Origin of the sequence: Streptomyces sp. RB17, assembly GCF_009604455.1 — a bacterium.
Classification (GTDB): Bacteria; Actinomycetota; Actinomycetes; order Streptomycetales; family Streptomycetaceae; genus Streptomyces.
The window spans coordinates 516,055-746,740 of record NZ_WEGL01000004.1 but is presented as its reverse complement, the minus strand read 5'-3'; the positions used below and the strand labels follow the sequence as shown (position 1 = coordinate 746,740).

The following is a 230,686-nucleotide window of genomic DNA, read 5'->3' as shown; positions in this document are numbered from 1 at the left end:
CCCCAGTACTCCAGGTCGCCCCGCACCTGGTAGCCATGGGCCCGCCCGTGCTGGCGGACCGCGCCCAGCACGAGGAGACGGATCGCTGACATGCGGTCCAGGTTATTGCCGCGATGCCGCCCGCCCCGCGGTCACCCCCAGGAGCCGCCCTGCTCCTGGGCCACCAGCTCGAAGGCCGTCCGGCCGTCCAGGGACTCGCGGATGATGTCGGCGTGGCCGGCGTGCCGGGCCGTTTCGCGGATCAGGTGCAGACACAGCCAGCGCAGGCTGACCCGGCCCTCCGGCGGGAACCAGGGGTCCGGCGGCAGCGGGAAGGTGTCGTCCAGGCTCGGCACGGAACGGATGAACTTCTCCGTCTCGGCGGCGACCTGCTCCCAGTACGCCAGCTGCGAGGCGACCGTCTCCTCGCCGACCAGCTGGAAGCTCTCGTGCCAGTTCGACTCGTCGCGCTTGACGGCCGGGGGTTCCTGCCTGGCTCGTGCGATCCAGCTCTGCTCGACCTCGGCGACATGCTTGAGCAAGCCGCCGAGCGACAGCTCGCTGGCGCTGGGGCGGGAGCGCGCCTGCTCCTCCGTCACTCCGAGCAGGGCCCGGCGGATCCCGCCGCGCTGCTCCTCGATGAAGGCGAGCAGCGCCCCGCGCTCGTCGCCCTGCGCCTCCGCCGGTACGTGCCTGACCATGGTCGGCCGCCTTTCGTCACCGTCGCCGGGGCCGTCCGCCCCCTGACACCGACGACGCTACGGGCCATTGAGGTCAGGTGCTGTCCGCAACGGCCCGCTCGCTCAAAAAGGCCGGCTAGAACGGGAAGCCGCTGCGGCCGTGCTGGACCGAGATCCACTTGACGGTCGTGAAGGCCTCCAGCGTCGTCTCGCCGTTCAGGCGGCCGATGCCGGAGTGCTTCTCGCCGCCGAACGGCACGATCGGCTCGTCGTGGACCGTGCCGTCGTTCACATGGAACATGCCCGTGTCGATCTGCTTGGCGAAGGCGACACCCCGCTCGATGTCACCCGTGTGGACGGCGCCGCTGAGGCCGTACGGGGTGTCGTTGACGATCCGGAGGGCCTCCTCCTCGCCGTCGAACGGGACGAGGAAGACGACCGGGCCGAACACCTCCTGCTGGAGCAGCGCGGAGTCGGCGGGGACGTCGGTGAGCACGCTGGGCTCGACCAGGTTGCCGGACGTGCCGCCCCGCACCAGGGCGGTGGCGCCCTCGGCGAGCGCCTGCTCGACGACGCCGGAGATCGCGTTCGCCTGCTGGGAGTTGATCACCGGGCCGATCACGGTCTGCGGGTCGCGCGGGTCCCCGACCTTCAGCGACGTCACCTTGGCGACGAACTTCTCGGTGAACTCCCTGGCGACGGAGGCGTCCACGAGGACCCGGTTGGCGGCCATGCAGACCTGGCCCTGGTGGACGAACCGGCTGAAGACCGCCGCGTCCACCGCGTAGTCGACGTCGGCGTCGTCCAGGACCACCAGGGCGCTGTTGCCGCCCAGTTCGAGCACCGAGCGCTTGAAGTGCGCGGCGCAGACGGTGGCCACGTGCCGGCCGACCTTGTCGGACCCGGTGAAGGAGATGACCTTCGGCACCGGGTGCTCGAGGAACGCGTCGCCGATCTCGGCGATGTCGGTGACGACGACGTTGAGCAGGCCGCCGGGCAGCCCGGCCTCCTCGAAGAGCTTCGCGATCAGGGTGCCGCCGGCGATCGGGGTGTTCTGGTGCGGCTTGAGGACGACGGCGTTGCCGAGCGCGAGGGCCGGGGCGACCGACTTGATCGACAGCAGGAAGGGGAAGTTGAAGGGGCTGATCACGCCCACGACACCGACGGGCACCCGGTAGACGCGGTTCTCCTTGCCCTCGACCGGGGAGGGCAGGATCCTGCCCTCGGGACGCAGGGCCAGGTGGATCGACTCGCGCAGGAACTCCTTGGCGAGGTGCAGCTCGAAACCGGCCTTCACGCGCGTGCCGCCCAGTTCCGCGATGATCAGGTCGGCTATCTCCTGCTCACGGTCCTCTATGAGCCGAAGCACCCGCTCGAAGACCGCGCGGCGGGCATAGGGGTTGGTCTCGGCCCACTTCTTCTGGGCGCGCGCGGCGGCCCGGTAGGCCTGGTCGACCTCGTCGACCGTGGCCACCGTGATCGAGGCCAGCTTCTCGTCGTCGTAGGGGTTGAAGTCGATGACGTCCCAGGAGCCGGTGCCCGGGCGCCATTCTCCGTCGATGTACTGCTGGGCCAGGTCGCTGAAGTAGGACGACATGTGATCCCTCAATCACTAGCGGAGGCAGATCCTGGTCGCGGTCTGATCGCACGTCATCGTACTTGTGTTTCAAGCGAGTTGAAGGAGCGTCCTCAGGACAGCTGGAGGAGCCCGCGGAGCAGGTCCCGGCTCTCGTCGGGGCCGGGGCTGTCCTGCTGGAGCTCCTTCAGGGCCTGCTCGTACTGGGCGACGTCCTCGCGCTTGTCCAGGTAGAGGGCGCTGGTCAGCTGCTCCACGTAGACGACGTCGGACAGATCGGCGTCGGGGAAGCTGAGGACGGTGAAGGCGCCGCTCTCGCCGGAGTGCCCGCCGAAGCCGAACGGCATGACCTGCAGCCGTACGTTGGGCCGCTCGGAGATGTCGATCAGGTGCTGGAGCTGGCCCCGCATCACGGCACGGTCGCCATAGGGGCGGCGCAGGGCGGCCTCGTCGAGGACGATGTGGAACTCGGGGGCGTGGCCCGAGAGCAGGTGCTTCTGCCGCTCCAGGCGCAGGGCGACCCGGCGTTCGACGTCGGCGGGGCTCGCGCCCTTCATGCCGCGCCGGACCACCGCGCGGGCGTAGCCCTCGGTCTGGAGCAGGCCGTGGACGAACTGCACCTCGTAGACGCGAATGAGGGACGCGGCGCCCTCCAGGCCGACATAGGTCGGGAACCAGCTGGGCAGGACGTCGGTGTAACTGTGCCACCAGCCGGCCACGTTGGCCTCCCGGGCGAGGGAGAGCAGCGACTCACGCTCCGTCTCGTCCGTGATGCCGTACAGCGTCAGCAGGTCTTCCACGTCCCTGGTCTTGAAGCTCACCCGGCCCAGCTCCATACGGCTGATCTTCGACTCGGAGGCACGGATGGAGTACCCCGCCGCCTCGCGCGTGATGCCCCGCGCTTCCCGCAGCCGCCTGAGTTGCGAGCCGAGCAGCATCCGCCGCACCACCGATCCGGGCTCTCCCGCGCTCACGTTCGCCAGCCTCCCCAACCGTCTTCAGGGCCCGCAGTCTGCCACTAAAACACTTCGAGCAGTACTCGTCCGGTTACGGAAACGGAAAGACGCGGGCCGTTTCTGCCTGCCTGTGGCGGGAAGAGGTCAGGACCTGTGGCGACAACTGCCGAGAAGACGGCGGAAAAAATGGCCAAGAAGCGGTACGGGCAGTGCCATTTCGGTCGCGTGCACGTGCATCTGCCCTTGCATCTGCTCTACGCATCCGAAACCATGGTCCCGCGCCACCGCTGCATCGCAACGACCGCGAATTCCCGGGAGTGCCTCGCATGGGGACGAATGGATCGACCATGCTCAAGCCGTTACGGCAGGGCCTTCCGCCGCTGGATCCCGCAGCCGTGTCCGATGCCGCCTCCTGCGCCCTGCCCGCCCGCTACGAAGCGGTGCGCGAGGCCCGGCGCTTCACCCGCGGCACCCTCGACCAGTGGGACATCGGCGACCGTTTCGACGACATATGCCTCGTCGTCTCCGAACTCGTCACCAACGCCCTGCGCCACGGCCTGCCGTCCGAAGCGGCATGCGCCGAACACGCCCCGTCCGTACGGCTGCACCTGATGCGCTGGACCGAGCGGCTGGTGTGCGCCGTGCGCGACCCCAGCCACGAGACGCCGGCGCCGCGCGACTCGGACGACTTCTCCGCCGAGTCCGGACGCGGGCTGTTCCTGGTCGACTCCTTCGCCGACAGCTGGGGCTGGCACCCGCTCGCGGGCACGCTCCACGGCAAGGTGGTCTGGGCACTGTTCCGGCTGCAGTCGGCCGGCTGACGCGGTACGGCACCGACCGACGCGCGATTTCTACGCGCGTCGCCCCCGCTCTTCCGGCCGTCCGACATCGTTGCCACGAACACCGAGGGCGCGCCGCCGCCGGATCGCCCGGCGTCAGCTCACTATCAGGTGGTCGAACTCGCCGTCCTTGATGCCGAGGAGCATGGCCTCGATCTCCGCGCGCGTGTAGACGAGCGCGGGACCGTCCGGGAAACGCGAGTTGCGTACGGCAACCTCGCCGCCCGGCAATCTCGCGAACTCCACGCAGGAACCCTGCGAGTTGCTGTGCCTGCTCTTCTGCCAGGCCACTCCGACCAGCTGCGCGGCAGCCATGCCGTTGTACACGTCGTACCCCCCGTACACGCCGTCAACGTCGCGGTCCACAGGTCGCTCCCCGTTGGTGCACTGGCTGGTGTGGCCATAGATGCCGTGGTCAACTGACCCGGATCATAACCCCGTTCACGTGCAGATGCAGGAGCAAATGCACGTGCACAGGGGGTGTTCCCGCGGTTACAGGTTTGACGCTCGCTTTACCGACCTTGGAGACGCCTGCGTCAGCCAAGCTGTTCCAGCGTCTGCCCCAGAGCAGGCAGGACATGCCCCCGCCAACCCCCACCCATGATCTTCCGCGCCATCAGCTGAGCCGGATCGTCCGGATCGAAACCTTCATGCACCAGGAAAAGACGCGTACCGCGCCCTTCTTGTTCCAGGGTCCAGGTGACGGTCCAGTCCGCGGGGTTGGCCGGATCGGCGTCGGCCCAGCGGACGGACAGCATCCGCTCGATGTCGTAGGCCAGTACCCGTACCTCCACGACCCCGGAGAAGCGGGCGTTGGGACGCGGGACGGAGGTCATCCGGTACCGGTGGCCGACCTCCAGCCGGAAGTCCTCGGCACCGGGCATCTGCCACTGGGCGAGCAGTCCCGGGTCGGTCAGAGCACGCCAGACCTTGGCGGGCGGATGCGGGAAGAACTGGTCGACGCGGATCGTGGTCAGGTCGTCATCGGGGCGCGCGCTCATGACTGGTCATCGTCGGGCAGGCGGTCGAGCAGGTCGCCGAGGCCCTTCAGCCGGTCGCGCCAGAACCGCTCGTACGGGTGGAGCCAGTCCTGCACCTCGGCGAGGGGGGCGGCCTCGAGGCGGTAGATGCGCTGCCGCCCGGAGCGCTGCTCGGAGACGAGGCCGGCCTCCCGGAGCACCTTGAGGTGTTCCGAGAGGCTCGGGCGGCGCATGTCGAAGTGGTCGGCCAGGGCCTGGACGGGCTGCGGTCCGCGCTCGCGCAGCAGCCGCAGCACTTCGCGGCGGGTGGCGTTGGCGAGCGCGGCGAAGACGCGGTCCTCGGCGGCGGTACCCGTCCCGGTCCCGGTGCTCATGGCGCGGTCAGAAGCCTTCCTTCTCCGTCAGCAGCATCAGACCGTTGCCGTCGGGGTCCGTGAAGGAGGCCATGCGGCCCCACGGGTACTCGTCCGGGCCCTGCACCTCGGTGCCCGCCCGGGCGAGCCGTGCGCAGTCGGCGTCGACATCGGTCGTCACCAACATGATCCCCCGCGCCGAACCGGGCACGAAATCGCCCATGCCCGGCCCGGAGAGCGTGAAGACGGTCTGCGCACCCTTCGGCGCGACCTGCAGCCAGCGCCCGGGCGGCATCTGCAGATCGGCGGTGACCTCGAAGCCGAGAACGTCCTGGTAGAAGCGCAGGGCGCGGTCCTGGTCGGTGACGGGGAGGGTGACGAAGGAGGCGTGAGTGATGTTCATGGGTACGACGATAGGTAGGCGATTCCCTACGAGTCAAGCGTAGGGAATCGCCTACCTATGCGCCTTGAACAGGTTCACAACGGATTCCTGCCCGGCGTCCCACGGCCTTCCCGGCGCCTGCTGGTAGCTTGCTGCGGGCCGTCCGGCCGAGGGCGGCCGGCCGCTACAGCTTGGGAGCTTTCCGGTGACGTCTGTGACTGGTGCGAGTGCTGTGACTGCTTCGACTGCCTCGACTGCTGCGGGTGCTGGTGCTGCGCATACTGCGTGTGCGGCGGGTGGTGCGCGTGCTGCCCGTGCGAGGATGCGGACCGCGATCGTGGCCGCGGGCCTGGTCGGCGCGCTCGCCACGCTGACCGCGTGCAGCGGAGGCGGTGGCGGCGGCAAGACCGCCGCGCCCGCGACGCCGAGCGCGTCCACCGCATCGGCCTCCCCCTCGGGAACGGCGACCGGGCCCTCCGGCAAGCTCCAGGGCAGCTGGATCACCACGAGCGGCGGCAGGATCGTGGCCCTGGTGATCACCGGGAAGAAGGCCGGGCTCTTCGTGACCGGCCGGAAGGCCTGGTGCCAGGGCGCCGCCGGCGAGGAGTCCGGGATGCAGATGATCCATCTGACCTGCCCCGACGGCAACAAGGACCGGGCCACCGGCATGGTCGACGCGGTGGACGCCAAGGGCATGACGGTGAGCTGGTCGGGCAAGACCGGCAAGGAGACGTACACCAAGGCGGAGGGCGGCAAGCTGCCTTCGGCGCTGCCGACCAAGTCGAAGCAGTGACAGGGGTGCATCCGGTGAGGAATGCCCGGAGCACCACCTGAAGCAGTGATTCCGCTGGGGTGGGCGGACCCGGCCCGAGCACAGGCGCCATGATGCAGGGGCACCGTCACGACCTCGATGGGACCTGCCTCATGCGCGCCATTCCGCTCACCGTCACAGCCCTCGCCGCGGCCCTGCTGCTCACCGCCTGCGGCGGCGGAGGCAAGAGCAGCAGCAAGACCGGCTCGGCCTGCGAGATCGGCGGGGTCTCCGTGCAGATCGGGTCCGCGAGCGTGGCGCCGAAGGCCGGTGACACGGGTGAGATTCCGGTCAGCATCACCAACCAGAGCAAGGCCTGCACCCTGGACCACTTCGCGGGCGTCGTCCTGAGCGCCGGCAGCGCCGAGGCCAAGGTGCCGGCCCTCAAGGGTGCCAAGGCCCAGAAGCTGAAGCTCGCCAAGGGCGACTCGGCGTCGTTCACCATCAGCTACGTGCGCGGCAACGCGGGCGACAAGGCCGCGCTGACCCCCAAGACCGTGAAGATCACCCTTCCCGGCACCACCGCCTCCCGCAGCTTCCCCTGGTCGTACGGCCCCGTCGCCACCCAGACCGCGAGCACCGGCCCGAACGCCTCCGTGACCGCTTTCCAGCAGGTCGGCGACTGAGTGTCGGGACAGTCGGGGGGCGGCTGACGCCGGCTTGGGGGCTCCTCCCGGCCTGGGGCGGGCCGACGCCGGCTTCTGACGGGCTCCGTCCAGCCGGGACGGGCCGGCGCCCGGTCGGCGGCACACCGGCCGCCTCTGGCGAGCTGAGTCCAGCCTGCGGCGGCCGGCGTGGGCTTGTGGCGGGCTCATTCCAGCCCTGGGCGGGCTCTGACCTGGGCTCGGTCCGCTGCCCGGGCGCCCTCCGTCCAGCCGGCCGCGTCGCTCACCCCGCGGAGCCGAGTGGTGCCGGTCTCGGGGAACATGCGCTCCAGCCGGTCGGTGACGGCTATCTCCCTGGTGGCGAGGACCGGCAGCAGGTCCTGGCTGACCTGGGTCTCGGCGGCGGCCGCGAGCCGGTCGCCGACCCGGTGGGCGTAGGCGGCCAGGAACGACTGCCGGAACGTCTTGGTCCGCTTCCGCCCGCCGGCTCTCTGCGCGGCCTCCGCCTTGGTCATCGCGTGCGTGGCCTGTACCAGCAGCGAGGTGTAGAGCAGTTCGACCGCCTCCAGGTCCGCCTCGAAGCCGACGACCGTGGAGAAGCCGAGCGGTTCGTTCCACACAGCGCGGCAGTTGTTCGCACCGGCCACGGCGTCGAGCAGAACCGCCTTGGCCTGTTCGTACGGCGGCTCGACCCCGATCCGGCACGCACCGGGCGCGTCCGGCGCGGGCGCCCCGGCGGCGAGCAGCGCCTCGTCGACGCTGTGCCGCGCCATCAGCTCCTGCGCCTTGGCGCTGAGCGCCTCCGCCTCCTCCGGATACCCGGTCGCCTCGGCCTTGGCGAGCAGCGCACGAATCCGGGCGAGCATGCGGGAGGCCGCCGGGCCGGGGGCGCGCCGGGGTTCCTCCTCCAAGGGCTCAAGGGCGGGCAGGCGCAGCAGCAGGCGGTACAGCTCCAGCGTGGTCGTGGCCCGCGAGAAGCGATCGTCCTCGCGGACGGGACCGGGCAGCTCCGCCAGCTGCGCGGTCCAGCGGCGCCCGCGTGGGCGGTCCCGCCCGGCCTGGGCGCGGATCAGCGCGGCGGCCCGGCGCACATGCACGTCCTCCAGCTCGCGCCGCACCAGCCGTACGACATCGGCGGGCTGCCAGCCGCGCCGCCAGGCCGTCGCCACGAACTCCTCGCCCCGCCACGCGAGTTCGGCATCTGAGGCGGGGTCGGCGGCAAGCAGGGAGGCACCCGTGTCGAGGCCGGTGTCGGTGTCGTCGTAGAGGGCGGCCCTGAAGGCCCTCTCGACCGTGCTCGCAGTGCTGGTCACACCGTCGATCGTGCCATGCCCCTCCGACAGCGGGCCGAGCGTTGTCCACAGCCTGTGGATGAAGACGGGAGAGTGCGGGCGGATGTGGGGTCGAGACCGGGGCTGGAACGGTTCGAGGCCGGTCGGAGTCGAGGTCGCCAGGTGTGCGGGAGGGCCTGGGATGTGGTGGCCGGGATCAAGGTAGTTGCCGAGAGAGCAGGGGGCGGCGGGCGACTGTCGGGTGGCTGGAGCGGTCAGGCGTGGATGGCCGGTACGCAGGGCTCCGGGCGCGGGTCGGCCGCCCGGCGCAGCTGCCACCCGAACGGGACGCGACGGCCGGGAGAAAAGTTGACCGAGGGTCGGGGACCTCAACGCCGCCGACCTGCGGACCACTTGGCCGACGGATCGTCTCAGTCCCTGGAATTCCGCCACGCGCGCGTGGGAGCGCGCGAAGCATGGCGGCATGGTGGACACGTCTCTCTATGCGGCGTTCCTGATCGCCGCTTTCGCACTCTGCGTCACTCCTGGACCCGACATGATGTTCATCGTGGCGGTGGGCGGCCGGGGCGGCCCCCTGACGGGGGTGGCGGCCGCCACAGGGGTCGCCTGCGCCATGCTCGTGCACACGATCGCCGCGGCGCTCGGCCTCTCGGCGCTGTTCCTGACCCTGCCGACGCTCTACGAGGTGCTGCACTGGGCGGGCGCGGCCTACCTGCTGTTCCTCGCGGTCAGGGCGTTCCGGGGCGATGGCGGCCCGGTCGAGACCGAGGCGGCACCCGGGAACGGGCGCCGGCGCGCGTTCTGGCGGGGCGCCGTCACCAACCTCCTCAACCCGAAGGTGATCCTCTTCAATGTCTCCTTCCTGCCGCAGTTCGTGAACCCCGCCCTGGGGCACGTACGGGAGCAGTTCCTCGTGCTGGGCTTCACGATCACGGCGATGGGCGTGGTGGTGGACGGCTCGGTCGGGCTGCTTTCCGGGAAGCTGGCCTCGCTGCTGCGGCGCAGCCGACGGGTGGCCCGGGGCCTGGACTACTTCAGCGGGACGGTCTTCGCCGGGCTGGCGGTGCGCCTGGCGATCGCACCCAAGTGACCGGTGACCACACCGAAGCACTGTCAACCATCGGTTGACACCCCGCCATGGGCAACCTACGGTTGACACATGGCGACCAACCCGAACATCACGGCATCCGTACGCCTCGACGACCTCATCGAGGCCATCAAGAAGGCCCACAACGAGCCCCTCGTACAGCTCCAGGACGCGGTGATCGCCGCCGATCACCTCGGTGACGTGGCTGACCACCTGATCGGCCACTTCGTCGACCAGGCACGACGCTCGGGCGCGTCCTGGACCGAGATCGGCCGGAGCATGGGCGTCACCCGGCAGGCGGCGCAGAAGCGGTTCGTGCCGAAGGAGTCCACCGACCTCGGCGCCGACGACTTCAGCCGCTACACCACGCGCGCACGGAACGTGGTCATCGCCGCGCACAACGAGGCGGTGGCCGCCCGCACCCCCGAGGGCCGCCCCGAGCACCTGGTCCTCGGCCTGCTCGCCGAGCCCGAAGGCATCGCCGCGAAGGCGATCACCGCGCAGGGCGTCCTGCTGGACGCCGTACGGCAGGCGGCGACCGCCGCGCTCCCGCCCGCGGCGGACGGGGCCCCGGACCTCGTCCCCTACGGCCCCGACGCCAAGAAGGTCCTGGAACTCACCTTCCGCGAGGCCCTCCGGCTCGGCCACAACTACATCGGCACCGAACACATCCTGCTCGCGCTCCTGGAGCACGAGAACGGCCGGGGCGTCCTCAGCGGCCTCGGCATCACCAAGCCCGCGACCGAGGAGTACGTCGCCAAGGTGCTGTCGCTGCTGCTGGAGCAGACGAAGGAGGCGGCCACGGCGGCCGAGGCCGAGGCGGCCGACCCGACCACCGAATCGACCGACGCGAACGACTGAAGCCGCAGGTCAGACCGATTGTCAGACCCGGCTGCCACACTCGCAGTCATGACCGACCGGTGGGCGCTCGCACCGGCCGAGGACGCTGGCGTGGACGTCGCCCCCCTCGGCCCGGACGGGCTGCCTGCCGGGCCGGTGCGGCGGGAGAGCGATCTCGCCGGGGCGGTGCGGAGCCGCCCGGAGGTGACGCGCTGGGTGTGGCGGTCCACTCCCGAGGTCTACCCGCGTCTGCTCGCCACGGGGGTGCGAGTGGAGCGGTGCTACGACATCGAGGACGCCGAGACACTCCTGCTGGGCCACGAGGGCCGGTACGGCGAGCCGCGCTCGGCCACCGCCGCCCTGGCCCGCCTCCGGGGCGGCCCCGTACCGCCCGATCCGCCCCAGCGCTCGGCCGAACCGGGCGCCCAGTCCCCGCTGTTCGAGCCCACGGGCAGCCGCCTGCCCCTGACCGACCTCCTCGCGGTCTACGCCGAGCAGCTGAGGCGGCACGATCGGACCGCCCACCCCGACCGGATGCGACTGCTGACCGCCGCCGAGTCGGCCGGCATGCTGGTGGCCGCCGAGATGAACCACGCGGGCCTGCCGTGGAGCGCCGAGGTCCACCGCCGCCTGCTGCGCGACCTGCTGGGCGAGCGGTACCCGGGCGGCGGCGAGCCGCGCCGCCTTGCCGAGCTGGCCGACCAGGTCTCCGCCGCCTTCGGCCGCCGCGTCCGCCCCGACCTGCCCGCCGACGTGATCAAAGCCTTCGCCCAGGCCGGGATCAAGGTGAAGTCCACCCGCCGCTGGGAGATCCGGTCCGTCGACCACCCTGCCGTCGAACCCCTGCTGGAGTACAAGAAGCTGTACCGCATCTGGGTGGCGCACGGCTGGTCCTGGCTGCAGGACTGGGTGCGCGACGGCCGCTTCCGCCCCGAGTTCCTCGCCGGCGGCACGGTCACCGGACGCTGGGTGACCAACGGCGGAGGCGCACTGCAGATCCCCAAGGTGATCCGCCGGGCCGTGGTCGCCGACCCCGGCTGGCGGCTGGTCGTGGCCGACGCCGACCAGATGGAGCCGCGCGTGCTCGCCGCCATCTCCCGTGACCCCGGCCTGATGGAGGTCGCCGGCCGCGAGAGCGACCTCTACCAGTCCGTGTCCGACCGCGCCTTCTCCGGCGACCGCGACCAGGCCAAGATCGCCGTCCTGGGCGCGATCTACGGCCAGACCTCGGGCGACGGCCTGAAGAACCTGGCCGCGCTGCGCCGCCGCTTCCCGAAGGCCGTCGCCTACGTCGACGAGGCGGCCCGCGCGGGCGAGGAGGGCCGGCTGGTGCGCACCTGGCTGGGCCGGACCTGCCCGCCGGCCGCCGGTTCCGGCGAGGACGCGGCAGGGGAGGCGGGCATCCCCATCGGCGAGGACGACACCGAGACACGGCCCGACGGCCAGGCCCCGTGGGTCCCCGGTTACGCCTCCGCCAACTCCCGGGCGCGGGGCCGCTTCGCGCGGAACTTCGTCGTCCAGGGCAGCGCCGCCGACTGGGCCCTGCTGATGCTCGCCGGGCTCCGCCAGGCCTGCGCGGACCTCAAGGCCGAGCTGGTGTTCTTCCAGCACGACGAGGTGATCGTGCACTGCCCCGCCGAGGAGGCGGACACGGTCGTCCGCGCCATCCGCGCCTCCGCCGACCTCGCCGGCCGGCTGACCTTCGGCGAGACACCGGTGCGGTTCCCGTTCACGACAGCGGTGGTGGAGTGCTATGCCGACGCCAAGTGAGCGCCGCCCGGACGTACTTCGGCCACTCTTCCAGGGCTGCTCCCGAGCCCTTCGATCACTCCGTGCGAGCTCCTCCGCAGCCCTTCGGTCACTCCGCGAGAAGCTCCCGCAGCTCCGCCACCACCGCCTGCTCGTCGGTGCCGTCCAGCGCCGTGAGTGCCGCGCCCCAGGCGTCGTACGCCTCGGCCCGGCGCCCCTGCGCGCTCAGCAGCAGTCCGTGCTGGTGCCGGGCCAGGCCACCCATGTAGCAGTCGGCGCGGGCGTCGGCCCGGCGCAGCAGCTCGGCGCACTCGCGGCCCGCCCGTGCGGTCTCCCCCAGCTGCCGCAGCGCGCGGACCAGGCCGAGCCGGGTCTGGGACTCGCCGTGCCAGTCGCCGTGTCCGCCGAGGATGCGCAGGCTCTCCTCGAAGTGCTCTGCGGCGGCCGCCGGTTCGCCGAGGGTGAGGTGGGCGTAGCCGATGTTGCAGTGCGCCGAGTGCTGCACGATGACGGCGCCGATCGCGTCCCCGATCGCCAGCGAGCGCCGGTGCTGCTCGATCGCGGCACGCGGGTCGGTGTGCTCGTAGAGGTTGCCGAGGTGGCTGTGGGTGACCGCCTCGCCGTAGGGGTCGTTCAACTGCCGCGAGTGCGCGAGGCTCTGCCGCAGCGCCTCCCCGGACTCCGTGAACCGCCCGAGCCCCTCCAGCAGCAGTCCCCGGTTGTTCAGGGAGCGCCGGATCCTGGAGACGACACCGAGCCGCCGCCAGATCTCCAGGGCCTGGTCGGTGAGGGTGAGGGCGTCCTTCTGCCGGCCGGTCAGGAAGTGCAGGCCCGCCAGGTCGCCGAGGGCGTACGCCTCGGCCGCCGCGTCCCCGAGCCGCCGCGCCGCCCCGAGCGCGGCCCGCCCCAGCACCTCCATCTCGGCGACCCGGCCGCCGCGCTGGACGTAGGGGAAGAGCAGCCGCGCGAGCGTCGACAGGTGCGCGGCGCGACGCGGGTCGGGCGTGCCCGCGTTGCGTGACACCAGGGCAACGACGTTCTCCAGCTCCACCTCGCCCCAGCCGAAGGCCTGCTCGGCGGACTCGAAGGACGCCAGCGCGGCCACGTCGGCCGGGTGCTCCGGCGGCTGCGCGGAGGTGGGCCGGCGCCGGTCCTCCTGGTCGATCCCGGGCTCCACGATCGCCTCCAGCAGCCGTTCGGCCACGGCGGCGTACCAGCGCAGGGCGATCAGGTCGGGGGAAGGCGCGCCGGCGGGGTCGGTCCGGCGGTCGTCCTCCCCGTATGTGCCAGGGCTCTGCCCGGCGCCGTACGCGCCCGGGCCCTGCCCGTTGTCATACGTGCCCGGGCTCTGCGCGGCCTCCGGAAGGGCGCTCGGCGCGTCCGTGCAGGTTTCCTTCCCCCTGTCGTGTCCCGTGTCCGCCAGTTCGCGGGCGAAGTCGCGGACCAGGTCGTGCGGGGCGTAACGGCCGTAGGCGGTCTCCTCCAGGAGGGCGACGTCGACCAGGCGGTCCAGGGCCGCCTCGGCGCGCCGTGCGTCGGTGCCGGTGAGGCGGGCGATCAGCGGGGCGCCGTAGGTCGGCAGGTCCAGCGCGCCGATGCGGCGCAGCGCGAGGGCCGCGTCCCGGTCCGCCTCGCGCCCGGCGGCGGCGAGCGCGTCATGGGCGACGGCCAGGGAGCGCCGGACGCTCAGGTCGTCGTACTCGAGATGGCGCAACCGGCCACCGGTCTCCGCGAGTTGGCCCGCCAGCACATCCGGGGTGAGGGCGCGGCGGGCGGCGAGCCGGGCGGCCACGACGCGCAGCGCCAGCGGAAGCCGGCCGGTCAGCTCGACCAGTGGGTGACCGGCGTCCAGCCCCTCGCGTCCGCTCACCGCGCGCAGCAGTGCCGCGCTGTCCTCGCCGGTCAGCGGGGCGAGCGGGAAGCGCCGGGCGCCGTCGAGGGCGGTCAGTGGCGAGCGGCTGGTGACGATCACCGCGCAGCCGGGCCCGGCCGGCAGCAGGGGCCGTACCTGGGCCGCGTTCGCCGCGTCGTCCAGTACCAGCAGGACGCGGGCCGGGGCGAGCAGCGAGCGGAGCAACGCGGCTGCAGCGTCCGGGTGTTCGGGAATGCTGCGGGGCTCGGCACCCAGGTCCCGGAGCAGCGCCGCGAGCGCCGCGACGGGGCTGAGCGGGGTCATGCCGGGGGTGGCGCCGTGCAGGTTGACGTACAGCTGCCCATCGGTGAAACGTTCCCGCAGCTCATGCGCGACGGCCAGCGCGAGCGCGCTCTTGCCGACACCCGCCATGCCGCTGATCACGGCGATGGCCGGAGCCGGGGCGGGCGGCGCGGTGAGCGCGCGCCGCAGCTCGTGGCGGACCTCGGCGCGGCCGGTGAAATGGGCCGGCGGCGCCGGGAGTTGCGCGGGCCGCGGGGTCTGCCGGGCGCCCGGTGCGGCACCACCGCTCTCGTGCGGGGCCGGCGTCTCGGCTTCCTCCCCTGCGGCGCTGTCCAAGTCACCGGCGTCCGGAACCTGTTGACGGCGGTCACCTTGGGCGCGACGACGGCGGCCGCCACGCTCCCCCTCGGCCCCGTGCCGTTCCTCGTCACTCCCCCGCAACACCTCGACATGCGCCTCGCGGACCGCCGGACCGGGTTCGATGCCGAGTTCCTCGATCAGCCGGGCCCGCAGATCACGGTGGACGGCGAGGGCCTCGGCCTGACGGCCGGTGCGGTGCAGGGTGAGAATGAGCTGACGGTGGAACGCCTCGCGCAGCGGATACTCGGCCACCAGCGCCGCGAGTTCCGGGACGATCGCGGCCAACCGTGCGCCGCCGAGGTCGAGTTCGGCGTCGTAGCGCCACTCCAGCAGGAGCAGCCGGGCCTCCTCCAGACGCTGCACCAGGGCATAACCGCCGAGGTCGGCGGGGAGCCCGCTGAGCGGGGTGCCGCGCCAGAGCACGAGCGCGGCGCTGCAGGCCCGTACGACGCCCGGCCAGTCCCGCCGGGCATGCGCGGCACGCGCCTCGGCGACCCGGGCATCGAAGACGTGCACGTCCAACTCGCCGTGGTCGACGCGCAGTACGTATCCCGGCGCCACGGCCCTGAGCCGGTCGGGATCGTCCAGGAGCCGGCGCAGCCGGGTGACGTGGTTGTGCAGGGACGCCTGCGCGGAGACGGGCGGCGCCCCGCCCCACAGGGCGTCCTTCAGCGACTCCACCGACACCACCCGGCCCGGCTCCAGCAGCAACGCGGCCAGCAGCGTGCGCACCTTGGGGCTGCCGATGGCACGGACGCCGTTGTCAGGGCTGTCGTCGGGGGTGGGGGCGTGGGCGGTCGGCCTGCCGGTGCGGGAGTCGGCGGCAAGCGTGTCGGAAGGGGCGGCGGAGGTCTCGTACGAGATCCCGAACGGCTGTCGGTCGTACAGGACCGGCGGTCCCAGCAGCCCGAACCGCAGCCCGAACCGCAGCCCGCACCGCCGCATCACGCCGCTCCACAGCCTTCCTGCCCGGTCGGGGTCGACCGTGCTCCGCGACGAGCCTGTGCCCGCCGCTCTCTGGCGGAATTCCGCCCTGCCCTGGGCAGTTTCCCGCCACCTCCTGCCGGCCGGACGAGCCCCGGATCGGCCTGCCCGAAGGCCTGTTCCGCATGCCGTCCGGCGAGTTCCGGCCAACGGGTCCGCCGTCTGCCGACGAACCGTTGGCCACATGTTAGCGATCCGTTGGCGAATCCTGGTGTGATCATTTCCATCGGATCTGGCCCGACGGCGCGCGCGTATGTCGCGTAACTCGGGGGAGTGTCGCCGTAGGCCGGGTCCGGGGACGCAAGGGGCCCCGGTCGGCGGAGGTGAACGCCCGGGGCCCCGTCCCGTTCCCTTGGCCGCGCCCCGCATGCGCCGGCCGGGCGGTCGACGCAGACACCCGCGCCCCGGATCCCCCTCGGGATCGCCGACGAAGGCGCCGAGCCCAGCCCACCGACGAATCCCCCGCGCCTCAGATCACCGGCGGACGTCCCAGCCGGGCCAGTCGCCACACCGTCCGCCAGCGCATGGGCCGACGCTCGCCGGCCGGTTCGCGCAGGCCCTCCGCGAACCCGCCGAGCCACGCCTTCAGCCCCGCCGGGGAGCGTGTGCGGACGAGGGTGAGCAGCGTCCACACTCCGAGGTGCACCGGGACGAGCGGCAGCGGCAGCCTGCGCCGGACGAGCCAGACGCGGTTGCGGGCGTTGACGCGGTAGTAGATGGCGTGCCGGGCCGGCGACGTCCTGGGGTGCTGGAGCAGCAGCTCGGGGGCGTAGAGGATCTTCCAGCCGGCATCGGCGGCGCGCCAGGCGAGGTCGGTCTCCTCGTGCGCGAAGAAGAACTCGGCGGGCCAGTCCCCGGTCTCGGCCAGCATCGCCATGCGCAGGGCGTGCCCGCCGCCGAGGAACCCGGTGACGTAACCCCCGCGCATCGGATCGGACTTGCCGACGCGGGGCACATGCCGCTGCTGGGTCTCACCGTGCTCGTCGGCGATGCGGAAGCCGACGATGCCGAGGCGCGGATCGGCGGCGTACAGGTCCCGTACGCGCCGCAGCACATCCGCGTCGACGAGCAGCCCGTCGTCGTCCAGTTCCACGACCACGTCGACGTCGCCGTACTCCCGCAGGCGGGCGAGGGCGACGTTCCGGCCGCCCGGGCAGCCGAGGTTCTCCTCCACGTCGATCGCGGTGACCTCGCCGGGCAGGGAGAGCCGGCGGGCGAACTCGGGCAGACGGCAGCCGTTGCCGACGATCACTGTGCGGGCGGGGGCGAGGTCCTGCTTGGCCACGGACTCCAGCAGGGCGTCGACCTCGGCGGGCCGGTTGCCCATGGTCACCACGGCTACGGCGATCCTCGGCTCCACCACGTCCCTCACCCCATCCGGCCGACGGCGGCACCGCGCCCTGACCGCGCGGCGCCCGCCGTTCACCAAGATGTTGCCTCAGGTCCGCGGGTTCACCAGACCCGGATTCACTTTGCCGTCCCTTTGCTCCCCTTTTGTCCAACCGTTTCCTCGGGTCCGAAGACCATCGACGCCAGGCGAACAGCCGCGGAGTGGGCAAGGAGTGAGCAACAGGAGGGCGGCCCGGCCGAGTTCGGCCGAGCCGCCGCCGGATCGATGCTCCGCTCAAATGCAGGGGACGTCGGCGAAGCCCGGGTAATAGAAGCGCCCTGCCGGGCCGGCGCTGTGGATGCAGAGGTGGAAGTCGGGACTCTGCGGCTTCGGACTCTCGGTGGCGGCGGTCGCGGTCGGAGCGACGAGGACGGTCACCCCGAGGATCATTGCCGCCACCACCGATTTCTTGCCCGGGATGCACCTCCGGAACGTCTTCATTGCCGCCCTCCTTCGGGCCGAGACGGGAGCGCCGCGCGATTCACAGGGCGACAGTCCGGCGCTCGTGATTCCGCCTATCGTCATATGCCGCAGGCATGGCGTCAATGCCCTTAACCGGGACATTCTCTCGCTAAAAGGCATATTTTTTCCATGAGGCCCCCGCGAGCAGCGTCGATGCGCAGCCTCGGGGCCGCAGCGAGATCCGTCCGGGCTGCAGTACAGGCCGCGGCCGCAGGCCCCTCAGCCGCGCTCGGAAGGCGACCTCTGCGCCCTGGCGTCCGGTGACGGCGATGGCGATGGCGAACCAGTTGGGCATCAGGGTGGGAAGCCGCCGGGCCTCGATCCAGCACGGCTCGTCGAACTCCTACGCCGGCGTCGGCATACCGGCCCCCGGTGAGACCCGCGTCCTGTACCGGGTGACCGAGGGCCGGGTGCGTGCCGCCGTCATCGCGGGCAGCGACCCGGAAGCGGTGCTCGCAGCCGTGACCGAGGACGCCGAGACGGTCGAGGTGACCACCGGCGACCCCGAACTGCGGTTCCTTGCCTCGCTGTTGCCCACGACCACAACAACGCCCTGCTCAGCGGCTTCATGGGCACCCAACGCTCCAAGTTCGACCACGCCCCGTCCCCCGACCAGGAGTTCACCCCGCCGAACCCCTACATCAAGGGCTTCGGCTCCTGGCTCCGGATGCCGGACGAGGCCCTGATCACCCCGGCCGATCCCATCCGGCTCTTCGAGGAGCCGGAGGTCGCCCTGGTCTACGTCAACGACGACGGCGGCGTGCCGCACTACGCCCGCTACGCCTTCGGCGATGACCTCAACGACATCGGCCCGCACCTGAGGAACCCGTGGGCCTGGACGCCGTACGCCAAGCTGTGCGAGACCTCGCTCACGCCTGGCTGTTCCTCGGCGAGCCGCCCCGGACCGCGACCGGACGGGTCACCATCGAACGGGACGGCGCCCCGGCCCGGGAGGGCGACTTCTCGTGCGCCTGACGATGGCGTTCCGGCTCCTCGCCGGTGTCGCCGCGGCAGCGGTCTGGGCCGAACTCGTCGGTTACGCACGGCGTCTGGCGCCCCGCACCTGCAGGGCAGGGCCATCGCACTGACCATGGCCGGTGTCCCGCTCGCCCTGTCCCTGGGCATCCCGCTCGGCACCTTCCTCGGCGGACTCTTCGGCTGGCGCCTGACGTTCGACCTCGTGACGCTGATCTCCGTGGCGCTGCTGGGGTGGATCACGATGTCGGTCCCGGACGCCCCGGGCCGGCGGCCGGAGGCCCGCGAGCCCGCCCTGAAGGCGCTGTCCCTTCCGGGGGTCGTGGCGGCCCTGTTCGTGGTCGCGGCCTACGTGCTGGCCCACAACATCCTCTGCACCTGCGTCGCCACCTTCCTCGACGCGTACGACATGGGCGGGTCCCGCGACGTCGTACTGCTCGTCCTCGGCATCGCCTCCGTGGTGAGCATCTGGATCAAGGGCGCCCCGGTCGACCGCACTTCGCAGCCATGGTGCTGTGGGGCCTCGGCTGGGGAGGTGTCACCACGCTCCTCCAGACCGCCGTCACCGACGCAGGAAGCGACCGAGGACAGGCCCTGCTGGTCACCACGTGGAACTCGTTCATGGCCGGCGGTGGGGCGGTCGGCGGCATCCTCCTGGACGGTCTCGGCCCCAAGTCCTTCCCGTGGAGCGTCCTCGCGCTCATGGCCCCGGTGCTCATCGTGGCGGTCGTCGCCCGCAAGCACGCCTTCCCCTCCACCCGCCCCTGGACCGAGTGCGGCAGCGGGCGTCCGCCCATCGAACTACTGACGAGCACGCACCCCAAGAACGCGCCACGCACCGGAGTTCGATCTCGCCATCCCCCGCCGGGACACTCCATGCGAGGCGCTGACGAAGGCCCCGTACCCGGCCCTGCCGGGTACGGGGCCTTCCCGCCCGAACTCCGCATTGCCGCAGGACCAGAAAACAAAGAAACCGCAGGTCAGAAGCCTGACTTGCGGTTTCTCATGGAGCCGCCTTCGGGATTCGAACCCGAGACCTACGCATTACGAGTGCGTTGCTCTGGCCATCTGAGCTAAGGCGGCGCGCCGTCCGCACTATGGTGCGATCGGCAACGTCGGTAAGTCTACACAGTTTCCGGGGGTGCTCCGACCACACCCCGCAGGCGCGGGCTCCGGGGCGGGCGGCAGGGGTGTGGCAGGGGCTATGAGCAGCGCTTTCCTTCGGTGGGCGGGGTGCCGGCGAGCAGGTAGGTGTTGATCGCCGTGTCGATGCAGGAGCTGCCGCGGCCGTAGGCGGTGTGGCCGTCGCCGGCGTACGTCAGCAGGCGGCTCGAGGAGAGCTGGTGGGCCAGGGACCGGGCCCAGCGGTAGGGAGTCGCGGGATCGCGGGTGGTGCCGACCACCACGATCGGCGCCGCGCCCTTCGCCTCGATGCGGTGCGGCTCACCCGTGGCCTTCACCGGCCAGTACGCACAGTTCAGCGAGGCCCAGGCCAGACCGTCGCCGAAGACCGGGGACGCCTTCTCGAAGGCGGGCAGCGCCTTGTCGACCTGCTCGGGTCCGGTGAAGGCCGGCGGCAGGTCCAGGCAGTTCACCGCCGCGTTGGCCATCATCAGGTTGCTGTAGTGGCCGTCGGCGTCGCGTTCGTAGTAGCTGTCGGAGAGCGCGAGCAGGCCCGCGCCGTCGTTCTTCTTCATCGCCGAGGTCAGCGCCTCGCGCAGCTGCTCCCACGTGCCCTGGTCGTACATCGCCGCGATCACCCCGGTCGTGGCCAGCGACTCGCCCAGCTTGCGGCCGTCCGCGTCACCCGCCTGGATGGGGTGGGCGTCCAGCTTGCGGAAGAACGCCCTGAGGTGGTCGCCGACCTGCGCCGGCGTCGTGCCGCTGCTGCCGAGCGGGCAGTCGGAGTGCCGTACGCAGTCCTTCGCGAACGCCTGGAACGCCGTCTCGAAGCCGGCCGTCTGGTCCAGGTTCATCTGCCGGGCGTCCAGGGAGGGGTCCATCGCGCCGTCCAGGACCATCCGGCCGACCCGGCCCGGGAACAGGCCCGCGTACGTCGCGCCGAGGAACGTGCCGTACGACGCCCCCACGTAGTTCAGTTTCGGATCACCCAGCACCGCCCGCACGATGTCCATGTCGCGCGCCGCCTCGACCGTGGAGACATGCCGCAGCAGCCGCGCCGAGTGCGCCCCGCAGCTCTCCGCGAACGTCCGGTCCGCCGTGGCCACGGCGTTCTGCTCCGGCTGATCGTCGGGCGTCAGGTCCGTCTGCGTGTACCGGTCCATCTGACGGCCGTCGAGGCACTCCACGGGCTCGCTGCGGGCCACGCCCCGCGGGTCCACCGCGACCATGTCGTAGTGGGCACGGACGTCGGCCGGGTAGCCGATGCCCGCGTACTGCTGGACGTAGCCCACCGCGGAGCCGCCGGGGCCGCCCGGGTTGACCAGCAGTGAGCCCAGCGGCCTGCCCTTGCCGGTGGCCCGCTTGCGGGTGACGGCCAACCGGACGTCGCCGGAACCGGGCTTGGCGTAGTCCAGCGGAGCCTTGATCGTCGTGCACTGGAAACCGGGGGCACCGCAGCTGCGCCAGCGCGGCCGCTGGGAGTAGTACGACGACAGCGCTGACGGCGTCGCACGCGGGAGCGCGGCCAGCACCGCATCCGCCGCACCGCCCGCCGACGTCGAGCTCCCGGAGGAGCAGGCGGACACGAGCAGGGCGGCCGCCGTGAGCAGGGCGGCCGTGAGGCGAGCAGTCGTCCGGGGGCGGGCGCCCCGGGTCCGGCGGAGGGATGGCCTGGTGTGCATCAGGCGAGCGTAACGCTGTGCGACGCTCCGTATGCGGTGCGTGGAGATTGTGGCCTCGTACGGGGGACATACGCGGGGACGAAGGCGGCGGCACGAGGGACGAAGGCGGCGGTACGAGGGACGACGGCGTCTTCTTACGGTGACCTCGTCCCTCGGCCGGGGTAGCCCGCCCGCAGCGGTTGAGACGGTTCAGCCGGCCCGCAGCGCCATCGTCATCGCCTCCACCGCAAGCAGCGGGGCCACGTTGCGGTCGAGGGCCTCACGGCACGCGGCGATCGCCTCGATGCGGCGGAGGGTGGATTCCGGGGTGCTGCCGCGCGCCAGCCGCTCCAGGGCGTCCTCGGCGTCTCCGTTGGCGATCGCCACGCGGGAGCCGAGCTGGAGGGCGAGGACGTCGCGGTAGAAGGCGGTGAGGTCGCCGAGGGCGATGTCGAGGCTGTCGCGCTGCGTGCGGGTTCTGCGGCGCTTCTGCATGTCCTCGAGGTCCTTCATCACGCCCGCCGTACCGCGCGGCAACCGGCCGCCCTGGACCGCGCCCAGCGCCGCCTTCAGATCGTCGGCCTCCTTGCCGTCCATCTCCTCGGCGAGCTGCTTGGCATCCTCCGCGGCCGCGTCGACCAGTTCCTGGGCGGCCTTGAGGCAGGCGCCGACCTCGTCCAGGCGCAGGGGCAGCTTGAGGACGGCCGCGCGGCGCTCGCGGGACGCCGGGTCGGTGGCCAGGCGCCGGGCGCGGTCGACGTGGCCCTGGGTGGCGCGGGCGGCGGCCGCCGCGATCTCGGGTTCGATGCCGTCGCGCCGTACGAGCATGTCGGCGACCGCGTCCACGGACGGCGTGCGCAGGGTCAGGTGGCGGCAGCGGGAGCGGATCGTCGGCAGGACGTCCTCGACGGAGGGGGCGCACAGCAGCCAGACCGTGCGGGGGGCGGGCTCCTCGACCGCCTTGAGGACGGCGTTGGCCGACTTCTCGTTCAGCCGCTCGGCGTCCTCGACGAGGATGATCTGCCAGCGGCCGGTCGCCGGGGAGGTGAATGACTTGCGGACCGTGTCCCGCATGTCCTTGACCAGGATCTCGGAGCCCACTGCGGCCACCGAGGTGACGTCCGCGTGGGTGCCGAGCAGTGCGGTGTGGCAGCCGTCGCAAAAGCCGCAGCCGGGGGCTCCGCCGAGGGCTCGGTCGGGACTCACGCACTGCAGGGCCGCGGCGAAGGCTCTGGCCGCCTGGTTCCGGCCCGCGCCGGGCGGGCCGGTGAACAGCCAGGCGTGCGTCATCTTCGACGCCTCGGGCAGCGGCCGGTCGGCCGCGGCGGCCGTGACGAGGGCGTCGGCGTCCCGCGCGGCCGCGTCGAGCACCGCGCTCACCTTCTCCTGCCCGACGAGGTCGTCCCACACGGTCATGGGTCACGCCGCCCTTCCGTCACACTCCGCGTTCCTGCCCTCCATTGTGCGGGCGGGCACTGACAGTGGGCGGCGCCATCGGCGCTCCGACGGCGCCACCCCCGCGCAGTCCCGAAAGGACATCAGCCGCGCCGGCCCCGGTCGCGACCGCTGCGGCCCTGCTCCTCGTCGTGGTCGCCGTACTCCCGCTCGTCGTACGACCCCAGCAGCTCGTCCGCCAGCGACGGCAGGTCGTCCAGCGGAGTCTCCTCGGCCCAGTCGGGGCGCGGCCGCCGGCGCGGGGTGCCATCGGCGTCGATCTGCGGCATCTCGCGCGTACGGTGCTCAGAACCGTCGGGGCCCGCGGCGGGCCGCTCGTCCCGGAAGAAGCCGGACGGCATCCGGTCCGCCGGATCGTCACCCCGTACGGGCGGCAGTACGGCCGTCTCGTCGGCCGCGCCGGGGACCACCGGCGGCAGCACCGCCGTGTCGTCCGCCGCGCCTGGAACCTGGGGCAGCACGGCCGTCTCGTCCGCCGCGCCTGGAACCTGGGGCAGCACCGCCGTCTCGTCCGTCCCCGGAGCCCCCGGAGGCTGCGGCAGTTCGGCGGTCACCTCGGAGTCCGGGTGGGAGGCGTCGGAAGCCTCGGCATCCTGGGCGTTCTCGGCGGAGTCGCCCGGCTCCTCGCGAACCGGACGCAGCACCGTCGTCTCGTCCGTGGCCGCCCCACGCCCGCCCGGCTCGCCCTGTCCCGGCGAGACCACCGGCGTCGCGACCGTCGACGCGTCCGGTGCCACGCCCGGTGCGGCCGGCAGGCGCGTGCTGGAACGGCGGGCCGCCGTGTCGGCCGCCGCCGCTGCCTCGGCGGCCTGCCGGCGAGCCTCCTCGGCGCGCAGCAGCGCCTCCTCGGCCTTGCGCTGCTTCTCCAGCCGGCGCGCTTCCTCTTCCGCGCGCAGCCGGGCCTCCTCCTCGGCCAGCCTGCGACGCTGCTCCTCCTCGGCCCTGCGGCGGGCCTCCTCCTCGGCGCGGGCCTTCTCCTCGGCGAGGAGCCGCAGACGCTCCTCCTCCGCGCGCCGGGCGGCCTCCGCAGCCCGCTGCCGGGCCTCCTCCGCCTGCCGTTCGGCCTCGCGGCGCTGCGCCTCCTCCAGCTCGCGGCGCTTGCGTTCCTCCTCCTCGGCACGCAGCCGGGCCAGCTCCTCCTGGCGCTCGCGCTCCAGGCGCTCCTCCTCGGCCTTGCGCGCGGCCTCTTCCTCGGCCTTGCGGCGAGCCTCCTCCTCGGCCTTCTTCCGCGCCTCCTCCTGGGCCTTGATCTCGGCCTCGGACAGGGGCAGCACGGTGTCGAGCCGGTGCCGGATCACCGTGGTGACGGCCTCGGGCTCCTGGCCGGCGTCCACGACCAGGTAACGGCCGGGGTCGGCGGCGGCCAGCGTGAGGAAACCGGACCGCACGCGCGCGTGGAACTCCGCCGGCTCCGACTCCAGCCGGTCCGGCGCCTCGGTGAACCGCTCGCGGGCGGTCTCCGGGGAGACGTCGAGCAGGACGGTCAGATGCGGAACGAGGCCGTCGGTCGCCCAGCGGTTGATGCGGGCGATCTCGGTCGGGGACAGATCGCGGCCGGCGCCCTGGTAGGCGACGGACGAGTCGATGTAGCGGTCGGAGATGACCACCGCGCCGCGCTCGAGGGCGGGGCGTACGACGGTGTCGACGTGCTCGGCACGGTCGGCGGCGTACAGCAGCGCCTCCGCGCGGTGCGACAGGCCCGCCGAGGACACGTCCAGCAGGATCGAGCGCAGCCGCTTGCCGACGGGCGTGGCCCCCGGCTCGCGGGTGAGCACGACCTCGTGGCCCTTGGCCCGGATCCACTCCGCGAGGGCCTCGGCCTGGGTGGACTTGCCGGCGCCGTCGCCGCCCTCCAGGGCGATGAAGAAGCCGTTCGCCGCCGGTGCCTCGACCGGGTCGTCGCCGCCGAGCAGCGCGTCCTTGAGGTCCTGCCGCAGCGGGATGCCGGAGCGGTCGTCGACCTTGGCGAGCACCAGCGCCGCCACCGGCAGCAGCAGCGCGCCGACCAGCATCAGCGTGAACGAGGCGCCGCCGTGCGCGAAGACGAACCTGCCGTTCTCCAGCCGGTGCCGGCCGATGAGCCCGGCGACCACGGGTGCGATCACGGCGCCGAGCGCTATGAAGACCCGGACGACCGCGTGCAGGTGCCCGGTGACGCGCGCCCGGCGGTAGTCCTCGGTCTCCTGGTCGAGCAGGGCGTGCCCGGTGTTCGCGGCCACGCCCGCGGTGACACCGGCGAGGGTGACGATCAGCAGCACCGTGGTGACGTCCGGGACCAGCCCGGCGGCCAGCAGGGCGATGCCGGTGAAGGCGATGGCGAGGGCGAGCAGGCGGCGGCGCGAGAGCGAGGGCAGCAGCGCGGGGGCCGAACGGATGCCGACGGCGACACCGCCGGTCAGGCCCAGCACCAGCAGGCCGTACAGGACCGGGCCGCCACCCATGTCGGTGGCGTGCAGCACGCACACGGAGACGGCCGCCGCGATGGCCCCGGCGACCGCGGCGCAGGCCGGGACGAGCAGCGGGATCGCGCCCGTACGGCCCTTGTCGACACCGGTGCCGGTGCGCGGGCGGCGCAGGCCCTCGAGCGGGGACCGCGCGCGCGGGGTGCGTACGTCGGGCAGCTCCAGGAAGGTCAGCACGGACAGGGAGGCGGCGAACAGACCGGCCGCCACATACGCGCCGAGCGCCGCCTGGTGCTGGTCGAACCAGGCCACGCCGGTGCCCAGCAGGTTGTTGAGCAGGGCGGCGACGACCAGCGCGGCGGCGGCCAGCGGGACGGCCAGGAAGCTGGTGCGCAGCGACAGGCGGCGCAGGGCGTCCATATGGTCGGGCAGCGGCCGTACGGTGGCGCCCTCCGGAGGCGGGCCGGGCAGCAGGGCCGGGGCCGCACTCTCCCGGCAGACCGTCCACAGGCGCTCGGCGACGCCGGTGACGAAGGCGGTGACCAGCAGGACCGCCAGCGCGTTGTCCGGGGTCCAGTCGATCCACAGGGGTGCGACGATCAGCAGCGCGGCGCGCACGCCGTCGGCTCCGACCATGGTCCAGCGGCGGTCGAGGGGGCCCTCCTGGGCGGTGAGCGAGGTCAGCGGGCCGAGGAGGACCGCGCCGAACAGCAGCGCGGCGAGGACGCGCGCCCCGAAGACCGTCGCCACTGCGAACGCCACGCCCCGGTATCCACCGCCGAACGAGCCCTGGGCGATCGCCGCCTGGAGGGCGAGGACGACCAGGACGAGGAGGGCGAGGGTGTCGCCGACGCCGCTCACCAGCTGCGCGCTCCACAGGCGTCGCAGTTCGGGTCGGCGCAGCAGGGAACGGACGGCGCGCTCGCGGGAGTCCGCGACCAGGGCGTCGTCCGGGGCTGTGGTGGTGGCCGTTGGCTGCTCGGCTCGCGTCATGCGTTCAGCCTATCCGGAGCCACCGACACCACACCCCGCCTCTCCTGGCATGCGCACGCCCTGACATCAAAGTGATGCCGGTCCGTTCGCCACGCGAAGCCGGAAGCCACGCCGCCGACGAGCCCTTCCTCCGCAGTGGGGCCGGCTCTCCGGCGAAGGAGTTCCGGCTGTCCGGGCAACGGCGACCCGGTTCTCCGGCGAAGGTGGTCCGGCTGTCCGGGTGACGGCGGCCTGGCTCTCCAGCGACGGCGGTGACGGTCCGGGCGACGGCGGTCCGGCGGTCCGGGCGACGGCGGTCCGGCTGTCCGAGCCGGAAGCGGCAGGCCCCTGGGCACGAAGCCGCGAGCCCACCGGGCACGGACGCCGCCGGCACACGGGGCGGAAAGCCGGACAATCGGGCGGGAGGCTGCGCCTCGGGCCGTCACGGCAGACCCCAGCCCACAAGCCACCGGCCCCAGCCCGCAAGCCACCGCCCCTGCACCCGGAGCCGCAACGGCCCCCGGACCCGCCGGGAGCTGTCACTCCTCCGTGCCAGAAGCCACCGCCTCGGACCCGCAGGGCAGACCCGGTCTGCAAGCCGCCGCCCCCTGGGCCGGAGCCGCAGCACCCCCCGACCCGCCGGAGCTGTCAGTCCTCCGTGCCGGTGGACGGTGCCTCGGAAGCCGTTGCCTTCCTGGCGGTCGTCTTCTTCGCCGTGGTCTTCTTCGCGGCCGCGGTCGTCTTCTTCGCCGCCGTCTTCTTGGCGGCGGTCTTCTTCGCCGGAGCCGCCCTCTTGGCCGGGGCCTTCTTCGCGGTCTTCTTGACGGGCGCCTTCGCGCGCTTCTCGGCGAGCAACTCGAAGCCGCGCTCCGGGGTGATCGCCTCGACGCTGTCGCCGGAGCGCAGGGTCGCATTGGTCTCGCCGTCGGTGACGTACGGCCCGAAGCGGCCGTCCTTGACCACCACCGGCTTGCCGGAGACCGGGTCGTCGCCCAGCTCCTTCAGCGGCGGCTTGGCGGCAGCGCGCCCACGCTGCTTGGGCTGGGCGTAGATCGCCAGCGCCTCCTCCAGCGTGATCGTGAAGAGCTGGTCCTCGGACTGCAGCGAGCGCGAGTCCGTGCCCTTCTTCAGATACGGGCCGTAGCGGCCGTTCTGCGCGGTGATCTCCTGGCCCTCGGCGTCGGTGCCGACGATCCGCGGCAGCGACATCAGCTTCAGGGCGTCGTCGAGCGTCACCGTGTCGAGCGACATCGACTTGAAGAGGGAGGCCGTGCGCGGCTTGACCGCGTTCTTGCCGGTCTTCGGGGTGCCCTCGGGGAGGATCTCCGTGACGTACGGGCCGTAGCGGCCGGCCTTGGCGACGATCTGGTGGCCGGTGGCCGGGTCGGTGCCCAGCTCGAAGTCGCCGCTGGGCTTGGCCAGCAGCTCCTCGGCCAGCTCGACGGACAGCTCGTCCGGCGCCAGGTCGTCCGGGACGTCCGCGCGCTGGTGCTGCTCGGTGTCCTTCTCTCCGCGCTCGATGTACGGGCCGTAGCGGCCGACGCGGAGCACGATGTCGTTGCCCACCGGGAACGACGACACCTCGCGCGCGTCGATCGCGCCCAGGTCGGTCACCAGCTCCTTGAGGCCACCGAGGTGGTCCCCGTCGCCGTTGCCCGCCTCGGCGGCGCCGCCGTGACCGGTGCCTTCGCCGAAGTAGAAACGCTTCAGCCACGGCACGGCCTTGGCCTCGCCGGCGGCGATGCGGTCGAGGTCGTCCTCCATCTTGGCGGTGAAGTCGTAGTCGACGAGCCGCCCGAAGTGCTTCTCCAGGAGGTTCACGACGGCGAAGGACAGGAAGGACGGCACGAGGGCCGTGCCCTTCTTGAAGACGTAGCCGCGGTCGAGGATCGTGCCGATGATCGACGCGTACGTCGACGGACGGCCGATCTCGCGCTCTTCCAGCTCCTTGACCAGGGAGGCCTCGGTGTAGCGGGCCGGGGGCTTGGTGGCGTGGCCGTCGACCGTGATCTCCTCGGCGGACAGCGCGTCGCCCTCGGCGACCTGCGGCAGCCGGCGTTCGCGGTCGTCCAGCTCGGCGTTCGGGTCGTCGGCACCCTCGACGTAGGCCTTCAGGAAGCCGTGGAAGGTGATCGTCTTGCCGGAGGCGCTGAACTCGACGTCCCGGCCGTCGGCGGCACTGCCGCCGATCCGTACGGTCACGCTGTTGCCGGTCGCGTCCTTCATCTGGGAGGCGACGGTCCGCTTCCAGATCAGTTCGTAGAGCTTGAACTGGTCACCGGTCAGGCCGGTCTCGGCGGGAGTGCGGAAACGATCACCCGAGGGGCGGATCGCCTCGTGCGCCTCCTGCGCGTTCTTGACCTTGGCGGCGTAGGTACGCGGCTGCGGGGGCAGGTAGTCGGCGCCGTACAGCTGCGTGACCTGGGCGCGGGCGGCCGCGATCGCGGTGTCGCTCAGCGTCGTGGAGTCCGTACGCATGTACGTGATGTAGCCGTTCTCGTACAGCTTCTGGGCGACCTGCATGGTCGCCTTCGCGCCGAAGCCGAGCTTGCGGCTGGCCTCCTGCTGCAGCGTCGTCGTACGGAACGGGGCGTACGGCGAGCGGCGGTACGGCTTGGACTCGACGGACCGCACGGAGAAGCGGGTGTTCTCCAGGGCGGCGGCGAGGGCGCGGGCGGTCGCCTCGTCGAGGTGGAGGGTGTTCGCGCTCTTGAGTTGTCCCAGGGAGTCGAAGTCGCGGCCCTGCGCGATCCGCCTGCCGTCGACGGTCTGCAGGCGGGCGATCAGCGACGACGGGTCCGACGTGTCGCCCGCGCGGCCGGTCGCGAAGGTGCCCGTCAGGTCCCAGTACTCGGCAGAACGAAAAGCGATCCGCTCGCGTTCCCGCTCGACGACGAGACGCGTGGCGACGGACTGGACACGGCCGGCCGACAGCCGGGGCATGACCTTCTTCCACAGGACCGGCGAGACCTCGTAGCCGTAGAGGCGGTCGAGGATGCGACGGGTCTCCTGGGCGTCGACCAGCTTCTGGTTGAGCTGGCGCGGGTTGGCGACGGCCTCGCGGATCGCGTCCTTGGTGATCTCGTGGAACACCATCCGCTTGACCGGAATCTTCGGCTTGAGGACCTCCTGGAGGTGCCAGGCGATCGCCTCGCCCTCCCGGTCCTCATCGGTGGCGAGGAAGAGCTCATCGGAATCCTTCAGCAGGTCCTTGAGCTTCTTGACCTGTGCCTTCTTGTCGGCGTTGATCACATAGATCGGCTGGAAGTCATGGTCGACGTCCACACCGAGGCGGCGTACCTCGCCGGTGTACTTCTCGGGCACCTCCGCGGCGCCGTTGGGGAGGTCGCGGATGTGCCCGACGCTCGCTTCGACGACGTAGCCGGGGCCGAGGTAGCCCTTGATCGTCTTCGCCTTGGCAGGCGACTCGACGATGACGAGTCGGCGGCCGCCCTGTGCGGTCTCGCTGGTCGGGGACAACTTCGCTCTTCTCTCCGGTCGACGCTGGGGCCTCCCCAGGGCTTCTTCCCGGGGTCGCGGCGTACTGCTGGCACGTGTGACGCTGCGGAGTGTGACGGTACATCCCGCCCCCGTGTCAAACGGGAAAAGCCCACAACGGCCACTCGAACGGTAACCCGACTACCGGCATTCCTGCCGCCCGGACTACCGGGTACCCACCCGAGGCATGTCCGGAGCGTGATGCTCCCCTTACTTCCGCGGCATTCTCACCGCCGCCGCCGTGCGACGTCAGAAGCGGGTCAGGCAGTACACGCCGAGGGCCAGCGCGACCGTCCCGGCCACGCTCGCGAGGGCTGCCGATGCGACCTGGTTCACACCGTGGGCCACCGGTTCGCGGCGCCTGAGTCGGGTGCCGGTCCAGGCCAGAAGGGCGCCTCCGAACAGGGCGAACACCATTCCCGCGAAGATCGCCGGCCCGCTCTCCATCCCCCGCCCACCTCTTCCGCGCCGTCCGGCTCTGCCCGCGCCGGGAGACTGGCACGCACGGGAGACGAGCGAGGGACGGACGGGCGACAACGAGGTGAACGGCCGGTCGACGTGATATCGCACACGTGATCGACCAGCGCCCCGGATGCGCGCGGCGCCCACATTTTTCCGGCCGTTTTTCTCACATCGGCGCGTCACGGAAGCGGCATGGGCGCGTCAGGGCACCCGCCGCCGGTCCGCGACGGCCCGTGCCACCGGCATACGACGATGATCGGGGCGCGGCCACGAGGGCATCGGGCGATGGCTACGACCGCACCGGTACCCGGCGTACGTCAGGCGACCCAAGCCGCCGTAGCCCGGCGCACCACGGCCGGCCGACGGAGCCCGCCGACGCCGGACCAGCCGCACGCCGCACCAGCCGCACGCCGGACCAGCCGCCATGGCCCCGTCGCCGGCCCGGCCCAGGTCGGGTCGGGTCGGGTCGGGTCGGGTCGGGTCGGGTCGGGTCGGGTCGGGTCGGGTCAGCGTGCCGGCTCCAGGAAGCCCTGCTCCACGAGCAGGCGGATCTGCGCGGGCGTCCGGTCGCGGAGCACCACCGGGTCCTCGTCCATGAGCTGGGCGATGGCGTCCAGGATGCGGCCCGCGCTCAGCGTGCCGTCGCAGACGCCCGCGAACCCGGCGCCGACCGTGTCCACCTTCGTGGCCCGCCGCATCCCGCGGTGCTGGCGCAGCACCACATGCTCCGGGTCCTCGGCGCCGGGCAGCCCGACCTGCTCCTGGACCACCTCGGCGGCGAGCTTGAAGTGGCTGTCGAGCAGCGCCGCGTCGTCGTGCCCCCGGAGATAGTCGAGACGCGCGAAGTGCGCCCGGATCGTGTCCCCGAGGGGCTGCTCGACGGGGTGCGGCCACTCCTCCACCGTGACGACGGGCTCGGCTGAACCCGTCCGGCGCAGGGTGATCCAGCCGAAGCCGACCGCCTTGACCTTGCGCGCCTCGAACTCGTCGAGCCAGGCGTCGTACCGCGCCTGGTACTCCGCCGGGTCCCCGCGGTGGTCACCGGCGTCCCTCAGCCACAACTCGGCGTACTGCGTGACGTCCTGTACCTCGCGCTGCACGATCCAGGCATCGCACCCGCGCGGCACCCACGACCTGAGTCTGTCCTGCCAGTCCTCCCCTGCCACGTGCTGCCAGTTGGCGAGGAACTGCGCGAACCCGCCCTCGTTCAGCCGTTCCCCCGCCTGCTGAACGAGCGAGCGGCACAGATCGTCCCCGCCCATGCCACCGTCCCGGTATGTGAGGCGAGCACCGGGCGAGATGACGAAGGGCGGGTTGGAGACGATCAGGTCGAAGGTCTCGTCGTCCCGGACCGGCTCGAACAGCGAGCCCTCGCGCAGATCGGCGGCGGGTGCGGCGGAGAGCGCGAGCGTGAGCGCGGTGATGTGCAGGGCACGCGGGTTGAGGTCGGTCGCCGTCACGCGCGTGGCGTGGTGCGTGGCGTGCAGCGCCTGGATGCCGGAGCCGGTGCCGAGGTCCAGGGCGGACGCGACCGGCGTACGGACGGTGATGCCGGCGAGGGTGGTGGAGGCGCCGCCGACGCCGAGTACGACGCCCTCGTCGCGCTGTCCGATGCCACCCGCACCGCCGACCGCGCAGCCCAGGTCGGAGACGATGAACCAGTCCTCGCCACCGGGGCCGCCGTAGGGCCGTACGTCCACGGTGGCGGCCACCTCGTCGCCCCCCACGCGCGTGAGCCACCCCGCCTGCAGCGCCTCCTCGGCCGGCAGAACGGCCGCCACACGCGCGTACGGCACCGGTTGCTGGAGCAGGAACAGCCGTACGAGCGTCTCCAGCGGCGTGTCGCCACGGGTCGCCCGCAGGGCGGGCACGGTCTCGCTGCGGGCCAGCGCCGCGTACGCGGGGGCGCCGAGCAGGTCCAGCAGCCCGTCGGCGGTGAAGGAGGCGGCCAGCAGCGCGTCACGCAGGCGTGCGGCGATGTCGGTCCGGTCGGAAGCGGGCAGGGGAGCGAGTCCGGAGTCAGTCACACCCCCCATTGTGGCCCGCGGCCCCTCCCCTTCGCGGCCTCAGCACGCCCCGCCGACGGAGCCCGGCGCGCCTCGCCGAAGCAGACGGGCGCTCCCCACCGAAGTGCTCGGCGCACCCCGCCGACGCGGCTCACCGACGCTTCGGCGCGCGTCGCGACCCGCCCGGCCGCGGCCCGTCGGCCGGCGTCGCGGAGCAGGCCCGCCCGGGCCGCCGACCGCCCTTGCCCGCAGGCCGAGCGCCACCGGCCGTAAGCCGTGGCCCTGAGGCCCTGAGGCCCTGAGAGGTCACCCGTGAGCCGCCGGCCCGCAGCGGTCCCGTCAGCCTGCCGACGGCGACGACGAGGACGAAGCGGTGGCCGCCACCTTCTTGCAGCTGGCCTGCTGGGCGATGGCGTTCTTGACGTCGCCCTGCTGGAGCTTCTCCAGCGCGTCGGTGCCGCTCTTGTGCTGCTTCTCCAGGTCCGTCATCTGCACCGCGACGTCGTGCAGACCCGAGGCGAACTTGGCCTGGTCCTTGGTGTTCAGCGCGTCGACCTGCTTCTTCAGCCCGGCGTAGGAGGCGGAGAGGCCGTTGAAGCTCTTCACGACGTCCTGCAGGCGCTTGGCGCCGTCGCTGACACCGGGAGGCGCGCCCGCATTGCTGACGGCCGTGGCGATCGCCTTGTAGCCGTCGGCCATGTCCTGGAAGGCCTGCGAGTCCGTCTTCTGAAGGGTCTCGGGCTTGGCGGTGTCGGCGGCCGTCGTGCTGATCGCCGTGTTCGCCGCCTTGATCTTCGCGTCCTGCGCGGGCACCGCGTCGCACACCGACTTGGCCCAGGCGACCAGCTTGGGGTCGGGTCCCTTGTCACCGCCGCTGCTGGTGCATCCCGACAGCGCCGCCACCAGTACCGCACCGCCGGACAGTGCGGCCGCGAGCTTCTTGTTCACCGGATTGGTCCCTTCCCTGGCTCTCGGCCCACGGACCCTACACGGCGGACGCACACCCTCCGCTCCCCGAACGCCCCCTATAGCGCCCTTTGCGACCCTTTGCACCATGAGAGAGAAGGCTCACCACGTGGGCGAGCCCACGGACGACCCCGCAGGCGACCCCACCGACGGCCCCACCGACGACCCCACGGACACCCACAGACGACAGCGCAGACGACAGCGCAGATGACAGCGCAGATGACAGCGCAGATCAGCACAGACGACAGCGGGCGGGCGGCACGTCAGCACGCGCCGCCCGCCCGCCCGTTGAGCAGGGCCTTCCCAGGCGGTCTAGGAAACCACCGCCGTGTTCGGTGAGTTGGTGACCCGCTCGGCGTTCTCGTCGTCGCCGACGGCGATTCCGCGCCGCTTGGAGACGTACACGGCGACGACGATCACCGCGAGCGCGAAGATCGCGACCGCGATCCGTACGCCGAGGCTCTTGTCGCTGCCGTAGGAGAACTTGATCACCGCGGGCGCGATGAGCAGTGAGACGAGGTTCATGACCTTCAGCAGCGGGTTGATCGCCGGCCCCGCGGTGTCCTTGAAGGGGTCGCCGACGGTGTCGCCGATCACCGTGGCCGCGTGGGCCTCGCTGCCCTTGCCGCCGTGATGGCCGTCCTCCACCAGTTTCTTGGCGTTGTCCCAGGCGCCACCGGAGTTGGCGAGGAACACCGCCATCAGAGTGCCCGCGCCGATCGCGCCGGCGAGGTAGGAGCCGAGCGAGCCGACGCCGAGCGTGAACCCGACGAAGATCGGCGCCATCACGGCGAGCAGACCGGGTGTGGCCAGCTCCCGCAGGGCGTCCCTGGTGCAGATGTCGACGACCTTGCCGTACTCGGGCTTCTCGGTGAAGTCCATGATCCCGGGCCTTTCCCGGAACTGCCGCCGCACCTCGAACACCACCGAACCCGCCGAACGCGACACGGCGTTGATGGCCAGTCCGGAGAAGAGGAAGACGACAGCGGCGCCCGCGATGAGGCCGACGAGGTTGTTGGGCTGCGAGATGTCCAGGGACAGACTCAGCGGCGCACCCGGCCCGGTGAGCTTCACCCCGACGTCCTGCACATTGGTGGTGATCGCGTCGCGGTACGACCCGAACAGCGCCGACGCGGCGAGGACGGCGGTGGCGATGGCGATGCCCTTGGTGATGGCCTTGGTCGTGTTGCCGACCGCGTCCAGGTTGGTGAGCACCTGTGCGCCCGCGCCCTCGACGTCGCCGGACATCTCGGCGATGCCCTGCGCGTTGTCGGAGACCGGACCGAAGGTGTCCATGGCGACGATCACGCCGACCGTGGTGAGCAGGCCGGTGCCGGCCAGCGCGACCGCGAACAGCGCGAGCATGATCGACGTACCGCCGAGCAGGAACGCGCCGTACACGCCGAGCCCGATGAGCAGCGCGGTGTAGACGGCGGACTCCAGACCGAGGGAGATGCCGGACAGGACGACAGTGGCCGGTCCGGTGAGGGAGGTCTTGCCGATGTCCCGGACCGGGCGGCGGTTGGTCTCGGTGAAGTAGCCGGTCAGCTGCTGGATGACCGCGGCCAGCAGGATGCCGATCGCCACCGCGACCAGAGCGAGGATCCGCGGGTCGCCGTCCTTGCCCCGGATCGCCGCGTCCGTCAGGCCGTGGAGAGCGGAGTACTTCGAGGGCAGGTAGACGAAGACCGCGATCGCGACCAGCACGAGCGAGATCACCGCGGAGATGAAGAAACCGCGGTTGATCGCCGACATGCCGCTGCGGTCGGCGCGCCGCGGTGCGACCGCGAAGATGCCGATCATCGCCGTGATGACGCCGATCGCGGGCACGAGCAGCGGGAAGGCGAGCCCCGAGTTGCCGAAGGCGGCCTTGCCGAGGATCAGGGCGGCCACCAGGGTCACGGCGTACGACTCGAAGAGGTCGGCCGCCATGCCCGCGCAGTCGCCGACGTTGTCGCCCACGTTGTCGGCGATGGTCGCGGCATTGCGCGGATCGTCCTCCGGAATGCCCTGTTCGACCTTGCCGACCAGGTCGGCGCCGACGTCGGCGGCCTTGGTGAAGATGCCGCCGCCCACACGCATGAACATGGCGATCAGGGCGGCGCCGAGGCCGAAGCCCTCCAGCACCTTCGGAGCGTCGGCCGCGTACACCAGCACCACGCAGGAGGCGCCCAGCAGGCCGAGCCCCACCGTGAACATGCCGACGACGCCGCCCGTGCGAAATGCGATCTTCATCGCGGTGTGCGAGACGGTGGTGAGATCCTTTTGTGGTTCGCCCGGTGCCGGGGTCGCTTCCCGGGCCGCCGCGGCGACCCGCACGTTGCTGCGCACGGCGAGCCACATGCCGATATAGCCGGTGGCCGCCGAGAACACCGCTCCGATCAGGAAGAACACCGATCGTCCGGCACGCTGATTCCAGTCGTCCGCGGGCAGCAGCATGAGCAGGAAGAAGACGACGACGGCGAATACGCCGAGCGTGCGCAACTGCCGGGCGAGATAGGCCTTCGCGCCTTCCTGGACCGCCTCGGCGATCCGCTTCATGCTGTCGGTGCCCTCGCCCGCCGCCAGTACCTGGCGCACCAGGATTCCCGCGACCACCAGGGCGGCCAGCGCGACCGCCGCGATGACGGCCACGATGATCCGGTTGTCGTGTGTCAGGACTGCGGCTGCGAGGGACGTGGGATGACCCGATTGAGGGGTAGAAAGCCCCGCCATTCGTCCTCCTTGACGCTTGGGCTGAGCTCAAGATGTGGGGATTCTAGGTACCTCAGTGTGATCTAAACAGAGCGCGGTAAACGGAATTCGCCTCCACCGGCTCATCAGTAAATGATCGAGATCTTGCAGGACAACCCGAATGGAGTAATGCCCCCAGGGCATTCTCAATGATCGTGAATTCCTTCACGAATTGCGGGCGTGCCGCCTGACGTCGGAAAAACACCGAGGGCCCTGCTCGGCAGGGCCCTCGTGAGGTGGTGCGGCGCGGCGCTCAGACCAGCGCCGTGGCCGGTGGTGTGGTCGGCCAGGTCATGCGGATCAGGCCGCCGTCGTGTCCGGTGGTGACCTGGACGTCGTCGACGAGGCCGCTGATGACCGCGAGGCCCATCTCGTCCTCCTCGACCTCCGCCTCGCCGTCCGGTCCGGCGCCGGGCGTGTCGCCCGGAGCGGCGTGCGGCGCTTCGTCGCCGACCTCGATGGAGAACTGTTTCTCCTCTTCGATCAGCGCCACCTTCACGGGTGCGCTGATGCCGCTGATCTGGTGCAGTCCGACGGCACGGGAGCAGGCCTCGCCGACGGCGAGCCGGACCTCGTCGAGGACGGCCTCGTCCACTCCGGCCCTGCGTGCCACCGCGGCCGCCACCAACCGGGCGGTCCGGACGTGCTCGGGCAGCGCGCTGAAGCGGAGTTCAACGGTGGCCATGCATCCCCCTCGCGACTACGGGCGTGCGGTCGGGGGCGGGGGCGCCGAGCGCCCGCACCCCCTGCTGTGCTTCTGTGCGCCGGGCCGCTCCAGGGCCCGGGGCGGAACCGGTCGACGCGCCGGGCCGCGAACGCAGCGGCCCGGCCGGGACCGGCCGGCGTCCGAGCGCCTACGGCAGCCCGGCGCCGGTGACCGGTCCAGGGTCAGTCGGTGGCCGCCACCGCTTCCTCGACCGAGGTGTGGATCGGGAACACCTTGGTGAGGCCGGTGATACGGAAGATCTTGAGAATGCGCTCCTGGTTGCAGACCAGGCGCAGCGAGCCCTCGTGGGCACGCACTCGCTTCAGGCCACCGACCAGCACGCCGAGCCCGGTGGAGTCGAGGAAGTCCACGCCCTCCATGTCGACGACGAGGTGGAAATTGCCGTCGTTCACCAGCTCGACCAGCTGCTCGCGCAGCTTGGGCGCGGTGTATACATCGATTTCGCCACCGACCTCGACGACCGTACGATCGCCGACGGTACGGGTCGACAGGGACAGGTCCACGGATCCTCCAGCACCTTGCTATCGAGCGGTCGCCCCTCGGGACACCCAGCGGCCCCCGGGACGCATCGCCAGCCGCGATGGCATTCAATCACTTACTGGCAGGCGTGCACGACGCCTTGGCTCCATTGTCCGTCACGCCAGTGACACACTCGGTGCCGATGGCCAAGAATCACCGATCCGATCGATCCCCGGCGGACCCGGCGTCCCGCCCGTCTCCGGGCGCGGTCCTGGACCGGCTCGCCTCCGGGCCGAGCCGGTCTGCGCGCATCACTCATACGGAGCACTTGCCCCCGCGCGCGGGCCGCCATGCCGTCTGGCCTGACCGAATCCGCTCCGAGGTGATCGCGGCCGTACAGGCGTGCGGCATCGAACACCCCTGGGCGCACCAGGCGCTGGCCGCCGAGCACGCCCTGGACGGCGACTCGGTGGTCGTCGCCACCGGCACCGCCTCCGGCAAGTCCCTCGCGTACCTCGTGCCCGTCCTGTCCACCCTGATGGACGGCTCCGAGGCCCCGAACGGCCGTGGCGCCACCGCCCTGTACCTGGCACCCACCAAGGCGCTCGCGGCGGATCAGTGCCGGTCGGTGAAGGAACTTTCACAACCGCTGGGCACCTCGGTGCGCCCCGCCGTGTACGACGGCGACACCCCGATCGAGGAACGGGAGTGGATCCGCCAGTACGCCAACTACGTCCTCACCAACCCCGACATGCTGCACCGCGGGATACTCCCCTCCCACCCGCGCTGGTCCTCCTTCCTGAAGGCGCTCAAGTACGTCGTCATCGACGAGTGCCACACCTACCGGGGCGTCTTCGGCTCGCACGTCGCCCAGGTGCTGCGCCGGCTGCGCCGCCTGTGCGCCCGCTACGGCGCCTCACCCGTGTTCCTGCTGGCCTCGGCGACCGCCGCCGAGCCCGCCGTCGCCGCCCGCCGGCTGACCGGCCTGCCGGTGACCGAGGTCGCCGACGACGCCTCCCCGCGCGGGGAACTGGTCTTCGCCCTGTGGGAGCCCCCGCTCACCGAGCTGCACGGCGAGAAGGGTGCACCCGTACGGCGTACCGCCACCGCCGAGACCGCCGATCTGCTGACCGACCTCACCGTGCAGGGCGTGCGCTCGGTGGCCTTCGTACGGTCCCGGCGCGGCGCCGAGCTGATCTCGGTGATCGCCCAGGAGAAGCTGGCCGAGGTAGACCGCTCCCTGGTCCGGCGTGTCGCGGCCTACCGGGGCGGCTACCTCCCCGAGGAGCGCCGTGCCCTGGAACGTGCCCTGCACTCCGGCGAACTCCTCGGCCTCGCCGCCACGACGGCCCTGGAACTCGGCGTGGACGTCTCCGGCCTGGACGCCGTGGTCATCGCCGGCTACCCGGGCACCCGCGCCTCCCTGTGGCAGCAGGCGGGTCGCGCGGGCCGCTCCGGACAGGGCGCGCTCGCCGTGCTGGTGGCCCGCGACGACCCGCTGGACACCTTCCTGGTTCACCACCCCGAGGCCCTGTTCGACCAGCCGGTGGAGTCCACCGTCCTCGACCCGGACAACCCTTACGTCCTCGCCCCGCACCTGTGCGCCGCCGCCGCGGAACTCCCGCTGACCGAGGCGGACCTGGACCTCTTCGGCTCAGCCTGCGCGGACGTGCTGCCACAGCTGGAGGACGCGAAGCTGCTCCGCCGGCGGACGAAGGCCTGGCACTGGACACGGCGGGAGCGGGCCACCGACCTGACCGACATCCGCGGCGCGGGCGGACGTCCGGTGCAGGTCGTCGAGTCCGGCACCGGCCGCCTGCTCGGCACGGTCGACGCGGGCGCCGCGCACTCCACGGTCCACGAGGGCGCGGTCCACCTCCACCAGGGCCGCACCTACCTGGTACGCCAGCTGGACCTGGAGGACTCGGTCGCCCTGGTCGAGCAGGCCGACCCGCCGTACTCCACGGTCGCCCGCGACACCACCTCCATCTCCGTCCTGGAAACCGACACCGAGATCCCCTGGGGCGCCGGCCGTCTCTGCTACGGCTCGGTCGAGGTCACCAACCAGGTCGTCTCCTACCTCCGCAGACGCCTCATCACCGGCGAAGTGCTCGGTGAGACCAGACTCGACCTCCCTCCCCGTACGCTGCGCACCCGCGCGGTGTGGTGGACGGTCACCGACGACCAGCTCGACGATGCCCGGATCACACCGGAGATCCTCGGCGGCTCCCTGCATGCCGCCGAGCACGCCTCCATCGGCCTGCTCCCCCTCTTCGCGACCTGCGACCGCTGGGACATCGGCGGCGTGTCCGTACCCCTGCACCCCGACACCCTCCTCCCCACGGTCTTCGTGTACGACGGCCACCCCGGCGGCGCGGGCTTCGCCGAGCGTGCCTTCCACACCGCCCGTACCTGGCTCGCCGCCACCCGCGAGGCCATCGCCTCCTGCGAGTGCGAGGCCGGCTGCCCCTCCTGCATCCAGTCCCCCAAGTGCGGCAACGGCAACGACCCACTGCACAAGAGGGGGGCGGTACGGCTCCTCACGGTGCTGTTGCGCGGGGCACCGGAGGAGAAGCCAGGGGAGAAGCCGGGGGAACAGGGGGCGGAGGAGCGAGCGCCCGGAGAACAGGGGGCGCAGGAGCGGGCTCCGGGGCCGGCGCAACGGGCTTGAGCTTGCGTGCTTGGCAGGGGCTGTCCGGCACGGGGCTGTCCGGCTTGGGCTTGCGGCACGGGCTTTCCGGCACGGGGCTTACGGCGCCGGTCCTCCCGGTCCCGGAGCTTCCGGCGCCTGTCCTCCCGGCATGGATCCCGCAGGCACGGACCCACTGGGCACGGATCCCGCCGGCCCCGGGTCCGCCGGCCCCGCTCTGGCCCTGGCCTTCGCCGCGAACGGCCCTCTTCCCGAGGCCGCCGTCACGTCCGAGGTCTCGCCGACGATCGCGCACCGCACCAGCCGTACCCCCTGGGCCGCCGCCACCCGCTCGGCCCGCGCGCAGGCCGCCGCGCCGCCCTCGTCCCAGTGGGCCGCCGCCGCGAGCGCCGCCAGATCCGCGCCGCCCGCCGCCCGGTGCCGGACGACGACGGCCTGCCCCAGCGCGAGCACGGCGCCGAACACCGCGCACAGCACGGCCATCGCCCCCAGGCTCCACACGGTGGCGGAACCCCGGTCGGACTGCCGCCGGCGCCACGTGCTGCCTGACCCCTGCTCGGAGTGCTGCCGATTCCTCGCCCCACCTCGCCTCACGGCTCCACCTCCCCGGTCACCGCGGCCTCCCCGGTCACCGCGCTCTCCCCGCTCGCCGCGGTCTCCTCGGCCGGCGCGACAGCCTGTTCCCGTACCTCGAACGGCAGCCCGCTCAGCAGCGGCGGTCTGGCCACCACCGTCACCCGCACCTGATCGCCCTCGCGCCCGACGGTCACCCGGGCGCCGCGCGGCGCGGCCTCCCGGGTCACCGTCACCACGGCGTCGGCCGGATCCAGGCGGGCGGCGGCCCGGGCGCCGATGCGGGCGGCGTCCACACACTGGATCTGTTCGGCCACCACGAGCAGCCCCCAGACCAGCGCCATCGTGAACGCCACCAGCACGCACAGCACCACGGCCGCCTCCGCGGTCACGAACCCCCGGTCCGCCCCCCGCTCACATCCGCGCACTGAGGGCCTTCTTCACGATGTCCTGCAGCTCCGTCCGGACCTGGCCGCTGGTGACGACCTCGTAGAGCAGCAACGCGAACCCGACGGCCGCGATGATCCCCATCGCGTACTCGGACGTCACCATTCCGGCGTCCCTGCGGCCCTTCCCCCGCAGCCGTCCCGCCGCCGCTTCCTTGATTTTCCTGCGCATTCCAACCCCCGTGGAACTCATGACGTTCGTGCCTCTTCCCTCGATTGCTCGGATCGTTGTCTCGGCCTGGCTCGTTCGCCCTCGTACGCCTCACCTCCCTCGCATCACGCCCCCCGCGAGTCCGATCACGACGGGCAGCACACCGACCGCGATGAAGGCGGGCAGGAAGCACAGGCCCACCGGCGCGGAGATCAGTACGGCCGCACGCCGGGCTCGGGCCGTCGCGGTGCGGGCCCACTGTGCGCGCGCGTCGGAGGCGAGGCGGGCGGCCGGGCCGGCCGCCGGAAGCCCGGACTCGTCGGCCCGCTCCAGCAGCCGCGCCAACGCTGCGGCGCCGGGCAGCTCGGCCAACCGCCGCCAGGCATCCGCCGGTTCACCACCGAGCCGCACCTCCGCCGCACCCCGCGCCAGCGCCTCCCCGGCCGGCCCGTCGAGCGCCTCCCCCACGGCCTGTGCGGCGATCACCGGTCCGGCACCGGCCGCGATACACGCGGCCAGCAGATCCGCGGCGAGCGGAAGCTGGCGCATGGCGGCGGCCGTGTCGACCGGCTCCTCCCGGCCGGCCGCCAACTGCCGGTTCCGCCACCACCGCAGTGCGACCCCGGCACCCAGCCCCAGCACGGCTCCGGCCACACCACCGACCAGCACCCAGGCACCGCACACCACCCCGGCCAACGGCAGCCAACGCCGCAAGGCGCCCGTCGGCGCGAACCGCCTCCTGTGCACCGGCACTTCCGGACCGAGCAGCTCGGCCACCCGCCGCTGCGCCCTGCGCCGTCTCCGGACCAGCTCCAGCCGCCGGACCACCCAGCCGAGGAGCAGCACAACACCCCCGACCGTCCCCAACCTGTGGACGACTTCCCCGCTCATACCGCCCGCTCTCCCCACACGTCCCAACCGACGCGCCCCATCACGCGCCCCGCCCCGAACACATCGCGCCGCTCCCGGTAATCGCTCCCTGCTCCCTGCTCCCTGCTCCCTGCTCCCTGCACAGCCCATCGCTCTCCCCTCCGCACGCCCGGTCCGGCCACCCGGCCCCGTGCATCCCGGACCCGCCGCCGGCTCCGGTACGCCCCGGCCCGGGCCCACGCACCGCATCGCGCTCCCCGCCCCGGATGCCCTGACCAGCCCAGGCCTCGCTCCCGAACACCGCCTCCGCTCCCACTCACACCGCCCCCGCTCCCGCTCCCCGCACGATCCGCACGGCCCACCACATCCCGGCCGCCTCGAAGGCGGAGCCGATCGCCAGGCAGCCGAGGCCGGCGCCCGTGTGGAGCAGGACGCGGAGCGGGTCGGCCCCCATGGCCGTGCCGAGGAGAAGGCCGAGGGCGGGGAGCACGGCGAGGAGGACCGTGGTCGCCCGGGCGCCTGCCAGCTGGGCGTGCAGATCGGCGCGCTGGTCCCGCTCGGCGCGCAGGGCCGCGTCCAGTCGGTCCAGGCCCGCCGCGAGCCCGGCCCCCTGGTCCACGGCCACCCGCCAGCACGCGGCCAGCCCGAGCAGGCCCTCCGCGCCCGGCTGCCGGGCCGCCGCGGTAAGCGCGCCGGGCACGTCCCCACCGAACCGCGCCGCCGCGACCACGGCCGCCTGCGCCTCGCCGAGCCCGCCGGAGTCCCGCGCCGCCCGCAACAGCGCCTCGCCCGGCTGCCGTCCAGCGCGCACCTCCCCGGCGAGAGCCCCGCACAGGGCGATCACCGCGTCCGCCCGCCGCCCCCGGACCCGCCTGGCCTGCCGGGCCAGCCGCACCCGGCGCAGCGCCGGGACCCCGGCCGCCCCCGCGACGACCGGAATCAGCGAGGAACCCAGCAGCCCGAGCAGCAGGCCTGCCGCGAGCGCCCACCACTCGGCTCCCAACCGGCCACGCAGCCGCCGTAGTTCCGCGAGGACCTGGTCCCAGGACAGCGGACCGGCCGTCACCACTCCGCCGCCCGCGAGCAGCAGCCGCGCCCGCCGCATTCCGTAGTGCCGCCCGCTCAGCAGCCAGACCAGCGCGCCGAGGCAGATCAGCGCGGCACCCATGGACGTCGTCTCACCGATCACTTCCCGCACCCCTCTTCGAGTCCGCTCCGGCGTCCAGGAGCCGCTGCAGCCGCTCCCAGCCCCGCTCCCGTACGAAGGCCCGCTCGCCCCAGCGCAGGGCCGGCATCGTGCGGACCAGCCCCGTGCCGTCCCGCTCCAGCACGTGCACCTCGGCGATCCGGCGCCGCCCGGACCGGTCCCGTACAAGGTGCAGGACCACGGAGAGCGCGGCCGCGAGCTGGCTGTGCAGCGCGGCCCGGTCGAGTCCGGCGGCCGTGGCCAGTGCCTCCAGACGGGCCGGGACGTCCCCGGCGGCGTTGGCGTGGACCGTGCAACAGCCGCCATCATGGCCCGTGTTGAGGGCCGCGAGCAGATGGACGACCTCGGGTCCGCGGACCTCTCCGACGACCAGCCGGTCGGGCCGCATTCGCAGCGCCTGCCGGACGAGGTCCTCCAGGGTGACCAGGCCGGCGCCCTCCTGGTTGGCGGGCCGGGTCTCCAGCCGGACGACGTGCGGATGGTCCGGGCGCAGTTCGGCCGAGTCCTCGGCGAGCACGATCCGCTCGCCCGGCCCGACCAGCCCCAGCAGGGCGCTGAGCAGGGTCGTCTTGCCGCTTCCCGTGCCGCCGCTGACGAGGAAGGACAGCCGGGCCGCGAGCAGCGCCTTGAGGATCCGGTCGCCCCCGGGCGGCACCGTGCCGGCCGCGACGAGTTCCTGAAGGGTGAACGCCCGGGGTCGTACGACCCGCAGGGCCAGGCAGGTGCAGCCGACGGCGACCGGGGGCAGCACCGCGTGCAGCCGGGTTCCGTCGGGCAGCCGGGCGTCCGCCCACGGCCGGGCGTCGTCCAGCCGGCGTCCGGCCACGGCGGCCAGCCGCTGCGCAAGGCGTCGTACGGCCGCCGCGTCGGGGAAGGTCACCGGGGTCAGCTCCAGGCCGCCGCCGCGGTCCACCCACACCCGGTCGTGAGCTGACACGAGGACGTCGGTGACGTCCGGGTCGGCGAGCAGCGGCTCCAGGGGGCCGCTGCCGACAAGTTCGGACCTCAGCTGCCGGGCCGCGCCGAGGACTTCGGCGTCTCCGAGCACCCGGCCCTGTTCGCGCAGGGCCTGAGCCACGCGCGCGGGGGTGGGTTCGGCACCGCTCTCGGCCAGCCGGCGCCGCACGCCGTCGAGCAGGGCGGCGCCGTCCGCGCGGTCGAGTCCGGGGAGGGTCATCGGGTGCCTCCGGCCTCGACCAGGGCGCGCTCCCAGAAGTTCAAGCAGAAGCGGGCGAGCGGGCCGCGGCCGGTCGCGCCGGGTGGTTTGGCGCCGCCCTGCGGGCGCAGCAGCGGCGCTTCGACCGGCACCTCGCCGGCCAGGGGCAGGCCGAGCAGCCGGGACACCTCACGGTCGTCCAGGCCGGGTGCGTACGGCCCGCGTACCGCCACGCGCAGGTCGCGCACGACCATGCCGACGGCGGAGGCGACCCGCCCGGCGGCCGCGACCGCGCGCAGTTCGGCGGGGACGACGAGGAGCGCCAGGTCGAGCTGGGCGAGGACTTCGGCGACCCCGTCGTCGAGTCGGCGGGGAAGGTCCACCACGACCGTGCCGCCGCGTCGCCGGGCGGCGGCGAGCACCGCGCGCACGGCCTGTGGCGGGACGGCGACGCAGTCGCCGCGGTCCCAGCTCAGCACCCGCAGGGAGTGCAGTTCGGGCAGTGACTCCTCCAGGGCGCCGCCGCCGACCCGGCCGCGGGAGGCGGCGAAGGCCGGCCAGCGCAGTCCGTCGGCGCTCTCGCCGCCGAGGAGTACGTCGAGTCCGCCGCCGAGCGGATCGGCGTCCACGAGGAGGGTGCGCAGCCCCTCGCGCGCGGAGGTGACGGCGAGCGCGCACGCGAGCGTGGAGGCACCGGCCCCGCCCCGGCCGCCGATCACCCCGACGGTGAGGGCCGGGCGGCCGACCCCCTCGGCGACGTCGGCGATGCGGTCGACCAGCCACTGTTCGCCGTCGGGAAGCATCAGGACGTGGTCGGCACCGATCTCGACGGCGCGCTGCCACACCCCCGGGTCGTCCTGGTCACGGCCGACCAGCACCACTCCGCGGCGGCGCATGGCCCCGCCGACCCGGCGGACGGCGTCGTCGCCGACCAGCACCAGCGGGGCCGCCTCCCAGCCGTCGCCGTGTTCGGGGACGCCGTGGTGGACTTCGGGTGTGGCGCCGGCGGCCGCGCACAGCCGCAGCAGGTCGTCCAGGAGTTCGGCGTCCTCGGTGACGATGAGCGGCCTGTTCGGCCGGTCCGGGGTGCCGGGCGGCTGGTCGTGGGTGACGGCTGCGGTCACGGGTGTTTCCCCCTTCGCTGCGTGGGCCGCGCAGCCCCTGCGGCCACGCGATTCCCAAAGGTGTGAAGAACCGGCGAGCGGCCGCCCATATGAACGGCCGGCAGAAACCGGGCATAGGCGCTCGGGCAATCGGAACCGGCCATGAACTCGCCGTGGCCGAGCGCGCTGGAATCACGGTGCAGCGATCCGTGAAATCATGTGGATCTTGGTCGAAAACTGTGGACAACTCGGGGGCTGTGAATATCACCGTCACCCATACCGGTGACCTCTGTACCGATCCCTGTGCGACTTCCACAGAGCAGCGCGATGATTACCCGGAGTAACGGATCGCGGGCGCGCGGCAACGGCGGCCGCGGCGGCGTCGTACCGACCTCGCGGTCGCGTGGAAGAAGGGGAGGAGGGAGAAAACCCGTCCGGACATGCGACGACCCCCGCCGGGGGGGAGAGCGGGGGTCGTCCCCACGGCCGACTCGGGGGGGGAGGAGTCGGACCGGGTTAGCACGGTCGCGAACGATCCGTGACTTCCATGGTGTACCCGAGAGCCCTCTCAGGCAAACCCACGCGCCCCACCTTACGCCGAATGGTGGGCGCCTATGCTCTGGGGCGTGGAAAACCACTCCTTGCCCCGCGCAGCAGCCTTCTTTGATCTGGACAAGACGGTCATTGCGAAGTCGAGCACGCTCACCTTCAGCAAGTCCTTCTACCAGGGTGGGCTGATCAACCGCAGGGCCGCGCTGCGCACCGCATACGCCCAGTTCGTCTTCCTGGTCGGCGGCCTGGATCACGACCAGATGGAGCGCATGCGCGAGTATCTGTCCACCCTGTGCCGTGGCTGGAACGTGCAGCAGGTGCGGGAGATCGTCGCCGAGACCCTGCACGACCTGATCGACCCGATCATCTACGACGAGGCCGCCTCCCTCATCGAGGAGCACCACGCGGCCGGCCGGGACGTGGTGATCGTGTCGACCTCGGGCGCGGAGGTGGTCGAGCCCGTCGGCGAACTGCTCGGCGCGGACCGGGTCGTGGCCACGCGGATGGTCGTCGGCGAGGACGGCTGCTTCACCGGGGAGGTGGAGTACTACGCCTACGGCCCGACCAAGGCCGAGGCGGTCCGGGAGCTTGCCGCGTCCGAGGGCTACGACCTCGACCGCTGCTACGCCTACAGCGACTCGGCGACCGATCTGCCCATGCTGCGGGCGGTCGGGCACCCGCACGCGGTGAACCCGGACCGTGCCCTGCGCCGCGAGGCACTCGCGCGCGGGTGGCCGGTTCTGGAGTTCCGCCGGCCGGTCCCGCTGAAGAAGCGGCTGCCCACGTTCTCCGTCCCGGCCCGCCCCGCACTGGTCGCGGCGGCGGCCGTAGGAGCGGCGGCCGCGACCGCCGGCCTCGTGTGGTACGCCAGCCGGCGCCGCAGCACCGCCTGACGGGCATCACGCACCGCCTGACGGCCGGAACACCACCTGACCGCCGGAACACCACGTGCCGGCCGGAGCACCGCCGGACGCAGAAGCGCCGTCCGATCTGCGCCCGTTTCACCCTTGTTCGCACCCAAAAGTAAAGAGCCGGAGGCAGGGGTTTCGCTTCCTCCCGGCTCGCGGTACAAAGGCCTTAGGCCCGCGAGACCGAAGGACATCCGAGAGGATCACCTACCACTACGCAGTTGGCCCCACGGACCATGCATGGACATCGGGCACCCACGCGACGTCGACCCGTCGATTACGGGCCAGCCGCACCAGGTGACGGGCAAAGTCCCCGACCTGATGGGCAGATATCGAGGACGCTTGGTAACGCGGTGGACATGCCAGCGGCGGTACGAGGACTCGTACCGCCGCATTCATGTCCGGGGACAGCTCCCGGGAGGCCTATCAGGCGGCGCCGCGCTGCAGCGCCTCGCATACGGCCACCGACTCGCGCGCACCCAGCTCGATCGCCCGGCCACAGTGCGCGATCCAGGCCGCCATGCCCTCGGGGGTGCCGGAGACGTATGCGTCCAGCGCCGCCAGGTAGGAGGCGCGGCCCAGTTCGGCGTGGCCGACCTCGGCCGGGCAGATCGCCTTCGGGTCCAGGCCGCTGCCGATCAGCACGAGCCGCTCGGCCGCGCGCGCGACCAGGCCGTTGTGTGACACGAAGGGCCGCAGCGCGAGCAGCTCACCGTGCACCACGGCGGCCGTGACGAGCGCGGGCGCGGACGTCCCCGTGATGATCAGATCCGCGAGCCCCTCCAGCCGTCCGGAGACCTCCGCCACGTCCGGGAGCGGCAGCTCGATCAGGGGTTCGTCCACCGGCTCGCCGGCCTGGCGCGGCCTGCCGACCTCATCGCCCTTGCCCGCCGCGGCCACCAGGTGCAGCCGGGCCAGCACCCTGAGGGGCGACTGCCGCCAGATGGACAGCAGCTGTCCCGCCTCCGCCGACAGCCTGAGGGCCGCGCCCATGACGCGCGCCTCGGCATCGCCGCCGAAGTCGGTACGCCGCCGCACCTCCTCCAGGGCCCAGTCGGCACCGGAGAGCGCCGCTGAGCCGCGGGCCCCACGCAGGGCCGCCTCGGAGGTGATCTCGGCACTGCGGCGCCGCATGATCCGGTGCCCGTAGACCCGGTCCACGGCCTTGCGCACGGATTCCACGGAGTCGGCCACGCCGGGCAGCGAGCCCAGGGCCGCGAGCGGGTCGGCGTTCGCGCCTGTCGTACTCATGAGTACGACACTACGCACCCCATCGGCCGACCCCTCGAAGGAGTGGTCTTCTTCACTTCCATATGACACTTACAGCTATCACCCGACTACTGTTGGTGAACATGAAAATTGCTTTCGTCGGGAAGGGCGGCAGCGGCAAGACCACGCTCTCCTCCCTCTTCATCCGCCACCTCGTGGCCGGCGGCGCCCCGGTCGTGGCCATCGACGCGGACATCAACCAGCATCTCGGGCCCGCGCTCGGACTCGAAGAGGCGGAGGCGGCCGCGCTGCCCGCCATGGGCGAACGACTGCCGCTGATCAAGGACTATCTGCGCGGCAGCAACCCGCGCATCGCCTCCGCCGCCACGATGATCAAGACGACCCCGCCCGGCGAGGGCTCGCGGCTGGTCCGGGTGCGGGAGCCGAATCCGGTCTACGACGCCTGCGCGCGCCCGGTGGAACTCGACGGCGGCGCCGTCCGTTTGATGGTCACCGGCCCCTTCGCGGACGCCGACCTGGGGGTCGCCTGCTACCACTCCAAGACAGGAGCGGTGGAGCTGTTCCTGAACCACCTCGTCGACGGCCCCGACGAGTACGTCGTGGTCGACATGACGGCCGGTTCGGACTCCTTCGCCTCCGGCATGTTCACCCGCTTCGACATGACGTTCCTCGTCGCCGAGCCGACCCGGAAGGGGGTCTCCGTCTATCGCCAGTACAAGGAGTATGCCCGCGACTTCGGCGTCGCCCTGAAGGTCGTCGGCAACAAGATCCAGGAACAGGACGACATCGACTTCCTGCGCGCGGAGGTCGGGGACGACCTGCTCGTGACCGTCGGGCGCTCGGACTGGGTGCGCGCCATGGAGAAGGGCCGGCCGCCCCGGTTCGACCTGCTGGAGGAGGCCAACGCCCGCGCCCTGCATACCCTTAGGACCACCGCGGACGCCACGTACGAGCTGCGGGACTGGGAGCGCTACACCCGCCAGATGGTGCACTTCCACCTGAAGAACGCCGAGGCGTGGGGCAACGAGCGCACCGGGGCCGACCTGGCGGCACAGGTCGACCCCGCCTTCGTCCTGGGCGAAAGCCTCGGCGCGGAGGCCACAACGGCCGTGTGACTCCCACGGCTTCAGGTGTCACGTACGGCTTCGGATGACACCTGCGGGCGGCGGGTGGCACCTACGGCCTGCGGGTGACGTCTACGGCCTGACCGCCGGCGCCCCGGGCACGCCCTTGGGCGCCGGGGCCGGGCGGCCGGTGAGGAAGGATGCCCAGCCCTGCCTGGGGGCCTCGCCCACCTCCAGGGTGCGCAGCTTCGCAAGGGTCTTCGGGTCCTGGGCGTCCAGCCAGTCGACGAGCTGGTGGAAGGAGACACAGCGCACGTCGGGTTTGTTGCACACCTCCTTCACCGTGTCCTCGACGGCGCGCATGTAGGTGCCGCCGTTCCAGGACTCGAAGTGGTTGCCGATGATCAGCGGGGCGCGGTTGCCGTCGTAGGCCCGGTAGAAGCCCTTGATCAGGCCGTCGCGCATCTGGTCGCCCCAGTAGTCGAACTTGTTCGGGTCGCCCTGGGTCTGGGTGCCGGACTGGTTGACCATGAAGTTGTAGTCCATGGTCAGCTGCTCGTAGGTGTGCCCGGGGAAGGGCACCAGCTGCATCGACAGGTCCCACAGACCGTCCTTCTGCTTGGGCCAGACCTGGTTGTTGACCCCGCTGGAGTCGTAACGGAAGCCCAACTGGCGCGCCGCCTTCATGAAGTTCTTCTGGCCCTCGAGGCAGGGGGTGCGGGCGCCGATCAGCTCCTTGTCGTAGTCGAAGGGCAGCGGGGCCGACTTGTTCATGCCGGTGTTGCCCTTCCATGACTTCACGAACTGCTTGGCCTGGTCGATCTCGCTCTTCCACTCATCCACCGACCAGGTGCCGACCCCGCCGTTGGGCCCGCAGAAGTGGCCGTTGAAGTGCGTGCCGATCTCGTTGCCCTCAAGCCAGGCCAGCCGTGCCTGTCTGACGGTGTCGGCGATTCCCTTCTCGTCGTTGAAGCCGATATCGGAACTGCCCGGCGTGTGCTGGGGCGGCTTGTACAGGTCGCGCTTCTCCTCCGGCAGCATGTACACGCCGCTGAGGAAGAACGTCATGGTCGCGTGGTTCTCCTTGGCGACCTCACGGAAGTGCGAGAACAGCTTCTGCTTGTCCTCGCCCGAGCCGTCCCAGGAGAACACCACGAACTGCGGCGGCTTCTGACCCGGCTTCAGCCGTTCGGGTCTTGGCAGATGCGGCTGGGAACCGGTGTACGCCGTGGATCCGTCACCGATCAGCCGGAACACGCTCTGGGGCGCCGGGGCCGCAGGGGCCCCCTTCCGCGGGCCGGACGCTCCCTCCTTCGTGCCGTGGGGGCCGGTCGCGCAACCGGCGAGCGACGAGGCACAGGCCGCGGCGACCATGGCGCCGACGGCGATCCTGTGGGTGGCGGCCATGTTCCGCCCACCTTCTTCCTTCTCTCAGGCGAACGCTGATGAGGGCCGTTCTCTGGTGATGTGCCGGGCTTGAACCGACAGTGGCGCCAAGGTCGCACGGGACAGAGAAGGAATTAGTACGACAAGCCGATCGATTGATTAGTTCGCTCACGAGAGGGAGCGATTAGGCCATTTGCCGCGGAACGTTATGCATGGCCTTTACGTGGCATTACGTTTCCTTTGCCAAGCATTACTCCATCCCGCCGCCCCGGAGGAGACGGGACCATGTCAGCCTGCGCACCCCCGCACACCCAGCACCCGCACCCGCCGCACAGCCCGCCGCCCCCCGGCCCCCGGCGCCGCTTCCCCGTGGCAAGCGCCGATCTGTCGGCGTCCGTCGCGGTCTTCCTGATCGCCCTGCCCCTGTCCCTCGGTATCGCCCTGGCCACCGGCGCTCCGCTCCAGGCCGGCCTCGTCGCCGCCGCCGTGGGCGGACTCGTCGCCGGCCGGCTCGGCGGCTCCCCGCTCCAGGTCAGCGGCCCCGCCGCCGGACTCACCGTGGTCACAGCCGACCTGATCCACCACTACGGCTGGCGGGCGACCTGCGGCATCACCGTGCTCGCCGGACTCGCCCAGCTCGGCCTCGGCTGCCTGCGGGTGGCGAGCGGCGCGCTAGCGGTCAGCCCGGCCGTGGTGCACGGCATGCTCGCCGGGATCGGCATCACCATCGCCGTCGCCCAGCTGCACATCGTTCTCGGCGGCAGCCCCGACAGCTCCGTCCTCGCCAACCTGCTTGCGCTGCCGGCCCAGTTGGCGCACCTGCATCCGGCCGCCGTCTCGATGAGCGCGCTGACGCTCGCGCTGCTGCTGGCCTGGCCCCGCCTGCCCGGCCGCACCGGCCGGGCTCTCCGGCGCGCGCCGGCCGCCCTCGTCGCCGTCGCCGGGGCCACCGCCACGGCCGCCCTCACCGGTCTGACCCTGCCCCGGGTCGACCTGCCGTCCTGGCGCAGCCACGCCCTGGCCGGACTGCCCGAAGGTCCGGCGCTGGGCCTGGCCGCCGCCGTGCTCACCACCACCCTGGTCTGCAGCGTGCAGTCACTGCTCGGCGCGGTGGCCGTGGACAAGCTGGTCGCGACCCGCCCCGGCCCGGTCCCCCGCGTCGACCGCTCCGACCTGGACCGGGAGTTGCTGGGCCAGGGTGCCGCCAACATCGTCTCCGGGGCGCTCGGCGGACTGCCCGTCGCCGGGGTGGCCGTGCGCAGCACCGCGAATGTCAAATCGGGTGCCGTGAGCCGGAACTCCACGATGCTGCACGGCGTTCTCGTAGTAGTCGCCGCGCTGCTGATGGCCCCGACCCTGGAGGAGATCCCGCTCGCCTCCCTCGCCGCCCTGGTGATGGCCGTCGGCATCCAGATGGTGTCCCTGCACCACATCCGCACGGTGACGCGCCACCGCGAAGTGCTGGTCTACGCCGCGACCACACTCGGCGTGGTGCTCCTCGGCGTCCTGCAGGGCGTGCTCCTCGGGGTCGCCGTGGCGGTTTCCGTCGCCCTGCGCCGCCTCGCCCGCACCCGCATCACCCACGAAGAGAAGCAGGGAGTCCATTACGTAAGAATCCGAGGCCAGTTGACGTTCCTCGCGGTGCCGCGGCTCAGCCGGTTCCTGCATCTCGTACCCCAAGGCGCCCACGTCGTCGTGGTGTTGGACGGATCCTTCATCGACCACGCGGCGTACGAGTCACTGCAGGACTGGCGCAGCTCCCACACCGCGCGCGGCGGTACGGCCGAGCTGACGGGCCGGCGCGGCAGAATCCGGACCGCCGAACCGATCCCGAATATCGGGCCGACCCCGACCCCGACCCCGACCACCGAACCGGCCCTGCCCACCGGACCAAACCCGCCGAACGGGCCAACCCCGACCACCGAACAGACCCAACCCACCAAGCCAACCCGGCCCACCAGACCGACCCAACCCACCAAACCAACCCCACCCACCAAGCCAACTCTGCCCACCGAGCCGGCCCTGCCCCTCGGCCTGGCCCTGCCCACCCATCCGCCCCTGTCCGCCGAACAATCCCCACCAACGGCGCCGCCCACGCCCACCGCATCAACCCCACCACCCGCGCCGCCCACGCCCACCGGATCAACCCCGGCCACCGCGTGCCGGTGCCGGCCCTGGACGCCCTGGCGGGACCACCGGTCCTGCGTCCCGGCGGCTGACTCCGCCCCGGTGGGACGGGACGCCGGGCATGAACTGGTCCGAGGGATCGGCTCGTTCCAGCGCAACACCGCGCCACTGGTGCGCGAGGAGCTGGCACGGCTCGCCCGGGAGGGCCAGCGGCCCGCACAGCTCTTCCTCACCTGTGCCGACTCCCGGGTCGTCACGTCGATGATCACCGCGAGTGGTCCCGGCGACCTGTTCGTCGTCCGCAACATCGGCAACCTGGTGCCGATGCCGGGCGAGGAGCAGGGCGACGAGTCGGTGGCCGCCGCCGTCGAGTACGCCGTGGACGTACTGAAGGTGCGGTCCATCACGGTGTGCGGGCACTCCGGGTGCGGGGCGATGCAGGCGCTGCTGGCCGCCGAGCCCCAGGGTGTGGCTACGCCGTTGCGGCGGTGGCTTCGGCACGGCCTGCCGAGCCTGGAACGGATGGCTGACGACCGGCGCGCCCGGCCCCGGCTGGCAGGGCGGGCGCCCGCCGACGCGGTGGAGGAGCTGGGCCTGACCAACGTGGTCCAGCAGCTGGAGCACCTGCGGCAGCATGCCCCGGTCGCGCGGGCGCTGGCGGCCCAGGCGTTGGAGTTGCACGGAATGTACTTCCACGTGGGCGAGGCGCAGGCGTATCTCCTCGGACGGACCGGGGAGGTGTTCGAGGACGTGAGAGAGCGCAGGGGCGCAGCGGAGGAGGTGCGCGGTCCGGAGTGAAGGGCCACCCCCAAGACAGGTCTAAACCAATTTGTCGACCACCCTTGTCATCGGGCCCCCGCGTCTGATGAGCTGTGGCCTGGGACACAACGGACACCCTTCGAGAGGGAGATGTCGTGAGCAACGAGAGCCTGGCCAACCTGCTCAAGGAAGAACGCAGGTTCGCGCCCCCCGCCGACCTGGCCGCGCATGCCAACGTCACAGCGGAGGCGTATGCACAGGCCAAGGCTGACAGGCTCGGCTTCTGGGCCGAGCAGGCCCGCCGGCTGACCTGGGCCAAGGAACCGACCGAGACGCTGGACTGGTCGAACCCGCCGTTCGCGAAGTGGTTCAAGGACGGCGAGCTGAACGTCGCCTACAACTGCGTGGACCGGCATGTGGAGGCCGGACACGGGGACCGTGTAGCCATCCACTTCGAGGGTGAGCCCGGCGACAGCCGCTCGATCACCTATGCCGAGCTGAAGGACGAGGTCTCCAAGGCGGCCAACGCCCTGCTGGAGCTGGGAGTCCGCAAGGGCGACCGGATCGCCATCTACATGCCGATGATCCCGGAGACCGCGATCGCGATGCTGGCCTCGGCCCGGATCGGCGCCGCGCACTCGGTGGTCTTCGGCGGCTTCTCGGCGGACGCGCTCGCGACCCGCATCCAGGACGCGGACGCCAAGGTGGTCATCACCTCCGACGGCGGCTACCGGCGCGGCAAGCCGTCCACGCTCAAGCCGGCCGTGGACGAGGCGATCTCCAAGGTCGACAACGTCGAGCATGTGCTGGTGGTGCGCCGTACCGGCCAGGACGTGGCGTGGGCCGAGGGCCGGGACGTGTGGTGGCACGAGCTGGTCGAGCGGCAGTCCGCCGAGCACACCCCGGAGGCGTTCGAGGCGGAGCACCCGCTGTTCATCCTCTACACCTCCGGCACCACCGGTAAGCCGAAGGGCATCCTGCACACCTCGGGCGGCTACCTCACCCAGACGGCGTACACCCACTGGGCGGTCTTCGACCTCAAGCCGGAGACGGACGTGTACTGGTGCACGGCCGACGTCGGCTGGGTCACCGGGCACTCGTACATCGTCTACGGCCCGCTGGCCAACGGCGCCACCCAGGTCATGTACGAGGGCACGCCGGACACCCCGCACCAGGGCCGGTTCTGGGAGATCGTGCAGAAGTACAAGATCACGATCCTCTACACCGCGCCGACGGCGATCCGGACGTTCATGAAGTGGGGCGACGACATCCCCGCCAAGTTCGACCTGTCCTCGCTGCGCGTCCTCGGCTCGGTGGGCGAGCCCATCAACCCCGAGGCGTGGGTCTGGTACCGCAAGAACATCGGCGCGGACCGGACGCCCGTGGTGGACACCTGGTGGCAGACCGAGACCGGCGCGATGATGATCTCGCCGCTGCCCGGCGTCACCGAGGCCAAACCCGGCTCCGCGCAGACCCCGCTGCCCGGCATCTCGGCGACCGTGGTCGACGACGAGGCGAACGAGGTGCCCGACGGCGGCGGTGGCTACCTGGTCCTGACCGAGCCGTGGCCGTCGATGCTGCGCACCATCTGGGGCGACGACCAGCGGTTCCTCGACACCTACTGGTCCCGCTTCGAGGGCAAGTACTTCGCCGGTGACGGCGCGAAGAAGGACGACGACGGCGACATCTGGCTGCTGGGCCGGGTGGACGACGTGATGCTCGTGTCCGGGCACAACATCTCCACCACCGAGGTGGAGTCGGCGCTCGTCTCCCACCCGTCGGTCGCCGAGGCGGCCGTCGTCGGTGCCGCCGACGAGACCACCGGCCAGGCCATCGTCGCGTTCGTGATCCTGCGCGGTACGGCCGCGGAGAACGAGACGCTCGTCGGCGAGCTGCGCAACCACGTGGGCGCCACGCTCGGCCCGATCGCCAAGCCCAAGCGGATCCTTCCGGTGGCCGAGCTGCCCAAGACCCGCTCCGGCAAGATCATGCGCCGTCTGCTGCGGGACGTGGCCGAGAACCGCCAGCTCGGTGACGTCACCACGCTGACCGACAGCACGGTCATGGACCTCATCCAGGCCAAGCTGCCGGCCGCTCCCAGCGAGGACTGAGCGGGCACTGCCCCAAGGGGCACCCGGCCGATGGGCCGGGTGCCCCTTCTGCGTCTAGCGTGAGGAGCACCGGTCCCGGGCCGCGCCTTTTGAGCAATCAAGCAACCTTAGGTAAGCTAAGTAAAGCGTAAAGAACACGCCAAGGGTGTGCCGGGAAGTCTGGTCGGCGAGATGAGCCGTCCTGCCTATCCACCGGAGGTCCCCGTGGCCGCGCCCCGTACCCCAAAAGCCCCTCGTAGGGTCCTCGGACGTCTGTCCCTGCCCGAGCGGGCCTTCATCGCGGACGCGCTGCGGACCGAGACCGTCGGCGGTGTTCTGCTGCTTCTCGCCGCCGTGGCGGCGCTGATCTGGGCGAACATCCCCGCCCTGCACCACGGCTACGAGTCCGTCAGCCACTTCCACCTCGGCCCCGCCGCGCTCGGCCTGAACCTCTCCCTGGCCCACTGGGCCGCCGACGGACTCCTCGCGGTGTTCTTCTTCGTCGCCGGCATCGAGCTCAAGCGGGAGCTGGTCGCCGGGGACCTGCGCGACCCCAAAGCGGCCGTACTGCCCGTGGCGGCCGCGCTGTGCGGCATGGTCGTACCCGCGATCGTCTACGCCCTCACCACCCTCACCGGGCACGGCTCGACGCAGGGCTGGGCGGTGCCCACCGCGACCGACATCGCCTTCGCGCTCGCCGTCCTCGCGGTCATCGGCACCTCCCTGCCCAGTTCCCTGCGCGCCTTCCTGCTCACCCTCGCGGTGGTCGACGACCTCTTCGCGATCCTGATCATCGCGATCTTCTTCACCGACCGGCTGAACTTCGCCGCGCTCGGCGGCGCCGCCGCCGGGCTGGTGGTGTTCTGGTTGCTGCTGCGCAAGGGCGTACGCGGCTGGTACGTGTACGTGCCGCTCGGCGTGGTGATCTGGGCGCTGATGTACAACAGCGGCGTGCACGCCACCATCGCCGGGGTGGCGATGGGCCTGATGCTGCGCTGCTCCCCCCGGGAGGGCGAGCAGCACTCGCCGGGCGAGCACATCGAGCACCTGGTGCGCCCCCTCTCGGCCGGGCTGGCCGTGCCGATGTTCGCGCTGTTCAGCGCCGGGGTGAAGGTCTCCGGCGGGTCACTCGGGGACGTGTTCACCAAGCCGGAGACGCTCGGCGTCGTCCTCGGCCTGGTCGTCGGCAAGACGATCGGCATCTTCGGCGGCACCTGGCTGACCGTCCGCTTCACCCGCGCCTCCCTCAGCGAGGAACTCGCCTGGGCCGACGTCTTCGCCGTGGCCTCCCTCTCCGGCATCGGCTTCACCGTCTCCCTGCTCATCGGTGAACTCGCCTTCGCCGGCAACGCCGTCCTCACCGACGAGGTCAAGGCGGCCGTCCTCATCGGATCGGTGCTCGCGGCCCTGTGCGCGACGACGCTGCTGAAGATCCGCAACACCAAGTACCGCAGGCTGTGCGAGGAAGAGGAGCGTGACGAGGACCTCGACGGCATACCGGACGTGTACGAAGAGGACGACCCGGCCTATCACCTCCGCATGGCCGGGATCCACGAGCGCAAGGCCGCCGAACACCGCCGGATCGCCGCCGAGAAGGCCGCCGCCACGCGCCACGGGCTTCAGGAAGTCCCGGGCGGGGCAGGCGAGGAGGACGACCGTCCGGCATGATCTGACGAGACGGTACAAAACCAGACGGCCACACGAGCGGGCCCGCCGGCCGCGTACGACGGCAGTACGAGCGGTACGACGGCAGTACGAGCGGTACGACGGCACGGCACGCCCCGCGGCATGAGAGACCTCGTAAGGGAGAACGCGATGAGCGCACCCGACGGCAGCCCGGTCGGCGCCGAACGCAGCATCGGCCAGCTGTTCGCCTCGGCGACGACCGAATTGTCGGCGCTGGTGCACGACGAGATCGCCTTGGCCAAGGCCCAGCTGAAGCAGGACGTCAAGCGCGGCGCGGTCAGCGGCGGCGCGTTCACGGCGGCCCTGGTGCTGCTCGTCTTCTCGCTCCCGATGCTCAACTTCGCCCTCGCCTACGGCATCCGGACCTGGAGCGGCTGGAACCTGGCGATCTGCTTCGTGCTGTCCTTCGCGGCGAACGTGGTCATCGCGACCCTCCTCGCGCTGATCGGCCTGGTGTTCGCGAAGAAGGCCAAGAAGGGCCAGGGCCCGCAGAAGGTGGCCGCCTCGATGAAGGAGACGGCGGGCGTGCTGCAGAACGCCAAGCCGCACCCGCGCGCCGAGCTGCCCGAGGACCGGGCCCCCGCGGCCATCGAGACTGTGGCACGCTCGTCGTCATGACGGACCCCGCCCCCTCGGTCGTACGGATCGAAGGTCCCTGGACACACAGGGACGTCGCCGCGAACGGCGCGCGCTTCCACATCGCCGAGCTCGGCGACGGCCCCCTGGTGCTGCTGCTGCACGGTTTCCCGCAGTTCTGGTGGACCTGGCGGCACCAGCTGGTCGCGCTCGCCGACGCCGGCTACCGGGCGGTGGCGATGGACCTGCGGGGCGTCGGCGGCAGCGACCGCACGCCGCGCGGGTACGACCCCGCCAACCTCGCGCTCGACGTCACCGGCGTGATCCGCTCGCTCGGCGAGCCGGACGCGGCCCTGGTCGGGCACGACCTGGGCGGCTATCTGGCGTGGACGGCAGCGGCGATGCGGCCCAAGCTCGTCCGGCGGCTCGCGGTCGTCTCGATGCCGCATCCGCGGCGCTGGCGCGCGGCGATGCTGCGGGACGCCCGGCAGACGGCCGCCAACTCCTACATCTTTGGTTTCCAGCGGCCGTGGATTCCGGAGCGTCAACTCACCGCGGACGATGGTGCGCTGGTGGGCCGGTTGATCCGGGACTGGTCCGGACCCCAGCCGCCGGAGGACGAGGCGGTGGAGACCTACCGGCGGGCCATGTGCATCCCGTCGACGGCACACTGCTCGATCGAGCCGTACCGCTGGCTGGTGCGCTCGCTGGCCCGCCCGGACGGCATCCAGTTCAACCGCAGGATGAAACGGCCGGTGCGGGTGCCCACCCTGCATCTGCACGGCTCGCTGGACCCGGTGACGCGCACCCGCAGCGCGGCCGGATCGGGCGAGTACGTCGAAGCGCCGTACCGCTGGCGCCTGTTCGACGGCCTCGGTCACTTCCCGCACGAGGAGGATCCCGCGGCCTTCTCCACGGAACTCGTGAACTGGCTCAAGGATCCCGAGCCGGACCGGTGAGGCAGGCCCGCGCCCGCCGGGAACTCCGGTGATGTTCACCCGTATCGGTGATGGACGCCGGTGACCGTGCGGTGACGGTTCGATGCGTGGAGTATCCGGTTCCTGAACAGTTGTCCCCCGAACGGCCACATGCCTGCCGCATAGGCCAATTGGGCGGCGCTCAGGCGGTTATCGACCTTCGGGCAGGGGCACACGTCGGGGTATGGGCTGGACGCACGACTACAGTGACGCACCCCGCAACCGCCGCTCCGGCGCCGGTGTGAACACGTCTCAGCGAGGCAATCCGCAACTCGCGGAAGGAGACCTCCGCGTGGGGATCCCGCGTATCCTGCGCCGCCGGGCCCGCTGGGTCTCGGTGCGTCTGCGTCACCCGCGCGGCTGACCCCGCCTCCGGGGGCAGCAGGCCGTCCGGAGGGTCACAGGGCGCAGCTGTCCGTACCCACCTGCTCGTTCGCCGTACGCCCCTGCTGGATGTCGCGCTGGATCTCGTCCGCCGTGAGGGCGTAACCGGTCTCGGCGTCGTCGAGGGACTTGGCGAACACCACGCCGTACACCCGGCCGTCGGGGGTGAGCAGCGGGCCGCCCGAGTTGCCCTGGCGGACGGTCGTGTACAGCGAGTAGACGTCGCGGCGGACGGTGCCGCGGTGGTAGATGTCCGGGCCGTTGGCCGTGATACGCCCGCGCACGCGCGCGGCGCGCACGTCGTACGAGCCGTTCTCCGGGAAGCCCGCGACGATCGCACCGTCGCCCCCGGCCGCGTCCTGAGCGGAGAGCCGCAGGGCGTTCGCCTTCAGGTCGGGTACGTCGAGCACGGCGATGTCGCGCTTCCAGTCGTACAGGACCACCTTGGCCTCGTACTTGCGGCCCACGCCGCCTATCTGCACGGTGGGCGCATCGACGCCGCCGACGACGTGCGCGTTCGTCATGACCCGGCGGTCGGCGAAGACGAAACCGGTGCCCTCCAGGACCTTGCCGCAGCTCTGGGCGGTGCCGGTCACCTTGACGATGGAGCGCTGGGCGCGCACGGCGACCGGGCTGTTCGCGAGGGCCGGGTCGGGCGGCTGGACGTCCTTGATCGGCTCGTTGGCGAACGGGCTGAAGACCTGGGGGAAGCCGTTCTGCGCGAGGACGGAGGAGAAGTCCGCGAACCAGGTGTCGGCCTGCGCGGGCAGCGCCCGGGAGACACCGAGCAGCACCTTGGAGCCCCGGACCTCCTTGCCGAGCGTCGGCAGGGTGGTGCCGGCCAGGGCGGATCCGATCAGCCAGGCGACCAGCAGCATGGCCACGACGTTGACCAGGGCGCCGCCGGTGGCGTCCAGGGCGCGGGCCGGGGACCAGGTGATGTACCGGCGCAGCTTGTTGCCGAGGTGGGTGGTCAGGGCCTGGCCGACGGAGGCGCAGACGATGACGACGACCACGGCGACCACGGCGGCGGTGGTGCCGACGTCCGCGTTGTCGGTCACGGCGTCCCAGATCACGGGCAGCGTGTACACGGCGACGAGGCCGCCGCCCAGGAACCCGATCACCGACAGGATGCCGACGACGAAGCCCTGGCGGTAGCCGACGACCGCGAACCACACGGCAGCGATCAGCAACAGGATGTCCAGCACGTTCACCGCTTCAGGCCTCGCCTACTCACTCCGGTCCCCGCAGCCCGGCCGGGGGGCCGGCCCGCGACGCAGTGGCACAGGGACCCAGCGTCCCCCGGGAAACAACGCACGGGATCACCCTGTCATGACCGCCAGTCGAGTGGGACCTGCTTCCCTCTGTCCCAGGGGCGCTCCCAGCCCGCGAAATGCAGCAGGCGATCGATCACCCCGGCCGTGAAGCCCCACACCAGGGCCGATTCGACCAGGAATGCCGGGCCTCGGTGGCCGCTGGGGTGGACGGTGGTGGCACGGTTGGCGGGGTCCGTGAGATCCGCCACGGGGACGGTGAAGACCCGCGCCGTCTCGTTGGGGTCGACGACGCCGACGGGGCTGGGTTCGCGCCACCAGCCGAGCACGGGCGTGACGACGAAACCGCTGACCGGGATGTACAGCGCGGGCAGCACACCGAAGAGCTGGACACCGGCCGGGTCCAGGCCGGTCTCCTCCTCGGCCTCGCGCAGCGCGGCCCGCAGCGGTCCGTCGGTGTGCGGATCGCCGTCCTCGGCGTCGAGCGCGCCGCCGGGGAAAGAGGGCTGCCCGGCGTGCGAGCGCAGCGAGCCGGCGCGCTCCATCAGCAGCAGCTCCGGGCCGCGCTCGCCCTCGCCGAACAGGATCAGCACGGCCGACTTGCGGCCCGAGCCGTTCTCCGGCGGCAGGAAGCGGCTCAGCTGGAGCGGCTCGACCGTCTCGGCGGCGCGCACCACGGGCGCCAGCCACTCCGGGAGCCCCTCCTTGCTCAGCGTCACCGCACCGCCCCGCGTCTCACTGGCCCTCGCCATCGCCACCCCCGTCGCTCTGCCTGTCCAACGCCCGAGGACCCCGAGATCGTTCCGTCACGCGGCCCCCAGTGGCGGGGCCGGCCTGCCGCCCGCGTCGAGGTAGGCCTGCGGGGGCTTCAGACGCTGGCCGGGGAAGCCGCCCTTCTCGTACTTCAGGAGCTTCTGCGCCTTCTCCGGGTCGGTCTCGCCCTCGCCGTAGGCCGGGCAGAGCGGCGCGATGGGGCAGGCGCCGCAGGCGGGTTTGCGGGCGTGGCAGATACGGCGGCCGTGCCAGATCACGTGGTGCGACAGGTCGGTCCACTCGCTCTTCGGGAAAAGCGCGCCGACGGCCGCCTCGATCTTGTCCGGGTCGGTCTCCTCGGTCCACCGCCAGCGCCGCACCAGCCGCTGGAAGTGGGTGTCCACGGTGATCCCCGGCCGCCCGAAGGCGTTGCCGAGCACGACGAAGGCGGTCTTGCGGCCGACGCCGGGCAGTTTGACCAGGTCCTCCAGCCTGCCGGGCACCTCGCCGCCGAACTGCTCCGCGAGAGCCTTGGAGAGCCCCATGACCGACTTGGTCTTCATCCGGAAGAACCCGCAGGGGCGCAGGATCTCCTCGACCTCCTCCGGGTTGGCCGCGGCCAGGTCCTCGGGGGTCGGATACTTCGCGAAGAGCGCCGGGGTGGTCTGGTTGACGCGCAGGTCGGTGGTCTGGGCCGACAGCACGGTGGCGACCAGCAGCTGGAACGGGTTCTCGAAGTCCAGCTCCGGGTGGGCGTACGGGTACACCTCGGCGAGTTCGCGGTTGATCCGGCGGGCGCGGCGGACCAGGGCGGTGCGCGACTCGTCCGTCGGCGGCTGCACGGCGACCTTCTTGGCGGGCGCCGCCTTCTTCAGGGCCACGGCCTCGCCGGTCGCCACGACCTTCTTGGCCGGGGCGACCTTCTTTGCGGAGGCGACCTTCTTGGCCGGTGCTGTCTTCTTGGCCGAGGCCGCCTTCTTGGTCGCGGCCGCCTTCTTGGTCGGCGTGGCCTTTTTTGCCGTTTTTCCGGTTTTCTCACTACCGCCGGAGCCCTGTTCGCCCACAGCGGAATCCCGACGTACAACCACCCGCTAAGCCCCCTAGGCCTGTGCTCTCACCGGCGATTTGGACACCCGGCCAGCCTAAAGCCCTCCACCGACATCCGCCCCGGACGCGAAGGATCGGCCCCCGATTGGACCCCTGACTCTTACCTCGGGACACCTGTGCGGCATCCTTGTGACAGATCACACTGTTTGGACCGTCCGGCAAAATGGGGAACACGGTCCCCTGGCACTCGGGGGAGCAAGATCCCCTGAGCAGGTCGACAAGGAGAGAACTCAGTGGACGACGTTCTGCGGCGCAACCCGCTCTTCGCGGCTCTCGACGACGAGCAGGCCGCGGAGCTTCGCGCCTCCATGAGCGAGGTGACCCTCGCACGCGGCGACTCCCTCTTCCACGAGGGCGACCCCGGGGACCGGCTGTACGTCGTCACCGAGGGCAAGGTCAAGCTGCACCGCACCTCCCCCGACGGCCGCGAGAACATGCTCGCCGTCGTCGGCCCCAGCGAGCTGATCGGCGAGCTGTCGCTCTTCGACCCGGGCCCCCGTACGGCGACCGCGACCGCGCTGACCGAGGTCAAGCTGCTCGGTCTCGGCCACGGCGACCTCCAGCCCTGGCTGAATGTCCGCCCCGAGGTGGCCGGCGCCCTGCTGCGCGCCGTCGCCCGCCGTCTGCGCAAGACCAACGACGCCATGTCCGACCTGGTCTTCTCCGACGTCCCCGGCCGCGTGGCGCGCGCCCTGCTGGACCTGTCGCGCCGCTTCGGCGTGCAGTCCGAGGAGGGCATCCACGTCGTCCACGACCTCACGCAGGAGGAGCTGGCCCAGCTGGTCGGCGCCTCGCGCGAGACCGTGAACAAGGCGCTGGCGGACTTCGCCCAGCGCGGGTGGCTCCGCCTGGAGGCGCGGGCCGTGATCCTGCTGGACGTGGAGAGGCTGGCCAAGCGCTCGCGCTGACGCCGGTCCCTGCCGGACGACCTCGGGTCCGCTTCTCGCGAGCCGGGCCCCGCTGTCGCCGCCGCCCGGGGGTGCCGGCGCGCCGAAAATGTGCCGCACGTCCGCATGACAGGCGGCACAGTTGCCCCATGGCTGAAACGATCCGTCGGCCCGGACTCGACGACCAGGGCTTCATCGCGCGCGAAGGCTCCCTCGCGCGCGTGCCCACCGCCTTCCGCCCGGTCGTGGCCGCAGCGCGCGACCGGCTGTCGGCCGCCTTCGAGGCGCGGCTGCACAGCGCCTACCTCTACGGATCGATCCCGCGCGGCACCGCGCGCCTGGGGCGCAGCGACCTGGACCTGTTCGTCGTGCTGCGGGAGGAGCCTTCCGACGGCGACCGGGACGCCGTACGGGCCCTCGGAGAGGCCCTCGACAAGGAGTTCCCGCAGATCGACGGGGTGGGCACGCTTCTCTACGGCCGGGACCGGCTGCTGAGTGAGCCGGAGCGGTACGACCTGGGCTGGTTCGTGGCCTGTCTGTGCACCCCGCTGCTCGGCGAGGACCTGGCCGAGTACCTGCCGCGCTACCGCCCCGACTCCCTGCTCGCCCGTGAGACCAACGGCGACCTGGCCCTGGTGCTGCCCCGCTGGCGGAAGCGGATCGCGGATACCGCCGGCACGGAGGAGGCCCGGCGCCCCCTCGTCCGCTTCATGTCCCGCCACCTCGTCCGCACCGGCTTCACGCTCGTCATGCCGCGCTGGAACGGCTGGACCAGCGACCTGCTGGAGATGGCGGAGGCGTTCGCCGCCCACTACCCACAGCGGGGCGCACAGCTGCGTACGGCGGCGGAATACGGCTACGAGCCCGTCGGCGACCCGGAGGTGCTGCGCACGTACGTCGACGACCTCGGCCCCTGGCTCGCCGGCGAGTACGCACGCGTGCACGGCGTCAAGGCGCCCCGACCGGACTAGCCGGGACCGGGGCTAGATCAGCCCGTGCTCGCTCAGGTAATCCAGCTGGGCGCGTACCGACAGCTCCGCCGCCGGCCACAGCGAGCGGTCCACGTCGGCGTACACGTGGGCGACGACCTGGGCCGGGGTGCGGTAGCCGTCCTCGACCGCCGTCTCCACCTGGGCGAGCCGGTGGGCGCGGTGGGCGAGGTAGAACTCGACGGCGCCCTGGGCGTCCTCCAGCACCGGCCCGTGACCGGGCAGGACGGTGTGCACGCCGTCGTCCACGGTCAGGGACCGCAGTCGGCGCAGGGAGTCCAGGTAGTCGCCCAGGCGGCCGTCCGGGTGTGCCACGACCGTCGTACCGCGCCCGAGGACGGTGTCGCCGGTCAGCACCGCCCGGTCGGCCGGGAGGTGGAAGCAGAGTGAGTCCGCGGTGTGCCCGGGGGTGGGGACGACCCTCAGCTCCAGGCCGCCGACGCTGATCACGTTCCCGGCCTCCAGGCCCTCGTCGCCCAGGCGCAGCGCCGGATCGAGGGCACGCACGCGCGTGCCGGTCAGTTCCGCGAAACGGGCGGCGCCCTCGGCGTGGTCGGGGTGGCCGTGGGTGAGCAGGGTCAGGGCGATGCGCTTGCCCGCCGTCTCGGCGGTGTCGATGACGTTCCGCAGATGGCCGTCGTCCAGCGGGCCCGGGTCGATCACCACGGCGAGTTCGGAGTCGGGCTCGGCGACGATCCAGGTGTTGGTGCCGTCCAGGGTCATCGCGGAGGCGTTGGGCGCGAGGACGTTGACGGCCCGTTCGGTGGCCGGACCCGAGAGGGCCGCACCGCGGGGCTGGCCCGGCAGGGTTGCTGCGTCGGTCATGCGGGGCCTCCACCGCTGGTCGTCGGAGCCGTCGGAATGTGCTTCGTGAACTCCTCGTGCCCCGGCCAGGACAGGACAATCTCGCCGTCCTGGAGGCGGGCGCGGGCCAGCACCGGCGTCATGTCGCGCCCGGGGGCCGCCGCGAGCGTCTCGGCGGCGCCGGCGTACGGCAGCAGCTGGCGCAGGGTGGCGATGGTGGGCGGCATCATCAGCAGCTCGCCCTTGTCGTAGCGGGCGGCGGCATCGGCGGGACGGATCCACACCGTGCGGTCGGCCTCCGTGGAGGCGTTCCGGGTGCGCTGGCCCTCGGGCAGGGCGGCCACGAAGAACCAGGTGTCGTAGCGGCGGGACTCGAACTCAGGGGTGATCCAGCGGGTCCAGGCACCCAGCAGGTCCGAGCGCAGCACCAGTCCGCGCCGGTCCAGGAACTCGGCGAAGGACAGCTCACGCGCGACCAGCGCGGCCCGGTCCGCCTCCCAGTCCTCCCCGGTGGTGTCACCGACGACCGACTCCGCGTCGGGCCCGGCGAGCAGGACACCCGCCTCCTCGTACGTCTCCCGTACGGCTGCGCAGACGATCGCCTGGGCGCCCGACTCGTCGACACCCAGCCGGTCCGCCCACCACGCGCGCGTGGGGCCCGCCCAGCGCACCGTACGGTCGTCGTCGCGCGGGTCCACACCGCCCCCGGGATACGCGTACGCGCCTCCGGCGAAGGCCATGGAGGCGCGTCTGCGCAGCATGTGGACCACGGGACCGTCCGGCGTGTCCTTCAGGAGCAGGACCGTGGCCGCACGCCTGGGGGACACCGGGGTGAGGGTGCCGTCCGCGAGGGCGCGGATGCGGTCCGGCCACTCCGGGGGGTACCACTGACCGTTCGCCATGGGCGGAGGCTATCCCGTGTAGGGCGAATGTTCGAGAGGTGCCCGAGGTCAGAGGGGTCTGCGCCGGGCCTACGGCGCCAGCTCGACCTGGATCTCGACCTCGACCGGCGCGTCCAGCGGCAGCACCGCGACGCCGACCGCGCTGCGGGCGTGCACGCCCTTGTCGCCGAGGACCTCGCCGAGCAGTTCACTGGCGCCGTTGACGACACCGGGCTGCCCGGTGAAGTCGGACGCCGAGGCGACGAAGCCGACGACCTTCACCACGCGCGCGATGCGGTCCAGGTCGCCGACCACGGACTTCACGGCGGCCAGCGCGTTCAGCGCGCAGGTGCGGGCCAGGTCCTTGGCCTCTTCCGGGGTGACCTCGGCACCCACCTTGCCGGTGACCGGCAGCTTGCCCTCGACCATCGGCAGCTGGCCGGCGGTGTAGACGTACGCACCGGACTGCACGGCCGGCTGGTACGCGGCCAGCGGCGGTACGACCTCCGGCAGGGTCAGGCCCAGTTCGGCCAGCTTGGCCTCGACCGCGCTCATGCCTGCTTCTCCCGCTTCAGGTAGGCCACGAGCTGCTCGGGGTTGTTGGGCCCGGGCACGACCTGGACGAGCTCCCAGCCGTCCTCGCCCCAGGTGTCCAGGATCTGCTTCGTGGCATGGACGAGCAGCGGCACGGTGGCGTATTCCCACTTCTTGGTCATGGGGCCGACTGTAGCCGCTGTGGTCTCGGGCACCGCCACCCGCGACCCCCAGGCCGGTGACCTGTGACCTTGGGGACAGTGACCGACGTTATCCACAGCCTCGCGCGTGAGTGTCGAGCGGACTGGTTAGTCTCGAAGGCGTGAGCAGGCTCCAGGTCGTCAGCGGCAAGGGCGGGACCGGAAAGACGACGGTCGCCGCCGCACTGGCGCTGGCCCTCGCGACCGAGGGGAAGCGGACGCTTCTCGTGGAGGTCGAGGGCCGGCAGGGCATCGCCCAGCTCTTCGAGACGGAGGCGTTGCCGTACGAGGAGCGGAAAATCGCGGTCGCGCCCGGGGGCGGCGAGGTGTACGCCCTCGCCATAGACGCCGAACTGGCCCTCCTGGACTACCTCCAGATGTTCTACAAACTGGGCGGCGCGGGCCGGGCCCTGAAGAAGCTCGGCGCGATCGACTTCGCCACCACCATCGCACCGGGCATCCGGGACGTCCTGCTCACCGGCAAGGCGTGCGAGGCCGTGCGCCGCAAGGACCGCTCCGGGCGGTTCGTGTACGACTACGTCGTCATGGACGCCCCGCCGACCGGCCGCATCACCCGCTTCCTGAACGTGAACGACGAGGTGGCGGGCCTGGCGAAGATCGGCCCGATACACAATCAGGCGCAGGCCGTGATGCGGGTGCTCAAGTCGCCGGAGACGGCCGTGCACCTGGTGACACTGCTGGAGGAGATGCCGGTCCAGGAGACCGCCGACGGCATCGCCGAACTCCGCGCGGCACGGCTGCCGGTGGGCCGGGTCATCGTGAACATGGTCCGGCCGGAGGTGTTGGACGAGGCAGACCTGGAACTCGTACGGACCGTGGAGCGTTCCTCCGTCGCACAGGCGCTCTCGGCGGCGGGTCTGGGCGGAGCCCGGCGCGGCGGAAACGCGGAGAAGCTGGTCGACCCGCTGCTGCGGCAGGCGGCGGAGTACGCCGAGCGGTACGCGCTGGAGCAGGAGCAGCGCGCGGTCCTCGGCGAGCTGGGCCTGCCGCTCGGCGAACTGCCGCTGCTCGCCGAGGGCATGGACCTGGCGGGCCTGTACGAACTCGCCACCGAGCTGCGGAAGCAGGGGTTGACATGAGTCCGGACCCGGCCGAGGCACCCGAGACGGCACAGGCGGCCGCGGGGAAGCGGAAGAAGACCGACGGGCGGGAGAAGGCCCACGGTCTCTCCCCCGCGCGCGTGCTGGACATCGACCAGCTGCTGGACGACCCGAAGACCCGGATCGTGGTGTGCTGCGGTTCGGGCGGGGTCGGCAAGACCACGACCGCGGCGGCCCTCGGGCTCAGGGCGGCCGAGCGGGGCCGCAAGGTGGTCGTGCTGACCATCGACCCGGCCCGGCGGCTGGCCCAGTCGATGGGCATCGACTCCCTCGACAACGTCCCGCGCCGGGTGAAGGGCACCGACGGCGAGGGCGAACTGCACGCCATGATGCTCGACATGAAGCGCACCTTCGACGAGGTCGTGGAGGCGCACGCGGACGCCGAGCGGGCGGCCGTGATCCTGGCGAACCCCTTCTACCAGTCGCTCTCGGCGGGCTTCGCGGGCACGCAGGAGTACATGGCGATGGAGAAGCTGGGCCAGCTGCGCGCGAAGGACGAGTGGGACCTGATCGTCGTCGACACCCCGCCGTCCCGCTCGGCACTGGACTTCCTGGACGCGCCGAAACGGCTCGGCTCCTTCCTCGACGGCCGGCTCATCCGCCTGCTGACCGCCCCCGCCAAGCTGGGCGGACGCGCGGGCATGGCCTTCCTCAACGTAGGCATGTCGATGATGACCGGCACACTCGGCAAGCTGCTGGGCGGTCAGCTGCTGAAGGACGTGCAGACGTTCGTGGCGGCGATGGACACGACCTTCGGCGGCTTCCGTACCCGCGCGGACGCCACGTACAAGCTGCTCCAGGCGCCGGGTACGGCGTTCCTGGTGGTTGCCGCCCCGGAGCGGGACGCGCTCCGCGAAGCGGCGTACTTCGTGGAGCGGCTGGCAGCGGAGAAGATGCCGCTGGTGGGTCTGGTGCTGAACCGGGTCCATGGCAGCGGCGCCGGCCGGCTGTCGGCCGAGTCGGCGCTCGCCGCCGCCGAAAATCTTGAGGACCCCCGCATTGTGGATCAGGCGGGCGGGAAAGCTGGACTTCGTAACTCTCCCGACGCATACGGCAGTTCGCGATCTCCCGCATCCGATGCCGCAACCGACGCGCCAGCTTCCGAGAAAGGCTCCCCCGCCGATACGGAGCGCTCCGTCGACCGGCTCACCGCGGGCCTGTTGCGACTGCACGCCGATCGCATGCAGGTGCTCTCGCGCGAGCAGCGCACGCGTGACCGTTTCACCGCCCGTCACCCCGAGGTGGCGGTCGTCGACGTACCCGCGCTGCCCGGCGATGTCCACGACCTCGCCGGCCTGCGCGACATCGGCACCCGACTGGCATCGGGCGCGGCCGGACGGACAGAGCTGCCGTAGCACGGCCGGGGGCCGAGGGCTGCGGGGCTGTTGGCTACGGGATTGTGAGTTGCACGGCTGCGCCCGTGGGAGCGGTCGTACGCACGTAAGCGACCGTCACTCGCGCGTGAGTGGCATACGCGCGGCCGACATGGAAAGGCATGCGCAGGCGGCGTGGATGGCGCATGGGCATGCAAGCGGCGTCGGCTGCGCGTACGGACGGCGACGGCGGCTCGCGCGCCGACGCGAGGCCGACCACCCGTCTCCGCAGGCGGGGCCGCAAGGCCGATCGTGGCTTCCCCAGGCGTAGGCCCGACCGGCGCTTCCCCACCTCATCACTTCCCGCGCCCCGGTGCGTACCCACTCGGCACCTCCGGGCCCTGCCCGGCCCTGCTCCCATGGCGCGCGCCCGAAATGTCCCATGGCGCGTGCCGGAGCGGAGCCCAGTGCCCCGGGGATGTGCCGGAGGAAACGCCCTCGGCCCCTCAGCTCACCGCCGCGTAGTTCTCGTACACCTCGTCGTCGTCGAGGGGCACGATGCCCGTGCCTCGCTCGTACTCCGAGCGGGCGGTCTCCAGCAGCCTGCGCCAGGAGGTCACGGTGGGCCGACGGCGCAGCAGTGCGCGGCGCTCGCGCTCCGTCATGCCTCCCCACACGCCGAACTCCACGCGGTTGTCCAGCGCGTCGGCCAGGCATTCCGTGCGTACCGGGCATCCGGTGCACACCGCCTTGGCCCTGTTCTGCGCTGCTCCCTGAACGAACAGTTCATCCGGATCGGTAGTGCGGCAGGCAGCCTGCGCACTCCAGTCGGTAACCCAGCCCATACCGGCGCCGTCCTCTCCCGAATCGAGGCTCCCCCACGGCGGCAGCGGCATATTCACCGCCGCCAGTTGAGGACGTTACGGAAGGTGGGCACAGCGCAACACCCCCTTCGGGCCCAATCTTGAATGGCCCGAACGGACTATGGGTTAACGGCAGATCACCCGCGGGAGTGAGCTGAGACATACGCGACCATCCCGGCAAACCGGGACAGCTGTGGTGCGCCACAACGGGCGCCGGGTGACACACGAGGCGGATTCGGACACGTCCTCCTCAGGAACCGGTCACGTCCCGCGCGAAAAAACGGGGTACGCCCGGAACGATTCGGGGTCGCCGGACGTATTGATACGTGACCGCACTGCTGTGACAGTTGAGAGCAGCTTAGGCCAAGGCCTGCGCGCGTGTCCGGCGAATGGGAACGTCGGCGTCCCCCTTTGCCGTGCCGTGACGCGGTCGCTCTTTCGGAACGCTCATCTGTACGGATTAGGCTGCCTCCATGCCAAAGAAGCGCTCGGGTGGTGGTCTGTCGCCAACGCAGCAGGCCGCCAAGTTCCTCGGTGTCAGTGTGCTCGCCGGAGCCGTGATGGCGGGCATCGCGCTGCCCGCCGCCGGCGCGCTGGGCCTCGCGGCCAAGGGCTCGGTCCAGAGCTTCGACGAGATCCCGGCGAACCTGAAGAGCCCCCAGCTCAGTCAGCGCACGACCATCCTGGACAACCAGGGCAAACAGATCGCGGCCGTCTACTCCCGCGACCGTACGGTGGTGGACCTCAAGGACATCTCGCCGTACATACAGAAGGCGATCGTCGCGATCGAGGACGCCCGCTTCTACCAGCACGGCGCGATCGACCTCAAGGGCGTCCTGCGCGCCCTGAACAAGAACGCGCAGGAGGGCGGGGTCGCCCAGGGCGCCTCCACGCTCACCCAGCAGCTGGTGAAGAACTACTTCATCGAGGAGGCCGGCGACGACCCGACGAAGGTCGCCGAGGCCACCCAGCAGACCCTCGGTCGCAAGATCAAGGAGCTGAAGTACGCGATCCAGATCGAGGAGAAGCTCGGCAAGAAGAAGATCCTCGAGAACTATCTGAACATCACCTTCTTCGGCGAGCAGGCCTACGGCGTCGAAGCCGCCTCCCAGCGCTACTTCTCCAAGCCCGCCAAGGACCTGAACCTGCAGGAAGCGGCACTGCTGGCCGGCATCGTGCAGTCCCCGAGCCGCTACGACCCGGTCAACGACGAGGCGGAGGCCACCAAGCGGCGCAACACCGTGCTCCAGCGGATGGCGGACGTCGGCGACATCTCCCAGAAGGAGGCCGACCAGGCCAAGCAGACGCCGCTCGGACTGCACCCGAGCCAGCCCAAGAACGGCTGCATCACCGCGGTCAAGGGCGCCGGCTTCTTCTGCGACTACGTCCGTGACGTCGTGCTCAACGACCCGGTCTTCGGCAAGTCCAAGGAGGCCCGGGCCAAGCTGTGGAACCAGGGCGGCCTGACGATCCGTACGACGCTCGACCCGCAGGCGCAGGACTCGGTGCAGGCGTCCATCAAGCAGCACGTCTACCAGTCCGACCCGGTGGCGACGGCCGCGACCATCGTCGAGCCCGGCACCGGCAAGATCCTCGCCATGGGCCAGTCCCGCCCGTACGGCTTCGGCCAGAACGAGACGCAGATCAACCTCTCGGTCAACTCGAACATGGGCGGCGGCGCCGGCTACCAGCCCGGTTCGACGTTCAAGCCGATCGTCGCGGCGGCCGCGATCGAGGGCGGCAAGTCCCCGACGCAGAAGTACCCGTCGCCGTACGAGATGACGTACCCCAGCCCGGTGCAGGCGTGCGACGGCAAGGTCTGGCGCAACGACCCGAACAACCCGGCCAAGCTGACGAACGAGAACGAGTCGGAGCACGGCCCCATGGGCATGAAGGAGGCGACCGCCAAGTCGGTCAACACCTACTACGTGCAGCTGATCAGCGACATCGGCATCTGCCCGGTCACCGAGATGGCGAAGAAGATGGGCGTGCAGCGCGCGGACGGCCGGGCGATCGACCAGGCCCCCTCCATCGCGCTGGGCTCCCAGGAGATGTCCCCGCTGACGATGGCGAACGCGTACGCCACCTTCGCCTCGCGCGGTATGTACTGCACCCCCGTCGCCATAGAGTCGATCACGCAGAAGACCGGCAGCGAGGAGAAGTCCCTCCAGGTGCCCAAGTCGACTTGCTCACGCGCGATGTCGGAGAAGACTGCCGACACCATCAGCACGCTCCTCAAGGGCGTGGTCGAGGACGGTACGGGCCAGCAGGCCGGTCTCGGCGACCGCCCGAGCGCGGGCAAGACGGGAACGACGGACGAGCGCTTCGCGGCCTGGTTCGTCGGCTACACCCCGAACATGGCGGGCGCGGTCTGGGTCGGCGACCCGGCCCACAAGCGCCACATGACGAACATCACCATCGGCGGCGTCTACAACGACAAGGTCTACGGCGGCCAGGTCCCCGGCCCCATCTGGCGCGACATGATGACCGGCGCGCTGAGCGGCAAACCTGTGGAGGACTTCAACCTGATCGACATCCCCGACGACACCAAGGGGGATGGTCAGGGAAAAGGACAAGGGGGGACCGACGGGGGCAAGAACGGGGACAGCACGGGCGGGATCGGCGGACTGATCGGCGGACTGACGGACGGCGGCACGGTTGACGGCGGCACGCTCGGCGGCGGCACCACGGGTGACACGACCGGCGGCGTCTTTCCGACACCGACCTTCTCGCTCCCGGGCAACTTCGTCCAGGGACAGGGGAACGGCGGAACCAACGGGAACGGATTCGGTGGCGCTCGGGGGTAACGCCCTGGTGTGAGTACGGCGGCGGGCCGCACCCTCGGGTCGATTCGGGGGTGCGGCCCGCAGCCGTACGGATCCGTCTGTGCCGTACGTATTGTCCGTGCCGTACGTATCCGTCTATGCCGCCCGTGTCCGTCCGGGCTGCCGGTGTCAGCCCTGGAGCAGCTTCTTCACCGCGGCGGCCACGCGGCCACCCTCGGCCTGGCCGGCCACCTTCGGGTTCACGATCTTCATCACGGCGCCCATGGCCCGCGGGCCTTCGGCCCCGCCCGCCTTCGCCTCTTCCACGGCCTGGGCGACGATCGCGTTCAGCTCGTCGTCGGACAGCTGCTTGGGCAGGTAGTCGGCGAGCACCTGGCCCTCCGCCTTTTCCCGCTCGGCCGACTCGGGACGACCACCCTGCGCGAAGGCCTCGGCCGCCTCCCGGCGCTTCTTCGCCTCGCGGGTGATCACCTTGAGGACCTCGTCGTCGGAGAGCTCCCGCTTCTCCTTGCCCGCGACCTCCTCCTTGGTGATCGCGGCGAGCGTCAGCCGCAGCGTCGAGGAGCGGAGCTCGTCGCGCTCCTTGATCGCGGCGTTGAGGTCGTCGTGCAGCTTCGACTTGAGCGTGGTGGTCATGGGACCGATTGTCGCAGGTGTGCGGGCGTGAACGCCTGCTGATTTAAGGGGAACGGGCGTTGATTTAAGGGGAACGCGCGTTGGGCGGGAGACGGCTGGGGCCGGGCGGGTGGGGGAGGGCGAGGGCGGGCGGGTGGTTCCGGGCGGTTGGGGTCGTGCGGCCGGGGCCGGGGGTGGCTGGTCCCGTACGGCCGGTCCCGACAGCTGGTCCCAGGTGGCCGGTCCCGACGGCTGGCCCCGGACGGCCGGTGCCAGGCGGCCGGTCCAGGCGGCCGGTCTCGTCGGCGTCCGCGCGTCTGACACGATGGACCCATGCGCGCGCGATATGGAGTACCCCTGGGAATCATGGCGGCGGGCGCCGCTGGTCTGGCGTACGCAGCGGGCTTCGAGGCCCGCTCCTTCCGCCTCCGACGGGTGACGGTCCCGGTCCTCCCGCCGGGTATGCGTCCGCTGCGCGTGCTCCAGGTCTCCGACATCCACATGGTCGGCGGCCAGCGCAAGAAGCAGCGGTGGCTGCAGTCGCTGGCGGGTCTGCGCCCGGACTTCGTGATCAACACGGGCGACAACCTGTCGGACCCCGAGGGCGTCCCCGAGGTGATGGACGCCCTGGGCCCCCTGATGGAGTTCCCGGGCGCGTACGTCTTCGGCTCCAACGACTACTACGGCCCCCGACTGCGCAACCCCGCCCGCTACTTGCTGGAGAAGGCGAGCGGCCGGCACGGCCTCAACGGCAACGCGCCGGCGGTCGGCGTCCTCCACAACCCGTGGGAGGACCTGCGCGACGGCTTCGACGAGGCGGGCTGGCTGAACCTGACGAACACCCGGGGTGTCCTGAAGGTCGAGGGCGTCTCGATCGAGCTGACGGGTCTCGACGACCCCCACATCAAGCGCGACCGCTACGCCCGGGTGGCCGGCGGCCCCTCGGAGACGTACGACTTCTCGATGGGCGTGGTGCACGCGCCGTACCTGCGGGTGCTGGACGCGTACGCGGCGGACGGCTACCCCCTGATCCTGGCCGGCCACACGCACGGCGGCCAACTGTGCGTCCCCTTCTACGGCGCGCTCGTCACCAACTGCGACCTGGACACGGAACGGGTGAAGGGTCTGTCCACCCACACGGCGGACGGCCACACCTCCTACCTCCACGTCTCGGCGGGCTGCGGCACCAACCGCTACACCCCGGTCCGCTTCGCGTGCCCACCGGAGGCGACGCTGCTGACGCTGGTGGGGCGGTAGGGGTTCTGGCCCGGCGGAGAAAGCCGGCCCTACCGGCCGTAACCGCTCAGCGTCGTAACCACTCGGGGTCGTAACCACTCGGGGTCGTAACCACTCGGGGCGTAACCACTCGGGGCGTAACCCACCCGGACTACGCCGGATGGCCCCGCCCCTCCCCCGCTCCTAGCGTGAGGGCATGACCGCCCCGATACCCAGGGACATCCCGGACCTGCCCGCGGTCCCGGGCCCGCCTCTGCTGCTGCCCTCCCCGGTACCGGCCACGGCCGTGGTGGCGCCGGTCCGCCGCCCCATGGTCGCGCTCTTCCGCCTCCTGACCGCCCTGGCGGCGGCAGGAGGCGTGGCCCTGGAGCTTCTGCTCGGCCCCCCGGCCCGCGTCCTGAGCTACTTCGGCGTCCAGGCCGGCATCCTGCTGGCTGTCGCCATGCTCATGTCGGCGTCGCGGTGCTGGCGCGCCCGCCGCCCCCTCTCCTCCACGGTGACAGGCGCCGCACTCCTCTACGTCGTGATCTCGGCGCTCGTCTACCACCTGCTCCTGGCCCACACGACGCCCCCGTTCTCCATGACCGGCGCGACGACGATCCCGGAGCGCTGGCACGGCTCGTGGGCCACGCTCCAGATCCTGCACACGCTGACGCCGGCGGCGGCCGTGCTGGACTGGCTGTTGCTGACGCCCGCGGCCCGACTGCACCTCCGCCAGGCGGCCACCTGGCTCCTCTACCCCCTGGCCTATCTGGCCTTCTACCTGATCCGGGCGGCCTGCCTCGCCCCCACGAACCCGGCCCGCTACCTCTATCCCTTCCTGGACGCGGCCACCCACGGCTACCGCAGCACCCTCGCCAACGCCCTCCTCCTGGGCCTCGCGATATACGCCCTGGCCGTCCTCCTCGTAACCCTGGACCACCTCCGCCCGACCCCGGTCCGCCGCCGCGTCTAAACCGGATTTCGTCTACAGCCACCAGTGGGCTAAAGTAAACGTCGTCGCCGCGAGAGCAGCGACATCGGGGTGTAGCGCAGCTTGGCAGCGCGCTTCGTTCGGGACGAAGAGGTCGTGGGTTCAAATCCCGCCACCCCGACGCCGTAGTACCAGGTCAGGGGCCTGATCCACCGAGTGGATCAGGCCCCTCCTGCGTCTCCGGAGATCGTTTGGGAGAAATCTGGGAGAAGATCTTGGTCGGCGTCTCCCAACAGGTGATCGTCGAGCAGTAGCAACATTTCTCAGCTGCGCCGACCCGCACCTACACGTTCGCGAACAACCAGTCGCCGACTCGACCGCGGAGGTGCCTCAGAACTCCGAGCCTGGGAGCTCCGTCATGCCTGTGGACATGGCCCGCGGAGGGGGCTCGTTCGACGAACGCGACGTGCCTGTCAGTGCTGAGCCATATCGACGAGCCCAGACAACGGAGGACGGACACCGACATGCGGGCTGACGAGACACACGCGTCGCGCTACAAGCTGTGCCGAAGAACTACTGCGCGGAGCCGAACACCCTGCGGCGGCGCGGATGGCTCCTGGAGGCGAAGACATCCGAGACCTACGCGGCGATCGAGCGAACCGATCCCACGCTTGCTCGGCGTCGACGCTGAGGCATCGTAATTCTGGGTACAGCCGTTGCCGAGAATGGCGCAGGTCGGCGGATCGGCCGCGCGGTGAGTTCCCGCCGCCTTGGGCTCCATGTCAGCGCGCACCGCTACTGTCTTCGCTCATGACCGCGTTACTCGAACGTGAGCTCCGGGACCTCTTGGCGGAGCAGCTGGACGTTCTCGAACCAGGACTGACCCTCGTCCGATGCGAGTTTGCGCTGAGCGACCCGCCGCTCCGTACAAGGGGATGGATCGACATCCTTGCTCGTGACCGACACGGCCTGTGGGTGATCATCGAGTTGAAGCGTGCTACGTCCACATCACGTGAGGCGTTGCACGAGGTCGCGAAGTACGCAGAGCTGCTCCAGCGCGACAAGCAGGTCGCGCCTGACCGCATCCGTGCCCTCATCGTGTCGACCGACTGGCGCGAACTACTCGTTCCGGTGAGCAACATGGCCCGTGACTGGAGCCATGACCTTCGCGGTTACGAACTCCAGGTGTGTGACGATCTGACACTCAGCGCTGAGCGCGTCGCGATGCTTCCATCGTCGCCTGAGCAGTACGTCACACCGGTGCACGGCATCTACCTCTACGCGAGCCCCCAAGACCGAGACCGAGGATGGAAGCACATACGGCAGATCGCTTCCGAGATCGGCGCGCCCAACCTCCTTGCTGCCGACTTCGAACGCGTCAGCGCCAAGGACGGTGTCAGCGCACACTACGGCCTGTACTTGGGTGTCGGCACCGTGGAGTGGGGGAGCGCGTTGTCGAGCTCCCCGGAAGTGGACGGGTACGGTGCAAAGCACCCGGCCGAGTACGAGGCATTGTGCGAAATCAACGCGCGCGTTCGCTGCGTCGAAGTCGGGTCAGCTTACCCGGGGGTGCTGGGCACTCTCCTAGGCGATCCCAATTGGGAGATTACCGGGTATCGGGGCACTGGAGCGTTTGCCCTGGGCAACGGGGCGTATGAGGAACGCGACTGGCTGCAGATGCTGGTTGGTCATGATCGCGGGGACGGGCACGTCAAGTACATCGGCTCCGCCAATCCCCGGATCACCAGCCGGTGGCACTCTTTTGTGGATCAGGCCATGACCAGCCTCGGTGGCAACCCCGAGTGGGAGATGCTCGTCCGGGCGTGGCTGGAGCGAGTTGCCGAGCAACCAGGCGACATCGACGTCGTCTTGTGGATCTACAACCCGTGCGACCTGATTCAGACCGTCATCTACGGATGGCCGGACGAGCTCGCCCAGTGGGAACCACGCATCAAAGCCGTCGCCCGCTTCCCCGACGGCAGCCGCTCCGTCGTCGAGGGCAGGCTGTGTGCGAACAGCACCGGGGGCGCACCAGGCTTCCACCACTACGCCCACGAGGTGTACCGCGATCCGGTGAGCTGGATGACGACTCGATACGGCGGCACCACCTGGATCAGTGATCTGGATCTGGTTCGCCGCCTTGGGCTGCGCTACATGATGCTTGAGATCACCAGCGGCCATCCTGGGCCGCCAGCCCCAGAAGACGAGCGCGGACTCTGGTTGGTCGAGGACGGGCAGGCAACCCGCTACTCGTCCAATGACCCGGAGTTCTTCATGGCCTGGCAGCTCAATACCTACGGGGGGAAGCTCGTGACCCTTCGAGAGTTCCTGACGACGTACCGCTACGAGGTCAACACGCTCCGCATCGAATACCTCAACTGCATAGACGTAAGGCGCTGACTTCGCGGCGTGTCCGCTCGGCTCCGGCCGACAGCGCACTCCGTTGAAGGGTCGCCCAGATGGAGCCTGGTAAGAACAGCGGGATGGTCGCAGGGGCCGGATCCACGCAGCGAGGATGGGCCGCTGAGACCGGTTGGGCCCCTGCTATCGGGATGGCCGCACAGCTGCCCCGCTTCCACGTTGCAGGTGTTCGTTGATGTGTCGTAGGCGTTGCCAGGCGGCGGGGTCGGTGCCGTCGCCGAGCGGGTAGTGCAGGGCAGGGCGAGCGGCCGGGCCGAGTTGGGTGGGGGTGTGGTCCGGCAAGGCGTTGCGGGCATGGCTGATGCCGAGGGCGGCCACGGTGTCAGGGCCGAGGGTGAGAGCGACCGGGATCGGCGGTGCTTCGTAGTGGGCCGGAGTGGTCAGGTCCGCGCGCGCCGCACGCAGTTCGCTGATCATTGTGGCGAGGTTGTGCCGGGCCGCGAGGGACTCGGCGAGCTTGGGCAGCAGCCCGGTCGGTGCCTTCTCGTCGGCGGCATAGCCGAGGGCCAGGGTGATCTGCTCCTCTACGCCTTCTCGCGTGTGAGCAATGCGCAAGGCGGCAATTGCTGGGCGGTCGGCGGTTCCTACGGCGACAGCCCAGGTCGGCTGTGCCTGGCGGGCGCGGCTGCGGGCCAGGTCGGTCAGTTGCCTTGGCGACCAAGGGACGTTGACGGGCTCGGCGGTGGCCCATCCGGCCGGCAGCAGTCCGGTGAGGGTCTGCCAGGCGTCCTCCAGAGCGCCACCGAGTAGCAGGTGCTCCTGGACGGGGTGGATGGTGCGGATGGACAGCAGCAACTGCCGTTCACCGCCCTTGCCGGGCGGGGGTTGGAAGGCGTCCGCGATCTGGAGGCCGTTGTCGGCAGCGGGGGTGAAACGTCCGTCGTGCCAGCGCAGTATGGCTCCGGAGAGGCCGTCGTAGTAGCCGTTCTCGGGGTGGCGTACGACCCAGCGTGCGGGCATGCGCTCCAGCACGGTGCGGGTGGGCAGGCTCAGCCGGGTATTGGGGGACGTGACGAGATACAGCTCCCGTCGGCTCTGTGCCACCGTTCGCACCGCCTCGGTCAGCCATGTCGTGGCGGCGACGACCGGGCGGTCGTAGATGACGATGATGCTTTGGTCGGTCAGCACATCCGCATCGGTCAGTACGTCCACGTCAGCGGGCGGGACCGTCACCTCGCCCGTGGCCGGGACGGTCACGACGTCGGTGTGGGCGGCTTCAGGCGGCCATGTGGTGCCGCCGAGCAGCGTTGTCAGCCGTCCCGCGACCGAGCCGGCGAGCAGCCTGGCTTCTGCGATGGCGGTGGACGCCCGCACCTCGGTCCACCACACCGGTCCCTCTGTCTGAACGCCAGGTCCCAGCAGCCGCTCCGTCTCGCCCGGCACTTGCAGGTAGCGGGGGGCCTCCACGGAGACCAGGAGCTTTCCGTCGTCCGTGCACAACTGGGCCACGGATCCCCCAGCTGCTCGGTTCACGCGCAGGTCCGGGCCGCCGGCGTGCAGTGCGGCCAGCAACGTCTTGATGTCCGGCATCTGCGGGGTGAGGGCGATGACGTCCTGGGGCATGTGCTGCTTTCTGTCAGAGAGGACGGCACTACGGCTCTCAGTACCGGCCCGAGAGTTCTTCGAGGGCGTCCAGGGAGGGGGCTTCTTGAGGGGCGTCCTCGACGACCAAGCCGATCTCCGGATGCGGCGGACTCTGCGCTACCCACGACAGCCCGGTGAGCGCACTGAGCCCTTGGCCGTGAGCGACCCGCAGGCGTAGCAGCCATGTGGTGTCCGCTTCGAACGCCGTCTCACCAGCAGCTGTTGCGTGTAGCGCACTGAGCCCTTGGCCGTGAGCGACCCGCAGGCGTAGCAGCCATGCGGTGTCCGCTTCGAACGCCGTCTCACCAGCAGCTGTTGCGTGTGCGGCCAGGACGCTCCAGACCGCTACAGCGGTTTCCGCTACACAAATGAGGCGGACCCCTTCAGCGCCCGGCGGGACTTCCCAAGTCCAGTCGCCAACGGGGTTGGAGGTGATCACACCATGTCCTTGGGGTAGACCCCCCTGTCGAGCTACGCCGCGCGGACTTCCGCGTCGTCGAGAGGTAGCTATTGAAGCCTGGTCGGGATTTGCTGGGCCCTCACTACCCTGCTGATATTCGCGCCCTGCTTATTCCTCGTCGCCGGCCTGCGCAGCGAGGTTCAAGGTGAGCTCTGCGCTGGCCAGCATCCGGACGATTTCGATGGGACGGTTAGCGAATTCTTTGGCTACGACATCGATGGGGTCGACCCGACGAGTCTGTCCGTCGAGTCCAGTTGCCTCGATGACATAGCGGAATCCAACCGGCCCAGCGGGATCATCCGCGACGATCCAGCGCGCCCCGTACTTATGGATGAGGAAGTCGGCGACGTAGGACGCCAAATCCAAGTGCAGAGTGACCCAGTCGGACTCCTCGAATTCACTCAGAGGAGCGCGGGACACGTAGTCGTCCAAGGCGGGGATGAGGCCCGTTGGGTCGCTCGCGTAAATTTCGGGGGGCACTCCGAGCATATCCGCAATGTCGATGGCGTTCCGATGCCTCTCCTCGCTCCAGCCCTGGAGGTCGGGTTCATTTGCGTTTACCACGCTATGTTCCTTTCGCGGCTTTCGCGGTTACTTGGGGGCCGGCCCGAACTCGATGAAGATGATGCGAGCATGTATGAGGTAGTTTCTCAGCGCTTGCGACGGAGGTGCATGCAGGAAGACCCAGCGTGGATCGAACCTTGGGTCCAGCCGTCTTAGCGTGAGGTCCTTGTTGATTTGCTCAATGATACCTTCGTTCAGCGGGACTTCGCCCCTCACCCGACGGGTGCCGCCACCCTTGAGTTTGATCGTCCTCCATTCAAGGTAATGCTTTACCTCCACAGCCAGAGTACGGCCGTCAGGCATGTCCACTGGGACATCGACATTGCGGCCTCCTGGCGCCTTTACAGGGTGATAAGGGTGGTCATGAGTGGGCACGCGATAGTGTCGCTCAGGTGCGCCACCCGCAATCTTGCGGACGTAGTCCTCTGCCCCCTTGTACCTTTCCCGGCTGTGACGCATGCGCCGCATCTCGCGCAAGGTTCTGTCAGCGGTACCCGGCGGGAGCGCGCGGCGTGTGTGATCCGGCTCTGCGCCCGAGGCGTTGTGATGGTGTGGATCGGACGAGTGGCTGCCCGGGTCAGCGGGTGAATCATGGCCAGTGTGCTCATCGCCACCGTCATGGTGGGGGGAGCCGTTGTCGGATGCCGAGCCGTGAGGGTCAGGTCCCGTTCCTCCGGAGCCATGTCCCCCTGCTCCGCTACCCGCTCCACGCCGGCTGACCGGTTCTGCACCGGCACCCCTGGTGGAAGAGCCTTCGGATGATGCAGCGTGACCGCTGGCGTGTCCACCTGCTTGCCCCGGTGTCCGCTCACTGGTGTGCGCGGAGTCGGCGGCATGTTCTGCCCGGGCACCGGTTCCGACCAACTCGTGTGATCGGTTGGAGTGGGCGGACGTATCCGTTGCGCCATGTGACGAATCCGAGGTCGCGTGGCTCGATGGCGCCTCACCGCCACGGTCGGCGGCGGCAGGCTCGTGCGGGGCCTCGGCAAGGTTGGGCGTGCCGTCGGCGTTGATCGGAATGAGCTGGCCGTTCTTGTCGACCCTGTAGCGGTTGCTTAGGTCGTCCAGGGCGCCGTCGGGGAACCTCGTCTTCGGCAGCCGCAGGTGTTCGCTGACGTTGGTCAGTACCTCGGAGACCTTCGGCAGATCGGACAGGGCTCTCGCCGCCCTCGCGGCGCCGGAGACCGGATCCAGGGCACCTCCGACCTTGGCCACCGTGCTGGCGGCTTCCACGAATCTGCCTGCCTTGCCCAGCCTGGCGAGCGCCCCGCCAGCGCCCCCCAACACGGTGAGGAGGTTGAAGCTGGTGACAGCGTGGGCCCGAGCCGGGTCCTTGTGCCACTCGTCGTAGGCGATGAACTGCTTGCCGAACTCCTTGGCGTACGCCTTGCTGTCCCGCTGCCACTCCGAGAGGTGGTCGCCCTCTCCGACCGCATCCATGCCGTAGGCGTAGGCGCCGACGATGGTGCGTTTGAGGCCGTCCCAGGTCTGGTGCTGTGCGTCGGAGCCGTTGATGCCCAGGATGTTGTCCTCGAAGGTGCCCAGGCCGACGAAGCCGCCCCAGAGGCTGTCTTTGACGAGGCCGTCCCACGCCCAGCTCTTGATGCCGTGACCCCACCAGTCCATGCTCCAGCGGTCGTAGGTGCGGGCAACGGGAGTACCCCACGGCAGGTCGGGCATGGACTCGAGCTTGTCGACGCTGATGCCATACGTGCTGCCCTCGTCGCCGACGGGGCGGCACAGCGCCGGGCTGATGGCACCGATCTTGACCGCCGCGTTGTGCTCCGCCTTCTGAAAGCCCACGACGGCTTCCGCCACGCCATGCATGAGGGCGTTGTGCTCGTCGACCTTGTGCTGGTCCTTGGTCCAGCCGTCGTCGCCTTCGACGCTGTCGACGAAGGCGATCGCCTTCTCCTTCAGATGCTTCAAGCGGTCCGCGTACGGCTTCGCTTCGCCGACGAAGGTGTCCAGGGCATCGGCGAGGGACTCGATGTGACTGGCGAACTCGTCCGCCGTGTCCATCACCGGCTGGGTGGAGGAGAAAAGCTGGTCCGCCTCCGGCGCCTTGTAGAACGCGGCCGTCGCCTGGAAGCGCGAATGGACGTCCTTGCCGGCGTCACGGATGCCGATCGCGTGTTTACGCAGCTCGGTGACTGCTTTGGACAACGCCCTGAAGTCGCCGGTGTACTGGAGTATGCCCCCCGGCTCGATCATGTCCATTACGACCCGCCCCCGTGGTGCTTCGTCTGCTCGCCCACAGCCTGCAGCTCGGCCGGGGTGGGCGCCTTGGCCGCGTCACGCTGGGCCCGGGCGGCCATCGCCAGGTCCCCATCGATGTACGCACCGGTCGCCTTGACCGTCCCGTCCATCGTCTTCTTGATACGGGCCGCCATGAACTTGATCGAGCTCTCGGTATCGGACACGAAGTTCGCGACCGCAGCACCCACCGGCCCCACCGGCGGACCACCGCAGTACGGGCCGCTGATCGTGCCCGCGGACTCCGCCGCGTCCTGGACGCTCGTCCCGTAGCCCTTGATGTCCTTGCTCAGGTCGTCGGCCGCAAGCCCCACCAACGACAGAATGGACTCCACCCCGCTGGGACTGATGTCCCACCCCGTCACGTCAACCCCCGCTGTGTCACCTGCAGATACGTTCCATCAGCGCTGCTCAGCATCGCACGCGCCACTGACAACAGGACATTCATCCCTATCAGATCGGTTCTCGCAGCAGCCACACGCTTCTAGCCAAAGCCGCAGCCAACCCATCAATTGGTCATGTCGGGGCCTGCGTTGGCTCGGTCTCGGGTGCCAGGGCGGTCTGGATCAGCTGGTGGCGGCGGCCGCGGCGGACCAGGGTGCCGCGGCCGGGCGGCTGGGTGGAGGCGTACAGGCCGGGGAAGAGCTGGCCTTCGGTGCGGTCGCCCGTCATCACCAGCGCTGTGGTTCCGGTTTCACGCAGCGCCGTCAGGAACGGTTCGTACAGGGCCCGTGAGGCTCCGGCGACTCGGCGGGTGACGACGAAGTGGAGGCCGATGTCGCGGGCCGAGGAGATGTACGGCAGGAACGGGGTGAGGGGCTGCTGTCCGGCCGCGGTGAGGATGTCGTAGTCGTCGACGAGGATCACGATCCGCGGGCCGGTGAACGACGGCTCATCGGTCAGGGCGTCGGGGTCGGGGGCCTCCGGAAGGCGTTTTTCCAGTTCGGTGGCGATGCCGGTGGCGAGCGCCTGGGAGAGCGCGGCATTGTGCGCGTAGCCGCCGCGATAGGGCTCCGGGATGACGCCGCGCAGACCGCGCCGCGGGTCGAACACGCCGAAGACCAGCTCGTCCTTGTCGTAGCGGTCGATGAGGGAGAGGGAGATGAGCCTGAGCAGGTTCGTCTTGCCGCACTCGTTGTCACCGAGGACCAGTAGGTGCTGGTCAGCGCCGAACAGGTCCAGGACGGTCATGGCGAGGGCCTCCTGGTCGACACCGATCGGGATCGCGCGCGGCTCCGCCCCAGTGGAGGGCAGGTGCTGCGCGGGCAGCCTGGTCGGCAGCACCCGCACGGGCGCGGCGATCTCGCCGTGCCAGGCGGCGCGCAGCGTGGCCGCCGCCTGCTCCAGGGCCTGGCCGAGACCGTCCGTCGTGGCATGGGCGTCGATGCGGGGAAGTGCCGCATGGGCGAACAGCTTGCCGTCCGTCAGAGCCCGGCCCGGTGTGTCCGCCGACAGGGTCACGGAGAGCTTGCGGTCGACGGAGGAGTCGGCCGGGTCGTTCAGGCGCAGTTCGATGCGGCTGCCGAACAGGGACTGGGTGGCGATGCGTACGTCGTTCCAGCGGAGCATCCCCGCCACGACATGGATGCCATAGCCGCTGCCACGTTTGAGGAGGTCGGCCACATCGTCGTCTAGGTGCGCGAACTCGTCGCGCAGAGCACCGAATCCGTCGATGAGCAGCACCACGTCGGTGGAACCGAGCTGGGGAAGTTGCCCTCGTCCCCGCAAGGCCCGCAGCTGGTCGACCGAGTCGATGCCCCGTTCGCGGAAGATCTCCTCGCGCTCGGCGAGCATGGCGCGCACCTCGGCGACGGTACGGGCGGCGCGCTCGTGGCCGGCGCGGGTCGCGATACCGCCCACGTGCGGCAGGTCCGCCAGGGCACTGAGTCCGCCGCCGGCCAGGTCCAGGCCGTAGACGGCGACGTCACGCGGTGTGTGGGTGAGGGCCAGGGAGAGCGCGAGGGTACGCAGCAGGGTCGTCTTGCCGGAGGCCGGGCCGCCGATGATGGCAGTGTGCCCGCCCGCGGAGTTCAGATCGTGCACCCACGGGCCCTGCCACTGCCGGGCCGGATCGTCGAGGACGCCCAGCGGCACCTGCAACGGGCCGCCGGGGTGGGCGAGCCGGAGGCCGTCGGCGGATACCTGTACGGGACCCGCTGCCATGTCGAGAGTGAGCGCTTCGGGCAGCGGCGGCAGCCAGATCCGGCGCACCGGTTCGGCGGCTTCGGTGAGCCGGCCGACCGCGACGCCCAGGACCGTCGGACCGGTCTCGCGCTCACGCGGCGCCGGGGTGTCATCCGCCGTCGTGGGTATCTGTGCCGGGGCGTTGAACGCCGGGTACGTCCAGGCGAGCGGCTCGGCGTCGGCGGTGCTCTCGTGTACGGCGGGGCCGCGGTACGCACCGGAGACGAAGCCGGCCTTGAAGCGGGTGTAGGTGGAGGTGTCGACCTTCAGGTAGCCGAAGCCGGGTAGGGGCGGCAGGTGGAAGGCGTCGGTGGTCTCCAGGACCGTGCGGGACTCGTCCGCCGAGAAGGTGCGCAGACCGAGCCGGTACGACAGGTACGTCTCCAGCCCCCTGAGCTTGCCGCCCTCGATACGCTGACTGGACAGCAGCAGGTGGACACCGATGGAGCGGCCGATGCGGCCGATCGACAGGAACAGGTCGATGAAGTCCGGTTTCGCGGTGAGGAGTTCACCAAACTCGTCGATGACGACGAACAGATGCGGCAGCGACTCAAGTTCGGGCCGGGCCGTGGCGCGCAAGGTGCGGTAGTGCCCGATGTCGGCGATGTTGCCCGCGTCCTTGAGGACCTGCTGGCGTCGTTTGATCTCACCGGCGAGGGAGGTGTGGACACGCTCGACCAGTCCGGCCTGGTTCTCCAGGTTCGTGATGACGCCCGCCACGTGCGGCAGGCCGGCGAACGGGGCGAAGGTGGCACCGCCCTTGTAGTCGACCAGGACCATCGCCAGATCGTCCGGTCCGTGCGTCGTCACCAGCGCAAGGACGAGGCTGCGCAGTAGTTCGCTCTTGCCGGAGCCTGTCGCGCCAACGCACAGCCCGTGCGGCCCCATGCCGAGTTCGGCAGACTCCTTCAGGTCGAGCAGCACCGGCTGATGCCGGTCGTCCAGGCCGATCGGCACGCGCAGGAAGTCCCGCTCCCCGCGCGGCGCCCACGTCCGGACCGGGTCGAGGGCGGCCATGTCGTCGATGCCGAGCAACTGCGGGAAGTCGACCGGGCCAGAGACGGGCGTGCCCTCGGCAGCGGTCTCCGCGGACAGCCGCAGCGGCGCGAGAGCCCGGGCGAGGCCCTCGGCCTCGGGGAGCCCTGTGCGGTCGACGACCCCGTCCGTCCGTACGACCTGCTCTCCGCGCAGATCCTCCACCGTGACCTGGTCGCCGTCGACGGTGATCCGTACGGAGACGTGATCGGGTTCGTGGACCTGTTCGGCGAGCAGGTGCAGAACCGTGACGCCCATGTCGTCCAGGGCGACGGCGGAGTCCGGGCGCGGTAGCTCTACGGCGTTTTCCCCGTATGCGTCGCTGAGGACCAGCAGCCGGTCGGTCAGGGCGAGCGCCTTGTTGTCGGACAGCCCGCGGCGCACCTCGGCCGCGTACGAGGCGCGCCGCCCCAGATCCGTGCCGATCACCTGAGCCAGCTGAGCCATGCCGGGGGCGATACGGCGTGCGGCGAGGGCGCCGTCATGGCTTTGCGGGTCGAGGACGTGCGGGAGCCACTTCGCCCACTCCCACTCCTCGATACGGTCCCCGGGAGAGGCGAGCGCGATGGCGACGTCGTCCGGTGCGTGGGTCACGGCGGCCTGCACGAGCAGGGACCGGGCGACGCGCAGCACTCCGGCGCGGTCGCCGACGATGCTGACGTTGCCCGCTCTGTCCAGTGGCACGGTCAGCGGATGGTCGGACACGGTCGTGTAGCGGGCCTGCAGGGCGCGTGCCTCGTTCAGCATGAACGGGTCGGGCGGGGTGAGCACGCCTCCGACCGCCTGCTGGCCGATGGTCAGCTCCTGCACGGGTACGTCACCGACACCGACCCGCACGTGAAGGAAGTCTGTGTCCGTGCGGCGCCGCTCCCACAGCCGCGCGGGATCACGCAGGACGTCGTATAGAGCCGCGGGCGCGGGGTGCAGCAGCCGAGCGGCACGCCGACGCTCACGCTCCTCCGCGCCCAACTCGGCGCGCAGCTCCTCCAGATACTCCAGGTACCGCTCGCGCTGAACGCGCCGCTGCCGCTGGGCCTTGCCGCGCTGCGACAGGAACAGAGCGACGGCACCGAGCAGCGCGATGACAAGCACGACAGCGCCCAGGCCCGCGAACTGGCTGGAACGGATCACCGTCATCATCACGACCGAACTCATGACGCCGGCCATCGGCAACAGTGCGGTCGCCGGGCTGCCGGTCTTGCCCTCCGGCAGGTTCGGCGGAGACTCGATCGTGCGCGGCGCTGGCTGGAGCAGAGGGCGCGTCGAGCGGGCGGGACGATGGACCTGTTGCTGGGTCAACGCACCCGCACCGCCCTCTGCAGTGCCTCGGCGGCGAGCTGGGTAGCCGCGCGGCGCGTGGCCTCAGCCAGCCGATCGGGCATGATCGGTCCGCCACCGGCCAGATGCCGGTCGTAGGGCAGATGCACGAGGGTGACTCCGGTTTCCCGCAGATGGGCCGTGGCGGCCTTCAGATCGAGATGAGCGTCAGGCGTATTCGAGGTGAGGGCCACGACGGTGGAGGCGAGCGCGGCATGCGGCAGCCCGCCGAGCCAGTCCAGGACGATGCGGGTACCGCCCACCCCTTCGGCGGTGAGCGGGGCGACGACCACCCGCGCGTGCGCGGTGTCCATGGCGGTGCGGGCCACCTCGCCGGGCAGCGTCTCGCAGTCGACCACCGTGACGGCGAAGTAGCGCCGTAGCGCGAGCGTGACGGTGCGGTAGGTGCGCACGTCCAGCGGGGCGCCTACCCGCCCCTGACTGGCGGGCAGTAGCCAGCCGCCGTCGGCAACGGGCACCAGGTATCCGGTGACGTCGGTCAGTTGCATCGACGGAGTGAGTATCTGGGCGAGTTCGACGCACGACCAGCGTACGGACTGAGCGCCCATCCGCACCGGCAGCGTCCCCAGAGCGGCGTCCGCTTCCAGGGCGAGTACGGGGTCGTGCCGGTAGTGGCTGAACGCCCGCGCCAGCAGCGCGGCGGTCGTGGTCTTGCCGACACCACCGCGGATGGACGTCACCGCGATCACCCGGCCCGTGGTCACCGGCTGCTGCAGCTGACCGCCCAGCCGGCTCTCCTCGGCGACCTCCTGCGCGGCCGACGAGGTCAGCTTGCGCAGCGACCGGCCCGAGCGCCGGACCAGCGAGTCGCCGTGCTGGGGGGAACCAAGCGCTATGGCGAGGCGCGGGTCGAGCGTCGGCACAGGCTCCGGCGTCGCCATGGGCAGCCGGGCCTGGCGGGGCGGCCGTACGGCGGGGGATGCGTTCGGTGGCGTCGCTGGGGTCTGCGGGACTGCCTCGACTCCGGGACTGGGGGACCCGATACCCGAGTGGGCCTGGGCCGGCGGTGCCGGCGGACCTTCGTTCGCCAGGCCCTGGGGTGCTTGAGCCGGGGTGTGCGGGGCGGACCTCTCCTCGTCCCCGCGCGAGACCGAACACGCGGTGTGCTGTTCGCGGGACGGCCGACCCGGGTTGGGACGCTCCTCGTCCGGGTGGCGCACGGGCAGGAGCGGCCGGGCGTCACCCGGCTCAGGCTGCTGGCGCGTCCCGTCGGCCGAGCCCGCTGTCAGCTCACGCAGCACATCGTCCTGCCAACGGCCGGAAGTCGTCATCACCGCCACCTCACGCAAAGGTGCCCAGCAGCCGCCCGTACACCCCGAACACCCCGAGGACCAGCGGGAACAGAGCGATCACACCGGCCGACTCCAGTACGTCGCCGGCCTTGCGCAGCCGTACCCGGACATGCTCGGCGGGCTGCACGGCCAGCACACCCAGCGACACCACGACAAGTACGCCGAGAACGGCGAGCGGTGCCGCAGCTCCGGAATGCTCTCGCCACAGCCAGGCCAGCCGCAGCGCCACAACCATGGATGCCGCGAGCAGCGCGGCCACTTCCGCCACCAGCGGGTAGGCGCGCGCCCGCAGCGCGAGGACGAACGCCACGGCGACGGCCAGCAACACCGTCCACACCGTCACGGTACGCACCGCCAGCACTCCGGCGACCGCACCGCAGACCGCGGTGACGACCGTCGCCAGCGCCAGCCCCCGATGCGTGGCGGCCAACGCGGTGGCCACCTGGTATCGACCGACGGACGAGCCCGCGGAACGACGGTCGTCCAGCCCGGACAGACCCGACGCCGCTAGCGCCAGCCGGGGCAGCACGCCCAGCGCGACAACGGACACCACGGCGAGCAGCGCCCCGGCACGTGCCGAACCGGCCGTGCCGGCTCCGCCAGGCTGGAACGCGAGCGCCACCTCCCAGCACGCGCCCGCTCCGGCCAGTGCCCCTGCTCCGACCAGCGCGCCCCGCCCGAACGGCGAGAACCAGCCGAGCAACAACAGCGCCACCACCAGGACCGAGAGCACGGCGGCCAACCGCACTGCTCCCGGCCAGCCCTGTGCGTCGGCAACCGACCAGGCGCCCTGCACACCCACAGCGGCGCTCACCACGACCAGAGCGGCGGCAAGCCCCTTGTGCCCGGCCCGCCCCAGCAGTGCACCAGCCGCCGCGGCCACCACCGCGGTCACGAGGAGCGCCCATCCGGCGGCCTCGGCCTCGAACCCCTGGCGTGCCATGAAGCCGACGGCCGACGCCCAGACCACACCCGCGCCCGCGGCCGTGATCCGCCGCGCCCGCGCGTCCCACCGCCAGGCCCGCACATCCAAATCGCCGGCCGCCTCGTCACTCACGTCATGGACGACCGGAGCGGACGGCGCGTCCTCGACCCGGACCAGCCGGAGTACGGCACCGTCGGGTACTTCCGCCGATTCCAGCGTGGCATCAGGCTCCAGAGCACTTCCGTCGGCCGTCACCAGGTGCCGGTCCTGCGGATGCTCGGCCACCCGGTCGTCGAGCAGCCGCATCACCTCGGGCAACAGCAGCCCGACCGGCTCCCGGGCCGGCAGCACCAGATCCACCCGCCGACGTTCACCGACCAATGTGACTCGACTCAGTGCCGTACGGCTCACAGTCCCCCGGGATATCACGCGTTCGAACCTATCATCGGGCCGAATTCGCAGGCTGCGGTGGAACGGTGGGCGGACCGGAGGGCGTGGACACGGGCGCGGGGGTCCCGTACGGAGCCTTCCCGATCACGCGGTGCGTGACGAAGGACCACCCCACGCACCCGGCACACGCCACGGCGGCGATCACCACCCCCGCGAACGCCTTCCCGAGCCTCTCGTCCACGGTCCGCCGCTGACGCTGCGCCCCGAACAACACGGCATCACGCAACCGCCGACGCCGCACCGCCACGGACTCAAGAAGCTGACTGTCGTAATCCTGGGCTGACATCACTCAATCCGGTTCACTGGACATGCGGGTGCTCGTAGAACATCTTCTCGCCGTGCGGATTCCGAACGCACCGAGGCAGGGGATGGGCAGCGGTCAGCAGCGCAGGCCGACAATGCCCCCAGCCACGGCGCTCTGCCTTCGTGACCACCTCGCCCCGTCGTCCCGAACCTATGATGGCCAGACGACTGCGCCGTCACGCACTACCAAAGGCACGGGCAGGCGCTCTTCATAGAACCGAATCCAGCCCAGATGGACCTCGCCGTCGGAGCCTCCGTGCCGCTCACTGGCCCTGGCCGCGAGCCAGCTGAGGAGTTCACCAGTGCGCTCGAAATCGTCTGGATGGATCTCCTGTCGGCTGGTCAGCGCCCAGCCCTCCTGCCCCGTGTCCTGCAGACGCAGCAGCACGGAGACAAGTGCGCCCCCAACCTTGTAGCCACCGCCCTGCTGGCCGAGAAGGGGCTCAGGATGATCCTCGATGACGAACTCTCCGTCTTCGTCCTCCACCACGACCGGAAATTCGGTGACGATACGGAATGTTTCCGGCTGGGGGCCCGCTCCCAGATGCCATCGCAGCTCCGCGAGCTCCCCCGCCGACAACTCGTCACGCAAGTCCAACGCAAGCATCAGCTCGAACATGTCAGCCATGGTCGCGCAGGCTACAGATGCATGGCCTGTTCGGGCGAGCGGCCGACGGGAGCGGAGAGGGGCACCGCCAACCGCCGGTCAGCCGATGTTGTCGACCGCTGCCTTCGCCTTGGCGAGGGTGGCCTGAGCGGTGCCGTCGTTCTGCTCCAGCGTGTTGCGCACCAGACGGATGATCTCGCGCACCTCGGCCGCAGCTTTGTGCCAGCGGACCTCCTTGCCGTGGTACTCGTCCGAGACACCGTCGGCCCGGAAATCGGCCATCGCCGCCTTGACCGCACGGTCGCGGTCGGTCAGCACGTGCTCCAGCTGACCGATGATGCCGGACAGGCTGGTCTGTACGTCGGCGGAGGCGCCGGTGTCGTACGAGCGGCGGTCCTGATTCTGAGCCATGATCGAGTCCCCCTTGAAAACGGTGACGACAGCGGTGAGTTCCTCTTCGACTGCGGTTACCGCGCGCCGAAGCGGGCGGCGTCGAAGTTGGCAGCACCCATGTTCTGGTGCGCGTTGTCACCCAACTCCACGTCACCACTGCCGAACGCCGTGTCCATACCGGACTGACCGCCGAGGATCGCGCCCAGCGAGCTGTTCAGGTCCGCCGTGATCTCGTCGGCATGCACCTTGAACGTGTCCAACGCGGCCTTGCCGGCACCGTTGAACTTGCCCTCCAACGGCTCGGCCGCCTGGATCAGCAACCTGATCAGCGTGCCCAGGTCGTCGCTTGAGCCGACGGTGCTCTTCCCGAGCTGCGACAGGGTCGTCGACCCCATGTCGAACTTCATCCACCCACCCCGTAAGCGTGTTGTGTGCCGGGACAACTCAATCGCCGCTGCTTCACCTCGCGACGCCAGAGCCCACAGTGCGTCGAACATCCTCTCGCATCCCAAGTTGCAGGCGCAACGCGAAAGGGACCGAAGTGGCGTGATCTGGTGCATGCGATAGGCCGAGGCTGAGGGCCATCTGGTCATCCGGGACGAGCTCGTGTCGCCGAATCGGTCGATGCAACCTGGATGGGCGTTGTATCGCCGACCTCCTACGGGGAAACGGCGGTGCCCCGCAACAGTGTTGCGGGGCACCGTGGGGCTACCGGAGGGCGACCGCGCGTGCACGCAGGAGGTTGTTGAGCACGCGCACCGGTGAAGTCGGGCACAGGGCCAGGCGGGCGTCGAGCGCTGCCTCCCACTGCTCGGTCAGCCCCAGCATGAGGCGCTTACGCATGCCTGGGGTGACGTGGGCGTAGCGTGCGGAGACCGAACCGTCGAGGTGGCCCATACGCTCGTCCATGAGCACCTTCTCCGTGCCCAGGTCCTCCATCATCGTCCGGTGGGTGTGACGGAGGCCGTGGGGTGTGAGGCCCTTGGCGATCGGGAGCCAGCAGGCATCGGCGCGATCGGTGGCGCCCCGCCCTCGCGCCGGGACGCCGGGCCACGGCTCACCGAGGATGGGCACGGGGCGGGCCTCCTGCGGCGCCTTCTTCGGGTACCAGCCGGAGACCGCCGGCGTGAACAACCAGGTCGCAAAACCGTTCCTGCGCCAGTGGGCTGCATGCCCCGACACAGCGCCACCTCGCACGAATCCGAGGTCGGCGACGGCCTTCTCGACCCGCACCCGCGTGGCTTCGGCGACGCGGTTGGGGTGGTTGAGGACATTGGACACCGTCCCCGTGGAGACCCCGGCCAGCCGGGCTACGTCGGCGAGCTTGGCGCCGTGGTGGCCGCCGGTCCGCGCTGCCCCCTGGCCTCGGAAGACGTACGTCCGCCCGTGACATGGGCAGGGTGTCGGCTTCGTGCGGGCGATGTGGTCGAAGACCAGGGCCGACAGCCAGTCCATCGCGTCGATGGTCCGGTAGCTGTCGTCCTTGGGCGGACAGCGCACCAGCTCGCCGGTGTCCAGCTCGTACAGCTGCCACTCGACGCGGAATGCACCAGGCCGGACGAACTCAGTCTCCAGGCCGACGATCTCGCCCCAGCGCTTGCCCGTGTAGCCCTTGAGGACGACGGCGACGAACTCGTCGTCGCGGCCGGAGAGCAGGGCGGCGCGCTCTGCGGTCAGCAGGATGCCGAGCGCGTCGGTGACGACCTTCTCCGGGCCGCGGTTGCGGGAGCGGCCGGCGCGTTTGCCGCGCCCGCGCCGCCTGGCGGCCGGGTTGGACGTGATCAGGCCCTCGTCGATCGCGTCCTCGAAGATCAGGTGGAGAGTCGAGCGCCAGGTCTTGACGCTGGAGGCCGCGTAGAGGGCCTTCTCCTTCTTCTCCCAGGCGTCGATGTTTGTGCGCAGGATGCCGGCGAGCGCCTTGTCCTCGAACTCGGGGAGCAGGTGCTCCTCGATGTGGCGCTTGTAGTTCTGCATGGTCGAGGCGGCCAGGTCCTGGGCCTCGTACCAGCGGCTGGCGTACTCGCCGAAGGTCTCCTGCCCAAGCCCCGGGTCGCGCCACTGACCGCGCCGAACGGTCACCTCTTCCGCGTCCGCGGCCTGCTTGGCCTCGCGCTTGGTGGCGAACTTGATCACGGCACCCGTGGAATCGGCGACCGTGCCGTACTTGCCGTCCTCGATCTTGTACCGGCCGCGCCAGTAGCCGCCGCGTTTCTCTGCGTACCCCATGGGTTCCCTCCCTTCTGTCGTGTGGGGTGCGTTAAGCGGCGGCTCCGAACTGGGACTTGGTCATGCGGCGAGGCGGCCGGGCCTTGAGACGGACCATGGGCACGGCTGCCTCGGTACGCTCTCGCACAGCAGGCTGCCGCGTCGGCACAGCAATGCCACCGGGACGCTGCGGGCTTCGGGTCGGGCGCTCTTCGTGCATGCGCACGATCTCGGCGAGGTGATCGGACGAGAAGCGGTAGGCGCGGCCGACGCGGGTGAACGGGATGAGCCGCCGGCGGGCGCGGTCCTTGACCCACCAGGCGGAGCAGCCGAGGACGGCGGCGACTTCCTCGGGGAGGTAGAGGCGCGGCAGAACGGCGTCGGGGTGCGCAGTCGGCGTGGAGGCAGGGGGTATTGCTGGTCGGTTCAAGGGGTGAGTCCTCTTCTGGCGGGCGTGGGTGCGGCAACACCGGCCTGCCGGTCGATCGCTAGGGATGGCGTGAGGGGTGTCCCGTGCTGGGGGTTTGCGGCCCCAGGACGGGAGCGGGGGTCGAGCTACGTCTCGTTGGTGGGGTCGGCGTCGCGGCCCTTGCCAGGTGGCGGGCCGTACGTCTCCAGCAGGTGCTTGGTGGACGCCTCGGCGATGGCGTTGGAGACCATCACGTCAGCCTCCTCGCGGAGGTCGGGGTGCTCGACGAGGTACGCATCAAGGTCGTCGCGCGCCTTGGTGTAGGCGGCGTTGGCGCGCTGGGTCTCGCGGAACGCGTCCACGACCGCGTCGATGAGCTCCATGGCGCGGGCCTGGGCGGCAAGCTGCGGGGGCCCGACGAGGTTGCGCAGGTCGAGGCCGAAGACCTCGGCGAAGCCGATGGCCTCGTCGAGGTTGATGCGGCGTTTGCCGTTCTCGATGCGCCAGACCGCGGACGGGTTCATCTCGAAGCCGGCCTCGTTCAGGCGGTCGGACAGAGCATTGGTGCTCCACCCGCGCGCCTCGCGTTCCAGCTTGATGCGCACCGCGACGTTCGCCTCGCCGCTGAGCAGCACGCCCTGCGGGGACTCGTCGTCTACCACGGCCACCTCCTTCCGTTCGTAGCAGTCCACTGCCATTTGCAGCGACCCCTAAACCATAGCACGCCTTCTGCGAGATGCAGAACACTTCTGCGATCGGCAATTCGTGTGACATACTGATAGCCCCACCCTGACCAGCCCGAGGAATCGCCGCGACCCACCCCACGTAGCACCGCACGCAAAAAGCCCCCGGCTGTCACCGGGGGCCAAGCGCAAACCTCTCAACCGCCATCCCTAGCGATCGACCCGCGAGGCCGGGATTGCCGTCCCGTATGGCCCGCGAGCAGAGGAGCTGATGCCTAGTATGACCGACGCCCAACCGAATACGCCATCCCGCTTCGAGTACGGCTACGCGTCATCTCCGGACGAGCCTGGGCAGGCTCCCTTCAATCTGGACGCCGAGAGCGCGGTGCTCGGCGCCTGCATGCACCACAGCCACGTCATCGACACCGTGCGGCCCATCCTGGGCGACAACGCCTTCTACCGGCCCGCCCACGAGACCATCTGGCGCGCGATGCTCGCCCAGCACCGCGAGGACAAACCCACCGACCCGATCGTCCTGACGGAGCTGCTCCAGCAGCAGGGGGACCTGAAGCGTGTCGGCGGCGCCTCGTATCTGCACCGGCTCGCCAGTGCGCTCTACGACGCCGCCAGCGCGGAGCACCACGCGGAGATCATCCGCGCGAAGGCCGACCTGCGCCGTCTTCTCGCCTCCGCCGTCCGCACGGTCCAGCGCGCCCAGGAGCCGGGCGCCGACCCTGAGGCGATACGCAGCGAAGTCGAAGCGGAGATGCGGGCCGAGCGCGAGCGGGCACTCGCCTCGGGCCAAGGACGTCTGAACCGCTTCGCCAAGGACGGGTGGTCCTTCGTCAAGGAGACCGGCGCGGACGCCCAGCCGTTGTGGGGCACCCGCGAGAAGACCGTCTGGGCACCGGGCGAGAGCCTGATGATCGTCGGCGCACCGGGCGTCGGCAAGACCACCCTGGCCCACCAGGTGGTCTTCGCCCGCCTGGGGCTGCAGGAGACGGTCCTGGAGATGCCTGTCGCCCCCAGCAGGCGGGTGCTCTACCTGGCCATGGACCGGCCCCGGCAGATCGCCAGGGCCATGGACCGGCGCGTCTTCGATACCGACGAGAAGATCCTGCGTGAGCGTCTCGTGGTCTGGGAGGGCCCGCTGCCCGCCACCCTCGACAAGGAGCCCGACCTTCTTGCCGATCTTGCCGCGGCCCACCGGGCGGACACCATCGTGATCGACAGCCTCAAGGACGCGGTGAGCACGATGGTCGACGACGGCCTCGCGGTCGCCTTCCACAATGCCCGCATGCGCGCCCTGCGAGGCGGCGTGGAGATCATGGAGCTGCACCACCAGCGCAAGGCCACCGCCGACGCACCGCGTGGCCAGCGCCCCAGCCTGGACCAGGTCTACGGATCCGCCTGGATCACCGCCGGGGCGGGCAGCGTCCTGTTCATCAGCGGCCGGGCAGGCGACCCAGCCGTGACCCTGCACCATCTCAAGACGCCCACCGGGGAGATCGGCCCGCTGGATGTCACCCACGACCACGTGCGCGGCACCACCACGGTCGACCCCAGCAAGGACCCCGCCGTCCTGCTGCGCAACGCCCCAGGCGGGCTGACCGCACGCGACCTGGCGGCCGTCCTGGTCGGCGGCGAGCCCGAACGCGCCGACGTGGAGAAGGCCCGCCGCCACCTGGCCCGCCTCGTCGACAGCGGCCTGGCCACCAAGGCCGACGGCATCGCCGGGGGAGCCGGAGGCGGGCAGCAGACCCGCTACTACGCCTCCGCACGCCACCTCACCGCCGTCGGCTGACCCCTCGCCGGCCCGCGTGAAGCGATCACGCGACCGTACACGCGGCCCTCACGCGAACACCTCGCTGTGAACCGCGCACGGCGTCCACGCTGACCGCAAAACCGCAGGTCAAGCGATCACGCGAGCGTCCACGCCGTACACGCGCCCAAGCGATCACGCGCGGGGCCCCCTTTAGAAGGGGGCCCGCGTGAACGCCCCCTGCGTGAACGCCCCTCACCCCCACCCCACAAGCCCCACCGCACCACCCCCTGGAGAGACCTGACGTGCCCTCCCCTGCCCCGATAGCCCGGGCCACCGAAGGCGGCACTGCCTCGCTCCTGCCGCACTGGGCTCCCACCCCCGCGATGGCCGTGGCGCTTGTTGCCCTGCTCGGCCTCTTCGCCCTGTTCGCCGGATGGCGGGCCCGTCGGCGGCGCCGCCGGCCGTCCGGCCCCAGCCGCTGGCGTGGGACTGTCGCGGTGCCGGTCGCGGCGTTGGCCGCGCTCGGCTGCACCGCGTACAGCGCGGACACCAGCTGGCGGTTCGCCGCCGACTACCTCGACATGGGCGGTACCGCGGAGCGCGTCGCGATGTTCGCCGCTGCCGAGCTGGCCCTGTTCGCCACTGCCCTGATGGCCCGGCAGAACCTCAACGGCCCGAAGCAGGCTCCCGGTCTGCCCGGCACCCTCACGTGGGTCATCACCGCGGTGCAGGTTCTGCCCGCCTACGCCGAGTCCGGGCTGGTCGGCGGCACCGTGCGAGCCTTCGTCGGCCCGGTCATGGCCGCGATGCTGTGGCACCTAGCCATGGGCATCGAGCTGCGCCACCGCACCCCCGACGCCGCCTCGCGCAGCCTGGCCGCCGTCCTCGTCCGCCAGGCCCGCGAACGCCTCCTGGCCCGGCTCGGCATCGCCGACCAGGACGCCGATGCCGCCCGCCTCATCCGCGAGCGCGCGCTGAGCGAAGCCGTCGCCCTGATCCTGCGCGCCGAGTCGATGGCCGACCAGAAGCGCGGCAGGCGGCGGCAGCGACGCCTGACCGAGCGCCTGCACAAGGCTCTGGAGCGGGCCGGCGTCGACGGGGATCCGCTCCAGGACGAGCTGCTGCTGCGCAAGCTCGCCACCCGCAAGCAGGCCCTCAGCCTCGCCTCCCTCACACTGCCGCCGCGCTGGGAAGTCCCGGCCTCCAACCCCGCCCGGGAATCCAGGCGCAGCCGCCCGCGCGCCACCCGCCCGGCACCACTTCCACGGGCAGAGGACGCTGCCCGCCCACACCCATCAGACCCGGGCGACGACGAGGTGCCTCCGGCTGCCCGCCCGCAGCCCGCCCACCCGGGGCCCGGGCTGCCCGCACGGGCAGAAGCTGAGGACAGCCCGGCGCTCACGGCCAACAGCTCGGGCAGCGTGTCGGGCAGGCGCGAGCGGAAACCGGCTGCCCGGAAGAAGCGCGACGACGGCAAAGCCCGTGCCTCCGACGAGGTCATCCTCAAGCACGCTCGCCGCATCTACGAGGAGACCGGCAGCGTCGGCCGCGACCGGGTCGAGGACGCCCTGCGCGCGGTCGGCTACACCGTCTCCAGCGACGGCGTCGGACGAGTCGTCCGCGAGTTCAAGGCGCAGCTCAAGGCCACGGCCTGCGATCCACTCCGCTGATCCCGACAGCACGAGCAATCCCAACCAGACCCCGACCCGAAGGGCCCCATGCACACCCCGTACCACGAAGACCCCACGCCCCACGAGGAATCCCTGCCGACCGCCCCTGCCCCGTCGGGAGCAAGTTGGAGGTCCGGACACTCCCCCGCGGGGGGAGCGCCCGAACCCGTCCCCGCCCCAAGGGTGGCGGGACCCCTCCGGCACCAGGGGGCACCGGACGGGAAGGCTGCGACCGAGGGCGGACCGCAGCCAGGCAAGGCCAGCCGCAAGGGCAAGGCCAGGAAGGGGAAGTCGCGTCCGCGTGACAAGAAGCAGCGCCCCGCTCACAGCGTCCGCCTCAACGAGCTAGAACTCGCCGTCATCCAGTCCGGTGCCGACCACGTCGGCATGAGCGTGGCCGGGTTCCTGGCCCACTCCGCCCTGGCCGCTGCCCGCGACCAGTCCCGCACCGCAGCGGCTATCGCCACCGAGCGGGACATTCTGACGGCCCTGTTCGGTGTGCGTCGTCAGCTCGGCTGGGCGGGCAGCAACGTCAACCAGGCGGTCAAGGCACTCAACTCTGGTGTCGACGCACCGCACTTCGCCGCTGCCCTCGCCGACCTGCAGCGTGCCGCACAGGCCGTCCAACGGGCAGCCGACAGGGTCGCCAACGGGCAGGAGGGCCAGGCGGCTTGATCCCCCGGATCCACCAGCAGGGCAGCAACACCCTCGGGCTTTTGCACTACCTGTACGGCAAGGGCACCCACGAGGAGCACGTCGACCCGCACCTGGTCGCTTCCTTCGACGGCATGGCCCCCGACCCCGGCCGCGACCCCTCTGCGACGAAGGAGGACCTCCAGCACCTCCTCGACCAGCCCCTCGCCCTCCTCGACGCAGACCAGCGCCCCGCCAAGCACGTCTGGCACTGCTCCGTGCGTGCCGCCCCCGACGACCCGGTCCTGTCCGACGAGCAGTGGGGCGACATCGCCCGCCGCACGGTCGCCGCCACCGGCATCGACCCCGGCGACGGCGCCGGCTGCCGCTGGGCCGCCGTCCGGCACGCCGACGACCACATCCACATCATCGCCACCCTCGTCCGCGAGGACGGCCGCCGCCCCGACCACCACCGCTCCGGTAAACGCGCCCAGGCCGAGTGCCGCCTGATCGAAAAGGAACTCGACCTGCACCAGGTCGCGCCCGGGGACGGCACCGCCGCCAAGCGGGCCACCAGCGCGGAGCGGCACAAGGCCGATCGTGCGGGACGGGACCGCCCCGCGCGCGAGGAGCTGCGGGAGACCGTACGGCGCGCGGTGGCCGGCGCGACGGGCGAGGAGGAGTTCTTCGACCAGCTCGCCGCCGCCGGTCTGCTGATCCGCAAGCGCATCGCGCCCTCCGGCGACCTGCTCGGCTACAAAGTCGCCCTGCCCGACGACCGCAACGGCGAGAAGGAGCCGGTGTTCTACGCGGGCTCCACGCTCGCACCCGATCTGTCCCTGCCCCGCATCCGCGAACGTTGGACGCTTCCTACGGAGGCCGCTTCGGCGGACGGCTCGCAGCCGGAGCCGACCCTGCCGGACGTGACAGGTCCCGCGTTCGCACGGCGCCGGGCCACCGCCGCCACGTGGCAGGCCCTGCTGATCATCGACCACGGCGACGACAGCGCAGCAGCAGCCCAGATCGCCGCCGCAGGGGAGATCCTCGACGCCCTCGCCAAGACCTCCGCCGCCCAAACCCGCACCGAACTACGCGAGGCGGCCTTCGCGTTCGAGAGGGCCACCCGCTCCCACATCAAGGCCGTACGCGGGCACGACCGCGCCCTGCGCCAAGCCGCCCGCGACCTCGTCCAGAGCGGGCCCGCCCTCGGCCGCGGCGAAGACGGCGCCACCACCGCCATGCTCATCGACATGGCGTTCTTCCTCGCCATCGCGGCGGCGACCTGGCACGCCAAGAGGCACCACGCCCAGCAGGCGCAGGCCGCCCGCCAGACGGCCGAACACCTCCGCGCCGCCTACCAGGCCGCCGCAATGCAGCCCATGGCCGACCTTGGCCAGCGAGGCCGCCGCATGCCCCAGTCCCTGCGGCACCGGCAGGTGGCCATCCTGCGCCACGCAGTCCCCGACCTGGCCGAACAGATCCTGGCCGAACCCGGCTGGCCCGCGCTCGCCGCCACTCTCGCCGATGCGAAGGACGCCGGCCACGACCCGGCCACCCTGCTCACCGAAGCCACACGACGTCGCGAACTCGGCACCGCCACCTCCATCAGCGACGTCCTCGTATGGCGCCTGCGCCGCAGCGCTCACCTGCCCGCCGCCCCGGAAAACCCCCAGGACACAACCACCCGAGATAAGCGCCACGTCCCTTCTCCGGCGCCCGTCGCACAACCCCCGAACAGGGCAGCGAACGGCGCAGCCCGCCGGCGCTGACCGGACAAGCGCAGGCGGAAGGTAGCCGACGATCCCCGGTTACCGAAACCGGGGATCGTCCGGAGCATCTGATGTCCACAAACCCCACGCCACGCCCCTGGCCCCGCCGTCCCCACCGCAGTCGAGCGCGCATCGCGCCCACCGCCGGCCCGCGCCCGACAAATACCCCAACGTGAAGGCACCGCACGTCATGCCCCGAGCACCACCCGCCCGCACACCCCCGAACCGCTCGCCAGCACCAACCGATCTCACGACACCACACACAAGGAAACCGCCCGTGCCCTCCTCTGTCCGCCCCGAAGTCGTCCTCCTCATCACCAAGTTGGACTTCAGCCACCCCGACATCCGGACGCGCCCCTACCACCGCGACGGACGCCCGTTCACCCGCGCTGAGCGCGACCTGCTGGTCACCTTCACCCCGGAGGAAAAGGCCGCCGCGAAGGCGCAGATACAGGTCGAAGCCGAATGGCAGCGTGAACTCGACGAAATGAGGGACGCCTTCGTCGACCTGCTCATGAAGTACTTCGCCAAGCTCCCCAAGGGATCGGTGGTCGACGACGCCGTCGCCATCATGACCTACGAGGACTACGCAAAGTTCGAACGCCTCGCCGAGATCGTCACCGCGGAAGACACCCTCGAATACCGCGCCCTGTACGAAGAGAACTAACCCGGCGCACACCAACGGCGGCCCACACAGTGGGCCGCCGTTGCGACATGACGGAAACAGCACAAGCGAAACTCCCTGTGCTCACCGCCACTTTTCCCGGTGAACCCAGTCACTTTTCCAAATGTTTCGACCGCGCTCTCCAGTCGCCCTCTGAGAGTGCTCCGTGTACCGGTATCGAGCGTTCCCACGATGTCCAGTGCGGTGTTCATTTTTATGCTCCTGCCGGAGGGCTACCTACGTGTCAACAACAGCCAGCTGCTCGATCTCCGCGAAGACACCGTCATCCACAGTAAATGGCGAGGCCACTGATTCGACCCATCCCCGACGTTCGGCCGAGTTCATGACACTCCACTTTGGATGCATGCGGGCTGCGCGTGCCACAAACTGCCACCGATGAACGTGATGCCTGAGCCGATACCAAGCGCTAATTCGCGCCACCTTCCCGGAGTCGCTACTGGAGCGCATAGCCTCGATAAGTCCGTCTCGCAATCGCCCCAATGCCGCTCCGTAGATCGGACTCATCACGAAGATCTGCGCTTCTTCTGACCCGTCAAACTTGAAGGTGATCGACGCTTTGAGCAGCGACTCAACCTGGGCGAGATCATCGAACTCAACTAGCTCAGCCACCGAACGGGTTCCTTCCCGCATACAAGATATTTTCGGCCGAGACCGCTCCGCAAGGGCGAACTCCTCGGCCTGCGCTGGGAAGACCTCGACCTGGCCGGCGGAACCGTCAGCATCCGGCGCACCCTCCAGCGCACCAACTCCGGCGGCCTGACCGCCCTCCCGACCAAGACCCAGAGTTCCGAACGACGCATCGCCCTGCCAACGCCGTGCCTGCGCTCCCTGGAGCGCCACCGTGGCCGACAGGGCCACGAGCGCGAAGCGGCAGGCAAGAGCTGGAAGGACAGCGGCTACGTGTTTACCCGGCCCAACGGCGCCCCGATCGAAGGGGCCACCCTCACCCGGCACTTCAACACCCTGCTCCGCCGTGCCAGGCTCCGCCGCATCCGCTTCCACGACCTCCGACACTCGGCGGCCACCCTCCTCCTGGAACAGGGCGTCGAACTCGTCGTCATCAAGGAACTCCTCGGGCACGCCCACATCGGCGTCACCGCCACCGTCTACGCCCACGTCCGGCTCCGCCTCCAGCGCGACGCCATCGACCTCCTCGGCCGCGCGCTGCGCGACCCTGCCGAGACCACCAACCAGCCCGACGACGGTGACGAACCGCCGCTTCGTGCAGCATCCGTCCGCTGACGTTGCCGTCAACTACTGCCGTCAGACACCCAGAAGGCCCCGCCGAAATGGATTCCGGCGGGGCCTTCTGATGTGTCTACGAATACAGCTCCAGCCATTCCCAATCGCCGGGACATGTGCTCAGCTCTCGAAGACAGTACTTCAGGCAATTCTGAAGAGTGGGCGCGTCTGTGCGAATCAATTCTCGCTCACCCAGCCCCGGCCCTGACATTACCATCGTCCAGGGTTTGTGACCTGTTTGCATGCGCTCGTGATCAACCTTGAGGAGAACAGTGACGCCAGCTCTCCCCAGCTGATCCATAAGTAGCTCGATATCCACCATCACCGCTCCTGTCAATACCCTCGCAACATAGAGGCGATCTCCCCGACATCCATACTGTGACCTGCTTTTTTCGGAGTAGCGACTCTGGATATGACGCTCCATAGGTCATCCGAAGTGGGTCCACTGGTGATGCCGTTTCGATCCATTAGTTGCGATACGACAGCATGAGCGGTTCGCTTATTTCCATTGTCGAACATGTGACCACCGGCAATGTCTCGAATCACCACCGCCGACTTCTCCCAGAAGCTACCGTAGCGACTGGCGTTGACCATTGTATTCTCGGGAGATCCACGCTCCGCAACCATCCCGCCAAATCCGCGATTCAGCTCCGTTATCTCATCTGGAGAAACGGGATTCTTAAAGCCACCATCACCGCAATTGTGCACGAGGACCGGCGTGGCCCCCGCCATCACATAGTACGTGTGCAGGGTCCCGACGGTGAGGTCGTAGGTCGTCTTGTGCTGGTGGAAGTTGTGGACTGCGGTGAGGGTGACTGTGGTGCCGTCGGGCCGGCGGAGCTTGGTGCCGGGGGTGAGGTTGTGGGCGTCGGTCCAGTGATGGTGGGTGGCGTCCCAGAAGGGGTGGTGCCAGGTGGTGGTGAGGGTCTGCTTGGGCGCGGCGTGAGACTGCGCTTTGTGGGGCGGACCGCGGCTTGGGGCCGTGTCCAGGGTCAGCGTGGTGAAGTCCTTGTCTGTGTGGGTGACGATGACGTTCTGGACTTTCTCCGGGGCCGTGACGCCCGTTTGCGGGTCCGTGGCCAGGACCGTATCGCCGACCGTGACCTTGCTGATCGGTTTGGCTGAGCCGCTTGCCAGGCGGACCGCGGTAGTCGCGACGAAGCTGTGTACGGCACAGCTGGCGGCTTCCGTGCCGGCGCTCTCGGCTTTTTCCGCCTCGGCGATCGCGCGTTCCGAATCCAGGACGCCGTCGGCTATTTTCGCGGCTTCCTCGGCGTCCTTGACCGCGGTGTAGGCGCGGTCGAGGGCTCGCCAGACCTTGAAGGCTTCGATGCCGACCTTGATGGCCTTGAAGACCTTGCCCCAGGGGACGGCGGTCAGGGCGGTGTTGATGCAGCCCATGACGTCGCCCTTGGTGAAGCAGTTGTAGGCGTCGGTGATGCCGAGGACGTCGGCGACCAGGTTGAGCAGGCGGTGCTTGAGGCCGGACGCCTGCTTCCTTGCAGCGGCAGCGGCTGCGTCCGCCGTGGCTTTGGCGCGTGCCACTGCCCGGGCTTCGGCCTGGGGGTCGTACGTCTTCTTGTTGATGTTGCCGCCGCCCGCGCCGCTGCCCTCGCCGAGGCGGTGTCCGTCGGTGCAGTTGCCGTGGTGGCAGTAGGCGGTGTTCGAGCCGCCCGGGTCGACGGGGCCGGTGTCGATGTAGCGGGTGGGGTTGTCCTTGCTGGTGCCGGTGCCGCCGATGGGGTAGCCGACGCCGCACTCGTCAGCCATGCACAGGCCGGACGGGTCGGAGCTGGTGACGGGCGTGTCGTCGGCGTAGTCGTAGGCGTTCCAGGACTGCGGGTCGCCGGGGGCCAGCAGGGGGTCGGGGGCGAGGAATCGGCCGATGGAGGGGTCGTATTCGCGTGCGCCGAGGTTGGTCAGGCCGGTGTTGTCGTCCTGGGTGCCGCCGACGTAGCCGCGCTGGCCGGCCGTCCAGGTGCCGGTCTGGTCGCGTTGCTCGCCGAAGGGTTTGTACTGGCGGCGGGTGACGGCCTGGGTCTGGGAGTCGACGGCGAGGGTGCTGGTGCCCTCGCGGTCGGGGATCAGGTAGGTGAAGTGGCCGTCGGAGGAGTGGGTGGCCACGGTTTCGCCGCCGATGGAGATGTAGCGCACACCGTCGGCGCTCGCGGCGCCCTTCTTGAGGGTGATCTCCTCGTCGCCCGTGTAGAGGGTGGTCGCGTCCGGGCTGCGGCGGATGAGCTGGTTGCCGTCGGCGTCGTAGAGGTACTTGGTGTCGCCGGCGCTGCCGGTGGAGGACAGTTCGGCGAGCTTGCCCTCGTCGTCGTAGGTGAAGGTGTCGGTGCCCGCGCGAGTGGTGCGGGTCTGGACGTTGCCGTCCTCGTCGTAGGTGTAGGTGTTGGTGGTGTTGGCGGTCGGGTCCGCGGGGTTCACCTTGTCTACCTGGGCTACGGCGTGGGCCGGGTGGCCGTTGCCCGTGGTGGAGAAGGGGGTGTAGGTCGCCGTGGTGTCGTGGGAGGTGTCGCCGGCGGGGTCGTGGTCGACCTGACTCTGGCGGGCGCCGGTGGAGTCGAAGGTCCAGCTCTGCCAGTACGGGGAGGGACCGCCCACGGTGGACGAGGCGCCGGGCGCGGGGGTGGCCGCGCAGTCGTCGGTGGCCGTCCAGGCCGCCTTCAGACGCTGTGCCCAGTCGTAGGTGAAGCACTGGGTGTCCGTCTGGCCGGTCTCCAGCTTGTCGGCGATCTTGGTGACGTTGCCGGAGGGCTGATAGGCGTAGGAGGTCTTGTCGGCGACCGCGGCGCCGGACTGCGTGACGGTGGTGGAGCCGGTCAGACGGTGGGACTGGTCGTCGTAACTGAGGGTCTGCTGGGCGAAGTTGCCCGACGTGCCGTAGGTGAACTGCTGCGGCTCGTCGAACTCGGTGTAGGTCAGACCGCTGACGTAGGCCCAGCCATTGGTGTCGCCACCGACGCCGATGGGGCGATCGTAGGCGTCGTAGGTGTAGGAGACCGTCTCTTCCGGCAGCTTGACGGCGGTCGGGTCCTGGTCAGTGTAGGACTGCAACGTGCCGGTGAGGTTGTAGCGGTTCTGGTGGAGGTAAGTGCCGGCCAGTGCACCCTCGGCCGAGGGGATGACGAGTTGGGTGGCCTGGACCCAGCCGTGGCTGTCGTAGCCGAGGACCTTGCTGGTGTAGGCGCTGCCCGAGGTGCCGCCCACGTAGCGGGTGGTGGAAGTGAGTTTGCCCTTCTTCAGCGTGTCGTACGTCCAGGACGCCAGTTCGTTGGCGGCGGACGGGTCGGCACCTCCCGTGGTGTCGAACTCCGCCGTCTTACGGCCCATCTCGTCGTACTTGTAGGCGATGGTCTTGCCGCGGTTGTCGGTGCTGGTCAGCAGCTGGCCGGCGTTGTCGTAGGTGGAGCTGGAGGAGCCGGTGTCGGGGTCGGTCTGGGAGGTGCGGCGGCCCAGCAGGTCGTAGTGGCTGGTCCAGGTGTGGCCCTGGCCGTCGTCCTGGCCGATCTGGTGGCCGGCGGCGTCGTAGGAGTAGGTGACGGTGTCCGCGGTCCCGGAGGGCGTGGTGCCGTGGTAGCGCAGGAGCTTGACCGTCTGGCCGCGTGCGTCGGTGTACGTGGTGGTGGGCGTGGCACCATTCGGCGGGGTGACGTCGACGCGGTCGGAGCCGGGGTAGGCGGTGGTCGTGCGCCAGGTCTCCGACGCGAAGTGGTAGGCGATCGAGTCGGTGACCCGGCCCGCGCCGTCGTAGACCGTTGCGGCCTGGGAAGGGGTCTGGTTGTCGGCCGCGTCCACCAGCGTGCCGGAGGGGGCTCCGCTGTTGTAGTAGGGGTCGGAGCTGCTCACGGCCCAGCCGTGGCTGTCGTAGACGGTGTCGGTGATGACCCGGCCGCCGTCCACGGTCGCCGTCTGCGACTCACGCGGGCGCAGCATCGCGTCGTAGATCGCGATGGAGGTGCGGTAGCTGTTGTTGTCGAGCAGGGTCTGGGTGGTGACCGTGGACGGCGCGCCGGGGTTGAGGTCGTAGCTGTACTTGGTGTTGGGGTTGTTGCTGGTCGAGAAGCCCGGGTTCCATACGGCGGTGAGGCGGCCCAGCGGGTCATAGGTGCTGGTGGTGGAGTAGCTCGCCGCGTCGGTGGTCTTCAGGTCGAGGCCGCGGGCCGGGTCGAGCGTGGTGGTGGTGCTGAAGGCGGTGGTCTGGCCGGTGACCTTGGGCTGGGTGACCTTGACGGAGGTCGGTGCCGCACCGGTGGTGGGGGTGTAGGTCGTGGTGGTGGTGTTGTTGTCGGCGTCGGTCTCGGTGAGTTCGCGGCCGTAGTCGTCGTAGGTGTTCTTCAGCGCGGTGATGTAGTGCGGGGTGCCGTCGCTGGCGACGGAGTCGGCCTTCTGCACCATGGTCACATCGCCCTTGGTGGGCGGCGCGGTGTTGTCCGTGTGGAGGTCGAAGAAGGTCAGGTCGTCACTGATCAGGTCGTCCGGGTACTTCGGGGTGGCGGAGCAGGAGACGGCGACCTCCTGGACGCGGCGCGGTGCGGGCAGGGTGTTGCCCGAGGCGTCCTTGGCGTACCAGGTGCGGGTGCACTTGTCGTCGGTGGTGGTGGAGGTGTCGCCGCGGTCGTCGACGGACGTGGGCAGGCCGGTGGCGTCGTCGATGGTGTAGTCGGTCTCGGTGGTGCGCTGGGTGCCGTCCGCCTTGGTGGTGACGGCCCGGCTGCGCTGGATGTTCATGCGGTGGGCGACCAGATCGTCCAGGCCCGCCTTCGTACGGGACTGGGTCGCCGTGGCCGGTGAGCTCCAGGGGTCGGTGATCTCGTCCGACAGCAGGGTGCCGCCGTCCCCGTTGAAGCCCTCGGTCTCGAAGGCCTGGCCGGCCAGCCAGTCCGAGTCCTTCTGGGAGTCGTCACCGGCGCGGTCGTTGAGGGTGACACTGCGGGTGCCGGAGGAGGTCTTGTCGCCGTCCATGCCCCGGAAGTACGTCTGCTGGGACAGCGTGATCTTCGCCGGCGAGGTGCCCGTGCGGGTTTCGACCTTGCCGTACCCGCGCCACTCGTTCCAGGTACGGTACTTGGCCTGGGTGAGCGGGTCGTCGTTGAAGTGCCAGGCCGGATCGCCGAGGTAGGTGTACGAGGTCTGGACGGGCAGGCCACCCGCGGTCGGGTCCTCGGTCGTGACGGAGTTGACGACGAACTTGTTGAACCAGTCCAGCTGCGGGGAGGTCTGGCCCGGCGGGGTCCAGTACGACGGGTAGCAGCGGTAGGCGTTGTTGTCCTCGCTGGACGGCAGCACCGTGGTGCCGGAGCGGTGACACTGGGGGCCGGAGTAGTTGGCGGTGATCACTTCGCCGGACTCGGTGGTCACGGTGGTCAGGCGGTAGCGGGTGATCGGCTGGTAGCCGTCCAGTCCGTCGACCCGGTTGGCGAGGGCCTGTCCGGCGAACTTGACCGGGGGCAGGGCGAGGCTGCCGCCGTCCTTGCCCGTGTGGGTGATGGAGGACAGCCACAGCGACGGGGTGGTGGTGTCCCCGGTGGAGGGAAAGGTGTGGGTCAGGGACCAGGCGTCGACGTCCTGGTAGGCGGTGCCGACCAAGATCTGGGTGCGGATGCCGGTCAGGCGCTTGGTCGTGAAGAAGGCCGGCCCGTGGTTGTTGCAGGTGCCCGTAGAGGCGCAGGTCTGGTCGACGGGGACGTCGGGCCAGTGCGAGGCGTTGGCCGTCGTCATCTTCGACGTGGCGCAGTCGAAGCTGGAGTCGGGCAGGCAGCGCTCGGAGGTGTCGAAGAAGACCTGGGCGGCGGCGGGCGCGTTGGTGGTGTCGTACACCTTCCCCGCGAGCTGCCCGTACTGGATCTTCGCCAGGTAGCCGCCGCGGGTGTACGGGGTGGCGGTGGTGGCGTTGTCGCGGCCGTAGTAGCCGGTCTCGGGCGTGTACCAGTAGCTGATGGCATTGCCGTGGGGGTCGACGACGTAGTCGAGGTTCCACCGGTAGCCCTGCTGGCACCAGGAGGCGGCGAACGTGGAGGCGTGGCAGGGCTCGCCGGTGTCGTTGCCGTAGACGGGGGCGGTGAACACCGAGTTGGTGGTGGCGTTGCCCGCGGCCCAGCCGGGCAGCCGGTTGAGGCCGAAGTAGTACTGGGTGCCGTCGGCGGTGGTGACGACGAAGTACTCGTGGTCGTTGTCGTCGTTGACCGTGTCGGTCTTGATCTCGATCTTCTCGCCGTTGTCGCCCTGCGGGTGCCAGGTGCCCGTCTTGTCGTCGTGGACGAGGGTGTTGGACGAGCCGTTGAGTGACAGCGTGAGGGTCTGGGCGGCGTCCGACCAGCACTCGTCGGAGGTCTTCGGTGTGCCGTTCGCCGCGTCGTCGGAGCAGGCCGGGTAGCTGCGCTCGACGAACCCGGGCGAGTAGTCCCAGCCGTCGCCGATCCAGGAGGACTGGGCGTTGGTCGAGGAGGTGCGCCCGTCCACGCTCTGCGAGTTGTAGTCCAGGGCGACGGTCGGGTCCAGGCTGCCGGGGACGTCGGGCACCGTGATCGGGTACGAGTAGGAGAACGCGCCGCTGGAGCCGCCGGCGGACCACTGTCCGGACGGGGCCAGTGAGGTGGCCGCGTAGGAGCCGCCGCCTCCGGACGTGCCGGCCACCGCCGCCAGCACCATCGGCTGAGCGGTCGTGGACTGCGCGGCTGCGGTGCGGGTGGGCAGTGTGACGTCGGCGGAGACCGTCTGGGTTTTGGCGTTGTTGGCGGAGGCCAGGGGGCTCTGGGTACGGCAGGCGGCCTTGTCAGGGGTCGTCAGGGCGCAGGCCGGGAGCCGTACCAGGTGCAGCCGCCCGGCCCAGTCGCCGCCGTAGGCGTCCTTGAACGCCGAGTAGTCCAGGCTGAGTCGAGTGCTGCCGCCGGGGGTCTTCGTGTCCGGCTGGACGGTGAAGACGACGCCGCGCATTCCGAGCTTCTGCGCGGCCGTCTGGCCCGGAAGCCGCACGTGCAGCTTGGTACCGGACGGTGCGCGGCGCCCGTGCTTGGCGGCTGTCAGGGACACCGGCAGGTGGCCTGCGTGCTGGTCGGCCGCTCCGCGGCCCGGTACCGCCGCATCGGCACTGCCGGCCGTGGGCCAGGCTCTGTGCGCCGTGCCGGGGTTCCAGCGGGCCATCCGTGGCACGGCGACGCCCTTGCCCTTGACGGGCCTCACCGAGATGGACCGTTCCTTCTTCGTCTTGACGAGATAGTTGGGCCGGTGGCCCGCGGCGAGTGCGGCCTGAGGAGTGATCAGGCCGACCAGCAGCCCGAGTGCGGTGATGACGGCGATCCAGAAGGCAGGGACTTTACGTATCCGCATCGCTCTTCCGTAAATCCGCCACAGCGAATTCCGACGCACTCCGGACCCCCCAATTCAGCGTGACTGCCGAAGGGATATTCGATCAGCGTGAAGGCTCTTTTCACAGGGCCTTCACGGTATGGATCCCGTATAGAGACGGTCACGAACCACCCTCGAGGCAGCCAAGAAACGGCAGGTCGACCCTCAATTTCCCCACGGGCCAGGCCGATTGACCAAGAACGTCTCCAACGGTCTGCATGTGCAGCAAAATTGCACATACCACACACTTGCCGACGGGATAAGCGGGCGTCAACTTCCAGTCGCTGGTTGTTCTTTTGACGCAATCCCGGGTAGCCTCCTCGCGCCTATCGGCTCTTTTTTCATCGGACGCAACCTGGGGGGCAGATGTCCGGTCCTTTCCGCCCGCGCAACGCGAACAGATCATTCAAAAAGAACCCGCGGATACCCGGCCGTCTTCTGATCACAGCCGTCGTCGGTGCGCTGTCACTGTCCCTGGCACCTGCCATACCTGCCGCGGCTGACGGAGGCGGCACGCCGCCCCTCTCCACGCCGGCGCCGCCCCTGCCGGAGTCTCATCCGGACGGCCCGCTGGGCACCACCCGTACTGCGGACGACTCAGGATTGAGCAAGGACCAAGAAGCAGCTCTGGCAGCGGCCCAGGGCAAGGCGGCCAGCACGGGCAGCCCCGTCCAGGTGGACGCCTTGACCACCGAGACCGCCACGGTCCAGGCCAACCCCTCGGGCACCGTCACCTGGACCACCAGTCTGCTGCCCGAACGCGTCCGCAAGGACGACGCGTGGGTGCCGGTCGATGCGACCCTGCAGCAGAACGACGACGGCAGCTACAGCCCCAAGGCAGCGGCAGAGCCCCTGGCCTTCTCCGGCGGCGGCAGCGCGCCCCTGGTGTCCATGACGAGCGGCAAGGCCCAACTGGCCTTCTCCTGGCCGCAGACGCTGCCGAAACCGACCGTGTCCGGTGCCACGATCACCTATCCCGACGTGCTCAAGGACGTGGATCTGAAGCTGACGGCCAACACCGTCGGCGGGTTCTCCGAGCTGATCGTCGTCAAGACCGCCGAGGCGGCCGACGACCCGGCCCTGGCCACCCTGAAACTGGCCACCCACGCCACCGGCGTGACCGTGTCCGACGACGGACACGACAACCTGCAGGCCACCACCTCGGCGGGCCAGGTGATGTTCAGCGCCCCCCAGCCTGTGATGTGGGACTCCTCCTCCGACGGCGCCACCACGCAGTTGCTCACCACGCCCCTCGACACGGCGAGCGCGGCGTCCAGCGATAGCGCCGGCACGGACGACGGCTCTTCCGGTCCCGGCGTCGGCTCCCAGGTGGCGCGGGTCGCGGACGACGTCACCGGCGGCACCCTGTCCCTGACGCCGGACCAGAAGCTGCTCGGCGGTTCCAGCACCCACTACCCGGTCTACATCGACCCCAGCTGGAACCCGCACTACGCCTCCGGCGGCAAGCAGCACTACGTCGAAACCCAGCAGGGCTGCCCATCGGCGAAGAACTACGACTCCACCCAGTACGGCGACCCCGGCGTCGGCTACAACAGCTGGTCGGGCTGCATCGGCACCGAGCGCTCCTACTTCCAGCTCGGCATCCCCTCCACCGTCTGGGGCACCCACATCGTCAACGCCACGGTCGACGTCAAGGAGAACTACTCGGCCAGCTGCAGCCTCTCCTCGGACATCAAGCTGTACCTGACCGGCGCCATCAGTGCCGGCACGAACTGGAACAACAAGCCCAGTCTCTCCAGCTATCTGAAGAGCAAGAGCTTCGGTCCGGCCTGCACCAGCGAACCCTCCGGCGGCTTCGACGTGACCGGCACCATCGCCGACAAGGCCGCCGCGAAGGACTCCAGCTGGACCTTCGCCCTGGTCAATAGCCAGCAAGGCAGCGGTGACGGCAACTACTTCAAACGGGTCGCCAACAACCCCTCCATGTCGGTCGAGTTCAACCACGTACCCGGCAAACCGGGCAGCCTGGCCGCCAAGTTCGGCACGCACTCGGTCGGCTGCGGCACCACCGCCCCCTACCCCGTCATCGGCAAGACCCTCATCACCACCCCGCCCACCCTCAACGCTGTCGTCAGCGACGGCGACAAGGACGACCTGGCGGCGACCTACAAGTACTGGGTCAACGGCGGCACCTCCACCACCACGACCAGCGCCACCGTCTCCAGCGGCCAGAACGCGCCCAAGCAGCTGTCCTCCTCGTTCATGAGCGGCCTGAAGACCGGCGACACGGTCGGCTGGAACGTCACCTCCAGCGACGGCGAGGACACCAGCGCTGCCTCCTCCAGCTGCCACTTCACCGTCGACCTCACCGCACCGGCCGAGCCGACCGTCAAGGACAAAGACGGCACGTATCCCGAGGACTCCCCCGGCATCACCGCAGCGGGCACCACGGGGCACTTCACCCTCAGCACCAACAGCGCCACCAAGTTCCTCTACAACCTCGACGTCAGCCCGCCCACCTCCAACACGCCGAGCTCCGAGGTCGCCACCGCCTCCAGCAACAGTGCGACGATTTCCGTCACCCCCACCGCCCCGGGCACGCACACCCTCTACGTCTACGCGGTCGATGCCGCGGGGAACGTCTCCACTCAGCAGCAGTACCAGTTCACCGCGCTCGGGCACACCGGCAAGACCTACGCCAGCCTGAAGGACGCGTTCAACAACACGGCCGTCACCGACGACAACAGCCAGGCAGCCGCCGACGCCGACGGCGTGGGCGCCACCATCTCCCTGCAGGACCTCAAGGCGGCCGGCTGGCAGCCCGGCGGCAAGATCACCGTGGACGGCGCCGCCTTCACCCTGCCCAGCTTCGCCTCCACCTCCGGCGACAACGTCATGGCCGCCAACCAGACCATCCAGATGAACGGCACCGGCCGCGCGCTGGTCTTCCTCGGCTTCTCCACCTACGGCTTCGTCAGCTCCCAGCGCGCCGAGGACGACTACTCCAGCCCCGTCATCCCCGACGGCACCTCCGTCAGCGGCACCGAATGCACCCTCGGCAACGGACAGTACGAAGACTGCCGGGCCGGCGGCCCCTACGGATCCGTCACCTACGCCGACGGCACCACCGGCGCCTACCACCTGACCATCCCCGACTGGGTCTACGGCTCAAACGCCCTGGCCGCCGTCACCCTCCCCCACCGCAACCACACCAGCGGCACCCAGGAGACCCGCAGCACCAACATCTACGCCTTCGCCGTCCCCCTCAAGCCGGGCGCCCAGATCAGCTCCGTCACCCTGCCCGACCTGAGCAGCGCCGCCCGCCAGGACGTCCCCGGACTGCACCTGTTCGGCATGGCCCTCCGCGACACCACCACCGCCCCCGCCGGCGCGAAGTGGACCGGCGCGTGGAGCTCTCCCAACGAAGGCGCGTTCAACTACGAAGGCACCGACTACAAGGACCAGACCTTCCGCATCGCGGCGAACCCCAGTGTCGCCGGATCCAGCGTCCGCATCCGGCTGTCGAACGCCCTCGGCCGCACGCCGCTGACCATCGACCACACCACGATCGCCACCCAGTCCGCCGGCGCCGCCCCCACCACCACCCCCGCCGATCTCACCTTCAACGGGGGCAGTAAATCGGTCACCATCCCGGTCGGAGGCGAGGTCTACAGCGACCCGACCGCCTACACCGCCACACCCGGCAAACGCATCATGATCAGCCTCCACCTCGCCGGCAGCACTCCGTACCTCGTCCAGCACAGCTGGGCCAGCGCCGCCGTGCAGTACGTCAGCGCCGTCGGCTCCGGTGACCACACCACGGACACCGCCACCACCTCCTTCACCGGCACCGGCGTGCAATGGGGCGAGTTCACCGACATCCTCACCGGCATCGACGTCACCACCAGCGGAAACCAGCCCACCGTGGCCGAACTCGGTGACAACCTCACCGACCCCTTCGCCAGCGGCACCAAAGCCGGCCTCGTCACCCCCCGCGTCTCCGACGACCTCGCCGCCGCCCTGCGCACCAACAACCAGCAGATACCCGACTACGGTGTCGTCGCATCCGGCATCGAGAACAACCGCGTAGCCACCGATCAGGCCCAGGGCGGACCGGCCGTGCTCACACGCCTGGACCGCGACGTCCTCGCACTTCCCGGCATCACCACCGTGATCGTCGACGAGGGCCTGAAAGACATCGTCGCCGGCACCGGCGACACGGATCTTGAGCAGAGCTACGACCAACTCCTGGCCCAACTACGCGGCTGGGGCATCAAGGTCGTCCTCACCACCCTCACTCCCTGCCAGGGCTACACCCCCTGCACCACCGAAGCAGACACCAACCGCGTCGCCACCAACACCTGGATCACCGACCAAGTCGACTTCAGCACCCCGACCGTCAACTGCCTCGACGCCGAATCAGCCGTCGCCGTCCCCGACCCCACCAGCCAGGCAGACCCCACACCTCTGATCCTCAACACCGACACCGCACCCAACGACGACGACCCCGGCGACCACATCAACCTCACCACCGACGCCTACAAAACCATCACCAACACCATCGACCTGACCACACTCGGACCCGACAACTGACCACCACCCACCACCAGACAGCGCCCCCGCCTCATCGAAGCGGGGGCGCCGTGCGCTGAACACAACCGCCACCCTCAGCAGCGGCTGCCGGGCCGGGGTGCAGCCACGACCGGGTGTGGCGAGCGCAACTGAACGGGCACCGGAACCTGCGGCGCATCCTCCGGCGTCTGTTGGCCGGCGTTGGGATGAGGGCCGTCGAGAAGAGAGATCTGCAGGTCTCGGGTGCGGTTGAACATGCGGAACTTCTCGACGCGCTTGCCGGACGGCACGAGTCCGTGTCGCTTCGCGAAATCGATGACACGCCGTCACTCCACCACTTGGGCTTCGTCGGGTGCGTGGATGACGACCTGCCGCTCCGCGACGAGCTGTTCGATGAGCCGGCTCGCCTTCGCCCGCCGCGCTACGGGGATGGTCCTCTCGCTGTACGAGGCACCGCCCTTCGCCGTCTTCTTCGCGCCCTTCTCCGTGCCGCGTTTGGGCGCCACGTCCCGCTGTTCGCTCTCAGGTTCCACCTTCGCGGGGCGGCTTTGCGGCTGACGGGTCGGTATCGCGGTCTGCTTGTCTTCAGCCGTGTGCTCTGGGTGGTCCGGATGGTGTCCGTGCTGGAGGTAGAACTTCCCGGCCTCTGTCACCTCAGCCGAGAGAACTCCCCGGCTACGCCGTACTGCCAGCAGTCCGCGGTCCCGCAGCGCGTAGGCAGAGCGCCTGTCGCTCAGCTCCTGCGCGGTGAGCTCCTCGCCCGCCTCCAGGCGGCCAAGAAGCGCTCGTTGCCGATCATTCAAAGGGGACCAGCGATGCATGGCATCAGCTCACATTCTCTCGCCGAGACGGGCAATCACTCGTTCGGGTTGGACCGCCTCAGCGGCAAGCCACCTGTCATCTGCAGGCTGCACGTCCAAAGCAAATGTGCGGGGGCAACCTCCCGCTGCGTGTGCATCCTTGAGTAGGCGGTCGTCAGCCTGGGAGAAATCTGGGAGATGATCTTCCCCCAGAGACCCGCCGAGGCAACGCGAGACCACCTCAACCCAACCCCTTGACCAGGGAAGACTCGCATCCAACCCGGTAGCGATCTTGTTCGAACCTCATTCGGGACGAAGAGGTCGTGGGTTCAAATCCCGCCACCCCGACAGCCGTAACACCAGGTCAGGGCCGGTTTCCCTTCACAGGGAACCGGCCTTGACTCGTTCCGCAGGGTCCCTGGGGAGTGAACCGGGAGTGGATCAAGGAAATCGACTCCCCGAACGTCACCCTTGACGCGTTCTCAACAGCGCATCGAGCGCGCGCACCGGTGACCGCGGGTGCATGGCAGAACGTGCCGCCAACGCCCCTTCCCACTGCTCGGTCAGTTCGTCCATGAGCCGGATCCTCATCCGCGCCGTGATGTGCGAGTAGCGGGCTTGCACAGAGCCATCCTCGTGCCCCATCCGTTCGTCCATGAGCTTGGGCGGGGTCCCGAGTTCCTCCATGACTGTCTTGTGGGAGTGCCTGAGCCCGTGCGGAGTGAGCCCTCGTGCGATCGGCAGCCAGCACGCGTCGGCACGGCCCGAGGCATTCCGACCCCGCGCCGGCACTCCCGGCCAGGGGTGCGCCATCACGGGTACGGGGCGCGCCTCCTGCGGGGCCTTCTTCGGGTACCACCCCGTCGTGGCCGGATGGAACAGCCAGGTCGCGAAAAGCAGCCGTAGGTGCAGGTCAAGGCCGTCCCGCTGCGGCTCACGCCCGGGGGTTTCAAATGATGAGTTTGGTGCCTTGAAGGAGCACTATCTCGCTACGCTCGCTGTACATGAAGGGGGCGGTATGACGGGTGTTGAGATCGCGGTCGGCTATGTGTTCGCGTGGGCGGTGCGTAAGGCCCATCGGGTGGCGGGGCGGGCGGATGCCGAGGTGGATCTGGCCATCGACAGGGCGATGGACCGTGTGCATGGCGTGGTGGCCCGTCAGCTAGGCAATGATCCCGAGCTGGAGCGGCTGGAGGCTGAGGCGGGGGCCGGCCAGGATGAGCCGAGTGCTCTGACCCGGCAGCGTGTCGAGGCGGCTGTCTCCCGGGCTGTGGACGAGGACGCCGACTTCGCGCGGGATCTGGATGAGGCGGTGTCTGCGGTGCAGGAGGCGGCGCGGGCGGCAGGTGGTGCGGCGGCGGGGGCGTATGGGCTGGCTGTGAGTGGTGATCTGTCGGTGAAGGCGGAGGGGGGTTCCTTCGCGGCGGGTGTGGCCAACATCCGGGACGGGGTGCGGTTGGGGAACCCTCAGCAGCCGGGGACGGACCGGGCCTGACCGGCCCCGGCGAACCAGAGGCCCCCTGGTCGGGCGTACGGGCAAGCAACGGAGCGTTTGCCGCGGGCGAGTTCCGGGCGGACAACGTCTACGTCGGTACGTCCGGAGCCGCACCTGAACCTGTCGCAGTCACGGTGGCGCCACCGCTGGGGCTGCGCGATCCGAAGCGCCCTGTGCGGGGCCGTGATGAACTCCTGGGACAGGTGGAGGCGGCGCTGTCCGCTCCGGGAAGCCGACTGGTGCAGGTGCTGTGCGGGATGGGCGGTTCGGGGAAGACCGCTATGGCTCTGGAGCTCGTGACCCGGTGGCTCGGTCGTGGCGAGCAGGTGTGGTGGGTCGACGCGCGACAGGAGAGCACGCTTGAGGCGGGACTGCGGGCTGTGGCCCGGCAGGCTGGTGCTCCCGAGGATCAGCTACGGGCCGGTGACACAGCTGATGTGCTGTGGTCGCATCTGGCCCGGTACGAAGGGCGGTGGCTCCTGGTGGTGGACAACGCGGACGACCCGGTGCTGCTCGACGGTCCCGGGCAGCTCAGCGAAGGCACCGGCTGGATCCGGCGCCCCGCCGACAGCCGTGGCAGCGTCCTGGTCACCACCCGCGACAGCACCCCGCAGACCTGGGGCAGCGCCTGCGCCCTGTACCCAGTGCGCCCCCTGACCGGCGACGACCTCACGAACGCCGTACAGATCCTGCGTGACCATGCGGGCGCAGTGGCAGGTTCGTCGGACGACGCCCGGCGTCTGGCCGAACGCCTGGGGGGTCTGCCCTTGGCTCTGCAACTGGCTGGCACCTACCTCGCCGACGCCAACAATGTGCCGGCCCCCTACCGCGAGCCGGGTACGCCCGTGGATTTCGGCTCCTACCAGGCCGCGCTGGACCGGGGCCTTGAGTACGTGGACCGGGGCAACGTCATCGCCCAGACCTGGGCCATGTCTGTGAAGCTGCTGGATCAGCGCGGTCTGCCCCTTGCCCGGCCCCTGCTGCGACTGATCGCAACCTTCGCCGATGCCCCACTGCCGTACACCCTGCTCCTGACCCCGCAGACGCTGGCCTCCTCCGGGGAACTGGCACACCTTGACGGGCCTGGCGTGTGGAGCCTGCTCACGGCCCTGGCAGGACTTGGTCTGATAGACCTCCAACCCGCAACCGGCTCCAATCCAGTGCCCACACTGCGTGTGCATCCGTTGGTTCGGGACGCAAGCCTTGATCAAGTGGCACTCGGCACTGCCGTTAGCGCACTTCACAACGCAGCCTTCGCGGACGAGATGGGGAAACCGGAAGAGCCGGAGTACTGGGAGTACTGGCGGCTCCTGCAACCCCACGCTTGGCACCTTTTCCACCACGTCACGGTCACCGAACCGCCCGATCAAACGACCACAGAGACAGCAGCCCGAACAGCCAGTTCTGCGGCCCGCTATTTGCAGGTAAAAGGCCTGTACGGGCAGGCCCGCAGCGAGTACGAAGCGGTCCTCGCCTACCGGCGCAACGCCCTCGGCGACACCCACCCGCAGACTGTCCTTACCCGGCATAACCTCGCCGGGGTGCTGCGCGATCTGGGGGAGGTGGAGCTGGCCCGCAGCGAGTACGAGGCCATCCTCGCCCACGAGCGTGAGGTCCTTGGTGAGACCCATCCTCACACCCTCACCGCCCGGCATAACCTCGCCGGGGTGCTGCAGGATCTGGGGGAGGTGGAGCTGGCCCGCAGCGAGTACGAGGCCATCCTCGCCCACGAGCGTGAGGTCCTTGGTGAGACTCACCCAAGCACTCTCACCACCCGGCACGAACTCGCCGGGGTGCTGCGCGATCTGGGGGAGGTGGAGCTGGCCCGCAGCGAGTACGAGGCCATCCTCGCCCACGAGCGTGAGGTCCTTGGTGAGACTCACCCAAGCACTCTCACCGCCCGGCACGAACTCGCCGGGGTGCTGCAGGATCTGGGGGAGGTGGAGCTGGCCCGCAGCGAGTACGAGGCCATCCTCGCCCACCGGCGTGACGTCCTTGGTGAGACTCACCCCAACACCCTCACCGCCCGGCACAGCCTCGCCGGGGTGCTGCGCGATCTGGGGGAGGTGGAGCTGGCCCGCAGCGAGTTCGAGGCCGTCCTCGCCCACGGGCGTGACGTCCTTGGTGAGACTCACCCCCACATCCTCACCGCCCGGCATAACCTCGCCGGGGTGCTGCAGGATCTGGGGGAGGTGGAGCTGGCCCGCAGCGAGTTCGAGGCCGTCCTCGCCCACCGGCGTGACGTCCTTGGTGAGACTCACCCAAGCACTCTCACCACCCGGCACAGCCTCGCCTGGGTGCTGCGCGATCTGGGGGAGGTGGAGCTGGCCCGCAGCGAGTACGAGGCCATCCTCGCCCACCAGCGTGACGTCCTTGGTGAGACTCACCCAAGCACTCTCACCACCCAGCACAACCTCGCCTGGGTGCTGCGCGATCTGGGGGAGGTGGAGCTGGCCCGCAGCGAGTACGAGGCCATCCTCGCCCACCGGCGTGACGTCCTTGGTGAGACTCACCCGAGCACTCTCACCACCCGGCACAACCTCGCCTGGGTGCTGCGCGATCTGGGGGAGGTGGAGCTGGCCCGCAGCGAGTTCGAGGCCGTCCTCGCCCACCAGCGTGACGTCCTTGGTGAGACTCACCCGAGCACTCTCACCACCCAGCACAACCTCGCCAACCTTAGACAGCCTCGTGCAGTCGACTGAAAGGATCAGTCTGACTTGCCTTTCGACAGAGGCTTGGGGGGCGAGGAGAGGCGGGAGAGACTCGCGTTCCTGATTCCCTCAAATGCCCCCGGTAGTGTCCGCCGCAGGAAGAACCGCAGGATAAGAACGATGGACGGAGCCGCTGTACATCCGCCGACTCGATCAGTTGGAGCGAGCCGCAAGCGACTCGCTGGCCCTAATCATTGACTGTGGATCGAGGCCTTCAGTGTCTCAGTCCTGGTCTCAATCTGCCCGGAGTCCGGTGTCGTCCGCCGTCGTCTGTCGTGGTCGGAGCACCCGGCTGACTAGGGGTGACTCGCGCTGAGCGGACGGCCGTGGACACCCCCGGACCAAGATCGGACAACTCGTAATGCGTAGGTCCGCCACGTCGCCAGGCAGGCGCGGAGCGGATCCGCACCGGCCAGCCTGCCGGCGCTCTGAGGCTCGACCCCCGGCACACGATCGACCTGGCGTGCGTCCGCCACCACCGCGAACGCTGGCGCCAGTAGGCCACGGTCTGGCGGCAGGATTTGAGTTCTGTTCGCCAGGTGTTCCGTTGGCAACGGATGTTGGACCTAGCCCGCTGTAAAGAGGGCTGCTACGACTCGGTTGGCCAGGCCGTCAACACGGTGCCGGTCTCCTCGTCGGTCAGGGTGACGCGCGGCTCCGGCATGTTGCCGACCGAGCCGATCCAGCGCTTGTACTTGGCGCGCGCGGTCTCCTCGCTCACCCACCAGCCGTGCTGTATCGGCCGGCCGCCTGAGGTGACTAGCACGTGGTAGCGGCCCGGGCTGGTCATGCGAGCCGGATCCCTCTGTAGCGGCCGGGCTCGCGGACGATCGCCTGCTTCGTTTCGAGCTCGACCAGCTGGTAGTGCACGGACGACCGGGACCGCAAACCGACGGCCTCGCCGATCTCGGTCACGGTCGGCGCTTCCCCCTGGTCGGCGATCGCGTCCCGGATGCAGCGGAGGATGCGCTCCTGGATGGGGGTGAGGTGATCTACGCGGTGCATAATCTCGATTAGAGCGCGTGTTCGAATTGCTGGGCAAGCGGACACGCGACGGCGGGGAGCGAGCAATGGAAGATCACCTCTCACGGCTCGACGCCCTCCGCTTCGCTCGCCGGGTCTTCGCAGACCACACCGCACGACAGCTCGCCACCATCGACCAGTGGATCGCCGACGAGGAACGACGGGAGACGGAGCGCCGTCAGGGCGACCTGACCCGGCCGCCAGCCCCGGACTGGCTGCTCGAGGTGGGGCTCAATCGCGACCATGCGGTGTACGTCCACCGAGGTGACTGCTGGAACGCGGGCAAACGCAGCCGCGGCGTCGACGAGGCTGGGGCGCGCCAGGCGCTCGCCGACGGTGTTGTCGCCTGCCCGCACTGTCGGCCGGACATGGTGTGAGGGGCCGCCTCCAAGGCGGGCCGGTCGGTCCTCAGGCGACTTCCGTAACAGGAAGGGCCTTCACTCCCTTAGCTCGGGGGTGAAGGCCCAGCACTCATGAGCGGCGCCAGAGGTCAGCGCTTGAACATGTCCTTCATCTTCTCCTTGGCCTGGCGTGCATCGCCCTTGGACTTCTCCGCCTGGCCCTCGGCGACCATCGGGTCATCGACGGCGGCTCGTCCCGTGGCCCTCTTGAGCTTTCCCTTGGCCTGCTCGGCCTTGGCCTTCTCACCAGCCGACATGGCAGACACGCCTCCTGATTATTGAAAGGCCAACTTTTCCACACTTACGCCGTTGATTTGCGCTGACGGAGCATGAGATTCCGCTTCCTTGCCTACAAGGCCAAAGCGTAACCAGGGCCCCATATCCAGTTGTCATGCTCAAGTCTCGCTCAGATTAATCGAGTTTCCTTGACGATCACTCAAGCGGTCCGTGATTGTTCTGTACATGCCGCTCCCGGGGGGGAGCGAAACGGAGGGAACCGTGAACGCCATAACTCGCGCATGCACAGCCGCTGCAATGACCGCTTTTCTTGCTTTGGGGACCGGGGGCGTGGGCACTGCTTTTGCAGAAGACACCCCGACGGCGGTCAACGCCGACCAAGACGGGAACCCGATCCCTCAGGCACCTGACGACGCCGACGCCGTTGTCAACGTTCCGGCGCACCCGGACGGCTGCCCGCCCGACCCGACCGTCTCCATCACCAAGGTCAAGAGCACGTTCGTCGGCGACAAGTCCGAGTGGGTCAGCGGACAGTCCGGCGTCACGCTCTCGCTCTCGGTGGCCAAGGGTCACACCTGGACCGGCACCATCTCGTACGCGGCAAAGCTCAGCGAGTCGATCATCGTCTCGTCCGCCGAGGAGACCATCAGCGGCTCGATCTCCTACGCGAAAACCACCACCGTCACCCTTGGCGGCGCATGGAAGGTTCCGGCGAACCAGAAGGACGGATGGCTCGCCCTTGGCTCGAAGGGATACTCCTTCAACTGGGAGCGTGGTTCCTACAACGGTGGCTGCAAGTGGATCGTCTCGAACCACGGGACCGCTAAGCTCCCGGCACTCTCGCCCTACATCGCCCACTCGTGAGTTGAGGACGATCTGATGAAGCTGCCCCTGCTGGCCGCCAGCCTGTCGGCCCTGGTGCTTGTGTCGGCCTGTTCCGGCGGGGCTCACCCCCGGGCTACCGCCACCCACGGGGCGACGGGGGTCAGCACGACCCCCGCTCCGGAGCAGACGCCGACGAGCCCCGACCGCCTTCCCAACCCGGTCCAGTCATCACTCCCGGTCGGCTCGAAAACGCTGTACACGGGATCGGGTCACGGTTCAGGCGGTGTCACTCTCCCGGCATCGGCGGGGAAAGCCTCATCCATCACGGCGAGGTGGACATGCGCCGGCCCCTCCAAGTTCAACATCGTCACCTCCGGAAAGCCCCTCGCCAGCTCTCAGTGCGGCAACGGGATCGCCGTGTTCACAGCCGAGATACCGCACGCCAAGATGCACGAACTGACGTGGAAGTTCTCAGCTCCCGATTCGGTGATCTGGCGGATCGTCGTCACTCAACCGCCCGGGAACTAGGCAACAAGCGCATCGATGCCTGGTAGGTCCGGCATATCCCGGCCGAGCTACGCGAGCGTGGGCCACGCTCGTAACACGAAGGTCGCTGCAGACGGGAACCGCCGAGAGAAGGACGCGCTGTCCGTGGCGACCAGGCGGGACAAGCTCTAGCGGGTGCTCGGCCAGCCCTCCCGCGCTGGAGAGATGCGCGGGAGGGTGCCAAACGGGGGGCCAAACGAGGCAGACGCGCCGGGACCGCCCCGGACAGCAATGAACGCAGCTGGAGCCGAACAATGAGGTCAGTGGCCACGAATCTCGGTCACGGGGGCACCTGATCGCGTTCGGGACGAAGAGGTCGTGGGTTCAAATCCCGCCACCCCGACAGCCAAGTAGCAGGCCGGAGGGCCCTTACCGGTTCGGTAAGGGCCCTCCGGCTTTGCTGTGTGTCTGACTGCGTAACTATAGATTTCTGAGTGCCTACGAGCGTCGCGGGTCGGTGGCGAAGATCCCGTCCATGACCACTGAGCCAGTCTGAATCACAGGCCGGATCTGCTTCCTGTAGACCTCCTCGGTCACGGCGGTCCCAGAGTGTCCGACGGGCCGGGAGATCTCCTCCAACGGGACTGGCGAAACGCGCGGCGGACGTTGGCGGCGTCGAGCGGCTTGCCCACGGACGGCGAGAAGACCGGGCCGTGTTCCTCCCACTCGTCATCAGTGGCGCCCCCCTCCCTGATCTTCGAACTGCTGCCAGAGGGCATCGGCGCAGCGCGCCGGCAGGGCCAGCGCGCGCCGGGACTTCCGGGACTCCGTGTCCCGCTTCGCCGCACCGACCGCCAGACCGGCGATGCGCAGAGGCTGAGGCGGATCAAGCCGCGGCTGTGCTCCGCTCCGCCCGCGCTGTGCCGGGCGCGCCCACTGGTGGACAAGGCCGGTGGCCATGAGTCGATCGCCGCATGCGCGACGGTCAGAACGGTGCCTCCGCAAAATCAATCCTCGTCATCCGATGAGGAGCCCTGCCTCACGGAGAACACCACGACCGCAACCAAGGCCAGGATGACCAGGACCGCGACCAGACCCCAGATTCCGGACGACCAACCCGCACTCGTGTGCCGCTTGAGCGGCGACAACCCGCCCGGGCCAACGGCGAAGATCGCACGCCCCGTATCCCCCAGGTTCATGGGCGAAGCGTATTGCCGCATACGGTCCGCGGCTAGGGACCCGATCTCCCGACAGACCATGGCGGAACCCCGCCCCTGTGACGAGTGGCCATCGGACCGTCTCGTGGCGCGAAACCCCCATAGGAGCGTACGTGCCCCTTGCGTGCCCGATCGTGCAGACAGAGCGGGGAACAGCGGGATACACCGAATAGCGCGGCAGGAAGGCGCAGGTCAACGTCTTGCCGGCTCGGGCCGCACCCGCATCCAGCGCCCCCTCGGGCCGGGCTACTTGGACGGACTCAAGGCCAACGGGCTCCGCGCCGTCCTCGCTGCCGCGCCCGGGGAATGCTGCGTGCGGCTGGGGTCGAGTGGGCGTGATCGTGGTGATCAGGTGGCTCAGGGGCGCTGACGGCTCACCGGCCGACTGCCCTCGCGGGCCAGCGGCGAGATGCGCGACGACGCTCCCGGCGGAAGGATCGGGGAGAGCGGGGCGTGCTCTGCGACGCCACGCGGGGCTCACCCGCGGCAACCGGTGCTCGGCGTCAGCCTGAGCCGGGGGAAGCGCCCGTCTGGCGTTCCGAACGGAGCATGCCATGGGGATCAAGCGCATCAGGGACCGTTCTGTTCGTTTCACGCGACCGGTGGCGCCTCCCACCACCGGCGCGATGCCGACCGCCGCCGACTGCGGAATGCTGCTCATCAGGCTGACGTTCGGACTGCTTATGGCCGGCCATGGCGCTCAGAAGGTCTTCGGGCTCTTCGGGGGCCAGGGTCTGACGGCGACCGGCAAGGGATTCGCCGCTCTGGGCTTTCACCCGGGCAAGCTCTTCGCCGCGGTCGGGGGGCTGTCCGAGTTGCTCGGGGGGCTCGGGCTGGCGCTCGGCCTGCTGACGCCGCTGGCAGCCGCCGCCCTGATCGGCGTCATGATCACTGCGATGGTCACGGTCACCGCTGCCCACGGTTTGTGGGAGACGGACGGCGGTGTGGAATACAGCGTCTGTATCGCCGTCGTCGCCCTCGCCGTCGCCGCCATCGGTCCGGGCCGGCTGGCCGTCGACCGCTGGTTCCGCTGGGGTTCGGGCGGCTGGAAGGAGGCGGCCTTCGCCCTCGGCCTGGGCGGGTGCGCCGCTGCGATCACGCTGAGCCTGTGAACCAGGGGCCCGCGCTTTCCCTCGGCGTGGTGGTGAGGTCTCAGGTCGTTTCGGTTCTGGTGTAGAGGACCTCGCGGCCCTGTTCCGCGGCGCGGATGAGTCCTTCGCTGACGAAGTCGAGGAAGCGGGCGGCGTTCTCGAGGCGGGTGGCGGCCGGGGTGCCGCGGCCGAGGATGCCGACGCCCTGCCGTGCGGTCTCGATGAACTGGTCGTTGGCCCGGGCGCTGCGGATCATCGACTGGTACCAGAGGTCGTCGTCGACGACGTAGCGCTCGCGGCGGCGTTCGTCGCGTTCCCGGCGGACCAGGTCCAGGTTCTCGAGGTACGTGATCGCTTTGGAGATGGACGCCGGACTGACCTGGAGACGCTGGGCGAGTTCGGAGGCGGTGAGGCTGCCGGCGTCGGTGGTGTACAGGCAGCCCAGCACCCGGGCCATCATCTTGGGCAGGCCCGAGGTCATGAGGACGGTGGTGAGGGTCTCCTGGTAGTCGCGCACGGCCTCGGCGTCACGTCCATAGGGCTGTCGGAGCACCTGCGACCCCTGGGGTGTGGCCGGCCCGCGCCGGTGGGTTCGCTGCTGGGTGGCGCGGTGGGCCAGGTCGGCGCGGTAGCCGGTGGGGCCGCCGTTGCGCATGACCTCGCGGGTGACCGTGGAGGTCGGACGGTCGAGACGACGGGCGATCTCGGCGTAGGCCAGGCCGTCGGCCAGCCCCGCCGCGATCTGCTGGCGCTCCTGCTGGGTGAGCCTGCCTCCCGGCATCACGACCCCCTTCTTGCCCATGGGTGCCGCACGGGTGCTCCGGTGCTCCATGGTGCTGCTCGGTCTTCCCTGACGCCTCCATCATAGCGTTCACTTTCAGTGCATTGCAACGGACCACATGTCATCGTTGCGTTAAGCAGGAAGGTCGTTGCAATGATTATTGCGCCTCCAGCTGCACTGATGCCGCTTCGATGCAAAACGCCTCTTGCAGGGATTCGGAAAGCAACGTAGCGTTTCCAGTGTTCGAAACGAAGAGTCGCAAACGCAAGGGAGAGCACGATGCAGAAGTTCGACACCCCCGCCCCGATCTCCGCCGTCCTCGACATCCCCGCCGGACGCGTCCAGTTCATCGCCGCCGACCGGGCCGACACCGTGGTCGAGGTGCTGCCCGCGAACCCCTCGAAGAGCCGCGACGTGAAGGCGGCCGAGCAAACCACGGTCGAGTACGCCGACGGGGTCCTGCGGATCGGGACCCCGGTCAAGAACCAGTACCTCGGCCCCTCCGGATCCATCGAGGTGACCGTCAAGCTGCCCGCCGGCTCCCGCGTCGAGGCCAGGACCGCCGCCGCCGAACTGCGCACCGTCGGCCGCCTCGGCGACGTCGCCTTCGACGGCGCCTACCGCCAGATCAAGATCGACGAAGCCGCGGGCCTGCGCCTCACCGCGACCGACGGCGACGTCGAGGTCGGTCGGCTCACCGGCCCCGCCCGGATCAGCACCGCACGGGGCGACATCCAGGTCACCGAGGCCACCGGCGGCAAGGTCGTGCTGAGCACCCAGTCCGGCGACATCACGGTCGGCGCCGCCGCCGGCGTCCCGGCCACCCTGGACGCCGGCACCAGCTACGGCCGCATCAGCAACACCCTCAAGAACGACGGCACCGCCGAACTCGACATCCGCGCCACCACCTCCCACGGCGACATCACCGCCCGCAGCCTCTGACCCGCAGCCGGTCATCGAAGAGGTCGTGGGTCCAGATCCACCGCCCCGACAGTCAACGAGCAGGTCAGAGGGCCCTCACCGATTTGCGGTGAGGGCCCTCTGGCTCTGGTCGGCCGTGTCAGGAGGTCAGGGTTGCGGCGAGCCGCAGCCGGTCGTGCAGTTGCCGGCGGGCGAGGTCCAGGATCTCGGCGTGCTGCTCGACGAGCCGACGCTGGTAGGCGGACTGGACCGCGTAGTAGGTTCCGACCAGGTTGGTCTTCTTCTTGCAGGCCACGTCCACCGTGGCCGCTGTGATCGCCTCGGGTCCGCCGAGCTCCGCGCCGGTGAAGCCGAGTTCCTCGGCCGCCTTCATCGGTTCCTCTGCCTGGCAGCCGGACTTGGCCATGCACGCGGACCAGCGCGTGTTCACGCGCTCGATGCGCGAGTCGGTACGGGCTCTCGTCTCCGCCTCGGACTTGAGCTGGAAGACGTACAGAACATCCACGCTCTCCGGGTCCGGGGCATAGAGCTTGAGGAAGGACTCCCGGGTGCACCCGCCCACGGGTACGTCCCCGTGGGCGCTCTCGCGCTCCGCTTCCCGCTGGCTCTTCGGCAACTCGTCGGGCCGCAGATCGGGGGCCCCGAACAGGGCGGTCTCCTCCGTCTTGGTGAGGGGTTCCCCCTTGGACCCGGGGGCGGCGGAGGTTGCTTCCCCGGGACTGCCGTAGCCGTACCGGGCGGCCGCCTCGGGGTCCGTGACCCCGTAGATCCGGGCGTTCGCCGCGTCCTTCGACGTACCGGACCGCTGCGGCGGCCGGTAGTCGAAGCCGAGCCGGTGCATACATCGGACGGTCAGGACCTGCTGGGCCTTCACCAGCAACTCCCGCTCCTCTGGGGTCGCTTCGTACGCGTCGAGCGGCAGTGCCAGTTCGGCGGAGTCCGCCAGGACGGGGACGGCGGAGACCTCGGGCTCCGGTGCCCCGTGCGCGGGGCCGCCACCGGCGGCGGAGCACCCGGACACCGCCACGGCGGTGGCGGCCAGGGCGACGAGGAGCCGCGGAACACAGCGGACGGACAAGGACATCGGGGACCCTCGGGGACGGGTGGGCGGGTGGGATCCGGCGCGGGCCGGATCCCACCCGTGAAGGACCAGGGAGGACCAGGGAGGACCAGGGAGGGGCAAGGGGAGATCAAAGGAGGGTCAATGGAACCTCGACGGCCGTCTCGAGTCCGGCGAACTCGGCCTCTACTACAACTCCGGCGGGCTCGGCTGCGTCCGGGACAACTACTACGACGACAACACGTTCGTCGGTGCTGGAGCGGACGGGCGAGATCGGCCTGCGGCGCGCTCTGGGCGCTCGCGCCCGGCACGTCTCCGCCCAGTTCCTTGCCGAGTCCGGAACCCTGGGGGCACTCGGCGGGCTCGTCGGCACCAGCCTCGGGGTGCTCACCGTGGTCGGTGTGGCCCTGGCCCGCCACTGGACGCCCGTCCTGCATCCGGGCACGGTCGCGGCCGCCCCACTGGTGGGGCTCGCCACCGGCGTCGTGGCCGGGCTCTGTCCGGCGTGGCGGGCATCCCGCATCGAACCGGTGGAGGCACTGCGGCGCTGACGGTTCCGTGCGGCGCGGGGTGCGGGGGCGGGGGGCGGTACGGCCTGCACGCGCGGCCGCCGCCGGTAACGGAGAACCGGTCCGCTGCGCTGCACGTAGTGAGTGCGTGCCGCCGCTCGCGAGAGGTTCGACGGCCAACGGGGCGGTTTTTGACAATCGTTACGTTTGTCGGGCTATAAAGTCGGTGTAAACCCCTGTGGTTGGGGGTGGGCACGGGGTTACGGTTCCGGCGCTCGGCAGTAGGAGATCAGTGCGGCCGTAGGGGCGGCCGCCACTTACGCCGAAGAAGCCGGAGACAGTCCATGCGTAGGTATTCCGCACGGCGCAGACCGCGCCGCGGGGCGGAGGGCGGTGGGCGGGCGGCGTTCGCCGTCGTCGCCGCCGCGCTTCTGATGGCGGGGACGGGATCCGTCGCCGCGTACGGAGTGGACGGCGACTCGGGATCCGCCCGCCATGACGTGGCGGGCGAGGAGTCCCACGAACTGATGGAGTCCCTCGACTCGTTCAACGAGCCGAGGCTCGCGCCCAGCGGGCAGATCGCGCCGGGCGCGTACGCCGGTGCCTGGGCGCACATCAAGAACATGCCGGTCGCGTCCGGCAGTTGGAGCGAGGTCACCACCTCGCCGTACAACGAGGACGCGCTGCACTACCGCGACCAGTCGGCCTCCAACTCCGGTGGCGGAGCGGGGCATTCGGCCGGGCGTATCGCCGCCCTGGCCACCGATCCGACACATCAGGGGGTCGTGTACGCGGGCGCCGCCGGGGGCGGGGTGTTCCGCTCCATCGACGACGGCAAGACCTGGACGCCGATCGCCGACCGGCTGCCCGCCCTGTCCGTGGGCGCCCTCGCGGTCGCGCCCGACGGCTCGCTGTGGCTGGCCACCGGTGAGGCGACCACCGCCTCCGACAACTATCTGGGCAGTGGCGTCTACCGGCTCGCGGACCCGGTCACCGGAACCTTCGGCGAGAGCGACAAGGTGGGCGGAACCGAGCTGGACAGCAGCTCCATCCACACCCTCACCTTCGACAAGGCCGCCGGGTACGTCTTCGCGGCCTCCTCGCACGGCGTCTTCCGCCGCCCGCTGTCGGCCGGGCAGGACGCCGCCTGGTCGAAGGTCCTCGCTCCCTGCGCGGGCATCGGCATCAGCGGCGTGGGCTGCGGGGTGGACAGCCACTACGCGGACATCGCCAACGACATCGCCGTACAGCCCGGCAGCAACGGCAAGAAGCTGCTGGCCGACGTGGCCTGGCGCAGCGGCGCCGACTACAACGGCTTCTACTACTCCGACGACGCGGGCACCACCTGGAAGCGCGCCAACCCGACGGGTGCGATCAACCCCGCCGAGATCGGCAACGCCGCCTTCGCGTACGCGGCCGACGGCAGCAGGCTGTACGTCTCGATGGAGTCCCCCAAACTCCTCAACAAGGCCTCCGGCTCCGGCGTGTACTCGGTCCTCGCCGGTGTGTACGTCAGTCAGAGCGGCAACGCCAGCGGCTCGTTCAAGCAGATCGCGACCTCCTCGGCGCTGTCGGCGTCCGGTTCCGCGATGAAGGTCAGCGAGATCGGCTCCGGCTACCAGCCCGGCTCCCAGGCCTGGTACGACCAGGTCATCGCGGTCGACCCGAACGACCCGAACCACGTGTACCTGGGCCTGGAGGAGATGTTCGAGTCCCGGAACGGCGGCGCCACCTGGAAGGCGATCGGCCGCTACTGGAACTTCGGCATGAAGTGCTTCAGTTACGACCCGGCCGCGAACTCCTGCGACGGCGACGTGATGCACTCCGACCAGCACGCCCTCGCCTTCTCGCAGTGGAAGGGCAGCACTCCGGAGGTGTTCGTCGGCAACGACGGCGGCGCCTACGCCCGCCCGACCACCCAGACCACCACCGGCTGGCGCAACCTCAACGAGTCCGGCACCCTGCGCGACCTGCAGTACTACTCGGTGCGCGCGGGGAAGATGACCGACGGCAGCGGTGACGCCGTCTGGGGCGGCCTGCAGGACAACGGCGTCTCGCTGCTCGCGCCCAAGGGCGCCACCTACCAGGGTCAGCAGCTCAACCCGGACGGTCAGATGGTCTCCCCGTACGGCGGTGACGGCGGCGACCAGCTGGTCAACCCGGACAACGGCTGCCAGACGGTCGGCGAGTACGTCGACCTGGCGCTGCAGATCACGAACAACTGCGGCTACACCGCGAGCGACGACGGCTCCGAGGACGTGATCACCGACATCGCGCCCGGCGACCCGGGGGCCCGCTTCACCGCACCGTTCGGCGCGGACGAGACCGACCCGAACGGCCTGTGGGTCGCGGGCGGCCAGTACGTCTGGGGCAACACCAAGACGTGGAACAGCACCTCCGGCGCCGACTGGACCAAGCTGTACGACCTGGGGGCCGGCCACTCCGCCTCGGCGGTGGTCAGCCGCAACCACGTGACGTGGGCGGCCTGGTGCGGCCCGTGCGGCTCGGTCAACGAGACCTTCGGACGGGGCATCGCCACCAACTACGGCGGCACCTGGCACCAGGTGAGCCTGCCGGCGGCCTTCCCCAACCGCTACATCTCCTCTCTGGCCATCGACCCGTCCGACGCCTCCGGCAAGACGGTCTACGCCGTGATCAACGGCTTCTCGCGGCACTGGAACGAGGGCCCCGGCGCCGGCTACGGCCACGTCTGGAAGACCACGGACGGCGGCACGACCTGGACGGACGTCAGCGGTGACGCCGCGGCCTCGGACTCCTTCCCGGACGCCCCGGCCAACGCGGCCCTGATCACCAAGAACGGCACCCTCGTGGTCGCCACCGACCTGGGCGTGTTCACCAGCACCTCGGCGGGCCACTGGGCGCGCCTGGGCACGAACCTGCCCACCGCGCCGGCGGTCTACCTCGCGCCGAGCCCGGACGGCAGCCAGGTGTACGTGGCCACGCACGGTCGCGGCATCTGGAAGACCCGGACGCCGTAAGGCCGGACCCGCCCGCCGGTGATCGTCGGGTGCAGCGCCGAGGCCCCCGGACCACGCAGGTCCGGGGGCCTCGGCCGTCCTCTCCGGCCGTCTCCGGCCGTCTCCGTGGCAGCACGGGCCGTCCCCGCGGCAGGCCGGAGGCGCACACTGGAGGTGCGGGCCGACACGCACAGCCGCGGACGCGGGCGCAGATCGCCGGGAGGCAAGGAGGCCGTCGTGGAGTTCGATGTGATCGTGGAGATCCCGCAGGGCTCCCGCAACAAGTACGAGATGGACCACACCCTCCATCGGATCCGCCTGGACCGGATGCTGTTCACCTCCACCCAGTACCCGGCCGACTACGGCTACATCGACGGCACACTCGGCCGGGACGGTGATCCGCTCGACGCCCTGGTGCTGACCGGTGACCCCACGTTCCCCGGGTGCAGCGTCGAGTGCCGGGCCGTGGGCATGTTCTGCATGCGGGACGAGCAGGGGCCGGACGACAAGGTGCTGTGCGTACCCGCGCACGACCCCCGCTACGCGGGGGTCCAGGACATCACCGACGTGCCCGAGTTCGACCGGCTGGAGATCACCCACTTCTTCGAGGTCTACAAGGACCTGGAGCCGGGCAAGTCGGTCGAGGGTTCCCACTGGGAGGGCCGGGACGCGGCGTACGCGGAGATCGGCGCGTCACGTGAGCGGGCCGCCGAGAGACACCGGGTGTGAGCAGCGGTCAGTACGTCCACGACGCCGTGCGGTTCGGTCAGGCGCTCAGTGCCCCGGTGGCCAGCAGACCCAGCAGGCCCACGCCGATGACGATCCGGTAGATCACGAAGGCGTTGAAGGAGTGCTTGGCGACGAACTTCAGCAGCCAGGCGATGGAGGCGTAGGCGACCACGAAGGAGACGGCGGTGCCCACGGCGAGCGGGACGGCGCCGACTCCGGCGCCCACGGCGTCCTTCAGTTCGTACAGGCCCGCGCCGGTCAGGGCCGGGATGCCCAGGAAGAAGGACAGGCGGGTGGCGGCGACGCGGTCGAGGTCGAGGATGAGCGCCGTGGACATGGTGGCGCCGGAGCGGGAGAAGCCGGGGAAGAGCAGGGCGAGGATCTGCGAACATCCGACCCACATCGCGTCCTTGAACGACGTGTCGTCCTCGCTGCGCTTGTGCCGGCCCATCTGGTCGGCCGCCCACATCACACCCGAGCCGACGATCAGCGAGCCGGCCACCACCCACAGCGAGCCCAGCGGGCCCTCGACCAGCTTCTTGGCGGCCAGGCCGACCACGACGATCGGGACGGTGGCGTAGATGACCCACCAGGCGAACTTGTAGTCGTGGTGGTAGCGCTCCTCGCGGTCGGTCAGACCGCGGAACCAGGCGGAGACGATCCGCTTGATGTCCTTGAAGAAGTACACGAGCACGGCGGCGATGGCGCCGACCTGGATGACGGCGGTGAAGCCGACCACCGAGGTGTCCTCGACCGGGATGCCCATCAGCCCCTCGGCTATCTTCAGGTGGCCGGTCGAGGAGACGGGCAGGAACTCGGTCACCCCCTCGACGATTCCGAGAACAACGGCCTGGCCGAGGCTGATGGCGCTCATCGGGGTCCTTTCGTCCTCGCCGTCCGCCGTCCCGCCTGTCCCCGGGACGGGGGCGCATGGCACACTCGGACGACGACAGCATTTACACGGCCGTAGAAGTTCTACACGACTGTAGAAGATCAGCGGGAGAACGACAAACCCATGGGCGCCCACACACAGGGACGCGGCCCCCGGCGGGCCAACGGAGTGCGCGAGGCCGAGATCCTCGGCCTGCTGCAGCGAGCCGAGGGCGCGCTGACCCCCGGCGAGGTCGCCGAGCGGCTCGGGGGCGAGCTGACGTACAGCACCGTGGTGACGATCCTCACCCGCATGCACACCAAGGACCTGCTCAGCCGCACCCCCCGCGGACGGGCCTACGCCTACGCCCCCGTCACCGACGACGCCGGGTTCGCCGCCCGCCGGATGCGCACCGTCCTGGAGGAGCGGCCCGACCGTAAGGCCGTCCTCGCTCGCTTCGCCGACGAACTCTCCGACACGGACGCCGAGTTGCTGCGCCAGCTGCTCGGACCCGAGCAGTAGGACCGGTCGGAACAGGAAGGGGCCGCTCGGAATGCATGTCGCCGTCTATCTGCCGCTGCTGCTCTCGCTCATCGCCCCGCTCGGCGCCCGCCCGCTGGCCGAACGCTGCGAACCCCGGCTCGCCACCTGGCTGCTCACCGCCTCGGCCCTGGTCCTGGGCGCGGCGAGCACGATCTCCCTGGGCCTGCTGGCCGTGGCCGGCCTGATCCGTGTCCCGCAACTCGCCGCCCTGGGCCACTGGTCGGCCGGAACCGCACAGCACGACGCCCCCGCCGCGCTGTCCGTCTCGCTGATCGCCGGGCTACTGCTCGGCGGCGCCGTGCTCATGGCGGCACAGATGCTGTGGCGACGGGCCCGTTCCCTGGCCGCCGCCGCGTGGGAGGCCGCCTGCATGCCCGCCCGGGACGGCCTGGTCGTCGTCCCCGACGACGCCCCCGACGCCTTCGCCCTCCCCGGACTGCCCGGCCGGGTCGTCGTCTCCACCGGCATGCTGCACAGCCTCGACGAGTCCGAGCACGACGTCCTGCTCGCCCACGAGCGCGCCCATCTGGCCGCCCACCACTACGCCTTCGTCGCCCTCGCCCAACTCGGCGCCGCCGCCAACCCGTTCCTGCGGCCCCTCGCCAGCGCCGTCACCTACACCATCGAGCGCTGGGCCGACGAGAGCGCGGCCGCCTCGACCGGTGACCGCAGGCGGGTCGCCCGCACCGTCGGCAAGGCGGCCCTCGCCGCGCACCGCACCCCCGCGCTCGCCCGGATCGCCGGTGCGGCCCTCGGCTTCCTCGGCCGCCGCAGCCCCCTCGCCGAGGCGGGCCCGGTCCCCCGCCGCGTCGCCGCGCTGCTGGCCGCGCCGGTGGGCTGCCATCCGGTCCTCACTGTGGCTACGGCGGCTGTACTGACCGCGGCCACGCTGGCTACCGCCGAGGCGGCCCACGACTTTCATCTGCTGCTGAAGACGGTCGGCGTCTCATGACCGTGGGCGTCTCATAACGGTCGGCGTCTCATGCCGGCCGGCTCGAACGGTGCTGCGGGTTGCCTGCGGCGCAGCGCCGTGGCGCTGCGGTCGGACGCCGACTTCGGGTGCTTCGTGGCTGGTGGCGCCCTCCAGGTCTGCTTCACCGCCACGATCGCGCCCGTACGTCCCCGTAAGGTGGAGCCGTGATCCTCGCGCAGCCCGCCGGCGGCACGGCCGGGGCCCGCATCCGCCAGGCGGTGCGGGCCCCGGTTCTGGTGGCCGTCCTGCTCGGGCTGTTCCTCATGCACGGCGGCCCCACCGCGGCCGCCGACGGCTGCCACGGGGCCATGCCGGCCACCGACACCACCGTCCGGCACTCGGCACCTGCCCCGATGGCCGAGCACGCGGACGAGATGCGGCCGGCACCTGCCCCGGTGGCCGCGCACGCGGACACAATGCGCCCGGCACCTGCCCGGACGGCCGAGCGCACGAGCACGATGCGCCCGGCACCCGCCCGGACGGCCGCGCACTCCGCCCCCGGCCGCCCCATGGCCGCGGCCGCCGAGGCCGTCCCCCGCGTGGACGAGTCCATGCGGGGCGCGCTGTGTCTGGCCACGGCGCCCCGGTCCGAGATCCCTCCGCCTCCGATCGCGGCGGTCGGGCTCGTGTTCCCGGCCGTCGTCCTGCTGCCGTGGGCCCGGCCGGGCTCCGACGGCACCCGGCGCCGTGGTCCACCGGCCGGCGGGCGCCGGCTCCTGCTCCAGGTGTGCATCGCGCGGACGTGACGAGACCTCCGGGATCCGGCTCGTCACCGCGGTCCCGCACGGCTCTCACACGTTCGGCCGCGCCGCCTCACGGCGCACACCTGGAAAGACACACCCATGACTCAGCGTTTCCACACATCCCGCCGCGCCCTCGCGGCGGCCGCCGCCACCGCGGCCCTCACCCTGGCCCTCGCCGCCTGCGGCTCGAACTCCGGCTCCGGCCCCGCCAACGGTCCCACCATGACCGGCATGGACCGGCCGTCCCCCTCGGCGTCGGCCGGCGCCATGGAGTCGATGCCCGGCATGGGCACCGCGTCCACCGGCAACGGCCTGGCCGCCGCGAAGGACGGCTACGAGATGACCTCGACGGCCACCACCGTCCCCGCCGGCAGGGCGACCGCGTACCGCTTCGCCATCGCCGGCCCGGACGGCAGGCCGGTCACCCGCTTCGCCGTCGACCAGACCAAGCGGATGCACTTCTACGCCATCCGCTCCGACCTCACCGGCTTCCAGCACCTGCACCCCACCATGGCCGGTGACGGCACCTGGACCGCGCCGCTGGCCGGGCTGCGGCCGGGCGCCTGGCGGATGTTCGCCTCCTTCACCCCGGACAGCGGCGCCGGCAAGGGCGAGGGCTTGGTGCTCAGCCGCACCGTGAAGGTGCCCGGCATGGCGATGACCTCGTCCCTGCCGAAGGCGTCCGGCACCGCCACCGTCGACGGCTACACCGTGACGGTGAAGGGCGATCCGATGGCCGGCATGGCACACCAGCTGACCGCCACCGTCACCAGGGACGGCAGGCCGGTCACCGACCTCCAGCCGTACCTCGACACCTACGCCCACCTGACCGCCTTCCACCAGGGCGACCTCGCCTTCGCCCACCTCCACCCGGAGACGGAGGTCGACGGCGACCACGGTGGGCCGGCGGCCCTGACCTTCCACGCCGAGTTCGCCCGGTCCGGGAACTGGCGGCTGTTCCTCCAGTTCCAGACCGGCGGCAGGCTGCACACCGCGTCCCTGACCCTGCCCGTCGGCTGAACCGACCACGCGCCCTGGCCGCGACCACGGCCAGGGCGCACCACCCCGCTGTCAGTGCCTGCCGTCAGTGCCCGCTGATCGCGAGTTCGTAGTCACCGATCAGGTCGCCGAGCAGGGTTCCGGCGGTCAGGTCGCCGGTGACGTGACCGGCCATGTAGAGGCGGGAGTAGAGGACCTCGGCCCGCATCCACGCGTAGTCCTCGGCCCGGTGCGGGGAGAGGGCACCGAGGAAGGTGACGGCCGCGGCGGAACGGGCCGCGTGCCGGGAGGGGTAGGAGTACGGGCCCTTGGCGCCGGGCTTGATGTGCTTGTCCGGGCGCAGGCCCGGGTCCAGCACGAACGGGGCCGGCTGCTTGTCCTTGGCCGCCACCTGGTCGCTGATCGTCTTGGCCAGCTTCAGGGCCGCCTTGAGCTCCGCCTTCTCCGCCGTGCCCTGCGCGGCGGGGATCAGTTCGCGCTGGTCGTGGAGGTAGAGCTTCCAGATGTCCTTCTTGCCGTTGAGCTCCAGCCAGCCGGCCGCCTTCTTCCCGGCGGCCGTACGGGTCCTGGCGAGGGCCTGGACCTGGTGGAGTTCGGCGGTGCGCTGCTTCGCCGTGGGCGGGGCGGGGACCTGCTGGGCGGCCCAGGCGGCGAACGCCTTGTCGTCGCGGGTGGTGCCGTGCGCCCGCTTCCACTGGGCGAAGAGGGCGTCGGCCTTCTTCGTCTGTGCGGCGGCCAGCTTGCCGATCGGCGCGATCTCGGCGTCCGTGAAGAGCGCCGGGGGCGGGTTCTGCTTGATGCGATCGGTCGCCGAGAGCTTCTTCTTCGCCGACGCGGACGCCGTGGGGATCAGGTGCGGGCGCAGCAGGCCGAAGGTGGCGGCCGCAACGGCGAGCAGCGCGATGACCGCGTACTGCCATTTCACGCGGCGCAGGGCGTTCATGCGGCGGGGATCCTTTCGAGGAGCGGGGCGGGGCTCGCCTCGGTGGTGAAGTGGGCGCGGGCGAGCCGGCGTACGTCGTTGTCCGGCAGGCCGGGCGTGAGCAGCGACCGGCCGACGATGTACTTGCTCAGGGAGACGGGCCGGGCGCCCAGGCGCAGCAGGAGCCGGTCGGCGGGCGCGGGCCGGGCGCCGCCCTTGGTCTCCACCAGGACGTGCCCCGGGTCGAGGGTGGCGGCGCGGTCGCCGTGGTGGCAGGTGAGGTTGCCGTCGAGGGTGACGCGCGTGCCGTGGTTCAGGTCGGCGAGGGCGGCGCGGACATAGCGGATCTCCGCGGCCGTCGTCAGCTGACCGGCGGTGACGTGGATGCCCGCGTCCCGCAGGACACCGTCGACGAACTCGGCTTCCCGGCCGCCCAGTCGGCCGTAACCGTGCGCGGGTGTTCCGAGGCCGTGTTTGACGGTGGCGCCGCGGCCGTCCTTCGTCTTCACCTCCACCCGGCACAGCCCGTCCTCCGCGTACAGGCGGGTGCGGACCTTCCAGCGCCGGCGGCGGCCCTGGACGTGGGCCCGCCAGGCACCGAGCTGCTCGGTGTCGAAGTAGGTGCTGAGGTAGTTGGTCGTACGGCGGCCGGCCAGGTCGAGGACGTGGTGGCTGTCGGCGAGCCGGGCGACGAGGTCACGGGCGCGGTCGAGGGGGACCAGGTACTTGCGGTCGGTGCGGTGCTGTAGCGCGGCCGCCGCGTCGACCTCGGCGAGCGTGGCACCGCGCAGCGCGGTGAGGCCGAGGTCGGCCGCGAGCGAGGAGGTCATACGACGGTCACCTGCTCGCGCGCCTCCATGTCCTGGGCGGGGCCGGGCTCGCCCGGTACGGCGGGGTAGCGGGCGGAGACACGGGTGGTCTCGCGGACGTAGTCGACCTCGTCCACCTCGACCGCGAGCGGCGCCCGGCCGAAACGGAACGCGACGTCCTGGGCGATCAGGGCGGGGTCGTCGTAGATCCGGTCCAGGGTCAGCTTCACCGTGCGGGCCGGCGGCTGGTCGGCGCGGGGGTCGTCGACCAGCAGGACCGCCAGCAGCACCACCGCGCCCAGCGCGATCACCAGCCAGCTGTCGCGCTGCGGAAGTCCGGTGCACAGGGCGATGACGAGGGCCACGAAGGTGTAGGCGACGTCGCGCAGGGTGAAGGCGGCGCTGCGCAGCCGGACCAGGGAGAGGATGCCGAACAGTCCGAAGCCGACCCCGGCGGGGAACTTGCCGGCGCTGATCGTGCTCATCGCCGCGAACAGGCCGATGTTCAGCGCCGCCAGGACCAGCGGCATCGCCGGTGCGCTGGGGCGGCGCCGGTAGAGCCAGCCGACGAGCACCATCAGGGCGACGACGTCGAGGCCGCCGCGCGTGACGAGGTCGAGGGGGGCGATGTGGTGGGTGATGCCCTTGGCGGCGAGCACCAGTGCGTCCATGGCTGTCCCTTCCGTCCCGGCACGTCGGACGGCGGACCGGTCGCGGTCCGCGGAGCACCGCGACGTGAAGGAAGGTAGGGATGTCACATGAACAGACCATGAAGGCTTCCGGACGTCCGGGGCGGGGGTGGCGGCGGCTAGCCTGACCGCCATGCACTACCTGGTCGTCGACGACGAGTCCCGCCTCACCGACCTCGTCGTCCGCTACCTCACCGAGTCCGGACACAGCGCCGAGGGCCGTTACGACGGTCCCTCCGGGCTGGCCGCCGCCCGTGACCCCCGCCTGGACGCGGTCCTGCTGGACGTGATGCTGCCCGGGATGGACGGGGTCGAGGTGTGCCGGACACTGCGCGGCGAGGGCGTCGACGTGCCCGTAGTCCTCCTCACCGCACGCGCTGCGATCAGCGAACGGGTCGCCGGTCTCGACGCCGGCGCCGACGACTACGTGGTCAAGCCGTTCGCCATGGAGGAGCTGCTGGCCCGGCTGCGGGCGATCTCCCGGCGCCGCCCCGACGGCTCCGGCCGCCTGAAGGTCGGCGACCTCGTCCTCGACCCCGAGCAGCAGCGGGTCTGGCGGGCTGACACCGAACTCGACCTGTCCCGGCGGGAGTTCGACGTCCTGCGGGTGCTGATGGAGCACGCCGGGTGCGTGGTGACCCGGCTGCAGCTGCTCGACGAGGTCTGGGACGGCGAGACCGACCTTCGCAGCAACGCCATCGACGTGCACGTCTCCAAGGTGCGCGCGAAGGTCGACCGGGCCTTCGATCGTACGACGATCACGACCCTGCGCGGACGCGGCTACCGCCTGGAGACCGCCCCGTGACCCTGCCCCCGCTGCTTGCCGGCAGGCTGCGAGCCTGGTTCGGGCGGCCGGCCAAGCGGCTGCCGGCCTGGTTCGGGCGGCTGCCCGTCGTCGGCCGGCTCGTGCTGGCCGTCGCCGTCACGATGTCCCTCGTCCTGGCCGCGGCGGCGGGGCTGGTCTACTGGCGGGTGCAGACCGCCCTCGACCGCCAGCTCCACGACGACCTGGCCGGCTACCGGCACAGCCTCGACCAGGCAGTCCGCGCCGGCACCACACTGCCACCGGGCCCCAGCGGCAGCCTCTACCAGGTCCTCGACCCGCACGGCCGGGTCCTCGCCGCCGACGGCACCGTGGGCCACCGGCCGCTGCTCACCCCCGCCGAACTCCACACCGCCGTACGCGGACACGCGGTGCGTCGCGACGTCGGCTCCCTGCTGCCGATCACTCCGGACACGCTGCGCCTCCAGGCCGAGCGGGTCCGGGCCGGCGGGGCGACCCGGGTCGTCGTCGCCGCTGTGCGCCGCGGCCATCGCGACGAGGCCCTGCGGGAACTCCTCGCCCAGCTCGCGCTCGCCTCCGGACTGACCCTCATCGCCGCCTCGTACGTCGGCTACCGCACCGCCCGCGCCGCACTGCGCCCCGTCGAGCGCTACCGCACCACGGCCGCCGCCCTCGCCGACGGCGGACCGAACCTGCGCCTGGACGTGCCCGCCGACCGCGACGACGAGATCACCCGGCTCGGGCACACCCTCAACCGCATGCTCGACCGCCTGGAGGCGTCCGCCGTCCGCGAGCGCCGCTTCGTCGCGGACGCCAGCCACGAGCTGCGCACCCCGCTGTCCCTGCTCCGGGCCGAGGTCGACGTCGCACTGCACCGCCCCCGCTCCGCCGAGGAACTCAACCAGACCCTGCGCTCCGTGGACGCGGAGGTCCAACGCCTGATCGACCTGTCCAACGCCCTGCTGGCCCTGGAGGAACTCGGCAGCACCGGACACATCACCCGGGCACCGGTACGGCTCGCCGGTCTGGTCGACACCGCCGTGGCCCCGCATCTGCGCACCGCCGAACGGGCCGGGCGCGGCGTTTGCGCCGACGCGGCGGACACCACCGTCGACGTCGACACCCGCTGGCTGGTGCCGGCCATCGGCAACCTGGTCGACAACGCGCTGCGCCACGGCACGGGGGGCGTCACCGTCACGGCCTCCGTCCACCAGGGCCGGCTGCGGCTGTCCGTCACCGACGAGGGGCCGGGCTTCCCGCCCGGGTTTCTGCCCCGGGCCTTCGACCGCTTCGCCCGCGCGGAAGCCAGCCGCACGGGCGAGGGTTCCGGTCTGGGGCTCGCGTTCGTGCAGGCCGTGGCCGTGGCTCACGGGGGTGCGGCGCGGGCGGAGAACGCCGGGGGCGGGGCGTCGGTCATTCTTGAGCTGCCTTGTTGAACCGACTTGGGCTGCCTTGTTGAACGAGTCGCACGATTCGCTTGGGGGTGCACCCCCTCAGGCCCGCCGGACGAACGCCACCAAGGCCCCCGTCCCCACGAGAATCCCGAGCGCGCCGAAGCCGTAGTTCAGCGTGGCGCCGGAGGCGACCACCGCCACCAGCAACGGCCCGCCCGCGTCCCCGAGTTCACGCCCGAGTTCCGCCGCCCCCATCGTCTGCCCCAGCCGCTCCCGAGGAGTCGAAGACGCCAGCGCGGCGAAGCCCAGCGGGGTGATCAGGCCCGTGCCGATGCCGATGAGGGCGGCTCCGGTGAGGATGCCGGTGAGGCCGGGCAGCATCGCGCAGGCCAGGCCCACGGCGGTGACGGACAGCCCCGCCGCCAGGCCGGAGCGAGTGGTCAGCCGCCCGTCGTCCAGCGCTCGCCCGGCCCTCGGCTGTACGACGGCCGCGCAGCCTGCGAGCACCGACACCGCCGCGCCGGTCGCGACCGTGCCCAGTCCGGCGGCGCGGCCGGAGACCGGCAGGAACCCGACCCCGACCGACAGCGCGGCGGTCGCCGCCGCCAGCGCGCAGGTCGGGGCGAGGAAGGCCGGGTCGGCGAGGCGCCGGGCCAGGTCCAGCACGGTCTGCCGGGTCTTCGGCAGCGGGGGTACGACGGGAACGGCGAGCCCGGCCCAGACGGCGACCGCCGCGCCCAGCGCCGCCAGGACGGCGAACAGCAGCCGCATCCCACCGGCCCACACCAGGACACCGCCGAGCAGCGGGCCGAGCGTGTAGCCGATGGACTTGTAGAAGCCGTAACTGCCGAAGACGCGGCCGTGCCGGGCGGCCGGGTTGAGCCGGGCCACGAGCGCGGAGGCGGACGGCGAGAACGCGGAGGCCGCGGCGCCCTGGCCGAGCCGGGCCGCCCACAGCCAGCCCGGGCTGTCCGCCGCCACGTACAGCGCGGACGCCACCGCGAAGGCCACGAGGCCGCCCAGCAGCACCGGGCGGGCACCGACGCGGTCGGCGAGGGTGCCGAACACCGGCTTGAGGATCACCTCGGCGCCGTCGTACAGGGCGAGCAGCCCGCCCAGCACCAGCAGGGAGGTGACCGCGCCCCGGGCGTGACCGCCGAGGTTCGCGGCGATGCCGTGCGCCCCGAAGGCCGTGGTGAACCCGGCCGCGTACAGCGGCCACATCCGCCGGGCCGAGGCCGCGGCGGCCTCCGGCCCGGTCCCGTGCGGCTTCACCACGTCAGCGAACGTAGCAGGCGCCGGCCACGCTGACGGCGCGCGAGGCTCACCGCACCGGCGGGGTGCCTTGAAACCAAGCTTGCCGCGGGCCATGTCATCCCTCGAAGCGGTAGCCCATGCCGGGCTCGGTGATCAGATAGCGGGGATGGGAGGGGTCCGTCTCCAACTTGCGGCGGAGCTGGGCCATGTAGACGCGCAGGTAGTTCGTCTTGTTGCGCTGCGAGACACCCCAGACCTCCTGGAGCAGCTGTCTCTGGGTGATCAGCCGTCCCGGGTTGGTGACCAGCATCTCCAGCAGGTGCCAGTCGGTCGGGGTCAGCCGTACGTCCCGCCCGTCCCGTACGGCCTTCTTGGCCGGCAGGTCCAGGGTGAACGGCTTGGTGATGTAGTCGTCGGCGCCGGCGTCGAGCGCGGCCACTTTCTCGTCGGACGCCTGCCGGGCGGACAGGACCAGGATCGGCATCCGGCTCCAGCCCCGTACGCCCTTGATGACGTCGACGCCGTCCATGTCGGGCAGACCGAGGTCCAGCAGCACCATGTCGGGCCGGCGCGCGGCGGCGAGCCGGAGGGCCGTGGCTCCGTCGGGGGCGGTGTCCACGCCGTAGTGACGTGCCTGCAAGTCGATGACGTGGGCCCGTACGAGCTGCGGGTCGTCCTCGACCACGAGCACCCTGGTCATGGGTGTGCCTCTCCTGTCATGCCTGCGGGAGTCGGCGCCCCGAGGTGCCGACTCCCGTCGCGGAACGCGTAAGGCGGTCACTTCTTCGTCACGAGGTCCTTGAGCGCGATGTTGAGCTCCAGGACGTTCACCCGCGGCTCGCCGATGAAGCCCAGGGTGCGGCCGGTGGTGTGGTCCTCGACCAGCTTCTCCACCGCGGCGACGGGAAGCCCGTTCTTCGCGGCGACCCGGTGCACCTGGAGTTCGGCGTACTCCGGGGAGATCGCCGGGTCGAGGCCGGAGCCGGAGGAGGTGACCGCGTCGGCCGGGACGTCGGCCGGCTTGACGGTGTAGCCGGGGACGGAGTTGTCCCTGACCACCCTGGCCTTGGCGTCGTCGACCTGCTTGAGGAGCGCCTTGCTGTCCGCGGACAGGTTGGTGGCGCCGGAAAGGATCAGCTTGTACTGCGTGTTGACGCTGTTCGTGCCGAGGCCGTTCGCCGGGCGGGACTGGAAGTAGTCGAGCCCGTAGCCCTGTTGCCCGATCAGCGACGAGCCCACGACCCTGCCGTCCGCCTTGAGCTCGGAGCCGTTCGCCTTGTCGTGGAACAGCGCCTGGGCCACGCCCGTGACGGCCAGCGGATAGAGGACGCCCGTCAGCACGGTCAACACCAGCAGCGCCCGCAGGCCCGCGCCCAGCAGACGGGCGGTGTTCACAAGGGAGTTGTTCATGGTGGACTTCACCGCGCTTTCAGAAAATTACAGCCCGGGGATCAGGGAGATGAGCAGGTCGATGACCTTGATGCCGATGAAGGGCGCGATCAGGCCGCCGATGCCGTAGATCCCGAGGTTGCGCCGGAGCATCTTGTCGGCGCTCATCGGCCGGTACCGCACGCCTTTCAGGGACAGCGGCACCAGCGCGATGATGATCAGCGCGTTGAAGACGACGGCCGACAGGATCGCGGAGTTGGGCGAGGACAGGTGCATGATGTTCAGCTTGTCCAGGCCCGGGTAGACCGCCGCGAACAGCGCCGGGATGATCGCGAAGTACTTCGCGACGTCGTTGGCGATGGAGAACGTCGTCAGCGCGCCCCGGGTGATGAGGAGTTGCTTGCCGATCTCGACGATCTCGATCAGCTTGGTCGGGTTGGAGTCGAGGTCGACCATGTTGCCGGCCTCCTTGGCGGCCGACGTACCGGTGTTCATCGCCACGCCGACGTCCGCCTGGGCGAGCGCCGGCGCGTCGTTCGTACCGTCACCGGTCATCGCGACCAGCTTGCCGCCGGCCTGCTCCCGCTTGATGAGGGCTATCTTGTCCTCGGGAGTCGCCTCCGCGAGGAAGTCGTCGACGCCCGCCTCCTCGGCGATCGCCTTCGCGGTCAGCGGGTTGTCACCCGTGATCATGACCGTCTTGATGCCCATGCGGCGCAGCTCCTCGAACCGCTCCCGCATGCCCTCCTTGACGACGTCCTTGAGGTGGATGACCCCCAGGACCCGGGCGCCCTTGTCGTCGTTCACGGCGACCAGCAGCGGAGTGCCGCCGGCCTCGGAGATGCGGTTCGCCATGCCGTCCGCGTCTCCCGCGACCGTGCCGCCCTGCTCCTTCACCCAGGCGATGACCGAGGCCGTGGCGCCCTTGCGGATCTTCCGGCCGTCGACGTCCACACCCGACATCCGGGTCTGGGCGGTGAACTCGATCCACTCGGCGCCGACCAGTTCGCCCTGGTGCCGCACGCGCAGCCCGTACTTCTCCTTGGCCAGCACGACGATCGAACGGCCCTCGGGCGTCTCGTCGGCCAGCGAGGACAGCTGGGCCGCGTCCGCGACCTCCGCCTCGGTGGTGCCCTGGACCGGCACGAACTCGGCGGCCTGGCGGTTGCCGAGGGTGATGGTGCCGGTCTTGTCCAGCAGCAGGGTCGACACGTCACCGGCGGCCTCGACCGCGCGGCCCGACATGGCGAGCACATTGCGCTGCACCAGCCGGTCCATGCCCGCGATGCCGATCGCGGACAGCAGGGCGCCGATCGTGGTCGGGATCAGACAGACCAGCAGGGCCACCAGCACGACCATGGTCAGATGCGTGCCCGCGTAGTTCGCGAACGGCGGAAGGGTGGCCACCGCGAGCAGGAAGACGATGGTCAGCGACGCCAGCAGGATGTTCAGCGCGATCTCGTTGGGCGTCTTCTGCCGGGCGGCACCCTCGACCAGGTTGATCATGCGGTCGATGAAGGTCTCGCCGGGCTTCGTCGTGATCTTGATGACGATCCGGTCGGACAGCACCTTCGTACCGCCCGTGACGGCCGAACGGTCACCGCCGGACTCGCGGATGACCGGGGCCGACTCGCCGGTGATCGCAGACTCGTCCACCGAGGCGACACCCTCGACGACGTCACCGTCACCGGGGATGACGTCACCGGCCTCGCAGACCACGACATCACCGATCGTCAACTCGGTACCGGCGACCACGGTCCCGTCGACCTTGCGTGCCACGGTGTCGGTCTTGGCCTTGCGCAGCGTGTCCGCCTGCGCCTTGCCGCGGCCCTCGGCGACCGCCTCCGCCAGGTTGGCGAAGATCACGGTCAGCCACAGCCAGGCGCTGATCGTCCAGCCGAACCAGTCGCCCGGATCCTTGGCGGAGAAGACGGTGGTGAGCACGGACCCGATCCACACCACGAACATCACGGGCGACTTGACCATCACCCGCGGGTCGAGCTTGCGGAGGGCGTCCGGCAGGGACCTGACCAGCGCCCTGGGTTCGAAGAGGCCCGCTCCGACACGGGTTTCGGCGGGCTTGTGCCCGGTCGGCGCGTCCTGGTGGGGCGCAAGGGTGGGAGTGGACATGGAGTCCTCGTACTTCTTGATGTCGGTCGTCATGACGCCAGCCCCTCGGCCAGCGGACCCAGCGCCAGCGCCGGGAAGTAGGTCAGACCCGTGATGATCAGGATCGCGCCCACAAGCAGGCCGGTGAACAGCGGCTTCTCGGTGCGCAGGGTGCCCGCGGTCACCGGCACCGGCTGCTGCTCGGCGAGCGAGCCGGCCAGCGCCAGCACGAACACCATCGGCAGGAAGCGGCCCAGCAGCATCGCGAGCCCGGTCATGGTGTTGAACCAGTCCGTGTTCGCGTTCAGACCGGCGAAGGCCGAACCGTTGTTGTTCGACGCCGACGTGAAGGCGTACAGCACCTCGGAGAACCCGTGCGCGCCGGAGTTGAGCATCGAGTGCGGCGGGGTCGGCAGCGCCATGGAGGCCGCGGTGAAGACCAGCACCAGGGCGGGGGTGACGAGGATGTAGCAGGCGGCGAGCCTCATCTCGCGGCCGCCTGTCTTCTTGCCCAGGTACTCGGGCGTACGGCCGACCATCAGACCGGCGATGAACACCGCGATCACAGCCATGATCAGCATGCCGTAGAGACCGGAGCCGGTGCCGCCGGGCGCGATCTCGCCCAGCATCATGCCCAGCATCGCGATGCCGCCGCCCAGGCCGGTGAAGGAGGAGTGGAAGGAGTCCACCGCACCGGTCGAGGTGAGCGTGGTCGAGGTCGCGAAGATCGACGACGAGCCGACGCCGAAGCGGACCTCCTTGCCCTCCATCGCGCCGCCCGCGGCCTGGAGGGCCGCGCCGTGGTGGGCGAACTCGGTCCACATCATCAGGACGGTGAAGCCCAGCCAGATGGTGACCGTCGTGGCGAGGATCGCGTAACCCTGCTTCACGTTGCCGACCATCACGCCGAAGGTGCGGGTCAGCGAGAACGGGATCACCAGGATCAGGAAGATCTCGAACAGGTTCGTGAACGGCGTCGGGTTCTCGAAGGGGTGCGCGGAGTTGGCGTTGAAGTAGCCGCCGCCGTTCGTACCGAGCTCCTTGATGGCCTCCTGCGAGGCCACCGCGCCGCCGTTCCACTGCTGCGAACCGCCCATGAACTGGCCGACCTCGTGGATGCCGGAGAAGTTCTGGATCGCGCCGCACGCCACGAGCACGACGGCGGCGATCGCGGCACCCGGCATCAGGATCCGCAGCGTGCCACGGACCAGGTCGGACCAGAAGTTGCCCAGTTCACCGGTGCGCATGGGGGTCCCCCGGCTCGAGCGAAGCCGAGAGTGGGGGAGCGCGAAGCCCCGCACCAGCGCCACCGCGACGGCCATGCCGACGGCCGCCGAGACGAAGTTCTGCACGGCAAGACCGGCGGTCTGTACGACGTGACCCATGGTCTGCTCGCCGTAGTACGACTGCCAGTTCGTGTTCGTCACGAACGACACGGCCGTGTTGAACGACTGCGCCGGGCTCACCGCCGAGAAGCCCAGCGAGCCGGGCAGCACGCCCTGCAGCCGCTGCAGCAGGTACAGGAAGAGCACGCTGACGGCGGAGAAGGCCAGCACACCGCGCAGATACGCGGGCCAGGTCATCTCGGCGTCGGGATTGGCACCGATGGCCCGGTAGATCCACTTCTCCACCCGCAGGTGCTTCTTCGAGGAGTAGACCTTGGCCATGTAGTTGCCGAGCGGGATGCAGGCGAGCGCCAGTGCGCCTATGAGGGCGAGCAGCTGGAGGAAGCCTGCGACTTCTGGACTCATGTCTGTGCTCAGAACCTCTCCGGGAAGATCAGGGCGAGGACGAGATAGCCCAGCAGGGCGACGGCCACGACCAGGCCGACGACGTTCTCGGCGGTCACAGCTTCGTCACCCCCTTGGCGACGAGGGCCACCAGCGCGAAACCCGCGAGCACGGTGACGACGAAGGCCAGATCGGCCATCGCGAACTCCTGGAGTGAGGTTCGGTGAAACGGACGCGTACGAGGAAAGCCCCTGCCCGGCCGGATCCGGTCACCCGTTGACGACCCTCTTACGGCCGCGCTCACTGCTTTGACGGGTCTCTTACGGGGACGTGCGGCAGCCGGAAGCGGGAGCCGGCGTCAGTCCCGTGGACCTTGACACTGTCTTGACGTGACCTGGCCCGATAGGGTGAGAGCTGGTGTGCCGGGAAGTCTGGTCGGCCGGGAGCCGGAGCGGCTTCCGCAATCCCAGGGGGACGGCATGCGCAGCGTCGGTACGGTTCTCGCCCTCGTGGTCCTCGCCACGGTGGTCGCCACCTTCGCGCGCCGCTGGCGCATCCCCGCCCCCTCCCTCCTCGTGGTCGCCGGTCTCGCCGTGGCGCTGCTGCCGGGCACCCCGCGGATCGAGATCAGCCCGCAGATCATCGGCCTCGTCGTCCTCCCCCCGCTGCTGTACGCGAGCGCCGAGGACATGCCCTGGCGGGAGCTGCGGGCGGTGTGGAAGCCGGTCGGGATTCTCGCCATCGGGCTGGTGCTCGCCTCCGCGGCGGCCGTCGCCGCCGTGGCCGCCCTGGTCACTCCCCTGTCCTGGGAGATGGCGTTCGTCCTGGGCGCGGTGCTGGCCAGCACCGACCCGGTGGCGGTGACCGCGCTCGGCCGCCGGCTCGCCCTGCCGCCCCGGGTCCAGGTCCTCGTCCAGGCGGAGAGCCTGTTCAACGACGCGACCTCCCTGGTGCTGGTCCGGGTGGCGGCGGGCATCGCCGTCGCCTCGGCCGCGGCGAGCTGGGGCGCGGCCAGCGGTGAGTTCTTTCTGCTCGCGGGCGGCGGCACGGTGATCGGGACGGCGGTGGCCGGAGTGATCACCCTGATCCGGCGCCGCACCGAGGACCCGGTTCTGGAGACGGTGATCGCCCTGGTCACCCCGTACGCCGCCTACCTGCTCGCGGAGGTCGCGCACACCTCCGGAGTGACGTCCTGTGTGGTCGCCGGGGTGGTGCTGGGCGGCCGGGGCGACCGGCTGACCAACGCCCGCATCCGGCTCCAGCTGCACGCGGTGTACGGCACGGTGGTGTTCCTCCTGGAGAGCGTCGTCTTCAGCCTGATAGGCCTGGCCCTCCCCGGCGAGGTGCGGGACCTGGCGGACGGCGACCGCTCCTGGCCGCTGTACGCCCTCGCCGTCGCCGTCACCCTCGTCGCGGTACGGCTGCTGTGGCTGGCGCCGCTGTCTGCGGTCGTGCAGCGCAACGGCGGGATCGGCCGGCTGAACTGGCGGATCCCGATGGTGCTGACCTGGGCGGGGACGCGCGGCGTGATGCCGCTGGCCGCCGCGCTGTCCATCCCGGAGGTCGCGAAGAACGGCAGCCCGCTCACCGACCGCCCGCTGGTCCTGGTCCTGACCACGTCCGTCGTGGTCGTCACCCTCGTCGTCCAGGGGTTCACCCTCGCCCCCGTCGTCCGCGCCTCCGGCATCGCCCTGGAGCCCGCCCACACCGCGCGCGAGGAGGCCCAGGCCCGCTCCCACCTCGCCCACGCGGGCCTCGCCCACCTGGAGGAACTCGCGGAACTGGAGGTCGTGCCCGAGGTCGTCCTGGACCGGCTGCGCCGGGGCCTGACCGCCCGCCTCGACGACGCCCGCGACCGCCTCGCCGAGAGCAACGGCGGCGTGGCCACCGAGTCCGACGACCGGGTCTACCGCCAGCTGCGGCGCGATCTGATCGCCGTCGAGAGCGGTGAACTCCAGCGGCTGTACGACGCGCACGCGATCAGTGACACGACGCGGCGGCGGTTGCAGCGGGCGTTGGACCTGGAGGAGGCCCGGCTGTCCGACGCGTAGCGCTCCGCGGGGGCCGGTTCGTCGTCTGCGGGTGCGTTGTGGCTGGTCGCGCCCACGCGGCGGGGCCGTATGCCGATACAGCCCCGCGCCCCTCGGCGAGTTCCCCGGGTCGGCAGTGTCCGGCCGCCGCTCCCTCCGCCGGTCTTGACGCAAGCTTGACGCCCCCCGGCGGGACGAGAAATGGGCCCCTGCCGCACGGTCTGCCTACGCTGGTGTCGCCGTAGGTGTGATGGCCGGAACCCCACGCTGAGCCGCACGTCAGGAGCACGCCGATGGCCACGACCGAAGCCCCTCCGCATACCGGTCGGCTGCGTGCCTGGATGCTGCAGGGCCTGTCCGACATGGGCAGGGCCGGGGGCCACACCGGCCCGCACGCCGAGCCGGAGCCCCCGCACCAGGGCCGGCGCTGGTACCGGGTGATGTGCCTGACGGGCGTCGACTACTTCTCCACCCTCGGCTACCAGCCCGGCATCGCGGCCCTGGCGGCCGGTCTGCTCTCCCCGGTCGCCACCCTGGTCCTCGTCGCCGTCACCCTCGCGGGCGCCCTCCCCGTCTACCGCCGGGTGTCCGAGGAGAGCCCGCACGGCGAGGGTTCCATCGCGATGCTGGAGCGGCTGCTGTCCTTCTGGAAGGGCAAGCTGTTCGTCCTGACGCTGCTGGGCTTCGCCGCCACCGACTTCCTGATCACCATCACCCTGTCCGCGGCGGACGCCTCCACCCACCTGATCGAGAACCCGCACCTGACGAGCACGCTGCACGGGCAGCAGATGGTGATCACGCTGGCGCTGGTGGCGCTGCTGGGTGCGGTGTTCCTCAAGGGCTTCCTGGAGGCGATCGGCGTCGCGTTCGCCCTGGTGGTGGTCTATCTCAGTCTGAACGCCGTGGTCGTGGTGGTCGGGCTGGGGCACGTGCTCACCGCCGGGCACCTGGTCACCGACTGGACCAGCGCCCTGACCACCGAACACGGCAGCGTCCTCGCCATGATCGGGGTGTCCCTGCTGGTCTTCCCCAAGCTCGCGCTCGGCCTGTCCGGCTTCGAGACCGGCGTCGCCGTCATGCCGCACGTCCGGGGCGATCCGGGCGACACCGAGGAGCGGCCGACCGGCCGGATCCGGGACACGAAGAAGCTGCTCACCACGGCCGCGCTGATCATGAGCGCCTTCCTGATCACCTCCAGCTTCATCACCACGGTGCTGATCCCGGCGAACGAGTTCAAGACGGGCGGCAAGGCCAACGGCCGTGCACTGGCGTATCTGGCGCACGAATACCTCGGCGGCGCCTTCGGCACGGTCTACGACATCTCGACCATCGCGATCCTGTGGTTCGCCGGCGCCTCCGCCATGGCCGGCCTGCTCAACCTCATGCCCCGCTACCTGCCCCGCTACGGCATGGCCCCGCACTGGGCGCGAGCGGTCCGCCCGATGGTCATCGTCTTCACCCTGGTCGCCTTCCTGGTCACCTGGCTCTTCGACGCCAACGTCGACAAGCAGGGCGGCGCCTACGCCACCGGTGTGCTGGTGCTCATCAGCTCCGCGGCGATCGCGGTGACCATCGCCGCGCGCAAGGCGGGGCAGCGCGCGTGGACCGTCGGGTTCGCCGTGATCTCCGCGGTGTTCCTCTACACGACCGTGGTGAACGTCATCGAGCGCCCCGACGGTGTGAAGATCGGTGCCTGCTTCATCGTCGGCATCATGCTCGTCTCCTTCCTCTCCCGGCTGGCCCGCGCCTTCGAGCTGCGCGTCACGCATATCGAGCTGGACGACATGGCGGAACGATTCATCCGCGACATGTCCCACCGCCGCATCCGCTTCATCGCGAACAAGCCCGGGCACCGCGACAAGGCCGAGTACCGCGACAAGATCGAGCAGATCCGGGCCGACAACGACGTCCCGACCACGGAGGACTTCGTCTTCGTCGAGGTCACGGTCACCGACCCCTCCGAGTTCGAGGCCGGCATGGCCGTACGCGGCGAGGTCCTGCACAACCGCTACCGCGTCCTGACCCTGGAGTCCTCCTCCATCCCCAACGCCCTCGCCGCGCTGCTCCTGCACGCCCGCGACGTCTCCGGCTGCACCCCGCACATCTACTTCGAGTGGACCGAGGGCAACCCCTTCGCCAACTTCCTGCGCTTCTTCCTCTTCGGCCAGGGCGAGGTCGCCCCGGTCACCCGCGAGGTCCTGCGCGAGGCGGAACCGAACCGCCCCCTGCGCCCCCGCGTGCACACCGGCTGAGGACCGACCGCGCCGACCGGCGTCAGGATCCCGTCAAGATGCACCCGTACGGCGCTAGGTGTATTGATCACGAGCGTTGTTAACACGGCCGGTCTTGATCACGGCGAAGGCCCCCGTGTGTGGTGGTGGTGTCGAATCTTCACCGCACGGAGGCCTTCGCCGGCCGGCTCGCCGTCGGCACGCCCTGGCACAAGCGCCGGGTCCGTACGGACGCGCTGGTCTCCGTACGGCAGTACGACGGCGTCTCCTGCCACCTGGTCCTGCGGGACACCCACGGCCACCGCCTGGAACTCGACACCGGCGTCCGCCGCTCCCTGGAACGCGGAACGCTGCCGCGGGGTGCGGACGTCGTGTACCGCCTGGGCCATCGCATCGACGACGAGACCGTGCGGGCGGTGCTCCGGGCTTCGGGGCTCTCGTGACTCTCGCTAACCTGCACGGGTGACCACCGAGTTGACCCTGCTGTCCCGTGTCGCCTGTCGCGGGCGGGAGATCACCGCACCCCGGCTGCGCGGCCTGCTGGCTCTGCTCGCGGAGGATCTCCTGACCGGCTGCGGCACGGGCCGGCTGGTGGAAGGGCTGTGGGGCGAGGAACTGCCCGAGCGGCCCGGCAAGGCGGTGCAGATCCTCGTGTCGCGGCTGCGGGCGCAGCTGGGTGCCGACCTCGTCGTGAGCACGCCGTCCGGCTACCGGCTCGCGCTGGACGAGACGCAGGTCGACAGCTCCGCGCTGCTGCGGCACGAGACCGCGAGCGCCGAGCGTGCGCGGGCCGGGGATCACGCGGGCGCGCTGGCCGAGGCCGAGGCCGGGCTGGCCCTGTGGGACGGGAACATGGGCGCGGGATCCGGAGAGGACCTGCACGACCCGGTGGTGGCGCTGCGCGCCGGGCGGGCCCCGGCCCACCGCGCGCTGGTCCGCTCCCGGGCGCTCGCGCTCGCCCGGCTGGGCCGGCGGGAGGAGGCCGCGGCCCCCCTGGCCGAGCTGGCCGAGGAGCTGGCGCGCGACGAGGAGGTGCTGGCCGAGCTCCTGCGCTGCGAGAGCGCCACCGCCGGCCGGGCCGCCGCGCTGACCCGGTACGACGCCTACCGCCGCAGACTGCGGGACGAGCTGGGGACCGACCCCGGCACCGGACTCAAGGCCGTCTACCAGGACCTGCTGCGCGCGGACGCGGCGCCGGTGCGCCACGGCGTGCCGCACGAGCCCAACCCGCTGCTGGGCCGGGACGCCGACCTCGCGGCCGTGACCGGACTGCTGCGCACGGCCCGGGTGGTCACGGTCGTCGGTCCCGGCGGACTGGGCAAGACCCGGCTCTCCCACGCCGTGAGCCGGGCGGCCGAGCAGCCCGTGGTGCACTTCGTCCCGCTGGCCGGTGTCACCGCCGACGACGACGTGCCCGGTGAGGTGGCCTCCGCGGTCGGCGCCGGGGAGGGCCGGCAGTTCCCCGGCGGCACGGACGTGGTGAGCGGCATCGTCACCGCGCTGGGCGCCGGCCCTGCACTGCTGGTGCTGGACAACTGCGAGCAGGTCATCGCCGGTGCGGCCGCTCTCGCGCAGGCGCTGGTGTCACGCTCGAAGGAACTGCGGATCCTGGCCACCAGCCGGGCCCCGCTGGGACTGAGCTCGGAGTCCGTGTACGCCCTGCCGGAGCTGTCCCAGGCGACCTCGGTGGAACTCTTCACCCAGCGGGCCCGCGCCGCCCGGCCCGGCGTGGAACTGCCCCCGGGCCCGGTCGCCGAGATCTGCCGGCACCTGGACGGACTGCCGCTCGCCGTGGAACTCGCCGCGGCCCGGGTGCGGGTGCTCTCCGTGGCCGACATCTCCAGCCGCCTGCGGGACCGGTTCACCCTGCTGCGCGGCGGCGTCCGCGACGCGCCCGAGCGGCATCGCACGCTGCGTGCCGTGGTCGACTGGAGCTGGAACCTCCTGGAACCCGACGGCCGGGCGGCCTTGCGCGCCCTGTCCGTGTTCCCCGGCGGCTTCACCGAGGACGCGGCGGAGTACGTCCTCGGCGAGACCGAGGACGCGCTGACCCTCCTGGAACAGCTCGCCGGACAGTCCCTGATCAAGGTGGGCGACACCGCCTCGGGGGTGCGCTTCCACATGCTGGAGACGCTCCGCGAGTTCGGCTCCGCCAAGCGTGCCGAGGCCGGCGAGGAGGAGGCGGTCACCGACCGGTTCCTGGCCTGGGCCCGGGACTTCGGCCGCGCCCACCACGACCGGCTGTTCGGCGACGACCCGGTGCCCGCCTGGACCCGCATCCGCGCCGAGCAGGACAACCTCGTCGTCGCCCTGCGGCACGCGCTGGCCCGCGCCGACGGACCCGCCACCGCGGCCGTCACCGCCGTCCTGTCCTCCCTGTGGTCCACCGGCTCCAACTACGCCCGGCTGGCCTCGCTGGCCGCCGACACCGCGGGCCCGCTGTCCCGCTTCCGGCCCGAGGACCCCGAGGACGTGGAACCGGCCCGCAGCGCGGCGGCGGTGTGCGCGGCGAGCCTCTTCATGGGCCACGGACCGCGCGCCGTGCGCCAGTTGGTGACCCTGCGCCGACTGCCGCCCGCCCCGCCGGACACCGTGGTGCGGGCCCTGTCCGTCGTGCTGTGCGCCGTACCGGAGATGCGGCCGCCGGAGTTCGCGCGGCTGCAGCAGCTGTGCGAGGCCGACGAGCCGATGCTGGCGGGTGTCGCCGCGGGCGTCGCCAGCTACGTCTGGGAAGCGGGTCACGACGTGGAGCGGGCGCTGGCGAGCGCCCGCCGGATGGTCGACGCGCTCGCCCCGCTGGACAACCCGGTCATGCACCTGCTCAGCCACGGCCGGGTCAGCGAGCTGTGCCTGCAGACCGAGCGGGGCGCGGAGGCGTACGACCATCTGCGCGCCGCCCTGGGCGCGCTGGACGCGTTCGGCGACGCGTCGGACTCGCTCGGCGTCCGCTGGGGGCTGGTGCTGGCCTGTCTGCACAACGGCGAGATCGAAGAGGCCGAGTACTGGCTGGACCGCGCCGCCCTGGACCAGCCGCCTGAGTGGGACGGGACGTACAGCCCCGACCTGGCGGCCAGGGCGGAGATCGCGCTGGCCCGGGGACTGACCGAGCTCGGGCTCGGGCTGTGGCGCCGGGCGGCGGACCGGGTACGGGAGGTCAGTGCCCGGTACGCCGCCGACGATCCCTTCGTGGACCCGTGGGCGCTGCAACTGCAGGCGGCCGCCGTGGCCGCGCACGCGCTGCACGGCCGGCCGGAGCCGGTCGCCGGACTCACCGAGGAGTTGCGGTCACGGCTGCTCGGGCTGCTGTCCGGCACCCCGTCCGACGGCTCCCCGGTCGACGGGTCCCCGGTCGAACTCCCGGTGTACGGCACGTTGTTGCTGGCTCTCGGGCACGCCCGGCTGGCCCAGGGCGACCCGGCGGCCGTACGACTGGTGGCGCTGGCCGAACGCATGCCGGTGGTACGGGAGTTCCCCACCCTCTCCCTGTCCCGCTGCCGCACAGCGGCCGAGAACGCCGACAGGGCGGCGTACACCGACGCGAGGTCGAGGTACGCCGCCCTGGGGCGGGACGAACTGCGGGCGGAGGCGCTGCGGGAGCTGACGGGCTGACGGGGGCCTCCGCCGCCGGCCCGCAGCCGCCGGCCGGCCGGACTCACCGCTTCGGTTCGCGGTTGAACTGCGCCTTGGACCACAGATAGCCCAGCACCGTCAGCCCCACGCACCACGCCAGAGCCAGCACAGCGTTCTTCGTGCCGATCCCACTGCCCAGCAACAGTCCGCGCAGTGTCTCGATGAAGGGCGAGAACGGCTGGTACTCGGCGAACCAGCGGAACCAGCCCGGCATGGCGTTGACCGGTACGAACGCGCTGGACAGGAACGGCAGCATGACCAGCGGGGTCCCGATGTTGCTGGCCCCCTCGGGGTTGGGGCTCACCAGGCCCATGCCGACCGCGATCCAGGTCAGCGCGAGGCTGACCAGCGCCATCAGTCCGGCCGCCGCGATCCACTCCACCGGCGTCGCGTTCGGCCGGAAACCGATGGCCAGTCCGATACCGAGGACGAGCACCAGAGCCATCAACGTCTTGATCACGCTGCCGATCACGTGGCCGATCAGCACGGAGGCACGGGAGATCGCCATGGTGCGGAACCGGGCCATGATGCCCTCGGTCATGTCCGTGCACACGGACACCGCGGTGCCGAGCGAGGTCATGGCCATGGTCAGGAAGAGAATGCCGGGGACGAGGTAGGCGACGTAGTCGGCCCGGTCCGCGTGGCCGCCGTTGATGCCGGCGCTCATCACGTTGCCGAAGACGTAGACGAACAACAGCAGCAGGATGACCGGGGTGAGCAGGAGGTTCAGGGTGAGGGACGGATAGCGGCGCGCGTGCAGGAGGTTGCGCCGCAGCATGGTGAGGTTGTCGCGGAACGCGTAGCCGGCGGTGCTCATCGGGCGGTCTCCTTGTCGCTGGCCTGGGCGGCCTGAACGGTCTGAGCGGTCTGAGCGGTCTGAGCGGTCTGAGCAGGTACGGAACTGCCGGTCAGGGCGAAGAACACGTCGTCCAGGTCCGGGGTGTGCACGGACAGCTCGTCGGCCTCGATGCCGGCGGCGTCCAGCCAGTCGAGGACGGCACGCAGCTCGCGCTGGCTTCCGTCGCTGGGGATCTGGAGGCTGAGCGCCTCGTCGTCACGGGTGGTCTCGCGCAGCGCGGTCGCCGCCCGCTCGTACGTCACCGGGTCGGTGAACCGCAGCCGCACATGGCCGCCGGGCACGAGCCGCTTGAGCTCGGCGGCGCTGCCCTCGGCGACGATCCGGCCGCCGTTGAGCACCGCGATGCGGTCGGCGAGCTGGTCGGCCTCGTCCAGGTACTGGGTGGTGAGGAAGACGGTCGTACCGCCGGAGACCAGCTCGCGGATGATCTGCCACATGGTGTGGCGGGAACGCGGGTCGAGGCCGGTGGTCGGCTCGTCGAGGAAGATGATCCGCGGGCTGCCGACCAGGGTCATGGCGATGTCGAGGCGGCGCTTCATGCCGCCGGAGTAGGTGGAGGCGGGCTTCTTCGCGGCCTCGACCAGGTCGAAGCGCTCCAGCAGACCGGCGACGACCTGCCGTCCCTCCCGGCGGGAGAGGTGGTGCAGGTCGGCCATCAGCAGCATGTTCTCCTCGCCGGTGATCAGCCCGTCCACGGCGGAGAACTGCCCGGTGACCCCGATGGCCGCCCGGACCGCCTGGGCCTCGGCGGTGAGGTCGTGCCCGGCGATCCTCGCCTGCCCGCCGTCGGCGGAGATCAGCGTGGACAGGATGTTGACCACCGTGGTCTTGCCCGCGCCGTTCGGCCCGAGCAGGGAGAAGATCGTGCCGGCGGGCACCTGGATGTCGATGCCGTCGAGGACGGTCTTGTCCCCGTAGGCCTTGCGCAGCCCGGTGGCCGCGATCGCGAGTTCTTGTCCGGTCGTCGTCATGCCCCAGAGCGTGCCGCCACGGCGGTTCAGAGCGGCTTCAACCGGGTTTCAGGCGGGCGGGAAGGGCCGCGGGACGCTGAAACCCGCAGGTGGGCGGTGAGCGGCGGCCCGGGCTTTAGGCTTCGTCTTGTAGGAAAGCCGCTTCGGAAAGAGGTCCCGTTGAGCTTCTGGTCGATCTACCAGCACGGCTTCGCGCGCGTCGCCGCGTGTACGGGCCACACCGTCATCGCCGACCCGCCCGCCAACGCCGAGGCGGTCCTGCGCCATGCGCGCCGCTGCGCCGAGGAGGGTGTCGCCGTCACCGTCTTCCCGGAGCTGTCCCTGTCCGGGTACGCGATCGACGACCTGCTGCTGCAGGACGCCATGCTGGACGACGTCGAGGCGGCGCTCGCCACGATCGTCGCCGGGTCGGCGGACCTGCTGCCGGTGCTGGTCGTCGGCGCCCCGCTGCGCCACCGCGACGTGCTCTACAACTGCGCGGTGATCGTGCACCGCGGCCGGGTCCTCGGTGTCGTACCGAAGTCGTACCCGCCGAACTACCGGGAGTTCTACGAGCGCCGGCAGATCGCGGGCGGCGACGACCAGCGCGGCGGAACGATCCGGCTCGGCGGGACGGACGTGCCGTTCGGCGTGGACCTGCTGTTCGCGGCCTCGGACGTGCCCGGCCTCGTGCTGCACGCGGAGATCTGCGAGGACATGTGGGTGCCGGTGCCGCCGAGCGCGGAAGCTGCGCTGGCCGGGGCGACCGTCCTCGTCAACCTCTCCGGCAGCCCGATCACGGTCGGCCGGGCCGAGGACCGCAAGCTGCTGTGCCGCTCTGCGTCCTCGCGCTGCCTGGCCGCCTACGTCTACGCGGCGGCCGGCCTCGGCGAGTCGACCACCGACCTGTCCTGGGACGGCCAGACCCTGATCTACGAGAACGGGGAGCTGCTCGCCGAGACCGAGCGCTTCCCGCTCGGCGAGCAGTACGCGGTGGCCGACGTGGACCTCGACCTGCTGCGGCAGGAACGGCAGCGGACGGGCACCTTCGGCGAGAACCGCCGCACCCACGCCGCCCGCACCGGCGACTTCCGGACCGTCTCCTTCGCACTCGCCCCGCCGGCCACGGCCGACCTGGGCCTGCGCCGCCGCGTCGAACGCTTCCCGTTCGTGCCCGCCGACGCCGAGCGCCTCGCCCTGGACTGCTACGAGGCGTACAACATCCAGGTCGCGGGACTGCAGCAGCGCCTCGCCTCGATCGGCGGCCCCAAGGTCGTCATCGGCGTCTCCGGCGGCCTGGACTCCACCCACGCGCTGATCGTCGCCGCCCGGGCGATGGACCGCGCCGGCCGCCCGCGCAGCGACATCCTCGCCTTCACCCTGCCCGGCTTCGCCACCAGCGACCACACCAAGGACAACGCCCACCGCCTGATGCGCGCCCTCGGCGTCACCGCGGCCGAACTGGACATCACCCCGACCGCCCGCCTGATGCTGAAGGAGATCGGCCACCCCTTCGCCGCCGGCGAGCCGGTGTACGACGTCACCTTCGAGAACGTCCAGGCGGGCCTGCGCACCGACTACCTGTTCCGCCTCGCCAACCAGCGCGGCGGCATCGTCCTCGGCACCGGCGACCTCTCCGAGCTGGCCCTCGGCTGGTCGACGTACGGCGTCGGCGACCAGATGAGCCACTACAACGTCAACTCCGGCGTCCCGAAGACCCTGATCCAGCACCTCATCCGCTGGGTCGTCGGCAGCGAGCAGTTCGACGAGGAGACCGGCAAGATCCTCACCGCGATCCTCGACACGGAGATCAGCCCCGAACTCGTGCCCGGCGAGGAGATGCAGTCCACCGAGTCGAAGATCGGCCCGTACGCGCTGCACGACTTCACCCTCTTCCACGTGCTGCGTTACGGCTTCCGCCCCTCCAAGATCGCCTTCCTCGCCTGGCACGCCTGGCACGACAAGGAGAACGGCGCCTGGCCCCCCGGCTTCCCGGAGGCCGAGCGCGGCACCTACGACCTCGCGCAGATCCGCCACTGGCTGGAGGTCTTCATCCGCCGCTTCTTCGCCTTCTCCCAGTTCAAACGCTCGGCCATGCCGAACGGCCCGAAGGTCTCCGCGGGCGGCTCCCTCTCCCCGCGCGGCGACTGGCGCGCCCCGTCGGACGGAACGGCGCAGGCATGGCTGCGGGACCTGGAGCGCTTCGACCTCGACGCCGCCGCCCGGTAGGCGGTACGACGACATGAGGTGGACCGTGCACGGTGAGCGCAGCCTTCACGACACCCCCTGGGTGCGGGTGCGCTCGCTCGATGTGGAACAACCGGACGGTACCCGGACCGACTACCACGTCGTCCGGCTGCGGGATGTCGCGGTCGCCGCGGCCGTCGACGACCGGCAGCGCGTCCTGATGATGTGGCGGCACCGCTTCGTCACGGACACCTGGGCCTGGGAGTTGCCCATGGGCCTGGTCGAGGACGACGAGACACCGCAGACCGCTGCCGCCCGCGAGCTGGAGGAGGAGACGGGATGGCGTCCGGGAACCATGCGGGAGCTGATCTACGCGCAGCCTGCGGCGGGGATCACCGATTCCCAGCACTTCGTGTTCCGCGCGGACGGGGCGCGGCGGATCGGCGAACCCACGGAACGCAATGAGTCGGACCGGCTGGAGTGGATTCCGCTGGGCGACCTTCGCGCCATGATCGCCCGACGGGACATCGTCAGCAGCGCGACGCTCGTGGGCGTGATGGCGCTGCTCCTGGACCCGGAGGGCTCTCAGCACGCAACCCGGTGGCGGAGGTAGACGACTCTCGAGCGCCAGCACCGGGTGGACCGAGGGTCGCGCCGCCGATCGCGATGTCACCCTCCCCCGGCTCGGCCCGCAACCGCTCGATACCTTGGGGAACGGCTTCCCGAGCGCGGCCCGCTCGAGCATCGAGTCGTCGAGCGACGGATCCTGGTCGGCGGTCTCCCAGTACAGCATCGTCTCGTACAGCCTTCGTCCGAGCAGGTGGACGCCGACCTGTCGGATCTCGTCGGTGACGAAGCGAAAGGCCTCCTCGTCGGGCGCCGTCCGGTCGAAGCCGCCGTCCGGCCCGACGATGTAGCCGTCGAGCGAGACGCCCATCGAACACGGGCTTCAGTTGTTCCAGGTCTCGTCGTACGGGTCGTGCGGCACCGGGACCGGCCTCGCCGAGGTGACCTTCAGGTACGGGACGGGGCCGTTGTTGACGGGGTCGTGGGCCAAGCGGGGCGTGTACGTGCCGGTCACCTCCAGCCAGGCGTCCGGGCGCAGGACCGGGGGCAGGTCGCCGGTGAGGGCGATCTTGACCGGCTGGGCGTCCGCGGCACAGCAGTTGAGGGCCATCCGGACCAGGTACGGCGCGCCCGCGTGGTCCAGGGCGAGAAACCCGGTGACGCGGACCTGGCGGCCCTGCAGGGTGCGTCCGTGGCCGTAGGCCGCGCGGGAGGCGTAGTCGATCACGGAGAGCGGGGCGGGGTCGGCGGCGGGCAGCCTGCCGTAGGAGTACGGCTTCTGCAGGGCCGTACCGGAGCGCAGGGCGCTGTAGGAGCCGAGGGCGGGCGGGGCGATGAGGATGAGGGCGAGGAGGGGGAGCAACAGCAGCCAGGAGACACGGGGTTCGGGGTGGTGGTGGTCGTGTGCCTCGAGGCCGGGGACGGCGGTCCTGGCGCGCCGGCGCTCGTACCAGACCGTCGCCAGCGCCGCCGCGATCAGGACCGCACCCGAGGCCAGCAGCAGCGGACGCAGGCCCTCCTTGACGTACCGGAGGTAGAGGTCGGTGCTGCCCGCGTGCAGGAGGGCGGCGCCGAGCAGGAACATGACGGCTGCCTGGGCCTGGCGGTTCACAGCAGCACCGTCCCGGTCACGAGCGCACCCGCGATCGCCAGCGCGAAGGTGGCGGGGGCGAAGCGAAGGGCGAAGGTACGGCCGAAGGTGCCGGCCTGCATCGCGAACAGCTTGAGGTCGATCATCGGGCCCACCACCAGGAACACCAGCTTGGCCGTCAGGGAGAACTGGGTGAGGGAGGCCGCGACGAACGCGTCCGCCTCCGAGCAGATGGAGAGGAGTACGGCCAGGACGGCGAGGGCGAGCACGGAGAAGGCGGGGTTTCCGGCCGCCGTGCGCAGCCAGTCCGCCGGGGTCGCCGCCTTCAGCGTGGCCGCGGCCATCGCGCCGAGGACGAGGAAGCCACCCGCGTGCATGGTGTCGTGCCGCACCGAGTTCCAGAACGCCTCCCCCTTGGTCGCGCCCTCGTGCGCGCCGCGGGCCGGCAGGCGCAGCCAGTCGGTGCGGCCCAGCCGCTGCCACAGCCAGCCCATCGCGCACGCCACCAGCAGGCTCGCCAGGAACCGGCCCAGCACCATCTCCGGGTCGCGCGGGAAGGCGACGGCGGTGGCGGTCAGCACGATCGGGTTGATCGCGGGGGCGGAGAGGAGGAAGGCGAGGGCGGCGGCCGGGGTGACGCCCCTGCGGACGAGGGCGCCCGCGACCGGGACCGACGCGCACTCGCAGCCGGGCAGGATCGCGCCCGCGACCCCGGCGACCGGGACGGCCAGGGCGGGGCGGCGCGGGAGGGCGCGGGCGAAGAAGGACGGCGGCACGAACACCGCGATCGCCGCCGACAGCAGCACGCCGAGGACGAGGAAGGGCAGCGCCTGCACGGTCACCGCGACGAACACCGTCATCCAGCTCTGCATCAGCGGGCTGCCGAGGAGCCCCCGGATCGGGGACTGGGCGAGCACCGCGAGGAGCAGAGTCAGCGTCAGCACGAGCGGGGAACTGAGCCTGCGGCTCTCCCGGCCGGGCGGCGCGCCGGCGGGGCCGGCCTCGGCGCCGGGCGGGGCGTCTTCCGTGATGGCCACGTGCGGTTACCTCCGGCTGGCTGTCCTGGTTCGCTCCCTCCCCCTCGGTACGCGGGTTCTCCCCCGGGTGTTCACCTCGTTGCTGGAACCACTCCTCTGCTTGGGGCAGTCTTTTCCCTCGTGGGGAGCGTTCCGTATCAAGGTGGGCCCAGTGCCCCGCACATGGTGGTGTGCGGTGACGACGGTCTCGCGCACCGGCTGGCCGCCGAGTTGCGCGGAGTCTACGGCGAGCAGGTCACCCTCGTGGTACCGCCGAACGAGCGCACCGCCAGGCCTCCGGTGGTCGGACGGGCCCGGTCCGCTTCGGCGGCGCTCTTCGACCGCATGGTCAACGCCGCGGTCGGGCGCGGCCCCACCGGCACCGGAAACGGCACTGGCGTCGGCACCGGCACCGGCACCGGATCCGCACCCACCACGACGGCCACGAGCACCGGCAACGGCGGTGAGGCCGACCGGGTGGTGGAGGCCGTCGAGATCACCGAGTCCGTGCTCGCCCGGGCCGGTGTGGAACGGGCCGCGGCGCTCGCCCTCGTCTTCGACGACGACGAGACCAACATCCGGGCCGCGCTGACCGCCCGCCGGCTCAACCCACGGCTGCGACTCGTCCTCCGCCTCTACAACCGGCGGTTGGGCCAGCACATCGAGGAACTCCTCGACCAGGCCGCCGCATTGGCAACCGGCAACGGCGAGGTCGGCACCGACGCGTCCACCACCGTGCTGTCCGACGCCGACACCGCCGCGCCCGCACTGGCCGCCACAGCCGTCGCCGGCACCAGCAAGGTCGTCCAGACCGAGGGCCTGCTGCTGCGGGCCGTCGAACGGCCGGCGGCCGGCACCGGGCTGTGCACACTCGCCCTGCTCACCCCGCCGGGCACGGATCCCGAGGGCGCGGGGGACCAGGAGCCCCGGCTGCTGCCGGACGACGACGAGGTGGGGCAGGCCGCCGGGCGGGCGGCCGTGGTGCTGGAACAGGTGTCCTCGGCGGGCACCAGGGAGTCGGCCGCGCCCGGCCGGGGCGGGGTCCCGCCGCTCGCCTCGCTGTTCTCCCGGCGGCTGCGCTGGTCGCTGGCGGGCATGGTGGCGTGCGTGGTCGCGCTCGCCGTCGCGCTGTGGGTGGACACGGGGATGCATCCGCTCAGTGCCTTCTATCTGACCTTGCTGGACCTGTTCGCGATCGACAACCCGGCCATCGGCGCCTCCCTGGGCCGGCAGATCCTCCAACTCCTCTCCGGTCTGGTCGGGTTGCTGCTGCTGCCGGTGCTGCTGGCGGCCGTGCTGGAGGCGCTGGGCACCTTCCGCACCGCCTCCGCCCTGCGGAAACCGCCGCGCGGCCTCGGCGGGCACGTGGTGCTGCTCGGGCTCGGGAAGATCGGCACCCGGGTGCTGACCCGGCTGCGCGAGCTGAACATCCCCGTGGTGTGCGTCGAGTCCGACCCGGAGGCGCGGGGACTCGCCACCGCGCGGCGGCTGCGGGTGCCGGTGGTGCTCGGGGACGTCACCCAGGAGGGGGTGCTGGAGGCCGCCAAGATCCACCGGGCGTACGCGCTGCTCGCGGTGACCAGCGCGGACACCACGAACCTGGAGGCCGTGCTGTACGCCCGGAACGTACGGCCCGACCTGCGGGTCGTGCTGCGGCTGTACGACGACGACTTCGCCACCGCGGTGTACCGCACCCTGCGCGCCGCCTACCCGCACGCCCTCACCCGGAGCCGGAGCGTCACGCATCTGGCCGCGCCCGCGTTCGCCGGGGCGATGCTGGGGCGGCAGGTGCTCGGCGCGATCGCGGTCGAGCGGAGGGTGTTGCTGTTCGCCGCGGTGGACGTCTCCGGGCATCCCCAGCTGGAGGGCCGGACGGTACGGGACGCCTTCCGGGCCGGCTCCTGGAGAGTCCTGGCGCTGGAGGGACGCACCGACACGGCACCTGACCACGTACTGGAGAAAGGGGACCGTGTCGTGGTCGCCGCAACCCGCAGAGGCCTGGCGGAGCTGGGCTGACCCAGGGGGCTCCGCCCCCTGGACCCCCGGTGCGGCCCGGAAGGTGCCCTACCCGCCCAAGTGCCGGCGCGCGAAGTCCATCTCCAGTCGCACCTGCTTGATCCGCTCGTCCACCACCAGGGAGCCGTGACCGGCGTCGTAGCGGTAGACCTCGTGGGTCGCGCCTCTCGTCTCCAGGCGCTTGACGTAGTTGTCGATCTGTCGGATCGGGCAGCGCGGGTCGTTGACGCCCGCCGAGATGTAGACCGGGGCCTTGACCGCGTCGACGTAGGTGAGCGGGGACGAGGCCTCGAAGCGCTCGGGGACCTCCTCGGGGGTGCCGCCCAGCAGGGTGCGGTCCATGGCCTTCAGGGCCTCCATCTCGTCGTGGTACGCGGTGACGTAGTCCGCGACGGGCACGACGGCGATGCCCACCGCCCACGCCTCGGGCTGGGTGCCGAGGCCGAGCAGGGTGAGATAGCCGCCCCAGGAGGCGCCGGTGAGGATCAGCCGGGCGGGGTCGGCGAGCCCCGAGGAGACCGCCCAGTCGCGGACCGCGGCCACGTCCTCCAGCTCGATCAGGCCGACCCGGTGCTTGAGGGCGTCGGTCCAGGCGCGGCCGTAGCCGGTGGAGCCGCGGTAGTTGATGCGGATCACCGCGTACCCCTGGTCGACCCAGGCGGCCGGGCCCGCGGCGAAGGAGTCGCTGTCGTGCCAGGTCGGGCCTCCGTGCAGGTCGAAGACCGTCGGCAGGGGGCCGCTCGCGCCGGCCGGCTTCTGGATCAGGGCGTGGATGCGGCCGCCGGGGCCCTCCACCCAGGCGTCCTCCACGCGCACCGACGGCGGGCAGGCCATGCCGGGCGGGTCCAGGACGATGCCGCCGGACGTCGAGCGGACCGCGGGCGGCTCGGCGGCCGACGACCACAGGTACTCCACGCTGCCGTCGGGGCGGGCCGTGTGGCCGGAGACCGTGCCGGGCGGGGTGGGGATGCGGGTCAGCTCGCCGGTCGCCAGGTCGTAGCGGAACAGCTCGCTGCGGGCCTCGAAGCCGTGGGCGATGAGCAGGGCCGAGCCGTCCGGGTACCACTCGGCGCCGACGTCGCCCGGCAGGTCCAGAGCGAGGTCGCTCTCCTCGCCCGTCGCCACGTCCCACACGAGCGGCTCCCAGCGGCCCCGGCGCTGGTGGCCGATGAGCAGCCGGGTGTCGCCGTCGACCGGGGCGAAGCCCAGCACCTCCAGGCCCAGTTCCTCGGTGCCGCCCTTGGTGTCGTCCAGTTCGGCGACCGGCGTGCCGTCCGGGCGGAGCACGCGCAGCGCCGCGTGCATGGCGTCGCCGTGCTCGGTGTGCTCGACGGCGATCAGGGAGCCGTCGTGCGAGAGGTCGCCGACGCCGGCCGACTCGCGGTGCCGGTAGATCTCGACCGGGTCCTCGCCCTCGCGCGCGAGGTGGATCGTCGTACCCTCGTCGTCCGTGGAGCGGCCCACGACCGCCGTACGCCCGTCCCGGGACAGGGCGAGCCCGGCCGGGTAGGACGGATCGAGGCCCGGGACGGCCGGCTCGTCGGCCCCTCCCTCGAAGGGCTGGCGGCGCCAGATGCCGAACTCGTCGCCGTCCTTGTCGTCGAACCACCAGATCCAGGCGCCGTCCGGGGAGAGCGCGCCGTCCGTCGTGCCGTTCGGCCGGTCCGTCGCCTGCCGCTGCCCGCCCGTCGCGCGGTCCCAGGCGTACAGCTCGTACGTGCCCGTCGCGTTCGACACGAACAGGGAGCGGTCCGGCGCGTCCTCCGCCCAGTCGGGCAGGGACACCCGCGGCGCCCGGAAGCGCTTCTCCCAGTCCGGCATGCCGGCCGCGTCCGCCGCGCCCGGCCCTTTGCTCTCACTCATCGCCCCAGTCATGCGCCCATACTGCCTGGCCGCGCCGACAATCGGGTGGCGGGTGTGCCCAGCCTGTGGATAACTTCCCGCCCATGAGCACCCAGGCCGAGCAACACTCCGCCCCCGACGGCTGGCGCGAGGACAACCGGGCCATGTGGGACGAGAGGGTCCCCGTGCATGTCGCCGGTGCGTACTACGACCTCGACGGCTTCCGCGCCCACCCGGACGTGCTGCGGGACTTCGAGACGGCCGAGGTCGGCGACGTCACCGGCAGGACGCTCCTCCACCTGCAGTGCCACATCGGGACCGACACCCTCTCCTGGGCCCACCGGGGCGCCGCCCGCGTCGTCGGCCTGGACTTCTCCGCCCCGGCCGTCGAGGCCGCCCGCTCCCTCGCCGCCGGCCTCGGCCACGGCCCCGGGCGCGCCGCCTTCGTCACCAGCGACGTGTACGACGCGGCCGACGCCGTACCCGAGCCGTCGTACGACATCGTCTACACCGGGCTCGGCGCGCTGTGCTGGCTGCCCGACATCCGCCGCTGGGCGCAGACGGCCGCCTCTCTCGTCGCCCCCGGAGGTTTCCTGTACCTCGCCGAGTTCCACCCGATCACCGAGGCCCTGGACTACGCGACCGGCCTGCGGATCGTGCGCGACTACTTCTCCCGCGACGCCCAGGTCTACGACGAGCCCGGCACCTACGCCGACCCGGGTGCCTTCACCTTCCGCAACCGCAGCGTGCAGTGGCAGCACACCCTCGGCGACGTCGTCTCCGCGCTCGCCGCGACCGGGCTGCGGATCGAGTTCCTGCACGAGCACGACGTCTCACTCTTCCCGGCCTTCGAGAACTTCGAGGTCCGCGACGGCTACCACCGCTTCCCGGCGGACCATCCGCGCATTCCGCTGATCTACTCCCTGAAGGCCACGAAGAGCCGATAGCCGACCCGCGGGCAGGGCCCCGGCGGCGGAGCCGTACCGTGGAGGGCGTGTACCGGTTTCTGCTGACACCCCGCTGGTGGGGGATCAACGTCTTCGTGCTGCTCGCCATCCCGTTCTGCATCTTCATGGGGTCCTGGCAGCTGAGCCGGTTCGAGGGGCGGGTGCACGACAGTCGCGCCGCGACCGAGCAGGCCGCGTCCGACCGGCACGAGACCGCGCGCCCGCTCGCGTCGATGCTGCCCGTCGACAAGGCCACCTCCGGCCGCCGTGTCACGGCTACCGGGCACTACGGCACTCAGCTGCTCGTGCCCGGTCGCCGGCTGGACGGCAAGAACGGCTTCTACGTCCTCACCCTGCTGCGCACCGACTCCGGCAAGGCCCTGCCGGTGGTACGGGGCTGGCTGCCGGGCACGGCGGACACGGCGAAGGCGCCCGCGCCGCCGAGCGGTGAGGTCACCGTCACCGGTGCGCTGCAGGCGTCCGAGACGCCCGGGGACGACGGGGTCAGCGCGGCCGGCGGACTGCCGGCCGGACAGACCGCGGCGATCAGCTCGGCATCGCTGGTCAACCTGGTGCCGTACCGCCTGTACGACGCCTGGGTCACCCTCGACAAGGCCGATGCCGGGATGAAGGCCGTGCCCGCGACGGCGCCGGACGGCACCGGGCTGGATCTGAAGGCGTTCCAGAACCTCGGCTACACCGGCGAGTGGTTCGTCTTCGCCGGCTTCGTGGTGTTCATGTGGTTCCGGCTGGTACGACGAGAGGCCGAAACCGCGCGGGACGCTGCGCTGGGCCTGGTGCCGGAGGAGACACCGGAGCCGGTGACCAGTAGCTGACCGGCACGGACCGTTTTCGGGCGCGGGCCGGTGGGGGCTGGTCGCGCCCACGCGGCGGAAGCGCACGTCGATACCGCCCCGCGCCCCTTCGGGGCGCTCCCTCCTACGCCCCCGCCAGCACCCCGGTGTAGATCACGGTTCCCGCGCACTCACCCGTCACCGTCGCCGTGGCCGAGGGTGAGCCTCCCTCTGCGGTGTGGGTGATCTGCACGCTGCCGTCGGCCGTGCCGTCCTCGGACATCAACTGGGTCGTGGTGCCCGCCGAGCCCGCGCTGTCGGCCGAACCGCCGGAGGCACTCGCGTCCTGCGTCGGCGTCGGATCCGGCGTGGCGCCACCGGTGTCCGAGCCGCCGGTGGTGCTGGTGCCGCCGCCGCTGGTGGGGCAGGTCTGCGACGGCACGAAGGCGAACTTCTCCTCGTAGGCCGCGCCCGGCTGCAGGACCAGTCCGGTCACCTCCAGCGAGGGGTCGGGCAGGCTGGTCGCCGCGTCCCCGGCCACATGCCGGGCGGTGCTGATCTTGGTCGAGTCGGCCGCGCCCACCGCGGTCGGGGTGACGGTGCCCGCACCGGCGACGGTGCAAGCGGTGGCGGAGACGTTGACGACGCGGAACGTGCCGTAGACCACGCCCGCCGTGTCGGGGGCGGCGGCGGTGCCGGTGGCCGAGCCCAGCTGGGCCATCGTACACACCGGGACGCCGCTGGAGGCGGCGGTGGAGGTCGGGTTGGCTCCGCCGGTGGAGCCGCTGCCGCTGCCGCCGACCTTGCCCTTCTCCCCGGGCTTGCCGGACCCCGTGCCGGGCTCGACGGTCGTACTGCCGGCGCCCCTGCTGCCGCCCTTGTCACCGCCCTTGCTCTTGCCCTGCCCGGTGCCGCCCTGGGCCTGGGAGGACTGGCCGGCCATGGCGGTGTTGGGGTCGGTGCCGCCGGACTCGGAGACGTGCACGAGAGCGGGGATCGCGGTGCCGATGAAGAGGGCCGCGGCGGCCATGCCGACGACGGCCTGCCGCTTGCGGGCCCGCCGCGCGGGCACGGCCCGGCGCAGATGCTCCAGCGTGCCGGTGCGCGGCTCCATGCCGTCGACGGCGGAGTGCAGCATCCGGCGCAGGGCCAGCTCGTCGGCACCGAGGCCGTCGAGATCGAACCCGAGGCCGTCCGTATCGGCGCCGGAACCCTTCTTGAGGCCCTCGGGACCCTGGTCGAGGCCCTCGGGGCCCTTCTCGTCGGGGCCGTGGTTCACAGTTCCGTTCCCAGCGTGCGATTGCGTGTGCTCTTGCTCGTCCCGCCTCGTCGGCTCGCGCCAGGCGAAGGGCTCGTGACGGTCGTGGGACAGGCGTTCATCGGAATCGCCCCCTTGGGCGCGCTCGCTCATGCCGGTGCCTCCATGGCCACCCGCAGCGCGGCGATGCCCCGCGAGCCGTACGCCTTCACCGAGCCCAGCGAGATCCCGAGGGTCTCGGCCACCTGGGCCTCGGTCATGTCCGCGAAGTAGCGCAGCACCAGGACCTCGCGCTGGCGGCGCTGCAGGCCCTTCATCGCCTGGATGAGGTCGCGGCGCTCCAGCTGGTCGTAGGCGCCCTCCTCCGCGCTCGCCATGTCCGGCATCGGCTTGGAGAGCAGCTTCAGGCCGAGTATGCGGCGGCGCAAAGTCGAGCGGGAGAGGTTGACGACCGTCTGCCTGAGGTAGGCGAGGGTCTTGTCGGGGTCGCGGACGCGCTTGCGGGCCGAGTGCACGCGGATGAAGGCCTCCTGGACCACGTCCTCGCAGGAGGCGGTGTCGTCCAGCAGCAGCGCGGCGAGGCCGAGCAGCGAGCGGTAGTGCGCCCGGTAGGTCTCGGTGAGGTGGTCGACGGTCGTACCGGCGGCCTCGGTCGCCGCGGTGGTCGCGGCCTCCTCGGCACCGTCACGCTGACTGGGTATGCGGGCGGGCCGCGCTGCGGGCATGGGCGCGATCACCGGCATGCCGCCGGGCGTGCGGGGCCGGAGCGCCGCACGGGGCGGCCGGAGGGCCGCCACGCCGCGGGCCGCGCTGAGTTCGAGTACCTCTGCCACGCCAGTTGGACACGTCTCCCCCCGTGAGGGTTGTACGTGCCGGGCGTCACATGTGCGACAACCGGCTGCGCCTCAAGTGCCGTCATGCGCCCCGCTCTTCCCCTATGTCCGATATAGGTGGGTGTCCCCACACCCGACCCCATGGCGTCCCCACGCCCGAAGAGTGACCGCAAAGACGCTCCCCGCCCTCCGCATGGTTGCGGGGGCGGGGAGGGAAATCCTCTGTTGCCTCGAGCAATGATTCAAGTGGTTTGGACCATGCTTCTGGCCACACTTCTTACACAGATCCTACAAACGTCCGGTAAAGCCGGCGTCAGCGGTCGGCCCACTCCGCCGCGACCAGCTCCGCGATCTGCGCGGTGTTCAGCGCGGCTCCCTTGCGGAGGTTGTCGCCGCACACGAACAGTTCGAGCGCGGTCGGGTCGTCCAGGGCCCGCCGCAGCCGGCCGACCCAGGTCGGGTCGGTGCCCACGACGTCCGCGGGGGTGGGGTACTCACCGGCGGCCGGATCGTCGCACAGCACCACGCCGGGCGCGGTCGCGAGGATCTCCCGGGCACGGTCGACCGTCACCTCGCCCTGGAAGCGGGCGTGCACGGTCAGCGAGTGGGTGGTGATCACCGGGACCCGTACGCAGGTCACGGCCACCGGCAGCCGCGGCAGCCCGAGGATCTTGCGGGACTCGTCGCGGACCTTCATCTCCTCCGACGACCAGCCGTCCTCCCGCAGCGACCCGGCCCACGGGACGACGTTCAGCGCGACCGGCTCCGGGAACGGCCCGGTGTCCTCCCCGACCGCCCGCCGTACGTCGCCGGGCTTGGTGCCCAACTCGGTGCCGGCCACCAGGGACAGCTGGGCCCGCAACGTGTCCACACCGGCCCGCCCGGCCCCGCTCACCGCCTGGTACGACGACACCACCAGCTCGCGCAGCCCGAACTCGGCGTGCAGCGCCCCCAGGGCGACGATCATCGTCATGGTGGTGCAGTTGGGGTTGGCGACGATCCCGCGCGGCCGGCTCCGTACGGCGTGCGGGTTGACCTCGGGCACCACGAGCGGCACCGCGGGGTCCAGCCGGAAGGCGGCCGAGTTGTCGACGACCACCGCGCCGCGCGCGGCGGCGATCGGCGCCCAGTGCGCGGCGACCTCGTCCGGGACGTCGAACATCGCGATGTCGACCCCGTCGAAGGCCTCCTCGCTCAGGGCCACCACCTCGACCTCCTCCCCGCGCACGGCCAGCTTGCGGCCGGCCGAGCGCGGGGAAGCGATCAGGCGGATCTCGCCCCAGATGTCCGCGCGCTGGGACAGGATCTGGAGCATGACCGCGCCGACGGCTCCGGTCGCTCCCACGACCGCGAGCGTCGGCTTGCCGGTCATCGTCGTACGCCTCCGTACGTCGTGGCGTCGGTCATCGTCCGGTGCCGCCGTACACGACGGCCTCGTCGGTGTCGGAGTCGAGCCCGAAGGCGGTGTGCACGGCGCGCACGGCCTCCGGCACGTCGTCCTGGCGGGTGACGACCGAGATACGGATCTCGGAGGTCGAGATCAGCTCGATGTTCACACCCGCGTCGCTCAGCGCCTCGAAGAAGGAGGCGGTGACGCCCGGGTTGGTCTTCATACCCGCGCCGACCAGCGAGATCTTCCCGATCTGGTCGTCGTAGCGCAGCGAGTCGAAGCCGATCCCCGACCGGCCCTTCTCCAGCGCGTCGATCGCCTTGCGGCCCTCGGTCTTCGGCAGCGTGAAGGAGATGTCCGTCAGGCCCGTGGCGGCGGCGGACACGTTCTGCACGACCATGTCGATGTTGATCTCTGCATCGGCGATGGCCCGGAAGATCGCGGCGGCCTCACCCGGCTTGTCCGGCACGCCGACGACCGTGATCTTGGCCTCGGAGGTGTCGTGCGCGACACCGGAGATGATGGCCTGCTCCACCTTCTTGTCCCCAATCGGCTCACTGCTGACCCAGGTGCCCTGCAGTCCACTGAAGCTGGACCGGACATGGATCGGGATGTTGTAGCGGCGGGCGTACTCCACACAGCGGTGGAGCAGCACCTTGGAGCCGGAGGCTGCGAGCTCCAGCATGTCCTCGAAGGAGATCCAGTCGATCTTCTTCGCCTTCTTCACCACGCGCGGGTCGGCGGTGAACACGCCGTCGACGTCGGTGTAGATCTCGCAGACCTCGGCGTCGAGCGCGGCGGCGAGCGCCACGGCCGTCGTGTCGGACCCGCCACGCCCCAGCGTGGTGATGTCCTTCTTGTCGGCGCTGACACCCTGGAAACCGGCGACGATGGCGATGTTGCCCCTGTCCAGGGACTCCCGGATCCGCCCCGGCGTGACGTCGATGATCCGGGCTTTGTTGTGGACCGAGTCGGTGATGACGCCTGCCTGGCTGCCGGTGAAGGACTGGGCCTCGTGACCCAGGTTTTTGATCGCCATCGCCAGCAGGGCCATGGAGATCCGCTCTCCGGCGGTCAGCAGCATGTCGAATTCACGCCCGGCAGGCATCGGAGAAACCTGCTCGGCGAGATCGATCAGCTCGTCCGTCGTGTCGCCCATCGCGGAAACGACGACGACAACCTGGTTGCCGTTCTTCTTCGCTTCCACGATCCGCTTGGCGACGCGCTTGATGCCTTCGGCATCGGCTACGGAGGAGCCTCCGTACTTCTGCACGACAAGGCCCACGTGCGCTCCTCGCTCGGTTCGTTTGTGTCGGCTCAGTCTAACGAGCGCCCGAATTCCACCACCCTGCTCCCGCATGGTGAGACGTCGGCCGCTTCGTTCCGGAGGGGCTCTTGCCCACCGCACGGGAGACCACTCGGAAAGTGCCCCGGGTCACAGCGAGCACCGCTAGCGTCTCCCGCGATGAGGGGGGCATGCCATGACGGAAGCGCTGCTCGCCGGGATCGTCCTGCTCGGCGGATGCGTGCAGTGGCTGACCGGCATGGGCTTCGCCCTGGTCGCCGTACCGGCGCTGGTCCTGCTGCTCGGCCCCGCCGACGGGGTGGTGCTCGCCAACTGCGCCGCCGGAGCGATCAGCGTCGTGGGCCTGGCGGGCGGCTGGCGCCGCGTCCGCCCCGGCGCGATGGTCCCGCTCTGCGCGGCGGCGGCCTGCACCGTACCGGCGGGCGCCTGGATGACCCGCCAACTGCCCCGGCCAGTGCTGCTGTTGGTGATGGGCGCCCTGGTGACGGTGGCCGTCCTGCTGGTGATGCGCGGCGCCCGCGTACCCGCCCTGCGCGGCGGCAAGGGCGCGGTGACGGCGGGGGCGCTGGGCGGCTTCATGAACGCGGCGGCGGGCGTGGGCGGCCCGCCGGTGTCCCTGTACGCCCTCAACGCGGGCTGGACGGTACGGGAGTTCGTGCCGAACGCACAGTTCTACGGCGTCGTGGTCAACGCGTTCTCGATCGCGGCGAACGGCGTGCCCAGGCTGGGCGGAACGCGGTGGGCCGCCGTCTGCGTGGCCATGGTCGCAGGCGCGCTGATCGGGACCGCGGTCGCCGGCCGCATACCCGAGCGCCGGGCCCGGCAGCTCGTCCTCCTTCTGGCCCTGGTGGGCGGCGGCACGGCGATGACGAAGGGCCTGTGGGGGATGTGGCCGGGCTGACACGGGGCCCCCTCCGTCAAGAGCGCCTCAAATCCCCACGTCAACCGTGGTGCACATCCCGCACGCGGCGGCACACTGCGCTGCCGGCATGCTCCGCTGCCGGCGCTTCGGGAGGGACGAGGGATGCACACGCTCGCATCGGTGCGGATGTCGGCACCGGATTCGGCGCTGTTCGACCTGATATGGGCTCTGGGCGCCACGGTGATCGGCTGGGTGGCGCTGATCAATCCGCGCGGCATCCTGGAATGGATCGAGCTGCGGCGTGGCGTCGGCGGGAGGGTGTGGCGAAGTCGCCTGGTCGGTGGCGTGTTCGCGCTGATCGGCCCGTTGGAGCTGATCAAGGGGATCGTTCATCTGACGGCGTTGAAGGGGCCGGAGCGTCCCGCGGTGTTCCACCAGACGCACGGTTTCTCCCCGGCCCTCGCCACTGTCGTGATCGCGGTCATGGTGCTCGTGGCGATCCACGCCTGGCGCACCAACACCTTCCTCCAGGAAGCCTGGACGGCCGGCCGCCTGCCTCGCGCCTGCGCCGTCCTGGTCACCCTCGCCGCACTGTCCTTCGTCGCGACGACCGTCGCCGGGTACCTGGCGGCCGGCATGCTGTGCTGGGCCCTGGGCGGAGCGGCCGTAGCCGGGCTCGTCCTCACGCGCAAGCGTGTCTAGTCGCTGAGCTCCTTGACCGGCTCGGTGTCCAGGGTGATGTTCCCGGGGTCGTACACCGCTACGACTGGCCGCTCGGCGTGCAGTGCTTCGGGCGGCGGATCGAGGGGGCGACCGTCACCTACGTCGGCGTTCCGGCGCTGGACGGCGACACCTGGCCGCCGCGCTGGTACGGCGAGCCCACGCCGACCGCGCCGTACGTCGACGCGGCGGCGCTGCTCGCGGTCACCTGCCCTGCCGGATCCGCAGTGGTTCGCCGATCTCCTCCGCCATGACGCGGCCCGCCTCGAACTCCAGGGTCTCGTCTCCCATGTCGGACTGGTCGGTGTCGAGGCCGTCCAGTTCCTGCAGGGGCTGGTTGAGGCGGACATGGATGAGGACCGACTGCAGGGCGCGCAGGACGGCGGAGGCCGTGGGGCCCCAGTTGGAGAAGTAGGAGAACTGCCACCACCACAGCGCCTCGGTGGTGCGGCCCGCGCGGTAGTGGGCCATGCCGTGGCGCAGGTCGGTGATGACGTCGGCGAGGTCGTCGGAGATCCGGGCCGGCACCGGGGCCTTGCGGGGCTCGTACGGGTCGAAGACCTCGGAGTACACGTCGACCGGCTCCAGGAGGCGGGCGAGGTTCTCTCGCAGGCCGTCCACGTCCGGGTCCGGGCCCGTGTCGGGCTCGTAGCGCTCATCGGGGACGAGGTCCTCGTGGGCGCCCAGGCGGCCGCCGGCCAGCAGCAGCTGGGAGACCTCCAGAAGAAGGAAGGGGACGGTCGAGCCGGGCTCGTCGCCCCTCGCCACCTCCGTGACGGCCACCAGGAAGCTCTCGATCTGATCCGCGATCTGGACCGAGAAATCGTCGGGATTCTGCGACGTGACGTGCAGTGTGGCGTCAGACATCTAGGAGTCGTCTCCCCTCGAAGGCGCGGCCGAGGGTGACCTCGTCCGCGTATTCCAGGTCGCCACCCACCGGGAGGCCGCTGGCCAGGCGGGTGACCTTCAGGCCCATGGGTTTGATCATGCGGGCGAGGTAGGTGGCCGTGGCCTCGCCCTCAAGATTGGGGTCCGTCGCAAGGATCAGCTCCGTGACCGTACCGTCGGCCAACCGCGCGAGAAGTTCTCGTATACGCAGGTCGTCGGGACCGACGCCCTCGATCGGGCTGATGGCTCCGCCGAGCACGTGGTACCGGCCGCGGAACTCCCTGGTCCGCTCGACGGCGACGACGTCCTTCGGCTCCTCCACCACACAGATGACGGACGGATCCCGGCGCGGGTCACGGCAGATGTTGCACAGCTCCTCCTGCGCCACGTTGCCGCAGGTCGCGCAGAACCGGACCTTCGCCTTGACCTCCAGGAGCGCCTGCGCGAGCCGCTTCACGTCCGTCGGCTCGGCCTGCAGGATGTGGAAGGCGATCCGCTGCGCGCTCTTGGGACCGACGCCGGGCAGCCGCCCCAGCTCGTCGATGAGGTCCTGGACCACGCCTTCGTACACCGGACTGCCCTTCCTTAAGACCTTTCGGTACGTACCGTAGTTGGCCCGGCCTCAGAACGGCAGACCGGGGATGCCCGTGCCGCCGCCGAGGCCCTGGGCCAGCGGGCCGAGCTTCTGCTGCTGGAGCGTCTGCGCGTTCTCGTTCGCCGCCTGTACGGCCGCCACGATCAGGTCGGCGAGGGTCTCGGTGTCCTCCGGGTCGACCGCCTTCGGGTCGATCTTCAGCGCCCGCAGTTCGCCGGAGCCGGTCACGGTGGCCCTCACCAGACCGCCGCCCGCCTGCCCGTCGACCTCCGTGTTCGCCAGTTCCTCCTGCGCCCGCTGCAGATCCTGCTGCATCTTCTGGGCCTGCTGGAGCAACTGCTGCATGTTGGGCTGGCCACCACCGGGGATCACGATCAGCTCCTCTACGTTCTTCTCCTTGTGCATGAGCCTACGTGGTCCACGTCCCCATCGCCCCGCCACTCTTTCGAGTGAGAAACGCGGCGGGCCTATACCTGATCAAGACCCTCTTCCGGGCGGAAAAGCCGGGAAAGCTCCTTCTTCGCCACCCATTGGGCGGTAGGAAGGGTGCCGCGCGTCGGCATGGAATGCGGCATGGGATGTCACGCAATGTGACGGGGTCGCGACAGGTGATCGAGGATCAGTAGGGAGTGCCGGGTGGGTCAGCCGGAGATGCAGCCCGAGGGTCCGCCACAGGACGGGCGGGGCGAGGGCGCGGCCGGGCTGCGGCCGGGCGATCTGACCGGGCGGGCCTTCCCGCTCGGGGACTGGGGCGAGCCGGCCGAGCGGCTCGACGAGCTGTACCGATGGGTGGAGCACGGGGCGCTGGAGACAGCCTCCTGGTATCTGCGGGACCGGGTCTGGAAGCGGCGCGGCGCCCGGATCCTGCGCACGGGCGCGGCGGCGGGCGCGGTGGCCGGGGCGGCACTCCCCCTGCTGGACCTCACCGGCTCGGCCCGCGGGGTCGCGCCCTGGGGCTGTCTGGCGCTGCTGGTCGCGGTCGCCTGTGTCGGCATCGACCGGTTCTTCGGCGTGACGTCCGGGTGGATAAGGGACGTGGCCACCGCGCAGGCGGTCCAGCGGAGGCTGCAGGCGTTGCAGTTCGACTGGGCCTCCGAGAGCATCCGGGAGGTGCTGGGCCCGGCGGAGGGCACGGCGAGCGAGGCGGCCGAGCGGTGCCTGGGGGTGCTGCGGCGCTTCGCTGAGGACGTCACGGAACTGGTGCGGATGGAGACGACCGACTGGATGGTCGAGTTCCGCACCGGTTCCGCACCGCTGGGCATGCAGGCGGCGGTGGCGTACGTGCCACGGCAGGAGGCCGGGGGTCCGGTGGGCCGCTTTCCGCTGCCGCCCGCGAACGGGACCCGCCCGAACATGCCACGACAGCGGCCGCCGGAACCGCGGTAGGAAGCCGAGCAGCGCCCCCAGGGGGCACCTCACTGCTTGGTGTACGTCAGGCTCTCCCCGCCGCCCGCCTGCGTCCGCTTCAGCCGGCCGTCCGACAACAGGGTGACCTCGGTGGCATCGCCCGGAGTGCAGGAGGAGGCGGGCTCGCCACTGGTGACGCTGGACGGCCCGATCTCCAACGGCCCGTCGGCGCCGGGCTGTTCGGTGAGCTTGGCCGCGAAGACACAGTGGTACGTGCCGCCGCCGTCCGTCGGCCCGTCCGCGATCAGCGTCAGCACGCTGTCACCCACCTCGCCCTGCCGGATGGTGAGTTGGCGGGTATTGGTCCCGTTGGCGTTGTCGATGCTGGTCTCCCAGGTGCCCAGGTAGCCCGCCGGAACCGCCCCGTCCGAGGAGGCGGAAGCGGAATCGGACGGCGTCGGCCCGGGCGTGCTGGGCGCCCCCGTCGTACCGGAGCCGCTGACGGTGGGCGCCGGGCTGATGCTCCGGCCCCCCTTGTCGTCGCCCCCGCCGTCCTGCCTCATCAACGCGTACACCGAGCCACCCGCGCCCAGCGCCACCACCACCGCGATCACGACGAGCAGCGCGGTCGACCGCGCACTGCGCCGCTCCCGCTCCGGCACCCCACCGACGGGCGGCGGCCCGTACGGCGGCGTGACCCCGGGCCCGCCCCCATAGGGGTTGTACGACTGCTGGGCCCCGCCCCACGCCCCGGCTCCGCCCTGCTGTGGATGGCCGTACGCCCCGCCCGGCTGCGCATACGGCTGAGGCTGAGGATGCTGCTGCGCATACCCGTACGCCCCGAACCCCGGCGTCGGAGTCTGCCCCGCCACAACGGTAGGCAGATGATTCACACCACCCCCGGCCCCCGGCTCGGCCCCCCTCCCGTCATCGGCAACGGCAGCGTGCTCGGGCGACACCGCACCGTCACCGGTCTCGGCTTTCAGCCCATCGGCATCCCCCGCACCCGCCGACGACGCCTGCACGGGTGCTGCGGGTGGGAAACCAGACCCGGCCGAAGGCCGGGTGCCCCCCGACGCACCCGCAGCCGCGCTCGCACCCGAATCCGCACCCGACGAACCACCCCCCGACGACGACTCCCCCTCCGGATCCTCGACCTCCAGCAACTGCACCGCATGCCGGCCGAGTTGCGCGACCAACGCCCCCGGAAGCCACGGATCCCGGGACCGCCCCCCGGCCACGGTGTCCTCCGCCCCCGTCCGCTCCAGCACCGCATCCAGCGAAGGCCGAGCCCCCGGATCCTTGCGCAGGCAGTCCCGCACCAGGTCGGCGATCCCCTCCGGCACCCCCGCCAGATCCGGCTCCTCCTGAGCGATCCGGAACATCAGCGCGTGCACACCACTGTTGGCCGTCCCGAACGGCAGCGATCCCGTCGCCGCGTACGCCAGCACCGACCCCAGGCAGAACACGTCGCACGCCGGCGTGATCCGGTCCCCCCGCACCTGCTCGGGCGCCATGAACCCCGGCGACCCGACCAGCGACCCGGTCCGGGTGAGCCCCTCCCCGCCCAGCGAGGTCGTCTCCAGCGCCCGGGCGATCCCGAAGTCGATGACCCGCGGACCGTCGATGGTGACGAGCACGTTCGACGGCTTCAGATCCCGGTGCACGATCCCCGCCGCGTGGATGTCCTTCAGCGCGTGCGCGAGCCCTGCCGCGAGGATCCGTACCGACCGCTCGGGCAGCGCCCCGTGATCGTGCCCCACCACTTGCTGCAGGCTCGGCCCGGCCACGTACCCGGTGGCCACCCACGGCACCGGCGCCTCGGTGTCCGCGTCCAGCACGGGCGCGGTCCAGTACCCGCCGACCCGCCGCGCGGACTGCACCTCCTGCCGGAACCGCGCCCGGAACTCCTCCTGCGCGGCGAGCTCCTCGCGGACCAGTTTCACGGCGACGGTACGGCCCCGGTCCGACCGGGCCAGATACACGTGCCCCATACCGCCCGCACCCAGCCGCGCCAGCAACCGGTAGCCCCCGATGAGCTGCGGATCCCCCGCCCCCAGCTTCTCCATGCCGCCCCGCCCTTCCCCCCGGACACGCACCGCATACGTGTGCATCGGACCGAGAATAATGCGGTCCAGCGGGCAGTCGCGCGGGCCGCTGTCTACGGTTCCGTAACAGGCATACCCAGTTCCTCCAGGACCGCCGACAGCCGCTCCAGCAGCCGTACCGCCTCGGCCAGTTCACGCTCCCCCATCGCCTCGGCCAGCCGGTCGGCGAAGGCCGCGTGCCCGGGGCCGATCCGGGCCACGGCGGCCCGCCCCTCCGCCGTGGGCGCGAGGAGCTTTGCGCGCCGGTGCGCCGGGTTCGGCCGGTACTCGGCGAGCGCCCGCTCGACCAGCAGATCGGCGATGCGCTGCACGCTCTGCCGGGTGATGCCCATGGCCCGGGCGACACCAGCCACCGGCAGCGGCTCGGCCAGCACCGCGCCGAGCACCTGCCACCAGGCGGCGGTGAGCCCGGCCGGGCGGGCCAGTTGCTCGGCGACGGACAGGAACTGGCCGTTGAGGTGGAAGACGCCGACGGCGCTCCGGCTGAGCAGTTCCTGCCGCTCCCGGCTCATCGGGCGCCGGCCCGCTGGAGGACGGCGTACGCCTCGGCATCGGAGTCGTGGTGCAGCCGGTACCAGGCGTCCAGCACCTCGCCCTCGTACACCCCGAGGAGCCGCAGGACCTCGCGGGCGAAGGCGACGGGTTCGGTGGGCCCGGCGGTGATGAGGCCGCCGTCGGTCACGGCGTCCGTCTCGAGGTAGCGCGCGCCGCCCGCGTAACCGGTGGCGGCCAGATAGGAGGCGGCCGCGCTGGTGTGGGCGCGGTCGTCGAGCAGGCCCTCGCGGGCGAGGCCGGCGGTGGCGCCGCAGATCGCGGCGACGGGCACGCCGGCGTCGAGGAAGGCGCGGGCGGTCCGGGCGAAGGGGGCGAGGTCGTCCGTCCCCGCCGCGGCAGCGGCTGATGTCCCGGTCCAGAGGTCGGCGCCCGGGAGGATCAGCAGGGCGCTGTCCGCGGGGTGCAGGTCGTCGAGCGCGAGGTCGGGCTGGATGCGCAGTCCGCCGATGCTCGTCACCGGCTCGGTGGTGGGCCCGACGGTCAGGATCCGGTGACCGGCCCGCGCCAGGCAGGCGGTCGTGAGCCCCGTCTCCCAGTCGGCGAGGCTGTCGTAGACGGCGAGGTGTACCGTGACATCACTCATGACAGCATGCTGTCGATTCGACAGGATACTGTCGATCACTCGGCCGTGCCGACGTCGACAACCTGTCGCGGAAAGCCCCCGTCCACGGAACAAGACGCCGATGTCGCTTCCGCATCGTGGACATTTACCCTCACTCGCATGACCCCTCAGCCCAATCCCGACGCCGGCGCCGCGGTCAAGGCCGCGGACCGCGCGCACGTCTTCCACTCCTGGTCCGCCCAGGACCTCATCGACCCGCTCGCCGTCGCCGGCGCGGAAGGGTCGTACTTCTGGGACTACGACGGCAAGCGGTACCTGGACTTCACCAGCGGGCTGGTGTACACGAACATCGGCTACCAGCACCCGAAGGTCGTCGCGGCCATCCAGGAGCAGGCGGCCCGGATGACGACCTTCGCGCCCGCCTTCGCGATCGAGGCGCGCTCGGAGGCCGCCCGGCTGATCGCCGAGCGGACCCCCGGCGACCTGGACAAGATCTTCTTCACCAACGGCGGCGCCGACGCCGTCGAGCACGCGGTGCGCATGGCCCGGCTGCACACGGGCCGCCCCAAGGTGCTCTCGGCCTACCGGTCGTACCACGGCGGCACCCAGCAGGCGGTCAACATCACCGGCGACCCGCGCCGCTGGGCGAGCGACAGCGCCACCAGCGGCGTCGTCCACTTCTGGGCGCCGTTCCTCTACCGCTCCCGCTTCTACGCCGAGACCGAGGAGCAGGAGACCGCGCGCGCTCTGGAGCACCTGGAGACGACGATCGCCTTCGAGGGTCCGGGCACGGTCGCGGCGATCATCCTGGAGACCATCCCGGGCACGGCCGGAATCATGGTCCCGCCGCCCGGCTACCTGGCCGGCGTCCGCGAGATCTGCGACCGCCACGGCATCGTCTTCATCCTGGACGAGGTCATGGCCGGCTTCGGGCGCACGGGCGAGTGGTTCGCCGCCGACCTCTTCGGGGTCGTACCCGACCTGATGACCTTCGCCAAGGGCGTGAACTCCGGTTACGTGCCGCTGGGCGGTGTCGCCATCTCGGGCGCGATCGCCGAGACCTTCGGCAAGCGGCCCTACCCCGGCGGTCTGACCTACTCCGGGCACCCGCTGGCCTGCGCCGCCGCCGTCGCCACGGTCGGCGTGATGGCGGAGGAGGGTGTGGTGGAGAACGCGAAGCGCCTCGGCGAGACGGTGCTCGCGCCCGCCCTCGCCGATCTGGCCGAGCGCCACCCGAGCGTCGGCGAGGTGCGCGGCGTCGGCATGTTCTGGGCGCTGGACCTCGTGAAGAACCGTGAGACCCGCGAGCCGCTGGTGCCGTACAACGCGGCCGGCGAGGCGAACGCCCCCATGGCCGCGTTCGCGGCCGCCGCCAAGCAGCACGGCGTGTGGCCGTTCGTGAACATGAACCGCACCCACGTGGTCCCGCCGTGCAATGTCACGGAGGCCGAGCTGAAGGAGGGCCTCGCCGCCCTGGACGCCGCGCTGAGCGTGGCCGACGAGTACACGGTGTAGCCGTACGACGGCTGCCGCCAGGGCGATCCGAACGCGTAAGGTGGCGTGCTCGTACGACATGACGTACACGCGTAGACCGCGAGTACGGACGTGGACGGACGAGTACGTCACCTGACGCGTGAGGAGAAGCCCCCCATGCCCGGCACCGGCGCCGTGACGCGCAGCACCCTGCGCCAGCAGATCGCGGACGCGCTCCGTGACGAGGTGCTGGCGGGGCGGCTGCGACCGGGCCGGGCGTTCACGGTCAAGGAGATCGCCGAGCAGTACGGCGTCTCCGCCACCCCCGTCCGCGAGGCACTGGTCGACCTGTCCGCGCAGGGCATCCTGGAGGCCGACCAGCACCGCGGCTTCCGTGTGCCGGAGTACTCCGTCACCGACTACCGGAACATGATCGAGGCCCGCAGCCTGGTCACCGACGGCATGTTCCAGGCTCTCAGCGCCGGCCACCCCGCCTTCCGGACTCCGCCCGCGGACTCCCGTACGACGGCCGCGCTCACCACGGTGCGCCGCCGCGGCGAGGAGGCCTCGCGGGCCGCCGCGGCCGGCGACCTGACGGTCCTGATCGGCTACGACCTCCGCTTCTGGCGCGAGCTGAGCTCCCTCTTCGGCAACCCCTACCTCGGCGACTTCCTCCACCGCCTGCGCGTGCAGTCCTGGGTCTGCGCGGTGCAGCATCTGCTTCGCCTGCCCGACCTGCGCGGCCGCCTGTGGGCCGGGCACACGGACCTGGTCGACGCGCTGGCCCGGCGCGAGGCCGACACCGCGCGCTCGATCGTCGCCGAGTCCAACGCCCATTCGCTGGAGCTGCTGGAACACCTGACCAACGGGTAGATGACCAGTACCCTTCCCCAGACCACCTTCTGTGTGCGAGGAGCTTTCTTTGGCCTGTGACCTGTGGCTGGTACCGCTTGTGGACGTGTTGTGCCACACCCCGGACAACCCGTTCGCCGAGGAACTCGCCCAGTACAACAACGCACTGGCGGCGGCCGGTCTCCCGCCGGTTCCCGTGTACCAGTACATGCCGGGCCTGTCCGGCGATGTCGCCCCGGTGGCCGGCTTCGACTACGACGCGCTCCACTTCCTGCGCCGCGCGTACCTGCTCCAGGTCTGCGGCCTGCCGGTGACTCCCGTCGACGAACTCGGCGGTGACTACGAACAGTTGCTGGAGATGTTCGAGTCGACGGCCCAGCAGTCCCACCTGGTCTGGCACTACGACCACGCGGGTGCGTACGTCCCCGTGGACTTCCCGCACCCCCTGTCCAACGACGAACTGCTCGCCGGCGGCGGCCCGTTGGGCTCCTCCCAGGCCCTCCTGCGCGAGCTGGAGTACGTCGCCGGCTCGATCGGCATCGACCCGGCCAACCCCCCGGCGCCCCCGGCCCCGCCCACGGCCCCCACGGAGCTGGAGGAACCGGCCGTCCCCGCCCCCTACGACCCCAGCCCCTTCGCCCGCGAACGGCACGTATGGCTGGGCCTGCATGCGGCGGCGACACGCTCCCTGGCGCAGGGCTCGATGATCGTGTTCAGCTGATTCCGGGGGCTGGTGCGGTGGGGTGCGGTGCGGTGGGCCGTTGACGTGGGGGCACGGTGAGTATCCGTCCCGTCACCTTGGCTGCTCTCGCCCCGCTGTGTGATTTCACCCACCTCTTCTTGCCCTGGGCGAAATGCCTACCTACGTTCGGTGGCATGTCCCCCCACGGCCCCACCTTCGACTTCAGCGTCGACCTCAGCTCGCACGAGATGCTCCGGCGAACCCACGTCATGGCCGCTCTCGGCCCCGGCTGGGACCCCGCCGCGGCGCTCCGGGGTGAGGAGGAGGCGCGTGCCCTGCTGTACTCCGGGCTGGACGCCGAGCAGCAGCGCATCTATGACGAGCTGGTCGCGGCCGGTGTGCTCCCGGCAGGGCCCGGCGATGCTGCCGCTTGATCCACAGGCCGACATAGGACGGCGCGCCTGGGTGGAGTGCCCGAGCTGCGACGACCAGGCCGGGTGCGAGGCCTGCCGGCGCGGAGCGACCTGCACCGCGCACTGGCGCTATCTGCTCTCCAACACCGGCAGCCTGCTGAACCTGCAGTGCCCCTCGTGCCACCACGTCTGGACCCACGAGACGCACTTCGGCGCCCCGCGCTCGTCCGACTGATCCGGCTGATCCGGCTGATCCGGCTGATCCGGCTGATCCGGCTGAAGAACACGCGCGATATGTCTGCCCCGTTCACTACGGACTGACGTCCACCACGGACTGACGCCGCGAACACGGCAGCGGCCGGGCAGCGGGCAGGTGTCGTCCCCTTCCCGGCCGGCACCGGTTCGGCGTCGTACCGTCAGTCGACCGTGATCTTGCGCTCGCGCAAAGGCGCTGCTCTCAGAAGACCGGCGTACCCGCCTGTGTCAGCTTCCAGTTGGTGACGGCGAAGTCGGCCGGGTCGAGGGTCTTCTTCGTGGTCACGTAGTCGATCATCAGCTGACGGATCTCGTTCGTCGAGCTGTAGGCGATGGGGGCGGAAGCGATGTGGGGGTAGCCCGAACCGCCGTTCGCACGGTAGTTGTTGACCGCGACGACGAAGACCTGGTCGTCGGCCACCGGCGCGCCGTTGTAGGTGAGGTTCTTGATCCTCGAACCCTCCGGCTGCGCGATGTCGATGTCGTAGTCGACGCCCGCAGCCGTGTCGTACATGTAGTCCCAGAAGTTGTTGGCGTTGGTCAACGTCGCGGTGTCGACCTTCGTGCCGGCCGGGACCTGGTGGTAGTACTTCGCCCCGTACTCCAGGTAGTCCTTGAGCTGGGCACCCGTCAGCTTCTTGCCGTACAGGGTGTTGTCGTAGATGTAGAGGCCGGCGATGTCCTTGATGGTGACGTTGCCCTGGGGGATGTCGGCCGTGCGGGAGAAGGGGGCCGCGACCGAGATCAGCGGGAGGGCGGCGTCCGCCGCCGACAGGCCCGCCTTCACCGTGTCCATCTGGACCTTGTGGATGAAGTCCATGATCGGCACGTCTTTCCAGCAGGATTCCGCCGCCGAGAGGTCCGCCGTACACGTGCCGACCGCCGTGTTGACGTACTTGACCACCAGTTCGTGGTCGGCCTCCAGGAGCTTCTTGATCTCCGGGTCCTCGTCCACGGTGTTGGGGTTGAGGGTCTGCGCCGTCTTGCTCGTCACCTTCCACTGGCCGTGGTGCAGTTCGAGCTCGAAGTCGAAGACGCTGAGGCGGTAGCCCCAGCAGTACGGCTCCGAGAGGAGCACTTCCTCACCGGTCTCCGCGTTCTTCACCGTGTAGGAGGGGACCTCCACGTGCGTGTGGCCGACGAGAATCGCGTCGATGCCGGGAACCTGCTCCGCGACCAGGTTCGACGCGTTCTCCACGTACGGGAGTTCGTCGCCGTAGGAGGACGAGCCGTCCAGGCCCGAGTGGTCGGTCAGGAAGACGACGTCACAGCCCAGCGCGCGCAGCCTCGGCACGTACTTCTTGGCCTGCTCCACCAGGCCCGGGAACACCATCTTGCCGCTGACGTTGTCCTTGTCCCACAGCGCGATACCGGGGTTGGTCAGGCCGAGGATGCCGACCTTGATGTCCGGGGCGCCCGGCACGCAGATGCGCTTCACGGTGTACGGCTGGAAGGCGGGGCGCAGGGTCTTCGCGTCGAGGGCGTTGGCGCCGAGCAGCGGGAAGCGGCACTGGCTCTCGAACTTGCGCAGCACCTCGATGCCGTAGTTGAACTCGTGGTTGCCGAGGGCGGCGGCGTCGTAGCGCATGTGGTTCATGGCCACGGCCATCGGGTGCCTGGGGCCCTTCTTGCCGCCGGTGCCCGTGATCGGGTCGACCCGCGCGAAGTAGTAGGCCAGGGAGGTGCCCTGGATGATGTCGCCGGCGTCGACGAGGAGGACGTGGTCCTCGCCCTTGGCCTCGCGCTGCTGCTTGATGAGGGTGGCCACGCGCGCCACGCCCACGGAGTTGCCCGCCTTGTCGGTGTAGGCGGCGTCCTTGTAGTAGTCCCAGTCGAAGACGTGGCTGTGCAGGTCGGTCGTGCCGAGAATGGAGAACGACCAGGTGCGGGGCGTGTGCTCGGGCGTCTGCGGCTGCTCGGCGGCCTGTGCGCCGCCGGTGCCGACGGCGCCCGCGGCGGCCACCGCCGCACCGGTGACGGCCGACTTCTTCACGAACTCCCGGCGGTTCATGGGACTGAGGGGCATTCAGGGCTCCTGGTGTGGCTGGAATTGGCGACGAGCAGCGGCGGGTGCAGTGCGGAGGCTACCCGCGTAGATGCTGCTCGCGCCCACGATTGCCGGAAAACCAGGGAAAGGCCATGTCCAGGTCAAGGATGGGTCAGTGCGCGCCCTGTGCGAACTCTGGGGAAACAGCCGGTGTCAGATACGGCCGATCATCCTGATCTCCGGCGGCCACAGCACCCCGCTCGCCATCAGCAGGGAGGGGCCCAGATGCACCGGGCAGACGCGCAGTGGGGGCAGCTGGTACCGGGCGACCTCGAAGATCGCGGGGTCGGCGCAGCCCGTGCCCTCGGCATCCGCGCCTTCGCCGCCGTACGGCCCCCGGCACCGCAGGTCCCGGTGGATGCTCATACTCCGATTGCACCGCGCGGAACGACGGAACGCCCGCCGATCACGCCGTGCGGCGGACCGGCGGGCGCTCCCGCGTGGTGCTTACAGGAACGAGTTGATCTCGATCGTCTCGTCCCGGCCCGGACCCACGCCGATCGCGGAGATCGGGGCGCCGGACATCTCCTCCAGCGCCTTGACGTAGTTCTGGGCGTTCTTCGGCAGGTCGGCGAAGGACTTCGCCTTGCTGATGTCCTCCGACCAGCCGGGGAGCATCTCGTAGACCGGCTTCGCGTGGTGGAAGTCGGTCTGGGAGTACGGCAGTTCCTCGACGCGCTTGCCGTCGATCTCGTACGCCACGCAGACCGGGATCTGCTCCCAGCCGGTCAGCACGTCCAGCTTGGTGAGGAAGAAGTCGGTCAGGCCGTTGACGCGGGTGGCGTACCGGGCGATGACGGCGTCGAACCAGCCGCAGCGCCGGTCACGGCCGGTGGTCACGCCCCGCTCGCCGCCGATCCGGCGCAGCGCCTCGCCGTCCTCGTCGAACAGCTCGGTCGGGAAGGGTCCGGCGCCGACACGGGTGGTGTAGGCCTTGAGGATGCCGATGACCCGGCTGATCTTCGTGGGGCCCACGCCGGCGCCGGTGCAGGCGCCGCCCGCGGTGGGGTTGCTGGACGTCACGAAGGGGTACGTGCCGTGGTCGATGTCCAGCAGGGTGCCCTGGCCGCCCTCGAAGAGCACGACCTTGTCCTGCTCCAGCGCCTGGTTGAGGACGAGCACCGTGTCGGCGACGTACGGCTTGATCTGCTCCGCGTAGCCCAGCAGCTCCTCGACGACCTGGCTCACGGCGATCGCGCGCCGGTTGTACAGCTTGGTGAGGATCTGGTTCTTGACGTCGAGGGCCGCCTCGACCTTCTGGGTCAGGATCGACTCGTCGTAGAGGTCCTGGACCCGGATGCCGACGCGGTTGATCTTGTCGGCGTAGGTCGGCCCGATGCCGCGACCGGTGGTCCCGATCTTCCGCTTCCCGAGGAAGCGCTCCGTGACCTTGTCGACGGTCACGTTGTACGGCGTGATGATGTGCGCGTTACCGCTGATCATGAGCTTGGACGTGTCGACGCCACGCTCGTTCAGACCGCTCAGCTCGGAGAGCAGGACCGACGGGTCGACGACGACGCCGTTGCCGATGACCGGAACACACGTTGGCGAGAGGATTCCGGAAGGGAGAAGGTGGAGGGCGTACTTCTGGTCGCCGACGACGACCGTGTGGCCGGCGTTGTTGCCGCCCTGGTATCGCACTACATAGTCCACCGAGCCACCGAGCAGGTCGGTCGCCTTTCCCTTGCCTTCGTCACCCCACTGAGCACCGAGCAGCACAAGTGCGGGCACGCGCGTACACCCCTTCCGGGCGGGGCATGTCCAAGGTCGGGGGCGTGGGCGTAAGGTTCACCGCCGCGTGCCACAGCGACCGCCGTTGGTCGCCAACCGTCGGACCGGATGCCCCGGAATAGACGAAGCCCCTGGCGCAATAGCGCAAGGGGCTCTTGCACAAAGATGCTACCCGAGGAAGCGAGGCAGGACCGAGGTGGCGACTTTCGCGACGTCCGAACAGCTGCTGGTGATCATCGATCCGGCGGCACGGCAGAGGGACGGAGAGTCCGTACGGATCGCGAAAGACGTGCTCAGCGCGGGTGCGGCGGCGAAGGTGTGCCTGCCCGACGGGCCGGAGGAATTCGCCCGAGCACTGGGCCGGCGGGGTTCCAGGCGGCCGGTCGTGGTGGGCGACGGTCACGCTCTGGTGCGTGCGGTGACCCTGCTGCACCGGGCGCGGGAGCTGGCCGGGTGTGCGCTGTCGGTGGTCCCGGTGGGTGACACGCGGCTTGCCGAGGCGCTGGGTGTGCCCGGTGGCGCGGTCGCGGCGGCGCGGGCCGTGCTGGACGGGGCCGAGCGGCGGCTGGACCTGCTGGTCGACGACAGCGACGGGGTCGTGCTGAGCGGGCTGGGCATTCCACCGGAGCCGGTGCGGGCGGCTTCCGCCGCCGAGCCGGTGACCGTGTCCTCGGGCCGGCCCTGGTACCGCTCCCTGGTCCGCACCCTCGCCCCCCGCCCGCCCCGGCTCCCCGCCATACCGGCACCGGGCCCCTCCCGGCTCCGGGTCGAGGTCGACGGGGAGACGGTGGTCGACCTGGGTCAGCCCGTGGAGGCCGTGTCGGTCACACCGGGCCCGGGCGGGTTGGCGCGGGTGGAGGTGCGGCCCCTGTCGGTGGGCGCGGAGGCGACGCCGGTACGGGTGTCCGGCCGCACGATTTCGGTGGCCGGCGCGGATTTCCGGTACCGGGCGGACGCGGGGGTGTCGGGCCCGGTACGGAGGCGGACGTGGCGGGTGGCGGAGGGGGCTTGGGGGCTGGTGTTGCCGTCAGCTTGAGGCGGGGGCCTGGAAGCCGGTGGTGTCGAGTGAGCAGTCGAAGGGGGCCGGAATGTGGAGCTTCTCGCCGAAGGGCTGCGTGCAGTGTGACTCGTAGCCCTTCCCAGATGGCGTCCAGAAAACTGTCGCCTGCTCCTTTTGCATGTCGAGGAGCAGGTAGACGGGGACTCCAGCCCGTCCGTAGACCTCGACCTTGTCCGTCAGGTCATCGCCCCGGGTCGCGGGAGAGGTCAGCTCTGCGACGAAGGACAGCCCTTCGCCGTCCAAACGATTGCTGTCCGTCTCGAAGACCCGCTCGTGGGCCGCGTGGATGTGTGGCCCGTACGCGCTCTCGTCACCCGGAAAGACGAAGAGGAACGGGCCGACGCTGAGGTGGTGGCCCTGAGGAAGATGGCTCTGCAACTGTTCGCAGACCCGCCTCATCACCAGGGCGTAGTACCCCTTCGACCACGGCGACACGACGATTTTCCCCCTGTAGATCTCGGCCTTGAAGCCATCGCGCAGGTCCAGCTCGTCGAGGATGTCCAGCAGTTCCTCGAAGCTGTCGGGCTTGCCGCCGCTGATCGTCGGTTGCTCTGTCACCAACGTCATGATGCGCCCTCCCTCTGATGCCGACCAGCCGCGACTCAGCGTAGCCGAGTGAACACGCACATCGCGCAGAGATCCCGAAAGCCATAGGTCAATGGTCTGGTGACAAATATTTAACCGCTCCGACCCCTTCCGGTGCCCCCGTTTCGTCCACCATCCTGCTCCATCAGGACCCACCAGGACTCAGGAACCGGACACAGAGGGGGCCACCCGATGGCAGTGGACGAGGGCGTCGCCCCGGCGGCGGACATGGCGGACGGGGAAACGGTTCATCGGCTGAAACCCAACGCCGTGGGCCTGCTCGGCGTGGTGTTCATGGCCGTCGCCACCGCCGCGCCCATCACCGCCATGACCGGCAACGTGCCCTTCATGGTCTCGTCCGGCAACGGCATCGGGGCACCAGCGAGCTATCTCGTCGCAATGGTCGTCCTGGCAATCTTTTCCGTGGGTTTCACGTCGATGGCGAAGCACATCACGTCCACCGGCGCCTTCTACGGGTTCATCTCCTACGGCCTCGGACGGACCGCCGGCCTCGCCTCCGGACTGCTCGCGACCTTCGCGTACGTCGTCTTCGAACCCGCGCTGATCGGCATCTTCTCGACCTTCGCGACCACGACGCTGAGGGACCAGACCGGCGTCCACCTCCCCTGGTGGGCCTTCGCCCTCCTGATGCTCGCGATCAACGCGACCGGCACCTGGTTCGGCATCAGCGTCGCCGAGAAGCTGCTGGTGGCGCTGCTGGCGACGGAGGTGACGGTGCTGGCCGCGATGGCGGTGTCGGTCGCCCTGCACGGCGGCGGCCCGCACGGGTTCACCCTCGCCCCGGTGAACCCGGTCAACGCCTTCAAGGGCACGTCCGCCGGGCTCGGGCTCTTCTTCGCCTTCTGGTCCTGGGTCGGTTTCGAGTCCACCGCGATGTACGGCGAGGAGTCCCGCGACCCGAAGAAGATCATCCCCAAGGCCACGATGATCAGCGTCCTGGGCGTCGGCGTCTTCTACGTCCTCGTCTCCTGGATGGCCATCACGGGCAACGGCGAGGCCGAGGCCGTGAAGGCCGCCTCCTCCGCCAACCCTCTCGCCCTGTTCTTCGACCCCACCGAGCGGTACGTCGGCCACTGGGCCGTCGACGTCATGCAGTGGCTGATGATCACCGGCTCGCTGGCCTGCGGCATGGCCTTCCACAACTGCGCCGCGCGCTATCTGTACGCCCTCGGGCGGGAGGGCGTCCTGCCGTCGCTGAAGAGCACCATCGGCCGCACCCACGCCCGGCACGGCTCCCCGCACATCGCGGGCCTGGTGCAGACGGTGGTGAGCGCCGTGCTGATCGGCGCGTTCTGGATCGCGGGCAAGGACCCGTACAACGCGCTGTACGTCCTGCTGGCCATCCTCGGCACGATGGCGATCCTGATCGTGCAGGCCGTGTGCTCCTTCGCCGTGCTCGTCTACTTCCGCAGGCACCACCCCGAGAGCCGGCACTGGTTCCGGACCTTCACCGCCCCGCTCATCGGCGGCATCGCGATGCTCGGCGTGGTCGTCCTGCTGGTGTCCAACATGGGGGTCGCGGCGGGGGCGGAGTCCGGCTCACTGCTGCTGAAGGCGACGCCGTGGCTGGTGGCGCTGGTCGCGGCCACGGGCGTGGGCTGCGCCCAGTACCTGAAGCGGCGGGCGCCCGAGCGGTACGCGCTGCTGGGGCGGACGGTACTGGAGGAGACCAAGGAACGCTGAAAGAGTCCGGAGCGCTGAAAAAGCTCAGCGCCCGTACTTCCGCTCCCGGTACACCCGCCAGCGTTCCATCATCTCCGCCACGTCCCTCTCCACGAACTCGAAGAAGTCCAGCGTCTCGGCGAGCCGGCGTCCCGCGGGGGTGTCGGCTCCGAGGCTCGACACGCCTTCCCGCAGGGCGTCCTCCCAGCGCTTGATGATCGCCTCGCGGTTGGTGAGCGCCTCGTACCACTGGTCGCTGTGCACCCGGTACCGCTCCCGGCGTGAGCCCGGCTCGCGTTCGCGGGAGACCAGGTGGACCTGGGCGAGGTAGCGGACCGCGCCGGAGACGGCGGCGGGGCTGATCTTGAGCTGGTCGCCCAGCTCGGCGGAGGTCAGGATGCCGTCGTCGGAGGCGAGCAGCGCGGCGAAGACCCGGGCCGGCATGCGCGGTACACCCGCCTCGACCAGCTGTGCCGCGAAGTGTTCCACGAACCGCGAGACCGACTCCGGGTCCCGCTCCGGCGTTCCTGTCCTCGACTCCGTCATGTCTCTCACCCTATCCGGGGTTCATGCGCTTCCTTAACTTCACAAATTTCTGAAAGAAGCGTACGTTCGGAACCATGACGAAGGCAATCACGGTCTCCGGGCTCCACAAGTCCTTCGGCCGTACCCACGCGCTGGACGGCCTCGACCTGGACGTCGAGGCCGGCGAGGTGCACGGCTTCCTCGGCCCGAACGGCGCCGGCAAGTCGACCACGATCCGGGTGCTGCTCGGCCTGCTGCGCGCCGACGCGGGCGCCGCGCAGGTGCTGGGCCACGACCCGTGGCGGGACGCGGTGGAGGTGCACCGCAGGATCGCCTACGTGCCCGGCGACGTGACCTTGTGGCGCAACCTCTCCGGCGGCGAGGTCATCGACCTCTACGGCCGCCTGCGCGGCGGACTGGACCGGCGGCGGCGCGCCGAGCTGATCGAACGGTTCGAGCTGGACCCGACCAAGAAGGGCCGCACCTACTCCAAGGGCAACCGGCAGAAGGTCGCCCTGGTCGCCGCCTTCGCCTCGGACGTGGACCTGCTGATCCTGGACGAGCCGACCTCGGGCCTGGACCCGCTGATGGAGGAGGTCTTCCAGCGCTGTGTGGAGGAGGAGCGGGAGCGCGGCCGTACGGTCCTGCTGTCGTCGCACATCCTGAGCGAGGTCGAGGAACTCTGCGACCGGGTCAGCATCATCCGCAAGGGGCGCACGGTGGAGAGCGGGTCGCTGGCCGAACTTCGGCATCTGACCCGCACCAGCGTGAGCGCCGAACTCGCCGGTCCGCCCAACGGGCTGGCCCACCTGCCGGGCGTGCACGACCTCGACGTGCAGGGCCACCGGGTCCGGCTCCAGGTGGACACCGGACAACTCGACGCCGTGCTGCGCTCGTTGACCGCCTCCGGGGTGCGCTCGCTGACCTCGACGCCGCCGACGCTGGAGGAGCTGTTCCTGCGGCACTACGAGGACGAGGTGCCCGCATGAACTCCCAACTCGCCGGCACCGGAACCCTGCTGAGGTTCGCCCTGCGCCGCGACCGCGTGCTGATCCCGGTCTGGGTCGCGGTGAACGCGCTGATGGTCCTCTCCATGCCGAAGACGCTGAAAGGCCTGTACGGCACCCCGGCCGCCCGCGCCGACCTCATGCACCAGATGGCGACCAACACCTCCCTGCGCGCCATGGTCGGCCCCGTCTTCGACGACTCGCTCGGTGCGCTGACGGCATGGCGGATCGGGGTGTACGCGGGCGCCCTCGCCGCCGTGACGAGCCTGCTCGTCGTCGTACGGCACACCCGCGACGAGGAGGAGAGCGGGCGGCAGGAGATGGTGTCCTCCGGGATGGTGGGGCGCCGCGCCCCGCTCACGGCGGCGCTGCTCGCGGCGGCCGTCGCGAACGCGGCCCTGTGCGTCCTGGTCGTGGCGGGCCTGGCCGGCCAGGGCGCCCCGGGCGCCCTGGCCTTCGGGCTCGGGGTGGCGGGCGTCGGCATGGTCTTCGCCACGATGGCGGCGATCGTCGCCCAGCTGACGGAGAGCGCCCGGCTGGCCCGGGGACTGACGGCGGCCGTGCTGGGCGCGGCGTTCGTGCTGCGCGCGGCGGGCGACTCGGCGTCGGACGACGGCTCGTCGGTGCTGACCTGGCTCTCCCCGCTGGGCTGGCTGGAGAACCTGCGCGCCTTCGCGGCCGAACGCTGGTGGGTGCTGCTGCTGTTCGCCGCCGCCGTGGCCCTCCAGGCGGTGGTCGCCTACGAGTTGGCCGGGCGACGGGACATCGGCATGAGCTTCCTGCCGACCCGGCCGGGACCGGCGGCCGGCCGCCTCGGCACGGCGGGCGCGCTGGCCTGGCGGTTGCAGCGCGGCAGCGTGCTCGGCTGGTCGATCGGCTTCTTCCTCGCCGGAGTCGTCTACGGCGGGCTGACGGACGGCGCGGCCAAGCTCGTCGGCGACAACGCCAAGGCTCGGGAGATCTTCCAGCGGATGGGCGGCCAGTCGGGTCTGACGGACGCGTTCCTCGCCGCGATGGTCGGCATGCTCGGTCTGGTCGCCGCGCTCTATGTGGTCTCCTCCGTGCTGCGGCTGAGCGGTGAGGAGACCTCCGGCAGGGCCGAGCCGGTGCTGGCCGCGGCCGTGGGCCGGCTGCGCTGGGCCGCCGGCCACCTGGTCATCGCCTTCGGCGGCTCGGCCCTGCTGATGCTGCTGGCCGGCCTGGGCTTCGCCGTCGGCTACGGCCGGCAGATCGGCCCGGTGCTGGGGGCGTGTCTGCTCCAGGTCGCCGCGGTGTGGGTGATCGGCGGGGTCGCGGTCCTGCTGTTCGGCGTGCTGCCGCGGGGCGCGGTGGCGGCGTGGGGTGTCGCCGGTGCGGTGTTGCTGATCGGCTGGATCGGGCCCGCGCTGAACGTGCCCCGCACGGTGCTGGACCTGTCCCCGTTCGGGCATCTGCCGAAGTTGCCGGGTGGCGCGATGGAGTGGGGGCCGGTACTGGTCCTGCTGGGCCTGGCCGTGGTGCTGGTGACCGGCGGGCTGGCGGGCCTGCGGCGCCGTGATCTGGCCGGCTGAGGCTCGGTCGTCCGTACTGCTCGAGCAGAACGGATGATCACTCCACCTCGACGCTCAGCCCCTCCAGTCCCCGGATGACGAAGTTCGGCTTCCTCGTCGGCTCCGCCGCCAGGGTCAGCGTGGGGGCCTGCTGGAGGAGGGCCGTCATGGAGGCCGCGAGCTCGATGCGGGCCAGGGGCGCACCGATGCAGTAGTGGATGCCCGCGCTGAAGGAGATGTGCGGGTTGTCGGTGCGGGTCAGGTCCAGGCGGTCGGGGTCGGTGAACACGGCCGGGTCGTGATTGGCGGAACCGAAGAGCATGGCGATCTCCGAGCCCCTCGGGATCACCGTGCCGTCGATCTCGATGTCGTCCAGCACCCAGCGTTCGAAGAGCTGGAGCGGGGTGTCGTAGCGCATCAGCTCCTCGATCGCGGACGGGATCAGGGAGTGGTCGGCGCGCAGGGCGGCCAGCTGGCCGGGATTGCGGAACAGCGCCCACCAGCCGTTCACCGTGGCGTTGACCGTGGCCTCGTGGCCGGCGTTGAGCAGCAGGACCGCCGTGGAGATCATCTCCTGCTCGGTCAGCCGGTCGTCGTCCTCGTCGTGGGCGGCGATCAGGCCGGAGATGAGGTCCTCGCCCGGCTCCTTGCGGCGGGCCGCGATCAGCAACCGCAGATACTCCGAGAACTCCACCGAGGCCTGGACCGCCTGCGCCGCGGTGTCTTCCGACGGGTTCAGCTCGTACATCCCACAGATGGCCGCCGACCAGGGGCGGAGCGGGGCGCGGTCCGCCTCGGGGATGCCCAGCATCTCGGCGATCACCGCGACCGGCAACGGTTCGGCCACGTCGGTCAGCAGGTCGCCGCCGCCGTGGTGGACGAGCGCCGCCACCAGGTCGCCCGCCAGGTGCTGCACATACGGCTTCAGCCGGTCCACCGTGCGCGGCGTGAACGCCTTCGACACCAGGCGCCGGATCCGGGTGTGGTCCGGCGGCTCCAGATCGAGCATGCCGTGGTCGTTGAGGGTGTGGAACGGCTCGTGCTCCGGCGCGGGCGGGGTCCGCCCGAACTCCTCGTGCGAGAACCGGTGCTGATACGTCCGCCCCAGCCGGCGGTCCCGGAGCAGCGCCGAGACATCCGCGTGGTGCGGCACCAGCCACTGGTCGGTCGGCTCGTACCGGATCACCCGGCCGCGTGCGCGCAGCTCGGCGTAGGCCGGGTAGGGGTCGGCGAGGAACGCCGGGTCCCAGGGATCGAAACCAAGGTCGGTGGGGCCTGCCATGCGGGGACGCTAACCCGCCGGACGGCCGTCTGACCAGGGGTCCCCCCCTTCAGCCGTCCGGCTCGGCGAGTTCAGCCGTCCGGCTCGGCGAGGTGCTGCCGCAGCACGCGGGCGATGTCGCGGCCGTCTCCATCGCCTCCCTGTCAGCCCGGAGTCACCAGTCGTGCCTCATATGCGAACACCGCTGCCTGGGTGCGGTCCCTGAGGCCCAGCTTGACCAGGATGCGACTCACATGGGTCTTGATCGTCGACTCTGCCACCACCAGACGCTCGGCGATCTCCGCGTTGGACAGGCCCTGGGCGATCAGGATCAGGACCTCGGTCTCGCGTTCGGTGAGTTCGCCGTAGGCCGCCTGGGCCGAGGGGATCAGACGCGGGGGGTCGGAGAGGCGGGAGAACTCCGTGAGCAGGCGTTTGGTGACCGAGGGGGCGAGGAGGGCCTCGCCTGCGGCCACCACCCTTACCCCGTCGGCGAGTTGGCGGGCCGAGGCGTCCTTCAGGAGGAAGCCGGAGGCACCCGCGCGCAGGGCCTGGTACACATACTCGTCCAGGTCGAAGGTCGTCAGGACCAGCACCTTCGCCGCCGCGTCCGCCGCCACGATCTCCCGGGTGGCGTCGATGCCGTTCAGCTCCGGCATGCGGATGTCCATCAGCACCACGTCCGGGGCGAGTTCACGGACCCGGTCCACCGCCTCCCTTCCGTTGACGGCCTCGCCGACGACCTCGATGTCCGGCATCGCGTTCAGCAGGACGGAGAAGCCCTCGCGGACCATCATCTGGTCGTCCGCGATCAGTACGCGGATGGTCATGCGTCCCCTTCGCTCGCGGTGGCCGCCGGCACCGGCAGGAACACCGTCACCTCATAGCCCCCGTCCTCCGTCGGGGCCGCTGCCATCTCGCCGTTCAGCATCGACACACGCTCCCGCATGCCCGTGATGCCGTGCCCCGCGCCGGGAGAAGGCTTTATCAGGTGCGGCGCGGGCGGCGGGGTGTTGACTATGCGCAGGCCCAGACCGCCGAGCACATAGCCGATCTCCACGCGGGCGCTCGCTCCCGGCGCGTGCCGCAAGGTGTTGCTGAGGGCCTCCTGCACGATCCGGTACGCCGACAGCTCCACACCCTGCGGCAGTTCACGCACCGCACCGGTCACCGCCTTGTCCACCGTCAGGCCGGCCCCCCGCACATTGGCGAGCAGCCCGTCGAGGTCGGCCAGGGTCGGCTGGGGGGCGTCCGGCGCCTCGTAGTCCTCCGCGCGTACGACGCCGAGGACCCGGCGCAGCTCGGTCAGGGCCGCCACCGCGTTCTCCCGGATGGTGGCGAACGCCTTCTCCAGCTCCTCCGGCGGGTTCTCCACCCGGTAGGGCGCGGCCTCCGCCTGGATGGCGACCACCGACATGTGGTGGGCGACCACGTCGTGCAGCTCACGGGCGATCGTGGTGCGCTCCTCCAGGAGGGTGCGGCGGGAGCGCTCGTGCTCGGTGACCGTCTGCTGGGCGGTCACCTCCTGCTGGGCCTGGCGGCGGATGTGCCGGACCGAGACGGCCAGCAGGATCAGGGCCGACAGGACCAGCATCGGGGTGACATTGGAGTCATAGCGGTGCCAGCCGAAGAGGCCTGCGGTGACGAAGCCGTAGGCCGCGGTCATCACCCACATCGAGGCCGCGGTGCTCGGGCGGGTGCGCAGCGCGACAACCGTGAGCACCACCAGGTGGGACAGGAAACTGCCCGGCAGCCAGGGCCAGTCGCTCCAGTCGCCCCGGCCGATCACGGCGGCGACCGTGCTCGCGGCCAGCGAGAGCCAGAACGCCCCCACCGGACGCGCCAGCGTCAACAGCACCGGCGCCAGCGCCAGCAGCCCGCACAGCAGGGGGACCGGTCCTGAGCCGAAGGCGCTCGTCATGCCGAGGGACATCGCCACCATGCCCAGTACGACCACCACCGCGTGCGGCAGCCAGCCCGCGCCGGACAGACGGCGGGTGAGCGCGCCGTCGGCGCTCCTGCGGGGCAGCGGGTCGTAGGCGAAGGCGTCCTGGAACAGGTCCCGCCGCAGCCCGCGCAAAGCGTCCGCGGCCAGCCGGAACTCCGGGCTGCGCGGCCGGCCGGCCGGGCCCGGCGGGGTCGTCTGCGTGTGCGTCGTCTGGGTCACGTACGCAACGGTAGGCGGACGGTGGGGCGTGGTCGTCACCTTGGAGAGGGGTTCTCGCGGGTCCCCCTCAGGTACTACGGGTCGCCCCCGGAGGGGTTCGGACACCTGCTGCGGGCCGCGCACGGGGTTCACTGGCCGCCGGGGCGGACCACCCCGGACTCGTAGGCGAAGACCGCCGCCTGCGTACGGTCGCGCAGGCCCAGCTTCACCAGGATCCGGCCCACGTGCGTCTTCACGGTCTGCTCGGCCACGACCAGCCGCTCGGCGATCTCCGCGTTCGACAGGCCCTGCGCGATCAGCGCCAGCACCTCCGTCTCCCGCTCGGTGAGCTCGCCGACGCGCTGCTTGAGCGGGGCCCGGGGGCCGGCGTCCAAACGGGAGAACTGGGCGATGAGACGGCGGGTGACACCGGGCGCGAGCAGGGCGTCGCCCGCGGCCACGACCCGGACCGCCTCGGCCAGCTTGTCCGCGGAGGCGTCCTTGAGCAGAAAGCCGGAGGCGCCGGCCCGCAGTGCGTCGTACACGTACTCGTCCAGGTCGAACGTGGTCAGTACCAGCACCTTGATGGCGGGACGCTCGGCGGTGATCCGGCGGGTCGCGTCGATGCCGCCGAGTTCGGGCATCCGGATGTCCATCAGCACCACGTCCGGGGACAGCTCGGCGGTCTGCGCGATCGCGTCCAGACCGTCCACCGCCTGGCCGACCACCTCGATACCGGGCTGGGCATTGAGCAGCACGGTGAAACCCTGCCGGACCATCTCCTGGTCGTCGGCGATGAGTACGCGGATGGGACCGGCGCCGCTCGTCATGTGTCCTGTTCTCCTGTCGGGGGCTCGGGCGGGTACGGATCAGGGGTGGAGCCGGATGGCAGCTGCCGCCGGAGCACGGCGGGCAGGGCGAGGTCGGCCGACACCGGGGTGCCGTCACGCGGGAGGAACGCGGTCACCCGGAATCCGCCTCCCTGCTCCTGCCGCGCGACGACGTGCCCGCCCAGCATCGCGGCCCGCTCCCGCATGCCGAGCAGACCGTGACCGCTGCCCGGGGACGGCGGCACCGGACGGCTGGGCCGGGAGTTGGTGATGTCCACGCATATCCCGTGGGGGTGGTGGAGGACATCCACGGTGACCCTCGCGCCGGGGGCGTGCCGCAGGACGTTGCTCAGGGCCTCCTGGACGATCCGGTACGCCGACAGCTCCACGCCCGGCGGATAGCCGCGCGGCTCGCCCTCCACCGCCTTCACCACGTCCAGGCCGGCCGCCCTGGTGTTCTCGATCAGGGCGTCCAGGCGGGCGAGATCCGGCTGCGGGGCATCGGGGGCCCGGCCGGTACCGGGGGCGGACAGCCGGTGGATCTCCTCGACGGCCTCGGGGTCGTCCGGGCCCTCCGACCGCAGCACCCCGAGGACCCGGCGCAACTCGGTCAGGGCCTCGAGGGCGTTGCTGCGGATGCCGGCGAGGTTCTCCTTCAGCTCCTCGGAGGGGTTCTCCACCAGGTGCGGGGCCACCTGGGCCTGGATCGAGATCACCGACATGTGGTGGGCGACCACGTCGTGCAGCTCGCGCGCTATACGGCTGCGCTCCTCCAGGAGCGTGCGCCGGGCCCGTTCCTCGGCGGTGATCGTCGTCTGCTGGACCAGTTCCGTACGGGCCTCGCCGCGGCTGCGCAGGGCGGCGCCGATGGCGGTGGAGATCGCGAACAGGCCGACGGCGGTGATGCCCGTCGGGGAGTAACGCAGCGCTCCTATACCGCCCTCCACGACTGCGGTCGCCAGGGAGGTCGTGACGAGCGCGGCGACCGTGGCACGGAACCGGCAGCGCAGGGCGAGGAGCAGGAGTACGGCCATGTGGGCCAGCAGGACGGGCGTGCTCCAGGGCCAGTCGGGGCCGGGCAGCCGGAGCGTCGGTGTCGTCAGCTGCCGGCGGGCGAGCAGCGCGGTGGCGACGGCGCCGGTCAGGGACAGGACCCAGGCCGGCACCGGCCGCCACAGGGCGAGGACGACGGCGGCGGCCTGGAGGAACGAGCTGAAGAACGCCACGGCCGTGGTGAGGCCGTAGCTGTTGGCCAGCTCCTCGCCGCCGCCGAGGGCGACGCCCAGGGCCAGGTAGCCGACGAGGAGATAGGTGAGGAGGCGGACCCAGCGGTGCCGGGAGTAGGGCGGTGAGTTCGGCGCGGGGTTCTCGCCGAGCCAGGCGCGCAGGCGGCGCCGGGCGGCCTTGGAGGAGGGTGCGCCGACGGTCGTGGGGGCGTGGTCGGGTACCGGTGGCCCCTGGGGGGCGTTCTCACCGTCGGCGGCCGCGGGCGTCACGAGGTCAACACTAGGCATTGCGTGGCTTCTTCGCTGGGGGCAGATGGCGGCGGACCACATGGGACCTGCGGTTTCGGGGGCGGCGGGGGCCCTGTTCGTGGTGGCGGAAGGTCGTCCAGCACAGGGCGAGGACCAGGCCGAAGGCGGGGAGCCAGGCGAGGCGGTACGTCACCCAGCCCAGGGAGTCGGGTGAGGTGTGCAGGCCGGGCAGCCGGCCGGCCAGGAGACCGGTGGCCGTCGTGGCCATCATGGCCGTCTGGTGCCACAGGTAGATCGTCATCGCGGAGAGGTTGACCAGGGCCACCGCCGCCCAGAGCAGCGGGCGGGCCATCGCGCGGCGCAGGCGGTCGCGGAGGAGGAGGGCGAGCCCGCACTGGGCCAGGCCGAAGGTGACGGCCGCCAGGGTCGGGGGGTCGAGGTTGGAGATCCTCGCGCCGGGGACGCCGACCATGGACGCCGGGTAACCGGCGCAGCCGACGAGGACGGCCGTGGCCGCCGTACCGCCGAGGAACAGGACCCGGGCCGCGCGGCGGCCGTCCAGCTCGCCCCGGGTCCAGGCCGCGCCCAGGGTGTACGGGACCAGCCAACCCGCCGGGAGGTTCAGCCAGCCGAGCCAGGACGGGCCGGTGTGCAGGCCGAAGCGGAGCAGGTCCACGTGCAGGACGACGGCCAGGGGCCAGAGCGGGTTGAGGCGGGTGAGGAGCGGGGTGGCGGCCGTCAGAGCGGCGAAGACCAGCAGGAACCACAGCGGTGACAGGGCCAGCTTGAGCAGGGTCTCGATGGTGGCGAGCGGGGTGCCGGTCAGCAGGAGGGCCGTGACGGCCACCGCCCACAGGCACAGGAGTGCGGCCACCGGGCGCAGCAGGCGGGTCAGGCGGGTGCGCAGCCAGGAATCGTAGGTCTCGCCTCTGTCGCGGGCGGTGGCGAGGCTTCGGGTGGCCACATGGCCGCCGACCAGGAAGAACACGGCCAGGGTCTGGAACAGCCAGGAGATCGGGGCCAGCCAGGGCATGTGCTGCAGCGGGCTCGTGGTGTGCAGCCCGGCGTCCTTGGCCACCAGTGCGGTCACCAGCCAGTGGCCCAGGACGACGCCGAGGATCGCGATCGCGCGCAGGGCGTCGACGGCGCGGTCACGGGAGGCGGGGGTGAGGGTGTCGACGCGGCGGGCGGAGTGGCGGAGGGAGTGGAGGGGGTGGCGGGGGTGGAGGGCGCGGGGCCGCTTTCGGGTGCGGGGTGCCGTCGGCGGCTGGCGGGCCGCTCGAGGAGCTGTGATGGGTGGGGCCGGGGTCGGTGTGTTGTTGTGGGGCGCGGTTGGCGTCGGATCAGGCATGGGGGGCCTCCGGGGGGTCCGCGAGGGTGATTCGGGCCAGGTTGGTGAGGGAGGCCGAGCCCGGGGTGAAGTAGCCGCTGTGGTTGGCGTCACCGGCGTCGAAGATCCGGGCGCCGAAGGCGTGAGAGACCGGGTCGGTGCCGAAACCGACCGTGGTGCCGAAGAAGGTGGCGCTGACGTGCGGCACACGCGCGATCCAGTCCTCGCTGCCGCGGGCCGCCCAGATTCGGGCGTGCGTGTGCAGGGCCGTGGCGGTGTCCGCGCCGGTGCCGGGGCTGCCGATCAGGACGATGTCGTCGGCTTCCAGGCCTTGAGCGGCCCGGCCGCAGACGACGGTGCCGTAGGAGTGGCAGAGGAGGGAGAGATGCGCCCGCGGTTTCGCTGCGGCGCGCAGATCGCGTACGAAGGCGCGCAGGTGGGGGGCGGCCTCCTTGGCGCGGGTGGTTGTGGTCACCGTGGTGCTGACCGTCGCCGGGGTCTCGTAGCCGAGCCAGGCGACGACCGCGGTGCGGGTGCCTCGCGGCGCGCGGTGCGTGAGGTCCGTGTACAGGGCGGCGGCCGCCTTGTGGAAGCGGGCGTAGGTGTCCAGGGAGGTGTCCGAGCCGGGAACCAGGACGGCGATGTGGTCGGCGTGGGCGAGGTCGCCGAGCACCTCCGTGGCCTGGCCGGCGCCCCGGCCGTCGAAGGTGAGGAGATGGCGGGACGGGGCGGCCAGGGTGCGGTCGGCGGCGGCGCGGTGGGTGTCGCCGTGCGCGTCGGCCATGTCGGCGGCACGAGTGGCGTTGGCACGGTTGGCGGCGTAGGTCGTCTGGAGGGTCGTCGCCGTGATCGGGGGGAGGGTGGCCGGGGCCGGGGCCGGGATCTGGGGGCGGGCGGCGCCGGAGAGGGGGGCGGCTATGGCTGCGGTGAGGAGGGTGGCGAGGAGCGTGCGGAGGCCCTTGCGGGGGCGGCGGGTGGTTGGCGGGCCGTCCGGGTTCGGCGGCGGGTCGGTGGGCGGGGCCCCGGCCTTCGGCCGGGTCCGTGCTCCCACCCGCAGCACCCGTGCCGCTTCCGTCGTCGGGTACAGGTGGCCCCCGTGCGGTGCAATCGCCGCCGGCGGCTGCGGGGCCGTGGAAGGGGAAGCGGCTTTCGCCGGCCCGTGCCCATGGCTCCCCTGGGGCACGATCGCCGTCGGCGGGGCCGTGGAAGGGGAAGCGGTCTTCGTCGTCGGGTGCGGGTGGCGCCCCTGGGGCACGACCGCCGCCGGCGGGGGCGTGGAAGAGGGAGCGGCTTTCATCGGCCGGTGCGGGAGGCCCTCGTGGGGCGCCACCGCCACGGCCGGCAGCGGCAGCGGCAGCGGCAGCGGGGCAGTAGAAGGGGAAGCGACGTTCGTCCGCCGGTGCCCGTGGCCCCCCTGGGGCCCCACCGCCGTCGGCGAGTGCTGATCCGTCGAAGGGGAAGCAGCGTTCGTCGGTGGGTGTGGGTGGGTGCTGTGCTGGGTGTGCCCCATGGGCGGGCTTCCTTTCAGATTGCCCGGCCATCGGGCTTGTCCGAGAAGGAAGTTATGGATCGGGGCGTGTCGTCGGCGTCCCGCCAGGGAACCGTTCTGCGGGGTAGCTCTCAGGTATTACGGGTATCACCGGGGCCGTCCCGCACGGGTCCGCCCCGGACGTTCACAGGTGACGGCCGCCGGTGCCGGACACCCCCCTGTCACCAGGCCAGTTGAGCGATCTCCTCCGCCACCACCGCGCACGCGTCCGCCGCCGGGTCGATGAGCGGGAAATGACCGACGTCCTCCAGCAGCGTCAGGCCCACCACTTCACCGGCCTTCGCTGCCGCGTCCGCGTACGACTCGGCCACCGCCTGCGGCACCTCCAGGTCCGAACGGCCCTGGACGAGCGTCGTCGCGATGCCCGTCGGCAGGAGCAGGACGGGGTCGGCATAGGGGCGGCGCTCGGCGAAGGTGCCGTGACCGCCGAGGAGTTGCAGGCTCGCGTTGCCGCAGACGTCCAGCTTCTCCGCCACCTCGAAGTCCGCGATCGGCGCCAGGGCCACGACACCGCGCAGGGGGGGCGGGCCGTCGGTGCGCCAGGGGGTGCCCGGCGGGAGGACGTGGCGGGCCGCCGCCCACAGCGCCAGGTGGCCGCCTGCCGAGTGACCCGTCAGCACCGTACGGCGGGGGTCGGCCTGCGGGACCGCCTGCCGGACCAGAGCGGGCAGAGCGTCCAGGGCGGCCGCGATGTCGTCGAAGGTGTCGGGCCAGCGGCCGGCCGGCGGGGTGGCCTCACCGCCGTCACCCTTGTTCTGCCCGGGGATCAGGGCGTCGCCGCCGCGCCGGTACTCGACGTTGGCCACGGCGAAGCCCCGGCGGGCCAGGTAGTCCGCGAAGGGGGTGATGTGGCGGCGGTCGTAGCGGGCGCGCCAGGCGCCGCCGTGCAGGACCACCACCAGAGGGGCCAGGGAGTCCGTGGTGGACCGCGGGGCGTAGAAGTCGATCACCTGGTCGGGGTGGCTGCCGTACGCGGAGGTGACATCGGGGTCGACCGGCGGATGCGAGAAGGCCGACTCCTCTTCTGCGGCGGCGCGGGCTGCTGCGGCGTCGTCCGGCATGCTCCAACCTCTCAGCGATGGAACCTTTTTGGCGTCTGGCGGACCGGGTGGGGAATCTTCGTTCGCCGATGGCGGGACGGTATCAGGCCGGTGACGTGCGGGGACATGGGGATGTCACGCACGGTGAGGAATAAACGGTTCTGTAGGGAAACGCCAGGGGGCGGGCCCGGGAGAGGGGGTGCCCCTCCCGGGCCTCCCGCTGCTTCCAGGCACCCAGGCCCCTCCCCCAGGCCCCTCCCCCAGGCCTCTCCCCCTAGGTCCCCCAGCCCCTCCCCCTACGCCAGTTCCTCGGCCAGGATCCGGGCCGCCCGCTCCGTCTCGGCGAAGGTGACGTACAGCGGGGTGAAACCGAAGCGGAGGACGTCGGGGTGCCGGAAGTCGCCCACGACGCCCCGGGCGATCAGGCGTTTCATCACCTCGCCCGCGTCGTCGCAGCGCAGGGCGACCTGGCTGCCGCGTTCCTCGTGCCGCTCGGGGGTCACGGACTCCACGCGACCCGGCTCGGTGTACGCCCGCACGCACCGCAGGAAGAAGTCCGTCAGCGCGAGGGACTTGGCGCGGACGGCGGAGACGGACACGTCGTCCCAGACGTCCAGGGCCGCCTCCAGGGCCAGCATCGACAGGATGTCCGGGGTGCCCACGCGGCCGCGCAGGGCGCCCGGTGCCGGGGCGTACGACGGGCTCATGCCGAAGGGATCGGTGTGCGAGTTCCAGCCGGGCAGCGGGGAGTCGAAGCGGGGCTGGAGATCGCGGCGGACGTACAGGTACGCCGGGGAACCCGGGCCGCCGTTCAGGTACTTGTACGTGCAGCCGATCGCCAGGTCGACCCCGTGCTCGTCCAGCCCCACCGGCAGCGCGCCCGCGCTGTGGCACAGGTCCCAGACCGCGAGGGCGCCGGCGGCGTGGATCGCGGCGGTCAGCCCCGGCAGGTCGTGCAGGCGGCCCGTGCGGTAGTCGACATGGTTCAGCAGCACCGCCGCCGTACGGCCGCTCAGCTCCCCCGGCACTCGCGACGGGGTCACGGCACGCAGGGTGCGGCCGGTCAGCCGGGCCGCCGACTCGGCGATGTAGCCGTCCGTGGGGAACGTCGTGGCGTCCACCAGGATCTCGGTACGGTCCTCGCCCGCCATCCGTACGGCGGCCACCAGTGCCTTGAACACGTTGACACTTGTGGAGTCGCCCACGACGATCTGCCCGGCCGCGGCGCCGACCAGCGGGGCGATCCGGTCGCCGATCCGCTCGGGGGCGGTCCACCAGCCGCTCTCCTCCCAGGAACGGATGCGCAGTTCGCCCCACTGGCGGCGGACCACGTCGGCCACGCGGTCGGGGACGTTCGCGGGGAGGGCGCCCAGGGAGTTTCCGTCGAGGTAGATCACCTCGTCGAGGACGAAGCGGGACCTGAGCTGTGCGAGCCCGTCGGCCTCGTCCAGCTTCTCCGCCTCCAGTACCGGCTCAGACATGGGACCTCGCCGTCCACAGCTCCGGGAACACGTTCTTGCGGGCGCGCTTCTCCAGCCACGTCACGCCGGCCGAGCCGCCCGTGCCGGGCTTGGCGCCCATCGCACGGCGGGTGGCGACCAGGTGGTCGTTGCGCCAGCGCCAGACCAGTTCGCCGACGTCGGTCAACGCCTCGCCCAGGCGGACGAGTTCGGCGTCCTGGTCGCCGGAGTAGATCGCCGCCCAGGCCTGCTCGACCGCGTCGGAGGGCTCGTAGCGCTGGGAGACGTCCCGGTGCAGGACGGACGCGGGGATCGTGTGCCCGCGCCGGGCCAGCAGCCGCAGCACCTCGTCGTACAGGCTCGGCTCGTGCAGCGCCTTCTCCAGTTCCGCGTGCGCGCGGGGGGCGCCGCGGTGCGGTACGAGCATGGACGCGGACTTCTCGCCGAGCAGGAACTCCATGCGCCGGTACATCGCCGACTGGAAGCCGGAGCCCTCGCCGAGGGCGGAGCGGTACGCGTTGAACTGCGCCGGGGTGAGCTGACCGAGGGGCGTCCAGGAGGCGTTGAGGGCCTCCAGTTCCCGTACGGAACGCTTCAGCGCGGCGATCGCGGTCGGTACGTCGTCGCCGCGCACAGCGGCCGCGGCGGTCTCCCACTCATGGACGATGACGGTGAACCACAGCTCCATGACCTGGGTCGTGACCAGGAAGACCATCTCTCCGGGATCGTCGGAGAGGGTGTGCTGGAGGTGGGTGAGCACGTCCGCCCTGACGTAGTCCTCGTACGGCGTCGTGCCCGCGAAATCGAGATGCGGAGTCTCGGGCTCCTGAGTCTGCAAGGACTGCTGAGCCGGTTGGGACATCGCTGTCTCCTGTTGTTGCTCCGGGTAGCGGTCCGCCCCTGCCGATGCCGGCACGGGGGCCCCGGTCCCCACCCGGCATCCTCCGCAATGGACCCCGATACGGCAAGGCCCGCCTGCTGCCAGACGGGCCACACCGGGGACTGCCGTCGGGCTAGCCCAGCGTCTGGGCCGCGGTCGTGGAGGAGTCCTTCAGGAACTGCGAGCAGCGCTCGTACTCCTCCTGCTCGCCGATCGCCTGGGCGGCGCGGGCCAGGGCGTGCAGGGCACGCAGGAAGCCACGGTTCGGCTCGTGTTCCCAGGGGACCGGGCCGTGGCCCTTCCACCCGGCCCGGCGCAGGGCGTCGAGGCCGCGGTGGTAGCCGGTACGGGCATAGGCGTACGACTCCACGACCGCGCCGCGCTCGAACGCCTCGTCCGCCAGCTGGGCCCAGGCGAGGGAGGAAGTGGGGTACTTGGCGGCGACGTCCGCGGGAGCGGTGCCGGCCGCGAGCTGTTGGCGGGGCTCGGGGTCGTCGGGGAGGTGGGTGGGGGGCGGACCGCCGAGGAGGTTTTCGTGAATCGTCATGGGGTCCAGTTTGCCGGTCCCGTTCACTGGTTTCCTGCCCGGTCCGGGGCGCTGCTCACCGGGAGGTGCCCCGAAGGGGCGCGGGGAACCGCGCGACCGGCCCACCAGGCGCCCCGCACTCGCACCGGCACCCGACCCGCACCCGCGGACGGCCCCGGTCCCGCATCCGGTCCCGCACCCGGTCCCGCATCCGGAAACGACCGTACCTACCCCCTCCGCTCCCCCTCCAGCGGCGGAGCCGTCACGCAGCCGTGTACCTGGCACTCCGGGCGGAGGCAGTCAGGGGCCGGGCGGCGGACCAAGGCAAAGGCCAGCAGCGAGCCGGCCACCAGGACGCCCGCGCAGATCGGCATCGCGCGGTTGAACGCGGCGTCGAACGCCGTGGGCGACCGGTACGCCTCCGGTCCCATCCCCGCGAGCAGCGGCAGCGCGGCGACCGCGAGCAGGCCCGCCGCCCGCGCCGCCGCGTTGTTGACGCCGCTGGCCAGGCCGGCCCGCGCGGTGTCGACCGAGGCGAGCACCGTCGCCGTCAGGGGGGCCACGAGCGTCACCATGCCCGCGCCCATGACCAGGAGGGCCGGGAGGACGTCGGTGAGATAGTCGGCGTTCCGGCCCACCCGGAGCATCAGCAGCATCGCCGCCGCGCACAGCAGCGGGCCGACGCTCAGTGGCAGGCGCGGGCCCGTGCGGTCCGCCAGGGCGCCGGAGCGGGCGGAGAAGAGGAGCATCAGGGCCGTCGTCGGCAGCAGCGCCGTACCGGCTTGCAGGGGTGAGTAGCCCGCCACCACCTGGAGTTGCAGTGCGGTGAGGAAGAAGAAGCCGCCGAACGCCGCGTACACGCACAGAGTGACCAGGTTGACCGCTGTGAACTGGCGCGAGGCGAAGATGTCCGGCGGGAGCATCGGGTCCGGGCGGTGTCGCTCCACCTGGACGAAGGCCACCGCCGCCGCCAGGCCCGCCACCGCCGTCAGGGCCACCACCAGGGAGCCCGCCTTCGCCTCGATCAGCGCGTACGTCAGCAGGGCCAGCGCAAGGGCGCCCAGTGTCGCGCCGAGGACGTCGAAGCGGGCGTGCTTGCCGCCGTCCCTCGACTCCGGGACGTGCCTCAGCGCCACCGGTACGCACAGCAGGGCCAGCGGGACGTTCAGCAGGAACACCCAGCGCCAGCCGGGGCCGGCCACCAGCCACCCGCCCAGGAACGGGCCGACCGCCGCGCCGATCCCGCCGAAGCCGGACCAGAGGCCGACGGCCCGGCTGCGGTCGTCGCGATCGAAGGACGACTGGATGATCGCCAGGGAGCCGGGGGTCAGCAGCGCGCCGCCGATGCCCTGCAGGGCCCGTGAGGCGATCAGCATGAGCGGGTTCAGCGCCAGGCCGCACAGCAACGACGCCGCAGCGAACCACACCACGCCCAGCACGAAGATCTTCCGTCGGCCGTAGTGGTCGCCCAGCGAGCCGCCCAGCAGGATCAGCCCGGCCAGCGTGACCATGTACGCGTTGACCGTCCATTGCAGGGCGGACAGGCTCGCGCCCAGGTCGTCGCCGATGCGCGGAAGCGCCACGTTGACGACGGTCGAGTCCAGCAGCGCCATGCTGGAACCGAGGATCGTGGTGAGCAGGATCCACTTGCCCTGGGGCGAGGCCAGCCGGACATCGGGCATGCCCCCAGGTATACAGCGGCCCGGCGACCGTGGACAGCCGCCGGGCCCGCCGTGGAACGGACGTACCGCTTACTTGATCTTGTTACCCGCGGAGCGCAGGTTCTGCGTCGCCTCGACGACACGCGCGGCCATGCTCGCCTCGGCCAGCTTGCCCCAGGTGCGCGGGTCGTAGGCCTTCTTGTTGCCGACCTCGCCGTCGACCTTCAGGACGCCGTCGTAGTTCTGGAACATGTGGGCGGCGACCGGACGGGTGAAGGCGTACTGGGTGTCCGTGTCGAGGTTCATCTTCACGACGCCGTTGTCCAGCGCGGTGAGGATCTCCTGCTCGGTGGAGCCGGAGCCGCCGTGGAAGACGAAGTCGAACGGGGACTGCTTGCCGAACTTGGCGGCGACGCCGTCGTTCAGCTCCTTCAGCAGGTCGGGGCGGAGCACGACGTTGCCCGGCTTGTAGACGCCGTGCACGTTGCCGAAGGAGGCGGCCAGCAGGTAGCGGCCCTTCTCGCCGAGGCCCAGGGCCTCGGCGGTGCGGATCGCGTCCTCGACCGTCGTGTACAGGGAGTCGTTGATCTCGTGGGAGACGCCGTCCTCCTCGCCACCGGTCGGGGTGATCTCCACCTCGAGGATGATGTTGGCGGCGCGGGTGCGCTCCAGCAGCTCCTGGGCGATGGCGAGATTGTCGGCGAGGGTCTCGGCGGAGCCGTCCCACATGTGGGACTGGAACAGCGGGTTCCGGCCGGCCTTCACGCGCTCCTCGGAGACCGCGATCAGCGGACGTACGTACCCGTCGAGCTTGTCCTTCGGGCAGTGGTCGGTGTGCAGCGCGATGTTGACCGGGTACTTCTCGGCGAGGATGTGCGCGTACTCGGCGAGCGCGACCGCGCCGGTGACCATGTCCTTGCTGTACTGGCCGCCGAGGAACTCGGCACCGCCGGTCGAGATCTGGACGATGCCGTCGCTCTCCGCCTCCGCGAAGCCGCGCAGCGCCGCGTTCAGGGTCTGGCTCGAGGTGACGTTGATGGCCGGGTAGGCGAACTTGCCTGCCTTCGCCCGGTCGAGCATCTCGTTGTAGACCTCGGGGGTTGCGATGGGCATCTGTCCGCTCCTTGTGTTGCGGGTTGGGGTTGTGCGTTACGGCCCTGACCTAGACCTGAGGGTTTCGACGCCGTCGTCGTCCCCATCTTTCCAGACATGGACCGATGGTCCATGCGCCGGTCAAGTCCAGGTCAATCCGCGTCGTCAGTCCAGACCCAGTTCATCCTTCGAGAAGGCGAAACGGTACGGAACGCCCGCGCCGGCCTCGATCTTCTCGGCGGCGCCGGTGGCCCGGTCGACGATGGTCGCGACGGCGACGACCTCGGCGCCGGCCTCGCGCACGGCCTCGACGGCGGTCAGCGGGGAACCGCCGGTGGTGGAGGTGTCCTCGACGACGAGCACCCGGCGGCCCGTGATGTCCGGGCCCTCCACGCGCCGCTGCAGACCGTGCGCCTTGGCCGCCTTCCGTACGACGAACGCGTCCAGCCGCTTCCCGCGCGCGGCGGCGGCGTGCAGCATGGCCGCGGCGACCGGGTCGGCGCCCATGGTCAGACCGCCCACCGCGTCGAACTCCAGGTCCGCGGTCAGATCCAGGAGCACCTGACCGACCAGCGGGGCGGCCTCGCCGTCGAGGGTGATGCGGCGCAGGTCGACGTAGTAGTCGGCCTCCAGACCCGAGGAGAGGGTCACCTTGCCGTGCACCACGGCCTTGTCCTTGATCTGCTGCAGCAGCGCGCCACGTACGTCCGTCATGCCGACCAGCTTAAGGGCGCTGCCAGCTCCAGGTCGTCGTCGCCTCCAGCGGCTCCAGCGGGGTGACCAGGCGCGGGAGGGTGTTCAGGCCGTTGGGCGGGCCGGTCTGCGGCTCCACGCACACGGCCTCGGCCTGCTCGTCGTAGACGACCACCCACTCCTCGCGGCTGGCCACCTTCAGCTGAAGCTGCCCGGGCCAGGTGAGGGTGACGTCGACGCCGCCGGGCATGCCGAAGCAGTCGTCCCAGGGGCCGGGCTCGGGGGCGATCCGGTTCCCGGTCGGCAGGTGGTCCGCCCCCCTCTCCTCCTGCCAGGCGGGCTTGAAGCCGACCGTGACGTCCTCGCCGACCGCACCGTCCTCGCCCACGAGGCTCCGGTTGAACCAGGGGTGCCAGCCGATCTGCGCCGGGAAGGAGTCGTCCCGTGCCTCCACCGACATCGTCAGCGTCAGGCTGTCCTCGGCGAGCGTGACGACGTGGGTGACGCGCCCGGGGTGCGGCCAGGGCTCGACCAGGTCGTACGTGATCACCGCCTCGTTCTCCGAGACGCGCGCGGTGCGCCAGGCGCCGTCGCGGGCGGTGCCGTGGATGGCGTGGGGCGGGGAGTTGAGTGGCATCTGGCGGACGGTGCCGCCGTCCAGGAAGCGGCCGTCCTTGGTGCGGCCGCACCAGGGCACCATCGGGAAGCAGCCGTAGCGGTGCCCTTGCCTCAGCAGCTCCAGGGCATTGACCTTGAGGCTGCTGATACGGCCTCCGTTGGCGGGGCTGAGGCGTACTTCCGCGTTGCCTGCGGTCAGCGTGATGTCTTCGTTACTCACGGGAAGACAGTACTGGGGAGATCGCTCGGTTCCCCGCGCCCCGTACAGGGTGCTTTCGCTCAGCGGCGTTTACGGAGGGCCCTGGTCACGACGATCGCCGACGCCACGACCAGTGCCGCCGCCGGTGCCGCCCAGCGCAGTGCCGATGCGGCGCTCACCGTCTGGGGTGCCGGGACGGGTGCGTAGCGCCCGCGCGGCGGGGCGTGGTCGACCTCCTCCGCGCTGCGGCCGATCATCGTGCGGCGGGCGTGGGCGGCCTCGGCGGGGGGCTCGCCGGTGTCGGCGAAGTCCTCGGCGAGACGGTCGGCCGCCGGGTCGAGGGAGGGCGGGGGGATCTCGGTGTCGAAGACGGAGGCGTGCTCAGCCTCAGGCTCCGGTGCCTCAGGCTCCGGTGCCTCAGGCTGCTCCTCGTCCGAGGCCGCCGCGGGCTCCGTCGCCAGGTTCTCCACGAAACGGTTCAGCAGGCGGGTCGCCGCCGCGTGCACCGCGTCCGCCGGCAGCTCCGCGATGCGGCCGTCCGCGTCGGCCGTGCCCTCGACCGTGACCGTCGTACCGCCTTCGGCGACGGCGAGGCGCAGGGTGAGGGCGAGTTTCACGGCGCCGGTGCCGCGGGCCTCGGTGGCGTCGGCCTCGACGGTGTACGTGCCGTCGGCGCGGGCGGCCACCCGTGCCGTACCGCGGTAGGTGACGGAGTGCCCTCCGACGCGGAGCTTCAGGCGTCCGGCGACGGGCTCGGCGCCGGCGTCCTGTTGCAGGCCGGGGACCGCGCGGGCGACGCGCGCGGGGTCGGCGAGGGCGGCTCTGAGCGGCTCGAGCGGGACCGGGACGAAGACCTGGTGCTCCATGTCCGGTGAGCCTACCCAGGTGTGACCGGAAATCACCCTCACCTGACCGGCTCGTCAGTACCGCGGATGCACCAGCGTGGACGCCGGCAGTCCGCCGATCCGGGTCCGTTCCGTCGCCCGCGCGTCCGCCGTCAGTTCCGCCTGCGTCAGCGTGTGCAGCGGCCCGGTGGTCAGTCGCAGCGGCGGCGGGGTGGCCCCCGGGGCCGCCAGCAGGAAACCCCAGTCGTGCGGGGCTCCGGACGCGTCTGCCGAGCGGTCGGGGCCGGCCGGGAAGCCGGAGTCGTGGCCGAGGACGCGGTAGGGGGAGCCGGCGAGGCCGGCGGCGCGCAGGGTCGCGGCGACCGTCCAGAAGACATGGGGACGGCTGGCGACGGACCCGGCGTGGACGACGAGCCGGCCGCCCGGGGCGAGGACCCGGCGGGCCAGGCCGTAGAACTCCTGGGAGTACAGCTTGGTGCTGGCGGTGATGCAGGGGTCGGGGAGGTCGGCGATCACCACGTCGTACCGGGAGGGGGGCGCGGTGCGCAGCCAGCCGAGGGCGTCGGCGGTGGTCGTGTGGACGCGGGGGTCGTCGTAGGCGTGGCCGTTGGCGGCGGCGAGGCCGGGGTCGTGGCGGGCCAGGCGGAGCAGACCGGGGTCGAGTTCGACGACGTCGACGCGGCGCACTCCGCCGTGGCGCAGCACCTCGCGGGCGGCCAGGCCGTCGCCGCCGCCGAGGATCAGCACGCGCGCGTGCGGGCCGCCGGACATGGCCGGGTGGACGAGTGCCTCGTGGTAGCGGCGTTCGTCGCGGCCGCCGACGCGGAGCCGGCCGTCCAGGAAGAGGTCGAGGGGCCTGCCGGCGGTGCCGCCGGCGAGGACGACCTCCTGGACGTCGGTCTGTTCGGCCACCCGGACGTCGTTGCCGTAGACGGCGTGCCGGGCGGCGCGTTCGAACTCGTCGGCGAGCGCGGCGGCGGAGGCGAGGACGCCGAGGACGGCGAGGCCGACGAGGAGCAGGGTCCAGCGGGCCCTGCGGGTGAGGTCGCGGCGGAAGAGACCGAGGACCAGGGCGCCGCCGGCCACCACGTTGACCGTGCCGGTGAGCAGCGCGCCCGTCAACTGGCCCAGAACGGGCAGGAGGAGGAAGGGGAAGGCGAGGCCGCCGACCAGCGCGCCGACGTAGTCCGCCGCGAACAGGTCGGCGACCGCGCCGCCCGCGTCCTGGTGGCGGATGCGCTGGATCAGCTCCATCAGCAGCGGGACTTCGGCGCCGATGAGCAGGCCGATGGCGAGGGAGAAGGCGACCAGGAGGCAGCGCGGGCCCTCGGCCCACAGCCCGCCCCAGCCGCCGGTCCAGGCGAAGACGGCGTAGAGCGCCATCGCGCTGCAGCCGCCGATGAGCGCGAGGGCGGTCTCGATCGCGCCGAAGCCGGCCGCCGCGTGCCAGCGCAACCGCTTGGCGCCGAGGGAGCCGACGCCCATCGCGAACACCATCACGGACAGCACGACGGAGGCCTGGGTGACCGAGTCACCCATCAAGTACGAGGCGAACGCGACGAGTTCGAGTTCGTAGACGAGTCCGCAGGCCGCGCAGACGAAGACGCACACGAGGACCAGGAACCGCCCGGTGCCGGGCCGGACGGGCAGCCGGGCGGGGGCTGTCCAGGACGGCGGGCAACCCGGGGGCGCGGGGGCGTGCGGTTCGATCACGCTGCGACGTTACGTCACGCGCTCGGCACGCTTCGTCACCCACACGTGTGGATCTGGAGGGAGTTGACGGCGGGTGGGTTTATCTCCTCACGGCGTGCTCAGCTCAGCTGAGCGGTCCGCACCCGCACCCCGACCCGGGTCCGCGTGGCCACCAACTGCCCGTCCTGCGGGTAGGCGTGCCAGGTGCGCCAGTGCACCTGGCCCTCGTGGCGCTGGGCCAGCATGGCGGTGAAGGCGTGCGGGCTGCCCGGGAAGACACCGGCGAGGCCGTGCGGATGGTCGGAGACGAGGGCCAGCAGCTCCTGGGCGCGGCCCGCGAACGAGCCGGGGGTGAGCACCTCGACGCGGGCTGCGAACTCGTACTCCCAGTCGCCGACGCGCTTGGCGACGCCGAGCGGCAGCGGGGTGCTGGAGCCGGGGATGCAGGCGACCGTCTCCGAACAGATGCCGCGCTCCTCGTCCAGCAGCACCTGGTGGGACGCGCCGAGCAGTCTCAACTGGAGCTTGGCCCCGGTGAGTTCCAGGTCGAGCGTGGCCAGGGCCGGCAGCGGCTCCCGTCCCAGGGCCCACGCCAGGTCGGCAGCGCGCGTATCGGTGTAGGAGGTGTTCAGGGTCGTGAGCATGGGTCGGCTCCGCTAACACGCGATGAGGGGGGAGATCGGCCATGTCAGCCCAGCCGGCTCGGCCGGGGCGGGAGTCTCAGGGAGGTCCGAGGGGCTGCGTTGGCGATTTAGAGGGAATCATGAAAAGAGGCGCCCCCACAGCGTTTTTACCCAACTTCGTGGGGTTTACATCCCTCAGAGGGCTCCACTGCTCAACTGTTCAACCATGGCGTACGCCCGGCGCGGAAAGCGGGGGCCGAGCGCCGGGCATCGGAAGCGAACGGCGGGCACGGGGTACGGCAGTCGTGAACGGCGGGCGCCGGCGTCGGATCCGAGCGGTGGGTGCCGCGCACGGTTCCCAACGGCAAGCGCCGCGCACGGGATACGAACAGCGGGCGCCTCGCACGGGATACGAACGGCGGGCGCCACGCGCGGGATACGAACGGCGGGCGCCCACCGGCTGTTCCCGCCCGGCGGGCGCCCGCGTGCGGTGGCCCGGATACGGTTCCCCCGGGAGCTCGGCTGCCCCGTGTCAGCTGCCTCCCCCGCATCCGCCCCCGCCGCCGCACGACGAACCCCCGCCGCAGGAGGAGTGGCCCCCGCAGGAATGACCGCCACCACAGGAGTGGCCGCCGTGGTGCCCGCCATGGCCGCCGTGGTGGCCGCCCGACGAGCCGGAGTCGACGCTGCCCGCCCACCAGCTACGGCTGTCGTCGTACGCCGAGGACGAAGAAGACGACGAGCGGTACGACCCGGACCGCCCGCGGCCGCTCTTGCCGAGCGAGACCTTGCGCTGCCGGTTCCCGGTCCGCGCGCCCGCCAGCGCCGTGACGGTCACGAACGCGCCCACGACCAGGATGAAGATGATGCCGACGACCATGGCGTCACCCTCCTTCCGTTCCCCCGAAGCGGCCCCCCGTGGGCCGCGGTGACCGGCAGATGCCCGGCCGTCCCAGGGCTCAAAGCAGAGTTGAGGAACTTCTGAGGGTCAAGGCACGGAAAAGGCCCCTGACCTGCACAGACAGGGAGGTCAGGGGCCTTCAGCGTCTCACTGGGCCGTCTGTGGTCCGTGTTCTTCCTCTCCGGCACGCTGCACGGCGGCGAGGTTCACCGACCGTCGCGGGTCTCGATATGGACCCTCGTCAGCGCGAACAGGATCAGGAGGTCGAGTGTCATCACGGGGATGGCCCACAACGGGTAGTAAGGAACGAACATGAACTGGGTGATCAGGCTGATCGCTGCCACCGCTACACCGGCCCCGCGACCCCAACTCCGACCTGTCAGGACACCCAGGCCGGCAATGACGAGGGCCACTCCCATCGCAAGGTGGATCCAGCCCCAGGACGTGATGTCAAACCGGTAGGCGTACCGGGACGCGGCGAACAGAGTGTCGTGTGCGATTCCGGCTGCGCCCATCAGGATGCTGAGGGGCCCGCTGACCATCATCATGATCCCGGCAAACTTGGACGCGTCGTCGATCGTTTCGCTGCTGCCGAGCCCCCCAAGCCCTTGCTGTCTCCTGTTCGGCACCGTTGTCATGCCAGCAGCCTTCCTATGCAACGCGGTCACCGATGCACACCGCCCGCGCGAAGCCAGCCACGCTCCCCTAACAGCATGGCCGCAATCCTCCGGCACCGCGACTGCAACCCGCGCCGCCAACAGGGGATTGCCGCAGGTGCCACGAAGGGCACACCCGTACCCCGGATGAGCTGTGTGAGCGCCGATCGGGCCGCTGGTGACCGGGGGCCAAAGACGCGAGTGACGGCTGATATCAGCGGCTGACGCCGTCCCTGAGCCGTCCGAGAACAGCCATCCGCAACAGAATTGGGAAGCGGCACAGCGCGCTTCTTGCCTCTCTTGGGGAGGGCGAACACCGGGTGGCCCTCAACGTGCTTGATCTGCCGCACGACGTGAAGCGTGCGCCCGTCAGCGTCGATGGCGTCCTCGGCCAGCCCGAACACTTCCCCGTGGCGGAGGCCGCATCCGGCGCCGACATCGACCATCGCTCGGTACCGCTCCAGCAGCGCCGCTCGAACGGCGAACACCTGCGCGGGCACCTACGGGACCACCGGGTGAGCGTCGGGCTTGGACCGCCGCACGGTTCGCGCGCCGCACGGATTGCGCGACAGGAGCGAGTCATCCACAGCGGCAGACAGGACCGACTGAACGTCCGCGAAGATGTTCCGGACGTACGAAGCGCCAACACCGGGCTTCGCTTCCAGCGCGGCCAGGAGCTCCCGGATGTGCTCGGGCCGGAAGGTCCCGACCGGCCGGGAGCCAAGCACCGGGCAGACGTGCAGGCGTAGGCGCCGGCCGAGTTCCTTCCGGGTCATCGGGCCGGATGTCTTGCTGTCCAACCACTTTTCGGCGTACTGCCGGAACGTGATCCGCACGGACTTGGGATCCGTGTACTGGCCCCGCGTCATGTCCGTCTCGATCGCGCTCAGCCACTTCGCGGCAAGCCGCAGCCACAACGTCAAGCATCAACCGAGACAAGACACAGCCGCACCAGCTAGAGCCCGTTACAGGTTTCTCTACGCCTCGAAGATCATGGCCCCAACGTCGTGCTTTACCGGGCAGGTCCACAGCCTGCCCGACGCGCCGGAAGCTTACGGGGCCGTGATCACTCGCGCCAAAGCAGCTCCCGGCCAAAGTCACTACGCCAACCGCCTGCCTCACCGACCGCCGCATGATGAACCGCAGTGAGGCCGAACCATGCCGAACCCCTGGGCGCGCACCCGACACAACAGCCGGATCACTCACCTACCTGCGAACGCCCCGACAAGCCAAACGGTCCGACGGGCGAACCGCCGGACCGCTATGAAAGATCAAGATCAGAAGGTGCTGATGTACACCGGGCTGTTAGTGCTGCCCTCGTTGTGCACTACCACACAGGACGTCTTCTGCTGGGTGTCCTTGGTCTTGACCTGAACTCCGCAGAAGGGCGAGTCGTCCCAGTTCATCGTGTTGATGTTGCTCAGTACGGGGATGTTGTCCCCCCCGCCGTTGTCCTGGGGGCAAGCGCTGGCCACCCCGATGCCGGCGAAGAGGATTCCGCAGGTGGCCGTGGCCACCGCTGCAATCTTCCGGACGGTCCTCATATGTTCTCCTCCGCTGCTGTGCCCCGGATCGGGCAGATACCTGGAGAACGATGTGCAAAAAGGATCAGAGCCTAACGTCATTCATCTTTTAATCACTCCTACGGCCGTACAAAACACGAAACTGCTGGACGAACTGAGCGGGCAATAGTCCTCGTCGCCCGTCGCGCCTGGCGTGACGCTGTCCAAGCCCGGCGTTATCCCTGGGGCCGTCCGAGGGCGGCCGAAGACGACAGACGACGACAGTTGCCGACCGCTCCCCCCCTGCTCAGAGACGTTGCTTCGGGTACCGGCGCAGGTGCCGATCAGTGAAGCCACGGGGCTCGCACTCGCCGCTGTCCGTTATGGGCATGCGTTGGCAACGTGGCCCCGTGTCAAGAGAGCCTCCGTTCCTGACATCAGTGGCGTGATCGACCTGATAAGGATGAGGCCAGGCCCAATAGCTGGTGTGCAGGGGTCCGGTTTCGCCCGCTGAGGCCTCTCGATCTTTAATCTTCCGGGCTTCAGCTTGCCCCACCAGGCCTCCATACTGAGAACGTGAGTCCGGCAGACGCAACCAGCGAACCGTCGAAGGAGCAGGTCAATGGGCCTGTTCCGGAGTCAGCTGCAGTTCTTCAGTACGAGTGGGACGGTGCGTGGATGATCGTCGCGCACGGCCACTACGACATGCAGAACATCGCGCCGTTGGCTGAGGCCCTGGAAGACGCGTCGGAAAAGTACTCCAAGGTCGTGGTGGACGCCTCCCGGGTAACCTTTGCAGATTCAACTTTCTTGAATCTGCTACTCCGCGTCCGTCCCATGACCGCGTTGCGTGTGGCTGAGCCGACGCCTCAGCTTCTGAGGGTGCTCGAACTGACGGGGGCCGGCTCTGTACTTGATGTTCGAGACTCAGTCGAGGAAGCCACCGCATCGTAAGGAAGCGCCCCGTACAGCACCGGGGGACCGCAACCTCTGCGCCCAGGACCGACCGCCGCCACCCCCAAGCAACCAGCTGACGTGCCCGATCGACCTCGGCGACCACCATGCCCATAGTTCGCATCGAGGGGGCCGGACAACCGGAACCACTAGCGGCCCCGGGGGATCCCTGGGGCCGTCTGTGGGCCGTCCGAAGGCAGGCGACGACGACAGATGGCGACAGCCGAGGACAGCCCTTCCCCTGGTGAGCGATGGTGGGTTGGGTGTCGACGCAGGCGCCCATCAGCGAAGCAGTGTTGAGGAACTCCAGAGCTTGGGCGCAGGATGGCCGCCATGACCTCCAGCGCACGCCCTCACCTCAATCGCCGGCTCGCCGAGTTCGGGACGACGATCTTCGCCGAGATGTCCGCGCTCGCCCTGTCCACCGGGTCGATCAACCTGGGCCAGGGCTTCCCCGACACCGACGGCCCCGAGGAGGTCAGGGAGGCGGCCGTACGGGCACTGCGCGACGGCCGCGGCAACCAGTACCCGCCGGGGCCGGGCATCCCGGAGCTGCGCACCGCGATCGCCGCGCACCAGCGGCGCCGGTACGGGCTGTCGTACGACCCCGACACCGAGGTGCTGGTCACGGCGGGCGCGACGGAGGCGATCGCGGCCGCGCTGCTGGCGCTGGTGGAGCCGGGCGACGAGGTCGTGGCCCTGGAGCCGTACTACGACTCCTACGCGGCGAGCATCGCCATGGCGGGCGGCACGCGCGTGCCGGTGACCCTGCGCCCGCACGACGGCAGCTTCCGCCTGGACCTGGACGAACTGCGCGCGGCGGTCACCGACCGCACCCGGCTCCTGCTGATCAACACCCCGCACAATCCCACCGGTACGGTCCTCACGCGCGCGGAGCTGGCCGCGATCGCCGGGCTTGCGGTCGAGCGGGACCTGCTGGTGGTCACGGACGAGGTCTACGAGCACCTGGTCTTCGACGACGCCGAGCATCTGCCGCTCGCGTCCTTCCCGGGGATGCGCGAGCGCACGGTGACGATCGGCTCGGCCGGCAAGACGTTCTCCTTCACCGGCTGGAAGGTCGGCTGGGTCACTGCCGCGCCGGAGCTGGTGTCCGCGGTCCGCTCGGTGAAGCAGTTCCTGACGTACGTCTCCTCGGGCCCCTTCCAGTACGCGGTCGCCGAGGCACTGGCCCTGCCCGACACCTACTTCGAGGAGTTCCGCCGGTCCATGCTGGCCCGACGGGACATCCTGGCGCAGGGCCTGACGGAGGCCGGCTTCGAGGTCTTCGTCCCGGCCGGCACGTACTTCATCACCACCGACATCCGCCCCCTCGGCGAGAAGGACGGCTTCGGCTTCTGCCGCACCCTGCCGGAACGGGCCGGCGTGGTGGCCATCCCCAACGCCGTGTTCTACGACGACCGGGAGGCGGGGGCACCGTTCGTGCGGTTCGCGTTCTGCAAGCGGGAGGAGGTCCTGCGGGAGGCGGCGGAGCGGTTGCGGGCGATGTGAGCACCTCCTGGCCGAAGGACCGGGGACGGTCCCGATGGTTCCCGGCGTCCGAAAGCGCATGTCGCCCGACAACATACGGAGGGGAGCATGAGGATGCACTTCGGGGGCGCGGTGCTCGTCCTCGTGGGGGGATTGGCCGGATGCGGCGCGCTCGGCAGGGGAAACGGGGGCCGGGATCCGGGGCGAGGCGCCCGCCACCGCACCCGGCGGCCGGCCACCCATCACTCGGGATGCGCGCCCGCACCCCGTCAGGACCCCTGCCGTACTCGACACAGGTGAACCCACCCCCACTCGGCGCCCACCTGCTCGCATCCGCGCACCCGTCCTTGCAGGGTGCTCAGGTGTGACCCACGCCAGCACCACCCTCTCCCCGCCCGTGGCCACGACGAAGCCGGCGCAGCGAGATCGCGCCCGGCCCTCCCTCGTCCGCGCGGGCGGGGTCGCCGTGGGCCTGTTCCTCGGCGTCCGGCTCACCGGGGTCGCCGTGCTCGCGCTCGTCGCGCAGGTCGCCGGGCGGCATCCGCTGACGCTGCTCGCCCGGTCCTGGGACTCGGTCTGGTACCTGGGCATCGCGACGCACGGCTACGGTCACGATCTCCCCTCCCGCGAGCCGGGCCCGCACAGCGACCTGGCGTTCTTCCCGCTGTACCCGGCGCTGCTGCGGGCGGTGACCGCGCTGATCCCGGTCGGCGGGGACACCGCGGGGCTGTTGATCTCGTGGACCGGGGCCGCGGTGGCCGCCGCGGGGATCCACGCGGTCGGCGCCCGCCTGCACGGGCGGGCCACCGGTGTCGCGCTGGTGCTGCTGTGGGGGCTGCTGCCGCACGCGGTGGTGCTGTCGATGGCGTACACCGAGCCGGTGCTGACCGCGTTCGCGGCCTGGTCGCTGTACGCGCTGCTGGCCGGGAACTGGCTCTGGGCGGGCGCGCTGGCGGCGCTCGCGGGGCTGGCCCGGCCGAACGGGTTCGCGGTCGCCGCCGCGGTGCTGACCGTGGCCGGGACCGAGCTGTGGCGGCGGCGCGGAAAAGTTTCCCACAGGCTGTGGACGGGCGCGGCGCTCGCCCCGCTGGGCTGGACGGCGTATGTGCTGTGGGTCGGGCAGCGGAAGGGGGATCTGCTCGGGGGCTACTTCGAGGTGCAGCGACTGTGGGGGTCGGCGTTCGACTTCGGACACGGCTCGCTGCACTTCGTGCGCTCGATGCTGCTGCACAGCAGCCGGTTCGTGTTCCCGATGGCCCTGGTCCTGGTCACGGCGGCGACGGTGCTGTACGCGCTGCTGCTCCTGGACCGCGCTCCGCTGCCGCTGCTCGTCTTCAGCGGGCTGCTGCTGCTGGTCGCGCTCGGCGGGTCGGGCTTCTTCGAGTCCAAGCCGCGGTTCCTGCTGCCGGCGTTCCCGCTGCTGCTGCCGCTGGCCCAGGGGCTGGCGCGCACGGCGAAAGCCCGGCCCTGGCACGCGACCGTGCTGGTCGCGGCCCTGGCCGGGCTCAGCCATGTCTACGGCGCGTACCTCTTGGTGTACGCGCAGGAGCCGCTGTAGGCGGCGGGGCGGGGCTTACTCCCCGTCGTTCTCGGGGTTCTCGGGGTTGTCCGATTCGTTGACGTCCTGCTCCAGGCCGAGCTGCTCGACGAGCCACCGGTCGAACTCGATCGCGGCCCGCACCCAGCTGACGGTCGAGGAGACGAAGTGGTTGATGTCGACGCCCGTGCCGATCAGCATCTGGGCCTCGCCGATCAGCCGGACGGTGCCGTCGTCGTGGGTGTGCGTGTACACCTTGGGCCACAGGGTGCGGCGGTTCCAGTCGTCGACGGACTCCAGCAGCTGCGGCTTCTCGTCGATCTTGTGCGGGCGGTCGTAGAAGGTCCGCACCGAGAAGATGGCTTGTTCGCCCTCTCCACGGAACATGAAGTAGGTGCGGAACTGCTCCCACGGCGCCGCGAGGTCACCCTCCTCGTCCACGACGTACTTCAGCTCCATCTGGTCGAGGAGCTGCTTCACAAGATCCTGATCCGGGACGACGGGGCCCGCCGGTCCTTGGGGCTGCGGTTCGGGCTGGCCCCCGAAGTTCGGAATCGAGGACGGGTCGATGCTCACCGTGTATTTCCCTTCATGCGGATTCCGCCATCCTCCCCCATGCGGGGAGGGGGGTGGCAAGCCCTGACGGGGCCTGTCAGCCTTTGGCTGACAAGATCCGGCTGGTCGGGTGGACGACCCGTGAACCAGTGGGGTCGATGCGGTGGGGGCCACGCGCCGACGCGGACGCGGTCTCGGTGGAGGTGACGTACGAGAGCCACGGCCGGGCCCTCGTACGGTTCACCGCGTTCACGCTGTGAGCGTCACAGCGTCTTCCCCGTCGCCGGCCCCACCAGCAGCCCCCCGCCGAAGCGGTCGACGCGGACCGTGTCGCCGTCCTTGATCTCGCCGGAGAGGATCTCCTTGGCGAGGCGGTCGCCGATGGCGGTCTGGACGAGGCGGCGCAGCGGGCGGGCGCCGTAGGCCGGGTCCAGGCCCTCCTCCGCGAGCCAGGCCAGCGCCTCCGGGGTGACGTCGAGGGTCAGGCGCCGCTCGGCCAGGCGCCTGCCGAGGCGCTCGATCTGGAGCTGGGCGATCCGCTCCAGCTCGGGCTTGGTCAGTGCGGAGAAGACCACCAGGTCGTCCAGCCGGTTCAGGAACTCCGGCTTGAAGGAGGCTCGGACGGCCTCCAGGACCTGCTCCTTCTTCTCCGCCTCGGACGTCAGCGGGTCGACCAGGAACTGGCTGCCCAGGTTGGAGGTGAGCACCAGGATGGTGTTGCGGAAGTCGACCGTACGGCCCTGACCGTCCGTCAGGCGGCCGTCGTCCAGCACCTGGAGCAGGATGTCGAAGACCTCGGGGTGGGCCTTTTCCACCTCGTCCAGGAGGACGACGGAGTACGGGCGGCGGCGGACCGCCTCCGTGAGCTGGCCGCCCTCCTCGTAGCCGACGTACCCGGGGGGCGCGCCGACCAGGCGGGCCACGCTGTGCTTCTCGCCGTACTCCGACATGTCGATGCGGACCATGGCCCGCTCGTCGTCGAAGAGGAAGTCCGCGAGGGCCTTGGCCAGTTCGGTCTTGCCGACGCCGGTCGGGCCGAGGAAGAGGAAGGATCCGGTGGGGCGGTCCGGGTCGGCGATACCCGCGCGGGAGCGTCGCACGGCGTCCGACACCGCACGTACGGCCTCGGTCTGGCCGATGAGCCGCCTGCCCAGCTCGTCCTCCATGCGCAGCAGCTTCTGCGTCTCGCCCTCCATCAGGCGGCCGGCCGGGATGCCGGTCCAGGCGGCGACGACGTCGGCGATGTCGTCGGAGCCGACCTCCTCCTTGACCATCGTGTCCCTGGAGGCCTCCTCCTCGGCCTCGGAGGCGGCCTCCAGCTCCTTCTCCAGCTGCGGGATCTCGCCGTAGAGCAGCTTGGCCGCGGTGTCGAAGTCGCCGTCTCGCTGGGCACGTTCGGCCTGGCCGCGCAGGTCGTCCAGCTTCTCCTTCAGCTCGCCGACCCGGTTGAGGGACTGCTTCTCCTTCTCCCAGCGGGCGGTCAGGTGCCGCAGTTCCTCCTCCTTGTCGGCGAGGTCGCGGCGCAGCTTCTCCAGGCGGGCGACAGAGGCCGGGTCGGTCTCCTTGGCGATCGCCAGCTCCTCCATCTTGAGCCGGTCGACGGCGCGCTGGAGTTCGTCGATCTCGACGGGTGAGGAGTCGATCTCCATGCGCAGGCGGGAGGCGGACTCGTCGACGAGGTCGATGGCCTTGTCGGGCAGGAAGCGGGAGGTGATGTAGCGGTCGGAGAGGGTGGCCGCCGCCACCAGCGCCGAGTCCGCGATCTGGACCTTGTGGTGGGCCTCGTAGCGGCCCTTGAGGCCACGGAGGATCGCGATGGTGTCCTCGACGGTCGGCTCGGCGACCAGCACCTGCTGGAAGCGGCGCTCCAGCGCCGGGTCCTTCTCGATCCGCTCGCGGTACTCGTCCAGGGTGGTGGCGCCGACCATGCGCAGTTCGCCGCGGGCCAGCATGGGCTTGAGCATGTTGCCGGCGTCCATGGCGGAGTCGCCGCCGGCACCGGCGCCGACGACGGTGTGCAGCTCGTCGATGAAGGTGATGATCTGGCCGTCGCTCTCCTTGATCTCGGACAGCACGGCCTTCAGCCGCTCCTCGAACTCACCGCGGTACTTGGCGCCGGCCACCATCGCCCCGAGGTCGAGCGCGACCAGCCGCTTGTCCTTCAGCGACGAGGGCACGTCCCCCTTGACGATCCGCTGGGCGAGCCCCTCGACCACGGCGGTCTTGCCGACACCGGGCTCGCCGATGAGCACCGGGTTGTTCTTCGTACGGCGGGACAGCACCTGCACCACCCGCCGGATCTCCTGGTCCCGCCCGATGACGGGGTCGAGCCGGCCCTCGCGGGCGGCGGCGGTGAAGTCGGTGCCGAACTTCTCCAGGGCCTTGTACTGGCCCTCGGGGTCGGCGGTGGTCACGCGGCGTCCTCCCCTGGCCTTCTTGAAGGCCTGCAACAGCTTCTTCGCGTCCGCACCCTGCTGCTGCAGCAGGTCGCCGGCCCGTCCGCCCTTGGCGGCGATGCCGATGAGCAGGTGCTCGGTCGACAGGTACTCGTCACCGAGCTCCTTGGCACGCTCGCCGGCGTCGGCGAGCACGGCCAGCAGCTCACGGTTGGGCTGCGGGGGCGCGACCGTGGACCCGGTCACGCTGGGCAGCGCGCCCAGGATCTTCTCGGCGCCCGCGCGCACGGCGGCCTGGTCGGCTTCCACGGCCGCGAGCAGGTCGGTGACGTTCTCGTTGTCCTGCCCGGCGAGCAGCGCCAGCAGCAGGTGAGCGGGGGTGAGGTCCGGGTGCCCCTCGGTCACGGCACGGTTGCTTGCCGCGTTGATCGCGTCCCGGCTCCTGTTGGTCAGCTCGGCGTCCACGTCGTCCGTTCTCCTCCTCGGCCACACACTCCAGCGCTGACTTGACCAGCGTACACAAAGTTGAGCCTATTCCGCTCAAGGTGCTGAGGGGTAGGGCGGAGGGCCGGGGAAGTCCTGCGGGGACTAGGTTGCGGGCATGGCGAACCACTCCGAGCAGTACCTGGCGTTCTGGCGGGAACGCCATCTGTGCACCCTGACGACGCTCCGGCCCGACGGCAGTCCGCATGTGGTGCCGGTGGGGGTGACGTACGACGCGGAGGCCGGGCTGGCCAGGGTGATCACCAACGGGACCAGCGCGAAGGTACGGCATGTGCGCGCGGCCGGGGCCGAGGGCGCCCGGGTCGCGGTGTGCCAGGTGGACGGCCGGCGCTGGGCCACGCTGGAGGGGCGGGCCAGGGTGTCGACGGAGCCGGAACGGGTCGCGGAGGCGGTACGGCGCTATGCCGAGCGCTACGAGCGGACACCGGGGCCGAATCCGGCGCGCGTGGTGATCGAGATCGAGGTGGAGCGGGCCCTGGGGAACGGCTGAGACGACCGATAACTTTCAGCCACCCTGGGAGCGCGCCCATACCCCGAAATGCCATGGAATATCCCCCAGAAAACTGCAGCGGCGTCACCGTGTTCAGGTCACGGTGACGCCGCTGCGGGGGGAAGCACCTGAGCGATCTTTTACGACGGGGGAATCGCGTCAGGCACTGCGGGGGGTGGCAGAGACGGTCCTCAGCTCCTGGTCCGTCGGCTCGGCGAGCCGGTGGTCCCGCTGGTCGAGATTCACAAAGATCATTCCGTACCGGACGGCACACCGCACCGGCTGGGGCGCACCCCGCGGCTTGCGCAGGCACCGGTACGCCCGCACGTCCTCGTCCTCGTCCCGCGTCACGACGACCGGCTCACCGAACACGGTCACCATCAGCGAGTCACCACTGTGGGGGATGGCGGTGACCAGGTCGATGAAGTGCCAGCCGGAGCGGTAGGCCGTGGCCATTTCGCGGCGGAAGGATCGGTCGTCGGGTGGAGTGGTCACGTCAGCTCCACACACTGTCGTCCGCGGTGACAGGCGTCCCCGAACCACCGGTCGCACCTGATGGCGCCAACGACCAGACACTGTCCGCCCGGATGTCGCCTTTCGTACCGGATAGGCCACTCAGAGTTCCGAAGGCCACCACGGCGGAGAAGGCGGCGACAAGCACCGAGCGAAGCATTCTCTTACGCATAGTCGGCTTCGTCCTCACTTGAAGGTCCCCTCTTCCCCCGTCGGATAAGACGATGACTCATTCGGGCACGTCATGGCCACACAATCAGTGCATCATGTTCCTGCATGTTCAGGACCCTGGGGGGTGGAGATTTGACAGCGAATCGGACCAAAGCGACACATCCCCACGCGGTGACCGATCTGTGCGAGGAAGGAGGGCGACTGTACGCAAACGCGCTTCGCACGGGGCGTATCGCCCGCGCGGATGCGGAATCCGCCCCCTGCCTCATGGAGTTCGCCCTGCTCCACCCCGATCCCGACGATCCGAACTGGCTGCGCCCGGTTCCTCCGTCGGTCGCCCTGGCCCAGCGGCTCAACCCTATTGAACGCGAAATCACCGAGCGCAGGCGACTGTCGATCGAACTGGCCGACGTGTTCGAGCCGTTCATGGCGCTCAGCGCCCAGGGCACGGCGTCCACGCACTCGATCACCGTGCTGGAGGGGCTCGACCGGATCAACACGGCCCTGGACCTGGCGACCGCGCAGTGCCGGAACGAGATGCTCACGGTCCAGCCGAGCGCCCGTCACCCGGAGCGCCGGCTCATCGAGGGACTGGAACGCGACAAGCCCCTGATCGAGCGCGGGGTGCGGATCAGGACCCTCTACCAGCACACCGCCAGATACAGCCCCGAGCGGCTCGCCTATGTGAACCAGTTCGCCGACGGGAAGGCGGAGTACCGCACCATCGACGAACTGGTGGAGCGCCTCATCATCTGCGACGAGACCGTGGCCTTCATCCCCATACGGGACGACCGGCAGGTCGCGCTGGAACTCCGCCATCCCGGACTGGTCCGGTACCTGGTCAAGATCTTCGAGTTCATGTGGGACCGCGCGGTGCCCCTCAGCGCCGGCACCCCCTACGAAACCGCCGCGGACGGCATCACCGACATCCAGCACTCCATCGCCAAGCTCCTCGTGGAGGGCCACGTCGACGAGGCGATCGCCCGCCGCCTGGGCATGAACGTCCGCACCTGCCGGGCCCACATCGCCAAGCTCGCAACAGCCCTGGGCAGCGGCAGCCGGGCCCAACTCGGCTACCTCATCGCCCAGTCGGGCATCCTGGACAAGGACACCACCCCGTCGGCCCCGGACGGCCGGGAGTGAGCCACGCACGGGCCGGGGTGTGCCGCGTGACCGTCTTCGACCGGCTCCGGCACCTGGCCACGCCGCCATACCCGCAGACTACGCGGGCGTCGGTGTGGCCTTCGATCAGGAGGGCGGCGATGGCGCGTTGACGGGGGGTGATGCCGTTCGGGGTGGGCGGCTGGGCGGGGGCGGGCCGGTGACACACCGGGAGCACGGGGTCGAGGAGTTGTGCGCCTCCGGAGAGGAGGTGTACGAGCGGGCCCTGCGGGAGGGGCGGATACCGGTCGGCGACGCCGCCGATGCGCCCTGCCTGACCGACTTCGGGCTGCTCCACCCGGCCCTGGACGACGTCGGACTGCTCGAACCGGTCGCGCCCGCCGCGGCCCTGCACCGGCTGCTGCGCGCCTCCGCGGCACGGGTCGCCGAGGAACGGCGGCGCGAGGACCGGCTGGTGGAGCAGTTCGAGCCGCTCCTGCGCGTCGCCGTACGCCAGACACCCGGCACCGGCACCGAGCCGGCGATGCTGCGACTGCTCAGCGGCACCGAGCAGATCAACCGGGCCATCTCCGACGCGATGGTCGACGCCACCGAGGAGTCCCTGACCATCCAGCCGCACTCCGGTCTCACCGGCCGGCGCGGCGAGGTGGCCCGGGGCACCGCCTTCGGGCGGGATCAGGCGCTGCTGGAGCGCGGCGGCCGTATCCGCACCCTCTACCAGCACACCCTGCGCCATGTGCCGGAGGTGTACGGGCCGTTGGAGCACTTCCGGCGCGGCGACACCGAGGCCCGCAGCCTCGACGAGGTGCCGGACCGGCTCATCGTCATCGACCGCAAGGTCGCCTTCGTCCCGGCCGACGACAACGGCACCCTCGCCCTGGAGGTCCGCCACCCGGCGCTGATCAAGTACTTCGTCACGACCTTCGACCGGCTCTGGCGGCTGGCCACGCCGATGTTCCCGAAGGCGGTGCGGCCACCGTCGGTGAACGGCGTCACGCCCCGCCAGCGCGCCATCGCCGCCCTCCTCGTCGAGGGCCACACCGACGCCGTGATCGCCGACCGCCTGGGCATGAACATCCGCACCGCCCGGCTGCACATCGCCAAGCTCGCCGCCACCCTCGGCAGCGACAGCCGGGCCCAGCTGGGCTATCTCATCGCACGCTCGGGGATCCTTGATCAGGAGCCGTGAGCGCGCCGGCCGGCAGCCCGGCGCCGCGGTGACCGTCCAGGCCGACCTGGGCGATCCGCACGCCCAGCTGGGTACGGCTGGCCGCCCCCAGGGTCTCCGACAGCCGGGCGATATGGGCGCGGCAGGTGCGCACGCTGATGCCGAGCCGCTCGGCGATCACCGCGTCCTGGTGGCCCTCGGCGAGCAGCGCGGCGATGGACTGCTCGCGGTGCGAGATGCCCTCGATGCCGGTGTCGGGGAGCGCGGCGGTGAGCGGGATGGCCAGGCGCCAGAGGCGTTCGAAGACCGTGACCAGGTATTCGACCAGGGCCGGGTGGCGCAGTTCCAGGGCCATCGTGCGGTCGGCGTTGGCGGGGATGAAGGCCACCGTGCGGTCGAAGAGGATCAGCCGGTCGATGACCTCGTCCAGCGTCCTGGCCTCCACCGTGTCGCCCATCAGCTCCAGGTAGTTCAGCAGGCCCTGGCCGTGGCGGGCCACGTGGGTGTAGAGGTCGCGCATGCGCACGCCCCGGCCGCGCAGGGCCAGCGCCCGGTGCAGGCCCTCGGTCAGCTCGGCCTCCCGGCGGATGCCGCCGGGCTGCACGGTGAGCACCTCGGTCGTGCACGCCTCGGTCGCCTCGTCCATCGCGGCCTGGATCCGGGACAGCCCGTCCAGCACCCGGATCGCGCTGCCCTCGCCCGATGCGGCCAGTGCGGCCGGCTGACGGCCGAGACCGGCGTACCACTCGAAGGCGGCCACCGCCGAGCCCACCCGCCGCTGGCTCGCGCTGACCTCGTCGTAGACCCCGCGCAGCAGCCTGGTCATGACCTCCTGCGGGGAGGTCGGCACCAGCCAGTCCATGTCGTCGGGGTCCGGGTGCAGCAGGGCCAGTTCCAGCAGGCAGGGCACCGCCTCGGCATCAGTGCGCGGCACGCGCCCCCGGCGTACGGCCCGGGAATAGACCCGGTCGCCGGCCGCGCAGAGTCGGTCGGCGCCATGTGGATGCTGCTCCGCCCCGCGCCCGGCCATCGCCCATTTCACCCCCGGTGTGTTGCCACTTCCGCAGCGCAACTATGCGCGGGCGTGGACCGGGTCCGCAACACGGCTCGCCTCAACAGGGCCGCCGTAAAGGACTGTTATGCCCGGGTATATGTCAGGCTCCGCCCCTCGCATTGCAACAAGCTGATGGTGGTGGGGCGGACCGCGCCACGGCATCGTTGATCCCGCTTCCCGCGGGTGTCACCGAACACCCGGAGCGGCCCCGCGATACGGCTCTCCCGCCCGCCGGGGCCACGCCCCGCGCCCACGGGGGTGGCGCGGGGCGCTCCGCCGGGATGCCGGCCCGAGGGGCGCGGCGAACGCGCCCCTACTTGAGGCCGATCGCCGCGCAGGCCGCCTTGAACTTCGCGGTGCAGATGTCGCCCACCGTGTAGATGCCGTCCGCGACGACCGTGGACTTGATGGTGCTCTTGGTCAGGGCGACCGGCTGGATCAGCTTGGACGGGATGCCCTTGGTGGTCGGGCTGTCGACCTTGTCCTGGGTGAGCGCGTCGAACTGGATGTCCTTGCCCTGGACCCTGGCGACGGCCATCTGCGCGGCGGCTTCGGCCTCGTCCGGGTAGGCCTTGTAGACGCTCATGTACTGCTCACCCGCCAGGATCCGCTGGACCGCGTCGAGTTCGGCGTCCTGGCCGGTGACCGGGGGCAGGTTCGTGACGCCGGCGGCCTTCAGCGCCTTGATGACGCCGCCCGCCATGCCGTCGTTGGCGGCGTAGACGCCGGCGATGTTGTTCTTGCCGATGGCGCCGATGGCCTTGGCCATCTCGGTCTCGGCGAGCTCCGGCTTCCAGTCCGTGGTGTCGTACGTCTCCGCGATCGTCACATGGCCCTGCAACTCGGAGAGCGCGCCCTGCTTGAACTGCTTGGCGTTCGGGTCGGTGGGCGAGCCGTTCACCATGACGATCTTCGCGGAGCTGTCGGCGCTCGACCCGAGGGCCTCCAGCAGGGTGCGGCCCTGCACTTCGCCGACGAGCTCGTTGTCGAACGAGATGTAGGCGTCGATCGGGCCCTCGGCGAGACGGTCGTAGGCGATGACCGGAATGCCCGCGTCCTTGGCCTTCGTCACCTCGGCGGCGATGGAGTGCGAGTCGACCGCGTCCAGCATGATGATGTCGACCTTCTCGTCGATCATCTTCTGCATCTGCGAGGCCTGCCGGTTGGCGTCCGCGTCGGCGTTGAGGTACTCGACCTTGCCCTGCTTGCCGGTGAGTTCGGAGACCTTGTTCTTGATGATGGGGTAGTCGAACTTGTCGTAACGGGTGTTCGCCTTCTCCGGCAGCAGCAGGCCCACGGTGATGTCGTTGCCCTTGCTCGGGCTCGCGCTCGCGCCGTCCCCGGTTGCTCCCAGCACGCCACAGCCGGCGAGCGAGAGGGTCATCGTGGATGTGGCCACGGATATGGCGATACGACGCATTCGAGGGCTCACTTCATTGTGCGTTCCGGACGTAGGGCTGCTATACGACCCAGGTGTCTGAAAAGACAACGCGGAGGCCACACCCGGCGTCAAGCGGAACTACTTAACGAGTCCGCAACACCACGCTCGGCTGACTCTGTGAAGGAGGAGCGGAATCGCCTCCAAACACTCTTTACGGACCCTCCATCCAAGGGGGGTTCATGAGCCGGCAAAGACCGGCACAACCAACAGGTGAAGGGGCCCGCGGAAGACCGCGGGCCCCTTCACCTGTTGCACTCAGTCCTGCTGCCGCTTCGGCCGCCACACCACCAGCGCGCTGGTCTGCTGGACCTCCTGGTACGGGACCAGGTCGCGGCGGTAGGAGGCGTGGACGGCGGCCTCGCGCTGCTGCATCGCGGCCGCCGCGCCGTCCAGGGCCGCCTCCAGCTCCGCGACGCGGGACTGCAGGGCGGCGACCTGGTTCTCCAGTTCGATGATGCGCTTGATGCCGGCCAGGTTGATGCCCTCGTCCTGCGACAACTGCTGGACGGTGCGCAGCAGTTCGATGTCGCGGGCAGAGTAGCGGCGGCCCCGGCCGGCGGTCCGGTCCGGGGAGACCAGCCCCAGGCGGTCGTACTGGCGCAGCGTCTGCGGGTGGAGTCCGGAGAGCTGGGCCGCCACCGAGATGACGTAGACCGGGGTCTCCTCGGTCAGTTCATACGGGTTACGTCGACGGCCGTCCATCTCTCTCAGTCTCCCTTCGCGGCCTCGAACAGCTCCGCCCGCGGATCCTCGCCCGCGGTCGCCTCGCGATACGCCTCGAGCGCGTCACGAGCCTTCCCCGTCACGTCCTTGGGCACACGCACCTCGACGGTGACCAACAGGTCGCCGCGGGTGCCGTCCTTGCGCACCGCGCCCTTGCCGCGGGCGCGCATGGTGCGGCCGTTGGGCGTGCCGGGCGGCAGTTTCAGGGTGACGGGCGGGCCGCCGAGGGTGGGGACCCGCACCTCGCCGCCGAGGGCGGCCTCGGCGAAGGTCACCGGGACGGTGACGGTGAGGTTGTCGTCCTTGCGTCCGAACACCGGGTGCGCGCCGACGTGCACGACCACGTACAGGTCGCCCGCAGGTCCGCCCCGCTCGCCGGGCGCGCCCTTGCCGCGCAGCCGGATGCGCTGCCCGTCGGTCACCCCGGCCGGGATGCGGACCTGCATGGTGCGCGAGGACTTCGCGCGGCCGCTGCCCTTGCACTCCATGCAGGGGTGCTCGGCGATCAGGCCGCGGCCCTTGCAGTCGGGGCAGGGGTCGGTGAGCGAGAAGCCGCCGCCGGAGCCCCGGGCGACCTGCCCGGTGCCGACGCAGGTCGGGCACACGCGCGGTGTGCCGTTCTTGTCGCCGGTGCCGGAGCAGGCCTTGCAGGGCGCCTGGGAGGACATCCGCAGGGGCACCGTGGCGCCCTCGATGGCCTCCGTGAAGCTGAGTGTGACCTCGGTGTCGATGTCCTGGCCGCGCCGGGGCTGGGTACGGGTCGTACCCGCGCCGCCGCGGTTGAACAGGCCCCCGAAGACGTCACCGAGTCCGCCGCCGAAGCCGCCGCCCTGGGTGGTGGT

The 230,686-nt window shown here is 70.8% G+C and carries 195 protein-coding genes, 2 tRNA genes and 6 pseudogenes (2 of these 203 running past the window's edge); 76 read left to right on the top strand and 127 right to left on the bottom strand.

The window, feature by feature from the left end:
* The 4 genes from SRB17_RS21255 to SRB17_RS21240 all read right to left on the bottom strand — a co-directional run.
* Window positions 1-92: the start of a PadR family transcriptional regulator gene (locus tag SRB17_RS21255; RefSeq protein ID WP_153540910.1), read on the bottom strand. 541 nt of this gene lie to the left of the window's left edge; the window shows 92 of its 633 coding nt (coding positions 1-92); it begins with the start codon at window positions 90-92; the stop codon falls past the left edge of the window.
* Window positions 93-131: 39 nt separating this feature from the next.
* Window positions 132-680, bottom strand: coding sequence for a DinB family protein (locus SRB17_RS21250; protein WP_153540908.1), 549 nt, complete (start codon window positions 678-680; stop codon window positions 132-134).
* A gap of 115 nt (window positions 681-795) precedes the next feature.
* Window positions 796-2,256 carry an aldehyde dehydrogenase family protein gene (locus SRB17_RS21245; protein WP_153540906.1) on the bottom strand — a complete coding sequence of 487 codons (1,461 nt, stop codon included), beginning with the start codon at window positions 2,254-2,256 and terminating at the stop codon, window positions 796-798.
* A gap of 92 nt (window positions 2,257-2,348) precedes the next feature.
* Complete coding sequence (locus SRB17_RS21240) at window positions 2,349-3,173, bottom strand: helix-turn-helix domain-containing protein (protein ID WP_153541311.1); 825 nt, start codon at window positions 3,171-3,173, stop codon at window positions 2,349-2,351.
* Window positions 3,174-3,517: 344 nt separating this feature from the next.
* On the opposite strand from SRB17_RS21240, the gene SRB17_RS21230 reads away from it, so the two are divergent.
* Window positions 3,518-4,012 carry an ATP-binding protein gene (locus SRB17_RS21230; protein ID WP_228396153.1) on the top strand — a complete coding sequence of 165 codons (495 nt, stop codon included), beginning with the start codon at window positions 3,518-3,520 and terminating at the stop codon, window positions 4,010-4,012.
* A 114-nt stretch (window positions 4,013-4,126) separates the two neighbouring features.
* On the opposite strand, the gene SRB17_RS21225 is transcribed toward SRB17_RS21230, so the two are convergent.
* From SRB17_RS21225 to SRB17_RS21210, 4 genes are all read right to left on the bottom strand, one after another.
* Window positions 4,127-4,396, bottom strand: a complete 270-nt coding sequence (locus tag SRB17_RS21225) for a DUF397 domain-containing protein (protein WP_023547721.1) — start codon at window positions 4,394-4,396, stop codon at window positions 4,127-4,129.
* 170 nt (window positions 4,397-4,566) lie between these two features.
* On the bottom strand, window positions 4,567-5,031 hold the full coding sequence (locus tag SRB17_RS21220) for an SRPBCC family protein (protein WP_153540902.1): 465 nt from the start codon (window positions 5,029-5,031) through the stop codon (window positions 4,567-4,569).
* Window positions 5,028-5,384, bottom strand: a complete 357-nt coding sequence (locus SRB17_RS21215; RefSeq protein ID WP_153540900.1) for an ArsR/SmtB family transcription factor — start codon at window positions 5,382-5,384, stop codon at window positions 5,028-5,030. Before SRB17_RS21215 ends, SRB17_RS21220 begins: the two co-directional genes overlap by 4 nt.
* 7 nt (window positions 5,385-5,391) lie before the next feature.
* Complete coding sequence (locus SRB17_RS21210; protein ID WP_153540898.1) at window positions 5,392-5,766, bottom strand: VOC family protein; 375 nt, start codon at window positions 5,764-5,766, stop codon at window positions 5,392-5,394.
* A gap of 301 nt (window positions 5,767-6,067) precedes the next feature.
* On the opposite strand from SRB17_RS21210, the gene SRB17_RS21205 reads away from it, so the two are divergent.
* The gene (locus SRB17_RS21205) at window positions 6,068-6,538 is read left to right on the top strand and encodes a hypothetical protein (RefSeq protein WP_153540896.1); all 471 of its coding nucleotides are present in this window, start codon (window positions 6,068-6,070) and stop codon (window positions 6,536-6,538) included.
* A gap of 131 nt (window positions 6,539-6,669) precedes the next feature.
* Window positions 6,670-7,182, top strand: coding sequence for a DUF4232 domain-containing protein (locus SRB17_RS21200; RefSeq protein WP_153540894.1), 513 nt, complete (start codon window positions 6,670-6,672; stop codon window positions 7,180-7,182).
* Window positions 7,183-7,367: 185 nt separating this feature from the next.
* On the opposite strand, the gene SRB17_RS21195 is transcribed toward SRB17_RS21200, so the two are convergent.
* The gene (locus SRB17_RS21195) at window positions 7,368-8,474 is read right to left on the bottom strand and encodes a DUF2786 domain-containing protein (protein ID WP_323376014.1); all 1,107 of its coding nucleotides are present in this window, start codon (window positions 8,472-8,474) and stop codon (window positions 7,368-7,370) included.
* A gap of 442 nt (window positions 8,475-8,916) precedes the next feature.
* Here SRB17_RS21195 and SRB17_RS21190 point away from each other — a divergent pair, with 442 nt between their 5' ends.
* The 3 genes from SRB17_RS21190 to SRB17_RS21180 all read left to right on the top strand — a co-directional run bounded on the left by SRB17_RS21190 (window position 8,917) and on the right by SRB17_RS21180 (window position 12,150).
* Window positions 8,917-9,543 (top strand): LysE family translocator, encoded by a 627-nt coding sequence (locus tag SRB17_RS21190; protein ID WP_153540892.1) that lies wholly within the window; start codon window positions 8,917-8,919, stop codon window positions 9,541-9,543.
* A 69-nt stretch (window positions 9,544-9,612) separates the two neighbouring features.
* A complete protein-coding gene (locus SRB17_RS21185) occupies window positions 9,613-10,401 on the top strand; it encodes a Clp protease N-terminal domain-containing protein (protein WP_153540890.1) in 789 nt (262 codons plus the stop codon).
* Between the two features lie 48 nt (window positions 10,402-10,449).
* Complete coding sequence (locus tag SRB17_RS21180; RefSeq protein WP_153540888.1) at window positions 10,450-12,150, top strand: bifunctional 3'-5' exonuclease/DNA polymerase; 1,701 nt, start codon at window positions 10,450-10,452, stop codon at window positions 12,148-12,150.
* 88 nt (window positions 12,151-12,238) lie between these two features.
* Here the strand turns inward: SRB17_RS21180 and SRB17_RS21175 are convergent, their stop codons facing one another.
* The 3 genes from SRB17_RS21175 to SRB17_RS21165 form a co-directional block, all read right to left on the bottom strand.
* The gene (locus SRB17_RS21175) at window positions 12,239-15,589 is read right to left on the bottom strand and encodes an AfsR/SARP family transcriptional regulator (protein ID WP_153540886.1); all 3,351 of its coding nucleotides are present in this window, start codon (window positions 15,587-15,589) and stop codon (window positions 12,239-12,241) included.
* A gap of 508 nt (window positions 15,590-16,097) precedes the next feature.
* Window positions 16,098-16,991 (bottom strand): glycosyltransferase family 2 protein, encoded by an 894-nt coding sequence (locus SRB17_RS21170; protein WP_323376013.1) that lies wholly within the window; start codon window positions 16,989-16,991, stop codon window positions 16,098-16,100.
* Window positions 16,992-17,252: 261 nt separating this feature from the next.
* The gene (locus SRB17_RS21165) at window positions 17,253-17,459 is read right to left on the bottom strand and encodes a hypothetical protein (RefSeq protein WP_153540884.1); all 207 of its coding nucleotides are present in this window, start codon (window positions 17,457-17,459) and stop codon (window positions 17,253-17,255) included.
* A 589-nt stretch (window positions 17,460-18,048) separates the two neighbouring features.
* On the opposite strand from SRB17_RS21165, the gene SRB17_RS46455 reads away from it, so the two are divergent.
* Entirely contained in the window at window positions 18,049-19,263 is a 1,215-nt protein-coding gene (locus SRB17_RS46455) for an MFS transporter (protein ID WP_228396152.1), read from the top strand.
* A 198-nt stretch (window positions 19,264-19,461) separates the two neighbouring features.
* Here the strand turns inward: SRB17_RS46455 and SRB17_RS21145 are convergent.
* The 8 genes from SRB17_RS21145 to SRB17_RS21110 all read right to left on the bottom strand — a co-directional run bounded on the left by SRB17_RS21145 (window position 19,462) and on the right by SRB17_RS21110 (window position 32,981).
* Window positions 19,462-19,538: transfer RNA gene (locus tag SRB17_RS21145), tRNA-Thr, on the bottom strand.
* A gap of 119 nt (window positions 19,539-19,657) precedes the next feature.
* Window positions 19,658-21,259, bottom strand: coding sequence for an alpha/beta hydrolase (locus SRB17_RS21140; RefSeq protein ID WP_153540878.1), 1,602 nt, complete (start codon window positions 21,257-21,259; stop codon window positions 19,658-19,660).
* 189 nt (window positions 21,260-21,448) lie between these two features.
* Window positions 21,449-22,654, bottom strand: a complete 1,206-nt coding sequence (locus SRB17_RS21135) for a DNA polymerase III subunit delta' (protein WP_153540876.1) — start codon at window positions 22,652-22,654, stop codon at window positions 21,449-21,451.
* A 122-nt stretch (window positions 22,655-22,776) separates the two neighbouring features.
* On the bottom strand, window positions 22,777-26,088 hold the full coding sequence (gene tmk, locus SRB17_RS21130) for a dTMP kinase (protein WP_153540874.1): 3,312 nt from the start codon (window positions 26,086-26,088) through the stop codon (window positions 22,777-22,779).
* Window positions 26,089-26,715: 627 nt separating this feature from the next.
* Entirely contained in the window at window positions 26,716-29,547 is a 2,832-nt protein-coding gene (gene topA, locus SRB17_RS21125) for a type I DNA topoisomerase (RefSeq protein WP_153540872.1), read from the bottom strand.
* Between the two features lie 267 nt (window positions 29,548-29,814).
* Window positions 29,815-30,012 (bottom strand): hypothetical protein, encoded by a 198-nt coding sequence (locus tag SRB17_RS45475; RefSeq protein ID WP_194294078.1) that lies wholly within the window; start codon window positions 30,010-30,012, stop codon window positions 29,815-29,817.
* A gap of 521 nt (window positions 30,013-30,533) precedes the next feature.
* Complete coding sequence (locus tag SRB17_RS21115) at window positions 30,534-32,063, bottom strand: N5-glutamine methyltransferase family protein (protein WP_153540870.1); 1,530 nt, start codon at window positions 32,061-32,063, stop codon at window positions 30,534-30,536.
* A gap of 309 nt (window positions 32,064-32,372) precedes the next feature.
* On the bottom strand, window positions 32,373-32,981 hold the full coding sequence (locus SRB17_RS21110) for a small secreted protein (protein ID WP_323376012.1): 609 nt from the start codon (window positions 32,979-32,981) through the stop codon (window positions 32,373-32,375).
* Between the two features lie 106 nt (window positions 32,982-33,087).
* Here SRB17_RS21110 and SRB17_RS45470 point away from each other — a divergent pair, with 106 nt between their 5' ends.
* On the top strand, window positions 33,088-33,210 hold the full coding sequence (locus SRB17_RS45470; RefSeq protein WP_194294077.1) for a PT domain-containing protein: 123 nt from the start codon (window positions 33,088-33,090) through the stop codon (window positions 33,208-33,210).
* A gap of 101 nt (window positions 33,211-33,311) precedes the next feature.
* Here SRB17_RS45470 and SRB17_RS21105 read toward each other — a convergent pair whose 3' ends face one another.
* From SRB17_RS21105 to bldG, 3 genes are all read right to left on the bottom strand, one after another.
* Window positions 33,312-35,714, bottom strand: a complete 2,403-nt coding sequence (locus SRB17_RS21105) for a sodium-translocating pyrophosphatase (protein ID WP_153540868.1) — start codon at window positions 35,712-35,714, stop codon at window positions 33,312-33,314.
* Window positions 35,715-35,985: 271 nt separating this feature from the next.
* Complete coding sequence (locus SRB17_RS21100; protein WP_153540866.1) at window positions 35,986-36,417, bottom strand: ATP-binding protein; 432 nt, start codon at window positions 36,415-36,417, stop codon at window positions 35,986-35,988.
* A 203-nt stretch (window positions 36,418-36,620) separates the two neighbouring features.
* Window positions 36,621-36,962 (bottom strand): anti-sigma factor antagonist BldG, encoded by a 342-nt coding sequence (gene bldG, locus SRB17_RS21095; RefSeq protein WP_010986038.1) that lies wholly within the window; start codon window positions 36,960-36,962, stop codon window positions 36,621-36,623.
* Window positions 36,963-37,039: 77 nt separating this feature from the next.
* Here bldG and SRB17_RS21090 point away from each other — a divergent pair, with 77 nt between their 5' ends.
* Window positions 37,040-39,589 (top strand): DEAD/DEAH box helicase, encoded by a 2,550-nt coding sequence (locus SRB17_RS21090; RefSeq protein ID WP_228396151.1) that lies wholly within the window; start codon window positions 37,040-37,042, stop codon window positions 39,587-39,589.
* A 78-nt stretch (window positions 39,590-39,667) separates the two neighbouring features.
* Here SRB17_RS21090 and SRB17_RS21085 read toward each other — a convergent pair whose 3' ends face one another.
* From SRB17_RS21085 to ssd, 7 genes are all read right to left on the bottom strand, one after another.
* Window positions 39,668-40,051 carry an Rv3654c family TadE-like protein gene (locus SRB17_RS21085; protein ID WP_153540864.1) on the bottom strand — a complete coding sequence of 128 codons (384 nt, stop codon included), beginning with the start codon at window positions 40,049-40,051 and terminating at the stop codon, window positions 39,668-39,670.
* A 107-nt stretch (window positions 40,052-40,158) separates the two neighbouring features.
* Window positions 40,159-40,533, bottom strand: coding sequence for a TadE family type IV pilus minor pilin (locus SRB17_RS21080; RefSeq protein ID WP_323376011.1), 375 nt, complete (start codon window positions 40,531-40,533; stop codon window positions 40,159-40,161).
* Window positions 40,534-40,555: 22 nt separating this feature from the next.
* Window positions 40,556-40,759 carry a DUF4244 domain-containing protein gene (locus tag SRB17_RS21075; protein WP_153540862.1) on the bottom strand — a complete coding sequence of 68 codons (204 nt, stop codon included), beginning with the start codon at window positions 40,757-40,759 and terminating at the stop codon, window positions 40,556-40,558.
* A 90-nt stretch (window positions 40,760-40,849) separates the two neighbouring features.
* Window positions 40,850-41,629: a type II secretion system F family protein gene (locus SRB17_RS21070; protein ID WP_153540860.1), complete on the bottom strand. Its 780-nt coding sequence runs from the start codon at window positions 41,627-41,629 to the stop codon at window positions 40,850-40,852.
* Between the two features lie 295 nt (window positions 41,630-41,924).
* On the bottom strand, window positions 41,925-42,776 hold the full coding sequence (locus tag SRB17_RS21065; RefSeq protein ID WP_153541299.1) for a type II secretion system F family protein: 852 nt from the start codon (window positions 42,774-42,776) through the stop codon (window positions 41,925-41,927).
* 10 nt (window positions 42,777-42,786) lie between these two features.
* Window positions 42,787-43,992 (bottom strand): TadA family conjugal transfer-associated ATPase, encoded by a 1,206-nt coding sequence (locus SRB17_RS21060; protein WP_153540858.1) that lies wholly within the window; start codon window positions 43,990-43,992, stop codon window positions 42,787-42,789.
* Complete coding sequence (ssd, locus tag SRB17_RS21055; RefSeq protein WP_323376010.1) at window positions 43,989-45,095, bottom strand: septum site-determining protein Ssd; 1,107 nt, start codon at window positions 45,093-45,095, stop codon at window positions 43,989-43,991. The genes SRB17_RS21060 and ssd overlap by 4 nt, the downstream gene beginning before the upstream one ends.
* 593 nt (window positions 45,096-45,688) lie before the next feature.
* On the opposite strand from ssd, the gene SRB17_RS21050 reads away from it, so the two are divergent.
* Window positions 45,689-46,519 (top strand): HAD family hydrolase, encoded by an 831-nt coding sequence (locus SRB17_RS21050; RefSeq protein WP_153540856.1) that lies wholly within the window; start codon window positions 45,689-45,691, stop codon window positions 46,517-46,519.
* Between the two features lie 441 nt (window positions 46,520-46,960).
* Here the strand turns inward: SRB17_RS21050 and SRB17_RS21045 are convergent, their stop codons facing one another.
* Window positions 46,961-47,785, bottom strand: coding sequence for a Fic family protein (locus SRB17_RS21045; protein WP_153540854.1), 825 nt, complete (start codon window positions 47,783-47,785; stop codon window positions 46,961-46,963).
* 101 nt (window positions 47,786-47,886) lie between these two features.
* On the opposite strand from SRB17_RS21045, the gene SRB17_RS21040 reads away from it, so the two are divergent.
* A complete protein-coding gene (locus SRB17_RS21040; RefSeq protein ID WP_194294076.1) occupies window positions 47,887-48,879 on the top strand; it encodes an ATP-binding protein in 993 nt (330 codons plus the stop codon).
* An 81-nt stretch (window positions 48,880-48,960) separates the two neighbouring features.
* Here SRB17_RS21040 and SRB17_RS21035 read toward each other — a convergent pair whose 3' ends face one another.
* Window positions 48,961-50,235, bottom strand: a complete 1,275-nt coding sequence (locus SRB17_RS21035) for a hypothetical protein (RefSeq protein WP_153540851.1) — start codon at window positions 50,233-50,235, stop codon at window positions 48,961-48,963.
* A gap of 264 nt (window positions 50,236-50,499) precedes the next feature.
* On the opposite strand from SRB17_RS21035, the gene SRB17_RS21030 reads away from it, so the two are divergent.
* The 6 genes from SRB17_RS21030 (at window position 50,500) to SRB17_RS46450 (ending at window position 58,793) form a co-directional block, all read left to right on the top strand.
* On the top strand, window positions 50,500-53,139 hold the full coding sequence (locus SRB17_RS21030; protein ID WP_153540849.1) for a SulP family inorganic anion transporter: 2,640 nt from the start codon (window positions 50,500-50,502) through the stop codon (window positions 53,137-53,139).
* Window positions 53,140-53,255: 116 nt separating this feature from the next.
* Entirely contained in the window at window positions 53,256-55,211 is a 1,956-nt protein-coding gene (gene acs / locus SRB17_RS21025) for an acetate--CoA ligase (RefSeq protein ID WP_323376009.1), read from the top strand.
* Between the two features lie 204 nt (window positions 55,212-55,415).
* A complete protein-coding gene (gene nhaA / locus SRB17_RS21020; protein ID WP_323376047.1) occupies window positions 55,416-56,858 on the top strand; it encodes a Na+/H+ antiporter NhaA in 1,443 nt (480 codons plus the stop codon).
* A gap of 147 nt (window positions 56,859-57,005) precedes the next feature.
* Window positions 57,006-57,494: a phage holin family protein gene (locus SRB17_RS21015; RefSeq protein ID WP_153540845.1), complete on the top strand. Its 489-nt coding sequence runs from the start codon at window positions 57,006-57,008 to the stop codon at window positions 57,492-57,494.
* Complete coding sequence (locus SRB17_RS21010) at window positions 57,491-58,411, top strand: alpha/beta fold hydrolase (protein WP_153540843.1); 921 nt, start codon at window positions 57,491-57,493, stop codon at window positions 58,409-58,411. Before SRB17_RS21015 ends, SRB17_RS21010 begins: the two co-directional genes overlap by 4 nt.
* 202 nt (window positions 58,412-58,613) lie before the next feature.
* Window positions 58,614-58,793: a hypothetical protein gene (locus SRB17_RS46450; RefSeq protein WP_228396150.1), complete on the top strand. Its 180-nt coding sequence runs from the start codon at window positions 58,614-58,616 to the stop codon at window positions 58,791-58,793.
* Window positions 58,794-58,827: 34 nt separating this feature from the next.
* On the opposite strand, the gene SRB17_RS21005 is transcribed toward SRB17_RS46450, so the two are convergent.
* From SRB17_RS21005 to nth, 3 genes are all read right to left on the bottom strand, one after another.
* Window positions 58,828-60,027 (bottom strand): MarP family serine protease, encoded by a 1,200-nt coding sequence (locus tag SRB17_RS21005; protein WP_323376008.1) that lies wholly within the window; start codon window positions 60,025-60,027, stop codon window positions 58,828-58,830.
* A gap of 116 nt (window positions 60,028-60,143) precedes the next feature.
* On the bottom strand, window positions 60,144-60,839 hold the full coding sequence (locus SRB17_RS21000) for an NUDIX hydrolase (protein WP_153540841.1): 696 nt from the start codon (window positions 60,837-60,839) through the stop codon (window positions 60,144-60,146).
* Between the two features lie 54 nt (window positions 60,840-60,893).
* Entirely contained in the window at window positions 60,894-61,904 is a 1,011-nt protein-coding gene (gene nth, locus SRB17_RS20995; RefSeq protein WP_323376007.1) for an endonuclease III, read from the bottom strand.
* A 276-nt stretch (window positions 61,905-62,180) separates the two neighbouring features.
* Here nth and SRB17_RS20990 point away from each other — a divergent pair, with 276 nt between their 5' ends.
* Together SRB17_RS20990 and SRB17_RS20985 are read left to right on the top strand one after the other, a co-directional pair.
* Window positions 62,181-62,855 (top strand): Crp/Fnr family transcriptional regulator, encoded by a 675-nt coding sequence (locus SRB17_RS20990; RefSeq protein ID WP_094218401.1) that lies wholly within the window; start codon window positions 62,181-62,183, stop codon window positions 62,853-62,855.
* A gap of 128 nt (window positions 62,856-62,983) precedes the next feature.
* Window positions 62,984-63,805 (top strand): nucleotidyltransferase domain-containing protein, encoded by an 822-nt coding sequence (locus SRB17_RS20985; RefSeq protein ID WP_153540839.1) that lies wholly within the window; start codon window positions 62,984-62,986, stop codon window positions 63,803-63,805.
* 12 nt (window positions 63,806-63,817) lie between these two features.
* Here the strand turns inward: SRB17_RS20985 and SRB17_RS20980 are convergent, their stop codons facing one another.
* The 4 genes from SRB17_RS20980 to SRB17_RS20965 all read right to left on the bottom strand — a co-directional run bounded on the left by SRB17_RS20980 (window position 63,818) and on the right by SRB17_RS20965 (window position 66,224).
* The gene (locus tag SRB17_RS20980) at window positions 63,818-64,648 is read right to left on the bottom strand and encodes an MBL fold metallo-hydrolase (protein ID WP_153540837.1); all 831 of its coding nucleotides are present in this window, start codon (window positions 64,646-64,648) and stop codon (window positions 63,818-63,820) included.
* A complete protein-coding gene (locus SRB17_RS20975) occupies window positions 64,645-65,529 on the bottom strand; it encodes an NUDIX hydrolase (RefSeq protein ID WP_153540835.1) in 885 nt (294 codons plus the stop codon). The genes SRB17_RS20980 and SRB17_RS20975 overlap by 4 nt, the downstream gene beginning before the upstream one ends.
* Before the next feature lie 69 nt (window positions 65,530-65,598).
* The gene (locus SRB17_RS20970; RefSeq protein ID WP_153540833.1) at window positions 65,599-66,063 is read right to left on the bottom strand and encodes a RidA family protein; all 465 of its coding nucleotides are present in this window, start codon (window positions 66,061-66,063) and stop codon (window positions 65,599-65,601) included.
* Window positions 66,060-66,224, bottom strand: a complete 165-nt coding sequence (locus SRB17_RS20965; protein ID WP_136744038.1) for a DUF4177 domain-containing protein — start codon at window positions 66,222-66,224, stop codon at window positions 66,060-66,062. The genes SRB17_RS20970 and SRB17_RS20965 overlap by 4 nt, the downstream gene beginning before the upstream one ends.
* A gap of 140 nt (window positions 66,225-66,364) precedes the next feature.
* Here SRB17_RS20965 and SRB17_RS20960 point away from each other — a divergent pair, with 140 nt between their 5' ends.
* A complete protein-coding gene (locus SRB17_RS20960) occupies window positions 66,365-67,342 on the top strand; it encodes an ArsA-related P-loop ATPase (protein ID WP_323376006.1) in 978 nt (325 codons plus the stop codon).
* Window positions 67,339-68,718 carry an ArsA family ATPase gene (locus SRB17_RS20955; RefSeq protein WP_153540831.1) on the top strand — a complete coding sequence of 460 codons (1,380 nt, stop codon included), beginning with the start codon at window positions 67,339-67,341 and terminating at the stop codon, window positions 68,716-68,718. The genes SRB17_RS20960 and SRB17_RS20955 overlap by 4 nt, the downstream gene beginning before the upstream one ends.
* Before the next feature lie 464 nt (window positions 68,719-69,182).
* Here the strand turns inward: SRB17_RS20955 and wblA are convergent, their stop codons facing one another.
* Window positions 69,183-69,521 carry a transcriptional regulator WblA gene (gene wblA, locus SRB17_RS20950; RefSeq protein WP_189956079.1) on the bottom strand — a complete coding sequence of 113 codons (339 nt, stop codon included), beginning with the start codon at window positions 69,519-69,521 and terminating at the stop codon, window positions 69,183-69,185.
* Between the two features lie 491 nt (window positions 69,522-70,012).
* On the opposite strand from wblA, the gene SRB17_RS20940 reads away from it, so the two are divergent.
* Complete coding sequence (locus SRB17_RS20940) at window positions 70,013-72,346, top strand: transglycosylase domain-containing protein (protein ID WP_153540825.1); 2,334 nt, start codon at window positions 70,013-70,015, stop codon at window positions 72,344-72,346.
* A 147-nt stretch (window positions 72,347-72,493) separates the two neighbouring features.
* Here SRB17_RS20940 and SRB17_RS20935 read toward each other — a convergent pair whose 3' ends face one another.
* A complete protein-coding gene (locus SRB17_RS20935; RefSeq protein WP_153540823.1) occupies window positions 72,494-72,961 on the bottom strand; it encodes a GatB/YqeY domain-containing protein in 468 nt (155 codons plus the stop codon).
* A gap of 312 nt (window positions 72,962-73,273) precedes the next feature.
* Here SRB17_RS20935 and SRB17_RS20930 point away from each other — a divergent pair, with 312 nt between their 5' ends.
* The 4 genes from SRB17_RS20930 (at window position 73,274) to SRB17_RS20915 (ending at window position 77,489) form a co-directional block, all read left to right on the top strand.
* The gene (locus SRB17_RS20930; protein WP_153540821.1) at window positions 73,274-74,197 is read left to right on the top strand and encodes a metallophosphoesterase; all 924 of its coding nucleotides are present in this window, start codon (window positions 73,274-73,276) and stop codon (window positions 74,195-74,197) included.
* A gap of 175 nt (window positions 74,198-74,372) precedes the next feature.
* Window positions 74,373-75,131, top strand: coding sequence for a Pr6Pr family membrane protein (locus SRB17_RS20925; RefSeq protein WP_153540819.1), 759 nt, complete (start codon window positions 74,373-74,375; stop codon window positions 75,129-75,131).
* A gap of 65 nt (window positions 75,132-75,196) precedes the next feature.
* Window positions 75,197-75,270: transfer RNA gene (locus SRB17_RS20920), tRNA-Pro, on the top strand.
* A 629-nt stretch (window positions 75,271-75,899) separates the two neighbouring features.
* The gene (locus SRB17_RS20915) at window positions 75,900-77,489 is read left to right on the top strand and encodes an endonuclease NucS domain-containing protein (RefSeq protein ID WP_194294075.1); all 1,590 of its coding nucleotides are present in this window, start codon (window positions 75,900-75,902) and stop codon (window positions 77,487-77,489) included.
* A 144-nt stretch (window positions 77,490-77,633) separates the two neighbouring features.
* Here SRB17_RS20915 and SRB17_RS20910 read toward each other — a convergent pair whose 3' ends face one another.
* The 15 genes from SRB17_RS20910 to SRB17_RS20840 form a co-directional block, all read right to left on the bottom strand.
* A complete protein-coding gene (locus SRB17_RS20910; RefSeq protein WP_194294074.1) occupies window positions 77,634-79,073 on the bottom strand; it encodes a DUF6177 family protein in 1,440 nt (479 codons plus the stop codon).
* Window positions 79,074-79,110: 37 nt separating this feature from the next.
* A complete protein-coding gene (locus tag SRB17_RS20905) occupies window positions 79,111-79,533 on the bottom strand; it encodes a hypothetical protein (RefSeq protein ID WP_153540815.1) in 423 nt (140 codons plus the stop codon).
* A 129-nt stretch (window positions 79,534-79,662) separates the two neighbouring features.
* Entirely contained in the window at window positions 79,663-80,118 is a 456-nt protein-coding gene (locus SRB17_RS20900; protein ID WP_323376005.1) for a hypothetical protein, read from the bottom strand.
* 27 nt (window positions 80,119-80,145) lie between these two features.
* On the bottom strand, window positions 80,146-82,338 hold the full coding sequence (locus tag SRB17_RS20895) for a hypothetical protein (RefSeq protein WP_153540813.1): 2,193 nt from the start codon (window positions 82,336-82,338) through the stop codon (window positions 80,146-80,148).
* Window positions 82,338-82,739 carry a DUF6507 family protein gene (locus SRB17_RS20890; protein WP_153540811.1) on the bottom strand — a complete coding sequence of 134 codons (402 nt, stop codon included), beginning with the start codon at window positions 82,737-82,739 and terminating at the stop codon, window positions 82,338-82,340. Before SRB17_RS20890 ends, SRB17_RS20895 begins: the two co-directional genes overlap by 1 nt.
* Window positions 82,740-82,890: 151 nt before the next feature.
* Window positions 82,891-86,892, bottom strand: a complete 4,002-nt coding sequence (gene eccCa / locus SRB17_RS20885) for a type VII secretion protein EccCa (protein WP_153540809.1) — start codon at window positions 86,890-86,892, stop codon at window positions 82,891-82,893.
* Window positions 86,889-88,202 carry a type VII secretion protein gene (locus SRB17_RS20880; RefSeq protein WP_228396149.1) on the bottom strand — a complete coding sequence of 438 codons (1,314 nt, stop codon included), beginning with the start codon at window positions 88,200-88,202 and terminating at the stop codon, window positions 86,889-86,891. Before SRB17_RS20880 ends, eccCa begins: the two co-directional genes overlap by 4 nt.
* Window positions 88,203-88,212: 10 nt before the next feature.
* Entirely contained in the window at window positions 88,213-89,577 is a 1,365-nt protein-coding gene (eccD, locus tag SRB17_RS20875) for a type VII secretion integral membrane protein EccD (protein WP_323376004.1), read from the bottom strand.
* A 13-nt stretch (window positions 89,578-89,590) separates the two neighbouring features.
* The gene (locus SRB17_RS46445) at window positions 89,591-89,884 is read right to left on the bottom strand and encodes a hypothetical protein (RefSeq protein WP_153540799.1); all 294 of its coding nucleotides are present in this window, start codon (window positions 89,882-89,884) and stop codon (window positions 89,591-89,593) included.
* A gap of 168 nt (window positions 89,885-90,052) precedes the next feature.
* The gene (locus SRB17_RS20865; protein WP_228396148.1) at window positions 90,053-90,520 is read right to left on the bottom strand and encodes a hypothetical protein; all 468 of its coding nucleotides are present in this window, start codon (window positions 90,518-90,520) and stop codon (window positions 90,053-90,055) included.
* An 87-nt stretch (window positions 90,521-90,607) separates the two neighbouring features.
* Complete coding sequence (locus SRB17_RS20860) at window positions 90,608-90,919, bottom strand: pore-forming ESAT-6 family protein (protein WP_153540795.1); 312 nt, start codon at window positions 90,917-90,919, stop codon at window positions 90,608-90,610.
* 56 nt (window positions 90,920-90,975) lie between these two features.
* On the bottom strand, window positions 90,976-91,308 hold the full coding sequence (locus SRB17_RS20855; protein WP_153540793.1) for a hypothetical protein: 333 nt from the start codon (window positions 91,306-91,308) through the stop codon (window positions 90,976-90,978).
* Between the two features lie 301 nt (window positions 91,309-91,609).
* Window positions 91,610-93,127 (bottom strand): LacI family DNA-binding transcriptional regulator, encoded by a 1,518-nt coding sequence (locus SRB17_RS20850; protein WP_153540791.1) that lies wholly within the window; start codon window positions 93,125-93,127, stop codon window positions 91,610-91,612.
* A 31-nt stretch (window positions 93,128-93,158) separates the two neighbouring features.
* A complete protein-coding gene (locus SRB17_RS20845) occupies window positions 93,159-93,536 on the bottom strand; it encodes a helix-turn-helix domain-containing protein (RefSeq protein ID WP_194294072.1) in 378 nt (125 codons plus the stop codon).
* A 125-nt stretch (window positions 93,537-93,661) separates the two neighbouring features.
* Window positions 93,662-94,213, bottom strand: coding sequence for a helix-turn-helix domain-containing protein (locus SRB17_RS20840; RefSeq protein ID WP_153540789.1), 552 nt, complete (start codon window positions 94,211-94,213; stop codon window positions 93,662-93,664).
* Between the two features lie 265 nt (window positions 94,214-94,478).
* Between SRB17_RS20840 and SRB17_RS20835 the strand changes: the two genes are divergently transcribed.
* From SRB17_RS20835 to SRB17_RS20810, 6 genes and pseudogenes are all read left to right on the top strand, one after another.
* Complete coding sequence (locus tag SRB17_RS20835; RefSeq protein ID WP_228396147.1) at window positions 94,479-96,002, top strand: DnaB-like helicase N-terminal domain-containing protein; 1,524 nt, start codon at window positions 94,479-94,481, stop codon at window positions 96,000-96,002.
* 344 nt (window positions 96,003-96,346) lie between these two features.
* Window positions 96,347-97,633, top strand: coding sequence for a hypothetical protein (locus SRB17_RS20830; protein WP_153541282.1), 1,287 nt, complete (start codon window positions 96,347-96,349; stop codon window positions 97,631-97,633).
* 183 nt (window positions 97,634-97,816) lie between these two features.
* Entirely contained in the window at window positions 97,817-98,308 is a 492-nt protein-coding gene (locus SRB17_RS20825) for a mobilization protein (RefSeq protein ID WP_323376002.1), read from the top strand.
* Window positions 98,305-100,035 carry a relaxase/mobilization nuclease domain-containing protein gene (locus SRB17_RS20820; RefSeq protein ID WP_153540783.1) on the top strand — a complete coding sequence of 577 codons (1,731 nt, stop codon included), beginning with the start codon at window positions 98,305-98,307 and terminating at the stop codon, window positions 100,033-100,035. Before SRB17_RS20825 ends, SRB17_RS20820 begins: the two co-directional genes overlap by 4 nt.
* A 277-nt stretch (window positions 100,036-100,312) precedes the next feature.
* Window positions 100,313-100,702: a hypothetical protein gene (locus SRB17_RS20815; RefSeq protein WP_153540781.1), complete on the top strand. Its 390-nt coding sequence runs from the start codon at window positions 100,313-100,315 to the stop codon at window positions 100,700-100,702.
* A gap of 672 nt (window positions 100,703-101,374) precedes the next feature.
* Window positions 101,375-101,962: pseudogene (locus SRB17_RS20810) on the top strand (site-specific integrase); the annotation flags it as partial.
* A gap of 333 nt (window positions 101,963-102,295) precedes the next feature.
* On the opposite strand, the gene SRB17_RS47615 reads toward SRB17_RS20810, so the two are convergent.
* Window positions 102,296-109,297, bottom strand: a complete 7,002-nt coding sequence (locus SRB17_RS47615) for an RHS repeat-associated core domain-containing protein (RefSeq protein WP_267133441.1) — start codon at window positions 109,295-109,297, stop codon at window positions 102,296-102,298.
* Window positions 109,298-109,918: 621 nt separating this feature from the next.
* On the opposite strand from SRB17_RS47615, the gene SRB17_RS20800 reads away from it, so the two are divergent.
* Complete coding sequence (locus SRB17_RS20800; RefSeq protein WP_228396146.1) at window positions 109,919-113,869, top strand: hypothetical protein; 3,951 nt, start codon at window positions 109,919-109,921, stop codon at window positions 113,867-113,869.
* 305 nt (window positions 113,870-114,174) lie between these two features.
* On the opposite strand, the gene SRB17_RS20790 is transcribed toward SRB17_RS20800, so the two are convergent.
* Both SRB17_RS20790 and SRB17_RS20785 read right to left on the bottom strand, forming a co-directional pair.
* Window positions 114,175-114,669: a hypothetical protein gene (locus tag SRB17_RS20790; RefSeq protein ID WP_153540775.1), complete on the bottom strand. Its 495-nt coding sequence runs from the start codon at window positions 114,667-114,669 to the stop codon at window positions 114,175-114,177.
* A gap of 444 nt (window positions 114,670-115,113) precedes the next feature.
* A pseudogene (locus SRB17_RS20785) lies at window positions 115,114-115,542 on the bottom strand (tyrosine-type recombinase/integrase); the annotation flags it as partial.
* Window positions 115,543-115,666: 124 nt separating this feature from the next.
* Here SRB17_RS20785 and SRB17_RS20780 point away from each other — a divergent pair.
* Together SRB17_RS20780 and SRB17_RS20775 are read left to right on the top strand one after the other, a co-directional pair.
* Complete coding sequence (locus tag SRB17_RS20780; RefSeq protein ID WP_153540771.1) at window positions 115,667-116,143, top strand: chromosome partitioning protein; 477 nt, start codon at window positions 115,667-115,669, stop codon at window positions 116,141-116,143.
* A gap of 134 nt (window positions 116,144-116,277) precedes the next feature.
* On the top strand, window positions 116,278-118,845 hold the full coding sequence (locus SRB17_RS20775; RefSeq protein WP_323376001.1) for a tetratricopeptide repeat protein: 2,568 nt from the start codon (window positions 116,278-116,280) through the stop codon (window positions 118,843-118,845).
* A gap of 598 nt (window positions 118,846-119,443) precedes the next feature.
* Here the strand turns inward: SRB17_RS20775 and SRB17_RS47610 are convergent.
* Both SRB17_RS47610 and SRB17_RS20770 read right to left on the bottom strand, forming a co-directional pair.
* Window positions 119,444-119,575 (bottom strand): hypothetical protein, encoded by a 132-nt coding sequence (locus SRB17_RS47610; RefSeq protein ID WP_267133440.1) that lies wholly within the window; start codon window positions 119,573-119,575, stop codon window positions 119,444-119,446.
* Between the two features lie 65 nt (window positions 119,576-119,640).
* The gene (locus tag SRB17_RS20770; RefSeq protein ID WP_153540768.1) at window positions 119,641-119,859 is read right to left on the bottom strand and encodes a LexA family protein; all 219 of its coding nucleotides are present in this window, start codon (window positions 119,857-119,859) and stop codon (window positions 119,641-119,643) included.
* Window positions 119,860-119,924: 65 nt separating this feature from the next.
* Here SRB17_RS20770 and SRB17_RS20765 point away from each other — a divergent pair, with 65 nt between their 5' ends.
* Entirely contained in the window at window positions 119,925-120,254 is a 330-nt protein-coding gene (locus tag SRB17_RS20765; RefSeq protein WP_153540766.1) for a DUF6233 domain-containing protein, read from the top strand.
* 113 nt (window positions 120,255-120,367) lie between these two features.
* Here SRB17_RS20765 and SRB17_RS20760 read toward each other — a convergent pair whose 3' ends face one another.
* On the bottom strand, window positions 120,368-120,535 hold the full coding sequence (locus tag SRB17_RS20760) for a CsbD family protein (RefSeq protein WP_153540764.1): 168 nt from the start codon (window positions 120,533-120,535) through the stop codon (window positions 120,368-120,370).
* Between the two features lie 277 nt (window positions 120,536-120,812).
* Here SRB17_RS20760 and SRB17_RS20755 point away from each other — a divergent pair, with 277 nt between their 5' ends.
* Both SRB17_RS20755 and SRB17_RS20750 read left to right on the top strand, forming a co-directional pair.
* The gene (locus SRB17_RS20755) at window positions 120,813-121,379 is read left to right on the top strand and encodes a hypothetical protein (RefSeq protein WP_194294070.1); all 567 of its coding nucleotides are present in this window, start codon (window positions 120,813-120,815) and stop codon (window positions 121,377-121,379) included.
* A 15-nt stretch (window positions 121,380-121,394) separates the two neighbouring features.
* Window positions 121,395-121,868, top strand: coding sequence for a hypothetical protein (locus tag SRB17_RS20750; RefSeq protein WP_153540760.1), 474 nt, complete (start codon window positions 121,395-121,397; stop codon window positions 121,866-121,868).
* Window positions 121,869-122,324: 456 nt separating this feature from the next.
* Here the strand turns inward: SRB17_RS20750 and SRB17_RS46430 are convergent.
* Window positions 122,325-122,726: pseudogene (locus SRB17_RS46430) on the bottom strand (site-specific integrase); the annotation flags it as partial.
* Between the two features lie 107 nt (window positions 122,727-122,833).
* Entirely contained in the window at window positions 122,834-123,025 is a 192-nt protein-coding gene (locus tag SRB17_RS20745) for a hypothetical protein (RefSeq protein ID WP_153540758.1), read from the bottom strand.
* A gap of 644 nt (window positions 123,026-123,669) precedes the next feature.
* Between SRB17_RS20745 and SRB17_RS20740 the strand changes: the two genes are divergently transcribed.
* Window positions 123,670-124,155, top strand: coding sequence for a DoxX family protein (locus tag SRB17_RS20740; RefSeq protein WP_153541280.1), 486 nt, complete (start codon window positions 123,670-123,672; stop codon window positions 124,153-124,155).
* Between the two features lie 40 nt (window positions 124,156-124,195).
* Here the strand turns inward: SRB17_RS20740 and SRB17_RS20735 are convergent, their stop codons facing one another.
* Window positions 124,196-124,915 (bottom strand): GbsR/MarR family transcriptional regulator, encoded by a 720-nt coding sequence (locus SRB17_RS20735; protein ID WP_153541278.1) that lies wholly within the window; start codon window positions 124,913-124,915, stop codon window positions 124,196-124,198.
* Window positions 124,916-125,194: 279 nt separating this feature from the next.
* Here SRB17_RS20735 and SRB17_RS20730 point away from each other — a divergent pair, with 279 nt between their 5' ends.
* On the top strand, window positions 125,195-125,857 hold the full coding sequence (locus SRB17_RS20730; protein ID WP_153540756.1) for a DUF4097 family beta strand repeat-containing protein: 663 nt from the start codon (window positions 125,195-125,197) through the stop codon (window positions 125,855-125,857).
* Window positions 125,858-125,975: 118 nt separating this feature from the next.
* Here SRB17_RS20730 and SRB17_RS20725 read toward each other — a convergent pair whose 3' ends face one another.
* Entirely contained in the window at window positions 125,976-126,920 is a 945-nt protein-coding gene (locus SRB17_RS20725) for a hypothetical protein (RefSeq protein ID WP_194294096.1), read from the bottom strand.
* Between the two features lie 212 nt (window positions 126,921-127,132).
* On the opposite strand from SRB17_RS20725, the pseudogene SRB17_RS20720 reads away from it, so the two are divergent.
* From SRB17_RS20720 to SRB17_RS20710, 3 genes and pseudogenes are all read left to right on the top strand, one after another.
* Window positions 127,133-127,447: pseudogene (locus SRB17_RS20720) on the top strand (ABC transporter permease); the annotation flags it as partial.
* Window positions 127,448-127,749: 302 nt separating this feature from the next.
* A complete protein-coding gene (locus SRB17_RS20715; RefSeq protein WP_153540752.1) occupies window positions 127,750-130,404 on the top strand; it encodes a WD40/YVTN/BNR-like repeat-containing protein in 2,655 nt (884 codons plus the stop codon).
* Window positions 130,405-130,620: 216 nt separating this feature from the next.
* A complete protein-coding gene (locus SRB17_RS20710) occupies window positions 130,621-131,112 on the top strand; it encodes an inorganic diphosphatase (protein ID WP_323376000.1) in 492 nt (163 codons plus the stop codon).
* A gap of 37 nt (window positions 131,113-131,149) precedes the next feature.
* Here SRB17_RS20710 and SRB17_RS20705 read toward each other — a convergent pair whose 3' ends face one another.
* Entirely contained in the window at window positions 131,150-131,986 is an 837-nt protein-coding gene (locus tag SRB17_RS20705) for an undecaprenyl-diphosphate phosphatase (RefSeq protein ID WP_153540750.1), read from the bottom strand.
* 141 nt (window positions 131,987-132,127) lie between these two features.
* Between SRB17_RS20705 and SRB17_RS20700 the strand changes: the two genes are divergently transcribed.
* The 4 genes from SRB17_RS20700 to SRB17_RS20685 all read left to right on the top strand — a co-directional run bounded on the left by SRB17_RS20700 (window position 132,128) and on the right by SRB17_RS20685 (window position 135,262).
* Window positions 132,128-132,505 carry a BlaI/MecI/CopY family transcriptional regulator gene (locus tag SRB17_RS20700; protein ID WP_153540748.1) on the top strand — a complete coding sequence of 126 codons (378 nt, stop codon included), beginning with the start codon at window positions 132,128-132,130 and terminating at the stop codon, window positions 132,503-132,505.
* A gap of 31 nt (window positions 132,506-132,536) precedes the next feature.
* Window positions 132,537-133,478, top strand: coding sequence for a M56 family metallopeptidase (locus SRB17_RS20695; protein ID WP_153540747.1), 942 nt, complete (start codon window positions 132,537-132,539; stop codon window positions 133,476-133,478).
* Window positions 133,479-133,663: 185 nt separating this feature from the next.
* Complete coding sequence (locus SRB17_RS20690; protein WP_153540745.1) at window positions 133,664-134,245, top strand: hypothetical protein; 582 nt, start codon at window positions 133,664-133,666, stop codon at window positions 134,243-134,245.
* Between the two features lie 96 nt (window positions 134,246-134,341).
* Window positions 134,342-135,262 (top strand): hypothetical protein, encoded by a 921-nt coding sequence (locus SRB17_RS20685; RefSeq protein ID WP_153540743.1) that lies wholly within the window; start codon window positions 134,342-134,344, stop codon window positions 135,260-135,262.
* 64 nt (window positions 135,263-135,326) lie between these two features.
* On the opposite strand, the gene SRB17_RS20680 is transcribed toward SRB17_RS20685, so the two are convergent.
* The 3 genes from SRB17_RS20680 to SRB17_RS20670 are packed head-to-tail and all read right to left on the bottom strand — an operon-like array spanning window position 135,327 to window position 137,643.
* Window positions 135,327-136,184: a phosphatase PAP2 family protein gene (locus SRB17_RS20680; protein ID WP_153540740.1), complete on the bottom strand. Its 858-nt coding sequence runs from the start codon at window positions 136,182-136,184 to the stop codon at window positions 135,327-135,329.
* Window positions 136,181-136,993 (bottom strand): polyphosphate polymerase domain-containing protein, encoded by an 813-nt coding sequence (locus SRB17_RS20675; protein ID WP_153540738.1) that lies wholly within the window; start codon window positions 136,991-136,993, stop codon window positions 136,181-136,183. Before SRB17_RS20675 ends, SRB17_RS20680 begins: the two co-directional genes overlap by 4 nt.
* Entirely contained in the window at window positions 136,990-137,643 is a 654-nt protein-coding gene (locus SRB17_RS20670; protein ID WP_153540736.1) for a DUF4956 domain-containing protein, read from the bottom strand. The genes SRB17_RS20675 and SRB17_RS20670 overlap by 4 nt, the downstream gene beginning before the upstream one ends.
* A gap of 151 nt (window positions 137,644-137,794) precedes the next feature.
* On the opposite strand from SRB17_RS20670, the gene SRB17_RS20665 reads away from it, so the two are divergent.
* Entirely contained in the window at window positions 137,795-138,466 is a 672-nt protein-coding gene (locus tag SRB17_RS20665; RefSeq protein WP_153540734.1) for a response regulator transcription factor, read from the top strand.
* Window positions 138,463-139,881, top strand: coding sequence for a sensor histidine kinase (locus SRB17_RS20660; protein WP_153540731.1), 1,419 nt, complete (start codon window positions 138,463-138,465; stop codon window positions 139,879-139,881). Before SRB17_RS20665 ends, SRB17_RS20660 begins: the two co-directional genes overlap by 4 nt.
* A 57-nt stretch (window positions 139,882-139,938) precedes the next feature.
* On the opposite strand, the gene SRB17_RS20655 is transcribed toward SRB17_RS20660, so the two are convergent.
* From SRB17_RS20655 to kdpF, 6 genes are all read right to left on the bottom strand, one after another.
* On the bottom strand, window positions 139,939-141,063 hold the full coding sequence (locus SRB17_RS20655; RefSeq protein WP_153541274.1) for an MFS transporter: 1,125 nt from the start codon (window positions 141,061-141,063) through the stop codon (window positions 139,939-139,941).
* A 148-nt stretch (window positions 141,064-141,211) separates the two neighbouring features.
* Window positions 141,212-141,796: a response regulator gene (locus SRB17_RS20650; protein WP_153540729.1), complete on the bottom strand. Its 585-nt coding sequence runs from the start codon at window positions 141,794-141,796 to the stop codon at window positions 141,212-141,214.
* Between the two features lie 77 nt (window positions 141,797-141,873).
* Window positions 141,874-142,506 carry a potassium-transporting ATPase subunit C gene (locus SRB17_RS20645; protein ID WP_153540727.1) on the bottom strand — a complete coding sequence of 211 codons (633 nt, stop codon included), beginning with the start codon at window positions 142,504-142,506 and terminating at the stop codon, window positions 141,874-141,876.
* Window positions 142,507-142,533: 27 nt separating this feature from the next.
* Window positions 142,534-144,648 (bottom strand): potassium-transporting ATPase subunit KdpB, encoded by a 2,115-nt coding sequence (gene kdpB, locus SRB17_RS20640; RefSeq protein WP_153540725.1) that lies wholly within the window; start codon window positions 144,646-144,648, stop codon window positions 142,534-142,536.
* Complete coding sequence (gene kdpA, locus SRB17_RS20635; protein ID WP_153540716.1) at window positions 144,645-146,345, bottom strand: potassium-transporting ATPase subunit KdpA; 1,701 nt, start codon at window positions 146,343-146,345, stop codon at window positions 144,645-144,647. Before kdpA ends, kdpB begins: the two co-directional genes overlap by 4 nt.
* 8 nt (window positions 146,346-146,353) lie before the next feature.
* Complete coding sequence (gene kdpF / locus SRB17_RS20630; RefSeq protein ID WP_009326374.1) at window positions 146,354-146,443, bottom strand: K(+)-transporting ATPase subunit F; 90 nt, start codon at window positions 146,441-146,443, stop codon at window positions 146,354-146,356.
* A gap of 360 nt (window positions 146,444-146,803) precedes the next feature.
* Here kdpF and SRB17_RS20620 point away from each other — a divergent pair, with 360 nt between their 5' ends.
* From SRB17_RS20620 to SRB17_RS20605, 4 genes are all read left to right on the top strand, one after another.
* Complete coding sequence (locus SRB17_RS20620) at window positions 146,804-148,375, top strand: Na+/H+ antiporter (RefSeq protein ID WP_153540712.1); 1,572 nt, start codon at window positions 146,804-146,806, stop codon at window positions 148,373-148,375.
* Between the two features lie 272 nt (window positions 148,376-148,647).
* Complete coding sequence (locus SRB17_RS20615) at window positions 148,648-150,606, top strand: APC family permease (RefSeq protein WP_153540710.1); 1,959 nt, start codon at window positions 148,648-148,650, stop codon at window positions 150,604-150,606.
* Between the two features lie 128 nt (window positions 150,607-150,734).
* Complete coding sequence (locus tag SRB17_RS20610; protein ID WP_194294069.1) at window positions 150,735-151,028, top strand: hypothetical protein; 294 nt, start codon at window positions 150,735-150,737, stop codon at window positions 151,026-151,028.
* Between the two features lie 19 nt (window positions 151,029-151,047).
* Window positions 151,048-154,194, top strand: a complete 3,147-nt coding sequence (locus SRB17_RS20605; RefSeq protein WP_323375999.1) for an ATP-binding protein — start codon at window positions 151,048-151,050, stop codon at window positions 154,192-154,194.
* 43 nt (window positions 154,195-154,237) lie between these two features.
* On the opposite strand, the gene SRB17_RS20600 is transcribed toward SRB17_RS20605, so the two are convergent.
* The gene (locus tag SRB17_RS20600) at window positions 154,238-155,032 is read right to left on the bottom strand and encodes an ABC transporter permease (RefSeq protein WP_153540708.1); all 795 of its coding nucleotides are present in this window, start codon (window positions 155,030-155,032) and stop codon (window positions 154,238-154,240) included.
* Window positions 155,029-156,045 (bottom strand): ATP-binding cassette domain-containing protein, encoded by a 1,017-nt coding sequence (locus SRB17_RS20595; RefSeq protein WP_153540706.1) that lies wholly within the window; start codon window positions 156,043-156,045, stop codon window positions 155,029-155,031. Before SRB17_RS20595 ends, SRB17_RS20600 begins: the two co-directional genes overlap by 4 nt.
* 159 nt (window positions 156,046-156,204) lie before the next feature.
* On the opposite strand from SRB17_RS20595, the gene SRB17_RS20590 reads away from it, so the two are divergent.
* Window positions 156,205-158,253, top strand: a complete 2,049-nt coding sequence (locus SRB17_RS20590) for an NAD(+) synthase (RefSeq protein ID WP_153540704.1) — start codon at window positions 156,205-156,207, stop codon at window positions 158,251-158,253.
* Window positions 158,254-158,266: 13 nt separating this feature from the next.
* Window positions 158,267-158,824: an NUDIX hydrolase gene (locus tag SRB17_RS20585; RefSeq protein ID WP_153540702.1), complete on the top strand. Its 558-nt coding sequence runs from the start codon at window positions 158,267-158,269 to the stop codon at window positions 158,822-158,824.
* Between the two features lie 16 nt (window positions 158,825-158,840).
* Here SRB17_RS20585 and SRB17_RS46425 read toward each other — a convergent pair.
* From SRB17_RS46425 to SRB17_RS20570, 3 genes and pseudogenes are all read right to left on the bottom strand, one after another.
* Window positions 158,841-159,148 (bottom strand): annotated as a pseudogene (locus SRB17_RS46425) (dihydrofolate reductase family protein); the annotation flags it as partial.
* A gap of 12 nt (window positions 159,149-159,160) precedes the next feature.
* Window positions 159,161-159,889, bottom strand: coding sequence for a TIGR03943 family putative permease subunit (locus SRB17_RS20575; RefSeq protein ID WP_323375998.1), 729 nt, complete (start codon window positions 159,887-159,889; stop codon window positions 159,161-159,163).
* A complete protein-coding gene (locus SRB17_RS20570) occupies window positions 159,886-160,905 on the bottom strand; it encodes a permease (RefSeq protein WP_323375997.1) in 1,020 nt (339 codons plus the stop codon). The genes SRB17_RS20575 and SRB17_RS20570 overlap by 4 nt, the downstream gene beginning before the upstream one ends.
* A gap of 162 nt (window positions 160,906-161,067) precedes the next feature.
* Here SRB17_RS20570 and SRB17_RS20565 point away from each other — a divergent pair, with 162 nt between their 5' ends.
* Window positions 161,068-162,900 carry an NAD-binding protein gene (locus SRB17_RS20565; protein ID WP_153540699.1) on the top strand — a complete coding sequence of 611 codons (1,833 nt, stop codon included), beginning with the start codon at window positions 161,068-161,070 and terminating at the stop codon, window positions 162,898-162,900.
* A gap of 48 nt (window positions 162,901-162,948) precedes the next feature.
* Here SRB17_RS20565 and SRB17_RS20560 read toward each other — a convergent pair whose 3' ends face one another.
* On the bottom strand, window positions 162,949-164,763 hold the full coding sequence (locus tag SRB17_RS20560) for a prolyl oligopeptidase family serine peptidase (protein WP_153540697.1): 1,815 nt from the start codon (window positions 164,761-164,763) through the stop codon (window positions 162,949-162,951).
* 83 nt (window positions 164,764-164,846) lie between these two features.
* Between SRB17_RS20560 and SRB17_RS20555 the strand changes: the two genes are divergently transcribed.
* Window positions 164,847-165,689 (top strand): class I SAM-dependent methyltransferase, encoded by an 843-nt coding sequence (locus SRB17_RS20555; RefSeq protein WP_228396145.1) that lies wholly within the window; start codon window positions 164,847-164,849, stop codon window positions 165,687-165,689.
* Window positions 165,690-165,736: 47 nt separating this feature from the next.
* Window positions 165,737-166,525: an SURF1 family protein gene (locus SRB17_RS20550; RefSeq protein ID WP_323375996.1), complete on the top strand. Its 789-nt coding sequence runs from the start codon at window positions 165,737-165,739 to the stop codon at window positions 166,523-166,525.
* Window positions 166,526-166,628: 103 nt separating this feature from the next.
* Here SRB17_RS20550 and SRB17_RS20545 read toward each other — a convergent pair whose 3' ends face one another.
* From SRB17_RS20545 to SRB17_RS20530, 4 genes are all read right to left on the bottom strand, one after another.
* Window positions 166,629-167,762 (bottom strand): hypothetical protein, encoded by a 1,134-nt coding sequence (locus SRB17_RS20545; protein WP_323375995.1) that lies wholly within the window; start codon window positions 167,760-167,762, stop codon window positions 166,629-166,631.
* Window positions 167,763-167,890: 128 nt separating this feature from the next.
* Window positions 167,891-168,574, bottom strand: coding sequence for a SigE family RNA polymerase sigma factor (locus SRB17_RS20540; protein WP_323375994.1), 684 nt, complete (start codon window positions 168,572-168,574; stop codon window positions 167,891-167,893).
* Between the two features lie 313 nt (window positions 168,575-168,887).
* Window positions 168,888-169,946: an aspartate-semialdehyde dehydrogenase gene (locus SRB17_RS20535; protein WP_153540693.1), complete on the bottom strand. Its 1,059-nt coding sequence runs from the start codon at window positions 169,944-169,946 to the stop codon at window positions 168,888-168,890.
* Window positions 169,947-169,977: 31 nt separating this feature from the next.
* Window positions 169,978-171,249 carry an aspartate kinase gene (locus SRB17_RS20530; protein WP_323375993.1) on the bottom strand — a complete coding sequence of 424 codons (1,272 nt, stop codon included), beginning with the start codon at window positions 171,247-171,249 and terminating at the stop codon, window positions 169,978-169,980.
* 196 nt (window positions 171,250-171,445) lie between these two features.
* On the opposite strand from SRB17_RS20530, the gene SRB17_RS20520 reads away from it, so the two are divergent.
* Both SRB17_RS20520 and SRB17_RS20515 read left to right on the top strand, forming a co-directional pair.
* Window positions 171,446-172,171, top strand: a complete 726-nt coding sequence (locus SRB17_RS20520) for a sulfite exporter TauE/SafE family protein (RefSeq protein WP_153540690.1) — start codon at window positions 171,446-171,448, stop codon at window positions 172,169-172,171.
* 123 nt (window positions 172,172-172,294) lie between these two features.
* Window positions 172,295-172,834: a hypothetical protein gene (locus tag SRB17_RS20515; protein WP_153540688.1), complete on the top strand. Its 540-nt coding sequence runs from the start codon at window positions 172,295-172,297 to the stop codon at window positions 172,832-172,834.
* A gap of 222 nt (window positions 172,835-173,056) precedes the next feature.
* Here SRB17_RS20515 and SRB17_RS20510 read toward each other — a convergent pair whose 3' ends face one another.
* Genes SRB17_RS20510 through SRB17_RS20500 form a run of 3 tightly spaced genes read right to left on the bottom strand, consistent with a single transcriptional unit; the run spans window position 173,057 to window position 174,707 of the window.
* Entirely contained in the window at window positions 173,057-173,719 is a 663-nt protein-coding gene (locus tag SRB17_RS20510) for a DUF5063 domain-containing protein (RefSeq protein WP_153540686.1), read from the bottom strand.
* A complete protein-coding gene (recR, locus tag SRB17_RS20505; RefSeq protein WP_067004569.1) occupies window positions 173,712-174,311 on the bottom strand; it encodes a recombination mediator RecR in 600 nt (199 codons plus the stop codon). Before recR ends, SRB17_RS20510 begins: the two co-directional genes overlap by 8 nt.
* A 51-nt stretch (window positions 174,312-174,362) precedes the next feature.
* A complete protein-coding gene (locus SRB17_RS20500; RefSeq protein WP_323376046.1) occupies window positions 174,363-174,707 on the bottom strand; it encodes a YbaB/EbfC family nucleoid-associated protein in 345 nt (114 codons plus the stop codon).
* A gap of 264 nt (window positions 174,708-174,971) precedes the next feature.
* Here SRB17_RS20500 and SRB17_RS20495 point away from each other — a divergent pair, with 264 nt between their 5' ends.
* Window positions 174,972-175,721, top strand: coding sequence for an SLATT domain-containing protein (locus SRB17_RS20495; protein ID WP_323375992.1), 750 nt, complete (start codon window positions 174,972-174,974; stop codon window positions 175,719-175,721).
* A 29-nt stretch (window positions 175,722-175,750) separates the two neighbouring features.
* Here SRB17_RS20495 and SRB17_RS20490 read toward each other — a convergent pair whose 3' ends face one another.
* The 3 genes from SRB17_RS20490 to SRB17_RS20480 all read right to left on the bottom strand — a co-directional run bounded on the left by SRB17_RS20490 (window position 175,751) and on the right by SRB17_RS20480 (window position 178,928).
* Window positions 175,751-177,751, bottom strand: coding sequence for a serine/threonine-protein kinase (locus SRB17_RS20490; RefSeq protein WP_153541253.1), 2,001 nt, complete (start codon window positions 177,749-177,751; stop codon window positions 175,751-175,753).
* A gap of 92 nt (window positions 177,752-177,843) precedes the next feature.
* Window positions 177,844-178,302 (bottom strand): MarR family winged helix-turn-helix transcriptional regulator, encoded by a 459-nt coding sequence (locus SRB17_RS20485; protein ID WP_153540682.1) that lies wholly within the window; start codon window positions 178,300-178,302, stop codon window positions 177,844-177,846.
* Window positions 178,299-178,928: a DJ-1/PfpI family protein gene (locus SRB17_RS20480; RefSeq protein ID WP_153540680.1), complete on the bottom strand. Its 630-nt coding sequence runs from the start codon at window positions 178,926-178,928 to the stop codon at window positions 178,299-178,301. Before SRB17_RS20480 ends, SRB17_RS20485 begins: the two co-directional genes overlap by 4 nt.
* Window positions 178,929-179,066: 138 nt before the next feature.
* On the opposite strand from SRB17_RS20480, the gene SRB17_RS20475 reads away from it, so the two are divergent.
* From SRB17_RS20475 to SRB17_RS20455, 5 genes are all read left to right on the top strand, one after another.
* The gene (locus SRB17_RS20475) at window positions 179,067-180,422 is read left to right on the top strand and encodes an aspartate aminotransferase family protein (RefSeq protein ID WP_153540678.1); all 1,356 of its coding nucleotides are present in this window, start codon (window positions 179,067-179,069) and stop codon (window positions 180,420-180,422) included.
* 135 nt (window positions 180,423-180,557) lie between these two features.
* Window positions 180,558-181,253 carry a GntR family transcriptional regulator gene (locus SRB17_RS20470; protein ID WP_153540676.1) on the top strand — a complete coding sequence of 232 codons (696 nt, stop codon included), beginning with the start codon at window positions 180,558-180,560 and terminating at the stop codon, window positions 181,251-181,253.
* A 49-nt stretch (window positions 181,254-181,302) separates the two neighbouring features.
* Complete coding sequence (locus SRB17_RS20465; RefSeq protein WP_153540674.1) at window positions 181,303-181,953, top strand: hypothetical protein; 651 nt, start codon at window positions 181,303-181,305, stop codon at window positions 181,951-181,953.
* A 155-nt stretch (window positions 181,954-182,108) separates the two neighbouring features.
* The gene (locus SRB17_RS20460) at window positions 182,109-182,348 is read left to right on the top strand and encodes a DUF6400 family protein (RefSeq protein WP_153540672.1); all 240 of its coding nucleotides are present in this window, start codon (window positions 182,109-182,111) and stop codon (window positions 182,346-182,348) included.
* Window positions 182,335-182,562, top strand: coding sequence for a hypothetical protein (locus tag SRB17_RS20455; RefSeq protein ID WP_153540670.1), 228 nt, complete (start codon window positions 182,335-182,337; stop codon window positions 182,560-182,562). Before SRB17_RS20460 ends, SRB17_RS20455 begins: the two co-directional genes overlap by 14 nt.
* 222 nt (window positions 182,563-182,784) lie before the next feature.
* Here SRB17_RS20455 and SRB17_RS20450 read toward each other — a convergent pair whose 3' ends face one another.
* The 3 genes from SRB17_RS20450 to SRB17_RS20440 all read right to left on the bottom strand — a co-directional run bounded on the left by SRB17_RS20450 (window position 182,785) and on the right by SRB17_RS20440 (window position 186,360).
* Window positions 182,785-184,608, bottom strand: a complete 1,824-nt coding sequence (locus SRB17_RS20450; RefSeq protein WP_153540668.1) for a bifunctional metallophosphatase/5'-nucleotidase — start codon at window positions 184,606-184,608, stop codon at window positions 182,785-182,787.
* Between the two features lie 174 nt (window positions 184,609-184,782).
* Window positions 184,783-184,995, bottom strand: coding sequence for a hypothetical protein (locus tag SRB17_RS20445; RefSeq protein ID WP_153540666.1), 213 nt, complete (start codon window positions 184,993-184,995; stop codon window positions 184,783-184,785).
* A gap of 81 nt (window positions 184,996-185,076) precedes the next feature.
* Window positions 185,077-186,360, bottom strand: coding sequence for an adenylosuccinate synthase (locus SRB17_RS20440; protein ID WP_323375991.1), 1,284 nt, complete (start codon window positions 186,358-186,360; stop codon window positions 185,077-185,079).
* A 196-nt stretch (window positions 186,361-186,556) separates the two neighbouring features.
* Between SRB17_RS20440 and SRB17_RS20435 the strand changes: the two genes are divergently transcribed.
* Window positions 186,557-187,396, top strand: a complete 840-nt coding sequence (locus SRB17_RS20435) for a diacylglycerol kinase (RefSeq protein ID WP_323375990.1) — start codon at window positions 186,557-186,559, stop codon at window positions 187,394-187,396.
* Here SRB17_RS20435 and SRB17_RS20430 read toward each other — a convergent pair.
* Complete coding sequence (locus tag SRB17_RS20430; protein ID WP_153540663.1) at window positions 187,388-187,987, bottom strand: Uma2 family endonuclease; 600 nt, start codon at window positions 187,985-187,987, stop codon at window positions 187,388-187,390. The genes SRB17_RS20435 and SRB17_RS20430 overlap by 9 nt on opposite strands.
* A 210-nt stretch (window positions 187,988-188,197) precedes the next feature.
* Between SRB17_RS20430 and SRB17_RS20425 the strand changes: the two genes are divergently transcribed.
* Entirely contained in the window at window positions 188,198-189,709 is a 1,512-nt protein-coding gene (locus SRB17_RS20425) for an APC family permease (RefSeq protein WP_153540661.1), read from the top strand.
* Window positions 189,710-189,733: 24 nt separating this feature from the next.
* Here the strand turns inward: SRB17_RS20425 and SRB17_RS20420 are convergent, their stop codons facing one another.
* A complete protein-coding gene (locus SRB17_RS20420; protein ID WP_153540659.1) occupies window positions 189,734-190,234 on the bottom strand; it encodes a GbsR/MarR family transcriptional regulator in 501 nt (166 codons plus the stop codon).
* A 74-nt stretch (window positions 190,235-190,308) separates the two neighbouring features.
* Here SRB17_RS20420 and SRB17_RS20415 point away from each other — a divergent pair, with 74 nt between their 5' ends.
* Both SRB17_RS20415 and SRB17_RS20410 read left to right on the top strand, forming a co-directional pair.
* Window positions 190,309-191,202 carry an ABC transporter ATP-binding protein gene (locus tag SRB17_RS20415; RefSeq protein ID WP_153540657.1) on the top strand — a complete coding sequence of 298 codons (894 nt, stop codon included), beginning with the start codon at window positions 190,309-190,311 and terminating at the stop codon, window positions 191,200-191,202.
* A complete protein-coding gene (locus tag SRB17_RS20410; protein ID WP_153540655.1) occupies window positions 191,199-192,770 on the top strand; it encodes an ABC transporter permease in 1,572 nt (523 codons plus the stop codon). The genes SRB17_RS20415 and SRB17_RS20410 overlap by 4 nt, the downstream gene beginning before the upstream one ends.
* A gap of 37 nt (window positions 192,771-192,807) precedes the next feature.
* On the opposite strand, the gene SRB17_RS20405 is transcribed toward SRB17_RS20410, so the two are convergent.
* The 22 genes from SRB17_RS20405 to SRB17_RS20300 form a co-directional block, all read right to left on the bottom strand.
* Window positions 192,808-194,031, bottom strand: a complete 1,224-nt coding sequence (locus tag SRB17_RS20405) for a cytochrome P450 (RefSeq protein WP_153540653.1) — start codon at window positions 194,029-194,031, stop codon at window positions 192,808-192,810.
* A 143-nt stretch (window positions 194,032-194,174) separates the two neighbouring features.
* Window positions 194,175-194,840: a response regulator gene (locus tag SRB17_RS20400; RefSeq protein ID WP_153540651.1), complete on the bottom strand. Its 666-nt coding sequence runs from the start codon at window positions 194,838-194,840 to the stop codon at window positions 194,175-194,177.
* A complete protein-coding gene (locus SRB17_RS20395; RefSeq protein WP_323375989.1) occupies window positions 194,837-196,177 on the bottom strand; it encodes a sensor histidine kinase in 1,341 nt (446 codons plus the stop codon). The genes SRB17_RS20400 and SRB17_RS20395 overlap by 4 nt, the downstream gene beginning before the upstream one ends.
* A 128-nt stretch (window positions 196,178-196,305) precedes the next feature.
* Window positions 196,306-196,986, bottom strand: a complete 681-nt coding sequence (locus SRB17_RS20390) for a response regulator (RefSeq protein ID WP_153540649.1) — start codon at window positions 196,984-196,986, stop codon at window positions 196,306-196,308.
* The gene (locus SRB17_RS20385; RefSeq protein ID WP_153540647.1) at window positions 196,983-198,500 is read right to left on the bottom strand and encodes a histidine kinase; all 1,518 of its coding nucleotides are present in this window, start codon (window positions 198,498-198,500) and stop codon (window positions 196,983-196,985) included. Before SRB17_RS20385 ends, SRB17_RS20390 begins: the two co-directional genes overlap by 4 nt.
* Window positions 198,493-199,812 carry an acyltransferase family protein gene (locus tag SRB17_RS20380; protein WP_153540646.1) on the bottom strand — a complete coding sequence of 440 codons (1,320 nt, stop codon included), beginning with the start codon at window positions 199,810-199,812 and terminating at the stop codon, window positions 198,493-198,495. Before SRB17_RS20380 ends, SRB17_RS20385 begins: the two co-directional genes overlap by 8 nt.
* Entirely contained in the window at window positions 199,805-200,842 is a 1,038-nt protein-coding gene (locus tag SRB17_RS20375; RefSeq protein ID WP_416237070.1) for an alpha/beta hydrolase, read from the bottom strand. The genes SRB17_RS20380 and SRB17_RS20375 overlap by 8 nt, the downstream gene beginning before the upstream one ends.
* A gap of 659 nt (window positions 200,843-201,501) precedes the next feature.
* The gene (locus SRB17_RS20370) at window positions 201,502-202,401 is read right to left on the bottom strand and encodes an alpha/beta hydrolase (protein WP_153540644.1); all 900 of its coding nucleotides are present in this window, start codon (window positions 202,399-202,401) and stop codon (window positions 201,502-201,504) included.
* Between the two features lie 275 nt (window positions 202,402-202,676).
* On the bottom strand, window positions 202,677-203,861 hold the full coding sequence (gene kynU, locus SRB17_RS20365; protein ID WP_153540642.1) for a kynureninase: 1,185 nt from the start codon (window positions 203,859-203,861) through the stop codon (window positions 202,677-202,679).
* The gene (locus SRB17_RS20360; RefSeq protein ID WP_153540640.1) at window positions 203,854-204,702 is read right to left on the bottom strand and encodes a tryptophan 2,3-dioxygenase family protein; all 849 of its coding nucleotides are present in this window, start codon (window positions 204,700-204,702) and stop codon (window positions 203,854-203,856) included. Before SRB17_RS20360 ends, kynU begins: the two co-directional genes overlap by 8 nt.
* A gap of 151 nt (window positions 204,703-204,853) precedes the next feature.
* Window positions 204,854-205,267: a DUF3151 domain-containing protein gene (locus SRB17_RS20355; RefSeq protein ID WP_153540638.1), complete on the bottom strand. Its 414-nt coding sequence runs from the start codon at window positions 205,265-205,267 to the stop codon at window positions 204,854-204,856.
* A 206-nt stretch (window positions 205,268-205,473) separates the two neighbouring features.
* Entirely contained in the window at window positions 205,474-206,928 is a 1,455-nt protein-coding gene (locus SRB17_RS20350; protein ID WP_153540635.1) for an MFS transporter, read from the bottom strand.
* A gap of 69 nt (window positions 206,929-206,997) precedes the next feature.
* On the bottom strand, window positions 206,998-208,020 hold the full coding sequence (gene fbaA, locus SRB17_RS20345; RefSeq protein ID WP_153540633.1) for a class II fructose-bisphosphate aldolase: 1,023 nt from the start codon (window positions 208,018-208,020) through the stop codon (window positions 206,998-207,000).
* 144 nt (window positions 208,021-208,164) lie between these two features.
* Window positions 208,165-208,713, bottom strand: a complete 549-nt coding sequence (gene pyrE / locus SRB17_RS20340) for an orotate phosphoribosyltransferase (protein ID WP_153540630.1) — start codon at window positions 208,711-208,713, stop codon at window positions 208,165-208,167.
* Window positions 208,714-208,723: 10 nt separating this feature from the next.
* Complete coding sequence (locus SRB17_RS20335; RefSeq protein WP_323375988.1) at window positions 208,724-209,530, bottom strand: aldose 1-epimerase; 807 nt, start codon at window positions 209,528-209,530, stop codon at window positions 208,724-208,726.
* Between the two features lie 59 nt (window positions 209,531-209,589).
* Window positions 209,590-210,375, bottom strand: a complete 786-nt coding sequence (locus tag SRB17_RS20330) for an SRPBCC domain-containing protein (RefSeq protein WP_153540625.1) — start codon at window positions 210,373-210,375, stop codon at window positions 209,590-209,592.
* 54 nt (window positions 210,376-210,429) lie between these two features.
* Window positions 210,430-212,067, bottom strand: coding sequence for a polyamine aminopropyltransferase (locus tag SRB17_RS20325; protein WP_323375987.1), 1,638 nt, complete (start codon window positions 212,065-212,067; stop codon window positions 210,430-210,432).
* Between the two features lie 98 nt (window positions 212,068-212,165).
* On the bottom strand, window positions 212,166-212,690 hold the full coding sequence (locus SRB17_RS20320; protein WP_153540623.1) for a DUF2617 family protein: 525 nt from the start codon (window positions 212,688-212,690) through the stop codon (window positions 212,166-212,168).
* A 511-nt stretch (window positions 212,691-213,201) separates the two neighbouring features.
* The gene (locus tag SRB17_RS20315) at window positions 213,202-213,549 is read right to left on the bottom strand and encodes a hypothetical protein (RefSeq protein ID WP_153540621.1); all 348 of its coding nucleotides are present in this window, start codon (window positions 213,547-213,549) and stop codon (window positions 213,202-213,204) included.
* Window positions 213,550-213,776: 227 nt separating this feature from the next.
* Window positions 213,777-214,208 carry a hypothetical protein gene (locus tag SRB17_RS20310; RefSeq protein WP_228396144.1) on the bottom strand — a complete coding sequence of 144 codons (432 nt, stop codon included), beginning with the start codon at window positions 214,206-214,208 and terminating at the stop codon, window positions 213,777-213,779.
* Between the two features lie 518 nt (window positions 214,209-214,726).
* On the bottom strand, window positions 214,727-215,002 hold the full coding sequence (locus SRB17_RS48090; protein WP_323376044.1) for a hypothetical protein: 276 nt from the start codon (window positions 215,000-215,002) through the stop codon (window positions 214,727-214,729).
* Window positions 215,003-215,503: 501 nt separating this feature from the next.
* Window positions 215,504-215,770, bottom strand: coding sequence for a hypothetical protein (locus SRB17_RS20300; RefSeq protein ID WP_153540617.1), 267 nt, complete (start codon window positions 215,768-215,770; stop codon window positions 215,504-215,506).
* 534 nt (window positions 215,771-216,304) lie between these two features.
* Here SRB17_RS20300 and SRB17_RS20295 point away from each other — a divergent pair.
* The 3 genes from SRB17_RS20295 (at window position 216,305) to SRB17_RS20285 (ending at window position 219,728) form a co-directional block, all read left to right on the top strand.
* Window positions 216,305-216,682 carry an STAS domain-containing protein gene (locus tag SRB17_RS20295; RefSeq protein WP_323375986.1) on the top strand — a complete coding sequence of 126 codons (378 nt, stop codon included), beginning with the start codon at window positions 216,305-216,307 and terminating at the stop codon, window positions 216,680-216,682.
* A gap of 324 nt (window positions 216,683-217,006) precedes the next feature.
* Window positions 217,007-218,191 (top strand): pyridoxal phosphate-dependent aminotransferase, encoded by a 1,185-nt coding sequence (locus tag SRB17_RS20290; RefSeq protein WP_153540615.1) that lies wholly within the window; start codon window positions 217,007-217,009, stop codon window positions 218,189-218,191.
* Between the two features lie 343 nt (window positions 218,192-218,534).
* A complete protein-coding gene (locus SRB17_RS20285) occupies window positions 218,535-219,728 on the top strand; it encodes a hypothetical protein (RefSeq protein ID WP_416237069.1) in 1,194 nt (397 codons plus the stop codon).
* Window positions 219,729-219,743: 15 nt separating this feature from the next.
* Here the strand turns inward: SRB17_RS20285 and SRB17_RS20280 are convergent, their stop codons facing one another.
* On the bottom strand, window positions 219,744-220,283 hold the full coding sequence (locus SRB17_RS20280) for a YbjN domain-containing protein (RefSeq protein WP_323375985.1): 540 nt from the start codon (window positions 220,281-220,283) through the stop codon (window positions 219,744-219,746).
* Window positions 220,284-220,525: 242 nt separating this feature from the next.
* A complete protein-coding gene (gene clpB / locus SRB17_RS20270) occupies window positions 220,526-223,123 on the bottom strand; it encodes an ATP-dependent chaperone ClpB (RefSeq protein WP_323375984.1) in 2,598 nt (865 codons plus the stop codon).
* Between the two features lie 136 nt (window positions 223,124-223,259).
* Between clpB and SRB17_RS20265 the strand changes: the two genes are divergently transcribed.
* Window positions 223,260-223,652 carry a pyridoxamine 5'-phosphate oxidase family protein gene (locus SRB17_RS20265; RefSeq protein ID WP_153540609.1) on the top strand — a complete coding sequence of 131 codons (393 nt, stop codon included), beginning with the start codon at window positions 223,260-223,262 and terminating at the stop codon, window positions 223,650-223,652.
* 159 nt (window positions 223,653-223,811) lie between these two features.
* Here SRB17_RS20265 and SRB17_RS20260 read toward each other — a convergent pair whose 3' ends face one another.
* Window positions 223,812-224,147: a hypothetical protein gene (locus tag SRB17_RS20260; RefSeq protein ID WP_323375983.1), complete on the bottom strand. Its 336-nt coding sequence runs from the start codon at window positions 224,145-224,147 to the stop codon at window positions 223,812-223,814.
* Window positions 224,148-224,441: 294 nt separating this feature from the next.
* On the opposite strand from SRB17_RS20260, the gene SRB17_RS20255 reads away from it, so the two are divergent.
* A complete protein-coding gene (locus SRB17_RS20255) occupies window positions 224,442-225,479 on the top strand; it encodes a helix-turn-helix transcriptional regulator (protein WP_194294068.1) in 1,038 nt (345 codons plus the stop codon).
* 85 nt (window positions 225,480-225,564) lie between these two features.
* Here the strand turns inward: SRB17_RS20255 and SRB17_RS48510 are convergent.
* A pseudogene (locus SRB17_RS48510) lies at window positions 225,565-225,654 on the bottom strand (helix-turn-helix transcriptional regulator); the annotation flags it as partial.
* Between the two features lie 3 nt (window positions 225,655-225,657).
* Here SRB17_RS48510 and SRB17_RS20245 point away from each other — a divergent pair.
* A complete protein-coding gene (locus tag SRB17_RS20245; RefSeq protein ID WP_323375982.1) occupies window positions 225,658-226,647 on the top strand; it encodes a helix-turn-helix transcriptional regulator in 990 nt (329 codons plus the stop codon).
* Here the strand turns inward: SRB17_RS20245 and SRB17_RS20240 are convergent.
* From SRB17_RS20240 to dnaJ, 4 genes are all read right to left on the bottom strand, one after another.
* The gene (locus SRB17_RS20240; protein WP_153540603.1) at window positions 226,610-227,656 is read right to left on the bottom strand and encodes a helix-turn-helix transcriptional regulator; all 1,047 of its coding nucleotides are present in this window, start codon (window positions 227,654-227,656) and stop codon (window positions 226,610-226,612) included. The two genes, SRB17_RS20245 and SRB17_RS20240, sit on opposite strands and share 38 nt — an antisense overlap.
* 337 nt (window positions 227,657-227,993) lie before the next feature.
* Entirely contained in the window at window positions 227,994-229,100 is a 1,107-nt protein-coding gene (locus SRB17_RS20235) for a sugar ABC transporter substrate-binding protein (RefSeq protein WP_153540601.1), read from the bottom strand.
* A gap of 276 nt (window positions 229,101-229,376) precedes the next feature.
* Window positions 229,377-229,823 (bottom strand): heat shock protein transcriptional repressor HspR, encoded by a 447-nt coding sequence (locus tag SRB17_RS20230; protein ID WP_023547970.1) that lies wholly within the window; start codon window positions 229,821-229,823, stop codon window positions 229,377-229,379.
* Window positions 229,824-229,828: 5 nt separating this feature from the next.
* On the bottom strand, window positions 229,829-230,686 hold the 3' portion of the coding sequence (gene dnaJ / locus SRB17_RS20225; protein ID WP_153540599.1) for a molecular chaperone DnaJ. The gene runs 315 nt beyond the window's last position; 858 of the gene's 1,173 nt are visible here — the last part of the coding sequence; its start codon lies beyond the right edge, outside the window; it ends in the stop codon at window positions 229,829-229,831.

Coding starts and splice junctions, on each gene's coding strand:
- SRB17_RS21045 (WP_153540854.1), bottom strand. CDS start 47,785: ATGAGTACGACAGGCGCGAACGCCGACCCGCTCGCGGCCCTGGGCTCG.
- SRB17_RS20400 (WP_153540651.1), bottom strand. CDS start 194,840: ATGACCATCCGCGTACTGATCGCGGACGACCAGATGATGGTCCGCGAG.
- kdpA (WP_153540716.1), bottom strand. CDS start 146,345: ATGAGTCCAGAAGTCGCAGGCTTCCTCCAGCTGCTCGCCCTCATAGGC.
- SRB17_RS20940 (WP_153540825.1), top strand. CDS start 70,013: ATGCCAAAGAAGCGCTCGGGTGGTGGTCTGTCGCCAACGCAGCAGGCC.
- pyrE (WP_153540630.1), bottom strand. CDS start 208,713: ATGACGGACGTACGTGGCGCGCTGCTGCAGCAGATCAAGGACAAGGCC.
- SRB17_RS20930 (WP_153540821.1), top strand. CDS start 73,274: ATGCGCGCGCGATATGGAGTACCCCTGGGAATCATGGCGGCGGGCGCC.
- SRB17_RS20855 (WP_153540793.1), bottom strand. CDS start 91,308: ATGAAGTTCGACATGGGGTCGACGACCCTGTCGCAGCTCGGGAAGAGC.
- SRB17_RS21100 (WP_153540866.1), bottom strand. CDS start 36,417: ATGGCCACCGTTGAACTCCGCTTCAGCGCGCTGCCCGAGCACGTCCGG.
- SRB17_RS21210 (WP_153540898.1), bottom strand. CDS start 5,766: ATGAACATCACTCACGCCTCCTTCGTCACCCTCCCCGTCACCGACCAG.
- tmk (WP_153540874.1), bottom strand. CDS start 26,088: ATGACGCGAGCCGAGCAGCCAACGGCCACCACCACAGCCCCGGACGAC.
- wblA (WP_189956079.1), bottom strand. CDS start 69,521: ATGGGCTGGGTTACCGACTGGAGTGCGCAGGCTGCCTGCCGCACTACC.
- SRB17_RS20835 (WP_228396147.1), top strand. CDS start 94,479: ATGACCGACGCCCAACCGAATACGCCATCCCGCTTCGAGTACGGCTAC.
- SRB17_RS20925 (WP_153540819.1), top strand. CDS start 74,373: ATGACCGCCCCGATACCCAGGGACATCCCGGACCTGCCCGCGGTCCCG.
- SRB17_RS20730 (WP_153540756.1), top strand. CDS start 125,195: ATGCAGAAGTTCGACACCCCCGCCCCGATCTCCGCCGTCCTCGACATC.
- SRB17_RS20390 (WP_153540649.1), bottom strand. CDS start 196,986: ATGACGAGCGGCGCCGGTCCCATCCGCGTACTCATCGCCGACGACCAG.
- SRB17_RS20455 (WP_153540670.1), top strand. CDS start 182,335: ATGCTGCCGCTTGATCCACAGGCCGACATAGGACGGCGCGCCTGGGTG.
- SRB17_RS46450 (WP_228396150.1), top strand. CDS start 58,614: ATGGGCTGGACGCACGACTACAGTGACGCACCCCGCAACCGCCGCTCC.
- SRB17_RS20330 (WP_153540625.1), bottom strand. CDS start 210,375: ATGGAGCACCAGGTCTTCGTCCCGGTCCCGCTCGAGCCGCTCAGAGCC.
- SRB17_RS20860 (WP_153540795.1), bottom strand. CDS start 90,919: ATGGCTCAGAATCAGGACCGCCGCTCGTACGACACCGGCGCCTCCGCC.
- SRB17_RS21060 (WP_153540858.1), bottom strand. CDS start 43,992: ATGACCCTCCCCGGACTCGACCGCGCGGACGGCGCCGCCCTGCTCGAC.
- SRB17_RS21175 (WP_153540886.1), bottom strand. CDS start 15,589: ATGCGGCGGTGCGGGCTGCGGTTCGGGCTGCGGTTCGGGCTGCTGGGA.
- SRB17_RS20880 (WP_228396149.1), bottom strand. CDS start 88,202: ATGACGACTTCCGGCCGTTGGCAGGACGATGTGCTGCGTGAGCTGACA.
- SRB17_RS48090 (WP_323376044.1), bottom strand. CDS start 215,002: ATGACCCGGAAGGAACTCGGCCGGCGCCTACGCCTGCACGTCTGCCCG.
- SRB17_RS46445 (WP_153540799.1), bottom strand. CDS start 89,884: ATGTCAGCCCAGGATTACGACAGTCAGCTTCTTGAGTCCGTGGCGGTG.
- SRB17_RS21190 (WP_153540892.1), top strand. CDS start 8,917: ATGGTGGACACGTCTCTCTATGCGGCGTTCCTGATCGCCGCTTTCGCA.
- SRB17_RS20415 (WP_153540657.1), top strand. CDS start 190,309: ATGACGAAGGCAATCACGGTCTCCGGGCTCCACAAGTCCTTCGGCCGT.
- SRB17_RS20585 (WP_153540702.1), top strand. CDS start 158,267: ATGAGGTGGACCGTGCACGGTGAGCGCAGCCTTCACGACACCCCCTGG.
- SRB17_RS20490 (WP_153541253.1), bottom strand. CDS start 177,751: ATGGAGAAGCTGGGGGCGGGGGATCCGCAGCTCATCGGGGGCTACCGG.
- SRB17_RS20965 (WP_136744038.1), bottom strand. CDS start 66,224: ATGACCAAGAAGTGGGAATACGCCACCGTGCCGCTGCTCGTCCATGCC.
- SRB17_RS20645 (WP_153540727.1), bottom strand. CDS start 142,506: ATGAACAACTCCCTTGTGAACACCGCCCGTCTGCTGGGCGCGGGCCTG.
- SRB17_RS20230 (WP_023547970.1), bottom strand. CDS start 229,823: ATGGACGGCCGTCGACGTAACCCGTATGAACTGACCGAGGAGACCCCG.
- SRB17_RS20915 (WP_194294075.1), top strand. CDS start 75,900: ATGACCGCGTTACTCGAACGTGAGCTCCGGGACCTCTTGGCGGAGCAG.
- SRB17_RS20670 (WP_153540736.1), bottom strand. CDS start 137,643: ATGGACGCACTGGTGCTCGCCGCCAAGGGCATCACCCACCACATCGCC.
- SRB17_RS21015 (WP_153540845.1), top strand. CDS start 57,006: ATGAGCGCACCCGACGGCAGCCCGGTCGGCGCCGAACGCAGCATCGGC.
- SRB17_RS20715 (WP_153540752.1), top strand. CDS start 127,750: ATGCGTAGGTATTCCGCACGGCGCAGACCGCGCCGCGGGGCGGAGGGC.
- SRB17_RS20310 (WP_228396144.1), bottom strand. CDS start 214,208: ATGACAACGGTGCCGAACAGGAGACAGCAAGGGCTTGGGGGGCTCGGC.
- SRB17_RS20350 (WP_153540635.1), bottom strand. CDS start 206,928: ATGCCCGATGTCCGGCTGGCCTCGCCCCAGGGCAAGTGGATCCTGCTC.
- SRB17_RS21050 (WP_153540856.1), top strand. CDS start 45,689: ATGCTCTGGGGCGTGGAAAACCACTCCTTGCCCCGCGCAGCAGCCTTC.
- SRB17_RS20255 (WP_194294068.1), top strand. CDS start 224,442: ATGTTCAGGACCCTGGGGGGTGGAGATTTGACAGCGAATCGGACCAAA.
- SRB17_RS20485 (WP_153540682.1), bottom strand. CDS start 178,302: ATGAGCCGGGAGCGGCAGGAACTGCTCAGCCGGAGCGCCGTCGGCGTC.
- SRB17_RS20380 (WP_153540646.1), bottom strand. CDS start 199,812: ATGCCTGATCCGACGCCAACCGCGCCCCACAACAACACACCGACCCCG.
- SRB17_RS20725 (WP_194294096.1), bottom strand. CDS start 126,920: ATGTCCTTGTCCGTCCGCTGTGTTCCGCGGCTCCTCGTCGCCCTGGCC.
- SRB17_RS20300 (WP_153540617.1), bottom strand. CDS start 215,770: ATGAGGACCGTCCGGAAGATTGCAGCGGTGGCCACGGCCACCTGCGGA.
- SRB17_RS45475 (WP_194294078.1), bottom strand. CDS start 30,012: ATGGAGAGCGGGCCGGCGATCTTCGCGGGAATGGTGTTCGCCCTGTTC.
- SRB17_RS20555 (WP_228396145.1), top strand. CDS start 164,847: ATGAGCACCCAGGCCGAGCAACACTCCGCCCCCGACGGCTGGCGCGAG.
- SRB17_RS21250 (WP_153540908.1), bottom strand. CDS start 680: ATGGTCAGGCACGTACCGGCGGAGGCGCAGGGCGACGAGCGCGGGGCG.
- SRB17_RS20970 (WP_153540833.1), bottom strand. CDS start 66,063: ATGAGCGCGGTCGAGGCCAAGCTGGCCGAACTGGGCCTGACCCTGCCG.
- SRB17_RS20240 (WP_153540603.1), bottom strand. CDS start 227,656: ATGGCCGGGCGCGGGGCGGAGCAGCATCCACATGGCGCCGACCGACTC.
- SRB17_RS21200 (WP_153540894.1), top strand. CDS start 6,670: ATGCGCGCCATTCCGCTCACCGTCACAGCCCTCGCCGCGGCCCTGCTG.
- SRB17_RS20695 (WP_153540747.1), top strand. CDS start 132,537: ATGCATGTCGCCGTCTATCTGCCGCTGCTGCTCTCGCTCATCGCCCCG.
- SRB17_RS21240 (WP_153541311.1), bottom strand. CDS start 3,173: ATGCTGCTCGGCTCGCAACTCAGGCGGCTGCGGGAAGCGCGGGGCATC.
- SRB17_RS20265 (WP_153540609.1), top strand. CDS start 223,260: ATGGCGAACCACTCCGAGCAGTACCTGGCGTTCTGGCGGGAACGCCAT.
- SRB17_RS20935 (WP_153540823.1), bottom strand. CDS start 72,961: ATGACCACCACGCTCAAGTCGAAGCTGCACGACGACCTCAACGCCGCG.
- SRB17_RS20290 (WP_153540615.1), top strand. CDS start 217,007: ATGGCCGCCATGACCTCCAGCGCACGCCCTCACCTCAATCGCCGGCTC.
- SRB17_RS20235 (WP_153540601.1), bottom strand. CDS start 229,100: ATGCGTCGTATCGCCATATCCGTGGCCACATCCACGATGACCCTCTCG.
- SRB17_RS20765 (WP_153540766.1), top strand. CDS start 119,925: ATGGAAGATCACCTCTCACGGCTCGACGCCCTCCGCTTCGCTCGCCGG.
- SRB17_RS20705 (WP_153540750.1), bottom strand. CDS start 131,986: ATGAGCGCCATCAGCCTCGGCCAGGCCGTTGTTCTCGGAATCGTCGAG.
- SRB17_RS21205 (WP_153540896.1), top strand. CDS start 6,068: ATGCGGACCGCGATCGTGGCCGCGGGCCTGGTCGGCGCGCTCGCCACG.
- SRB17_RS20680 (WP_153540740.1), bottom strand. CDS start 136,184: ATGAACGCCCTGCGCCGCGTGAAATGGCAGTACGCGGTCATCGCGCTG.
- SRB17_RS20735 (WP_153541278.1), bottom strand. CDS start 124,915: ATGCCGGGAGGCAGGCTCACCCAGCAGGAGCGCCAGCAGATCGCGGCG.
- SRB17_RS20760 (WP_153540764.1), bottom strand. CDS start 120,535: ATGTCGGCTGGTGAGAAGGCCAAGGCCGAGCAGGCCAAGGGAAAGCTC.
- SRB17_RS20520 (WP_153540690.1), top strand. CDS start 171,446: ATGACGGAAGCGCTGCTCGCCGGGATCGTCCTGCTCGGCGGATGCGTG.
- SRB17_RS20315 (WP_153540621.1), bottom strand. CDS start 213,549: ATGGTCGTCGGCATCATCTTCATCCTGGTCGTGGGCGCGTTCGTGACC.
- SRB17_RS20865 (WP_228396148.1), bottom strand. CDS start 90,520: ATGTTCGAGCTGATGCTTGCGTTGGACTTGCGTGACGAGTTGTCGGCG.
- SRB17_RS20320 (WP_153540623.1), bottom strand. CDS start 212,690: ATGCTCACGACCCTGAACACCTCCTACACCGATACGCGCGCTGCCGAC.
- SRB17_RS20420 (WP_153540659.1), bottom strand. CDS start 190,234: ATGACGGAGTCGAGGACAGGAACGCCGGAGCGGGACCCGGAGTCGGTC.
- SRB17_RS20755 (WP_194294070.1), top strand. CDS start 120,813: ATGACCGCTTTTCTTGCTTTGGGGACCGGGGGCGTGGGCACTGCTTTT.
- SRB17_RS20560 (WP_153540697.1), bottom strand. CDS start 164,763: ATGAGTGAGAGCAAAGGGCCGGGCGCGGCGGACGCGGCCGGCATGCCG.
- SRB17_RS21140 (WP_153540878.1), bottom strand. CDS start 21,259: ATGCACACCAGGCCATCCCTCCGCCGGACCCGGGGCGCCCGCCCCCGG.
- kynU (WP_153540642.1), bottom strand. CDS start 203,861: ATGTCTGAGCCGGTACTGGAGGCGGAGAAGCTGGACGAGGCCGACGGG.
- SRB17_RS20615 (WP_153540710.1), top strand. CDS start 148,648: ATGGCCACGACCGAAGCCCCTCCGCATACCGGTCGGCTGCGTGCCTGG.
- SRB17_RS20780 (WP_153540771.1), top strand. CDS start 115,667: ATGACGGGTGTTGAGATCGCGGTCGGCTATGTGTTCGCGTGGGCGGTG.
- SRB17_RS20445 (WP_153540666.1), bottom strand. CDS start 184,995: ATGAGCATCCACCGGGACCTGCGGTGCCGGGGGCCGTACGGCGGCGAA.
- SRB17_RS20750 (WP_153540760.1), top strand. CDS start 121,395: ATGAAGCTGCCCCTGCTGGCCGCCAGCCTGTCGGCCCTGGTGCTTGTG.
- SRB17_RS20385 (WP_153540647.1), bottom strand. CDS start 198,500: ATGCCTAGTGTTGACCTCGTGACGCCCGCGGCCGCCGACGGTGAGAAC.
- SRB17_RS20985 (WP_153540839.1), top strand. CDS start 62,984: ATGGCTGAAACGATCCGTCGGCCCGGACTCGACGACCAGGGCTTCATC.
- SRB17_RS21075 (WP_153540862.1), bottom strand. CDS start 40,759: ATGCGCAGGAAAATCAAGGAAGCGGCGGCGGGACGGCTGCGGGGGAAG.
- SRB17_RS20830 (WP_153541282.1), top strand. CDS start 96,347: ATGGCCGTGGCGCTTGTTGCCCTGCTCGGCCTCTTCGCCCTGTTCGCC.
- SRB17_RS21040 (WP_194294076.1), top strand. CDS start 47,887: ATGAAAATTGCTTTCGTCGGGAAGGGCGGCAGCGGCAAGACCACGCTC.
- SRB17_RS20650 (WP_153540729.1), bottom strand. CDS start 141,796: ATGACCAGGGTGCTCGTGGTCGAGGACGACCCGCAGCTCGTACGGGCC.
- SRB17_RS21065 (WP_153541299.1), bottom strand. CDS start 42,776: ATGGGTGCCGCGCTGATCTGCCTCGGCGCGCTGGTCTGGCTGCTGAGC.
- SRB17_RS20410 (WP_153540655.1), top strand. CDS start 191,199: ATGAACTCCCAACTCGCCGGCACCGGAACCCTGCTGAGGTTCGCCCTG.
- SRB17_RS20535 (WP_153540693.1), bottom strand. CDS start 169,946: ATGACCGGCAAGCCGACGCTCGCGGTCGTGGGAGCGACCGGAGCCGTC.
- SRB17_RS20675 (WP_153540738.1), bottom strand. CDS start 136,993: ATGACCTCCTCGCTCGCGGCCGACCTCGGCCTCACCGCGCTGCGCGGT.
- SRB17_RS20370 (WP_153540644.1), bottom strand. CDS start 202,401: ATGCCGGACGACGCCGCAGCAGCCCGCGCCGCCGCAGAAGAGGAGTCG.
- SRB17_RS20565 (WP_153540699.1), top strand. CDS start 161,068: ATGGTGGTGTGCGGTGACGACGGTCTCGCGCACCGGCTGGCCGCCGAG.
- SRB17_RS21180 (WP_153540888.1), top strand. CDS start 10,450: ATGACCGACCGGTGGGCGCTCGCACCGGCCGAGGACGCTGGCGTGGAC.
- SRB17_RS21185 (WP_153540890.1), top strand. CDS start 9,613: ATGGCGACCAACCCGAACATCACGGCATCCGTACGCCTCGACGACCTC.
- SRB17_RS21245 (WP_153540906.1), bottom strand. CDS start 2,256: ATGTCGTCCTACTTCAGCGACCTGGCCCAGCAGTACATCGACGGAGAA.
- SRB17_RS20685 (WP_153540743.1), top strand. CDS start 134,342: ATGACTCAGCGTTTCCACACATCCCGCCGCGCCCTCGCGGCGGCCGCC.
- SRB17_RS20430 (WP_153540663.1), bottom strand. CDS start 187,987: ATGACGTTGGTGACAGAGCAACCGACGATCAGCGGCGGCAAGCCCGAC.
- SRB17_RS20745 (WP_153540758.1), bottom strand. CDS start 123,025: ATGAACCTGGGGGATACGGGGCGTGCGATCTTCGCCGTTGGCCCGGGC.
- SRB17_RS20655 (WP_153541274.1), bottom strand. CDS start 141,063: ATGTGGCCGCTGTACGCGGCCGGGTTCACCACGGCCTTCGGGGCGCAC.
- SRB17_RS20360 (WP_153540640.1), bottom strand. CDS start 204,702: ATGTCCCAACCGGCTCAGCAGTCCTTGCAGACTCAGGAGCCCGAGACT.
- SRB17_RS21220 (WP_153540902.1), bottom strand. CDS start 5,031: ATGAGCGCGCGCCCCGATGACGACCTGACCACGATCCGCGTCGACCAG.
- SRB17_RS20470 (WP_153540676.1), top strand. CDS start 180,558: ATGCCCGGCACCGGCGCCGTGACGCGCAGCACCCTGCGCCAGCAGATC.
- SRB17_RS20975 (WP_153540835.1), bottom strand. CDS start 65,529: ATGGCGAACGGTCAGTGGTACCCCCCGGAGTGGCCGGACCGCATCCGC.
- SRB17_RS20425 (WP_153540661.1), top strand. CDS start 188,198: ATGGCAGTGGACGAGGGCGTCGCCCCGGCGGCGGACATGGCGGACGGG.
- SRB17_RS46455 (WP_228396152.1), top strand. CDS start 18,049: ATGGGCACCCAACGCTCCAAGTTCGACCACGCCCCGTCCCCCGACCAG.
- SRB17_RS47615 (WP_267133441.1), bottom strand. CDS start 109,297: ATGCGGATACGTAAAGTCCCTGCCTTCTGGATCGCCGTCATCACCGCA.
- SRB17_RS21165 (WP_153540884.1), bottom strand. CDS start 17,459: ATGAAGACGTTCCGGAGGTGCATCCCGGGCAAGAAATCGGTGGTGGCG.
- SRB17_RS20600 (WP_153540708.1), bottom strand. CDS start 155,032: ATGAGCACCGCCGGCTACGCGTTCCGCGACAACCTCACCATGCTGCGG.
- SRB17_RS21070 (WP_153540860.1), bottom strand. CDS start 41,629: ATGAGCGGGGAAGTCGTCCACAGGTTGGGGACGGTCGGGGGTGTTGTG.
- SRB17_RS21010 (WP_153540843.1), top strand. CDS start 57,491: ATGACGGACCCCGCCCCCTCGGTCGTACGGATCGAAGGTCCCTGGACA.
- SRB17_RS20770 (WP_153540768.1), bottom strand. CDS start 119,859: ATGCACCGCGTAGATCACCTCACCCCCATCCAGGAGCGCATCCTCCGC.
- SRB17_RS21230 (WP_228396153.1), top strand. CDS start 3,518: ATGGGGACGAATGGATCGACCATGCTCAAGCCGTTACGGCAGGGCCTT.
- SRB17_RS20895 (WP_153540813.1), bottom strand. CDS start 82,338: ATGGACATGATCGAGCCGGGGGGCATACTCCAGTACACCGGCGACTTC.
- SRB17_RS20980 (WP_153540837.1), bottom strand. CDS start 64,648: ATGACCGACGCAGCAACCCTGCCGGGCCAGCCCCGCGGTGCGGCCCTC.
- SRB17_RS20510 (WP_153540686.1), bottom strand. CDS start 173,719: ATGTCTGACGCCACACTGCACGTCACGTCGCAGAATCCCGACGATTTC.
- SRB17_RS21000 (WP_153540841.1), bottom strand. CDS start 60,839: ATGGCGAGGGCCAGTGAGACGCGGGGCGGTGCGGTGACGCTGAGCAAG.
- SRB17_RS21135 (WP_153540876.1), bottom strand. CDS start 22,654: ATGACCGTGTGGGACGACCTCGTCGGGCAGGAGAAGGTGAGCGCGGTG.
- SRB17_RS45470 (WP_194294077.1), top strand. CDS start 33,088: ATGAGAGAGAAGGCTCACCACGTGGGCGAGCCCACGGACGACCCCGCA.
- SRB17_RS20620 (WP_153540712.1), top strand. CDS start 146,804: ATGCGCAGCGTCGGTACGGTTCTCGCCCTCGTGGTCCTCGCCACGGTG.
- SRB17_RS20405 (WP_153540653.1), bottom strand. CDS start 194,031: ATGGCAGGCCCCACCGACCTTGGTTTCGATCCCTGGGACCCGGCGTTC.
- SRB17_RS21105 (WP_153540868.1), bottom strand. CDS start 35,714: ATGGCGGGGCTTTCTACCCCTCAATCGGGTCATCCCACGTCCCTCGCA.
- SRB17_RS21035 (WP_153540851.1), bottom strand. CDS start 50,235: ATGGCCGCCACCCACAGGATCGCCGTCGGCGCCATGGTCGCCGCGGCC.
- SRB17_RS21215 (WP_153540900.1), bottom strand. CDS start 5,384: ATGAGCACCGGGACCGGGACGGGTACCGCCGCCGAGGACCGCGTCTTC.
- SRB17_RS20910 (WP_194294074.1), bottom strand. CDS start 79,073: ATGCCCCAGGACGTCATCGCCCTCACCCCGCAGATGCCGGACATCAAG.
- SRB17_RS20475 (WP_153540678.1), top strand. CDS start 179,067: ATGACCCCTCAGCCCAATCCCGACGCCGGCGCCGCGGTCAAGGCCGCG.
- SRB17_RS20955 (WP_153540831.1), top strand. CDS start 67,339: ATGAGTCCGGACCCGGCCGAGGCACCCGAGACGGCACAGGCGGCCGCG.
- SRB17_RS20460 (WP_153540672.1), top strand. CDS start 182,109: ATGTCCCCCCACGGCCCCACCTTCGACTTCAGCGTCGACCTCAGCTCG.
- SRB17_RS20595 (WP_153540706.1), bottom strand. CDS start 156,045: ATGACGACGACCGGACAAGAACTCGCGATCGCGGCCACCGGGCTGCGC.
- SRB17_RS21115 (WP_153540870.1), bottom strand. CDS start 32,063: ATGGGGGGTGTGACTGACTCCGGACTCGCTCCCCTGCCCGCTTCCGAC.
- SRB17_RS20355 (WP_153540638.1), bottom strand. CDS start 205,267: ATGACGATTCACGAAAACCTCCTCGGCGGTCCGCCCCCCACCCACCTC.
- SRB17_RS20450 (WP_153540668.1), bottom strand. CDS start 184,608: ATGCCCCTCAGTCCCATGAACCGCCGGGAGTTCGTGAAGAAGTCGGCC.
- kdpB (WP_153540725.1), bottom strand. CDS start 144,648: ATGACGACCGACATCAAGAAGTACGAGGACTCCATGTCCACTCCCACC.
- SRB17_RS20790 (WP_153540775.1), bottom strand. CDS start 114,669: ATGCATCGCTGGTCCCCTTTGAATGATCGGCAACGAGCGCTTCTTGGC.
- SRB17_RS20840 (WP_153540789.1), bottom strand. CDS start 94,213: ATGGCAGTGGACTGCTACGAACGGAAGGAGGTGGCCGTGGTAGACGAC.
- SRB17_RS21085 (WP_153540864.1), bottom strand. CDS start 40,051: ATGGCCGTGCTGTGCGCGGTGTTCGGCGCCGTGCTCGCGCTGGGGCAG.
- SRB17_RS20850 (WP_153540791.1), bottom strand. CDS start 93,127: ATGGGGTACGCAGAGAAACGCGGCGGCTACTGGCGCGGCCGGTACAAG.
- SRB17_RS20480 (WP_153540680.1), bottom strand. CDS start 178,928: ATGAGTGATGTCACGGTACACCTCGCCGTCTACGACAGCCTCGCCGAC.
- SRB17_RS21030 (WP_153540849.1), top strand. CDS start 50,500: ATGTCAGCCTGCGCACCCCCGCACACCCAGCACCCGCACCCGCCGCAC.
- SRB17_RS20740 (WP_153541280.1), top strand. CDS start 123,670: ATGCCGACCGCCGCCGACTGCGGAATGCTGCTCATCAGGCTGACGTTC.
- SRB17_RS20665 (WP_153540734.1), top strand. CDS start 137,795: ATGCACTACCTGGTCGTCGACGACGAGTCCCGCCTCACCGACCTCGTC.
- fbaA (WP_153540633.1), bottom strand. CDS start 208,020: ATGCCCATCGCAACCCCCGAGGTCTACAACGAGATGCTCGACCGGGCG.
- SRB17_RS21090 (WP_228396151.1), top strand. CDS start 37,040: ATGGCATTCAATCACTTACTGGCAGGCGTGCACGACGCCTTGGCTCCA.
- SRB17_RS20515 (WP_153540688.1), top strand. CDS start 172,295: ATGCACACGCTCGCATCGGTGCGGATGTCGGCACCGGATTCGGCGCTG.
- SRB17_RS20700 (WP_153540748.1), top strand. CDS start 132,128: ATGGGCGCCCACACACAGGGACGCGGCCCCCGGCGGGCCAACGGAGTG.